Origin of the sequence: Burkholderia ubonensis (genome assembly GCF_001718695.1) — a bacterium.
Classification (GTDB): Bacteria; Pseudomonadota; Gammaproteobacteria; order Burkholderiales; family Burkholderiaceae; genus Burkholderia; species Burkholderia ubonensis_B.
In genome coordinates this window covers 227,701-458,386 of the sequence record NZ_CP013420.1, presented here as the reverse complement: position 1 = coordinate 458,386, position 230,686 = coordinate 227,701, and the positions used below count along the sequence as shown (strand labels likewise).

Annotated in this window: 190 protein-coding genes, 11 tRNA genes, 10 pseudogenes and 1 other annotated feature (2 of these 212 running past the window's edge); of the genes and pseudogenes, 73 read left to right on the top strand and 138 right to left on the bottom strand. The window is 66.9% G+C overall.

Annotation, left to right across the window (positions count from 1 at the left end; genetic code table 11):
* From lpxB to rpsB, 14 genes are all read right to left on the bottom strand, one after another.
* Positions 1–1,111, bottom strand: the 5' portion of a protein-coding gene (gene lpxB / locus WJ35_RS02095) for a lipid-A-disaccharide synthase (protein WP_069238663.1). Its footprint begins 65 nt before the window's first position; only the first 1,111 of its 1,176 coding nucleotides appear in the window; the start codon lies at positions 1,109–1,111; its stop codon lies off the left edge, out of view.
* 3 nt (positions 1,112–1,114) lie between these two features.
* Positions 1,115–1,903 (bottom strand): acyl-ACP--UDP-N-acetylglucosamine O-acyltransferase, encoded by a 789-nt coding sequence (gene lpxA, locus WJ35_RS02090; RefSeq protein WP_060235024.1) that lies wholly within the window; start codon positions 1,901–1,903, stop codon positions 1,115–1,117.
* Between the two features lie 57 nt (positions 1,904–1,960).
* A complete protein-coding gene (gene fabZ / locus WJ35_RS02085) occupies positions 1,961–2,428 on the bottom strand; it encodes a 3-hydroxyacyl-ACP dehydratase FabZ (RefSeq protein ID WP_006495559.1) in 468 nt (155 codons plus the stop codon).
* A 130-nt stretch (positions 2,429–2,558) separates the two neighbouring features.
* Positions 2,559–3,641, bottom strand: a complete 1,083-nt coding sequence (gene lpxD / locus WJ35_RS02080; RefSeq protein WP_060235025.1) for a UDP-3-O-(3-hydroxymyristoyl)glucosamine N-acyltransferase — start codon at positions 3,639–3,641, stop codon at positions 2,559–2,561.
* A 16-nt stretch (positions 3,642–3,657) separates the two neighbouring features.
* Positions 3,658–4,155, bottom strand: a complete 498-nt coding sequence (locus WJ35_RS02075; RefSeq protein WP_010092070.1) for an OmpH family outer membrane protein — start codon at positions 4,153–4,155, stop codon at positions 3,658–3,660.
* 66 nt (positions 4,156–4,221) lie between these two features.
* Positions 4,222–6,531, bottom strand: a complete 2,310-nt coding sequence (gene bamA / locus WJ35_RS02070; protein WP_033355492.1) for an outer membrane protein assembly factor BamA — start codon at positions 6,529–6,531, stop codon at positions 4,222–4,224.
* Positions 6,532–6,591: 60 nt separating this feature from the next.
* Complete coding sequence (gene rseP / locus WJ35_RS02065; protein ID WP_060235026.1) at positions 6,592–7,965, bottom strand: RIP metalloprotease RseP; 1,374 nt, start codon at positions 7,963–7,965, stop codon at positions 6,592–6,594.
* 11 nt (positions 7,966–7,976) lie between these two features.
* Complete coding sequence (locus WJ35_RS02060; protein ID WP_060235027.1) at positions 7,977–9,173, bottom strand: 1-deoxy-D-xylulose-5-phosphate reductoisomerase; 1,197 nt, start codon at positions 9,171–9,173, stop codon at positions 7,977–7,979.
* 16 nt (positions 9,174–9,189) lie between these two features.
* Positions 9,190–10,014: a phosphatidate cytidylyltransferase gene (locus tag WJ35_RS02055; RefSeq protein ID WP_060235028.1), complete on the bottom strand. Its 825-nt coding sequence runs from the start codon at positions 10,012–10,014 to the stop codon at positions 9,190–9,192.
* Positions 10,008–10,790, bottom strand: coding sequence for a polyprenyl diphosphate synthase (uppS, locus tag WJ35_RS02050; protein WP_010092065.1), 783 nt, complete (start codon positions 10,788–10,790; stop codon positions 10,008–10,010). The genes WJ35_RS02055 and uppS overlap by 7 nt, the downstream gene beginning before the upstream one ends.
* Before the next feature lie 49 nt (positions 10,791–10,839).
* Positions 10,840–11,400, bottom strand: a complete 561-nt coding sequence (gene frr / locus WJ35_RS02045; protein WP_010092064.1) for a ribosome recycling factor — start codon at positions 11,398–11,400, stop codon at positions 10,840–10,842.
* A 116-nt stretch (positions 11,401–11,516) separates the two neighbouring features.
* Positions 11,517–12,230, bottom strand: coding sequence for a UMP kinase (pyrH, locus tag WJ35_RS02040; protein WP_006402648.1), 714 nt, complete (start codon positions 12,228–12,230; stop codon positions 11,517–11,519).
* 157 nt (positions 12,231–12,387) lie between these two features.
* A complete protein-coding gene (gene tsf, locus WJ35_RS02035; RefSeq protein WP_010092063.1) occupies positions 12,388–13,269 on the bottom strand; it encodes a translation elongation factor Ts in 882 nt (293 codons plus the stop codon).
* Positions 13,270–13,431: 162 nt separating this feature from the next.
* Positions 13,432–14,175 (bottom strand): 30S ribosomal protein S2, encoded by a 744-nt coding sequence (gene rpsB / locus WJ35_RS02030; RefSeq protein ID WP_010092062.1) that lies wholly within the window; start codon positions 14,173–14,175, stop codon positions 13,432–13,434.
* 382 nt (positions 14,176–14,557) lie between these two features.
* On the opposite strand from rpsB, the gene map reads away from it, so the two are divergent.
* From map to WJ35_RS29400, 3 genes are read left to right on the top strand one after another with little or no spacing between them, the layout of a single operon-like run.
* The gene (map, locus tag WJ35_RS02025; RefSeq protein ID WP_010092061.1) at positions 14,558–15,373 is read left to right on the top strand and encodes a type I methionyl aminopeptidase; all 816 of its coding nucleotides are present in this window, start codon (positions 14,558–14,560) and stop codon (positions 15,371–15,373) included.
* A gap of 36 nt (positions 15,374–15,409) precedes the next feature.
* The gene (locus WJ35_RS02020) at positions 15,410–17,986 is read left to right on the top strand and encodes a [protein-PII] uridylyltransferase (RefSeq protein WP_060235029.1); all 2,577 of its coding nucleotides are present in this window, start codon (positions 15,410–15,412) and stop codon (positions 17,984–17,986) included.
* A 26-nt stretch (positions 17,987–18,012) separates the two neighbouring features.
* Entirely contained in the window at positions 18,013–19,851 is a 1,839-nt protein-coding gene (locus WJ35_RS29400) for a pseudouridine synthase (RefSeq protein ID WP_080484204.1), read from the top strand.
* A 120-nt stretch (positions 19,852–19,971) separates the two neighbouring features.
* Here the strand turns inward: WJ35_RS29400 and def are convergent, their stop codons facing one another.
* From def to WJ35_RS01990, 5 genes are all read right to left on the bottom strand, one after another.
* Complete coding sequence (gene def / locus WJ35_RS02010; protein ID WP_059659353.1) at positions 19,972–20,502, bottom strand: peptide deformylase; 531 nt, start codon at positions 20,500–20,502, stop codon at positions 19,972–19,974.
* Entirely contained in the window at positions 20,499–22,574 is a 2,076-nt protein-coding gene (gene ligA, locus WJ35_RS02005; RefSeq protein ID WP_060235030.1) for an NAD-dependent DNA ligase LigA, read from the bottom strand. Before ligA ends, def begins: the two co-directional genes overlap by 4 nt.
* Before the next feature lie 154 nt (positions 22,575–22,728).
* Complete coding sequence (locus tag WJ35_RS02000; protein ID WP_060235031.1) at positions 22,729–24,024, bottom strand: cell division protein ZipA C-terminal FtsZ-binding domain-containing protein; 1,296 nt, start codon at positions 24,022–24,024, stop codon at positions 22,729–22,731.
* Positions 24,025–24,123: 99 nt separating this feature from the next.
* Complete coding sequence (smc, locus tag WJ35_RS01995) at positions 24,124–27,636, bottom strand: chromosome segregation protein SMC (protein ID WP_059527902.1); 3,513 nt, start codon at positions 27,634–27,636, stop codon at positions 24,124–24,126.
* 138 nt (positions 27,637–27,774) lie between these two features.
* Positions 27,775–28,716, bottom strand: a complete 942-nt coding sequence (locus WJ35_RS01990; RefSeq protein ID WP_060235032.1) for a DMT family transporter — start codon at positions 28,714–28,716, stop codon at positions 27,775–27,777.
* 159 nt (positions 28,717–28,875) lie between these two features.
* Between WJ35_RS01990 and dapC the strand changes: the two genes are divergently transcribed.
* The 6 genes from dapC (at position 28,876) to cls (ending at position 35,067) form a co-directional block, all read left to right on the top strand.
* Positions 28,876–30,123 carry a succinyldiaminopimelate transaminase gene (gene dapC, locus WJ35_RS01985; protein WP_060235033.1) on the top strand — a complete coding sequence of 416 codons (1,248 nt, stop codon included), beginning with the start codon at positions 28,876–28,878 and terminating at the stop codon, positions 30,121–30,123.
* Between the two features lie 43 nt (positions 30,124–30,166).
* Positions 30,167–30,994: a 2,3,4,5-tetrahydropyridine-2,6-dicarboxylate N-succinyltransferase gene (dapD, locus tag WJ35_RS01980; protein WP_010092049.1), complete on the top strand. Its 828-nt coding sequence runs from the start codon at positions 30,167–30,169 to the stop codon at positions 30,992–30,994.
* Positions 30,994–31,362, top strand: coding sequence for an ArsC family reductase (locus WJ35_RS01975; RefSeq protein WP_010092048.1), 369 nt, complete (start codon positions 30,994–30,996; stop codon positions 31,360–31,362). The genes dapD and WJ35_RS01975 overlap by 1 nt, the downstream gene beginning before the upstream one ends.
* A gap of 90 nt (positions 31,363–31,452) precedes the next feature.
* The gene (dapE, locus tag WJ35_RS01970; RefSeq protein WP_060235034.1) at positions 31,453–32,592 is read left to right on the top strand and encodes a succinyl-diaminopimelate desuccinylase; all 1,140 of its coding nucleotides are present in this window, start codon (positions 31,453–31,455) and stop codon (positions 32,590–32,592) included.
* 11 nt (positions 32,593–32,603) lie between these two features.
* Positions 32,604–33,521 (top strand): 50S ribosomal protein L3 N(5)-glutamine methyltransferase, encoded by a 918-nt coding sequence (gene prmB, locus WJ35_RS01965; RefSeq protein ID WP_069238662.1) that lies wholly within the window; start codon positions 32,604–32,606, stop codon positions 33,519–33,521.
* Positions 33,522–33,624: 103 nt separating this feature from the next.
* Positions 33,625–35,067, top strand: coding sequence for a cardiolipin synthase (gene cls, locus WJ35_RS01960; RefSeq protein ID WP_069238661.1), 1,443 nt, complete (start codon positions 33,625–33,627; stop codon positions 35,065–35,067).
* A 45-nt stretch (positions 35,068–35,112) separates the two neighbouring features.
* Here the strand turns inward: cls and WJ35_RS01955 are convergent, their stop codons facing one another.
* The gene (locus tag WJ35_RS01955) at positions 35,113–35,592 is read right to left on the bottom strand and encodes a glutathione peroxidase (RefSeq protein ID WP_010092044.1); all 480 of its coding nucleotides are present in this window, start codon (positions 35,590–35,592) and stop codon (positions 35,113–35,115) included.
* Between the two features lie 132 nt (positions 35,593–35,724).
* Here WJ35_RS01955 and WJ35_RS01950 point away from each other — a divergent pair, with 132 nt between their 5' ends.
* Positions 35,725–37,656, top strand: a complete 1,932-nt coding sequence (locus WJ35_RS01950; protein ID WP_060235037.1) for an ATP-binding cassette domain-containing protein — start codon at positions 35,725–35,727, stop codon at positions 37,654–37,656.
* Positions 37,657–37,684: 28 nt separating this feature from the next.
* Here WJ35_RS01950 and WJ35_RS01945 read toward each other — a convergent pair whose 3' ends face one another.
* From WJ35_RS01945 to alr, 3 genes are all read right to left on the bottom strand, one after another.
* The gene (locus tag WJ35_RS01945) at positions 37,685–37,951 is read right to left on the bottom strand and encodes a DUF2866 domain-containing protein (protein WP_010092042.1); all 267 of its coding nucleotides are present in this window, start codon (positions 37,949–37,951) and stop codon (positions 37,685–37,687) included.
* Positions 37,952–38,094: 143 nt separating this feature from the next.
* Positions 38,095–39,471, bottom strand: coding sequence for a DNA repair protein RadA (gene radA, locus WJ35_RS01940; RefSeq protein ID WP_010092041.1), 1,377 nt, complete (start codon positions 39,469–39,471; stop codon positions 38,095–38,097).
* Positions 39,472–39,482: 11 nt separating this feature from the next.
* Positions 39,483–40,553 (bottom strand): alanine racemase, encoded by a 1,071-nt coding sequence (gene alr / locus WJ35_RS01935; RefSeq protein ID WP_060235038.1) that lies wholly within the window; start codon positions 40,551–40,553, stop codon positions 39,483–39,485.
* Positions 40,554–40,771: 218 nt separating this feature from the next.
* Here alr and lplT point away from each other — a divergent pair, with 218 nt between their 5' ends.
* Complete coding sequence (gene lplT, locus WJ35_RS01930) at positions 40,772–42,079, top strand: lysophospholipid transporter LplT (protein WP_060235039.1); 1,308 nt, start codon at positions 40,772–40,774, stop codon at positions 42,077–42,079.
* Positions 42,080–42,137: 58 nt separating this feature from the next.
* Entirely contained in the window at positions 42,138–42,947 is an 810-nt protein-coding gene (gene thiD, locus WJ35_RS01925) for a bifunctional hydroxymethylpyrimidine kinase/phosphomethylpyrimidine kinase (protein WP_060235040.1), read from the top strand.
* Between the two features lie 18 nt (positions 42,948–42,965).
* Here thiD and WJ35_RS01920 read toward each other — a convergent pair whose 3' ends face one another.
* The 4 genes from WJ35_RS01920 to tsaB are packed head-to-tail and all read right to left on the bottom strand — an operon-like array spanning position 42,966 to position 46,252.
* Complete coding sequence (locus WJ35_RS01920; protein ID WP_060235041.1) at positions 42,966–43,934, bottom strand: DUF1853 family protein; 969 nt, start codon at positions 43,932–43,934, stop codon at positions 42,966–42,968.
* Entirely contained in the window at positions 43,931–45,004 is a 1,074-nt protein-coding gene (locus WJ35_RS01915; RefSeq protein WP_069238660.1) for a uracil-DNA glycosylase, read from the bottom strand. Before WJ35_RS01915 ends, WJ35_RS01920 begins: the two co-directional genes overlap by 4 nt.
* Positions 44,991–45,488, bottom strand: a complete 498-nt coding sequence (gene rimI / locus WJ35_RS01910) for a ribosomal protein S18-alanine N-acetyltransferase (protein WP_010092035.1) — start codon at positions 45,486–45,488, stop codon at positions 44,991–44,993. Before rimI ends, WJ35_RS01915 begins: the two co-directional genes overlap by 14 nt.
* A complete protein-coding gene (gene tsaB, locus WJ35_RS01905; protein ID WP_060235043.1) occupies positions 45,485–46,252 on the bottom strand; it encodes a tRNA (adenosine(37)-N6)-threonylcarbamoyltransferase complex dimerization subunit type 1 TsaB in 768 nt (255 codons plus the stop codon). Before tsaB ends, rimI begins: the two co-directional genes overlap by 4 nt.
* Positions 46,253–46,399: 147 nt before the next feature.
* On the opposite strand from tsaB, the gene WJ35_RS01900 reads away from it, so the two are divergent.
* The 3 genes and pseudogenes from WJ35_RS01900 to aceA all read left to right on the top strand — a co-directional run bounded on the left by WJ35_RS01900 (position 46,400) and on the right by aceA (position 50,255).
* Entirely contained in the window at positions 46,400–46,669 is a 270-nt protein-coding gene (locus WJ35_RS01900; protein ID WP_042584314.1) for an acyl-CoA-binding protein, read from the top strand.
* Positions 46,670–47,015: 346 nt separating this feature from the next.
* Positions 47,016–48,556: pseudogene (locus WJ35_RS01895) on the top strand (DEAD/DEAH box helicase).
* Between the two features lie 391 nt (positions 48,557–48,947).
* A complete protein-coding gene (gene aceA, locus WJ35_RS01890; protein ID WP_045567597.1) occupies positions 48,948–50,255 on the top strand; it encodes an isocitrate lyase in 1,308 nt (435 codons plus the stop codon).
* Positions 50,256–50,449: 194 nt separating this feature from the next.
* On the opposite strand, the gene WJ35_RS01885 is transcribed toward aceA, so the two are convergent.
* A complete protein-coding gene (locus WJ35_RS01885) occupies positions 50,450–50,884 on the bottom strand; it encodes a universal stress protein (RefSeq protein WP_010092028.1) in 435 nt (144 codons plus the stop codon).
* Between the two features lie 153 nt (positions 50,885–51,037).
* Positions 51,038–51,940 (bottom strand): LysR family transcriptional regulator, encoded by a 903-nt coding sequence (locus WJ35_RS01880; RefSeq protein ID WP_060235045.1) that lies wholly within the window; start codon positions 51,938–51,940, stop codon positions 51,038–51,040.
* A 157-nt stretch (positions 51,941–52,097) separates the two neighbouring features.
* Between WJ35_RS01880 and WJ35_RS01875 the strand changes: the two genes are divergently transcribed.
* Positions 52,098–52,853, top strand: a complete 756-nt coding sequence (locus WJ35_RS01875) for a haloacid dehalogenase type II (RefSeq protein WP_069238659.1) — start codon at positions 52,098–52,100, stop codon at positions 52,851–52,853.
* A 74-nt stretch (positions 52,854–52,927) separates the two neighbouring features.
* Entirely contained in the window at positions 52,928–54,520 is a 1,593-nt protein-coding gene (aceB, locus tag WJ35_RS01870) for a malate synthase A (RefSeq protein WP_059480223.1), read from the top strand.
* A gap of 134 nt (positions 54,521–54,654) precedes the next feature.
* Here aceB and WJ35_RS01865 read toward each other — a convergent pair whose 3' ends face one another.
* A complete protein-coding gene (locus WJ35_RS01865) occupies positions 54,655–55,068 on the bottom strand; it encodes a gamma-glutamylcyclotransferase family protein (RefSeq protein WP_069238658.1) in 414 nt (137 codons plus the stop codon).
* A gap of 191 nt (positions 55,069–55,259) precedes the next feature.
* On the opposite strand from WJ35_RS01865, the gene WJ35_RS01860 reads away from it, so the two are divergent.
* The gene (locus WJ35_RS01860; protein WP_069238657.1) at positions 55,260–56,138 is read left to right on the top strand and encodes an AraC family transcriptional regulator; all 879 of its coding nucleotides are present in this window, start codon (positions 55,260–55,262) and stop codon (positions 56,136–56,138) included.
* Between the two features lie 16 nt (positions 56,139–56,154).
* Here WJ35_RS01860 and WJ35_RS01855 read toward each other — a convergent pair whose 3' ends face one another.
* The 9 genes from WJ35_RS01855 to gltX all read right to left on the bottom strand — a co-directional run bounded on the left by WJ35_RS01855 (position 56,155) and on the right by gltX (position 59,339).
* Entirely contained in the window at positions 56,155–56,619 is a 465-nt protein-coding gene (locus tag WJ35_RS01855) for a GNAT family N-acetyltransferase (RefSeq protein WP_010092021.1), read from the bottom strand.
* Positions 56,620–56,781: 162 nt separating this feature from the next.
* A tRNA-Asp gene (locus WJ35_RS01850) sits at positions 56,782–56,858 on the bottom strand.
* A gap of 73 nt (positions 56,859–56,931) precedes the next feature.
* Positions 56,932–57,007, bottom strand: a tRNA-Glu gene (locus WJ35_RS01845).
* A 64-nt stretch (positions 57,008–57,071) separates the two neighbouring features.
* Positions 57,072–57,148: transfer RNA gene (locus WJ35_RS01840), tRNA-Asp, on the bottom strand.
* A gap of 79 nt (positions 57,149–57,227) precedes the next feature.
* Positions 57,228–57,303 (bottom strand) — tRNA-Glu (locus WJ35_RS01835).
* 63 nt (positions 57,304–57,366) lie between these two features.
* Positions 57,367–57,443: transfer RNA gene (locus WJ35_RS01830), tRNA-Asp, on the bottom strand.
* 81 nt (positions 57,444–57,524) lie between these two features.
* A tRNA-Glu gene (locus WJ35_RS01825) sits at positions 57,525–57,600 on the bottom strand.
* Positions 57,601–57,736: 136 nt separating this feature from the next.
* Positions 57,737–57,812, bottom strand: a tRNA-Ala gene (locus tag WJ35_RS01820).
* Between the two features lie 117 nt (positions 57,813–57,929).
* Entirely contained in the window at positions 57,930–59,339 is a 1,410-nt protein-coding gene (gene gltX, locus WJ35_RS01815) for a glutamate--tRNA ligase (protein ID WP_060232434.1), read from the bottom strand.
* 275 nt (positions 59,340–59,614) lie between these two features.
* On the opposite strand from gltX, the gene WJ35_RS01810 reads away from it, so the two are divergent.
* A complete protein-coding gene (locus tag WJ35_RS01810) occupies positions 59,615–60,544 on the top strand; it encodes a patatin-like phospholipase family protein (protein ID WP_010092017.1) in 930 nt (309 codons plus the stop codon).
* Between the two features lie 88 nt (positions 60,545–60,632).
* Here WJ35_RS01810 and WJ35_RS01805 read toward each other — a convergent pair whose 3' ends face one another.
* From WJ35_RS01805 to cyoA, 10 genes are all read right to left on the bottom strand, one after another.
* Positions 60,633–61,310 carry a C40 family peptidase gene (locus WJ35_RS01805; RefSeq protein ID WP_029226500.1) on the bottom strand — a complete coding sequence of 226 codons (678 nt, stop codon included), beginning with the start codon at positions 61,308–61,310 and terminating at the stop codon, positions 60,633–60,635.
* 128 nt (positions 61,311–61,438) lie between these two features.
* Positions 61,439–63,067: an ABC transporter ATP-binding protein gene (locus WJ35_RS01800; protein ID WP_060232438.1), complete on the bottom strand. Its 1,629-nt coding sequence runs from the start codon at positions 63,065–63,067 to the stop codon at positions 61,439–61,441.
* Entirely contained in the window at positions 63,064–64,161 is a 1,098-nt protein-coding gene (locus WJ35_RS01795) for an ABC transporter permease (RefSeq protein ID WP_060232441.1), read from the bottom strand. Before WJ35_RS01795 ends, WJ35_RS01800 begins: the two co-directional genes overlap by 4 nt.
* Before the next feature lie 129 nt (positions 64,162–64,290).
* Positions 64,291–65,334 carry a microcin C ABC transporter permease YejB gene (locus WJ35_RS01790; protein WP_060232444.1) on the bottom strand — a complete coding sequence of 348 codons (1,044 nt, stop codon included), beginning with the start codon at positions 65,332–65,334 and terminating at the stop codon, positions 64,291–64,293.
* Positions 65,335–65,392: 58 nt separating this feature from the next.
* Entirely contained in the window at positions 65,393–67,276 is a 1,884-nt protein-coding gene (locus tag WJ35_RS01785; RefSeq protein ID WP_069238656.1) for an extracellular solute-binding protein, read from the bottom strand.
* A gap of 334 nt (positions 67,277–67,610) precedes the next feature.
* Positions 67,611–67,967, bottom strand: a complete 357-nt coding sequence (locus WJ35_RS01780) for a hypothetical protein (protein ID WP_069238655.1) — start codon at positions 67,965–67,967, stop codon at positions 67,611–67,613.
* Positions 67,968–68,296: 329 nt separating this feature from the next.
* On the bottom strand, positions 68,297–68,629 hold the full coding sequence (cyoD, locus tag WJ35_RS01775) for a cytochrome o ubiquinol oxidase subunit IV (RefSeq protein WP_059487386.1): 333 nt from the start codon (positions 68,627–68,629) through the stop codon (positions 68,297–68,299).
* Positions 68,630–69,244 (bottom strand): cytochrome o ubiquinol oxidase subunit III, encoded by a 615-nt coding sequence (gene cyoC / locus WJ35_RS01770; protein ID WP_060232451.1) that lies wholly within the window; start codon positions 69,242–69,244, stop codon positions 68,630–68,632. It abuts the gene before it with no gap.
* Positions 69,244–71,253 carry a cytochrome o ubiquinol oxidase subunit I gene (cyoB, locus tag WJ35_RS01765; RefSeq protein ID WP_060232454.1) on the bottom strand — a complete coding sequence of 670 codons (2,010 nt, stop codon included), beginning with the start codon at positions 71,251–71,253 and terminating at the stop codon, positions 69,244–69,246. Before cyoB ends, cyoC begins: the two co-directional genes overlap by 1 nt.
* A 3-nt stretch (positions 71,254–71,256) precedes the next feature.
* Positions 71,257–72,144, bottom strand: a complete 888-nt coding sequence (cyoA, locus tag WJ35_RS01760; RefSeq protein WP_069238654.1) for a ubiquinol oxidase subunit II — start codon at positions 72,142–72,144, stop codon at positions 71,257–71,259.
* Positions 72,145–72,178: 34 nt separating this feature from the next.
* Between cyoA and WJ35_RS29390 the strand changes: the two genes are divergently transcribed.
* Positions 72,179–72,388 carry a hypothetical protein gene (locus WJ35_RS29390; RefSeq protein ID WP_080484203.1) on the top strand — a complete coding sequence of 70 codons (210 nt, stop codon included), beginning with the start codon at positions 72,179–72,181 and terminating at the stop codon, positions 72,386–72,388.
* Positions 72,389–72,419: 31 nt separating this feature from the next.
* Here WJ35_RS29390 and WJ35_RS01755 read toward each other — a convergent pair whose 3' ends face one another.
* The 4 genes from WJ35_RS01755 to WJ35_RS01740 form a co-directional block, all read right to left on the bottom strand.
* Positions 72,420–73,949 carry an NADH-quinone oxidoreductase subunit M gene (locus WJ35_RS01755; RefSeq protein ID WP_069238653.1) on the bottom strand — a complete coding sequence of 510 codons (1,530 nt, stop codon included), beginning with the start codon at positions 73,947–73,949 and terminating at the stop codon, positions 72,420–72,422.
* Between the two features lie 426 nt (positions 73,950–74,375).
* On the bottom strand, positions 74,376–75,749 hold the full coding sequence (locus WJ35_RS01750) for a hypothetical protein (protein WP_034195293.1): 1,374 nt from the start codon (positions 75,747–75,749) through the stop codon (positions 74,376–74,378).
* Between the two features lie 151 nt (positions 75,750–75,900).
* A tRNA-Ser gene (locus tag WJ35_RS01745) sits at positions 75,901–75,994 on the bottom strand.
* Between the two features lie 113 nt (positions 75,995–76,107).
* A complete protein-coding gene (locus tag WJ35_RS01740; RefSeq protein ID WP_010099099.1) occupies positions 76,108–77,358 on the bottom strand; it encodes an aspartate kinase in 1,251 nt (416 codons plus the stop codon).
* Here WJ35_RS01740 and WJ35_RS32700 point away from each other — a divergent pair.
* A pseudogene (locus WJ35_RS32700) lies at positions 77,341–77,578 on the top strand (hypothetical protein); the annotation flags it as partial. The gene WJ35_RS01740 and the pseudogene WJ35_RS32700 overlap by 18 nt on opposite strands.
* 119 nt (positions 77,579–77,697) lie before the next feature.
* Here the strand turns inward: WJ35_RS32700 and tilS are convergent.
* The 4 genes from tilS to cysS all read right to left on the bottom strand — a co-directional run bounded on the left by tilS (position 77,698) and on the right by cysS (position 82,529).
* Entirely contained in the window at positions 77,698–79,107 is a 1,410-nt protein-coding gene (gene tilS, locus WJ35_RS01735) for a tRNA lysidine(34) synthetase TilS (protein ID WP_069238652.1), read from the bottom strand.
* Between the two features lie 43 nt (positions 79,108–79,150).
* Entirely contained in the window at positions 79,151–80,122 is a 972-nt protein-coding gene (locus WJ35_RS01730) for an acetyl-CoA carboxylase carboxyltransferase subunit alpha (RefSeq protein WP_006478433.1), read from the bottom strand.
* A 102-nt stretch (positions 80,123–80,224) separates the two neighbouring features.
* A complete protein-coding gene (locus WJ35_RS01725) occupies positions 80,225–81,088 on the bottom strand; it encodes a DNA-3-methyladenine glycosylase family protein (RefSeq protein WP_069238651.1) in 864 nt (287 codons plus the stop codon).
* Positions 81,089–81,131: 43 nt separating this feature from the next.
* Complete coding sequence (gene cysS / locus WJ35_RS01720) at positions 81,132–82,529, bottom strand: cysteine--tRNA ligase (protein ID WP_060238304.1); 1,398 nt, start codon at positions 82,527–82,529, stop codon at positions 81,132–81,134.
* 290 nt (positions 82,530–82,819) lie between these two features.
* On the opposite strand from cysS, the pseudogene WJ35_RS01715 reads away from it, so the two are divergent.
* The 4 genes and pseudogenes from WJ35_RS01715 (at position 82,820) to WJ35_RS01700 (ending at position 85,526) form a co-directional block, all read left to right on the top strand.
* Positions 82,820–83,486 (top strand): annotated as a pseudogene (locus WJ35_RS01715) (tetratricopeptide repeat protein).
* 57 nt (positions 83,487–83,543) lie between these two features.
* A complete protein-coding gene (locus WJ35_RS01710) occupies positions 83,544–84,119 on the top strand; it encodes a peptidylprolyl isomerase (RefSeq protein ID WP_010092006.1) in 576 nt (191 codons plus the stop codon).
* A gap of 91 nt (positions 84,120–84,210) precedes the next feature.
* Positions 84,211–84,702, top strand: coding sequence for a peptidylprolyl isomerase (locus WJ35_RS01705; RefSeq protein WP_010092005.1), 492 nt, complete (start codon positions 84,211–84,213; stop codon positions 84,700–84,702).
* A gap of 23 nt (positions 84,703–84,725) precedes the next feature.
* A complete protein-coding gene (locus WJ35_RS01700; protein ID WP_060238302.1) occupies positions 84,726–85,526 on the top strand; it encodes a UDP-2,3-diacylglucosamine diphosphatase in 801 nt (266 codons plus the stop codon).
* A gap of 46 nt (positions 85,527–85,572) precedes the next feature.
* Here the strand turns inward: WJ35_RS01700 and cysE are convergent, their stop codons facing one another.
* Positions 85,573–86,346 carry a serine O-acetyltransferase gene (gene cysE / locus WJ35_RS01695; protein ID WP_010092003.1) on the bottom strand — a complete coding sequence of 258 codons (774 nt, stop codon included), beginning with the start codon at positions 86,344–86,346 and terminating at the stop codon, positions 85,573–85,575.
* 174 nt (positions 86,347–86,520) lie between these two features.
* Positions 86,521–87,339 carry an RNA methyltransferase gene (locus WJ35_RS01690; protein WP_060238299.1) on the bottom strand — a complete coding sequence of 273 codons (819 nt, stop codon included), beginning with the start codon at positions 87,337–87,339 and terminating at the stop codon, positions 86,521–86,523.
* A gap of 278 nt (positions 87,340–87,617) precedes the next feature.
* Here WJ35_RS01690 and WJ35_RS01685 point away from each other — a divergent pair, with 278 nt between their 5' ends.
* Both WJ35_RS01685 and WJ35_RS01680 read left to right on the top strand, forming a co-directional pair.
* Complete coding sequence (locus WJ35_RS01685) at positions 87,618–88,421, top strand: inositol monophosphatase family protein (protein WP_010092001.1); 804 nt, start codon at positions 87,618–87,620, stop codon at positions 88,419–88,421.
* Positions 88,422–88,533: 112 nt separating this feature from the next.
* A complete protein-coding gene (locus tag WJ35_RS01680) occupies positions 88,534–90,156 on the top strand; it encodes an NAD(P)/FAD-dependent oxidoreductase (RefSeq protein ID WP_059457921.1) in 1,623 nt (540 codons plus the stop codon).
* A gap of 274 nt (positions 90,157–90,430) precedes the next feature.
* On the opposite strand, the gene WJ35_RS01675 is transcribed toward WJ35_RS01680, so the two are convergent.
* The 5 genes from WJ35_RS01675 to WJ35_RS01660 form a co-directional block, all read right to left on the bottom strand.
* Entirely contained in the window at positions 90,431–90,727 is a 297-nt protein-coding gene (locus tag WJ35_RS01675) for a hypothetical protein (protein ID WP_059580769.1), read from the bottom strand.
* Positions 90,728–90,926: 199 nt separating this feature from the next.
* Positions 90,927–91,676 carry a GNAT family N-acetyltransferase gene (locus tag WJ35_RS29380; protein ID WP_224024516.1) on the bottom strand — a complete coding sequence of 250 codons (750 nt, stop codon included), beginning with the start codon at positions 91,674–91,676 and terminating at the stop codon, positions 90,927–90,929.
* A gap of 185 nt (positions 91,677–91,861) precedes the next feature.
* The gene (locus WJ35_RS01670) at positions 91,862–92,437 is read right to left on the bottom strand and encodes a GNAT family N-acetyltransferase (RefSeq protein WP_059668759.1); all 576 of its coding nucleotides are present in this window, start codon (positions 92,435–92,437) and stop codon (positions 91,862–91,864) included.
* A 251-nt stretch (positions 92,438–92,688) separates the two neighbouring features.
* Positions 92,689–93,207, bottom strand: coding sequence for an ATP phosphoribosyltransferase regulatory subunit (locus tag WJ35_RS01665; protein WP_230459664.1), 519 nt, complete (start codon positions 93,205–93,207; stop codon positions 92,689–92,691).
* 397 nt (positions 93,208–93,604) lie between these two features.
* Positions 93,605–94,240, bottom strand: coding sequence for a glutathione S-transferase C-terminal domain-containing protein (locus WJ35_RS01660; RefSeq protein ID WP_226097961.1), 636 nt, complete (start codon positions 94,238–94,240; stop codon positions 93,605–93,607).
* Between the two features lie 42 nt (positions 94,241–94,282).
* On the opposite strand from WJ35_RS01660, the gene WJ35_RS01655 reads away from it, so the two are divergent.
* From WJ35_RS01655 to WJ35_RS01645, 3 genes are all read left to right on the top strand, one after another.
* Complete coding sequence (locus WJ35_RS01655) at positions 94,283–94,651, top strand: winged helix-turn-helix transcriptional regulator (RefSeq protein ID WP_046428337.1); 369 nt, start codon at positions 94,283–94,285, stop codon at positions 94,649–94,651.
* A gap of 348 nt (positions 94,652–94,999) precedes the next feature.
* Positions 95,000–97,654, top strand: a complete 2,655-nt coding sequence (gene mutS, locus WJ35_RS01650) for a DNA mismatch repair protein MutS (RefSeq protein ID WP_069238650.1) — start codon at positions 95,000–95,002, stop codon at positions 97,652–97,654.
* Positions 97,635–98,909 carry a hypothetical protein gene (locus WJ35_RS01645; protein ID WP_060238289.1) on the top strand — a complete coding sequence of 425 codons (1,275 nt, stop codon included), beginning with the start codon at positions 97,635–97,637 and terminating at the stop codon, positions 98,907–98,909. The genes mutS and WJ35_RS01645 overlap by 20 nt, the downstream gene beginning before the upstream one ends.
* On the opposite strand, the gene WJ35_RS01640 is transcribed toward WJ35_RS01645, so the two are convergent.
* Positions 98,889–99,431 carry an FKBP-type peptidyl-prolyl cis-trans isomerase gene (locus WJ35_RS01640; protein ID WP_042584350.1) on the bottom strand — a complete coding sequence of 181 codons (543 nt, stop codon included), beginning with the start codon at positions 99,429–99,431 and terminating at the stop codon, positions 98,889–98,891. The two genes, WJ35_RS01645 and WJ35_RS01640, sit on opposite strands and share 21 nt — an antisense overlap.
* 32 nt (positions 99,432–99,463) lie before the next feature.
* On the opposite strand from WJ35_RS01640, the gene WJ35_RS01635 reads away from it, so the two are divergent.
* On the top strand, positions 99,464–100,687 hold the full coding sequence (locus WJ35_RS01635; protein ID WP_060238286.1) for a cupin domain-containing protein: 1,224 nt from the start codon (positions 99,464–99,466) through the stop codon (positions 100,685–100,687).
* 323 nt (positions 100,688–101,010) lie between these two features.
* On the opposite strand, the gene WJ35_RS31730 is transcribed toward WJ35_RS01635, so the two are convergent.
* The 11 genes from WJ35_RS31730 to WJ35_RS01585 form a co-directional block, all read right to left on the bottom strand.
* Positions 101,011–101,193 carry a hypothetical protein gene (locus tag WJ35_RS31730; protein ID WP_196222099.1) on the bottom strand — a complete coding sequence of 61 codons (183 nt, stop codon included), beginning with the start codon at positions 101,191–101,193 and terminating at the stop codon, positions 101,011–101,013.
* Between the two features lie 150 nt (positions 101,194–101,343).
* Positions 101,344–102,120, bottom strand: coding sequence for an MBL fold metallo-hydrolase (locus WJ35_RS01630; RefSeq protein ID WP_069238649.1), 777 nt, complete (start codon positions 102,118–102,120; stop codon positions 101,344–101,346).
* Between the two features lie 4 nt (positions 102,121–102,124).
* Positions 102,125–103,270 carry an outer membrane protein assembly factor BamC gene (gene bamC, locus WJ35_RS01625; protein ID WP_060238279.1) on the bottom strand — a complete coding sequence of 382 codons (1,146 nt, stop codon included), beginning with the start codon at positions 103,268–103,270 and terminating at the stop codon, positions 102,125–102,127.
* Positions 103,271–103,380: 110 nt separating this feature from the next.
* Positions 103,381–104,286 carry a 4-hydroxy-tetrahydrodipicolinate synthase gene (gene dapA, locus WJ35_RS01620; protein ID WP_010091984.1) on the bottom strand — a complete coding sequence of 302 codons (906 nt, stop codon included), beginning with the start codon at positions 104,284–104,286 and terminating at the stop codon, positions 103,381–103,383.
* Positions 104,287–104,332: 46 nt separating this feature from the next.
* Positions 104,333–104,944 carry a class I SAM-dependent methyltransferase gene (locus WJ35_RS01615; RefSeq protein WP_060238274.1) on the bottom strand — a complete coding sequence of 204 codons (612 nt, stop codon included), beginning with the start codon at positions 104,942–104,944 and terminating at the stop codon, positions 104,333–104,335.
* The gene (locus WJ35_RS01610; protein ID WP_010091982.1) at positions 104,941–106,143 is read right to left on the bottom strand and encodes a tryptophan--tRNA ligase; all 1,203 of its coding nucleotides are present in this window, start codon (positions 106,141–106,143) and stop codon (positions 104,941–104,943) included. The genes WJ35_RS01615 and WJ35_RS01610 overlap by 4 nt, the downstream gene beginning before the upstream one ends.
* Positions 106,144–106,151: 8 nt before the next feature.
* Positions 106,152–106,814: a site-2 protease family protein gene (locus WJ35_RS01605; protein ID WP_010091981.1), complete on the bottom strand. Its 663-nt coding sequence runs from the start codon at positions 106,812–106,814 to the stop codon at positions 106,152–106,154.
* A 59-nt stretch (positions 106,815–106,873) separates the two neighbouring features.
* Positions 106,874–107,506: an L-threonylcarbamoyladenylate synthase gene (locus WJ35_RS01600; protein ID WP_010091980.1), complete on the bottom strand. Its 633-nt coding sequence runs from the start codon at positions 107,504–107,506 to the stop codon at positions 106,874–106,876.
* Positions 107,507–107,576: 70 nt separating this feature from the next.
* Positions 107,577–108,407 (bottom strand): 3',5'-nucleoside bisphosphate phosphatase, encoded by an 831-nt coding sequence (locus WJ35_RS01595; RefSeq protein ID WP_060238272.1) that lies wholly within the window; start codon positions 108,405–108,407, stop codon positions 107,577–107,579.
* Between the two features lie 82 nt (positions 108,408–108,489).
* Positions 108,490–109,380 carry an alpha/beta fold hydrolase gene (locus WJ35_RS01590; RefSeq protein WP_069238648.1) on the bottom strand — a complete coding sequence of 297 codons (891 nt, stop codon included), beginning with the start codon at positions 109,378–109,380 and terminating at the stop codon, positions 108,490–108,492.
* A gap of 129 nt (positions 109,381–109,509) precedes the next feature.
* Positions 109,510–110,373, bottom strand: coding sequence for a ferritin-like domain-containing protein (locus WJ35_RS01585; RefSeq protein ID WP_196222082.1), 864 nt, complete (start codon positions 110,371–110,373; stop codon positions 109,510–109,512).
* 185 nt (positions 110,374–110,558) lie between these two features.
* Here WJ35_RS01585 and WJ35_RS01580 point away from each other — a divergent pair, with 185 nt between their 5' ends.
* The 3 genes and pseudogenes from WJ35_RS01580 (at position 110,559) to WJ35_RS01570 (ending at position 112,517) form a co-directional block, all read left to right on the top strand.
* The gene (locus WJ35_RS01580) at positions 110,559–111,083 is read left to right on the top strand and encodes a gamma carbonic anhydrase family protein (RefSeq protein WP_010091976.1); all 525 of its coding nucleotides are present in this window, start codon (positions 110,559–110,561) and stop codon (positions 111,081–111,083) included.
* A 25-nt stretch (positions 111,084–111,108) separates the two neighbouring features.
* Positions 111,109–112,063 (top strand): annotated as a pseudogene (gene hslO / locus WJ35_RS01575) (Hsp33 family molecular chaperone HslO).
* A gap of 106 nt (positions 112,064–112,169) precedes the next feature.
* On the top strand, positions 112,170–112,517 hold the full coding sequence (locus WJ35_RS01570; RefSeq protein ID WP_060238267.1) for a hypothetical protein: 348 nt from the start codon (positions 112,170–112,172) through the stop codon (positions 112,515–112,517).
* An 87-nt stretch (positions 112,518–112,604) separates the two neighbouring features.
* Here WJ35_RS01570 and ftsB read toward each other — a convergent pair whose 3' ends face one another.
* From ftsB to WJ35_RS01525, 9 genes and pseudogenes are all read right to left on the bottom strand, one after another.
* The gene (gene ftsB, locus WJ35_RS01565; RefSeq protein WP_010091973.1) at positions 112,605–113,039 is read right to left on the bottom strand and encodes a cell division protein FtsB; all 435 of its coding nucleotides are present in this window, start codon (positions 113,037–113,039) and stop codon (positions 112,605–112,607) included.
* Positions 113,040–113,121: 82 nt separating this feature from the next.
* On the bottom strand, positions 113,122–114,405 hold the full coding sequence (gene eno, locus WJ35_RS01560; protein WP_006478406.1) for a phosphopyruvate hydratase: 1,284 nt from the start codon (positions 114,403–114,405) through the stop codon (positions 113,122–113,124).
* A 103-nt stretch (positions 114,406–114,508) separates the two neighbouring features.
* Complete coding sequence (kdsA, locus tag WJ35_RS01555; protein WP_010091972.1) at positions 114,509–115,363, bottom strand: 3-deoxy-8-phosphooctulonate synthase; 855 nt, start codon at positions 115,361–115,363, stop codon at positions 114,509–114,511.
* The gene (locus WJ35_RS01550; RefSeq protein WP_010091971.1) at positions 115,360–117,021 is read right to left on the bottom strand and encodes a CTP synthase; all 1,662 of its coding nucleotides are present in this window, start codon (positions 117,019–117,021) and stop codon (positions 115,360–115,362) included. The genes kdsA and WJ35_RS01550 overlap by 4 nt, the downstream gene beginning before the upstream one ends.
* Before the next feature lie 139 nt (positions 117,022–117,160).
* On the bottom strand, positions 117,161–117,991 hold the full coding sequence (locus WJ35_RS01545) for an alpha/beta fold hydrolase (protein WP_060238265.1): 831 nt from the start codon (positions 117,989–117,991) through the stop codon (positions 117,161–117,163).
* 121 nt (positions 117,992–118,112) lie between these two features.
* Complete coding sequence (locus WJ35_RS01540; RefSeq protein WP_069239379.1) at positions 118,113–120,659, bottom strand: DNA internalization-related competence protein ComEC/Rec2; 2,547 nt, start codon at positions 120,657–120,659, stop codon at positions 118,113–118,115.
* Positions 120,660–120,718: 59 nt separating this feature from the next.
* Entirely contained in the window at positions 120,719–121,507 is a 789-nt protein-coding gene (locus WJ35_RS01535) for a TatD family hydrolase (RefSeq protein WP_069238647.1), read from the bottom strand.
* Positions 121,508–121,569: 62 nt separating this feature from the next.
* Positions 121,570–122,332: pseudogene (gene lolD / locus WJ35_RS01530) on the bottom strand (lipoprotein-releasing ABC transporter ATP-binding protein LolD).
* A complete protein-coding gene (locus tag WJ35_RS01525; RefSeq protein ID WP_060238257.1) occupies positions 122,325–123,578 on the bottom strand; it encodes a lipoprotein-releasing ABC transporter permease subunit in 1,254 nt (417 codons plus the stop codon). Before WJ35_RS01525 ends, lolD begins: the two are co-directional and overlap by 8 nt.
* Before the next feature lie 149 nt (positions 123,579–123,727).
* On the opposite strand from WJ35_RS01525, the gene WJ35_RS01520 reads away from it, so the two are divergent.
* From WJ35_RS01520 to WJ35_RS01495, 5 genes are all read left to right on the top strand, one after another.
* Entirely contained in the window at positions 123,728–124,792 is a 1,065-nt protein-coding gene (locus tag WJ35_RS01520; RefSeq protein WP_088580170.1) for a regulator, read from the top strand.
* Positions 124,793–124,801: 9 nt separating this feature from the next.
* Positions 124,802–126,499: a single-stranded-DNA-specific exonuclease RecJ gene (recJ, locus tag WJ35_RS01515; RefSeq protein WP_060238252.1), complete on the top strand. Its 1,698-nt coding sequence runs from the start codon at positions 124,802–124,804 to the stop codon at positions 126,497–126,499.
* Between the two features lie 145 nt (positions 126,500–126,644).
* Positions 126,645–127,749 (top strand): peptide chain release factor 2 gene (gene prfB / locus WJ35_RS01505; protein WP_096059334.1). Its coding sequence is split into 2 segments (ribosomal slippage): positions 126,645–126,725 and positions 126,727–127,749, totalling 1,104 coding nucleotides; the frame shifts between segments, so codons are not numbered across the junction.
* Positions 127,750–127,832: 83 nt separating this feature from the next.
* Positions 127,833–129,359 carry a lysine--tRNA ligase gene (gene lysS / locus WJ35_RS01500; protein WP_060238248.1) on the top strand — a complete coding sequence of 509 codons (1,527 nt, stop codon included), beginning with the start codon at positions 127,833–127,835 and terminating at the stop codon, positions 129,357–129,359.
* A 336-nt stretch (positions 129,360–129,695) separates the two neighbouring features.
* Positions 129,696–130,424: a glycine zipper 2TM domain-containing protein gene (locus WJ35_RS01495; protein WP_069238646.1), complete on the top strand. Its 729-nt coding sequence runs from the start codon at positions 129,696–129,698 to the stop codon at positions 130,422–130,424.
* Between the two features lie 109 nt (positions 130,425–130,533).
* Here the strand turns inward: WJ35_RS01495 and iscX are convergent, their stop codons facing one another.
* The 12 genes from iscX to WJ35_RS01435 form a co-directional block, all read right to left on the bottom strand.
* Positions 130,534–130,743 carry a Fe-S cluster assembly protein IscX gene (gene iscX, locus WJ35_RS01490; RefSeq protein ID WP_010091957.1) on the bottom strand — a complete coding sequence of 70 codons (210 nt, stop codon included), beginning with the start codon at positions 130,741–130,743 and terminating at the stop codon, positions 130,534–130,536.
* A gap of 19 nt (positions 130,744–130,762) precedes the next feature.
* Positions 130,763–131,104, bottom strand: coding sequence for an ISC system 2Fe-2S type ferredoxin (gene fdx, locus WJ35_RS01485; protein WP_010091956.1), 342 nt, complete (start codon positions 131,102–131,104; stop codon positions 130,763–130,765).
* An 87-nt stretch (positions 131,105–131,191) separates the two neighbouring features.
* Positions 131,192–133,063 (bottom strand): Fe-S protein assembly chaperone HscA, encoded by a 1,872-nt coding sequence (gene hscA, locus WJ35_RS01480; RefSeq protein ID WP_069238645.1) that lies wholly within the window; start codon positions 133,061–133,063, stop codon positions 131,192–131,194.
* A gap of 54 nt (positions 133,064–133,117) precedes the next feature.
* Positions 133,118–133,645 carry a Fe-S protein assembly co-chaperone HscB gene (gene hscB / locus WJ35_RS01475; protein WP_060238340.1) on the bottom strand — a complete coding sequence of 176 codons (528 nt, stop codon included), beginning with the start codon at positions 133,643–133,645 and terminating at the stop codon, positions 133,118–133,120.
* Positions 133,646–133,740: 95 nt separating this feature from the next.
* Positions 133,741–134,064 (bottom strand): iron-sulfur cluster assembly protein IscA, encoded by a 324-nt coding sequence (iscA, locus tag WJ35_RS01470; protein ID WP_010091953.1) that lies wholly within the window; start codon positions 134,062–134,064, stop codon positions 133,741–133,743.
* 63 nt (positions 134,065–134,127) lie between these two features.
* Positions 134,128–134,535 (bottom strand): Fe-S cluster assembly scaffold IscU, encoded by a 408-nt coding sequence (iscU, locus tag WJ35_RS01465; RefSeq protein ID WP_010091952.1) that lies wholly within the window; start codon positions 134,533–134,535, stop codon positions 134,128–134,130.
* Positions 134,536–134,603: 68 nt separating this feature from the next.
* The gene (locus tag WJ35_RS01460) at positions 134,604–135,827 is read right to left on the bottom strand and encodes an IscS subfamily cysteine desulfurase (protein ID WP_010091951.1); all 1,224 of its coding nucleotides are present in this window, start codon (positions 135,825–135,827) and stop codon (positions 134,604–134,606) included.
* A 65-nt stretch (positions 135,828–135,892) separates the two neighbouring features.
* Entirely contained in the window at positions 135,893–136,432 is a 540-nt protein-coding gene (gene iscR / locus WJ35_RS01455) for a Fe-S cluster assembly transcriptional regulator IscR (protein WP_042584372.1), read from the bottom strand.
* Positions 136,433–136,554: 122 nt separating this feature from the next.
* A complete protein-coding gene (locus tag WJ35_RS01450; protein ID WP_060238244.1) occupies positions 136,555–137,037 on the bottom strand; it encodes a low molecular weight protein-tyrosine-phosphatase in 483 nt (160 codons plus the stop codon).
* 101 nt (positions 137,038–137,138) lie between these two features.
* Positions 137,139–137,366 carry a hypothetical protein gene (locus WJ35_RS01445; protein ID WP_060238240.1) on the bottom strand — a complete coding sequence of 76 codons (228 nt, stop codon included), beginning with the start codon at positions 137,364–137,366 and terminating at the stop codon, positions 137,139–137,141.
* Positions 137,367–137,503: 137 nt separating this feature from the next.
* The gene (locus tag WJ35_RS01440; protein WP_060238237.1) at positions 137,504–138,916 is read right to left on the bottom strand and encodes a lactate utilization protein B; all 1,413 of its coding nucleotides are present in this window, start codon (positions 138,914–138,916) and stop codon (positions 137,504–137,506) included.
* A gap of 36 nt (positions 138,917–138,952) precedes the next feature.
* Positions 138,953–139,675: a (Fe-S)-binding protein gene (locus WJ35_RS01435; RefSeq protein WP_060238234.1), complete on the bottom strand. Its 723-nt coding sequence runs from the start codon at positions 139,673–139,675 to the stop codon at positions 138,953–138,955.
* A gap of 180 nt (positions 139,676–139,855) precedes the next feature.
* Here WJ35_RS01435 and WJ35_RS01430 point away from each other — a divergent pair, with 180 nt between their 5' ends.
* Positions 139,856–140,665, top strand: a complete 810-nt coding sequence (locus WJ35_RS01430; RefSeq protein WP_010091944.1) for an IclR family transcriptional regulator — start codon at positions 139,856–139,858, stop codon at positions 140,663–140,665.
* A gap of 70 nt (positions 140,666–140,735) precedes the next feature.
* Here WJ35_RS01430 and pbpG read toward each other — a convergent pair whose 3' ends face one another.
* The gene (gene pbpG, locus WJ35_RS01425; RefSeq protein WP_060238231.1) at positions 140,736–141,866 is read right to left on the bottom strand and encodes a D-alanyl-D-alanine endopeptidase; all 1,131 of its coding nucleotides are present in this window, start codon (positions 141,864–141,866) and stop codon (positions 140,736–140,738) included.
* Between the two features lie 654 nt (positions 141,867–142,520).
* Between pbpG and WJ35_RS01420 the strand changes: the two genes are divergently transcribed.
* Complete coding sequence (locus WJ35_RS01420; RefSeq protein WP_042584655.1) at positions 142,521–143,087, top strand: phasin family protein; 567 nt, start codon at positions 142,521–142,523, stop codon at positions 143,085–143,087.
* Positions 143,088–143,337: 250 nt separating this feature from the next.
* On the opposite strand, the gene lpdA is transcribed toward WJ35_RS01420, so the two are convergent.
* The 3 genes from lpdA to aceE all read right to left on the bottom strand — a co-directional run bounded on the left by lpdA (position 143,338) and on the right by aceE (position 149,826).
* On the bottom strand, positions 143,338–145,125 hold the full coding sequence (gene lpdA / locus WJ35_RS01415) for a dihydrolipoyl dehydrogenase (RefSeq protein ID WP_069238644.1): 1,788 nt from the start codon (positions 145,123–145,125) through the stop codon (positions 143,338–143,340).
* A 278-nt stretch (positions 145,126–145,403) separates the two neighbouring features.
* A complete protein-coding gene (gene aceF / locus WJ35_RS01410) occupies positions 145,404–147,059 on the bottom strand; it encodes a dihydrolipoyllysine-residue acetyltransferase (RefSeq protein WP_069238643.1) in 1,656 nt (551 codons plus the stop codon).
* Positions 147,060–147,129: 70 nt separating this feature from the next.
* Positions 147,130–149,826, bottom strand: coding sequence for a pyruvate dehydrogenase (acetyl-transferring), homodimeric type (gene aceE, locus WJ35_RS01405; RefSeq protein WP_029226490.1), 2,697 nt, complete (start codon positions 149,824–149,826; stop codon positions 147,130–147,132).
* Positions 149,827–150,099: 273 nt separating this feature from the next.
* On the opposite strand from aceE, the gene fixL reads away from it, so the two are divergent.
* The 4 genes from fixL (at position 150,100) to WJ35_RS01385 (ending at position 156,616) form a co-directional block, all read left to right on the top strand.
* On the top strand, positions 150,100–152,616 hold the full coding sequence (gene fixL, locus WJ35_RS01400; RefSeq protein WP_010091936.1) for an oxygen sensor histidine kinase FixL: 2,517 nt from the start codon (positions 150,100–150,102) through the stop codon (positions 152,614–152,616).
* A complete protein-coding gene (gene fixJ / locus WJ35_RS01395; protein ID WP_006493245.1) occupies positions 152,613–153,251 on the top strand; it encodes an oxygen response regulator transcription factor FixJ in 639 nt (212 codons plus the stop codon). The genes fixL and fixJ overlap by 4 nt, the downstream gene beginning before the upstream one ends.
* 221 nt (positions 153,252–153,472) lie before the next feature.
* Complete coding sequence (gene folD, locus WJ35_RS01390) at positions 153,473–154,330, top strand: bifunctional methylenetetrahydrofolate dehydrogenase/methenyltetrahydrofolate cyclohydrolase FolD (protein ID WP_010091935.1); 858 nt, start codon at positions 153,473–153,475, stop codon at positions 154,328–154,330.
* 198 nt (positions 154,331–154,528) lie between these two features.
* Positions 154,529–156,616, top strand: a complete 2,088-nt coding sequence (locus WJ35_RS01385) for a M3 family metallopeptidase (protein ID WP_060238221.1) — start codon at positions 154,529–154,531, stop codon at positions 156,614–156,616.
* A gap of 60 nt (positions 156,617–156,676) precedes the next feature.
* Here WJ35_RS01385 and dinB read toward each other — a convergent pair whose 3' ends face one another.
* A complete protein-coding gene (gene dinB / locus WJ35_RS01380; RefSeq protein WP_029226489.1) occupies positions 156,677–157,846 on the bottom strand; it encodes a DNA polymerase IV in 1,170 nt (389 codons plus the stop codon).
* A gap of 180 nt (positions 157,847–158,026) precedes the next feature.
* Between dinB and WJ35_RS01375 the strand changes: the two genes are divergently transcribed.
* The gene (locus WJ35_RS01375) at positions 158,027–158,719 is read left to right on the top strand and encodes an aspartate/glutamate racemase family protein (RefSeq protein ID WP_069238642.1); all 693 of its coding nucleotides are present in this window, start codon (positions 158,027–158,029) and stop codon (positions 158,717–158,719) included.
* Between the two features lie 82 nt (positions 158,720–158,801).
* Here the strand turns inward: WJ35_RS01375 and WJ35_RS01370 are convergent.
* Positions 158,802–158,878 (bottom strand) — tRNA-Met (locus WJ35_RS01370).
* Positions 158,879–159,070: 192 nt separating this feature from the next.
* Between WJ35_RS01370 and xth the strand changes: the two genes are divergently transcribed.
* Entirely contained in the window at positions 159,071–159,847 is a 777-nt protein-coding gene (gene xth, locus WJ35_RS01365) for an exodeoxyribonuclease III (RefSeq protein ID WP_059632451.1), read from the top strand.
* A gap of 61 nt (positions 159,848–159,908) precedes the next feature.
* On the opposite strand, the gene WJ35_RS01360 is transcribed toward xth, so the two are convergent.
* The 4 genes from WJ35_RS01360 to glnA all read right to left on the bottom strand — a co-directional run bounded on the left by WJ35_RS01360 (position 159,909) and on the right by glnA (position 166,392).
* The gene (locus WJ35_RS01360; protein WP_060238200.1) at positions 159,909–162,017 is read right to left on the bottom strand and encodes a prolyl oligopeptidase family serine peptidase; all 2,109 of its coding nucleotides are present in this window, start codon (positions 162,015–162,017) and stop codon (positions 159,909–159,911) included.
* Positions 162,018–162,110: 93 nt separating this feature from the next.
* Entirely contained in the window at positions 162,111–163,619 is a 1,509-nt protein-coding gene (gene ntrC, locus WJ35_RS01355) for a nitrogen regulation protein NR(I) (protein WP_060238199.1), read from the bottom strand.
* A 38-nt stretch (positions 163,620–163,657) separates the two neighbouring features.
* On the bottom strand, positions 163,658–164,800 hold the full coding sequence (gene glnL, locus WJ35_RS01350) for a nitrogen regulation protein NR(II) (RefSeq protein WP_042584395.1): 1,143 nt from the start codon (positions 164,798–164,800) through the stop codon (positions 163,658–163,660).
* A 176-nt stretch (positions 164,801–164,976) separates the two neighbouring features.
* Entirely contained in the window at positions 164,977–166,392 is a 1,416-nt protein-coding gene (glnA, locus tag WJ35_RS01345; RefSeq protein ID WP_029226484.1) for a type I glutamate--ammonia ligase, read from the bottom strand.
* A 395-nt stretch (positions 166,393–166,787) separates the two neighbouring features.
* On the opposite strand from glnA, the gene WJ35_RS01340 reads away from it, so the two are divergent.
* Complete coding sequence (locus WJ35_RS01340; RefSeq protein ID WP_010091916.1) at positions 166,788–167,252, top strand: rhodanese-like domain-containing protein; 465 nt, start codon at positions 166,788–166,790, stop codon at positions 167,250–167,252.
* Between the two features lie 161 nt (positions 167,253–167,413).
* On the opposite strand, the gene WJ35_RS01335 is transcribed toward WJ35_RS01340, so the two are convergent.
* From WJ35_RS01335 to hrpA, 5 genes and pseudogenes are all read right to left on the bottom strand, one after another.
* Positions 167,414–168,229 carry a competence/damage-inducible protein A gene (locus WJ35_RS01335; protein WP_069238641.1) on the bottom strand — a complete coding sequence of 272 codons (816 nt, stop codon included), beginning with the start codon at positions 168,227–168,229 and terminating at the stop codon, positions 167,414–167,416.
* The gene (locus WJ35_RS01330) at positions 168,226–169,053 is read right to left on the bottom strand and encodes an EI24 domain-containing protein (protein WP_060238196.1); all 828 of its coding nucleotides are present in this window, start codon (positions 169,051–169,053) and stop codon (positions 168,226–168,228) included. Before WJ35_RS01330 ends, WJ35_RS01335 begins: the two co-directional genes overlap by 4 nt.
* 142 nt (positions 169,054–169,195) lie before the next feature.
* Entirely contained in the window at positions 169,196–170,170 is a 975-nt protein-coding gene (locus WJ35_RS01325; protein WP_042584399.1) for a sterol desaturase family protein, read from the bottom strand.
* 16 nt (positions 170,171–170,186) lie between these two features.
* Positions 170,187–171,178: pseudogene (locus WJ35_RS01320) on the bottom strand (beta-propeller fold lactonase family protein).
* 168 nt (positions 171,179–171,346) lie between these two features.
* On the bottom strand, positions 171,347–175,558 hold the full coding sequence (hrpA, locus tag WJ35_RS01315) for an ATP-dependent RNA helicase HrpA (RefSeq protein ID WP_060238194.1): 4,212 nt from the start codon (positions 175,556–175,558) through the stop codon (positions 171,347–171,349).
* 23 nt (positions 175,559–175,581) lie between these two features.
* Here hrpA and argA point away from each other — a divergent pair, with 23 nt between their 5' ends.
* The 3 genes from argA (at position 175,582) to WJ35_RS01300 (ending at position 177,563) form a co-directional block, all read left to right on the top strand.
* Positions 175,582–176,961, top strand: coding sequence for an amino-acid N-acetyltransferase (argA, locus tag WJ35_RS01310; RefSeq protein WP_059926732.1), 1,380 nt, complete (start codon positions 175,582–175,584; stop codon positions 176,959–176,961).
* Positions 176,962–177,011: 50 nt separating this feature from the next.
* Complete coding sequence (locus WJ35_RS01305; RefSeq protein WP_009692666.1) at positions 177,012–177,287, top strand: oxidative damage protection protein; 276 nt, start codon at positions 177,012–177,014, stop codon at positions 177,285–177,287.
* Between the two features lie 201 nt (positions 177,288–177,488).
* A tRNA-Val gene (locus WJ35_RS01300) sits at positions 177,489–177,563 on the top strand.
* A gap of 45 nt (positions 177,564–177,608) precedes the next feature.
* On the opposite strand, the gene WJ35_RS01295 is transcribed toward WJ35_RS01300, so the two are convergent.
* Positions 177,609–177,953, bottom strand: a complete 345-nt coding sequence (locus WJ35_RS01295; protein WP_059696978.1) for a hypothetical protein — start codon at positions 177,951–177,953, stop codon at positions 177,609–177,611.
* Positions 177,954–178,447: 494 nt separating this feature from the next.
* Here WJ35_RS01295 and WJ35_RS01290 point away from each other — a divergent pair, with 494 nt between their 5' ends.
* Positions 178,448–180,346, top strand: a complete 1,899-nt coding sequence (locus WJ35_RS01290; RefSeq protein WP_069238640.1) for a DUF262 domain-containing protein — start codon at positions 178,448–178,450, stop codon at positions 180,344–180,346.
* Between the two features lie 350 nt (positions 180,347–180,696).
* Here WJ35_RS01290 and WJ35_RS01285 read toward each other — a convergent pair whose 3' ends face one another.
* The 10 genes and pseudogenes from WJ35_RS01285 to hutH all read right to left on the bottom strand — a co-directional run bounded on the left by WJ35_RS01285 (position 180,697) and on the right by hutH (position 191,561).
* The gene (locus WJ35_RS01285) at positions 180,697–182,034 is read right to left on the bottom strand and encodes a glutamine synthetase family protein (RefSeq protein WP_060238168.1); all 1,338 of its coding nucleotides are present in this window, start codon (positions 182,032–182,034) and stop codon (positions 180,697–180,699) included.
* Between the two features lie 12 nt (positions 182,035–182,046).
* A pseudogene (locus tag WJ35_RS01280) lies at positions 182,047–182,855 on the bottom strand (gamma-glutamyl-gamma-aminobutyrate hydrolase family protein).
* Between the two features lie 144 nt (positions 182,856–182,999).
* A complete protein-coding gene (locus WJ35_RS01275; protein ID WP_069238639.1) occupies positions 183,000–183,224 on the bottom strand; it encodes a hypothetical protein in 225 nt (74 codons plus the stop codon).
* 272 nt (positions 183,225–183,496) lie between these two features.
* Entirely contained in the window at positions 183,497–184,297 is an 801-nt protein-coding gene (hutG, locus tag WJ35_RS01270) for an N-formylglutamate deformylase (RefSeq protein WP_069239378.1), read from the bottom strand.
* A gap of 58 nt (positions 184,298–184,355) precedes the next feature.
* Complete coding sequence (locus WJ35_RS01265; protein ID WP_060238329.1) at positions 184,356–185,732, bottom strand: formimidoylglutamate deiminase; 1,377 nt, start codon at positions 185,730–185,732, stop codon at positions 184,356–184,358.
* A gap of 11 nt (positions 185,733–185,743) precedes the next feature.
* Complete coding sequence (hutI, locus tag WJ35_RS01260) at positions 185,744–186,967, bottom strand: imidazolonepropionase (RefSeq protein WP_060238165.1); 1,224 nt, start codon at positions 186,965–186,967, stop codon at positions 185,744–185,746.
* A gap of 4 nt (positions 186,968–186,971) precedes the next feature.
* The gene (locus tag WJ35_RS01255; protein WP_060238163.1) at positions 186,972–187,610 is read right to left on the bottom strand and encodes a HutD family protein; all 639 of its coding nucleotides are present in this window, start codon (positions 187,608–187,610) and stop codon (positions 186,972–186,974) included.
* A gap of 2 nt (positions 187,611–187,612) precedes the next feature.
* Positions 187,613–189,301: a urocanate hydratase gene (gene hutU / locus WJ35_RS01250; RefSeq protein ID WP_010091901.1), complete on the bottom strand. Its 1,689-nt coding sequence runs from the start codon at positions 189,299–189,301 to the stop codon at positions 187,613–187,615.
* Between the two features lie 37 nt (positions 189,302–189,338).
* Positions 189,339–190,033: pseudogene (hutC, locus tag WJ35_RS29365) on the bottom strand (histidine utilization repressor).
* A 4-nt stretch (positions 190,034–190,037) separates the two neighbouring features.
* Positions 190,038–191,561, bottom strand: coding sequence for a histidine ammonia-lyase (gene hutH / locus WJ35_RS01245; RefSeq protein ID WP_060238157.1), 1,524 nt, complete (start codon positions 191,559–191,561; stop codon positions 190,038–190,040).
* A gap of 151 nt (positions 191,562–191,712) precedes the next feature.
* Between hutH and WJ35_RS01240 the strand changes: the two are divergent.
* A pseudogene (locus WJ35_RS01240) lies at positions 191,713–192,347 on the top strand (transporter substrate-binding domain-containing protein); the annotation flags it as partial.
* Here WJ35_RS01240 and WJ35_RS01235 read toward each other — a convergent pair.
* Together WJ35_RS01235 and WJ35_RS01230 are read right to left on the bottom strand one after the other, a co-directional pair.
* A complete protein-coding gene (locus WJ35_RS01235) occupies positions 192,319–193,128 on the bottom strand; it encodes a 4'-phosphopantetheinyl transferase family protein (protein WP_069238638.1) in 810 nt (269 codons plus the stop codon). The pseudogene WJ35_RS01240 and the gene WJ35_RS01235 overlap by 29 nt on opposite strands.
* A gap of 160 nt (positions 193,129–193,288) precedes the next feature.
* Positions 193,289–194,338, bottom strand: coding sequence for an alpha/beta fold hydrolase (locus tag WJ35_RS01230; RefSeq protein WP_069239377.1), 1,050 nt, complete (start codon positions 194,336–194,338; stop codon positions 193,289–193,291).
* 120 nt (positions 194,339–194,458) lie between these two features.
* Here WJ35_RS01230 and WJ35_RS01225 point away from each other — a divergent pair, with 120 nt between their 5' ends.
* Positions 194,459–195,400, top strand: a complete 942-nt coding sequence (locus WJ35_RS01225) for a LysR substrate-binding domain-containing protein (RefSeq protein WP_060238148.1) — start codon at positions 194,459–194,461, stop codon at positions 195,398–195,400.
* Between the two features lie 34 nt (positions 195,401–195,434).
* On the opposite strand, the gene WJ35_RS01220 is transcribed toward WJ35_RS01225, so the two are convergent.
* Positions 195,435–196,415, bottom strand: a complete 981-nt coding sequence (locus WJ35_RS01220) for an acetyltransferase (RefSeq protein ID WP_069238637.1) — start codon at positions 196,413–196,415, stop codon at positions 195,435–195,437.
* Positions 196,416–196,892: 477 nt separating this feature from the next.
* Between WJ35_RS01220 and WJ35_RS01215 the strand changes: the two genes are divergently transcribed.
* Positions 196,893–197,942, top strand: coding sequence for a lactonase family protein (locus WJ35_RS01215; RefSeq protein WP_069238636.1), 1,050 nt, complete (start codon positions 196,893–196,895; stop codon positions 197,940–197,942).
* 37 nt (positions 197,943–197,979) lie between these two features.
* On the opposite strand, the gene WJ35_RS01210 is transcribed toward WJ35_RS01215, so the two are convergent.
* A complete protein-coding gene (locus tag WJ35_RS01210; RefSeq protein ID WP_069238635.1) occupies positions 197,980–199,017 on the bottom strand; it encodes an AraC family transcriptional regulator in 1,038 nt (345 codons plus the stop codon).
* 240 nt (positions 199,018–199,257) lie between these two features.
* Here WJ35_RS01210 and WJ35_RS01205 point away from each other — a divergent pair, with 240 nt between their 5' ends.
* Positions 199,258–200,370 carry a fatty acid desaturase gene (locus WJ35_RS01205; protein WP_069238634.1) on the top strand — a complete coding sequence of 371 codons (1,113 nt, stop codon included), beginning with the start codon at positions 199,258–199,260 and terminating at the stop codon, positions 200,368–200,370.
* Positions 200,371–200,391: 21 nt separating this feature from the next.
* On the opposite strand, the gene WJ35_RS01200 is transcribed toward WJ35_RS01205, so the two are convergent.
* The 6 genes from WJ35_RS01200 to WJ35_RS01175 form a co-directional block, all read right to left on the bottom strand.
* Entirely contained in the window at positions 200,392–201,012 is a 621-nt protein-coding gene (locus tag WJ35_RS01200; RefSeq protein ID WP_069238633.1) for an HAD family hydrolase, read from the bottom strand.
* A 194-nt stretch (positions 201,013–201,206) separates the two neighbouring features.
* Positions 201,207–202,073 carry a hypothetical protein gene (locus WJ35_RS01195; protein ID WP_069238632.1) on the bottom strand — a complete coding sequence of 289 codons (867 nt, stop codon included), beginning with the start codon at positions 202,071–202,073 and terminating at the stop codon, positions 201,207–201,209.
* A gap of 45 nt (positions 202,074–202,118) precedes the next feature.
* Positions 202,119–202,775 carry a TerD family protein gene (locus WJ35_RS01190; RefSeq protein ID WP_069238631.1) on the bottom strand — a complete coding sequence of 219 codons (657 nt, stop codon included), beginning with the start codon at positions 202,773–202,775 and terminating at the stop codon, positions 202,119–202,121.
* A 90-nt stretch (positions 202,776–202,865) separates the two neighbouring features.
* Positions 202,866–203,882, bottom strand: coding sequence for a DUF475 domain-containing protein (locus WJ35_RS01185; RefSeq protein ID WP_010095831.1), 1,017 nt, complete (start codon positions 203,880–203,882; stop codon positions 202,866–202,868).
* Between the two features lie 49 nt (positions 203,883–203,931).
* Entirely contained in the window at positions 203,932–204,681 is a 750-nt protein-coding gene (locus WJ35_RS01180) for a VWA domain-containing protein (protein WP_060238111.1), read from the bottom strand.
* A gap of 9 nt (positions 204,682–204,690) precedes the next feature.
* Positions 204,691–205,803 (bottom strand): toxic anion resistance protein, encoded by a 1,113-nt coding sequence (locus WJ35_RS01175; protein ID WP_069238630.1) that lies wholly within the window; start codon positions 205,801–205,803, stop codon positions 204,691–204,693.
* A gap of 768 nt (positions 205,804–206,571) precedes the next feature.
* Between WJ35_RS01175 and WJ35_RS01170 the strand changes: the two genes are divergently transcribed.
* From WJ35_RS01170 to WJ35_RS30945, 3 genes are all read left to right on the top strand, one after another.
* Positions 206,572–206,662 (top strand) — tRNA-Ser (locus WJ35_RS01170).
* Positions 206,663–207,675: 1,013 nt separating this feature from the next.
* On the top strand, positions 207,676–210,183 hold the full coding sequence (locus WJ35_RS01165; RefSeq protein ID WP_034194580.1) for a type VI secretion system Vgr family protein: 2,508 nt from the start codon (positions 207,676–207,678) through the stop codon (positions 210,181–210,183).
* A gap of 49 nt (positions 210,184–210,232) precedes the next feature.
* On the top strand, positions 210,233–210,889 hold the full coding sequence (locus WJ35_RS30945; protein WP_155121838.1) for a hypothetical protein: 657 nt from the start codon (positions 210,233–210,235) through the stop codon (positions 210,887–210,889).
* Here the strand turns inward: WJ35_RS30945 and WJ35_RS01160 are convergent.
* A protein-coding gene (locus WJ35_RS01160) for an IS3 family transposase (protein WP_155121837.1) occupies positions 210,886–212,123 on the bottom strand; the annotation gives its coding sequence in 2 pieces (ribosomal slippage) (positions 210,886–211,832 and positions 211,832–212,123; 1,239 coding nt in all). The genes WJ35_RS30945 and WJ35_RS01160 overlap by 4 nt on opposite strands.
* Positions 211,726–211,842 (bottom strand) — a sequence feature (AL1L pseudoknot). (Overlaps the previous gene by 117 nt.)
* On the opposite strand from WJ35_RS01160, the gene WJ35_RS31725 reads away from it, so the two are divergent.
* The 5 genes from WJ35_RS31725 to WJ35_RS29355 all read left to right on the top strand — a co-directional run bounded on the left by WJ35_RS31725 (position 212,122) and on the right by WJ35_RS29355 (position 217,593).
* Positions 212,122–214,629, top strand: coding sequence for a hypothetical protein (locus tag WJ35_RS31725; protein ID WP_196222081.1), 2,508 nt, complete (start codon positions 212,122–212,124; stop codon positions 214,627–214,629). The two genes, WJ35_RS01160 and WJ35_RS31725, sit on opposite strands and share 2 nt — an antisense overlap.
* A complete protein-coding gene (locus WJ35_RS30940; RefSeq protein WP_155121836.1) occupies positions 214,613–215,476 on the top strand; it encodes a hypothetical protein in 864 nt (287 codons plus the stop codon). Before WJ35_RS31725 ends, WJ35_RS30940 begins: the two co-directional genes overlap by 17 nt.
* Before the next feature lie 128 nt (positions 215,477–215,604).
* Entirely contained in the window at positions 215,605–215,856 is a 252-nt protein-coding gene (locus tag WJ35_RS01145; protein ID WP_034194581.1) for a PAAR domain-containing protein, read from the top strand.
* Positions 215,857–216,555: 699 nt separating this feature from the next.
* Positions 216,556–216,921, top strand: coding sequence for a lysozyme inhibitor LprI family protein (locus tag WJ35_RS29360; protein WP_072465541.1), 366 nt, complete (start codon positions 216,556–216,558; stop codon positions 216,919–216,921).
* 141 nt (positions 216,922–217,062) lie between these two features.
* Positions 217,063–217,593, top strand: coding sequence for a hypothetical protein (locus WJ35_RS29355; RefSeq protein ID WP_080484201.1), 531 nt, complete (start codon positions 217,063–217,065; stop codon positions 217,591–217,593).
* Positions 217,594–217,649: 56 nt separating this feature from the next.
* Here the strand turns inward: WJ35_RS29355 and WJ35_RS01135 are convergent, their stop codons facing one another.
* From WJ35_RS01135 to acs, 3 genes are all read right to left on the bottom strand, one after another.
* On the bottom strand, positions 217,650–219,665 hold the full coding sequence (locus WJ35_RS01135; protein WP_069238628.1) for a sodium:solute symporter family protein: 2,016 nt from the start codon (positions 219,663–219,665) through the stop codon (positions 217,650–217,652).
* 3 nt (positions 219,666–219,668) lie between these two features.
* On the bottom strand, positions 219,669–220,013 hold the full coding sequence (locus WJ35_RS01130) for a DUF4212 domain-containing protein (RefSeq protein ID WP_060238091.1): 345 nt from the start codon (positions 220,011–220,013) through the stop codon (positions 219,669–219,671).
* A gap of 73 nt (positions 220,014–220,086) precedes the next feature.
* Positions 220,087–222,069: an acetate--CoA ligase gene (acs, locus tag WJ35_RS01125; RefSeq protein ID WP_069238627.1), complete on the bottom strand. Its 1,983-nt coding sequence runs from the start codon at positions 222,067–222,069 to the stop codon at positions 220,087–220,089.
* A 324-nt stretch (positions 222,070–222,393) separates the two neighbouring features.
* Here acs and WJ35_RS01120 point away from each other — a divergent pair, with 324 nt between their 5' ends.
* The 9 genes and pseudogenes from WJ35_RS01120 (at position 222,394) to WJ35_RS01085 (ending at position 229,684) form a co-directional block, all read left to right on the top strand.
* Positions 222,394–223,293 carry a DMT family transporter gene (locus WJ35_RS01120; RefSeq protein ID WP_060238085.1) on the top strand — a complete coding sequence of 300 codons (900 nt, stop codon included), beginning with the start codon at positions 222,394–222,396 and terminating at the stop codon, positions 223,291–223,293.
* Between the two features lie 119 nt (positions 223,294–223,412).
* Positions 223,413–223,904: pseudogene (locus tag WJ35_RS31980) on the top strand (TIGR00645 family protein); the annotation flags it as partial.
* A gap of 159 nt (positions 223,905–224,063) precedes the next feature.
* Entirely contained in the window at positions 224,064–225,587 is a 1,524-nt protein-coding gene (locus tag WJ35_RS01115; protein WP_010095806.1) for a fumarate hydratase, read from the top strand.
* 188 nt (positions 225,588–225,775) lie between these two features.
* Positions 225,776–226,252 carry a bacterioferritin gene (bfr, locus tag WJ35_RS01110; RefSeq protein WP_010095804.1) on the top strand — a complete coding sequence of 159 codons (477 nt, stop codon included), beginning with the start codon at positions 225,776–225,778 and terminating at the stop codon, positions 226,250–226,252.
* Positions 226,253–226,289: 37 nt separating this feature from the next.
* The gene (gene murI, locus WJ35_RS01105; protein WP_069238626.1) at positions 226,290–227,150 is read left to right on the top strand and encodes a glutamate racemase; all 861 of its coding nucleotides are present in this window, start codon (positions 226,290–226,292) and stop codon (positions 227,148–227,150) included.
* A 140-nt stretch (positions 227,151–227,290) separates the two neighbouring features.
* On the top strand, positions 227,291–227,527 hold the full coding sequence (locus WJ35_RS01100; RefSeq protein ID WP_010090012.1) for a (2Fe-2S)-binding protein: 237 nt from the start codon (positions 227,291–227,293) through the stop codon (positions 227,525–227,527).
* Positions 227,528–227,743: 216 nt separating this feature from the next.
* Complete coding sequence (locus tag WJ35_RS01095; RefSeq protein ID WP_069238625.1) at positions 227,744–228,475, top strand: energy transducer TonB; 732 nt, start codon at positions 227,744–227,746, stop codon at positions 228,473–228,475.
* A 35-nt stretch (positions 228,476–228,510) separates the two neighbouring features.
* Positions 228,511–229,242, top strand: coding sequence for a MotA/TolQ/ExbB proton channel family protein (locus WJ35_RS01090; protein WP_059719072.1), 732 nt, complete (start codon positions 228,511–228,513; stop codon positions 229,240–229,242).
* Between the two features lie 13 nt (positions 229,243–229,255).
* Positions 229,256–229,684 (top strand): ExbD/TolR family protein, encoded by a 429-nt coding sequence (locus tag WJ35_RS01085; protein ID WP_042584470.1) that lies wholly within the window; start codon positions 229,256–229,258, stop codon positions 229,682–229,684.
* 392 nt (positions 229,685–230,076) lie between these two features.
* On the opposite strand, the gene WJ35_RS01075 is transcribed toward WJ35_RS01085, so the two are convergent.
* A protein-coding gene (locus WJ35_RS01075) for a LysR family transcriptional regulator (protein WP_060238314.1) crosses the window boundary here: on the bottom strand, positions 230,077–230,686 show its 3' portion. The gene runs 362 nt beyond the window's last position; 610 of the gene's 972 nt are visible here — the last part of the coding sequence; the start codon falls outside the window, past its right edge; it ends in the stop codon at positions 230,077–230,079.

Below are 230,686 nucleotides of genomic sequence, written 5' to 3'. Positions count from 1 at the left end.
CCGTGTTCTGCCGCAGGGAAAGATGCATTTCGGTAAAGATTTCGGTGAGCGTGCGGCGGTTCGCGTCGTCGCGCAACTGCGTCAGCGTGGCGTCGGCCAGCGCCTCCGGCGTCGCAAAATGCTGCAGCAGTTCCGGCACGACGAAGCGCCCGGCGAGAATGTTCGGCAGGCCGACGTACGGCAGGTAGCCCTGCCGGCGCATGATCTGCCCGGTCAGCCAGGGCACCTTGTACGAGATCACCATCGGCTTCTTCAGCAGCGCGGCTTCCAGCGTCACGGTGCCGCTCTTGACGAGGATCGCGTCCGCCGCCGTCATCGCGACCTGCGAACGGCCTTCGGTGATCGTCAGCGCGAGTTGCGGATGCGCGTCGACGAGCGGCTGCAGCAGTTCGCGCAGTGCCGGCGTCGCCGCCGGCATCATGAAGCGCACGCCCGGCTCGCGCTGCTGCATCAGCGCCATCGCCGCGAAGAACGTCGGGCCGATCAGCGCGATTTCCGAGCGCCGGCTGCCGGGCAGCACGGCGATCACCGGGCCGTCGGCCGGCAGGCCCAGCGCGATCCGCGCGCCGTGCGTGTCGGGCTCGAGCGGGATCTCGTCGGCGAGCGGATGGCCCACGTAGGTCGACGCGACACCCGCCTTGTCGAGCAGCGCCGGCTCGAACGGAAACAGGCACAGCATGTGATCGACCGACTTGACGATCTTCTTGATCCGGCCGCCGCGCCACGCCCAGATCGACGGGCACACGAAGTGGATCGACGCAATGCCCGCGTCGCGAACGGCCTGCTCGACGTTGAAGTTGAAGTCCGGCGCGTCGACGCCGATGAACGCGTCCGGCCGGTCGGCGAGCAGCTGGCGCTTCAGTTCGCCGCGGATCCGCAGAATCTCCGGAATCTGGCCGAGCGCCTCGACGTAGCCGCGCACCGTCAGCTTGTCCATCTGCCAGTGCGAGTCGAAGCCGTGCGCGATCATCCGCTGGCCGCCGATCCCGTAATAGCGGGCCGACGCCGGCAGCCGCTCGTGCAGCCCGCCGAGCAGCGATGCCGCGAGCAGGTCGCCCGACGGCTCGCCCGCCGCCATTGCAAGCCGGAGCTGGTTGGTCGGGAGCGGCATCGCTTAGCGGATGATGCCGCGCTGGGACGCGTCGATGAACGCGACGAGCGCCTTGACCGGCGCGTCGCCGTCGCCGCCGGCTTCCGCCAGCTCGCGCAGCTGCACCTTCGCCTCCTCGAGCGACAGGCCGTTCTTGTACAGCAGCCGGTATGCGCTGCGCAGCGCCGAGATCGCATCGGGCGAGAAGCCGCGGCGGCGCAAGCCTTCGACATTGATCCCGTGCGGCTCGGCCTTGTTGCCGGCCGCGATCACGAACGGCGGCACGTCCTGCACGAGCGCCGACGCGCCGCCGAGCATCGCATGCGCGCCGATGCGCACGAACTGGTGCACGCCGGACATGCCGCCGACGATCGCCCAGTCGCCGATCTCGACGTGGCCCGCCATCTGCGCGTTGCTCGACAGGATCACGTGGCTGCCGACGCGGCAGTCGTGGCCGATGTGCACATAGGCCATGATCCAGTTGTCGTCGCCGAGCGTCGTGACGCCGGCGTCCTGCACGGTGCCGGTGTGGATCGTCGTGAATTCGCGGATCGTGTTGCGATTGCCGATCACGAGCCGGGTCGGCTCGTCCTTGTACTTCATGTCCTGCGGCCGGCCGCCGACCGACGCGTAATGGCCGATGCGGTTGTCCTCGCCGATCGTCGTGTGACCTTCGATCACGCTGTGCGAACCGATCGTGGTGCGCGCGCCGATCGTGACGTGCGGGCCGACGATCGCGTACGGGCCGATCTCGACCGATTCGTCGATCTGCGCGCCCGGCTCGACGATCGCCGTGGGATGAATCCTGGTCATGCGCCGTTGCCTCTCAATATGATGTGTCGCGTTGCGTTGCCATGCGTGCCGCGTCGCTCAGGGCGCCGCGTCGGCCGTCTTGACCGTGCACATCAGCTCGGCTTCCGCCGCGACCTTGCCGTCCACTTCCGCCACCGCCTTGAACTTCCAGATGCCGCGGATATAGCGTTCGAACGTCACGTTCAGGATCAGCTGGTCGCCCGGCTCGACCACGCGCTTGAAGCGCGCGCCATCGATGCCGACGAAGTAGTACAGCGTGTTTTCCGGGTCCTTCGGCTGCTCTTCCGCGAACGTCAGCAGCGCGGCTGCCTGCGCGAGCGCCTCGAGAATCAGCACGCCCGGCATCACCGGCCGCTTCGGGAAATGCCCCTGGAAGAACGGCTCGTTGATCGACACGTTCTTCAGCGCCTTGATGCCCTTGTGCGGCTCGAGCTCGAGCACGCGGTCGACGAGCAGAATCGGGTAGCGATGCGGCAGCAGCGTGAGGATCTTGTGGATGTCGAGATTGATTTTTTCAGTGCTCATGATGGTTCGTCTCACGCAGAGGCTGCGCGGTGGTGAAGCAAGTGCTGATGCGGGCCGGTGCCCGGCCCTGTCGGTCGAACCGGGCGGCACGTGCAGTCCCTGCCCGGTTCATGATGTCGCATGGTATGGGTTACGCGTCCGCGCCGCCGCCCTGGGCGGCCAGTGCGGTCTCGAGCGCCTTGATGCGGTCGCGCAGCTTGTCGAGATTGCGCACGAGCGCTGCGCTCTTGTTCCAGTCGCCGTGGTCGACGGCCGGGAATGCGCTCGTGTAGATGCCGGCCTTCGGCAGCGACTTCGATACGCCCGACTTCGCGGTGATGATCACGTAATCGCCGAGCGTCACGTGGCCCGCGATGCCGGCCGCGCCGCCGATCATGCAGTGGCGGCCGATCGTGGTGCTGCCCGCGATCCCCGCGCTCCCGGCGATCACCGTGTAGGCGCCGATCCGGCAGTTGTGGCCGATCTGGACCAGGTTGTCGATCTTCACGCATTCCTCGATGACGGTGTCCGCCATCGCGCCGCGGTCGATCGTCGTGTTCGCGCCGATTTCGACGTCCGGGCCGATCGCGACGCCGCCGACCTGCGGGATCTTGACCCAGCTGCCGGTGCGCGCGTCGCCGTCGCCGACGAAGTCCGGCGCGAAGCCGAAGCCGTCCGAGCCGATCACCGCGCCCGAATGCACGATCGCGCGCGGGCCGATCCGGCAGCCGTGGTAGACCGACACGTTCGGATACAGGTGGGAACCGGCGCCGATCTTCGTGCCGCGGCCGACGAACACGTTAGCGTCGAGCTGCACGCCGTCCTCGATCACCGCGCCCGCGTCGATCGTCACGTGCGGGCCGATCACCGCGGTCGCGGCGACCTGCGCGGCCGGATCGATCGTCGCGCTCGGATGCACGCCCGCGGCGCGCGGCGGCGCGGCGAGGTCGATGAACATCTGCGCGACGCGCGCGAAGTACGCGTACGGATTCGGCGTCACGATGAAATTGCGACCGCCAGCGGCCGCGCCCAGCTTCTCCAGATCCTTCGGCGCGATCAGCACCGCGCCCGCCCGGGTCGTCTCGACCTGCGACAGGTATTTCGGGTTCGCGAGAAACGCGAGCTGCTGGGGGCCGGCCTGGTCGAGCGGCGCGAGGCCGCCGACCTGGCACTGGTGGTCACCGACGATCTCGCCGCCGAACCGCTTTACGAGTGCCTCAAGCGTCAATGCCATTCGTCGTCCGCTCCGTTCAGTTTACCGAGCCGGACGCGAGCGCCTTGAGCACCTTGTCGGTGATGTCGATGCGCGGGCTGACGTACACGGCTTCCTGCACGATCAGGTCGTAGTTCTGCTGCTCGGCGATCTGCTTGATGACCTTGTTCGCGCGCTCGAGCACCGCCGCCAGCTCTTCATTGCGGCGCTGGTTGAGATCCTCGCGGAATTCGCGCTGCTTGCGCTGGAAGTCGGTATCGAGCTGCGCAAGGTCGCGCTGCTTCTGCGCGCGATCACCCGGCGACAGCGACGCGCCGTTCTTGTCCAGCGAGTCCGACATCGACTTCAGGCGCTGCGCCATGTCCTGCAGGTCCTTGTCGCGCTTCGCGAACTCGGCTTCGAGCTTCGTCTGCGCCGCCTTCGCGGGCACGGACTCGCGCAGGATCCGATCCGAATTGACCGCCGCGATGCGGGCGACGTCCTGTGCATGCACCGTCGCGGCGCCCAGGGCCAGCGCAACGGTCAGCGCGCACATCACTCGTTTCGAAAACTTACCGGTTAGCAAAATTACCCTCTCGTTGCTGTTGTCATGAGCGTTCGATCAAAACGCCGTCCCGATCTGGAACTGGAATTTCTGGTACTTGTCGCCTTCGTGCTTCTGAATCGGGAAGCCGAGGCTCAGCTTGAGCGGCCCGATCGGCGAGATCCACGCGAGGCCGACGCCGTAGCCGTAACGCAGGCCGTTCGCGCCCGTGCTGTTGCCGCCCGGCGCGTTGCCCCACACGTTGCCGCCGTCGACGAACGTGAACACGCGCAGCGTGCGGTCGTAGCCGGTGCCCGGCAGCGGGAACGTCAGCTCGATGTTGCCGACGACCATCTTCGAGCCGCCGATCGGATCGTTCGTCTTCGAGTCGCGCGGGCCCAGCGAGCTCGGCTCGTAGCCGCGCACGGAGCCGATACCGCCCGCGTAGTAGTTCTTGAAGATCGGGTACGGGTTGCCGATGCCGTTGCCGTAGCCGCCCTGCAGGTTCAGGCCCAGGATGAAGCCGCGCGAGAACGAATAGTAGTACTGCGCCTGCAGGTCCGCCTTGTAGTACTGGATCTTGCCGACCGGCACGCCGTATTCGAGGTTCGCCTGCGTGAAGTAGCCGCGGCTCGGGATCAGCGCGCTGTCGCGCGCGTCGCGCGACCACGCGACCGTCAGCGGCACCGTGTTCGACACGCGGCCGAACTCCTTCACGTAGTCCTGGTAGCTCTGCGGCGTGTTCGAATCGACGTCGAGGCGGTTCTGCTCGAAGCCCGCGCCAAAGTAAACGGTATCGACTTCCGAGAACGGGATGCCGAACTTCAGGTTGCCGCCCGCGCTGACGATCTTGAAGCTCGAGTTCGTCGAATAGTAGAGCGGCTGGTACGTGCGGTAGTAGACGTCGGTGATCCGCTTGATGCCGTCGACCGTGAAGTACGGGTCGACCTGCGTGACGGTCAGCGTCCGGTAGCTCTTCGCGGTGTTGACGTTCACCGCGAGGCTCGTGCCCGAGCCGAACACGTTGTCCTGCGACACGCCCGCCGACAGCACGACCTTGTCCGTCGACGAGAAGCCCGCGCCCAGCGTGATCGCGCCGGTCGGCTTCTCGGCAACCTTCACGTTCACGTCGACCTGGTCGTTCGTGCCTTCGACCGGCACCGTCGCCACGTCGACGTCGGTGAAGTAGCCGAGACGGTTCACGCGGTCCTTCGACAGCGCGAGGCGGCTCGAGTCGAACCACGAGCTTTCGAGCTGGCGCATTTCGCGGCGCACGACCTCGTCGCGGGTGCGCGTGTTGCCGACGATGTTGATGCGGCGCACGTACACGCGGCGGCTCGGATCGACGACGAGCGTCAGGTTCACCTTGTGGTTCGCCTGGTCGATGTCCGGCTGTGCGTTGACGGCCGCGAACGCGTAGCCGTATTCGCCGAGCTTGTCGACGATCGCCTTCGTCGTCTGCTGCAGCTTCTCGGCCGAGAAGCGGTCGCCCGGCTTGATCTTGATCAGCTTGTTCAGCTCGGCCTCGCGGTCGAGCAGGTTGCCCGCGAGCTTGATGCCGGACACCGTATACGGCTCGCCTTCGTGCAGCGTGACCGTCAGGTACATGTCCTTCTTGTCCGGCGAGATCGACACCTGGGTCGACTCGATGTTGAACTCGAGGTAGCCGCGGTTCAGGTAGTACGAGCGCACCGCCTCGAGGTCGCCCGTCAGCTTCTCCTTCGAGTACAGGTCGTTCTTCGTGTACCAGGAGAACCAGTTCGGCGTCGACAGCTGCATCTCGTCGCGCAGCGTGCTCGTCTTGAACGCCTTGTTGCCGATGAAGTTGATCTGGCGGATCTTCGCGCTCGGACCTTCGGCAACCGCGAACAGGATCGACACGCGGTTCGCGTCGACCGGCGTGACCGTGGTCTTGACCTCGGCCGCGTAGAAGCCGCGCGTCAGGTACTGGCGCTTGAGCTCCTGCTCCGCCTTGTCGACGAGCGCCTTGTCGTAGTAGCGGCCGTCCGCGAGACCGACGGCGCGCAGCGCCTTCGACAGGTTGTCCTTGTCGAATTCCTTCGTGCCGGTGAAGTCGATCGACGCAATCGCCGGACGCTCCTGAACCTGCACGATCACGACGTTGCCCTGGGTGGCGATGCGCACGTCGTTGAAAAAGCCCGTCGCGTACAGCGCGCGAATTGCTTCGGATGCCTTGTCGTCCGTGAAGGTATCGCCTTGCTTGATCGGCAGGTACGCGAACACGGAACCCGGTTCGACGCGCTGCAAGCCCTCGATCTTGATGTCTTGCACCACGAACGGTGCGGCTGCATGCGCCGCGAGTCCGTGCGCGGCGAGCGCCGCCGCTGCCATTGTCTTAGGTACAAAGCGATGAGGTTTGAACAACATGCATCCCCAATATTTAGCTGCATCAAATCAGGCGGCTGCCCACGGCCGCCGCCTGACGCTTCAGAAATGGATTAGCCGAGCCAGATCGTTGAACAGCGCGATCGCCGACAATGCGACGATGCAGATCAACCCGGCTCTTTGCAGAATCAGTTGCCAGCGCTCCGAAACGGCTTTCCCGGTCGCGGCTTCAACCAGATAATATAACAGATGCCCCCCGTCCAAAACGGGAATCGGCAACAAGTTCAGTACGCCAAGGCTAATGCTGACAAGGGCGAGGAACGACAGGAACGCCGACGGACCCAGCCGCGCGCTCTTGCCCGCGTAGTCGGCGATCGTCACCGGGCCCGACAGGTTTTTCAGCGAAGCGTCCCCGGTAATCATCCGCCCGAACATCCGCAGCGAGTACACCGCGATGTCCCACGTGCGGCGCGCGCCCAGCTTCAGGCTGTCGATCGGACCGTAGCGCACGTCGACGCCCGGCGTCTGCATCGACAGCGCCGCGCCGATGCGGCCGACCTGGCGCCCGGTTTCGTCGTCCGGCTGCGCCTGCGGCACGATCGTGACCGTCTGTGCGACGCCGCCGCGCTCGATCTTCATCGCCAGCGTCTTGCCCGCATGATGCTTGATTGCGTCGATGAAGCGCGACGCGCCGCCGATCCGCTCGCCGTCGAGCGCAAGCAGCTTGTCGCCGCTCTTCAGTCCCGCCTGCTGCGCCGCACTGCCCGGCTGCACCGACGCGACCGACAGCGTGCCGCCGCCCGGCTCGAAGCCCAGCCGCGCCATGAAATCGTCGTCGATGTCGCCTTCCGCGATATTGCGCAAATCGACGCGGAAATCGAACGTCGACGCACCGCCGTCGCGCGCGCCGAGCACGACCTCACGATGATCGAACGCCGCCCCGAGGAGCTTCCAGCGCAAGTCCGGCCACGAGCGCACCGGCTGCGCGTCGCCTGCGGGCACATCACGGATCGACACGATCGTCTCGTTGCCGTCGAAGCCCGCACGGGCCGCCACCGTGCCGGCCGCCGGCGGCGCGATGATCGCCGCGGGCTCGGTCACGCCGGACGCGAAAACGACCGAGAACAGCAGGATTGCCAACAGGAAGTTGGCAATCGGCCCCGCCGCGACGATCGCGATGCGCTTGCCGACCGACTGGCGGTTGAACGCCTGGCCGAGTTCCTCCGGCTTCACGCCGGGGCCCGGTTCGCGTTCGTCGAGCATCTTCACGTAGCCGCCGAGCGGCAGCGCGGACAGCGTCCACTCGGTGCCGGTCTTCTTGCTGACCCAGCGCGCAACCGGCTGGCCGAAGCCGATCGAGAAGCGGAGCACCTTCACGCCGCACCAGCGCGCGACGCGATAATGACCGTACTCATGCACGACGACCAGCACCCCGATCGCCACCGCAAACGCGACCAGTTCGACCAGCACGTTCATGAGCACCTCATTCAGGCAGTGCGCTCCACGCGTGGCGCAGGCGCTTTCGCAATGATCTCGGCGGCGAGGCGGCGTGCCTCGGCATCCGCCGCCAGGACGTCGTCGAGCCCGTTCGGCACGCGGTTCGGCAGCGCATTGAGCACCGCGTCGACCGTCGCCGCGATCGCCATGAAACCGATCCGGCGCTCGAGAAACGCTTCGACCGCGATTTCGTTCGCCGCGTTCAACGCGGCGCTCGCGATGCCGCCTTCAGCCAGCGCCTTCAGCGCGAGCGCGAGGCACGGGAAGCGCGCGTAGTCGGGCTTCTCGAACGACAGCTGCGCGATCTGCGCGAGGTCGAGCTGCTCGACGCCCGCGTCGACGCGGTCCGGATAGGCGAGCGCATGCGCGATCGGCGTGCGCATGTCGGGGTTGCCGAGCTGCGCGAGCACCGAGCCGTCGCGGTACGACACGAGCGAATGGATCACGCTCTGCGGATGGATCAGCACGTCGATCCGGTCGCCCGGCAGCCCGAAGATCCAGTGCGCCTCGATCACTTCGAGGCCCTTGTTCATCATCGTCGCGGAATCGACCGAGATCTTCCGGCCCATCACCCAGTTCGGGTGCTTGCACGCCTCGTCGGGCGTCACGTCGGCGAGCGTTGCCGGTTCGCGCGTGCGGAACGGGCCGCCCGATGCGGTCAGGATGATCTTCGCGATCCCGCCGTGCTCGGCCGCGTCGCGCGGCATGCACTGGAAGATCGCGTTGTGCTCGCTGTCGACCGGCAGCAGGATCGCGCCATGGTCGCGCACCGCGTCCATGAAGATCGCGCCCGACATCACGAGCGATTCCTTGTTCGCGAGCAGGATGCGCTTGCCGGCACGCGCGGCCGCGAGGCTCGGCGCGAGGCCCGCCGCGCCGACGATCGCCGCGACGACCGTGTCGCACTGGCCGCTCTTCGACACGTCGACGAGCGCCTGCGGCCCGTAGGCGACCTGCGTCTTGCTGCCGGCCGCGCGCAACTGCGCTTCGACGTGCGCGGCCGTCTGCGCGTCGCCGACCACCGCGACCTCGGGCGCAAAGCGCAGGCACTGGGCGACCAGCTTGTCGCCGTTGCGATGCGCGGTCAGCGCATAAACCGAGAAGCGCTCCGGATGGCGCGCGACCACGTCGAGCGTACTGTCTCCGATCGAGCCCGTCGAACCGAGCAATGTCAGGCGTTTTTGCATAACTGAAGTGTAGGGGTTAACCGTGAAACAGCAGCATCGCGAGCGGCAGCACGGGCAGCAGTGCGTCGACCCGGTCGAGCACGCCGCCGTGCCCCGGCAGCAGACCGCTCGAATCCTTCACGCCGGCCTGGCGCTTCAGCAGCGACTCGAACAGGTCGCCGATCACGCTGTACGCGACGAGCAGCGTCAGCGCCGCCCAGGCGCCCGGCCCGCCGAACTGCGCGGCAAAGGCAGAAAAAAGGGTCGGCTCGAACAGGTGCGCGGCCATCGCGACGCTCGCGACGACCATCACGGCGAGCCAGCCGCCCACCGCCCCTTCCCAGCTCTTCCCGGGGCTGATCGTGACCGCCAGTTTACGCTTCCCGAAGGCCTTGCCCGCGAAATATGCGCCGATATCGGCCAGCCAGACGACCAGCAGCAGCGACAGCACGAACGGCACGCCCTGCGCGCGCGCCGCGACGAGCGCGTGCCAGCAGGCGGCGAAGATCACGAGGCCGGCCGCGAGCAGGAACGGCCGCCACACGCCCTCGGCAAGCACGGGCTTGCGCCGCAGCGCGAACGGGCCGACCAGCAGCCAGAACACGCCGGCCGCCGCAAAAAGGGGGCGGGATGAAGAGGTGCCGATGCCGACGCGCGTGGTCGCCAGCAGCGCCAGCGCCGCGACGATCGCGTAGACGACCGGGCCGGCGCCGCCGAGCTTCAGCAGGCGCGCCCATTCCCAGGCGGCGAACACGAGCACGACGCCGATCAGCGCGCCGAACGCGCTCAACGGCGCGAACAAGGTCACCGGCAGCAGCACCGCCAGCAGCACGATCGCCGTGATCACACGGGTTTTCAGCATGAAAGGGAATCGGCGTTCTGGGATTGCGGCTCGAGCTGGGCGCTCGTGCGGCCGAAGCGGCGTTCGCGATCGGTGTACGACGCCAGCGCATCGGTCAGCGCCGCGCCGTCGAAGTCCGGCCAGAATTTGTCGGTGAAATAGAATTCGGTGTACGCGAGCTGCCACAGCAGGAAGTTGCTGATGCGCTGTTCGCCGCCGGTGCGGATGAACAGGTCGGGCTCCGGCGCATAGGCCATCGCCAGGTGGGGCGCGAAGCTGTCTTCGCTGACTTCCACCTCGCGGCCCTCGCGCGCGGCCTGCTCGACGAGCTTGCGGGTCGCTTGCAGGATGTCCCACCGGCCGCCGTAGTTCGCGGCGATGGTGAGCGTGAGGCGCGTGTTGCGCGCCGTCTTGGTTTCGGCGCGGCGGATCAGCGCCTGGATCCGCGGCTCGAAGCGGTCGAGATCGCCGACGACGCGCAGGCGGATCCCGTTCGCATGCAGCTTGCCGACCTCGCGCTCCAGCGCGGTGATGAACAGCCGCATCAGGAACGACACTTCGTCGGTCGGCCGCCGCCAGTTCTCCGAGCTGAACGCGAACAGCGTCAGGTATTCGACGCCGACGCGCGCGCAGCCCTCGACCACCGCCCGCACGGCGTCGACGCCGCGCGTATGCCCCGCGACGCGAGGCAGGCGGCGTTCGGTCGCCCAACGGCCATTGCCGTCCATGATGATCGCGATGTGACGCGGCACGGCGCCGACGTCAGGCACGCGAACGGTAGAGCTGGTATAAGTCATGGCCGTTGAGACAGTAATGCGGGAAGAAGGCGGTACGCGAGAACGACGGTCAGACCGTCATGATCTCCGCTTCCTTGCTCTGCACGAGCTTGTCGATTTCGGTCACGTGCTTGTCGGTCAGCTTCTGCACGTCGTCGCCCGCGCGGCGCTCGTCGTCTTCCGAGATTTCCTTGTCCTTGACCAGCTTCTTCAGCTGCTCGTTCGCGTCGCGGCGCAGGTTGCGGATCGCCACCTTCGCGGTCTCGCCTTCGCTCTTGACGACCTTCGTCAGCTCGCGGCGGCGCTCTTCCGTCAGCGGCGGCATCGGCACGCGGATCAGGTCGCCCGACGTCGCCGGGTTCAGGCCCAGGTCGGCTTCGCGGATCGCCTTCTCGACCTTCGCGACCATGTTCTTTTCCCACGGCTGCACGCCGATCGTGCGCGCGTCGACGAGCGTCAGGTTGGCCACCTGCGAGATCGGCACCATCGAGCCGTAGTAGTCGACCTGCACGTGATCAAGCAGGCCCGTGTGCGCACGGCCCGTGCGGATCTTCGCCAGATCGTTCTTGAACGCTTCGATCGAGCGCTGCATCTTCTGCTCTACGCCCTTCTTGACATCAGCGACACTCATTTCAACCTCCGAACCTTCAAATCTTCAATGAACGCGGACTCGTCGCGTGCGCAACTCGTCGCGTGCGCAGCGGCGCCGCGCGGGCGTCCCAACCGGTCGCCCGCATCCGCGGGAGTTTACACGTGGACGAGCGTACCCTCGTCCTCGCCCAGCACGATGCGCTTGAGCGCACCCGGCTTGTTGATCGAAAACACGCGAATCGGCAGCTTCTGGTCGCGGCACAGCGCGAACGCGGTCGCGTCCATCACCTGCAGGTTGCGGCTGATCGCCTCGTCGAAGCTGATCGTCGTGTAGCGCGTGGCCGACGGATCCTTCTTCGGATCGGCGGAATACACGCCGTCGACCTTGGTCGCCTTCAGCACCACCTCGGCGCCCACTTCCGAGCCGCGCAGCGCGGCGGCCGTGTCGGTCGTGAAGAACGGGTTGCCGGTGCCGGCGGCAAAGATCACGACGCGGCCCTCCTCGAGCTGGCGGATCGCACGCGGGCGGATGTACGGCTCGACGACCTGATCCATCCGCAGCGCGGACTGCACGCGCGCCTCGATGCCGGCGTGGCGCATCGCGTCCTGCAGCGCCAGCGCGTTCATCATCGTCGCCAGCATCCCCATGTAGTCCGCCGTCGCACGGTCCATGCCGGCCGCGCCGCCCGCGACGCCGCGGAAAATATTACCGCCGCCGATCACCACCGCGAGCTGCGTGCCGAGACGCACGACTTCGGCGATATCGGCCACCATCCGTTCAATCGTAGCGCGATTGATGCCGAAGGCATCGTCGCCCATCAGCGCTTCGCCGGAAAGTTTGAGGAGGACGCGTTTATAGGCATTGGACATAGGGGCTTCCGAGCGACGAGAGGATGACAACCACGAACTGTAGGGGCGAAATACTGATTCGGGCAAGCGCCGCCGGCCAGACCGGACCTTCCGGCCGGCCCGGCGACGCCGCCGGCCGCGGCGGAGCGGACGCCCGCCGCGGGTGCTGCCGGACCGCTTACTGCTGCTTTGCTGCTGCGACTTGGGCGGCCACTTCGGCCGCGAAGTCGTCCTGACGCTTCTCGATGCCTTCGCCGACGACGAACAGCGCGAACTTCTGCACTGCGGCATTCGCTGCCTTCAGCATCTGCTCGATCGTCTGCTTGTCGTTCTTCACGAACGACTGGTTCAGCAGCGACACTTCCTTCAGGTACTTCTGGACGCTGCCGTCGACCATCTTCGCGACGATCTCGGCCGGCTTGCCCGATTCCGCAGCCTTCTGCTCGGCCACGCGGCGCTCCGTCTCGATCAGCTCGGCCGGGACGTCATCCGACGACAGCGCGACCGGCTTCATCGCCGCGATGTGCATCGCGACGTCCTTGCCGACCTGCTCGTCCGCGCCCGTGTACTCGACGATCACGCCGATGCGCGCGCCGTGCAGGTAGGTCGCGATCTTGTTCGCGGTTTCGAAACGGACGAAACGGCGGATCGACACGTTCTCGCCGATCTTGCCGATCAGCGCCAGGCGCACTGCGTCGACCGTCGAGCCGTCGAGCGGCAGCGCCGACAGCGCAGCCACGTCAGCCGGGTTCTGCGTCGCGACGAGTTCCGCGACGGTCTTCGAGAACGCGAGGAAGTCGTCGTTCTTCGCGACGAAGTCGGTTTCGCAGTTCAGCTCGACGAGCGCGCCCGCATTGCCGCCGACGAACGATGCGACGACGCCTTCGGCCGTCACGCGCGATGCCGCCTTGCTCGCCTTGTTGCCGAGCTTGACGCGCAGCAGCTCTTCAGCCTTGGCCAGGTCGCCGTCGGCTTCCGTCAGCGCCTTCTTGCACTCCATCATCGGTGCGTCGGTCTTTGCGCGCAGTTCTGCCACCATGCTTGCGGTAATTGCCGCCATCATTCGCTCCTTGAGTCTGTATTCACAACGCCGCCCGCTTGGACGCGAACGGCCGAGATTCGTTTCCGGACCCGCGCCGATTCGGCGCGTTCAGGTCCGGCGCACAAGCTTAAAAAAAGGGGGCCTGTTGAGAGCCCCCTTTTTGCGCCGGCTCGGGGCCAGTTACGCGTTTTCCTCGACGTACTCGTCGTCGCCGCCGCGCACTGCCTGGACCACTTCGTTGACCGCGTTCGCACGGCCTTCGAGGATCGCGTCGGCCACGCCTTCCGCGTACAGCGCGACTGCCTTGCTCGAGTCGTCGTTACCCGGGATCACGTAGTCCACGCCTTCCGGCGAGTGGTTCGTATCGACCACGGCGATGACCGGCACGCCCAGCTTGTTCGCTTCGGTGACGGCAATCTTGTGGTAGCCGACGTCGACGACGAAGATCGCGTCCGGAATGCCGCCCATGTCCTTCACGCCGCCGATCGACTTCTGCAGCTTGGCGATTTCACGCTCGAACAGCAGCGCTTCCTTCTTGCTCATCTTCTCGAGCTCGCCTGCCTCGACCGCCGCTTCCATGTCCTTCAGGCGCTTGATCGAAACCTTCAGCGTCTTGAAGTTGGTCATCATGCCGCCGAGCCAGCGTGCGTTGACGTACGGCATGCCTGCGCGCTGCGCTTCCTGCGCGATCGTGTCGCGCGACTGGCGCTTCGTGCCGACGAACAGGATCGTGCCGCGGTTCGCCGCCAGCTGACGCACGTACTTCTGTGCGTCGTTGAACATCGGCAGCGTCTTTTCGAGGTTGATGATGTGAATCTTGTTGCGGTGACCGAAAATGAACGGTGCCATCTTCGGGTTCCAGAAACGGGTCTGGTGACCGAAGTGGACACCCGCTTCCAGCATTTGGCGCATCGTAACTGCCATGTAAATTCTCCACGAGGGTTGGGTCTTAAGCCGGCTGCCGTACCGCCGCACGAACGGGCCCGCAGGCTTTCCGTTTCGCGCGGCCGGCACCCTGGTTGCGCCGGCTTGCGATTCGGCACGCGCGAAACGAAGATGCGCGTGCCGCAAGCCTTTCACTGCAAAACGCCGCCCAGCTTGGGACATGCGACGCATTTGAGTGTCGACTTAGCCAAAGAGTATAGCATGCCGAGTGGTACGCTCTCAAGTCGCCCGACACTTTGCCGGGCCGGCGGCGGTGCCCGCGACAATCCGCAAAAACCCGCATCCGCGCGGCCGCCGGGGCTGCGACGCCCGGCATAAGGTGCGATAATCCGTCAATTCACCGCTTTCCAGGCACACCCCGATGGCTATTACGCTCAAAAACGAACACGATATCGCGCAGATGCGCGTCGCCTGCCGTCTGGCGAGCGAAGTGCTCGACTACCTCACCCCGCACGTCGTCGCGGGCATCACGACCGCCGAACTCGACCGCCTCTGCCACAACTACATGGTCGACGTGCAGGGCACGGTTCCCGCGACGCTGAACTACCAGCCGCCCGGCTACCCGCCCTACCCGGCGTCGTGCTGCATTTCCGTCAACGACGTGATCTGCCACGGCATCCCGGGCGACAAGGTGCTCAAGAACGGCGACGCGCTGAACATCGACGTCACCGTGATCAAGGATGGCTACTTCGGCGACACGAGCCGGATGTTCATCGTCGGCGAGGGCTCGATCCTCGCGAAGCGCCTCGTGCAGACCACCTACGAGTGCATGTGGCTCGGCATCGACCAGGTCAAGCCGGGCGCGCACCTCGGCGACATCGGCCACGCGATCCAGAAGCACGCGGAAGCGCAGGGCTACAGCGTCGTGCGCGAGTACTGCGGCCACGGCATCGGCACGGTGTTTCACGAGGATCCGCAGGTCGTCCACTACGGCCGTCCGGGCACCGGCGTCGAACTGAAGCCGGGCATGATCTTCACGATCGAGCCGATGATCAACGCCGGCAAGCGCGACATCCGCACGATGCCCGACCAGTGGACGGTCAAGACGCGCGACCGCAGCCTGTCCGCGCAGTGGGAGCACACCGTGCTCGTCACCGACACCGGCTACGACGTGCTGACCGTGTCCGCCGGCTCGCCCGAGCGCCCCGTCTTCGCCCATTCGACCCCGGCGGCGTGAGCGCGTCCGCGCCCGCCCGCTTCTGATCCGCCGCCCATGAGCGCTCACGCCGCCCCCTCGACCGAAGCGCTCTCGCGGCGCGCCGAATTCAAGGCCGCAAAGGCCGACCTGCTCGCGCGCTTTCGCAGCGCGACCAACGTCGCGTCGCTGATGCACGCGCTGTCGAAGGCCACCGACGATGCGCTCAAGCGTGTCTGGGACGACTGCGGGCTGCCCGCGACGCTCGCGCTCGTCGCGGTCGGCGGCTACGGGCGCGGCGAGCTGGCCCCCTATTCCGACGTCGACATCCTCGTGCTGCTGCCCGACGGGCATGCCGCCGAACTCGACGCCCGGATCGAGCGCTTCATCGGCATGGCCTGGGATCTCGGCCTCGAGATCGGCAGCAGCGTGCGCACGGTCGCGCAATGCATCGAGGAGGCGTCGCAGGACGTCACGGTGCAGACCTCGCTGCTGGAAGCGCGCCGCATCGTCGGCAGCACCGCGCTGTTCGAGCGCTTCACGGTGCGCTACCACGAGGCGCTCGACGCGCGCGCGTTCTTCACCGCGAAGGTGCTCGAGATGCGCCAGCGCCACGCGAAGAGCCAGGACACGCCGTACAGCCTCGAGCCGAACGTGAAGGAAAGCCCGGGCGGGCTGCGCGACCTGCAGACGATCCTGTGGATCGCGCGCGCGGCCGGCTTCGGCAGCAGCTGGCGCGAGCTCGACACGCGCGGCCTCATCACCGAGCGCGAAGCGCGCGAGCTGCGCCGCAACGAAGGCTTCCTGAAGACGCTGCGCGCGCGGCTGCACGTGATCGCCGGGCGCCGCCAGGACATGCTCGTGTTCGACCTGCAGACCCAGGCGGCCGAAAGCTTCGGCTACCGGCCGACGCCCGCGAAGCGCGCGAGCGAGCAGCTGATGCGCCGCTACTACTGGGCCGCGAAGGCCGTCACGCAGCTCGCGACGATCCTGATCCAGAACATCGAGGCCCAGCTGTTCCCGGCCACGAGCGGCATCACGCGCGTGCTGTCGCCCGAGCGCTTCGTCGAGAAGCAGGGGATGCTCGAGATCGTCGACGACGACGTGTTCGAGCGCCATCCGGACGCGATCCTCGAGGCATTCCTGCTCTACGAGACGACGCGCGGCGTGAAGGGCCTGTCCGCGCGCACGCTGCGGGCGCTGTACAACTCGCGCGAGATCATGAACAACGCGTGGCGGCGCGATCCGCAGAACCGCCGCACGTTCATGCAGATCCTGCAGCAGCCCGAAGGCATCACGCATGCGTTCCGGCTGATGAACCAGACGAGCGTGCTCGGCCGCTATCTGCTGAATTTCCGCCGCATCGTCGGCCAGATGCAGCACGACCTGTATCACGTGTACACGGTCGACCAGCACATCCTGATGGTGCTGCGCAACATCCGCCGCTTCGCGGTCGCCGAGCATGCGCACGAATATCCGTTCTGCAGCCAGCTGATCGGCAACTTCGAGCGGCCGTGGGTGTTGTACATCGCGGCGCTGTTCCACGACATCGCGAAGGGCCGCGGCGGCGATCACTCGACGCTCGGGATGGCCGACGCGCGGCGCTTCTGCCGCGAGCACGGCGTCGCCGGCGACGATGCCGCGCTGATCGTCTGGTTGGTCCAGCATCACCTGACGATGAGCCAGGTCGCGCAGAAGCAGGACACGAGCGACCCGGAAGTCGTCAAGCGCTTCGCCGATCTCGTCGGCAGCGAGCGCCGGCTGACGGCGCTCTACCTGCTGACCGTCGCGGACATCCGCGGCACCAGCCCGAAGGTCTGGAACACGTGGAAGGGCAAGCTGCTCGAAGACCTGTACCGCGCGACGCTCGCGGTGCTCGGCGGCGCGCAACCCGACACGCATTCCGAACTGAAGTCGCGCCAGGAAGAGGCGCTCGCGCTGCTGCGCCTCGAGACCGTGCCCACCGATGCGCACCGCGCGCTGTGGGACCAGCTCGACGTCGGCTTCTTCCTGCGCCACGACGCCGCCGACATCGCGTGGCAGACCCGCGTGCTGTATCGGCACGTGAACGCCGAGACCGCGATCGTGCGCGCGCGGCCGTCGCCCGTCGGCGACGCGCTGCAGGTGCTCGTCTACGTGAAGGACCGCGCGGACCTGTTCGCGGGCATCTGCGCGTACTTCGACCGCAACGGGCTGTCGGTGCTCGACGCGCGCGTCAGCACGACGCGGCACGGCTATGCGCTCGACAACTTCATCGTCACGCAAACCGAGCACGACGTGCAGTACCGCGACATCGCGAACCTCGTCGAGCAGCAGCTGGCGACGCGCCTCGCCGAGGCCGCGCCGCTGCCGGAACCGTCCAAGGGCCGGCTGTCGCGACTGTCGCGGACGTTTCCGATCACGCCGCGCGTCGACCTGCGGGCCGACGAGCGCGGCCAGTACTACATCCTGTCCGTGTCCGCCAACGACCGGCCGGGCCTTCTCTATTCGATCGCGCGCGTGCTGGCCGAGCACCGGGTCGGCGTCCACGCGGCGCGGATCAATACGCTCGGCGAACGCGTCGAGGACATCTTCCTGCTCGACGGCGCCGGCCTCTCCGGCAACCGTCTGCAGATTCAGGTGGAAACCGAGCTGCTGCGCGCGATCGCAGTCTGAAACAGTCTGAAAGTATCCCAGCGTTTATGCGCACCAAATTGACCGTCAAGAATCCGCGGCCGGCGTCACCGACCCGCGCCCCCGTCCGTTCCGGCAGCCTCGTCGCCCGCAAGGCCGTGCGCCCCGCCGCGCCGGCCCCCGGCGACAAGCCGCCGCGTGCGCAGAAGCCCGCCGCGGCCGGCGCCGGCAAGCGTGCCGCCGAGTCGCGCGACGCGCAACGGCCGGGCGCGGATCGCGCGCCGCGTGACGCCGGCGCAGCGCGCGGCGACGCGCGGCCGCGCCGTGCAGGCGCCGAAGGCGGTGCGCGTGCGCCGTATCGCGACAAGGATGCCGGCGAAGGCGCGAAGCGCAGCTTCGGCGACCGTCGTGCGACCGGCGACCGTCCGGCGCGTCCCGCACGCGATGACGATCGCCCGCGCCGCGCAGGTGGCGAAGGCGGCGCACGCGCGCCGTATCGCGACACGACAGGCGGCGAAGGCGCCAAGCGCAGCTTCGGTGACCGCCCCGCACGTCCCGCACGCGATGACGATCGCCCGCGGCGCACAGGTGGCGAAGGCGGCGCACGCGCGCCGTATCGCGACAAGGCAGCCGGTGAAGATGCGAAGCGCAGCTTCGGCGACCGTCCGGCGCGTCCCGCACGCGATGACGATCGCCCGCGCCGCGCAGGTAGCGAAGGCGGCGCACGCGCGCCATATCGCGACAAGGCGGCCGGTGAAGGCGCGAAGCGCAGCTTCGGCGACCGCCCGGCACGTCCCGCACGCGATGACGATCGCCCGCGCCGCGCAGGTGGCGAAGGCGGCGCACGCGCGCCGTATCGCGACAAGGCGGCCGGTGAAGGCGCGAAGCGCAGCTTCGGCGACCGCCCCGCACGTCCCGCACGCGATGACGATGCACGCCCGCGCCGCGCAGGCGCCGAAGGCGGCGCACGCGCGCCTTACCGCGACAAGGATGCCGGCGCAGGCGCAAAGCGCAGTTTCGGCGACCGCCCCGCGCGCCCGGCACGCCCCACCGAGCGCAGCAGCACCGAGCGCCGCACGAGCAGCCCCGCACTGAAAACCACCCAGCCGGTCAAGCACCGCGCCGCCGACATCGATCACGGTGACGAAACGGGCCTGATGCGCCTGTCGAAGCGGATGTCCGAACTGGGCCTGTGCTCGCGCCGCGAAGCCGACGAATGGATCGAGAAAGGCTGGGTGCTGGTCGACGGCGAACGCATCGACACGCTCGGCACCAAGGTGCGCGCCGACCAGCGCATCGAGATCGACGAACGCGCCAGCGCGGCACAAGCGGCGCAGGTGACGATCCTGCTGCACAAGCCGGTCGGCTACGTGTCGGGCCAGGCGGAAGACGGCTACGAGCCCGCGACCGTGCTGATCACGCGCGAGAACCACTGGAGCGGCGACCGCTCGGCGCTGCGCTTCTCGCCGCAGCATCTGCACTCGCTCGCGCCGGCCGGCCGGCTCGACATCGATTCGACCGGCCTGCTCGTGCTGACGCAGAACGGCCGGATCGCGAAGCAGCTGATCGGCGAGCAGTCGGACATCGACAAGGAATACCTGGTGCGCGTGCGCTTCGGCGAGCGCCTGATCGACATCGACCAGCACTTCCCGGCGGAATCGCTCGCGAAGCTGCGCCACGGCCTCGAGCTCGACGGCGTCGCGCTGAAGCCCGCGATGGTGAGCTGGCAGAACGGCGAGCAGCTGCGCTTCGTGCTGCGCGAAGGCAAGAAGCGCCAGATCCGCCGCATGTGCGAGCTGGTCGGCCTCGAGGTGATCGGCCTCAAGCGCGTGCGCATGGGCCGCGTGATGCTCGGCGCGCTGCCGCAGGGGCAATGGCGCTACCTGTCGGCCGACGAGACGTTCTGACGGCGGTTCCGACGACCCTGCGCGGCGCATCTGCGCACGTTACGAAAAAGCCCGCCGATGTTCTTCCGGCGGGCTTTTCTCATTCCGGCGGGCAATGCGAACGATCGCGCCCGTCCCCCATCAGTCGTCCGTCGCGTCGAGCCCCGGAAACAGCACGTCGGTAAACCCGAAGCGCGTGAAGTCGGTGATCCGCATCGGGTACAGCTTGCCGATCAGGTGATCGTATTCGTGCTGGACGACCCGCGCGTGAAACCCTTCGGCGACCCGGTCGATCTTCGCGCCGAACTGGTCGAAGCCGCTGTAGCGGATCTTCGCGTAGCGGCTGACGACGCCGCGCATGCCCGGCACCGACAGGCAGCCTTCCCAGCCCTCCTCCATGTCCGGCGGCATGTACTCGACCTTCGGGTTGATCAGCACCGTCTCGGGCACGGGCGGCGCTTCCGGGTAGCGGTTGTTGTTGCCGAAGCCGAAGATGATGACCTGCAGGCCGACGCCGATCTGCGGCGCGGCCAATCCCGCGCCGTTCGCGTGATGCATCGTCTCGAACATGTCGGCGACCAGTTCGTGCAGCGCCGGCGTGTCGAAGCGCTCGACCGGCTGGGCGATCTCGAGCAGACGGGGATCGCCCATCTTCAGAATCTCGCGAATCATGGCGCATGGCCCTCCAGAAGTTGGTGCAATCCGTCTTCGTCCAGCACCGGGATGCCGAGTTCCTCGGCCTTCGCGAGCTTGCTGCCCGCCTCCGCGCCCGCGACGACATAATCCGTCTTCTTCGACACCGAGCCGGCGACCTTCGCGCCGGCCGCCTCGAGCATCTCCTTCGCCGCATCGCGCGTGAGGTTCGGCAGCGTGCCCGTCAGCACGACGGTCTTGCCGGCCAGCACGCCCTGCGGCGCCTTCGGCGCGGGCGGCCCTTCGGGCCACGTGACTTTGCCCGGCGCGCGCAGCTGCTCGATCACCGTGCGGTTGTGCTCCTCCGCGAAGAACTGGTGGATCGACTCGGCGACGATCGGCCCGACGTCGTTGACTTCGAGCAATTCCTCGACCGTCGCATCCATGATCGGGTTCAGCGAGCCGAAATGCTTCGCGAGGTCCTTCGCGGTCGATTCGCCGACGTGGCGGATGCCGAGCCCGTAGATGAAGCGTGCCAGCGTCGTGTGCTTGGCCTTCTCGAGCGAATCGAGCAGGTTCTGCGCGGACTTCTCCGCGAACCGGTCGAGTTCCGCGAGCGTCGCGAAGCCGAGGTTGAACAGGTCTGCCGGCGTGCGCACGATGTTCTGCTCGACCAGCTGGTCGATGATCTTCTCGCCGAGCCCGTCGATGTCGAGCGCGCGCCGCTGCGCGAAGTGCCACAGCGCCTGCTTGCGCTGCGCCGGGCAGAACAGGCCGCCCGTGCAGCGGGCGATCGCCTCGTCCGGCAACCGCTCGATGCGCGAGCCGCACACCGGGCACTCGGTCGGCATCACGAACTCCGGCGCAGGGTCCGGCCGCCGGTCGAGCACCGCGCCGACCACTTCCGGAATCACGTCGCCCGCACGCCTCACGATCACCGTGTCGCCGATGCGGATGTCCTTGCGGCGCACCTCGTCCTCGTTGTGCAGCGTTGCGTTGGTCACGGTCGCGCCGCCGACGAACACCGGCTCGAGCCGCGCGACCGGCGTGATCGCACCGGTACGCCCGACCTGCACATCGATCGCGACGAGCGTCGTCAGCGCTTCCTGCGCGGGGAACTTGTGCGCGAGCGCGAAGCGCGGCGCGCGCGACACGAAGCCGAGCCGCTCCTGTTCGTCGCGGCGGTTCACCTTGTAGACGACGCCGTCGATGTCGTACGGCAGCGACTCGCGCTGCTCGCCGATCTTGCGGAAGAACCCGAGCAGCCCGTTAGCGCCGCGCACGACCGCGCGCTCGCGGTTCACCGGCAGGCCGAGCGCCTCGTACCAGTCGAGCAGCGCGCTGTGCGTGTCGGGCATCGGCGCGCCGTCGAGCACGCCGATCCCGTACGCGAAGAACGACAGCGGGCGCTGCGCGGTGATCTTCGGATCGAGCTGGCGCAGGCTGCCGGCCGCCGCGTTGCGCGGGTTCGCGAATTCGCGCTGCCCGGCCGCGCGCTGGCGTTCGTTCAGGCGCGCGAAATCGCGCTTGAACATCAGCACCTCGCCGCGCACGTCGAGCACGGCCGGCAGGTTCTTGCCCTTCAGCTTCAGCGGCAGCGAGCGGATCGTGCGGACGTTCTGCGTCACGTCCTCGCCGGTCGTGCCGTCGCCGCGCGTCGACGCCTGCACGAACACGCCGTTTTCGTAGCGCAGCGAGATGGCGAGGCCGTCGAATTTCAGCTCGCACGCGTATTCGACAGGGTCGGTCACCGACCCGGCGAGATCGACGGCCTTGTCGAGCGCGTCGGCGATGCGCTTGTCGAACGCGACGATGTCCTCGTCCTCGAAGCCGTTGTTCAGCGACAGCATCGGCGCGTCGTGGACGACCGGCGTGAAGCCGCCCGCGACCGCGCCGCCGACGCGCTGCGTCGGCGAGTCGGGCGTCACGAGTTCGGGGTGGTCCGCCTCGATCTGTTGCAGTTCGAGAAACAGTCGGTCGTATTCGGCGTCCGGCAGGTCCGGCTGGTCGAGCACGTAATAGGCGTGGTTCGCCCGCTCGAGTTGGTCGCGCAGCCACGCGGCGCGCGCGTCGGGCTGGCTGGCTGGCGGTTCGGCTTGGGTTCGGGCCATGCTGGCGGCAGATTCTTTCTGAGACAATCGAATGCCAGATTATCTCAGTTTGGCGCCGCGCCGGGGGCCGGAAACGGCGTGGCGCGCGATGCTGCCGACAGCCGCCGGCAGCGGGTCGCGGCGGCGGATCGCGCGCCGCGACCAGTGGTTCGCGTTACTGGCTGAACAGCCGCCGCGTGACCGGCGAGCCGGCCGGGATGCCGGCCTCCTCGAGCTTCGCGTACAGCTTCATCAGTTGCTGCTCGATCGCGAGCAGCGTCGATTCCGGCAGCGGCCGGCGCTGGTCGTCGACCACCCGCGCGCCGATCCGCTCGGACAGCGACTTCGCGTAGTCGCACATCAGCCGGAACGGCAGGATGTCCTCTTCCGCGACCGGCACGTCGAGCACCAGCGTGATCATGTTGCCGCCCTTGTAGGTCAGATCGTCGCGCAGGAAGTTGGTGTCGCCGAACTGCAGCATGAACACCGGATTCTGCTTCGCGTCGAGCTTGACGAAGCGCGTGCCGTCGCGCGACAGCAGCAGCCCGTCCTGCGACGCCACCGCCTGCACGTAGTTGGCCGACCACGGCGCGCCGTCCGACATCACGTTGATCAACAGCTGCGCGTCGCATTGCGCGGCGAAGCCGTCGAGCTCGCGCGCCATCGACACCGTCTCCATCATGTCCGGGAATTCGGGCGCGCCGTCGATCGCGTCGGCGAACTGCTGGACGCCCGTCACGAATTCCGAGAACTCCAGCTCGTTCAGCGGGCCGCCGCGGTTCGCGAGCTGCGCGGCCGCGCGCAGCTCGTCGTAGCGCACGCCGTTCTGCAGCAGCTCCCAGTTGCCGCCTTCCGGCTTGCCTTCGATGTGCACCGGCTTGCTCCCCGCGCGGCGCAGGCGCTGCGCGACCGGCAGGATCTTGTCGCCCGGCAGCGGCGACGCGAGGCGGATCGGCACGATGCAATCGATCCGGCGGTCGACGACCGCGGGCGGCGCCGCGGAGATCGTCGTCGCGGCCGGCAGCACCGGCTCGGCAGGCTTGACCGGCTCGACCGGCTCGCTCGCGCCGCTATCGTCGGCCGTCTCGGCGACCGGCAGGTCGGCCGACGTCGCCTCGGCCTGCAGGTCCGCCGGCATGTCGGCAGGCGCCGCGCCGCCCAAGGCGGCCCCGCCTAAGGTGGCCCCACCGAACGTCGGCTCGACGCGCGCCGCCTCGGCCGACGCGCCGGCTGCGCCCGCTGCAGCCTCGGCGTCCGGCGCCGCCGATTCGCGGCGCGCCGGCTGGCGCACGGGCTCGATGAACGGCAGCTCGTCGTCGCGTTCCGGGCGGTGCATCGCGTCCGCCGTCTCCTGAGGCATCGGACGCGGCATCCTGCGCCGCACCTTCGCGCCCTGCCACGCGTTGTAGACCACGACGCCGCCCACCACGACCGCGCCTGCGCCGATCAAACCGAGTGTCAACTCGTCCATGCACGCTCCATCACGATTCTTTTTCGTTGGGCTCGCAAGCGGGGCGCCATTGCGCCGGGCGGCTCCGTGCCGCACGCCCGCGAACCCGGTTCGTAAACGTCAATTCTGGGCAAAACCCGCGGCGGTTTCCATGTCCACCGCGACGATCCGCGACACGCCCTGCTCCTGCATCGTCACGCCGATCAGCTGCTGCGCCATCTCCATCGCGATCTTGTTGTGCGAGATGAAGAGGAACTGCGTCTTGTCCGACATCGCGCGCACGAGATTCGCGAAACGCTCGGTGTTCGCGTCGTCGAGCGGTGCGTCGACCTCGTCCAGCAGACAGAACGGGGCCGGATTCAGCTGGAACATCGCGAACACCAGCGCGGTCGCGGTCAGCGCCTTCTCGCCGCCGGACAGCAGGTGAATCGTCGCGTTCTTCTTGCCGGGCGGCTGCGCCATCACCTGCACGCCGGCGTCGAGGATCTCGTCGCCCGTCATGATCAGCTTCGCCTGGCCGCCGCCGAACAGGCGCGGGAACAGGTCGCTGAAGTGACGATTGACTTCGTCGAAGGTTCCCTGCAGCAGCGTGCGGGTTTCCTGGTCGATCTTGTGGATCGCGTCCTCGAGGGTCGTGATCGCGTCGTTCAGGTCGGCCGACTGCGCGTCGAGGAACACCTTGCGCTCGTTCGCGGCCTTCAGTTCGTCGAGCGCCGCCATGTTCACGGGGCCGAGCGCGTTGATCGCATTGTTGATCCGCGTGACCTCGCCCTGCAGGTACGACGGCTTCAGGTCCGGCGTCAGCTTCTCGCGCAGCGCGGCCTCGTCGACCTCGGCCGTCGCGAGCTGCTCGGCGAACTGCTCGACCGCCAGGCGCGCCGCCTGCTCCTTCAGCTGCAGCTCGGTGATGCGGTCGCGCAGCGGCTGCAGCGAACGCTCGGCGACGAGACGCTGCTCGTCCGACGCGCGCAGCTTCGCGGTCAGGTCGTCGAGCTCGATGCGCGCGGCCTGCAGCGCCTCTTCCTTCACCGCGCGGATTTCGAGCGCGTCCTGCAGGCCCGTATGCGCGGTCTGCTCGTTGATCGTCTCGAGCTCGGCGCGCGCGTCTTCCAGCGACGCGGCGACGCGCTCGCTCTGCTCGTGCGCGACCTGGATGCTGCGCTTGAGCTCGTCGATCCGGGTCGCCGCGTTGCGCGCGGCGAAGCGCGCGTCGTTCGCGCCGCGCTCCAGATCGCGCGCCGCCTGGCGCGCCTGCGACAGCGATTCGTCGAGCGACTCGAACGCGAGCTGGTTGTCCTCGAAGCGCGCCTGCAGTTCCGCGAGCTCGCCGTCGAAGCGCTCGAAATTCGCCTCCGACTCCGCGCGCAGCGCACGCTGCTCCTCGACCTGCGCGCCGATTTCCTCGAGCTCCTCGCGGATCTGCGTGCTGCGCTGCGTGTAGCGCTCGTGCGCCTGCGCGAGCTTCAGCACGTCCATCTGCAGCGCGTGCACCCGCTGCGTCGCGCGCTCGGCCTGCGCGCGCACGTCGGTGAGCGCCTGCGTCGCCTGCGTGTGCGCGGCTTCCGCGCGCACCACGGCCGACTTCGCCTCGTCCGCGAGCAGCGCCTGCGCGCGCACCTGGCGCGTCAGGTTCTCGATTTCCTGCTGGCGGGCGAGCATCCCCGCCTGTTCCGAATCGGCCGCGTACAGCTGCACGCCGACGCGCGTGACGAGATGGCCCGCCTTGACGACGAACGAGCCGCCGGCCGGCAGCTGCGTGCGCGTCGCGAGCGCCTGCGCGACGTCGTCGGCGACGTACACGTTGCCGAGCCAGTCGTTCAGCACCGCGCGGATGCCCGCGTCGTCGATGCGCACGAGCGACAGCACCGGGCGCAGCCCGGCCGCCGCCACGGGCGGCTCGCCGGCCGGCGGCGGCGCGTAGAACGCGAGCTTCGCGGGCGGCGCGTCGGTCGCGAACGCCTTCACCCAGTCGAGATTCGACACTTCGAGCGCGGCGAGCCGCTCGCGCAGCACGGCCTCGAGCGCCGTTTCCCAGCCCGGCTCGACATGCAGCTTCTTCCACAGCCGCGGCAGCGTGCCGAGCTCGTGCTTGTCGAGCCACGGCTGCACCTTGCCTTCGGTCTGCACGTTCTCCTGCAGCTGCTTGAGCGCGGCGAGGCGCGCCTCGAGCTGATGGATCTGCGCGCTTTCGGCCTGCACGCGCTCGTGCGCGGCGCGGCGCTCGGCGTCGAGGCGCGGCACGGTTTCCTGCGCGTCGGCAAGCCGCGCCTGCGCGTCGGAGAGGATTTCTTCCTGTTCGGCCAGCTGCATGCGCAGCTCCTCGAGCTGCGCCTCGTCCGGCGCGTCGAGGCCGCCCGCTTCCGCCTTCAGGCGTTCCTGCCGCTGCTGCAGCTGCTGCAGCTGCTGGTCGGCGTTGCGCTGGTGCGCGGCCTCGAGCTTCAGCGACTGCTCGGTCTGCGCGATCCGCGCGCGCTCGTCGTTGAGCTGCGCCTGCGCATCACGCCAGGTCGCCTCGAGCGCCGGCAGCGCGTCATGCTTCGCCGCGGCGTCATCCTCGGCGAGCGCGGCCTTCTCGTCGGCGATCGCGCGCGCTTCCTCGGCGTCCGCGAGCTCGTCCTGCGCCTTCTCGGCCTGCGCGCGCCACTGCTCGCGCTGCGCGTCGAGCGCGGCGATCTGCGCCTGCACGCGGTTGCGCGATTCGACGATGAACTTGATCTCGGCTTCCAGCCGGCTGACCTCGGCGTTCGCCTCGTAGAGCGAGCCCTGCGCGCCCTGCATCGCGTCGCTCGCCGCGTAGTGCGCAACGCGCAGCGTCTCGAGCTGCGACTCGACCTCGCGCAGCTTCGCGGTCTGCGCCTCCAGGTCGATCTGCGCCTGTTCGATCGCGCGCTGCTGCTTCTGCTGCTCGCCGCCGGCCTCGTTCTTGCGCAGCAGCCACAGCAGGCGCTGCTTTTCCTCGCCGTCGGCGACGAGCTCCTTGTACTTGGTCGCGACGACCGCCTGCGCCTCGAGCTTCTCGAGGTTCGCGGTGAGCTCGCGGACGATGTCCTCGACGCGGGTCAGGTTCTCGCGCGTGTCGTGCAGGCGGTTCTCGGTCTCGCGGCGGCGTTCCTTGTACTTCGACACGCCCGCGGCTTCCTCGAGGAACACGCGCAGCTCTTCGGGCTTCGCCTCGATGATCCGCGCGATCATGCCCTGCCCGATGATCGCGTACGCGCGCGGGCCGAGGCCGGTGCCGAGGAAGATGTCCTGGATGTCGCGGCGGCGCGCCGGCAGGTTGTTGATGTAGTAGCTCGACGTGCCGTCGCGCGTCAGCACGCGCTTCACGGCGATCTCGCCGTACTGGCCCCACTGCCCGGCCGCGCGGCCGTCGGAGTTGTCGAAGATCAGCTCGACGCTCGCCCGGCTGCCGGGCTTGCGGGCGGTCGAGCCGTTGAAGATCACGTCCTGCATCGACTCGCCGCGCAGCTCGGACGCGCGCGACTCGCCGAGCACCCAGCGCACGGCGTCGATGATGTTGGACTTGCCGCACCCGTTCGGGCCTACCACGCCGACAAGCTGGCCCGGAACCTGGAAATGCGTGGGATCGACGAAGGATTTGAAGCCAGCGAGTTTGATCGAGCTCAGACGCACGGCGGTATCGGATGTGAAGAAGGTGTGAAACGGACGACGACACGCCGCGCCGGACCAGCCGGCCCTTGCGCGCGGCGCGCCTCGGAATTCAAAAACGGGGCCGCGCTCTCGAGCGTCGGGCCCCGCAAACGGCACCCATCATACCATCGCGCGTGCGCCGTCCCGCCCGTTCCCGGGTTTGTCCTGCGCGGCGCGCGGCCGGTGGACCCGGCTCGACAGCAGCGTCGCGAGCACGATGCAGGCGCCACCTGCCCACTCCCGCGCGCCCGGCAGCTCGCTCGCAAACACCCACGCCGACAGCGCGGTGATGACGATCTCGAACAGCATGATGATCGACGCCCGGTTCGCCGGCACGCGCGCGAGCCCAAACTGCACCAGCAGGTTGTTGGACGCCATCGTCACGCCGATGCCCGCGACCAGCAGCGCCGCGACGCCCAGATTCCCGCCCGCCGGCACGGCCGGCAGCCCCTCGAACAGGGACGCGATCGCGCCGAACACCGCCGCGCCGCCGAACAGCGTCGCGGTGCGCATCTCGGCCCGCATCTGCGGCAGCTCGCGGCTCGCCTTGACGACCAGCACGTTGCTCATCGCGAAGCTCAGCCCGGCCGCGAGCCCCGCCCATTCGGCCGGGTTGGCCGGCAGCGGCACGCCGAGCCGCGGCGACCACAGCATCAGCATCGCGCCGCCGATCGACAGCGCGGCGAGCCCCGCGCCCGCCCAGGTGAGCCGCTCGCGCAGCAGGAAGTGCGCGTAGATCGCGGTCCATGCGGGGGTCAGATAGAACAGCAGCATCACGCGCAGCACCTCGCCGTGGATCGTGCCCCACACGAAGCCGAGGTTGGTGATCCCGGCCGTCACTGCGATGCCCGGCAGCACCCAGTGCCAGCGCAGCGTCGCGATCGCGCGGCGCCGCGCGACGATCACGAACAGGAACGCGACGACGCTCGTCAGCGCGCTCGCCGCGGTGCCCGTCAGGCCCAGCGACGCCAGGATCCGCAACGGATACCAGATCAGGCCCCACACCGACGCGCCGATCAGGATCGCCAGCGTCGGCAGGCTGCCGCGTACCGCATTGTTCATGTGCTTCGATACCCTTGGTTCGCCCGCCCCGGCCGCCGTCGCGGCGGGCCGTGAGCGCATGGCGTCACGTTATAATCGTCGGTCGCGAGCCGCGCGCCTTCCGCGCCCGTTCGCAGCCGCGCGGCGCGAGCGCCGCCCCTTTCGCTCCAACCGGCCGCGATGGCCGCTTCGCCCGTGAACCCTCGACTCGACTCGCTCCAGCCCTATCCATTCGAAAAGCTGCGCGCCCTGTTCAAGGACGTGACGCCCGGTGCCGGTACGCCCGCCGCCGGCCTGAAACCGATCAGCTTCGGCATCGGCGAGCCCAAGCACCCGACCCCGGCGCTGATCCGCGACGCCGCGGTGGTCGCGCTCGACGGCCTCGCCGCGTATCCGCCCACGGCCGGCTCGGATGCGCTGCGCACGTCGATCGCGCGCTGGCTCGAGCGCCGCTACGGACTGCCGGCGATCGATCCGGCGACGCAGGTGCTGCCCGCGTCAGGCTCGCGCGAAGCGCTGTTCTCGCTCGCGCAGACGGTGATCGACGCGAGCCGCTCCGCCGGCGGCGAGAAGGCGATCGTACTCTGTCCGAATCCGTTCTATCAAATTTACGAAGGCGCGGCGCTGCTGGCCGGCGCCGAGCCGTATTTCGCGAACAGCGACCCGGCCCGCAACTACGCGTGCGACTACGCGGCCGTGCCGGACGAAGTCTGGGCGCGCACCCAGCTGCTGTACGTGTGCTCGCCGGGCAACCCGACCGGCGCGGTGCTCACGCTCGACGACTGGCGCGAGCTGTTCGCGCTGTCCGACCGCCACGGCTTCGTGATCGCGTCCGACGAATGCTATTCGGAGATCTACTTCGACGAGTCGAAGCCGCCGCTCGGCGGGCTCGAGGCCGCGCACCGCCTCGGCCGCGGCTTCGAGCGGCTCGTGATGCTGTCGAGCCTGTCGAAGCGCTCGAACGTGCCGGGCATGCGCTCGGGCTTCGTTGCCGGCGACGCCGCGCTGCTGAAGAAATTCCTGCTGTACCGCACGTACCACGGCTCGGCGCTGTCGCCGGTCTGGCAGCAGGCGAGCATCGCCGCATGGAACGACGAGGCGCACGTGCGCGAGAACCGCGCGCTGTACGTGCAGAAGTTCGACGCGGTGACGCCGATGCTCGCCGACGTGATCGACGTGAAGCTGCCCGACGCCGCGTTCTACCTGTGGGCCAACGTCGCGCGCACCGGCCTGTCGGACACCGAGTTCGCCCGGCGCCTGTACGCCGACTATAATGTGACGGTTCTGCCCGGCTCGTATCTCGCGCGCGACGCGCACGGCACGAATCCGGGCCGCGATTTCATCCGGATCGCGCTCGTCGCGGGCACCCCCGAATGCGTCGAGGGCGCGCAACGCATCGTCGACTTCTGCCGCGGCCTCGCCCGGTAATCGACCCTCCCGATCAATTCCTTCATCTCCTGCGAAAACGAACATGTCGCAACAACTTCAGCAAATCATCGATACCGCCTGGGACAACCGCGCCGAGCTGTCGCCGAAGGCCGCGCCCGCCGAAGTCCGTGACGCCGTCGCGCACGCGATCGAGCAGCTCGACAAAGGCGCGCTGCGCGTCGCCGAGAAGATCGACGGCAGCTGGACCGTGCATCAGTGGCTGAAGAAGGCCGTGCTGCTGTCGTTCCGCCTGGAGGACAACGCGCCGATGCCGGCCGGCGGCTACTCGCAGTTCTACGACAAGGTGCCGTCGAAGTTCGCGAACTACACCGCCGAAGACTTCGCCGCGGGCGGCTTCCGCGTCGTGCCGCCGGCGATCGCGCGCCGCGGCTCGTTCATCGCGAAGAACGTCGTGCTGATGCCGTCGTACACGAACATCGGCGCGTACGTCGACGAAGGCACGATGGTCGACACGTGGGCGACCGTCGGCTCGTGCGCGCAGATCGGCAAGAACGTGCACCTGTCGGGCGGCGTCGGCATCGGCGGCGTGCTCGAGCCGCTGCAGGCGAACCCGGTCATCATCGAGGACAACTGCTTCATCGGCGCGCGCTCGGAAGTCGTCGAAGGCGTGATCGTCGAGGAAAACTCGGTGATCTCGATGGGCGTGTACCTCGGCCAGAGCACCAAGATCTACGACCGCGAAACCGGCGAAGTCAGCTACGGCCGCATCCCGGCCGGCTCGGTCGTCGTCGCGGGCAACCTGCCGTCGAAGGACGGCTCGCACAGCCTGTACTGCGCGGTGATCGTGAAGAAGGTCGACGCGAAGACCCGCGCGAAGGTCGGCCTGAACGAACTGCTGCGAGGCGACTGATGGCGAAGCCGCGCACCGTGGTCGTCTACGGCATTCCGAACTGCGACACCGTGAAGAAAGCCCGCGTGTGGCTCGACGACCACGGCGTCGAATTCGAGTTTCACGATTTCAAGAAGGCCGGCGTCAGCGTGCCTCTGGTCGAAGACTGGCTGAAGGACGTGCCGCTCGACGCGCTCGTGAACAAGCGCGGCACCACGTGGCGCGGCCTCGACGACGCCATGAAGGCGGCCGCGGAAACGCAGGCCGGCGCGGTCGCGCTGATGATCCACAAGCCGTCGGTCATCAAGCGCCCCGTGCTCGTCGTCAACGGCCGCGTGAAATCGCTCGGCTTCGCGGCCGACCAGTACGCGGCACTGTTCGCCGCCTAGGGCCTCGCTGGCCTGCTGCCGCCGCACGGCGCCCGAACACCTCGCTGCCGGCCACCGCGCCGGCATTTTTTATCGAAAGTGGTCCGAACCATGTCCGCCACCCTAGCCCTTACCGAACAGCTGATCGCGCGCGCGTCCGTCACGCCCGACGACCAACACTGCCAGCAGATCATGACCGAGCGCCTCGCCGCGCTCGGCTTCGACATCGAGACCATCGCGTCGCACGGCGTGACCAACCTGTGGGCCGTCAAGCGCGGCGCCGCCGGCCGCGACGGCAAGCTGCTCGCGTTCGCGGGCCACACCGACGTCGTGCCGACCGGCCCGCTCGAGCAATGGACGTCGCCGCCGTTCATTCCCGCGCATCGCGACGGCAAGCTGTACGGCCGCGGCGCGGCCGACATGAAGACCTCGCTCGCGGGCTTCGTCGTCGCGACCGAGGAATTCGTCGCGGCGCACCCGAACCACCGCGGCTCGATCGCATTCCTGATCACGAGTGACGAGGAAGGCCCGGCGACCGACGGCACCGTGAAGGTCGTCGAACTGCTCGAAACGCGCGGCGAGCGCGTCGACTACTGCATCGTCGGCGAGCCGACGTCGACCGCCGAACTCGGCGACGTCGTGAAGAACGGCCGCCGCGGCTCGATGTCCGGCGAGCTGATCGTCAAGGGCGTGCAGGGCCACATCGCATACCCGCACCTCGCAAAGAACCCGATCCACCTGCTCGCGCCGGCGCTCGCCGAGCTCGCCGCCGAACAGTGGGACGAAGGCAACGAGTACTTCCCGCCGACCACCTGGCAGGTATCGAACCTGCATGCGGGCACCGGCGCGACCAACGTGATTCCGGGCCATGCCGACCTGCTGTTCAACTTCCGCTTCTCGACGGCGAGCACCGTCGAAGGCCTGCAGGCGCGCGTGCACGCGATCCTCGACAAGCACGGGCTCGACTACGAACTCAACTGGTCGATCAGCGGCCTGCCGTTCCTGACGCCGCGCGGCGAGCTGTCGAATGCGCTCGAGACGGCGATCCGCGCCGAAACCGGCATCACGACCGAGCTGTCGACGACGGGCGGCACGTCGGACGGCCGCTTCATCGCGCGCATCTGCCCGCAGGTGATCGAGTTCGGCCCGCCGAACGGCAGCATCCACAAGATCGACGAGCACATCGAGGTGCGCTTCATCGATCCGCTGAAGAACGTGTACCGCCGCGTGCTCGAACAACTGATCGCCTGATGGAGTCCCGAATGACGACGACACCTTTTGCAACAGTTCGCGACCTGCTGCGCTACGCGGTCACGCGCTTCTCGAAGGCGAAGCTCGCGTTCGGCCACGGCTCGGACAACGCTTACGACGAAGCGGCCTATCTGGTGCTGCGCACGCTCGACCTGCCGCTCGACACGCTCGAGCCGTTCCTCGACGCGCGCCTGCTGCCCGACGAGATCGACGCCGTGCTGACCGTGATCGAGCGGCGCGCGACCGAGCGCGTGCCGGCCGCCTATCTGACGCACGAGGCGTGGATGCACGGCCACCGCTTCTACGTCGACGAGCGCGTGATCGTGCCGCGCTCGTTCATCGGCGAGCTGCTCGACGACGGCCTGCAGCCGTACGTCGCCGATCCCGAGCAGGTCGGCGCGGTGCTCGAGCTGTGCACCGGTTCCGGCTGCCTCGCGATCCTCGCGGCGAGCGCGTTCCCGAACGCCGAGATCGACGCGGTCGACCTGTCCGACAAGGCGCTCGAGGTCGCGGAGATCAACGTGCGCGACTACGGGCTCGAGGACCGCATCTCGCTGCACCGCGGCGACCTCTACGCGCCGCTGCCGCTGTTCCGCTCGTCGTCCGAGCCGGGCGCGCGCTACGACGTGATCCTGACGAACCCGCCGTACGTCAACGCGGCGTCGATGGCCGCGCTGCCGCCCGAATACCGGCACGAGCCCGAGATGGCGCTCGCCGGCGGCGAAGACGGGATGGACGTCGTGCGCCGCATCATCGGCGAGGCGCGCAACTGGCTGCACGACGACGGCATGCTCGTCGTCGAGATCGGCAACGAGCGCGAGCACGTCGAAGCGGCATTCGGCGGCCTCGAGCTGACGTGGCTGTCGACGAGCGCCGGCGAAGACAGCGTGTTCCTGATCCAGGCGTCGGATCTCCCGCGGAAGCCCTGACGCCCCGCCAGCCCGAACCGCGCGGCGCCCGCTGCGCCGCGCGGTTCGGTAAGATGCGCGTAAGCGGCCGCGATGCCGCGCTTCAGGAGTCCGCCACGCGCTTATGACACTCGACTGGCTACACCTCGGCACGCTCATCCTGGCCATCCATGTGCTCGGAATCGTCGCGGCCTGCCACGCCATCCTGAACACACGCACGTCGCAAGGCGCGATCGCGTGGGCCGTGTCGCTCGCGGCGATGCCCTACCTGACGCTGATCCCGTATCTGTTCCTCGGCCGCAGCAAGTTTTCCGGCTACGTCGACGCGCGCCGCCACGAGACCGAAGCGCTGCGCACGCATACGCATCCCGTCCCGTGGACCGTCGCCGATTCGACCGACGGCGCGGCCGCGAGCGCGCTCGGCCAGCCCGCGGTGCACGCGCTCACGCGGCTCGGCGCAATGCCGTTTCTCGCCGGCAATGCGGTGCGCACGCTCGTCAACGGCGAGGCGACGTTCGCGGCGATCCTGTCGGCGATCGACGACGCGCGCGATTACGTGATCGTCCAGTTCTTCATCGTTCGCGACGACGCGCTCGGCCAGATGCTGCGCGACGCGCTGCTCGCGCGCGCGGCCGCGGGCGTGCGCTGCTACCTGCTGTACGACAGCATCGGCAGCTTCGACCTGCCGCACGGCTACGTCGACGCGCTGCGCGCGGGCGGCGTCGAAGTCCATCCGTTCGCGACCAAGCGCCAGTTCGTCAATCGTTTCCAGCTCAACTTCCGCAATCACCGCAAGATCGTCGTCGTCGACGGCAATCGCGCGTTCGTCGGCGGACACAACGTCGGCGTCGAGTATCTCGGCGCGAAACCCCGGCTGTCGCCGTGGCGCGACACGCACATCGAGCTGCGCGGCCCCGTCGTCGCGAGCATCCAGTACGTGTTCGCGGAAGACTGGCACTGGGCGACGCAGAAGCTGCCGCCGCTCGCGCCGCCGCCCGCCGCGCTGCCGGAGGACGCCGACATGCACTGCCTCGCGGTGCCGATGGGGCCGGCCGACAAGCAGGAAACCGGCTCGCTGTTCTTCGTCGAGACGATCAACGCGGCGCGCGAGCGGATCTGGATCACGACGCCGTATCTCGTCCCCGACGAAGCGGTGATCGCCGCGCTCAAGCTCGCGGTGATGCGCGGGGTCGACGTGCGCATCCTGATCCCGAGCCGGCGCGACCATGTCGTCGTGTTCGAGGCGTCGAAGCTGTACGCGCGCGACCTCGCCGACGCGGGCGTCAAGGTGTTCCGCTACCGGCCGGGCTTCCTGCACCAGAAGGTGGTGCTGATCGACCGCAGCGCGGCCGCGATCGGCAGCGCGAACCTCGACAACCGCTCGTTCCGCCTGAACTTCGAGATCATGGTGCTGACCGTCGATCGCGCATTCGCCGACGAGGTCGAGGCGATGCTCACGGCCGACTTCGCGCTGGCCTATGAAGTCGACGCGAGCGAATACCGCCACTCGCCCGCGTGGCGGCGGGTCGCGATGCACATCGCGCGGCTGTTCGCGCCGATTCTGTGAGCGGCCTCCCGAAGCCCCGGCGACCCGCACCGGCCGCGTCGGGCGTCACAGCAGCTTTTCGACGTCGGCGGCGATTTCGTCGGGCTTGGTCGACGGCGCGTAGCGCTTGACGATCCGGCCGTCGCGGTCGACCAGGAACTTCGTGAAGTTCCACTTGATCGCCTTGAGCCCGAGGATGCCGGGCGCTTCGTCGGTCAGGTAGCGGTACAGCGGATGCGCATTGTCGCCCTTCACGTCGATCTTCGCGAACATCGGGAACGTCACCCCGTAGTTGCGCTCGCAGAATGCGCCGATCTGCGCGGCGTCGCCCGGCTCCTGCTTGCCGAACTGGTTGCACGGGAAGCCGAGCACGAAGAAGCCGCGCGCCGCGTACTGGTCGTAGAGCTTCTGCAGGCCGGCATACTGCGGCGTGAATCCGCACTCGCTCGCCGTGTTGACGATCAGCAGCACCTTGCCGCGATACGCATCGAGCGACGCCGGCGCACCGGCGAGCGTCTCCGCGCTGAAGGAATACAGTGTGGACATCGTGCCCCCTTTCGAATTCGAACCGACGTGAAGTCTAGGCGAAAAACGCGCGGAAACGGCATCTCCCGAACGGCCAATGCCCGGTGCGCGGCCCGCAGTCTAGAATAGCGGTTTTGCCCAGTCATTTCCGTCGTGATCCGTTTCAATCAGTTCAGCCTTGCGCGCGGCACCAAGCCGCTGTTCGACGCGGCGTCGTTCGTGCTCAATCCCGGCGAGAAGGCCGGCCTGATCGGCGCGAACGGCGCCGGCAAGTCGACGCTGTTCGCGGTCCTGCGCGGCGAGCTGCACGCCGACGCGGGCGATTTCTCGATGCCGCCGTCGTGGCGGATCGCCCACGTGTCGCAGGAAACGCCGGCCGTCGAGCGCTCGGCGCTCGACTACACGCTCGACGGCGACGCCGCGCTGCGCGAGATCGAGGCGCGCATCGCCGCTGCTTCGGCCGCGCATGACGGCTCGGCCGAAGCGGAAGCCCATGCGGCGTTCGCCGACGCCGACGGCTACACCGCGCCGGCGCGCGCGGAAGCGCTGCTGCTCGGCCTCGGCTTCACGCTCGCGCAGACGCGCGAGCCGGTCTCGAGCTTCTCCGGCGGCTGGCGCATGCGCCTGAACCTCGCGCAGGCGCTGATGTGCCGCTCCGACCTGCTGCTGCTCGACGAACCGACCAACCACCTCGACCTCGACGCGATCGTCTGGCTCGAAGACTGGCTGCACCGCTACCCCGGCACGCTCGTCGTGATCTCGCACGACCGCGAATTTCTCGACTCCATCTGCAACGTCACGCTGCACCTCGAGAACCGGCAGGTGAAGCGCTACGGCGGCAACTACTCGCAATTCGAAGTGCTGCGCGCGCAGCAGCTCGCGCTGCAGCAAAGCGCGTACGAAAAGCAGCAGAAGACGGTCGCGCACCTGCAGAGCTTCATCGACCGCTTCAAGGCCAAGGCCACCAAGGCCCGCCAGGCGCAGAGCCGGATGAAGGCGCTCGAGAAGATGGAGCTGATCGCGCCGGCGCACGTCGCGTCGCCGTTCACGTTCGAATTCCGCACGCCCGACGCCGCGCCGAACCCGATGATGGTGATGGAAGACGTCCGCTGCGGCTACCACGGCGACGACGGCGCCGAAATCCCGATCGTCGAGCGCGTGTCGCTGTCGATCCAGAACGGCCAGCGCATCGGCCTGCTCGGCGCGAACGGCCAGGGCAAGTCGACGCTGATCAAGACCCTCGCGGCGACGCTCGAGCCGCTGTCCGGCCATGTGCGCGAAGGCAAGGGGCTGACGATCGGCTATTTCGCGCAGCATCAGCTCGAAACGCTGCGCGAGGACGATTCGCCGCTCGCGCACCTCGCGCGGCTCGCGCCCGACACGCGCGAACAGGAGCTGCGCGACTTCCTCGGCGGCTTCAATTTCTCGGGCGACATGGCGACGAGCCCGGTCGCTCCGTTCTCGGGCGGCGAGAAAGCGCGCCTCGCGCTCGCGCTGATCATCTGGCAAAAGCCGAACCTGTTGCTGCTCGACGAGCCGACCAACCACCTCGACCTCGAGACGCGCCACGCGCTGACGATGGCGCTCGCGCAATTCGAAGGCACGCTGATCCTGGTCTCGCACGACCGGCACCTGCTGCGCGCGACGACCGACCAGTTCATGCTCGTCGCGAAGCACCGGCTGCAGCCGTTCGACGGCGACCTCGACGACTACCGCGACTGGCTGCTGCAGCACGCGGCCGAGCAGCGCGCGGCCGCGAAGGCCGACAGCGCAGCCGCGGCGGGCGCGGAGCCGGCCGTCAACCGCAAGGACCAGAAGCGTCAGGAAGCCGAGGCACGGCAGCGGCTGTCGCACCTGAGAAAGCCGCTGCAGACGCGCATCACGAAGCTGGAAAAGGAAATGGAGGCGCTGCACGCGGAGAAGGCCCGCCTCGACGCATTCGTCGCCGATCCGGCGAGCTACGAAGCGGAGCGCAAGACCGAGCTGACCGACGCGATCCGCAGGCTGGGCGACGTCAACGCGCGGCTCGAATCCGTCGAGGGCGACTGGCTCGCCGCGCAGGAAGAGCTCGAGCAGATCGGCTGACCGCCGCGCGGCGCGGCGGGCCACCCGCTCAGCGCCGCGGCAGCGTATCCCGCGGCATCTGCTCGTCGTCGCGCATCAGATGGCGGCGCCCTTCGGTCGGCCGCCGGATCACCTCGACGACTTCCGCTTCCGTCACGTCCTCCGCCACGACCCGTCGCGCGAGACGCCCGTCCGCGTCGATCCATTCGACGATCCGGCACCCGCCGCCCCACGGCTGGCGGATCGGCTCCGACACGCGGCAACCGCGCAGGTTGTAGAGGTGTCGGTCCGGCGCATGCCCGTACTGTTTCAACATAGGTCCCTTTCGCTTTGCACGGTTCGGCTGTCCGCAAAAGGATAGGGAAAAGCAATGTCCGCCGGGTTACACAACCCTACAAAACATTTACAGCGAATTACGCGACAGATCTCCGGGGAGTCGCCCCCGGCGCGCGGCGGCGCTCATTCGAGCCCGCGCACCCGGTCGATCGCCTGTTCGATCCGCTCGACCGCCATCACCTCCAGCCCGTCGATCGGCTGTTTCGGCGCATTCGCCTTCGGGATCAGCGCGGTCGTGAAGCCGAGCTTCGCCGCCTCGCGCAGGCGCTCCTGCCCGCGCGGCGACGGCCGGATCTCGCCGGCCAGCCCGACCTCGCCGAACACGATCAGGCCCTTCGGCAGCGCCTTGTTGCGCATCGACGAATGGATCGCGAGCAGCACCGCGAGGTCGGCGGCAGGCTCGGCGATCTTCACGCCGCCCACCGCATTGAGGAACACGTCCTGGTCGAAGCACGCGATGCCCGCATGGCGGTGCAGCACCGCGAGCAGCATCGCGAGCCGGTTCTGCTCGAGGCCGACCGCGAGCCGGCGCGGGTTCGGCACGTGCGCGGTGTCGACGAGCGCCTGGATCTCGACGAGCAGCGGGCGCGTGCCCTCCTGCGTGACGAGCACGCACGAGCCGGGCACGACCTGCTCGTGCTGCGACAGGAACAGCGCGGACGGATTGGCGACGCCGCGCAGGCCGCGCTCGGTCATCGCGAACACGCCCAGCTCGTTCACCGCGCCGAAGCGGTTCTTGAACGCGCGCACGAGGCGGAACGACGAATGGGTGTCGCCTTCGAAGTACAGCACCGTGTCGACGATGTGCTCGAGCACGCGCGGGCCGGCCAGGTTGCCCTCCTTCGTCACGTGCCCGACCATGATGATCGCGGTGCCGGACTGCTTCGCGATCCGCGTGAGCTGCGCCGCGCACTCGCGCACCTGCGCGACCGAGCCGGGCGCCGACGTGAGCGCCTCCGAATAGACGGTCTGGATCGAGTCGACGACCGCGACGTCCGGCCGCTCCGCGTCGATCGCCGCCTGGATCTTCTCGAGCTGGATCTCCGCGAGCAGCTTCAATTCGGCCGCCGGCACGCCGCCGTCGAGCAGCGCGAGCCGTTGCGCGCGCAACGCGATCTGCGCGGCCGACTCCTCGCCGCTGATATAGAGCGTGCGCCGTTCGCTCGCGATGCCCGCGAGCGACTGCAGCAGCAGCGTCGACTTGCCGATGCCCGGATCGCCGCCGATCAGCACCACGCCGCCCGCGACCAGCCCGCCGCCGAGCACGCGGTCGAATTCGCCGATGCCGGTCGAGAAGCGCGGCACGTCCGCCGCCTCGATGTCGACGAGGCGCTGCACCGGCGCGCGCTTCGCGAGCGACTGGAAGCGATGCGCGGACGGCGCTTCGGCAACCGATTCGACCAGCGTGTTCCAGGCCTGGCACGACGGGCACTGCCCCTGCCACTTCGGGGACTGACCGCCGCACTCGCTGCAGACGTAAACCGTTTTCTGTTTAGCCACGCGTTGCGCCCTTATTCCGCGCGCACCGGTACGCGGGCCGCCACCGCGCACATCAGCTCATAGCCGATCGTCCCGCAGTGGCGCGCCACGTCGTCGATCGGCAGTTCGTTGCCCCACAGCTCGACCCGCGAACCGACGCCGGCCTGCGGGCACGGGGTCAGGTCGACCGTGATCATGTCCATCGACACGCGGCCGACGATCCGCGTGCGGATGCCGTCGACGATCACCGGCGTGCCCTCGGGCGCGACGCGCGGATAGCCGTCCGCATAGCCGCACGCGACGACGCCGATGCGCATCTGCGCCTGCGCGGAGAACGTCGAGCCATAGCCGATCGACTGTCCCTTCGCGATCGTCTGCACCGCGATCAGCTCGGACGCGAGCGTCATCGTCGGCTTGAGCCCCGTGTCGGCGATGTCGGCGAAGCGCCCGGACGGCGACGCGCCGTACAGCATGATGCCCGGGCGCACCCAGTCGAAATGCGTGGCCGGGTGCCAGAGCACCGCCGCCGAATTCGCGAGGCTGCGCGCGCCGGCGATGTGCTCGGCGCCGCGCTCGAACGCGGCCAGCTGCTCGGCGACGCCGCGCTCGCTGTCCGCGTCCGAAAAATGGGTCATCAACGTGATCTGGCCGATGCCGTGGCAGGCGCGCGCGCGCTCCCACGCGGCGCGATATTTCTCGGGCGTGTAGCCGAGCCGGTTCATCCCGCTGTTCATCTTCAGCTGGACGTTGACGGGCTTCGACAGCCGCGCGGTTTCCAGCATCCGCATCTGCTCGTCGTTGTGGACGGTCGTGGTCAGGCTGTAGCGGTCGATCACGTCGATGTCGGTCGAACGGAAGAATCCTTCGAGCAGCAGGATCGGGCCGGCCCAGCCGAGTTCGCGCAGCTTGACGGCCTCGTCGAGGTCGAGCAGCCCGAAGCCGTCGGTGCCGCGCAGGCCCGGAAACGCACGCGCGAGGCCGTGCCCGTACGCGTTGGCCTTGACGACCGCCCAGACCTTGGACTGGCCGGCGTAGCGTCGGACGACGGAGAGATTGTTGGCGAGAGCGGCGGTATGGATGGTGGCGGAGATCGGGCGCGGCATGGGAAATTTACGTAAAGACGCTTGCGAATCATCAGCTTACCGCGCCTTTTGGGCGCCGAAGCCGACAACTTGCGGAACGATCGGGGAATCTTGCTAGTCCGAATCGCTGTATTTTCGTGTTATAAAGCCGTGCGCACAACCCATTTCGAACGGAATAAGCCGATCGCATACCTGGCGGCCTACGCGGCCGGGCCGCAGCGACGAACGCATCGCATCAGATGAAAAAAGGTTTTTACACCATCATGGCCGCGCAGTTTTTCTCGTCGCTGGCCGACAATGCGCTCCTCATCGCCGCCATCGCTCTGCTGAAAGACCTCCACGCCCCGAACTGGATGACACCGCTGCTCAAGCTGTTCTTCGTGTTGTCCTATGTGGTGCTCGCGGCGTTTGTCGGCGCCTTCGCGGATTCACGCCCGAAGGGCCGCGTGATGTTCATCACCAACTCGATCAAGGTCGTCGGCTGCCTGATCATGCTGTTCGGCGCCCATCCGCTGATCGCGTATGGCATCGTCGGCTTTGGCGCCGCAGCCTACTCGCCCGCCAAGTACGGGATTCTTACCGAGCTGCTGCCGGCCGACCGGCTCGTCGCGGCGAACGGCTGGATCGAAGGCACGACCGTCAGCTCGATCATCCTCGGCACCGTGCTCGGCGGCGCGCTGATCAGTCCGCACATCGCGTCGCACGTGATCGCGCACACACCTCCGTGGATCAACACGCCCGCCGAATCGGCGATGGCCGTCATCATGGCGATCTACATCGTCGCCGCGCTGTTCAACTTGCGCATCCCCGATACCGGCGCGCGGTACCCGCGACAGGAACACGGCCCAGTCAAACTCGTCACCGATTTCGCGGACTGTTTCATGGTGCTCTGGCGCGACAAGCTCGGCCAGATCTCATTGGCGGTCACGACGCTGTTCTGGGGCGCGGGCGCAACGCTGCAGTTCATCGTGCTGAAGTGGGCCGAGGTGTCGCTCGGCATGTCGCTGTCCGAAGGCGCGCTGCTGCAGGCGGTCGTCGCGGTCGGCGTCGCGGCCGGCGCGATCGCCGCGGCCAGCCGGATCCCGCTGAAGAAATCGCTGACCGTGCTGCCCGTCGGCATCATCATGGGCATCGCAGTGATGCTGATGGCGTTCTACACGCGCGACCTGATCCCGTCGACCTGGATCGTCCATCTCGGCCACTTCCGGCTGCCGGTCTATCTGATCATCGCGTACCTCTTCCTGATGTGCGTCGGCGCGCTGTCCGGCTACTTCGTCGTGCCGATGAACGCGCTCCTGCAGCACCGCGGCCACGTGCTGCTGTCGGCCGGCCACTCGATCGCGGTGCAGAACTTCAACGAGAACCTGTCGGTGCTCGTGATGCTGTGCCTGTACGCGGTGCTCGTGTGGCTCGATGTGCCGGTCGGCGTCGTCATCGTGCTGTTCGGCACGTTCGTCTGCCTGACGATGTGGCTCGTGATGCGCCGCCACCAGGCGAACCAGCGCCAGTTCGATTCGGTCGCGCTGATCGGCGAGGCGAAGCACTGACGCGCCCCTTCCCGTTCCCGCTTGCCCGCGCCGGTTCCCGAACCGGCGCCTTGCCATCATGACGCATCCGATCCCCAACGTGCTGACGATCGCCGGCTCCGATTCCGGCGGCGGCGCAGGCATCCAGGCCGACCTGAAGACCTTCTCCGCGCTCGGCGCGTACGGCGCGAGCGTGATCACCGCACTGACCGCGCAGAACACGCGCGGCGTGACCGGCGTGCACGCGCCCGACGCCGCGTTCGTGACCGCCCAGCTCGACGCGGTGTTCGGCGACATCCGCATCGACGCGGTGAAGATCGGCATGCTGGCGAACGCGGCGATCGTGCGCGCGGTCGCCGGCGCGCTGCGCCGCTATGCGCCCCGCTACATCGTGCTCGACACGGTGATGATCTCGAAGAGTTCGCACGCGCTGCTCGCGCCGGATGCGGTCGACGCGCTGCGCGGCGAACTGCTGCCGCTCGCCACCGTCGTCACGCCGAACCTGCCCGAGGCGGCCGCGCTGCTCGGCGACGCGCCGGCGACGACCGAAGACGACATGGTCCGGCAGGGCCAGGCGCTCGTTGCGGCGGGCGCGCACGCGGTGCTGATGAAGGGCGGCCACCTGCCGGACGCCAATGCGAGCCCCGACTGGCTCGTCGACGCGGCCCGCACCGTGCGCTTCGACGGCCCGCGCGTGCGTGCGAGCAATACGCACGGCACCGGCTGCACGCTGTCGTCCGCAATTGCCGCGTTGCTGCCGCGGCATCCCGATCTGGAAAGCGCCGTGCGTGACGCGAAGGCCTACCTCACCGGCGCGATCGCCGCCAGCGACCGCCTCGACGTGGGCCACGGCGTCGGCCCCGTGCATCACTTCCACCGCTGGTGGTGAGCGGCGGCTGACGCCGCGTCAGTCCGCATTCGCCGCGAACGCCCGCGCCCGCTCCGGCCAGTCGTCCGGCACGACGAAGCCGCGCGCGGCCTCGCGCCACGCGCCGTCGGCGGCCGGCCCGTAGACGCCGATCAGCGCCGGCGCATGGTGCGCCGACAGCACTGCCGGCACCGCATGCGCGGCCGCCAGCGGCTCGGGCGCGCCGGCACCCGCCGCGATGCGGCGCGGCGCGAGCCAAGCGAGCCGCGGCAGCACCGCCCATCCGGCGTCGGCCGGCTGCGCGGCCGCCCATGCGGCCCACTGCGCGTGGGTCAGCCAGAAGCCGCGCGGATGATCCGGCGCGATTTCCCCGTCGAGCCGGGGCAGCGGCGCGCCGTGCGGATAGAACAGCCATCCCTTGATGAACACCTGCGCGTCGGACGGCGCGCCGTAGCCGAGCAGCGCGAATCCGTCGCGCCCGCTCAGGCGCAGCTGGTGATCGATCAGGCGGGCGCGCTTGCGATCGAAACGGTCGACCAGATTCGGCCCGACGAAGTCGGCAAGCGACGCCGCGTCGCCGTCGCACACGGGTGCGCACAGATAGCACTTCACGGCCAGTTCCCAATGCAGGCGCCGACCGCCGGGCGTATCGACGAGGAAGTCCACCTCGCCGAGCGTCCGGCCGTTGATGCGCAGCGCGAGGTTGGCCGCGACGAGCCGCAGCGCGGGCCCGTGCGTGAGGAAGAATTCGAGCAGGCACTCGGCATAGCGGCCGAGACGCACCGGCCGCAGCCCTTCGAGCGCGCGGTGCAGCGCCTCGGGCGCGGCGTCGAGCGCGACCAGCCACGCTTGCGCGGCCGCCCGCTCGGCGGCATCGGACCACGGCTGCGCCAGCGGCGCGCCGGGCGCCGCTGCAAGCAGGCTCGGGCTCGCCAGCAGCCATGCCAGATCGCGTACCGCGGCGTCGTGCAGCGTTTCGACGAACGAAGACGCCGCGCCGGCTGTCATTGTGCGGACCGCTCGCCTGTCCCGGGGACGGCCGCCCCACGGATGGCCGCCCCACGGAAGGTATCGCGCGCAAGGCACAGGTCTGCCCAGGCCTTCGACTTGTCCTGCAGGCTGCGCAGCAGATAGGCCGGGTGGTAGGTGACGATCACCGGCACGCCTTCGTAGGTGTGCACGCGGCCGCGCAGCGACGCGATGCTCGCGTCGGTCTTCAGCAGCGTCTGCGCGGCGAAGCGCCCGAGCGCCACGATCAGCTTCGGCTTCACGAGCGCGACCTGGCGCTGCAGATACGGCTCGCAGCGCGCGACCTCGTCCGGCTCCGGGTTGCGGTTGCCCGGCGGGCGGCACTTGATCACGTTGGCGATGTACACGTTGGCGCCGCGCTCGAGCGACAACGACTGCAGCATGTTGTCGAGCAGCTTGCCCGCCTGGCCGACGAACGGCTCGCCCTGCTTGTCCTCGTTTTCGCCCGGCGCTTCGCCGACCAGCATCCAGTCCGCCTCGCGGTCGCCGACGCCGAACACGGTGTTGGTGCGCTTCTCGCAGAGCCGGCAACGCGTGCAGTCGGCCACGCGCGCGGCGAGCGCGTCCCAGTCGAGCGTCGCGACCGGCGCGACGTCGGCGCGCATCTCGGCCGGCGGCAGCGGATCGCCGGGCGGCGTCGCGTCGAACCAGGCGAAATCGTCCTCGGCGGCGAGCGGCATGTCGCTCGCGGAAGCGGGCGATGTAGCGGGCATCGATGCTTGGTCGGCCGCGGCGGCGGCGTGGGGGGCACGGTCCGCTTCGGCACTCGGCATGGCTGCGCCGACGCGCGTCGCATCCTCACGCGCTTGCACGGGCTGCGCGGCCTTGGCCGGCTGTGCCGATCGCGTCGCGCGTTGCGCTGGCGAAGCCGCGGCCTGAGCGACGTCGGCCGGCACGGCGGTCGCGGTCGTTGCGGTCGTTGCAGCCACCGCATCATCCAACGCGCCCGCCACCGCATCACCCGCCGCACTGCCCTGCCTCCCCTGCCCGCGCCGCACCCAGATCTGCGCCAGCCCCATTTCCTCGAGTGCCGCTTCAGCCCACGCCATGCGCGCCTCCGTCCTTGTTCAGCGTCAGACGCATCACGATCGCGTCCTCCCGGCCGCGATGCCGCGCCGGATAGTAGTTCTTGCGCCGCCCGATCGTCGCGAAACCGAAGCGCTCGTACAGATGGATCGCGCGCGGATTGGACGGCCGCACTTCGAGCAGCATGCCGTCGAGCCGCTCCGCCTGCGCGATGCGCACCGCCTCGCGCAGCAGCGCGAGGCCTGCTCCCGTGCATTGCGCGGCCGGCGCGACGCACAGGTTCAGCAGGTGCATCTCGTCGATCACGGGCATCAGCACGCAATAGCCGACGAGCGTCCCCGTCACGTGACGCAGGCACACGCCGAAATAGCCGTTGCGCAGCGAATCCTCGAAGTTGCCGCGGCTCCACGGGAATTCGTAGGCGGCATGCTCGATCGCGACGACTTCGTCGAGATCGGCGTCCGTCATCGGCGACAGATACCGGTCGCTCAGCAGCACACCCGTCATTCCCGCGCTCCGCCCGGTTGAGCCGCGCGCGCCGCCAGCCGTTCGGCGGTGGTCTGCGCGACCTTGTCGCGCACGTACTCGGGCGCGGCCTGGTCGGCCGGCACCGTGCGCCCGGCCCGGAACGCGCGCAACGCCGCGTGCGCGACCGCCAGCGCATGCGGCATTGCGTCGCCGTCGATCACGGCTGCCCGCGCGACGGCCGGCAGCTGCGCGCCGAACGCGGCGGCCGCGTTGCCCGCGAGCGTGAACGGCGCGTCGGGCACGCCGACCGCGGCGGCCGCGTCGAGCGCGGCCGGATGCAGCGTGCGCCAGTCGCCGGCGCCGTCGTCCCACGCGAACTCGGCCCAGTAGACCTCGTCCATCCGCGCGTCGAGCGCGGCCAGCACGCGCGCGGTGCCGGGCGCGCGCAGCCGCGCATGCTCGGCGCACGCGAGCAGCGTGCCGACCGGCACGACCGGCAGCCCGCGCCCGAACGCGAGGCCCTGCGCGATCCCGGTCGCGGTGCGCAGGCCCGTGAACGAGCCGGGGCCCGCGCCGAACGCGATTGCATCGCAGTCGGCGAGCGTCAGCCCGGATTCGGCGAAGAGTTCCTGGACGGCCGGCAGCACGCGCGTGCTCGACACGGCGCCCGTCAGTTCGTGGCGGACCCAGCTTTGCAGGGAGGAAGCGGCGGATTCGGCCGTGGCCGAGCGCAGCAGCGCGACCGAGCAGTATTCGGTCGACGTATCGATGGCGAGGAGCACTGTTTGCGTCATGGCCGACATTGTAATGCGGCGCCCCGCTCCCACGGGCGTTCGGCGATGATCGCGGCGCTCGCGGCGCGCCGCGGGCGGTTTGGAAGGATCGCTCGACCCGCCGCGGCGGCGCGCTTGTTAAGATCGCCCGACTTGAAACCTCCAGGGAGACACCCGATGAGCGACATCACCGCCCAGTTCAACCAGGCCCAGGAAGACGTGAAGCAACTGTCCGAGCGCCCGGGCAACCTCACGCTGCTGCGCCTCTACGCGCTCTTCAAGCAGGCCACCGACGGTGACGTGCACGGCGACAAGCCGGGCTTCACCGACATCGTCGGCAAGTACAAGTACGACGCGTGGGGCGCGCTGAAGGGCACGTCGCAGGATGCCGCGAAGCAGCAATACGTCGAGCTCGTCGAGTCGCTGAAGAACGGCACCGCGTCCTGATCGCGGCTCGCGGTCAAATCGGCAGTGGCGCAGCGCAGCAAATATCTCTATAATGCCGGCTGCGTCACTTCCGCGCTCGGCCCACTGGCCGAACCGGCCGGACGCCTCGTAGCGTTAAGCTCCAATCCGGTTTAGAACCTGTCCCCTTCCTGCTTCGGCTCTAGCGGCCGTCAATTATCAGGCTGGCGGCAACGCGTCTCAGCACGCCGCACCCAAAACAGCTTCTAGCCTCATCCGCCTCGTGACCGGCGGATTGCACCCGTTTTCCGATTTGCTCGTTGAATCCGACAACTTGGGCATGCGCGATTGGCGCCGACGTTTCACCCACTGTGTTTCAAGGATTGTTATGACTTCGAGCATTTCCACCAGCCCCCTCAACGCGACCGCCGACAAGGCGCTCGGTCTCGACGACGCCGCGCAGCCCGCAGCGCCGGCCGCCGACGAGCCCACGTTCGCGTCGCTCGGGCTGTCGCCGGAGATCGTCTCCGCGCTGCAGGCCGCCGGCTACGTGAAGCCGACGCCGGTCCAGCAGCGTGCGATCCCGGCCGGCATCGCCGGCCGCGACCTGCTGGTGTCGAGCCCGACCGGTTCGGGCAAGACCGCCGCGTTCATGCTGCCCGCGATCGAGCGCTTCGCGCAGCTCCAGAAGGCGCAGGCGCAGCAGCCGCGCGCGCCGCGCGAGCCGAACAACGGGGACCGCCGCGCCCGCCGTCCGCAGCCGGTCGCGCGCCCGGGCCTGCTCGTGCTGACGCCGACCCGCGAACTCGCGATGCAGGTGACGACCGCCGCCTCGACCTACGGTAAGCACCTGAAACGCCTGCGCACGGTCAGCATCCTCGGCGGCGTCGCATACGGTCAGCAGCTGATGCTGCTCGCGAAGAACCCGGAAATCCTCGTCGCGACCCCGGGCCGCCTGCTCGACCACCTCGAGCGCGGCCGCATCGACCTGTCCGAGCTGAAGATGCTCGTGCTCGACGAAGCCGACCGCATGCTCGACATGGGCTTCATCGAGGACATCGAGACGATCGTCGACGCGACGCCGGAATCGCGCCAGACGATGCTGTTCTCGGCCACGCTCGACGGCAAGATCGGTTCGCTGACGAGCCGCCTGCTGAAGGACCCGGAGCGCATCGAGATCCAGCAACGCCTCGAGTCGCGCGCGAACATCGCGCAGACCGTGCACTACGTCGACGACCGCGATCACAAGGATCGCCTGCTCGATCATCTGCTGCGCGACAACGCGCTCGACCAGGCGATCATCTTCACGGCGACCAAGATCGACGCCGACCAGCTCGCCGGCCGCCTCGCGGACGCAGGCTTCGAATCGGCCGCGCTGCACGGCGACCTGCCGCAGGGCGCCCGCAACCGCACGATCCGCGCGCTGCGCGAGCGCCGCGTGCGCGTGCTCGTCGCGACCGACGTCGCGGCGCGCGGCATCGACATCCCGGGCATCACGCACGTGTTCAACTACGACCTGCCGAAGTTCGCGGAAGACTACGTGCACCGTATCGGCCGTACCGGCCGCGCGGGCCGCTCGGGCATCGCGGTCAGCCTCGTGCATCATGCCGAGCAAGGCGCGCTGAAGCGCATCGAGCGTTTCGTGCGCTCGCCGCTGCCGGTCAACGTGATCGAAGGCTTCGAGCCGCGCAAGGCGCCGCCGCGCAACGATACGATCGCGGCAACGGCGGCCGCGGCCGTCCGGGCGGCAGTAACGGCGGCCGTCGTTTCGGCGGCAAGCCGGGCGGCGGTCACGGCAACGGCGGCCGCGGCGGTTACGGCGGCGGCAACGGCGGCTGGAGCGGCAAGCCGGGCGGCAGCCGCGACGGCGGCAACCGCCGCGGCGACGGCCAGCGCGGCGGCCCGCGACGCAGCAATTCGGCGTCGTAACGGCGCGGGGGCGGCCTCGTCGGCTGCCCGTCATCCGCCCCGCAGCACGCAACCGGCGCACCCGCGCCGGTTTTTTTTTCGCCCTCGCCGATATTTCACGATGCAAAAAATTTTTTTGTGTCGTAAAAAATCATGCTGCGTGGCACAACGCACGGCATTGCAGGATGGGAAAAAGCATTTCTTATCTCGAAATCAGCATCACAAGCAATTGATTTATAACGATTAAAAATTTGCGCCCTTCCTGGACGAGCCCCTGTTTCGCAACCTGCGATTTGCCTAGACTCTTATACAAGACTTCGCGAAACGGAACACCCCACTCTCCGCCTCGCGAATTGCATCACCCCCATTCGACTCATCCCGATTCAGGCAAGACCACGTCAAGGAGCACATCATGTCGCGTCAGCAACAGGCACAGGAACTGCAAAAGCAATGGGAAACCGATCCGCGCTGGAAGGGCATCAAGCGCACCTATACGGCTGAGGACGTGGTCCGCCTGCGCGGCTCGCTGCAGGTCGAGCACACGATCGCGAAGCGCGGCGCGGAAAAGCTCTGGACCCTGATCAACAACGAGCCGTTCGTCAACGCGCTCGGCGCGCTGACCGGCAACCAGGCGATGCAGCAGGTGAAGGCCGGCCTCAAGGCGATCTACCTGTCCGGCTGGCAGGTCGCGGGCGACGCGAACGTCGCCGGCGAAATGTACCCGGACCAGTCGCTGTACCCGGCGAACTCGGTGCCGCAGGTCGTAAAGCGCATCAACAACACGCTGACGCGCGCCGACCAGATCCAGTGGTCGGAAGGCAAGGACCCGGGCGACGAAGGCTACGTCGACTTCTTCGCGCCGATCGTCGCTGACGCGGAAGCCGGCTTCGGCGGCGTGCTGAACGCGTTCGAGCTGATGAAGGCGATGATCGAGGCCGGCGCATCGGGCGTCCACTTCGAAGACCAGCTCGCGTCGGTGAAGAAGTGCGGCCACATGGGCGGCAAGGTGCTCGTGCCGACGCGCGAAGCCGTCGCGAAGCTCGCGGCGGCGCGTCTCGCGGCCGACGTGATGGGCACGCCGACCGTGCTGGTCGCGCGCACCGACGCGGAAGCGGCGGACCTGATCACGTCCGACATCGACGACAACGACAAGCCGTTCCTGACGGGCGAACGCACGGTCGAAGGCTTCTTCCGCACCAAGCCGGGCCTCGAGCAGGCGATCTCGCGCGGCCTCGCGTATGCGCCGTACGCCGACCTGATCTGGTGCGAAACGGGCAAGCCGGATCTCGAGTACGCGAAGAAGTTCGCGGAGGCGATCCACAAGCAGTTCCCGGGCAAGCTGCTGTCGTACAACTGCTCGCCGTCGTTCAACTGGAAGAAGAACCTCGACGACGCAACGATCGCGAAGTTCCAGAAGGAGCTCGGCGCGATGGGCTACAAGTTCCAGTTCATCACGCTGGCCGGCTTCCACGCGCTGAACTACTCGATGTTCAATCTCGCGCACGGCTATGCCCGCACGCAGATGAGCGCGTTCGTCGAACTGCAGCAGGCCGAGTTCGCGGCAGCCGACAAGGGCTTCACCGCGGTCAAGCACCAGCGCGAAGTCGGCACCGGCTACTTCGACGCGGTCACGCAGACGGTCGAGCGCGAAGCGTCGACGACCGCGCTGCACGGTTCGACCGAAGACGAGCAGTTCTTCGACGGCAAGAAGGTGGCATAAGGCGCGCCAGCACCGCACCGGACAACAATCAGGGAGGAGACGGCAGGCGCGCGACGAAAGTCGCGCGACCGGCCGCGCGGCTTCGGCCGCCTGCAACGACGCGCGCCGGCCTGGTCCGGCGCGCCCTTTTTCGGCGCGGTCGTACGGTCGTACGGTCGTACGGTCGTACGGCCGTAGCGCCGAGGCCGCCGCCGTTACCGATAAACGATCACCGGAATTTTCGTATGGGTCAGTACGCGCTGCGTCTCGCTGCCGATCAGCAGGCTGCCGAGCCCGCGGCGCCCGTGCGACGCCATGAAGATCACGTCGCAGCCGCCGCGTTCGGCCGCCTCGATGATGCCGAGATACGGCGACGGATGCACGCTCGTCCAGGTATCGCAGTCGACCCCCGCCTCCCGCGCCGCGGACTCGACCTCGTCGAGATGCGAGCGCGCCTCGCGTTCGCTGCGCGCCCTGAAATCGGCGGGCGGCTCGATGATCACTTCGGAGAACGGCGAGTACGGATACTGCGGCAGGCATGCATACGCGGTCACGCGCGCGCCGACCGCCCGGGCCAGATCGATCGCGCCGTCGATTGCCTTCTTCGACAGGTCGGACCCGTCGGTCGGAACGAGGATGTGCTTGAACATCGCGCCCTCCTTCGTCAATCGCACCCCGCGCGCCGCGCGCCCGGGGTGCCTGTTTCGATTGTAGTGTGCGAAAACCGGCCGCCGGCCCCGGCAGCGGGTTCGCCCTCATATCGGAAACGCGCGGGCGGCGCAAGCGATGACGATCGGCGCATCCTACCCCCAATACCCGGGCCGCTCGTAGGTGTGTTTCAGGTAGTCGAGGAACAGCCGCACGCGCAACGGCAAATGCCGGCGCTGCGGGAACACCGCATGAATGCCGATCGGCGGCGCCGCGAACGCGTCCAGCACGCTGACGAGGCGGCCGGCCGCGATGTCGTCGCCGACCTCCCACCACGAACGCCACGCGAGGCCGTGCCCCGCCAGGCACCACTCGTGCAGGACCGCGCCGTCCGAGCATTCCATCGTGCCGCTCACGCGGATCGATACGACCTTGCCGTCCTCCAGAAACGACCAGCCGCGCTGCTGGTTCGCGTTCGCGGCGAGCGCGAGGCAGTTGTGCCGCGCGAGCTCCGCGAGCGTGGCCGGCGTGCCGCGCCGCGCGAGATAGGCGGGCGACGCGACGCACACGCGGCGGTTCTCGCCGAGCTTCAGCGACACCAGCGACGAGTCGGGCAGCTCGCCGAGCCGCACCGCGCAATCGAAGCCCTCGTTGACGAGGTCGACCATCCGGTCGGACAGGTCGAGCGTGACCGACACGTCCGGATGCGCGCCGCTGAATTCGGGCACGAGCGGCGCGACGTGCCGTCGGCCGAAGCCGGCCGGCGCGGAGATCCGCAGATGGCCGCTCGCCTTCACGCCGCCCGCGGACACGCTCGCCTCCGCGTTCTGCATGTCGTTGATGACGCGCTGGCAATCCTCGAGGAAGGCCGAACCCTCGAAGGTCAGCGTGAGCTTGCGCGTCGTGCGCACCAGCAGCTTGACGCCGAGCCGCTCCTCGAGCGCATCGAGGCGGCGGCCGATGATCGCGGGCGCGACCCCTTCCGCGTGCGCGGCTGCCGACAAACTGCCTTTCGCCGCGACCGCGACGAACGTTTCGATCTGTTTGAACCGGTCCATGAATCGGGAGAACGGCCTCGACCGTCCTTCGCGTTAACTGAAGCGGCTCCAGATTAGGTATATGAAAGTAAAAGATCAAGTGATGTTTAGCGTCTTTTTTGGTACTGACGATCACGAATAAAATCGTTTCCGACCTCTGAAACTGGAGCGCAAGGCTATGTCGGCCACAACGACACTTCCCAACGCCATCCTCTTCGACGCCTACGGCACGCTGTTCGACGTGCATGCGGTCGTGGCCGCGGCAGAGCAGATGTTCCCCGGCCACGGGGAACGGCTGTCCCAGCTGTGGCGGCGCAAGCAGATCGAATACACGCAGCTGCGCACGCTCGCCGATCCGGCCGGCGCCCGCTACCGCCCGTTCTGGGACATCACGCACGACGCGTTACGGTTCGCCGCGCGCGCGCTCGGCCTCACGCTCAACAACGCCGCCGAGAAGCGCCTGATGGACGAATACGCGTGCCTGTCCACCTACCCCGACACGGTGCCCGCGCTGCGCAAGCTGCGCGCATTCGACCCGCGTCCGCAGCTCGCGATCCTGTCGAACGGCAACCCGCAGATGCTCGACATCGCGGTGAAGAGCGCCGGCATGAGCGGCCTGTTCGATCGCGTGCTGTCGGTCGACGCGGTGCGCGCGTACAAGCCGTGCCCGGCCGCCTACGCGCTCGGCACCGACGCGTTCGGGCCGAACCCGCGCGACATCGTGTTCGTGTCGTCGAACGGCTGGGACGTGACGGGCGCGGCCTGGTTCGGCTACACGACGTTCTGGCTCAATCGCACGGGCGCCCCCGCCGAGGAGCTCGGCGCGCCGCCCGACGGCACCGGCGCCGGCATGACCGACCTGCTCGCTTTCCTCGCCACCCCGGCTCCGTCCGGCAGAAGCGCCAGCCGCGCGCGCCCCGGCCCGGGCGCGTAACGCCGGCATCGATGCCGGCCACTCACTTCCCCCTTTACCGAAACCTCAACTGACCGACCAAGGAGATGAGACTCATGACCACCACGCTCACGCTGCCGCAAGGCATGGCGATTACCGGCGAGATCCGCCCGGGCTACGAAGCCATCCTGACGCCCGCGGCACTCGAACTCGTCGCGGCGCTGCACCGCACGTTCGAGCCGCGTCGCCAGGCCCTGCTGCAGGCGCGCGTCGAACGCACGAAGCGCCTCGACGCCGGCGAGCGCCCCGACTTCCTGGCCGAGACGAAGGCGATCCGCGAAGGCGACTGGAAGGTCGCGCCGCTGCCCGCCGACCTGCAATGCCGCCGCGTCGAGATCACCGGCCCCGTCGAGCGCAAGATGATCATCAACGCGCTGAACTCGGGCGCGGATTCGTACATGACGGACTTCGAGGATTCGAACGCGCCGAGCTGGACGAACCAGATCGACGGCCAGATCAACCTGAAGGACGCGATCCGCCGCACGATTTCGCTCGAGCAGAACGGCAAGTCGTACAAGCTCAACGACAAGGTCGCGACGCTGATCGTGCGTCCGCGCGGCTGGCACCTCGACGAAAAGCACGTGACGGTCGACGGCCAGCGCGTGTCGGGCGGCGTCTTCGACTTCGCGCTGTTCCTGTTCCACAACGCGAAGGAGCTGATCGCGCGCGGCTCGGGCCCGTACTTCTATCTGCCGAAGATGGAAAGCCATCTCGAGGCGCGCCTGTGGAACGACATCTTCGTCGCCGCGCAGGAACAGGTCGGCATCCCGCGCGGCACGATCCGCGCGACCGTGCTGATCGAGACGATCCTCGCCGCGTTCGAGATGGACGAGATCCTGTACGAACTGCGCGAGCACAGCTCGGGCCTGAACGCGGGCCGCTGGGACTACATCTTCTCGGCGATCAAGAAGTTCAAGAACGACCGCGACTTCTGCCTGGCCGACCGTTCGAAGATCACGATGACGGTGCCGTTCATGCGCGCGTACGCGCTGCTGCTGCTGAAGACCTGCCACAAGCGCAACGCGCCGGCGATCGGCGGGATGAGCGCGCTGATCCCGATCAAGAACGATCCGGAAGCGAACGACAAGGCGATGGGCGGCGTGCGCTCGGACAAGCAGCGCGACGCGACCGACGGCTACGACGGCGGCTGGGTCGCGCACCCGGGCCTCGTGCCGATCGCGATGGAGGAATTCGTGAAGGTGCTCGGCGACAAGCCGAACCAGATCGCGAAGCAACGCGACGACGTGCAGATCGAAGGCAAGAACCTGCTCGACTTCCAGCCGGAAGCGCCGATTACCGAAGCCGGCCTGCGCAACAACATCAACGTCGGCATCCACTACCTCGGCGCGTGGCTCGACGGCAACGGTTGCGTGCCGATCCACAACCTGATGGAAGACGCGGCGACGGCCGAGATCTCCCGCTCGCAGGTGTGGCAGTGGATCCGCTCGCCGAAGGGCGTGCTCGACGATGGCCGCAAGGTGACGGCGGAACTGGTGCGCGACTACGCGAAGGCCGAGCTGGAGAACGTGAAGCGATCGGTCGGCGGCAATACGCAGCCGTACGAGCGTGCCGCGGCGATCTTCGAGCAGATGTCGACGTCGGAAGGCTTCACCGAATTCCTGACGCTGCCGCTGTACGAGGAAATCTGACCGCGCGGCCGGATCCTGCGGGATCCGGCCGACGCCGCCAGGCCGCCGCCGGTCGGACGACACCGCGGCCGGCCGAACGAAGCGCCCCGTGGGGCGCTTTTCGCTGGCCGCGTGAGCGTGCGCGGCGCGCAGGCTCAGGCGGCTTCGCGCTCGCGCCGATGCTGGACCCAGTCGCCCGACGCGATGCGCGGCCTATCCGACACCGCATGTGCGGCGACCGGGTAATACAGGCACGCGTACTGACGGCCGCCGAGTTCGACGCGCGTCGCTTCCTGCCTGAACAGGGTGTCGACGCCCGGATACACGCGCTCGATCTCGTCGAGCACGGGCAGCAACAGTTCGTCGACCGCGTACACGTCGCCCCACACGAGCGACTGACCGGCCGCACCGGCCACCATGCCCGGATACGTGCCGAAATCGTACAGTTCGCCCGGCAGCGCGGCCGCACCGACGAGCGTCGGCGCCGCGATGCCGTGCCGCGCAGCCGCATGGCCGATATCGTTGGCCTCTCCCGCTCTCAACGTGCCGTAGACGAATACGTGGCGCATCGTGTTTCTCCTTCTTCGATTCTGGTATGGCCGGGGCGTCGCGGCGACGGCGTGCGTTACGCCGGACGGAATGCGCGCAGCTCCATACAAAGTTCATTCGGGCCGGTCATTATCAGCTGAAAAACCGCCGCATGCGCCTGCGCGGCGCCTTCTAAAATGACGGCATCGCTGCCGCACCATCCGAATTGCCCATGAATCCGTCCGCCCAAGCCGACGCATCGAACCCGTACGACGTCATCGACATTCCGCCGGAATTCGCGCCGACGCCGGTCCACCCGATGCGCGTGCGTGCGCGGCCGGTTCCCGCCGGCGCGCGCATACCGCGTCACACGCACGCATGGGCGCAGCTCGCCTATGCGTCGCGCGGCGTGCTGCGCATGGCGACGACGGGAACCACGTGGATGGTGCCGCCGTCGCGGGCAATCTGGGTGCCGCCGCACGTGACGCATGAGGTCTTGATCGTCGAGGACGCGTACCTGCGCACGCTGTACATCGACGAGTCGATCGTGCCGGGCGGGCTCGACGCATGCCGCGTCGTCGAAGTGACGGGGCTGTTGCGCGAGCTGATCGTCGCGCTCGACGCGCGCGATCTGGGCGCGGCGCGCGAACGCCTGCTCTGCGCACTGGTGCTCGACGAACTGAGCCACGCCGAACCGCTGCCGCTGTCGGTGCCGATGCCCGACGAGAAACGGCTGCGCACGCTGTGCGAAGCGGTGCTCGCGCAGCCCGCGCAGGCGGAATCGCTGGAACACTGGGCGGGCGAGGTCGGCGCGAGCACGCGCACGATTTCACGGCTGTTCAAGCAGGAACTGGGCGTGAGCTTTTCGCAATGGCGGCAGCAGGCGCTGCTCGCGCGCGCGATTCCGCTGCTGAACCAGGGGCGTCCGCTGTCGCATATCGCGCGCGAACTCGGCTACCAGAGCCAGAGCGCGTTCTCCGCGATGTTCCGGCGCGCCTTCGGCGAAAGCCCGCGCGCGTTCATGCTGCGCGGCCACGCGCACGAGGCCGCGGAAGGCATGACGGGAAGCGACGGACAACCGCACGGCGACACGGCGGAGCCCCAACCGTGACGGCAGTGCGCGGCCGTCAGACCGGCCGCACCATGTGCCGGATCGCGCCGAGTTGCGCGAACCGCGACCCGGTCACGCGATAGCCCATGCGCAGATACAGCCGCGCGGCGGGATTGTCGACGAACACGCGCAACTGGAGCTCGCTCAGCCCGCGCGCCCGCGCCCAGCGATGCGACATCTCGAGCAGGTAGGTGCCGGCGCCGTGTCCGCGATGGCCGGCCGCGATCTGCACGTCGCGGATGTGCAGCGAATCGCCCTCTTCCGTGACGCGGAGCACGCCGATCCGCTCGCCGTCGGCTTCGAGGATGAAGTTCTCGGACTCGCGCCAGCTCGCGTAGAACAGGTCACTGCGCCATACGAGCCCGTGGCGCTTGTAATAGCCACCCATGTTGCCGTGCGTCAGCGCTTCGGCAAACGGAAAATCGCAGGGCTCCGCAGGGCGGAGCTGATACAGGAGTCGCAGGTCGGTGGGATCGAGCATCGCGCTTGGGTCGAGATCGCACTCCGCCACGATAGCGCAGTCGCCGGCGGATGCAATCGCGAATTTCTCGGAGCGGCGATGAGGATCAAGGCGCCCGCGCATGCGGGCACGAGAAGAAAACGCGAATGAAAAAGCCCGCTCAAGGCGGGCTTCTTCATTTTTTGGCGGAGCGGACGGGACTCGAACCCGCGACCCCCGGCGTGACAGGCCGGTATTCTAACCGACTGAACTACCGCTCCAGTCTTGCTGCTTGCCTGGCAGGCGTCGGTTGCTTCCTGCCGGCGCATCGTTTGTTCGAACGACGCCGAAATCTGGCGTCCCCTAGGGGATTCGAACCCCTGTACTCACCGTGAAAGGGTGATGTCCTAGGCCTCTAGACGAAGGGGACAACGTACTGCTTACATCCTTAATACAAAAGCCCGCTCAAATGACGTCTTGAACGGGCTTCGTTCTGGCGGAGCGGACGGGGCTCGAACCCGCGACCCCCGGCGTGACAGGCCGGTATTCTAACCAACTGAACTACCGCTCCAGCTTTCTTCACCCTGGCCCGCAGACGTCGGTGACACTCTGCAAGCCTTGCGACACTTCCAACGAAACGCCGCTGAATCTGGCGTCCCCTAGGGGATTCGAACCCCTGTACTCACCGTGAAAGGGTGATGTCCTAGGCCTCTAGACGAAGGGGACAACGTACTGCTTACATCCTTAATACAAAAGCCCGCTCAAATACGTCTTGAACGGGCTTCGTTCTGGCGGAGCGGACGGGACTCGAACCCGCGACCCCCGGCGTGACAGGCCGGTATTCTAACCGACTGAACTACCGCTCCAACTTTCTTAACCCTAACCCTCAGGACGTCGGTTACGTTCCTGCAGGCTTCGCGACACTTCCATCGAAACGCCGCTGAATCTGGCGTCCCCTAGGGGATTCGAACCCCTGTACTCACCGTGAAAGGGTGATGTCCTAGGCCTCTAGACGAAGGGGACAAAATCTTTTCAGATCTGTCTGGCTTCCGTTATTAATTTTTCATCAACAACGAAGGCCGAAATTCTAACTGCTTTAAATCGTTTTGTGAAGCATTTTTTAACTACCCTGCTTCGCGAATCGATTGGTTTGTTCTGTTGGTGGAGGTAAGCGGGATCGAACCGCTGACCTCTTGCATGCCATGCAAGCGCTCTCCCAGCTGAGCTATACCCCCTTGCAGAACAGAAATGAAATTATATGGACCAACTTTGCGCTTGTAAATACCCTTTTTGCGATTCGAGCAAAATTTTTTGCGAAGCCACCGATCGACGGCTTCGCGACTGCTCGAACCTCAGGCCAGCGCGCCCTCGATGCGCGACACGACGGCATCCCGGCCAAACAGCATCAGCACCGCGTCGATCGACGGCGTATGCGTCGTGCCCGCGACCAGCAGGCGCACCGGCATCGCGAGCTGCGGCATCTTCAGCTTGTGCGCGGCCAGCGTCGCCTTCAGCGCGGCCGAGATCGCCTCCTTGCTCCACTCGGCCGTCTTCAGCGCCGCCGCGAGTTCGGCCAGCGCCGGGCGCACCGCGTCGGTCACGTGCTGCGCAAGCGCTTCGGCATCCGGCGCCGGCACGCGATAGAACATCGCCGCGCCCTCTGCGATTTCCTTGAGCGTCGACGCACGATCCTTCATCAGGCCGATCACCGCATCGAGGGCCGGGCCGCTCGCGAGCGCCGCATCGTCGATGCCGAGCGCCTCGAAGAACGGCTTCGACAGCGCGGCAAGACGCGTGTTGTCCGCTTCCTTGATGTAGTGGTTGTTCAGCCAGTTCAGCTTGTTGTGGTCGTACTGCGCCGGCGACTTGCCGAGATGCTCGAGGTCGAACCACTCGACGAACTGCTCGCGCGAGAAGATTTCGGCGTCGCCGTGCGACCAGCCGAGGCGCGCCAGGTAGTTCACGACCGCTTCCGGCAGATAGCCCGCGTCGCGGTAGGCCATCACGCTCATCGCGCCGTGACGCTTGCTCATCTTCTCGCCCTGCTCGTTGAGCACGGTCGGCAGGTGCGCATAGACCGGCACTTCGCCGCCGAGCGCGCGCAGGATGTTGATCTGGCGCGGCGTGTTGTTCACGTGGTCGTCGCCGCGGATCACGTGCGTGATCCCCATGTCGAGGTCGTCGACCACCACGCAGAAGTTGTACATCGGCGTGCCGTCCGGACGCGCGATCACGAGGTCGTCGAGCTCTTCGTTCGAGATCTCGACGCGGCCCTTCACGGCATCGTCCCATGCGACGGTGCCCGTCAGCGGGTTGCGGAAACGCAGCACCGGCTTCACGCCCGCAGGCGGCTCGGGCAGCACCTTGCCCGGCTCCGGACGCCACGTGCCGTCGTAGCGGGGCTTCAGGCCGGCTTCGCGCTGGCGCTCGCGCAGCGCGTCGAGTTCCTCGGTCGACATGTAGCACGGGTACGCGAGGCCCTCTTCGAGCATCTTCGCGAGCACCTCGCGATAGCGGTCCATCCGCTGCATCTGGTAGAACGGGCCTTCGTCGAAATCGAGGTCGAGCCACCGCATCCCTTCGAGGATCGCATCGACCGCTTCCGGCGACGAACGCTCGACGTCGGTATCCTCGATGCGCAGCACGAACGTGCCTTGCATCTTGCGGGCGAACGCCCACGGATAGAGTGCGGAGCGGATGTTGCCGAGATGGATGAAGCCGGTGGGGCTCGGCGCGAAGCGGGTACGGACAGGACGGGTCATAAACGGTAACTCGAACGCCTGGGGCGCGTGAATGATTTCGACGCGGGGTCGGCAACGGCTGCCCGAACTACAACGGGACCGGCGACGCCCGGAACGGAAAAGAAGCCGAAATTATACCCGCGCCGGACATCGCGCCAAGCGCGGCGCTTGCTTTATGATGTGCGCGCCGCGGCCGCCTTGCCGGCGCCGCGCCGGCCGCGCGGCACCCGCCGCACCGCCCCGACCTACCGACGCGGCGGGCCCGTCGCCCGCCGCCCGACGCTGGAGAACCTTCGATGTCGTCCCCTCGCCTGTCGCGCCGCCAGTTCACGATCGCGTGCGCTTCCGCCAGCCTCGCCGCCTGCACGTCGCCCGGCGGCAAGAGCCGCCCCGACAACGCCGCCGCCCAGTCGCACGACAAGCCGGTGAAGATCGCCATCGCGCTCGGCGGCGGCGCGGCGCGCGGCTTCGCGCACATCGGCGTGCTGAAAGGACTCGAGGCGCGCGGCATCCCGATCGAGATCGTCGCCGGCACGAGCGCCGGCTCGGTGGTCGGCGCGCTCTATGCGTCCGGCATGAACGCACTGCAGCTCAACAAGCTCGCGCTCGAGATGGACCAGTCCGCGATCAGCGACTGGGCGCTGCCGTTCCGCTCGCGCGGCCTGCTGCAGGGCGTCGCGCTGCAGAATTTCATCAACAAGACGCTGAACAACCGGCCGATCGAGAAGATGGCGAAGCCGCTCGGGATCGTCGCGACGGATCTGCAGAACGGCCAGCCGATCCTGTTCCAGCAGGGCAACACGGGGCTCGCGGTGCGCGCATCGAGCAGCGTGCCGTCGGTGTTCGAGCCGGTGAAGATCGGCAGCCGCGAGTATGTCGACGGCGGCCTCGTGAGCCCGGTGCCCGCGTCCTACGCGCGCAAGATGGGCGCGACCTTCGTGATCGCGGTCGACATCTCCGCGCGCCCGGACGGCGCGGCGACCGGCAACCCGATCGAGATGCTGCTGCAGACGTTCACGATCATGGGCCAGACGATCAAGACCTACGAGCTCGACAAGTACGCCGACGTCGTGATCCGCCCGAGCCTCAACGCGATGGGCGGCAGCGACTTCAGCCAGCGCAACGCGGCGATCCTCGCCGGCGAGGAAGCGGTCGCGCGCATCATGCCCGAGCTGCAGCGCAAGCTCGCGGCGGCGCGCACCGGGACCGCCGCGACTGCCGCATAAGGCAGCGCCAGGCGTCGACTGCCCCAAAAGCAAAAAACCCTGCCGCCTTTCGGGCGACAGGGTTTTCGATCCGGCTGTCGGGGAACGCTCAGTTGCTGCCGTTCGCCGCGTCGTCGCCGATCGTCGCGCGCACGCGCTGGCGCAGATCATCGGCCTTCATCGGGAACTGCGACTCGATCCGGCGCGCGCCGTTGAAACGCTTTTCCCAATAGGTGCTGTCGAGATCGTCGACGCGAACCGTGCTGCCCGTCGACGGCGAATGCACGAACTTGTTGTCGCCGATGTAGATGCCGACGTGCGAGAACGTGCGGCGCATCGTATTGAAGAACACCAGGTCGCCCGGCTTCAGCTCGCTCACGCGCACCTTCTCGCCGACCCGGCTCATCTCTTCCGCGCGGCGCGGCAGCGACATGCCGAGCGTGTCCTGGAACACGTAGCGCACGAAGCCGCTGCAGTCGAGCCCCGAATCCGGCGTGTTGCCGCCCCAGCGGTAGCGGACGCCGATCATGTTCAGCGCGCCGACGACGACGTCACCCGCCTTGCCCGCCATGCCGGACAGGAACGACCTCGCGCCGCCGCTCGACGACGATGCGTTGGCTTGGGAATTCTGGGAGGAAGCCGACCCGGATTGAGTCGAATTCGTGGCATTCTGATTAAAACTGCTGACTTCGTCGGCGAACGCGCCGGAAGTTGCAGCGAACAGGACGCCGATAAACATCCCGGCGACGGCGCGCGCGCATGCCTGGGTCAGGGATCGGTGCTGCATTGGTCGATGGATTGTGCTTAAAAATCAGCTGATTGGCGGAAAATTTCGGTCGATACTAGCCAGCGCGTATCCGTTTGTCAAAACAAATTAAAAAATACAATCGAGATGGTCAGACCATTGGCGCCCTATCACGCTTTCCAGACTGCTTTCAACAGCTTTTGTGTGTAAGGATGTGACGGTTTGGTGAAGATGTCGGCGACCTCGCCGGCCTCCACGATCGCCCCGTCCTGCATCACCGCGACGCGGTGGGCCATCGCGCCGATCACGTCCAGGTCGTGGCTGATGAACAGATAGCCGAGGTTGTATTTCTGTTGCAAATTCGCGAGCAGCTTCAGCACCTGCTGCTGGATCGACACGTCGAGCGCCGACGTCGGCTCGTCGAGGATCAGGATGCGCGGCTCGAGCACGAGCGCCCGGGCGATCGCGATCCGCTGGCGCTGCCCGCCGGAGAACTCGTGCGGATAGCGATGCATCACCGTGCGGTCGAGGCCGACCTCGCGCAGCACCGCGAGCGACTTCGCGCGCCGTGCGTCGGCCGACAGGTCCGGACGGTGCAGCTCGAGCCCTTCGCCGACGATCCGCTCGATCGTGTGGCGCGGCGACAGCGAACTGAAAGGATCCTGAAACACGACCTGCATGTTCGAGCGCAGCGCGGCCTGCTCGCGGCCGCGGTAGCTCGACAGCGCGCGCCCCTGGAATTCGATTTCGCCGTGCGCGGTCTTCTGCAGCCCGAGCAAGGCCATCGCGAGCGTCGACTTGCCGGAGCCGGACTCGCCGACCACGCCGAGCGTCTCGCCCTGCCGCACCGACACGGACACGTCCGACACCGCCGCCACCGGCACGGACTTGAACCAGCCCGCGAGGCCCGGGCGCTTGCGCGCGAACTGCACGGTCACGTGGCGCGCGTCGAGCAGCACCGGCGCGATCGGCAACACCGGCACGACCGCGCGCTGCGGCCGGCTGTTCAGCAGGCGCTGCGTATACGGGTGCTCGGGCGCGGCGAAGATCCGCTCGACCGCCCCGCTCTCGACGAGCCGGCCCCGCTCCATCACCGCGATGCGGTCGGCGAAGTGCCGCACGAGATTCAGGTCGTGCGTGATCAGCAGGATCGCCATCCCGCGCTTTTCGGCTTCCTCGCGCTGCAGCTCCAGCAGCAGCTCGACGATCTGCGCGCGGATCGTCACGTCGAGCGCGGTGGTCGGCTCGTCGGCGAGCAGCAGCCGCGGCCGGCACGCGAGCGCCATCGCGATCATCGCGCGCTGCCGCTGGCCGCCCGACAGCTGGTGCGGATAGCTGTCGACGCGCCGCTCCGGTTCCGCGATGCCGGTGCGCGCGAGCAGCGCGATCGCCCGCTTTCTCGCCTCGCCGGCCGTCACGCCGTCGTGCAGCTGAATCGTCTCGCCGATCTGCGCGCCGATCGTATACAGCGGGTTGAGCGCCGTCATCGGCTCCTGGAAGATCATCGCGATGTCGGAGCCGCGCAGCCCGCGCATCTCGCGCTCGCTCTTGGCGACGAGGTCCTGGCCCGCGAAGCGGATCGTGCCGCCGACCTCCGCGTCGCGCAACAGGCGCAGGATCGCCAGCGCGGTCACGCTCTTGCCCGAGCCCGACTCGCCGACGAGCGCGACGCGCTCGCCGCGGCCGATCGCGAGCGTCACGTCGTCGACCGCGACGGTGTCGCCGAAGCGGACCTGCAGGCGCTCGAGCGACAGCAGCGGCTCGTCGCGCGGCGGCATCGGTACGGCGGCGGCGCTCATCGCTGGCCTCCCGCCGCCCGCACGGAATCGGCGATCCGCGTGTCGAGCGCGTTGCGCAGCGCGTCGCCCATGAAGGTCAGCAGCAGCAGCGTCGCGACCAGCACGCCGAACGTCGACAGCGAGATCCACCACGCATCGAGGTTGCCCTTGCCCTGCGCGAGCAGCTCGCCGAGGCTCGGCGTCGGCGGCGGCACGCCGAGCCCGAGGAAGTCGAGGCTCGTGAGCGCGAGGATCGCGCCGCTCATCCGGAACGGCAGGAACGTGATCACCGGCGTCAGGCTGTTCGGCAGCACGTGGCGCCAGATGATCTGCCAGTTCGTGAGCCCCATCGCGCGCGCCGCGCGCACGTAGTCCTGCGTGCGATTGCGCAGGAACTCTGCGCGCACGTAGTCGGCAAGGCCGATCCAGCCGAACAGCGACAGCAGCACGATCAGCAGCAGGAAGCTCGGCTCGAAGATCGACGCGAAGATGATCAGCAGGTACAGCTCGGGCAGCGAGCTCCAGATCTCGATCAGCCGCTGCCCGACGATGTCGATGCGGCCGCCGAAGAAGCCCTGCACCGCGCCCGCGACAATGCCGAGCAGCGTGCCGATCAGCGTCAGCACCAGCCCGAATTCGACCGACACGCGAAACCCGTAGACGAGCCGGGCCAGCAGGTCGCGCCCCTGCGCGTCCGTGCCGAGCCAGTTCTCGCGCGACGGCGGCGCGGGATTCGGCACGCGCGAGAAGTAGTTCAGCGTGTCGTAGTGGTAGCGGTTCGGCGGATAGACGACGAAATTGCCGGGCGCCTCGAGACGCTTGCGGACGTACGGATCGAGATAGTCGGCGGGCGTCGGGAAATCGCCGCCGAAGGTCGTCTCCGGATACGTGTTGAACATCGGGAAGTAATAGTGGCCGTCGTAGCGGACGACGAGCGGCTTGTCGTTCGACCACAGCGGCGCGGCAAGACTCGCGGCGAACGCGACGACGAAGATCACGAAGCTCCAGTAGCCGAGGCGCTGCCGCGTGAAGCGCCGCCACACGCGGCGCGCGGGCGACGGCGACACGCGCGCGCGCGCGGCGTCGAGGCGGGACGATGCGGCGGCCTGGCTCATGCGCGCCCTCCGCGGGCGGCGCGGCGCGCGCCGGTGTCGCCGTCGAAACGCGGCGAGCAAAGCGAGCGTGGGCGGCTGGCCTCTCCCTCGGGGGGCAGCGGGCAAAGCGAGCGTGGGGGTCGTTTCATCTCAGCGCTCCAGGTTTTCGAATTGAATGCGCGGGTCGACCCACACGTAGCAGAGGTCGGAGATCAGCTTGGTCGCGAGGCCGATCAGCGTGAACAGGTACAGCGTGCCGAGCACGACCGGGTAGTCGCGACGCACGACCGACTCGTACGACAGCAGCCCGAGGCCGTCGAGCGTGAACAGCGTCTCGATCAGCAGGCTGCCGGTGAAGAACGCGCCGATGAACGCGGCCGGAAAGCCGACGATGAGCGGCAGCATCGCGTTGCGGAACACGTGCTTCCACAGCACGCGGCGCTCGGACAGCCCCTTCGCGCGCGCGGTCAGCACGTATTGCCGGCGGATCTCGTCGAGGAACGCGTTCTTCGTGAGCATCGTGACGACCGCGAAGCTGCCGACGACCGACGCGGTGATCGGCAGCGCGATGTGCCACAGGTAGTCGAGGACCTTGCCGGCCGTCGACAGCGCCGCGAAGTTGTCCGACGTGAGCCCGCGCAGCGGGAACAGCTGCCAGAACGAGCCGCCGCCGAACAGCACGAGCAGCAGCACGCCGAGCACGAAGCCGGGAATCGCATAGCCGACGAGCACGACGAGGCTCGTCGCGACGTCGAACGGCGAGCCGTTGCGCACGGCCTTCGCGATGCCGAGCGGCACCGAGATCAGGTAGGTGAGGAAGAACGTCCACAAGCCGATGCTGATCGACACCGGCAGCTTCTGCACGATCAGCGACCACACGCTCTGGTGGCGGAAGTAGCTGTCGCCGAGATCGAAGCGCGCGAAGTGCTTCAGCATCAGCACGTAGCGCTCGAGCGGCGGCTTGTCGAAGCCGTACAGCGCCTTGAGCTGCGCGACCTGCTGCGGATCGACGCCGGTGCGCGAGCGCATCCCGAACGGCGTCGCGCCCTGCTCCGTCGCGCCCTTGCGCAGTTCCTGCACGGCCTGTTCGACCGGGCCGCCCGGCACGAACTGGATCACGACGAACGTGAGCGTCAGCACGCCGACGAGCGTCGGGATCATCAACAGCAGGCGTTTGAGGATGTAGCTCCACATAAGCGTCGACTCGCGATCGATTGACAACGGTTGGGACGGCGGGCGGGACGCACGGCGCTCAGCTGCCCGGCTTGACCCACCAGGTCGACACGACCCAGCCCTCCGCCGAATAGTACAGCGGCAGCGTCTGCGGATAGCCGAGCGTGCGCTTGTACGCGACCCGATGCGTCGTGCTGTACCACTGCGGGATCGCGTAGTAGCCGTGCATCAGCACGCGGTCGAGCGCACGCGCCGCATCGACCAGCTGCTCGCGGGTCTGCGCGGCGCCGAGCGCCTGCAGCAGCGCGTCGACGGCCGGCGACTTGAGCCCGATGACGTTGTCCGAACCCGGCTCGTCCGCGAACTTGCTGCTGTAGCGCGAGAACTGCTCGGCGCCCGGCACCTGCACCCCGAGGTAGCGGATCGTCGTCATGTCGTAGTCGAACGCATCCATGCGCTTTTGCAGCAGCGCGTAGTCGGCAGTGCGGAACCTCGCGTCGATGCCCAGCTTCGCGAGATTGCGCTGGTACGCGGCCACGATCGGCTCGAACGCGGAACCCGCGTCGTCGAGGATCTCGAACGTGAACGGCTCGCCCTGCGCGTTGCGCAGCGCGCCGTCGCGATACGTCCAGCCGGCCTGCGCGAGCAGCGCGCGCGCCTTCAGCAGGTTCGCGCGCAGCGAGTTGGGCGGATCGGTGTTCGGCTGGACGACCATCGGCCCGAACACCGCCGGATCGAGGTGTGCGCGCAGCGGCTCGAGCAGCGCAAGCTCGCCCGGCCCCGGCATGCCGGTCGCCTGCAGGTCGGTGTCGGCGAAGTAGCTGTCGAGGCGCGTATAGCCGCCGTAGAACAGCTGGCGGTTCAGCCATTCGAAGTCGAACGCGAGGTCGAGCGCCTGGCGCACCCGCACGTCGCGGAACTGCGGCCGGCGCAGGTTCAGCATGAAGCCCTGCATGCCCGCGCCGTTGTGCTGCCGGAATTCGCGCTTGACCAGCTCGCCGCTGTCGAAGCGCTTGCCGACGTCGTGCCGCACCCAGTTGCGCGCGATGTTCTCGACGAGCACGTCGTACTCGCCCGCCTTGAACCCCTGGAGGCGCGTGACGCCGTCGCCGTACAGCTTGTAGACGATCCGCTCGAAGTTGTGGGTGCCGACCCGCACCGGCAGGTCGGCGCCCCAGTACGCGGGGTTGCGCCGGTACGTGATGTTGCGGCCGTTGTCGTAGCGCTCGATCAGGTACGGCCCGCTGCCGATCGGCTGCTCGAACGCGAGCTGGTCGAACGGAATGCGCGTGCCGTCCGCACGCAGCCCCCATTTGCGCGAGAACACCGGCACCGCGGCCGCGATCAGCGGCAACTCGCGATTCGCGCTGCGAAACTCGAAGCGCACGGTCGCGCGATCGACCACGACCGCCTTCGTGATCTCGGCGAAATACGCGGCGAACTGGGGCGCCGCCTGCTTGCTCTTCAGCGTGTCGAACGAATGCTTGACGTCGGCTGCCGTCACCGGATCGCCGTTCGAGAAGCGCGCGCGCGGGTTCAGGTGGAACGTGACCGACAGGCGGTCCGGCGCGACCGCGATATCGTCGGCAAGCAGCCCGTACGCGGACGCGGGCTCGTCCAGGCTGCCCGTCGCCAGGCTCTCGAACAGCATCTCGATGCCGGGCGCGGCATTGCCGCGCATCGTAAACGGGTTGAACTTGTCGAACGACGTCAGCCGGGTCGGATTCGCGAGCACGAGCGTGCCGCCCTTCGGCGCATCCGGATTCACATAGTCGAAATGCGCGAAGCCCGGCGGATATTTCGGCTCGCCGTACTGGGCGATCGCGTGGGCGGCATGCGCGGCGCTCGCGGCAAGCACGGCCTGTATTGCCCATACGGCCGCGCTGCGGCCGGCCGTGCGCAGCACGTGCGCGACGCCGCAGCGGATGGACGCGGCGGCAGCGTGGCGCGAACCCTTCGTCATAGAGGCCCTGTCGGTCGATTGAGGGATGGAACGGGGTCGATTCTACCCATTCAAGTCGACATCGAGCCAGATGGCGGCCTGCGTGCGGCGTAGCGACGCTTGGCTGGAACTGCGCGCACGTCCGCACGGGCAAAGAAAAACCGCCCGTGGGCGGGTGTGCCGATGGGCGGTTCGTCGGGTGGGCGGGCGTGTCGTTGGAGCGCTTGGGGCGCGCAGCCGCGCGGCCATTGGGAGCGCGACGTTCGGGTGCTTGGGTGCCCGGCCAGTCGGTGCTCCGGTGCTCGGACGCCCGACCTGCTCGCGCCGCTCGAGCGACTCGGCGCACCTCAACCAATCACCGCCAGCCGTTGTGGCGCCCGTTGTCCCAGTGCCCATGCCCGCGATCCCAGCCGCGATGGTGGCGATACCAGTCGTCGCGCCCCCAGTAGCGGCGGCCGTCCCAGTAGCGATCGCCGTGCCAGCCGATCACGATGGCCGGCGCAGGCGCAGCGTACACGGGCGCGCGATACACCGGCGCCGGCTGGTAGACGACCGGCGGCGGGGGCGGCGGCACATACACCGGCGCGGGCGCGACGTAGACCGGCGCCGGCACGCCGACGTTGATCCCGACATTGACACCCGCCATTGCTGCGCCCGACAGGAGCAAGGCCGTCATACCGGTCAAGAGCGAGGCAACACGCAAAGTCTTCACGGATCCTCTTCGAGTCGTGTGATGTGTGATTCGACTATAGCGACAAGCCGCCTCACCGCATATTTCAAGTTTGTAAGAACTGATGCGCGGGATCGCAGCCGCACATGCGAGCTAACGTCTCGTAACAATTGACGCCAGTATTTGCGCCGGCCGGCTGGCCGGCATACGCGAGCCCCTACTCCCCGGCGGGCCTGGACAACGCGAAGCGCCGCCTCGCCGCCGAGTTCCGCGCGAACGGCACGCGCCGAACGAAAAAAGGCGGCACTCGCGTGCCGCCCTTCCTTACATGAGATGCGCGCCGCAGCAGATCCGCCGCGGCGCGCCGTCGCTCAACGCGACATCATGTTCATGCTGACGTTGTGCATCACCCACAGCGTGCCGACGATCAGGATGGCGGCGGTCAGCACCGTGTAGCTGAACGCCATCACGTTCCAGCGCTGCCCCGACGAGCTGTTCATGTGCAGGAAGTACACGAGGTGCACGACGATCTGCACGAGCGCGAGCACCGCGAGCGCGATCAGCGACGCATGCGGCGACAGCACGCCGCCGAGCACGAGACCGAACGACGCGGCCGTGAGCAGCACCGACAGGATGAAGCCGGCGATGTAGCCGCCGACGCTGCCGTGCCCTTCTTCGAGTTGAGACGAATGCGAATGGGCCATTTAGATCACGCTCGCGAGATAGACAAAGGAAAACACGCAGATCCACACGATGTCGAGGAAGTGCCAGAAGAGGCTCAGGCACGTCAGGCGCCGGATGTCGCGCTCGGTCAGCTCGCGGCCGAACGCGATCTGCGCGGCCAGCACGATCATCCACACGAGACCCGCGCTCACGTGCAGCCCGTGCGTGCCGACCAGCGTGAAGAACGCCGACAGGAACGCGCTGCGCTGCGGGCCCGCGCCCTCCGCGATCAGGTGCGAGAACTCGCGCAGCTCCATCGCGAGAAACGCCGCGCCGAGCACGAACGTCACCGCGAGCCAGACGAGCGTCACGCCGCGCTTGCCGCGGTGCGCGCCGAGCATCGCGAAGCCGTACGTGATGCTCGAGAGCAGCAGCGCGGCGGTTTCGACCGCGACGCCCGGAATGTCGAACAGGTCCTTCGCGGTCGGGCCGCCGGCGTACTGGTTGCCGAGCACCGCGAACGTCGCGAACAGCGCCGCGAAGATCACGCAGTCGGTCATCAGGTACAGCCAGAAGCCGAACACCGAATGCGACGGCGGATGGTCGTGGCCGTCCGCGTGGCCGACCAGGTTTGCGCTCAAGGTTTTCTGCAACATCAGTTGGCCTCCAGTTCCACGTCGTCGACGCGCGGCGCAGTCGTGCGCGCGGCGTGTCGCGGCTCTTCGATTCGCCGCACCGTGGAGGCGGGAATGTAATAACCGTCGTTATTGCGCGAGCTGTAGATCACGAGCGTCGCGACGATGCCGGCCAGCCCGGCGATCGCGAGCCACCAGATGTGCCACACGAGCGCGAAGCCGAGCGCGAGGCTGAACACGCCGACGAACAGGCCGGCGCTCGTATTCGACGGCATGTGGATGTCGCGGTACGTCGCGCTCTTCCCTTGCCCTTCGCCGCGCGCCTTCATGTCGGCGAACGCGTCGAGCGTGCGCACCTGCGGGATCGTCGCGAAGTTGTACGCCGGCGGCGGCGACGTCGTCGCCCATTCCAGCGTGCGGCCGCCCCACGGGTCGCCCGTCGTGTCGCGGGATTGCGGCAGGTTGCGGTTGCGGATGCTGACCACGAGCTGCAGCAGCTGGCACGCGATGCCGATCGCGATCAGCACGGCGCCGAACGCGGCGACCAGCAGCCACGGATGCCACGCCGGGTTGTCGTAGTGGTTCAGGCGGCGCGTCATGCCCATGAAGCCGAGCACGTACAGCGGCACGAACGCGACGTAGAAGCCGACCTGCCAGAACCAGAACGCGGCCTTGCCGAGCTTCTCGTTCAGCTTGAAGCCGAACGCCTTCGGGAACCAGTAGTTGAAGCCCGCGAGATAGCCGAACAGCACGCCGCCGATGATCACGTTGTGGAAGTGCGCGATCAGGAACAGGCTGTTGTGCAGCACGAAGTCCGCGCCGGGGATCGCCATCATCACGCCGGTCATCCCGCCGAGCGTGAACGTGACCATGAAGCCGATCGTCCACAGCACCGGCGTCGAGAATTCGATCCGGCCGCGGTACATCGTAAACAGCCAGTTGAACACCTTCACGCCGGTCGGGATCGCGATGATCATCGTCATGATCCCAAAGAACGCGTTGACGTTCGCGCCCGAGCCCATCGTGAAGAAGTGATGCAGCCACACGAGGAACGACAGCACCATGATCGCGCAGGTCGCATACACCATCGTCTTGTAGCCGAACAGCGGCTTCTTCGCGAACGTCGCGATGACTTCCGAGAAGATCCCGAACGCCGGCAGGATCAGGATGTACACCTCCGGATGCCCCCACGCCCAGATCAGGTTCAGGTACAGCATCGCGTTGCCGCCGGCTTCGTTCGTGAAGAAATGCATGCCGAGGTAGCGATCGAGGCCGAGCAGCGCGAGCGTCGCGGTCAGGATCGGGAACGACGCCATGATCAGCACGTTCGTGCACAGCGCGGTCCACGTGAACACCGGCATCTTCATCAGCGACATGCCCGGCGCGCGCATCTTGATGATCGTCACGAAGAAGTTGACGCCCGTCAGCAGCGTGCCGACGCCGGAAATCTGCAGCGCCCACAGGTAGTAGTCGACGCCGACACCCGGGCTGTACTGCAGCTCGGAGAGCGGCGGATACGCGAGCCAGCCCGTCTGCGCGAACTCGCCGATCACGAGCGAGATGTTGATCAGGATCGCGCTGACCGCCGTCATCCAGAAGGAGAGCGAGTTGATGAACGGGAACGCGACGTCGCGCGCACCGATCTGCAGCGGCACGATCAGGTTCATCAGGCCGACCATGAACACCATCGCCATGAAGAAGATCATGATCACGCCGTGCGCGGTGAAGATCTGGTCGTAGTGGTGCGGCGGCAGGAAGCCGGGCGCGTTGTACGCGAGCGCGAGCTGCATGCGCATCATGATCGCGTCCGCGAAGCCGCGCAGCAGCATGATGAATGCGACGATGATGTACATCACGCCGATCTTCTTGTGATCGACCGACGTCAGCCATTCGCTCCACAGCCATTTCCACCGGCCGGTGATCGTCAGTGCGGCGAGAATGCCCAGCACGACGAGCCCCATGAAGGCGCCCGCCCCCATGATGATGGGCTGGTCGAACGGGATCGCCGAAAGTGTCAGTTTGCCGAACATGCGTTACCCCTTCGTGCCGCAGGCGGCGTCCTTCAGGTCGAGGACGTGGCCATCGTTGTATTTCGCGATGATGTTGTGGAAGAGCTTCGGATCGACCGACGAGAAGTAGCGCACCGGCGCCTTCTCGCTCGGCTGCGCGACCGTGCCGTACGCGGTCATGTCGAGCCGGTCGGACGACGCCCTCACCTTCTTCACCCATGCATCGAACTGCTCGCGCGGCTCGGCGAGCGTGCGGAACTTCATGTCGGAGAAGCCGCGGCCGCTGAAGTTGGCGGACGTGCCCGCGTAATCGCCCGCTTCGTCGGCGATCAGGTGCAGGCGCGTCTGCATGCCGGCCATCGCGTAGACCTGGCCGCCGAGCTGCGGGATGAAGAACGAGTTCATCACCGAGTCCGACGTGATGCGGAAATTCACCGGCGTGCCGACCGGAATCGCGAGCTGGTTCACCGACGCGATGCCGAGCTCCGGATAGATGAACAGCCACTTCCAGTCGAGCGCGACGACTTCGACGTCGATCGGCTTGACCGACGACTCGAGCGGCTTGTACGGGTCGAGCTCGTGCGTGGTCTTCCACGTGAGGATGCCGAGGAACAGGATGATCAGCGTCGGCACGGTCCAGATCACGACCTCGATCGCCGTCGAATGCGACCAGTCCGGCGCATAGGTCGCGCTGCGGTTCGACGCGCGGTAGCGCCACGCGAAGTACAGCGTCAGCAGGATCACCGGCACGACGACGATCAGCATCGCCCACGTCGACGTCGCGATCAGCGCTTTCTCGGCGGCGCCGATGCTGCCTTTCGGATTAAGTACGTCAAAATTACAGCCTGACAGGCTCAGTGCCGCGCCGATTGACATCAGCGCCGCCCAGCCTCTTGAAGCTCTTCTTTTCATCACACAGCCCGAGAGTCATTGAAACCGTTTGCGTATGCCCGATGCGCATTCGATCCACGAAAGTGGCCGCATCATACGTCGCCCGGACGCAAGCAAAAACCTTGATGTACGACAAATCATCATTGCAAAATCCGATGTGAGACACATTGTCGCGGGGCAATTTCACGCAGCCGGCCGCGTGCCGGAAGCCGGTGCGACAAGCGCCGCGCCACTGGATGTGCGCGCAACCATCGCATTCGTCTGACGAGGCGGCCGCTGCGCGCGGCCTCCTCCGGTCAGCCGTGCGCGGCGGCCATGTAGGCGGGTCGTGCCGGCGCGGCGTCGTCGCCGGCAGGCAGCTTCGAATGGCTCGCGTCTTCGATCAGGCGCGCGACCGTCGGATCGATCGCGTCGGTGAACGGCTTCGGATCGACGCCGACCATCAGCACGATCAGCGCGAGCGACGCGAACACCACGATCTCGCGGCGGTTCAGGTCGACGAGCTGCGCGATGCGCGGGCTCGCGACCTTGCCGAACACGACCCGCTTGAGCATCCATAGCGTGTACGACGCGCTGAGAATCAGCGTCAGCGCCGCCAGCGCGCCGATCCAGAAGTTGAAGCGGATCGCGCCCATGATGATCATGAACTCGCCGACGAACCCCGACGTGCCTGGCAGCCCCACGTTCGCCATCGAGAACAGCAGCGCGAACGTCGCGAAGCGCGGCATCACGTTCGCGACGCCGCCGTACTCCGCGATCGCGCGGGTGTTCGTGCGGTCGGACAGCACGCTCACGCAGAGCAGCATCGCGCCCGCGACGAAGCCGTACGACACGAGCTGCACGATCGCGCCTTCGACGCCGATCCGGTTGAACAGGAACAGCCCGAGCGTGACGAGCCCCATGTGCGCGACCGTCGAATACGCGAGCAGCTTGCCGAGATCGGTTTGGGCGAGCGCGAGCAGGCTCGCGTAGACGATCGCGAACAGCGACAGCGCGATCACGGCCGGCGCGAAGAAATGGCTCGCGTCCGGCGTGATCGGCAGCGCGAAGCGCAGGAAGCCGTAGCCGCCGAGCTTCAGCATGCCGAGCATCAGCGCGGCGCCGGTCGGGCCGTCCGAGTAGACGTCGCGCAGCCACGTATGAACCGGCCACATCGGCACCTTGACCGCGAAGGCCGCGAAGAAGCCGAGGAACACCAGCAGCTGCGGCGCGAAGCCGAGCTGCAGCGTGCGCCACACGCTCATGTCGAACGTGTGCGACTTCGCGTACAGGTACAGCATCGCCATCAGCAGCAGCAACGAGCCCGCGAACGAGATGAAGAAGAACTTCACCGCCGCATGCACGCGGTTTTCGCGGCCCCACGTGCCGATCAGCAGGTAGAGCGGGATCAGCGTCGCTTCGAAGAAGATGAAGAACAGCAGGCCGTCCTGCGCCGCGAACACGCCGACCATCAGTCCCGACAAGATCAGGAACGACGCCAGGTATTGCGCGACGCGCACCGTGACGGACTCCCATGACGCGACGATGATCACGAGCGTCGTGAAGGCGGTCAGCACGACGAGCCATAGCGACGCGCCGTCGATCCCGACGCGCCAGCCGGCGTGGAAAGCGGCCAGCCAGTCGCGCGATTCGGTGAACTGCATCGCGGCCGAATGCGTGTCGAAGCCCGCGACCAGCGGCGCGACGGCCGCGAGCCCGGCGAGCGCGCCGGCGAGCGCGATCACTCTGATGCGATGTACGCGATCGTCGGAACCGGCGCGCAGCAGGAACGCGCCGAACAGAATCGGAGCCCAGATGGCCAGGCTCAGAAAGGGGAACTCATGCATGTCAACAGGCCCTGGGTGGGTCGCGCGCTGCATCGGGAACAGACGCGACGAAGGAACGAAATCAAATCGACAGATAGATTTCGTGGATCGACAATGTTGGCAAAATGTAAAGCGGAATCAGAACAAAGATTGATGCCGCTCAAGCGCAATCGGGTTAACCAGCATAAAGCGGCTGATTATTTTTTGCAGCGCAACAGAACATGAAATTCCGTTCGCCCGATAGGCCGCTGATTTTTATGCGTAATTTTTCGTATTGAACGGGCACCTGGCGTGCCGGATGGCGCGCGTCGTCGCATTTTTTTCCGGAAGCATGCTGCTGTGCATGCAACGACGAGCCGCAGCGTGCGAGGTCTGCGCGTCGCTCGATCCTTACAGGCACCCTTTCGTTTTGGCTTCAACGCGCGGCATCGGCGGCCGCGCGTCGTGTCAGCGCTCGCGGCTCAGCCGGTCCCACACTTGCATCGACACCGCGCGATAGTGATTGTGCTGCGCGGGGAAATGGACGAAGCGGCTGTCGCGCGTCGCATAGACCGGCGACGATGCGAGCGACGTCGCATCGACGATGTAGCGCGCATCGATCATGCCGGCCGCCAGCAGTTCAACGTAGATCGCCTGCTGGTCGCCGCCGCTCGCGTATACCGACGAGCGGTCGTCGAAGCTCTCGATGCGGGCGCATATGCGGCCGACCAGTTCATGCATCGGCGCGACGTTGCGCACGCCGATCATGCAGGAGTTGATCGCCCAGGCCGTGTGATCGGTGCCGATCACGAAATCGCGGCCGTCGATCACGCCGTCGACCGGCTGACGCTGGTCGATCGCGAGGATGTCGGCATCGACCCAGAACACGAAGTCGTGCTGCGGCAGGTGTTCGCGAATCAGATGCAGCTTGGCCCAGTTCGCGTCGACGCCGGGCGGCAGGAACGACGGCGGCTCGCGATAGGCGTGGTACGCGTAGCCGTGTCGCGTGCAATAGCGAACGAAGTTCTCTTCGTGCAGATCGCCGTAGCCGGCGATGTGCGACGTATGCAGGCTCACGAATGCAATGCGCGCCTGCGGATTCAGATGCCGCACCGGCTCGCGCGTGCGCTGTTGCGCGGCGCGCCAGTCGGCCATCGCGTGCGGCTGTTCGCCGTGCAGCACGCGCGCCGCATCGTCGACGAGCGCGAGCACGTAGCGGAAGTCGTAGTCGGGCGTCGGCGCCCATACGCCGTCGATCTGCCGCCATTCGGGCGCCTGATGCGCGACGAGCGGACGCGCGCTCACGACCACGTCGATTGCATGGCCGTCGCGCCACACGGTCTGGGCCGATGCGTAATGGCGGTTCGACAGCGGCTGATCGAACGGCAACGGCGGGAAGTGTTCGGCGAGCAGCGTCGCTTCGCATTCGTTCTGCCGCTCGGGCAGATGCATCGCCCACTTGCCGAGTTCGACCGTAAGACGCCGCAAGCGCTCGCGAACGTCGGGGACGTTGCGGAAGATCATGCCGCTGGGCGCGGGTAATGGCGACGTCGGCGTCTGGGTGGTGACGATCGCGTCGTAGCCGTCGGCGATCTCCGGCAGTGCGTGCCGGGCCAGTACGACGGAGAATGGGTCGAGCACGAGAAGCAATGCCTGCGGCTCCATCGCCGCGAGCTGCGCGATGATCGCGTGGTACTTGTGAAGCACTTGTTGACGCTCGCCGTAGATGTGCGCGCTGTCGACGACCGCGTGGCGGTAGCCGTGGCTGTGCGCGTAATCGGCGTGGTTGGCGACGAGCCCGTCGACGGGGCGATGCGAAAGAAGCGTGAGGACGGAATGCATGCGGGGCGGGACTCCGGCTGAGGGGCGCGAGGCTATATCGCTATTTAGCGCGGGAGCTTGGAGGAAGTCGAGGGGGATTGGGGGGCGACGTGACAACCAAAAGAAAAAGCCCCGCAAGTCCGAAAACTTGCGGGGCTTGTTCCGCCACTTCTGGCGGAGACGGAGGGATTCGAACCCTCGATCCAGGTTTTGGCCCAGATGCTCCCTTAGCAGGGGAGTGCCTTCGACCTCTCGGCCACGTCTCCCAAACTTTCGCTCGCACCAGGGAGGCAGTGCGACGAGAAGAAGATAATATAGGGTTTCGAGCCGCAGGTCAATTTCTTTGATGCATTTTCTTCAATGCATCACGAAAATTTCATTACGCCTGTTCGAGTTCGAATGCTTTGTGCAGCGCGCGGACGGCCAGCTCCATGTACTTCTCGTCGATCAGCACCGAAATCTTGATTTCGGACGTCGAGATCATCTGGATGTTGATCCCCTCTTCCGACAGCGTGCGGAACATCTTGCTCGCGACGCCCACGTGCGAACGCATGCCGACGCCGACGACCGACACCTTCGACACCTTCGGATCGCCCTGCACCTGCTCGGCGCTCACGTGGCCCTTCACCTGGTTGGTCAGGATGTCCATCGCCTTCTGGTAGTCGCCGCGGCCGACCGTGAACGTGAAGTCCGTCTTGCCTTCGACGCTCTGGTTCTGGATGATCATGTCGACGTCGATGTTCGCGTCCGCGACCGGGCCGAGGATCTGATACGCGATGCCCGGCTTGTCGGGCACGCCCATCACAGCAATGCGTGCTTCGTCGCGCTGGAACGCGATGCCGGAAATGACTGCCTTTTCCATGGTCTCGTCTTCTTCAAAAGTAATCAGGGTGCCCGAGCGCATTTCCACGTCGAGCGCAATCAGCGGATCGGTCAGGCTCGACAGCACACGCGTCTTCACCTGGTATTTGCCGGCGAATTCGACCGAGCGGATCTGCAGAACCTTCGAGCCGAGGCTCGCCATTTCCAGCATTTCCTCGAACGTCACGCGATCGAGGCGGCGCGCCTCTTCGACGACGCGCGGATCGGTCGTGTAGACGCCGTCGACGTCCGTGTAGATCAGGCACTCTTCTGCATCGAGCGCGGCCGCGACCGCCACCGCCGACGTGTCCGAGCCGCCGCGGCCGAGCGTCGTGATGTGGCCGTCCGGATCGACGCCCTGGAAGCCCGTGATGATCACGACCTTGCCTGCGTTCAGGTCGGCCTTCACGCGCTCGTCGTCGATCGAGTGGATGCGCGCCTTCGTGTATGCGCTGTCGGTCTTGATCGGCACCTGCCAGCCGGCATAGCTCACGGCCTCGACGCCGATCTCCTGCAGCGCGATCGACAGCAGGCCGACGCTGACCTGCTCGCCGGTCGACGCGATCATGTCGAGCTCACGCGGGCTCGGCTGGCTCGAAATCTCTTTCGCGAGACCGAGCAGACGGTTGGTTTCGCCGGACATCGCCGACGGCACGACCACCATCTGGTGCCCGGCCTGATGCCATTTTGCGACGCGTTTCGCGACGTTCTTGATGCGCTCGACCGAGCCCATCGAAGTGCCGCCGTATTTATGTACGATGAGTGCCATTGTCGTTCTGAACTGGAGGAGAAGCCGCACGGGCGCGCTGGACAGGCCGCGTTGCCGTTCGGTCACGCGGCTTGTGGCTGTGGACGGACGACGAGGGGAACGGCTGGGACGCAACGCGCAAGCGTGACGGATTTTGCCCGGAAGGCCGATCAGGCCGCGCAAACCGGGTACGTCACGCGGAAAACCTGCACAAAACGCTCAAAAATCGAGCCGAGCAAACAACCGAGCGTACCCGATCGATGTCCGCTTGACAAGCCGGACGCCGTACCGGCGGCCGCTCCGGCGCTGTTTACCAAATAGTGAAAATCGGCGCGATATCGCCCCGCGCCTCGGCGCCCGTCACGCGATCAGCAGGTCGGGCCGCCATTCGATCCGGCGCCATGCGCCGCCGCCATCGACGTCCCCGCCATCGTGGTTCACGCCGAGCCGCGGCACGAAGAGCAGCCGGTCGCCCGCGAACAGCAGCGGCACGTCGCGCTGCCACGAAGGCACGCCGCGCTCCTGAAACAGGTTCTTCAGCGTGCGGCCCGGCCCGCCGGGCGCCGTGCGCATCCGCTCGCCGCCCGCGCGAGCCCGTGCGGCGAGCGGCGCGGCGCGCAGCAGCGCGTCGGGCACCGCGTCCGCGTCGCCGGGCGCGGCCGGCGCGAACACGAACGTGCCGCGCCAAGCCGGCAGGTGCCAGACCTCCTGCCCGCTCCACGCGCACGTGCATTCGGGGCGCGGCGCGCCGCTGCCGTCGTCGGCCGGGTCGCCTCTGTCGCCCGCTTCCCAGGAGACGGCATCCCGATACAGCCGCAGGCACTGCCCCGCGTGATCGACGCGCAGCGCATGGGCGTCGTGCGCGTCGCGCAACTGCCGCATCATGTCGGCGAGCCGCGCAGCCGACGCGCCCGGCAGGCCGAGCCTGCGCATCCAGAAACGCAGCAGGTTCGCGCCGCGCGCATCGTCGAGCGCGACCAGCGCGCTGCGCGACAGCGCGCGCCCGTCGTCGCGCGCGGCGCCGGCGAAATCCAGTTCCGCCAGATCGTCGAGCAGGCGCTGCGCCGACGCCGCATGCTGCGCGGCCCGGCCGAGCGCATCGCGAAAGCCCGGAAAGTGCACGGCGAGCGCCGGCAGCACGTCGACCCGCAGCGCATTGCGCGCAAAGCGCGTGTCCTGGTTCGATTCGTCGTCGATCCACGCGAGCTCGCGCTGCACCGCATAGCGCTCGAGCTGCGCGCGCAGCAGCCGCAGCAGCGGACGCACGCGCTCGACGCGCGCGCCGCCAGGACGGTAGCGCGGCGCCATCGCGGCGATCCCGGCGATGCCCGCGCCGCGCAGCAGCTGCAGCAGCACCGTCTCGGCCTGATCGTCGGCGTGCTGCGCCAGCCACAGCACGGCCGCGCCGTGCCGCTCGCACATTGCGTCGAGCGCCGCGTAGCGGCTCTCCCGCGCGCTCGCCTCGATCCCGGCGCCGCTGTTGCGCGGCACGTCGACCCGCTCCGATTCGAACGTGACCCCGAGCCGCTCCGCGGTCGCCTGCGCGTATGCGACCCAGGCGTCGGCATTCGCGCTCAGCCCATGGTGGACATGCAGCGCGATGCAGCGCGATGCGCCCGCGACGCGCACGGCCGCGTCCAGCAGCACCGACGAGTCGAGCCCGCCGCTGTACGCGATCGCGATGCGCGCATCGGCCGGCAGCCCGGAAAGCGCCGCGCCGACCGCATCGAGGACGACGCGGTCGGCGCGGAATTCGGTTGGAGGAATCACGTGAGGGACGCGCGCCGGACGGCGCGCGATGTGAACACGCGGGTCATGCGCCCGGCGTGGTTTCCTTGAACTTGCCGTAGGCCATCAGGCGTTCGAAGCGGCGCTCGCGCAGCGCATCGATGCTCATGCCCTGGAACTGGCGCAGCGAATCGGCGAGCGCACGGCGCAGCAGCGCGGCCATGCCCTTCGGATCGCGATGCGCGCCGCCGAGCGGCTCGTTGATGATCTTGTCGATCAGGCCGAGCGCCTTCAGGCGGTGCGCGGTCAGGCCCAGCGCCTCGGCCGCCTCGGGCGCCTTCGCTGCGCTCTTCCACAGGATCGACGCGCAGCCTTCCGGCGAGATCACCGAATAGGTCGAGAACTGCAGCATCATCACGGTGTCGGCCACGGCGATCGCGAGCGCGCCGCCCGAGCCGCCCTCGCCGATCACGGTCGTGATGATCGGCGTCTTCAGCTCGGCCATCACGTACAGGTTGCGGCCGATCGCTTCCGACTGGCCGCGCTCTTCCGCGCCGATGCCCGGATACGCGCCCGGCGTATCGACGAACGTGAAGATCGGCAGGCCGAATTTCTCGGCGAGCCGCATCAGGCGCTCGGCCTTGCGATAGCCTTCCGGACGCGGCATCCCGAAGTTGCGCGCCGCGCGCTCCTTCGTGTCGCGCCCCTTCTGGTGGCCGATCACCATGCACGGATGGCCGCCGAAGCGCGCGAGGCCGCCGACGATCGACAGGTCGTCCGCGAATGCGCGGTCGCCATGCAGCTCGTGAAAATCGGTAAACAGCTCCGCGACGTAGTCGAGCGTGTACGGACGCTGCGGATGCCGCGCGATCTGCGACACCTGCCACGGCGACAGGTTCGCGTACAGGTCCTTCGTCAGTTGCTGGCTCTTCTTCGACAGCCGCTCGATTTCTTCCGAGATATCGACAGCCGAATCGTCCTGCACGAAGCGCAGCTCTTCGATCTTGGCCTCGAGTTCGGCGATCGGCTGTTCGAAATCCAGAAACGTGGTTTTCATGTGTTCGAATCCTTGGGTCTTGCGGCAGCGCGTATTCTACCCGCGCGCGCGACGCTCAAAACCGGTTCTCAACTATTGATGTTTAAAACCCGATAGCCCCGATCAGGCCCCGGCGTCCAGCGAGTCCAGGCTGCGCCACATGTACCAGGTCGCGACGGTGCGCCATGGTTCCCAGTTGGCCGCCACTTCCCGCGCCTCGCTGCGCGTGACCGGCTCCCCGCTGAAATAATTGACGCTGATCGCGCGGATCAGGCCGGGATCGTCGAGCGGCAGCACGTCCGGACGCGACAGGTTGAAGATCAGGAACATCTCCGCCGTCCAGCGGCTGATGCCGCGGATCTGCGTGAGCTCCGCGATCACGTCCTCGTCGTCCATCGACGTCCACTTGTCGACGTGCAGCGCGCCCGACACGAAGTGCTGCGCGACGTCGAGAATGTACTCCGTCTTGCGCTTCGACAACCCGCACGCGATCAGCTTGTCCGGACCGAGCTTGATCACCTGCTGCGGCGCAAGCTTCGGGCTGGCCGCCTCGATGCTCGCCCACACCGACTGCGCGGACGCCACCGAGATCTGCTGGCCGACCACCGAGCGCGCGAGCGTGACGAACGGGTCGCCGCGCTTGACGAGATGCGCGGGGCCGAACTTCGGGATCAGCTTCTTCATGATGCGGTCGCGCTTGACGAGATCCGCGCATGCCTTGTCCCAGTAAGCGGGACGCACGACGTCGGCGCTGCCCGCATCGTCGGATGCGCGCACCTTGCGAGCAGTGTCGGTAGCCGCCGACGTGGTTTCCGGCTGAGCCGGGTCGACGCCTTTCGCGCGCACCGGCTTCGCATGACCGTTGAGCGCAGCGCCGTTCGGCGCGACGCGCTTCGCGTCCGCCTTCGCCGCCGGCGCACGCTTGGCTGCCGGACGCGCAGCGACGTGCGTCGCGCGCTTGACCGGCGCTTTTCTGGCCGTTGCCATCTTGCCTCCTACCTGACGAATCGGTCAGTGGAACGCTGCGCGCTCATACGCGACGCCATTCGGTCGACCCGCCCGGTTTGTCTTCAAGCGCGACACCGGCTTCGAGCAGTTCCGCCCGGATCCGGTCCGCTTCGGCATAGTCCTTCGCACGTTTCGCCGCGCCGCGCGCGGCGATCCTCGCTTCGATCTCGTCGGCCGCCAGCGCGCCTTCCTGCGCGGCGCCAGCCGCCTGCTGCAGGAACGCGCGCGGCTCGCGGCCGAGCAATCCCAACAGTGCCGCCAGCTGCTTCAGCTGGCGCGCCAGCGCCGCGTCGCGCGTGCGGTTCACTTCACCCGCCAGCTCGAACAGCACGGACACCGCGAGCGACGTGTTGAAATCGTCGTTCATCGCGGCCGCGAAGCGCTGCGCGTGCGGCTCGTTCCAGTCGAGCGCGGCCGCATCCGGCGCGACGTCCTTCAAGGCGGTATAGAGCCGCGTCAGCGCCGCGCGCGCATCGTCGAGATGCACGTCGCTGTAGTTGAGCGGCGAACGGTAATGCGTGCGCACGATGAAGAAGCGCACGACTTCGGCGTCGTACTGCTCCAGCACGTCGCGGATCGTGAAGAAGTTGCCGAGCGACTTCGACATCTTCTCGTTGTCGACCTGCACGAAGCCGTTGTGAATCCAGTAGTTGACGAACGTCTGGCCGGTCGCGCCCTCGCTCTGCGCAATCTCGTTCTCGTGGTGCGGGAACTGCAGGTCCTGCCCGCCGCCGTGGATGTCGAAATGCTCGCCGAGCAGCGTGCAGCCCATCGCCGAGCACTCGATGTGCCAGCCGGGCCGGCCCGCGCCGTACTTCGAATCCCACGACGCGCCTTCCGGATCCTCCGGCTTCGCGCGCTTCCACAGCACGAAATCGAGCGGGTCTTCCTTCGCGTCGTTCGCGGCGACGCGCTCGCCCGCGCGCAGGTCGTCGAGCGACTTGCCCGACAGCTTCCCGTAGTTCGCGAACTTGCGCACCGAATAATTGACGTCGCCGTCATTCGCCTGATACGCGTAGCCGTTCGCCTCGAGCGTCTCGATCATCCCGAGCATCTGCGGAATGAAGTGGGTCGCGCGCGGCTCGATGTCCGGGCGCTGGATGCCGAGCGCATTCTCGTCCTCGTGCATCGCGGCGATGAAACGGTCGGTCAGCGACTTGATCGTCTCGCCGTTCTCGACCGCGCGGCGGATGATCTTGTCGTCGATGTCGGTGATGTTGCGCACGTACGTGACCCGGTAGCCGATCGCACGCAGCCAGCGCTGCACGAGGTCGAACACGACCAGCATGCGCGCATGGCCCACGTGACAATAGTCGTAGACGGTGATTCCGCATACGTACATCCGCACCTCGCCGGGCTGGCGCGGCACGAAAACTTGCTTGTCACGCGCGAGCGTGTTGTAGATGCGCAGTGATTCCATAGAGATGAACCGTGAGCCGAAGGGAACCGCCATGGCGATACTCGCCCTGCATGCGAAACGATCGAGCCGCCGCCGCGGCATCGTGCCGCGCGTCCTCGATATCACATGGAGCGGTCAGGCTGCAAGCACAGCGGTGACGGCCACGAGAGGCAAAGAAAGACTGTCTGCGGCTCGCCGGAACGCGCAGACGTTTTGTTAGAATGGCTCGGAGTATAACATTCCGATTTACGCCTATGAAATCTCCCCGCGGCCGCGCGCAGAGCGCTGCGACCCTCGTTGCGACCGCCGTCATGGGCGTCGCGCTGACGTTTCTGCCTGCCGCCGCGGCCCACGCGCAGAAGGGCCCGCCCACGGGCCGACGGCACCCCCGAGATCGACTCGTCGATCGCCGGCAAGCAGTGGAAACAGGCGCTCGCGCAGCTCGACGCGCGCATCGCCGCGAACCCGCACGACGTGCAGGCCCAGTTCAAGCGCGGCACCGTGCTCGCGCGCCTGAACCGCGACGACGACGCGATCCAGCAGTTCGTCGCGATCACCCAGGCCTACCCCGAACTGCCCGAGCCGTACAACAATCTCGCGGCGCTCTATGCGAAGCACGGCCGCTACGACGAAGCGCGCTCGGCGCTCGTCACCGCGACCCAGACCAACCCGAGCTACACGCTCGCGTACGAGAATCTCGGCGACCTGTACCTGCGGCTCGCGGCCGAATCGTACAAGCGCGCGCAATCGCTCGGCCGCACGAGCGGCCCGACCGCACAGCGCCTCGCCGACCTGCAGAAGATCATCACGCCGCCGAAGGCCGCCCCGGGCGCGCGCGCCGCCGCACCGTCGACGCGCGCGTACTCGGACCGCGCGGCCGCGAACGTGACCACCACCACGCTGCCGCTGTCGCCGACGTTCCAGTTCGGCGGCCCGTCCGGCGCAATGACGGCACCCTACGTCGCGCCGTCGCAGTAAGCGGCACGCGGCGCTCCACCCACCCTGGCACTCCACCCATCCAACCAGAGGATCGCAATGAAACGTCTGTTGCTGGCGCTTGGCGGCGCCGCCCTCCTCGCGACCGCACCCGCGTTCGCGCAAACGGCCGCTGCGCACCCCGTCGTGCAGCTGAAGACCTCGCAGGGCGACATTCGCGTCGAGCTGTACCCGGAGAAGGCGCCGAAGACGGTCGCCAACTTCCTCGACTACGTGAAGGCCGGCCAGTACAACGGCACGATCTTCCATCGCGTGATCAAGGGCTTCATGATCCAGGGCGGCGGCTACAAGGCCAACTTCGACGAGAAGCCGACGCGCGCGCCGATCCCGCTCGAGAGCCGCAATGGTCTGAAGAACACGCTCGGCACGATCGCGATGGCGCGCACGAGCGACCCGAATTCGGCGACTGCGCAGTTCTTCATCAATACGGTGGACAACGGCGGCCTCGACTACCCGAACCCGGACGGCAACGGCTACGCGGTGTTCGGCAAGGTCGTATCGGGCCTCGACGTCGTGAAGAAGATCGAAGCGGTGCCGACGACGGTGCGCGGCCCGATGCGCGACGTGCCGGAACAGGCCGTCCTGATCGAATCGGCGAGCGTCGTCTCGAAGTAAATCCAGCCGGACCCCGTTTCCGGCGACTCACGCGGCCGCGTCGCACGACCGGCCGCGTGCCATTTAAACCGCCCTATCGAAGGAATTCATCATGGTTGAACTGCACACGAACCACGGCGTGATCAAGCTCGAACTCGACGCCGAAAAAGCGCCGAAGACGGTCGAGAACTTCCTGAACTACGTGAAGAAGGGCCACTATGACGGCACGGTGTTCCACCGCGTGATCAACGGCTTCATGATCCAGGGCGGCGGCTTCGAGCCGGGCCTGAAGCAGAAGCCGACGGACGCGCCGATCGACAACGAGGCGAACAACGGCCTGAAGAACGACACGTACACGATCGCGATGGCGCGCACCAACGACCCGCACTCGGCGACCGCCCAGTTCTTCATCAACGTGAACGACAACGATTTCCTGAACCACTCGTCGCCGACGCCGCAAGGCTGGGGCTACGCGGTGTTCGGCAAGGTCGTCGAAGGCCAGGACGTGGTCGACAAGATCAAGGCCGTGAAGACGGGCAACGCAGGCTTCCATCAGGACGTCCCGACCGACGACGTCGTGATCGAGAAGGCCGTCGTCGTCTGACGAGCGTATACGGAGGCACTTCGATGTTGCAGGAGACTCCGCCGCGAAGCGTCTCCGCGGGCGTGCCGGGCGAGCGCGAATACGCGCAGGCCGCACGCCCGTTTCTGTTCCTGTCCGATCTGCATCTGAGCGACGCGATCCCGAAGACGGTCGCAGCGTTCGAGCATTTCGTGGCATACACCGCGGACAGCGCCGACTCGGTCTTCATTCTCGGCGACCTGTTCGAATACTGGATCGGCGACGACATGCTCGACGACGATCCGTTCGTCAAGCGCATGGCCGCGCTGCTGCATACGCTCTCCGCGCGCGGCATCGCGCTCTACGTGATGCACGGCAACCGCGACTTCCTGCTCGGCAAGCGCTTCATGAAGGCGGCCGGCGCGATGCTGCTGCCCGATCCGGCGCTGATCATGGCGTTCGGCCAGCGCATCGTGCTCGCGCACGGCGACGCGCAGTGCACCGCCGACGTCGGCTATCAGGTGTTCCGGCGCTTCGCGCGCAACCGCCTCGCGCAGTGGCTGTTTCTCGCGTGGCCGTTCCGCTGGCGCCGCGCGCTCGCGCAACGCATGCGCGCGAAGAGCGAAGCCGGCCGGATGCGCCCCGCCTCGCCGATCTACGACGTCACGCGCGAAGGCGTGGCCGCGCTGTTCAGGCAGAGCCGCGCGAGCGTCATGATCCACGGCCATACGCATCGCCCCGCGCGCCATCTCGAACCCAACGGCGTGCGCTGGGTGCTGCCGGACTGGGATCTCGATCACGGGATGCCGCGCGGCGGCTATCTGCGCGTCGATGCCGAAGGCATCCGCGCGATGCCGCTCGACTGACGGCCGCAGGCCCGGCAGGCCGCCCCCCGCGGCAACACCCCGCCGCTCAGGACTCGCGCTCGACCGCCTTGCCTTCCAGCACCGCCGACAGGCGGCGCAGGTCGAGGCGCGCCGCATCGGCGCCCTGCAGCGTTTCCAGATGCGTGCCGAGCCGCTCGAGCGCCGCGACGATTTCGTCGACGCGCCGGCTTTCCTTCGCCGCGTGATCGATCAGCCCGTGAATCGCGAGCGACATCGGATCGTCCGCATTCGGCGTGATGCCGTATGCGCAGAACGCCGCGCGCTCGGGTTGCGGCTTCGGCTGCGCCGGCATCACGACGCGCGCCGGGTTGCCGACCGCCGTGCCGCCCGCCGGCACCGGCTTCACGACCACCGCATTCGAGCCGATCTTCGCGCCCGCGCCGATCGTGAAACCGCCGAGCACTTTCGCGCCCGCGCCGACGATCACCCCGGCCTCGAGCGTCGGGTGACGCTTCGCGCCGCGCGTGAGCGACGTGCCGCCCAGCGTCACGCCCTGGTAGATCGTGCAGTCGTCGCCGACGATCGCCGTCTCGCCGATCACGACGCCCATCCCGTGATCGATGAACACGCGCCGGCCGATCGTCGCGCCGGGGTGGATCTCGATGCCGGTCAGGAACCGGCCGACCTGCGACGCGAAACGCGCGAGCCAGTAGCGCCTCGCGCGCCAGCACGCGTGCGCGAAGCGGTGCAGCATCAGCGCATGCAGCCCTGGATAACAGGTCAGCACTTCCCAGGCACTGCGAGCGGCGGGGTCCCGCTCGCGAATCGTCGCAACGTCTTCGCGCAGTCTCGTGAACATGGTCTGATCTGGGGAAAGGGCCGGCGCGCACCGCCGGCAATGGCCGGCTTTATCGCGCCGGCTGCTTTGTATATGACGTTCGGCGATTTTAGGGCGAGTCGCACACGCCCGCACGACGTCGCGCATTTCTCCCCGGCGCCGGCGCGGGTATTCGCGCCGCGGCCCCGCGGCGCGTCAGGCGTCGCGGTCCGGCGTGCGTGATTTCAGCAGGATGTGCTTCGCGATGCCGCGCAGGATGTTCACCTCCTCCCGCTCCAGCCCGGTGCGCGCGAACAGGCGCCGCAGCCGCGGCATCAATTTCTTCGGATTGCGCGGGTCGAGAAAATCGAGCGCGATCAGCGCGTTCTCGAGGTGCACGTACATCCGCTCGATCTCGTCGCTCTGCGCGAGCGTGCCGGCTTCCGGCTGCGGCAACGATGCGCTCGCGCGCTCGAGGAACGCGATCCGCAGCTCGTAGGCCAGCACCTGCACCGCCTGCGCGAGGTTGAGCGAGCTGTACGCCGGGTTCGCCGGAATATGCGCGAGCGCGCTGCACTGGTCGACGTGCTCGTTCGCGAGGCCGGTGCGCTCGTTGCCGAACACGAGCGCAATGTCGCCCGTGCCGACCTGCGCGCAGGCCTGCTCGGCGGCCGCGCGCGGCGCGAGCCGCGGCGGGCCGTACTCGCGCGTGCGCGCGGTCAGCGCGATCGACCAGTGGACGCCGGACAGCGCGTCGCCGAGCGTCGGCACGACATGCGCGGACGCGAGCACGTCGTCCGCGCCGCTCGCCATCGCGATCGCCTCGGGGTCGCTCTGCACGTGCGGCACGCGCGGCGCGACCAGCACGAGCCGCGAGAAGCCCATCGTCTTCAGCGCGCGCGCGGCAGCGCCGACGTTGCCGGGATGGCTCGGCTCGACGAGCACGAAGCGGGTTGACGTAAAGCCGCCGCGCAGCGGCCCCGACGGCTGTGCCGCGCCCGATGCGCACGGCGCGGCGTTCTCCAAGGTTTCCAACACGGTACGACTCGATAATCAGAATGGCCGTATGGTATCGCCAACGCAGGGCCAAACCCACCTGTCCGGACGGCCAGTGGGGTTTCCCCGCACTCCCGTCGCCTAAACGGGCCGAAAGTCGGGTAAAATCATGCCCTTACGCGCCGCCCAGGCGGCGCGGGTCGTGCCCGCTCTTTGTCAATTCGCGTCTCACCTCGCCCACGCGCGCCTGCGCCGTTGCGGGCGGGTTGTTCCACTTTCGTGGCGGCCACCTGCCGCCGGCTACAGGATCCAGGCTCATGCATCCCATGCTCAACATCGCTGTCAAGGCTGCGCGCCGCGCCGGACAGATCATCAATCGCGCCTCCCTCGATCTCGACCTGATCGAGATCCGCAAGAAGCAGCAGAACGACTTCGTCACCGAAGTGGACAAGGCCGCCGAAGACGCGATCATCGAGACGCTGAAGACCGCCTACCCCGATCACGCGATCCTCGCGGAAGAATCGGGCGAATCCGGCAACGAATCCGAATTCCAGTGGATCATCGATCCGCTCGACGGCACGACCAACTTCATCCACGGCTTCCCGTACTATTGCGTGTCGATCGCGCTCGCACACAAGGGCGTCGTCACGCAGGCCGTCGTCTACGACCCCAATAAAAACGACCTGTTCACCGCCACGCGCGGCCGCGGCGCGTACCTGAACGACCGCCGCATCCGGGTCGGCCGCCGCGACCGCCTGTCGGAGTCGCTGATCGGCACCGGCTTCCCGTTCCGCGAGAAGGACGGCCTCGACGCGTACGCGCGCCTGTTCACCGAGATGACGCAGGCCTGCACGGGCCTGCGCCGCCCGGGCGCCGCGGCGCTCGACCTCGCGAACGTCGCCGCCGGCCGCCTCGACGGCTTCTTCGAGCAGGGCATCAACGTATGGGACATGGCGGCCGGCAGCCTGCTGATCACCGAAGCCGGCGGCCTCGTCGGCAACTACATGGGTGAAGCCGACTTCCTGCATCGTCATGAGATCGTCGCGGCGAACCCGAAGGTCTACGCCCAGATGATCCCGATCCTGAACCGCTACAGCCGCCTGCAGCCGGCCGCGGAGTAAGCTCGGGCCGCGCCCGCACGGCGCGGCTTTTCGCGCCACCGCCTCGCCTGCGCGCCGGCTCTCGCCTGTTTCAACACCGCCACGGCTTCGTGGCGACCGTATCCGAATACTCATGTTACGGCTAAGCGAAATCAAACTCCCGCTCGACCACCCCGAGAGCGCTCTCGAGGCCGCCATCCGCGCGCGCCTCGACGAGCTCGGCGTGCCGGCAGACGGGCTTCTGCGCTACACGGTGTTCCGCCGTGCGCACGATGCGCGCAAGCGCGCCGACATCAAGCTCACCTACATCGTCGATGTCGAGGTCAAGGACGAAGCGGCCGTGCTGCCGCGACTCGCCGGCACGCCGCATTGCGGCGTCACGCCCGACATGACGTACCGCTTCGTGACGAAGGCGCCCGAGCACGGCAACTTCCTGCGCCCGGTCGTGATCGGCATGGGGCCGTGCGGGCTCTTTGCCGGGCTGATCCTCGCGCAGATGGGCTTTCGCCCGATCATCCTCGAGCGCGGCAAGGCCGTGCGCGAGCGCACCAAGGACACGTTCGGACTGTGGCGCAAGAGCGTCCTCAATCCCGAGTCCAACGTGCAGTTCGGCGAAGGCGGCGCCGGCACGTTCTCGGACGGCAAGCTGTACAGCCAGATCAAGGATCCGCATCACTACGGCCGCAAGGTGCTCGACGAGTTCGTCAAGGCTGGCGCGCCGGAGGACATCCTGTATCTGAGCCGGCCGCACATCGGCACGTTCCGCCTCGTCAGCATGGTGGAAAAGATGCGCGCGACGATCCATGCGCTCGGCGGCGAAGTGCGCTTCGAAACCCGCGTCGAGGACATCGACATCGAGCAGGGCAAGGTTCGTGCGCTGAAGCTGTCGAACGGCGAAACGCTGCGCTGCGATCACGTGGTGCTGGCCGTCGGCCACAGCGCGCGCGACACGTTCCAGATGCTGCACGATCGCGGCGTGTTCATCGAGGCGAAGCCGTTCTCGCTCGGCTTCCGGATCGAGCATCCGCAGGGCTTGATCGACCGCAGCCGGTTCGGCAAGTTCGCGGGCCACAAGCAGCTCGGCGCGGCCGATTACAAGGTGGTCCATCACTGCAGCAACGGGCGCGCGGTGTACAGCTTCTGCATGTGCCCGGGCGGCACGGTCGTCGCGGCGACCTCCGAGCCCGGCCGCGTGGTCACCAACGGCATGAGCCAGTATTCGCGCGCCGAGCGCAACGCGAACGCGGGGATCGTCGTCGGCATCACGCCGGAAGACTATCCGGGCGGCCCGCTCGCGGGCATCGCGTTCCAGCGCAAATGGGAGGAACGCGCGTTCGAGCTCGGCGGCGGCGATTACAGCGCACCGGGCCAGCTGGTCGGCGATTTCATCGCGGGCCGGCCGTCGACGTCGCTCGGCTCCGTCGTGCCGTCGTACAAGCCGGGCGTGCGGCCGACCGATCTCAGCACTGCGCTGCCCGACTACGTGATCGAAGCGATTCGGGAAGCGCTGCCGCAGATCGACAAAAAGATCGCCGGCTTCGCGATGCACGATGCGGTGCTCACCGGCGTGGAGACGCGCACGTCGTCGCCGATCCGCATTCGGCGCAAGGACGATTACCAGAGCGTGAACGTCGAAGGTCTGTATCCGGCCGGCGAAGGCGCCGGGTATGCGGGCGGCATCTACTCGGCGGCCATCGACGGGATCGAAGTCGCGCAGGCGCTGGCGCTCGACCTGATGTCGAAGCAGGCGTCCTGACGTCGGCGGCAGGCTCGGCGCGCGATGGCTGCGGCGCCGAGTCGATCGTCATGCCGTCGCGGCCCTGCTCCAATGATCCAGCGGAACGTTCGCGTTCCGTGAGCGTGCGTCGTGCGGCGGTTACGTCAACCGCCGCGCTCGCACTTTCGACGGTCGGCCATCGTCGGTCGATACGCACGACACTCGGTCAAGCGGCAAGCGAACGGTCATGCGGGCGTCGGTGCGGTAATCGCCGGCGATCTCACGCAGTGGAACCACCGCCGCGGTCATCCGGCTAATCGTCAAGACCGAGCAGCACGTTGCTGTAATGGGCGCGCGCGACTCGGACCACAGCTTGCCCGAAGACGAATCCGCCCACGGCGCCTCCGACAGCCGCTCCCGCGACCGGGTGCCCCGCCGTTGCGCCGAGCCCGGCCCCAAGTGCCGCGCATAGGGCGCACGCGAGCAAACCTGCCCATGTCTGCCAATGGCGCCAGCTACGGAAATACGCGCGTCGCCAGTTGACGCGCCTGTCGCGCGCCGACAGATTCGCCAGCTCGGGGATGCTCTTCAACGTCCAAAAGACTTCCATCGCTGATCTCCTGCTCGGTTGTTCACGCCGTGGAATCGTATGCGATCCGACGCGATGTCGACAGACCGGAAGCGCCCCGCACTGAATGCGCGCAACTGGCCGAATGGCGAACTTCGTGCTTGTCGGTCGGAGCCTTTGGTGGCCCCCCAAAGATGCAGCTGTACCTGCGCCGTATCTGAACGCAGTCAGTTCGACACTGTTAGCACGAGATTTTCGAATACATGCGGGAGTTTCGAAGCACGCCATCCGGCGCAATCCGTTCGTGACGGAGAATACCTTCGAAATCCATCCCGACGCGCTCGCATAGTCGCCAGCTTTTTTCGTTGAGGTCATCTGGCAAAGCCTCGACCCGATGTGCCGCCAATGACGAGAATGCAAAATCCAGTATGGTTCTGACCGCCTCAGTGATCAAGCCTTGTCCGGTAAAAGCAGTTCGCCCCCACCAACCGACCTCAAAGGTCCTCGCTGTCCAACGGGGCTTGTGAAGTCCTCCGCAGCCGATCAATGTGTCGGATTCCCGAAGCAAAAAAAGCAATGGAAAATCACGTCGGGCGATGTAATTAGAGGCCCCTGTTCTGCAGAAAAACTCTGATGCTTCTATCGACGGGTCTTCCAGCGCCCACGGCAACGACGCCGGGAATTCTCTCAACGCATCAAGCGATTCGACCGTCGCCTCGAAGACTTTTCGACCATCGCCCAGGCGAGGCGCACGGATGGTTAATCGCTCGCTATGTATCGCGTCGGGGAGGTCAATCAGGATAGGCTTCATAGGAAAATTCGTCATATCGAACGAGTAACCGCAGCCGATTTTAATGATTCGGAAATTGGCACCGAGTGACCACAACTGGCCGGATGGCGCACTTCGAGCGGCCCGAACCAGCCCACCGGCAAACTCAGGCAGCCAAAGCAACTTTTCCCGGTCACATGAACGCACACCCCGCTGCAGCACCTGCAACAGCCATTCCGATGATGCAGCAGTACCTGCGCCTTATCTGCCGACGCCTGGTACACAAAGCTACGCTGAAACTCACGCCCCGCGCTCTTTTGGACGGGCCATTAACGATTCGGAGCGGTCAGCCGGTTCGCTCGGATGCGAGCGCTCATATGGCGAAGCAGAGGATTTCGACCAGCACGTTAGCCACGACGTACGCAATCAGAACGTAACAACGAAAACTGCAGGAGATCGTGATAGGCATCACGCCAGTACCCCGCTTGGCGCTGATAGCCTTCACGGACGAAGCCCAGCGTCTCCAGCACTTGTATGGAGGCTGCGTTCTGGGGGTGAACCTGGGCTTCGATGCGGTTTATCTGCATCACGTCGAAACCGTAATCGATCGCGGCACAAAGCGCTTCGCGCATGTATCCGTTGCCACGCGCAAACGTAGCCAACTCATAGCCGACGACGCAACTTCGCCACTTTCTATTCCATCGGAAGAGGCCGCACGTACCAAGTAGAAGCCCGTCCGAAAGTCTCTCGACGGCCCAACGGACGCCAGAGCCACTGCGCCGCCAGTCGGCAAATACCTGAACCAGCTTGTCGGCCTGTGCTATATCGGTCATTGGATCGGTACCGAACCAGCGCATACCCTCAGCGTCGCCATGCACAGCGAACAGCGACGGTGCGTCGCTGGGCAAAACCTCCCGCAACGACAGCCGGGAAGTTGTTAGCGTTGGAAATGTGCCTTCCGTTTCGCTTCCATTGATGGACACCAGCGCCCCCTGTGTCGATGTTTCACATGGCTTCATTAGATTGTCGCCGATTCGGTCCCGTCGATCCAAGGTCCGATATTGGGCAGAATCCGCCCGATGCGTCCAGCCGTAGCCGCCCTATTGCGGTCCTTCAATGAGTCACGAAGCGACCGGTCGATGTGCCGTGCGAGTCCACTGCAAATTTACATTTAGCCGGCGATATGGAGCTTGCGACTGTCCCGAGCCGCAAGCCGCCTCGGCATTGGACGTCACTACACAAGCCCCTGAGCGGTCATCGCCAACAACAGTCGTTCAGCGCCGATGCCGAAACCGGCTCCCTCCCGATAGGCGCCGCCACCAACCACTTGCTGTTGTGCGCCGAGTTCGGTACAGCGCATTTCGAAGCCCCGACCGTTCAGATAGTAGCTGAGGCCTCTGCGGGCCGAATCATCGGTTTCATAGCGAAGGCCGAGTGAATCGAAAAAGCCGATCGCTACCTCCTGGCTGCGTTTGACCGCGGATTCCGGATTGGGGGATAGATACTCGAATCCTAGTTGGGAGAATTCGCGATAGCGACCGGCTTGAGGTCGTTCATAGCGGTAGCATCGAGCGATATAAAACAACATCCGCTCCCGTTGTCGGCCCAGTAGCTCGCCGCATCGTTCCTGAAACAGTGCCGTTGCCTCGGGAATCAGGCAGCAAGCACGCCCCTTCTTGTCGGGAAAGGCCCACATCTGGCCGATGATCTCGCTGCCCCCGGCTTTTTGAATGAATGTATCTTGCGACCACAACGCCGGAACAATCGCCTCCTCTGCTCCGACGTTAATGAAGATAGCTCCGGAATTGGCTTTCCAGCGCGCGGATTTGCGCGGCTTCCTTGCCGACGATGAAGCGTGTTCCGCGAATCATTGTCATGAGAGTCCTCCTCGGGGTAAAAAATAAAAAAGGCGCCGTAGGCGCCTTGGTCGTTTGTACAGGAAGGGGAACTGCAATCCCGGATGTCCTGCTATGGACGTAACGAACCACGGCGCATCGGGGGACGACCGTGATGATGACAAGATTGGTTCGGGACGTTACGGAGTTCCATGCGGGTCATATTGGCACATTAATTCTGATTTGTGAATCGATCCACGTGCGTCGGAGCCCTCGATAGCTGTCTTGAGGCTCACTTCTTGGCTCTTCGCGGCTTTAGGCCAGCCCTTCCTCGGTCAGCGCCTGCTGAATCGACGGCCGCTCCTGCATGCGCTCAAAATAGGCATCGAATTGCTTCGGCACGTCGATGTCGTACGTTCTCGCCCATCTCAACATGACGAACAGATAAGGGTCGGCGATAGATATCTGCCCGCCAGTGACAAACGGCTTGTCACCAAGCCGTGCAGCAAGCTCCGCAAAACGTTTGGTCAAGAGTTGCTTCGCCGCGGTTTGCTCGGCCTCAGGGGCACGCTTCCACAGCGGCTTGAAGCCACCGTGGAGTTCAGTTGCCATGAACGACACTGCTTCGATTGAACGCCAGCGATCGAGCCCGCTTTTCGGAAGTAAGCGTCCGGTGTTCTCGGCGATATAGACGAGATTGGCCAACGCTTCGCCCAGCACGTTACCATCGTCCAACTCGAGCGTCGGGATGAATCCGTACGGATTGAGGGTGAGCAAATCGCGGCCATCTGCAGTACGTTTGTCGCGGTTGATGCTAACGAGTTCGAAGGACATGCCTGCTTCAATCAAGGCAATATGAACAGCGAGACTGCAGGCACCCGGATGATAGAAAAGCTTCATGATATTGTCGGAACACTTGGAGGACGGAATGGAAACCAAAGTATCTGGCATGTGACCATCCGCCGAAAACGCATATTTTCAGGACCAAGTCATATGGATATGACCGCGCCGCCCGACAACCCACGTAACTGCAGCGGTGTCAGCGAAATCTTCAATCAGATCGGTGAAAAGTGGACGATGCAGGTCGTGGTCGCGCTTTGCGACCAGCCACGACGTTTCAATGAAATCAAGCGGATCGTGTCGGGCATCTCGCAGCAGATGTTGACGCGCACCTTAAAGACGCTGGAGCGAGACGGAATGGTCGAGCGCTCGGTCCGCGTCTCGCGGCCTCCGCAGGTTGACTATGCGTTGACCGAGCTCGGACGATCCCTCGCGGATTCCGTCCATCAACTCGCAGAATGGGCAAGCGCTCATCGTGCGGCGATTCATGACAATCGGTTGCGCTACGACGAGCAACAGTGAGGTTGGCGATCACCGTGGCGGCCCGCGCCCATCAGCTTCGCCTTCAACCTCGACTGCCTGGAAGTCGTACACGCACCGCGTCGATTTCATACAACCTCGTGCTTTGACGACATCATGGTGGGATGTCTCGGGGACGCGACGCCGTTGCCAGGATTCCAAGAACGTTGTCGAGCTCGCCATCGGCGATGAGCGATCGTCAATAGTTTTGCTCTCTCCGTCGAGTGTCTCTTCCTGGCACGCAGCGGTCTCTCGCCACCGCCGACAAAACTGGCCGGATGGCGAACTTCGAGCGGCTGGGTCCTGCCCACTGGTAAACTCGGGCGGCCAAAGCAACTTTTCCCCGGTCACATGAGCACGCAACCCGCAGCAGCACCCGCAACCGTCACGCCGATGATGCAGCAATACCTGCGCATCAAGGCCGACCACCCCGACACGCTCGTCTTCTACCGGATGGGCGACTTCTACGAGCTGTTCTTCGAGGATGCGGAAAAAGCCGCGCGCCTGCTCGACCTGACCCTGACGCAGCGCGGCGCATCGGGCGGCAATCCGATCCGGATGGCCGGCGTGCCGCACCACGCGGTCGAGCAGTACCTCGCGAAGCTCGTCAAGATGGGCGAATCGGTCGCGATCTGCGAACAGATCGGCGATCCGGCCACGTCGAAGGGCCCCGTCGAACGCAAGGTCGTGCGCGTCGTCACGCCGGGCACGCTGACCGACGCCGCGCTGCTGTCCGACAAGACCGACGTCTACCTGCTCGCGATGTGCACGGGCCACAACAAGCGCGGCGTCGCGGTCAACATCGGCCTCGCGTGGCTCAACCTCGCGAGCGGCGCGCTGCGCCTCGCGGAGATCGAGCCCGACCAGCTCGGCGCCGCGCTGGAACGCATCCGTCCGGCCGAGATTCTCGCGGCCGACGCATCGGCTGACGCGATGCCCGCCGGCGCGGGTGCGCTCAAGCGCGTGCCGGCCTGGCATTTCGACATCGCGGCGGGCACGCAGCGCCTGTGCGACCAGCTCGACGTCGCGAGCCTCGACGGCTTCGGCGCGCACTCGCTGACGAGCGCCTGCGGCGCCGCGGGCGCGCTGCTCCTGTATGCGGCGGCCACGCAAGGCCAGCAGCTGCGGCACGTGCGCAGCCTGAAGGTCGAGAACGAAACCGAATACATCGGGCTCGATCCGTCCACGCGCCGCAACCTCGAGCTGACCGAAACGCTGCGCGGCACCGAATCGCCGACGCTGTATTCGCTGCTCGATACCTGCTGCACGACGATGGGCAGCCGCCTGCTGCGCCACTGGCTGCACCATCCGCCGCGCGCGTGCGTCGCCGCGCAGTCGCGCCAGCAGGCGATCGGCGCGCTGCTCGACGCGCCCGCGAACGCGAGCCTCGATGCGCTGCGCAGCGCGCTGCGCCAGATCGCCGACGTCGAACGGATCACCGGCCGCCTCGCGCTGCTCTCCGCGCGGCCGCGCGACCTGTCGAGCCTGCGCGACACGTTCGCCGCGCTGCCGGCGCTGCGCGAGCGCATCAGCCCGGTCGCCGGCAACGCGGACGCGCTCGCGCGCCTCGATGCCGCGCTGGCGCCGCCCGCCGAATGCCTGGACCTGCTGACGAACGCGATCGCCCCCGAGCCGGCGGCAATGGTGCGCGACGGCGGCGTGATCGCGCGCGGCTACGATGCGGAGCTCGACGAGCTGCGCGACATCTCGGAAAACTGCGGCCAGTTCCTGATCGACCTCGAAGCACGCGAACGCGCCCGCACCGGCATCGCGAATCTGCGGGTCGAGTACAACAAGGTGCACGGCTTCTACATCGAAGTCACGCGCGGGCAGACCGACAAGGTGCCGGACGACTACCGTCGCCGCCAGACGCTGAAGAACGCCGAGCGCTACATCACGCCCGAGCTGAAGACCTTCGAGGACAAGGCGCTGTCCGCGCAGGAACGGGCGCTCGCGCGCGAACGCGCGCTGTACGACGCGGTGCTGCAGGCGCTGCTGCGGTTCATCCCCGAATGCCAGCGCGTCGCGTCCGCACTCGCGGAACTCGACCTGCTCGCCGCGTTCGCCGAGCGCGCCCGCGCGCTCGACTGGGTCGCCCCCACGTTCACCGACGAGATCGGCATCGACATCGAGCAAGGCCGGCATCCGGTCGTCGAGGCGCAGGTCGAGCAGTTCATCGCGAACGACTGCAAGCTCGGCACGGAACGCAAGCTGCTGCTGATCACCGGCCCGAACATGGGCGGCAAGTCGACGTTCATGCGGCAGACCGCGCTGATCGCACTGATGGCCTATGTCGGCAGCTACGTGCCGGCGAAGTCCGCGTGCTTCGGCCCGATCGACCGGATCTTCACGCGCATCGGCGCGGCGGACGATCTCGCCGGCGGCCGCTCGACGTTCATGGTCGAGATGACCGAGGCGGCGGCGATCCTCAACGACGCGACGCCGCAAAGCCTCGTGCTGATGGATGAAATCGGCCGCGGCACGTCGACGTTCGATGGCCTCGCGCTCGCGTGGGCGATCGCGCGGCACCTGCTCGCGCACAACGGCTGCTACACGCTGTTCGCGACGCACTACTTCGAACTGACGCAGCTGCCGGCCGAATTCCCGCATGCGGCCAACGTCCACCTGTCGGCGGTCGAACACGGTCACGGCATCGTGTTCCTGCACGCGGTCAACGAAGGTCCCGCCAACCAGAGCTACGGGCTGCAGGTCGCGCAGCTTGCAGGCGTTCCGGCGCCGGTGATCCGTGCGGCGCGCAAGCATCTCGCTTACCTCGAGCAGCAGTCGGCCGCGCAGCACACGCCGCAGCTCGACCTGTTCAGCATGCAGCCGGCTGCCGACGATCTCGAATGCGCGGACGCGCCGGCAACGCCGAGCGCGCCCCACCCTGCGCTCGAAAAACTGCGTGACATCGACCCCGACGACCTGAAACCGCGCGAAGCGCTCGACCTGCTGTACGAGCTGCGCGCGCTCGCCCAGTCGCACGATGCCGACGGGCACGCGTAAGCGCGCGGTGGCCGGCCGGCTCACGCACGCAGCCGCCGCGCTCGCCGCGGCGGCGCTCGCACTTTCCGGCGCGCTCGCCCAGGCTGCGCCCGCGAAGCGCGCCGGCGCGCCCTATTCGTTCGCGGTCGTCTCCGGCGTGATCGCGTCGCCTGCGGACGAGGTCGCCGCACAGCGGATGCTCGAGGCGATGGCGCGCGAGCGCAACCTCGCGTTCGTCGTGTACGCGGGGGATCTCAAGGGAGCCAAGGAAGCGTGCCGTGACGCGCTGTACACGCAGCGCGGCGCAATTCTCGACGCGTCGCGCGTGCCGCTCGTATTCGTGCCCGGCCATGACGACTGGGTCACCTGCAACACGGCGGCGGGAGGCGGCTACGATCCGGTCGAACGACTCGACTTCCTGCGGCAGACGTTGCTCGCCGGTGCGGCGCTGCCCGATCCGGGCACGCTGCAGATCACGCGCGAGAGCGAAGTCGCGCGTTTCCGGCCGTATCGCGAGAACGCGCGATGGGTGCGCGACGACATCGTGTTCGTCGCGCTCAACGCCCCCGCGCCGAACAATCACTTCCTGACGGCCGGCGGCCGCAACGGCGAGTTCGAGGATCGCATCGTCGCGAACGGCTTCTGGATCGACCATGCGGCCGAATACGCGAAGCGGCGCGACGCGCGCGCGCTGGTCGTGATCTTCGAAGGCGACCCGAAGTTCGACCGCTACGAGCGCGCCGAACGCTTCGCGTGGCTGCGCTTCAACCGCCCGCGCGTGCGCGACGGTTTCCGCGAACTGAAGCGTTCCCTGGTCAAGGCGGCCGCCACGTTCCGCGGCCCGATACTCGTGATGCACGCGAGCGGCGAACCGCTGGCGAACGGCTTTGCCATCGACCGTCCGCTGCGTACCGACAATGGGGAACTCGTAGGCAATCTGACACGCGTCGCGATCGGACCGCGCCAGCCTGCAATTCAATGGGTGAAGGTCGGCGTGTCGCCGGCGCGGCAGACGCTGTTCAACATCAGCCTGCAGGACGTGCCGAAAAACCTGCCGGTGCCGCCGGCCTTGCCGGCCGCACCGCACGACGATGTCCCGCTCCCGCAGATGCCGGAGATCCCGGCCCTGCCGGCGCTGCCGGACGCCTCGTCGGTCGCGCCGCCGCTGCCGGGCGACAGCAGGGCGCCGAATGACGCATCAGGCCCCGCGCCGGCGCCCTACTTCACGGCTCCGACGCAAGGCGCGCCCGCCAGCTCAGTGCAGCGTGCGCCCTGACGGCTCGCCGTCCTCGTCGTCCTCATCCTCGTCGACGATTTCGAGCCCTTCCGCGCCATGCGCGTGCTCATGCTCGATTTCGTCCTCGGTGGCTTCGCGGACGTCCTTCACGGTCAGCGAGAAACGCAGCGCCATGCCGGCGAGCGGATGGTTGCCGTCGAGCACGACCTTGTCTTCCGCGATGTCGGTGACCGTGTAGATCAGCGAGTCGATCTCTTCGTCGCCGTCCTCAGGCGTGCCCTCGAACTGCATGCCAACTTCGATCGGCTCGGGAAAACGGTCGCGCGGCTCGATCTTCACGAGTTCGGGGTCGTAGTCGCCGAACGCGTCCTGCGGCTCCAGCTGGATCTGCGCCTGGTAACCCGGCTCCTGGCCGTCGAGCTGTTCCTCGATCTTGGGGAACGTGCCATCATAGCCGCCGTGCAGATAGACCATCGGCTCGTCGCTTTCCTCGATCAGATTGCCTTGCGCATCCGACAGCTTGTAAGCGACCGACACGACGGTGTTTTTTGCGATTTTCATCCAATTCTCCCAAATACAACTCTCATTATACGATGCGCAAACGGTCTCAAGCCGAACCGCTGGACGGCACAGCCGCCTCGGTCGGCGCGCCGCCACCCGATCTTCCCACGCCGCTGCTCGGCGGCCTCACCCCGGCGCAATTCATGCGCCGCTACTGGCAGAAGAAACCGCTGCTGATCCGCCAGGCGATCCCCGGCGTGACGCCCCCCGTCTCGCGCGACACGCTGTTCGAGCTGGCGGGCGACTACGACGCCGAATCGCGCCTGATCACGCACTTTCGTAACAAGTGGCAACTGGCGCACGGCCCGTTCGACGACGACGCGCTGCCGCCCGTCACGCGCAAGGCCTGGACCCTGCTGGTGCAGGGGCTCGATCTTCACGTCGACGCCGCGCGCGCGCTGCTCGACCGCTTCCGCTTCATCCCGGACGCGCGCCTCGACGACCTGATGATCTCGTATGCGACCGACGGCGGCGGCGTCGGCCCCCATTTCGATTCGTACGACGTATTCCTGCTGCAGGTCGAGGGCAAGCGCCGCTGGCGCATCGGCGCGCAGCGGGACCTGTCGCTGCAGCCGGGCGTGCCGCTCAAGATCCTCGAGCATTTCGAACCGAGCGACGAATGGGTGCTCGAGCCCGGCGACATGCTCTACCTGCCGCCGCACATCGCGCACGACGGCGTCGCCGAAGGCGAATGCATGACCTGCTCGATCGGCTTCCGGGCCCCGTCCGCCGGCGAACTGGGCGCCCAGTTCCTGTATTACCTCGCGGAGCGCGGCGGCCTGCGCAGCGGCGCCCGCAGCGACGACCTCTACCGCGATCCGAAGCAGCCGGCCGTGGAGACGCCGGCGCACCTGCCGCCGGCGATGGTCGAACGGGTCGCGGCGATCGTCAACGGCATCAAGTGGCGCGAGCAGGACGTCGCCGAATTCCTCGGCTGCTACCTGAGCGAACCCAAATCGAACGTCGTGTTCGACCCGCCCGCACGCCCGCTTTCCGAGGCGGCGTTCGCCGCGCAGGCCGCGCGGCGCGGCGTATGTCTCGACAGACGCGCCGCATTGATGTATAACGCGCGCTCGTACTTCATCAACGGCGAGGAAGGACCACTCGATCAGGCCGCCAAATGGCTGCCCGAGCTGGCCAATCAGCGTCGGATGGAGGCGAAACGGTTTGTAACACTATCCCGGGATCCCTCCATGACAGCGTTGCTGCACGAATGGTATTGTGCGGGCTGGATACGGGTCGGAAGCCGGGATTAGTGTGAGTTGACCCGTATGCCCATGCGAATCAAATTTTGTATGGGAAAGACAACGTATTGACCCCGCATTTGTCGACGGTCGATAGGAAAGTGCATATAATTTCCGCCCAAGCCGTAGGGAAGATTCACGCTCTAGAAGTGCGTCTCCACCAGCGGCCCAGGTCGGTGTTGGAGCACATTACCGGTATTGTTTCGCGCTGTTGCTTACCCTTTAACCATAAAAGGACGTGATCATGAAGAAATCCCTCCTCGTAGCTTCCCTGCTGGCTGCTGTTGCACTGGCTGCTTGCAACAAGAGCGCAGACCAAGCTGCTGCGCCGGCTGCTAGCGACGCTGCTGCTGCCGCTTCGTCGGCTGCTTCGGCAGTTGCCGGTGCTGCGAGCGACGCAACGGCTGCTGCTTCGTCGGCAACGGCTGCTGCGAGCGACGCTGCTGCTGCTGTGGCCTCGGCTGCTTCGGCAGCGACGGCTGCTCCGGCTTCGGGCGCAAGCCAGTAAGCCTCAGCATCAGCTGAAGAAAAAACCGGCCCTCGGGCCGGTTTTTTTATGCCTGCGGTTTGCGCGCATCGCGCACCGCATCGAAGGCCATTCGGCCCGGGCGCTGACGCGCGCCGCTTCTGCTCTCCCGCTCCGCCGCCTTGCGCTATCCCCCACTCGCTCAGTCGAGCGCCAGCCAGTCGAAACCCGCGTCCTGCGTCGCCACGACCACCTCGTCGCCATCGGTGCCCAGCACGCCCGCAAACCCCTGGCGGGCCAGTTCCGGCCTGTTGTTCTGCTGGCTCAGGTGGGCCGCCACGAGATGCTGCAGGCGGCTGCGTTCGAGCGACGCAAGGATGTCCGCCGCCGCGTCGTTGCTCAGGTGCCCGTGACTGCCGCCGATCCGCGCCTTCAGCGACTGCGGATAGCGGCTCGCAGCCAGCATCGCGGTATCGTGGTTCGATTCCAGCACCAGCGCGTCGCAGCCGCTCAGGACGGCCGTGATGTGCGGCGTGGCCCCGCCCACGTCGGTCAGCACGCCGAGGCGGTGGCAGCCGTCCATGAATACGAACTGGAGCGGCTCCCGCGCGTCGTGCGGGACCGTGTACGGCAAGACCGCCAGATCGCGTATCCGGGCCGTCTCGTCGCCCCACAGGACGTGGAGCTCGACGTCCGCTTCGTCCGCGCCGACCGCGCGCGCGGTGCCCCAGCTCATGTAAAGCGGCAGCGACGCGCGCCGGGCGAGCGTCAATGCGCTGCCGACATGGTCGCTATGTTCGTGGGTGATGAGGATCGCATCGAGATCGTCGATGCCGAGATGCAGACGGCCGAGCCGGCGCTCGACCTCCTTCGCGGAAAAGCCGCAGTCGAGCAGCACGCGGGTGGTCGTCGCGCCGCTCGTGGCTTCGACCACCAGTGCGTTGCCTTCGCTGCCGCTTCCGAGGCTGGCGAACCGCACGCGCTTAGTTCAATTGCGCATGAAGCAGCGAGATGATCCGCTGGGCGTCCGACGAGTTGTCGATCTGGCCGCTCGCGTCGACCACCGCGACCTGCGTGCCGCCATTGCCCTGCGCACGCACGTTGACGACGAATTCCTTGCCCGGCTTCGCCGCCGACGGACCGCCGTAGAACAGCTTGCCGAACAGGCCGTCGCGCTTCAGCTCTTCCATCGAGTTCGCGTAGCGCACGTAGTACATGCCCTTCTCGCGGTCGCGGTTGTCGACCGTGAAATTGGTGCGATCGAGCGCGAGGCCGACGCGCAGCCATGCGCGATCGAACGATTCGGCAAGCTGCAGCGTCGCCGTGCCGGCGCTCGCGGCGCTGACCTGCGCGGGCGCCGTCGCCGGCCGCGCGTCGGTCAGCAGTTGCTTCGCCTGCGTTTCGGACAGGCCGAACTTCTGCATCAGCTTCGCGAGGAACACCGCCTCCAGCACCGGATTGCGCGGACGCTCCTCCCAGCGCGACGACGTGCCGCCCTGCGGGCCGACCATCATTTCCTCCATCGCGCTGTGCGTGATCGAGATGTCGGTGTTGCCGTCCGCCGTGCGGTTCACGAGCGTGCGGAAGCGGTCGCGCGTGCCGGACGAATACACGAAATCGACGACCCTGCCGATCGTGCGGCGGAACCAGTCGTCCGGAATGTTCGCGCGGTTCTCCGCCCAGTCGGTGGCCATGATCCCCGTCGACGGCGCGTCGGTCTTCAGCGAGAAGCCGTTGTCCTGCCAGAAATCCTTCAGGAGCGGCCAGAGCTGCTCCGGCGTGCGGCCGTCGACGACGAGCCAGCGGCGGTCGCCGTCGCGCTCGACGTGCATGCCGAGCGGATCCTGCGCGGTCGGCACGCCGTCCGTCGCGGTGCCGGCTGCCGTCGTCGCGCGCGGCGGCAGCGTGCCGAGGCCGGCGTTGGCCGGCGGCGCGACGAACTGCTGGCTCGTCGGCACCGGCTTCAGGTCGCTCGGCACCGCGAGCGGCGGCGCCGAACCGGTGTTCTTGTAGTTGACCTTGTCGGGGGCCAGATAATCGTTCAGCGTATCGCAGCCGGCGAGCGCGCCCAGCGCAAGCGCCACCACCGAAACCTGGATGGCGCGAGAGGAAAAGGCGAAACGTTTCATGAAATCCTTCGTCTTGCTAGAACGCTCGTCAGGAGCGGCGCCGGACGGAGCCGGCCGGTGCGGGTTGATCGGGGAATGAACCGGCGGACGGTGCCCCGTCCGCCGCGACATCAGGCCAGGACGCCGGCTTCGACGAGCGCCGAGCGCACCGCGTCGTGGCAACGTTCGTCGAGCGGCGTGAGCGGCAGGCGGATGCCGCCCTGCATCTTGCCCATCGCCTGCAGCGCCCACTTCACCGGAATCGGGTTCGCCTCGATGAACAGGTTCTTGTGCAGCGACAGCAGCCGCATGTGCAGCTCGCGCGCCGTCTTCACGTCGCCGGCCAGCGCCGCGCGGCACAGCGCGCTCATCGCGCGCGGCGCGACGTTCGCCGTCACCGAGATGTTGCCGTGGCCGCCCAGCAGCATCAGCGCGATCGCGGTCGGATCGTCACCGCTGTAGATCGCGAAATGCGCCGGCGCAGCCTTGATCAGCTGCGCGGCACGGTCGATGTTGCCGGTCGCTTCCTTTACGCCCACGATGCCCGGCACCTGCGCGAGACGCAGCATCGTCTCGTTCGACATGTCCGCGACCGTGCGGCCCGGCACGTTGTACAGGATCACCGGCAGGTCGATCGCCTCGGCGATCGACTTGAAATGCCGATACATCCCTTCCTGCGTCGGCTTGTTGTAGTACGGCACGACCTGCAGCGTCGCGTCCGCGCCGACCGCCTTCGCATGCTTCGTCAATTCGATCGCCTCGGCGGTCGAATTGCCGCCCGCGCCGGCGATGATCGGAATGCGCTTCGCCGCGTGCTCGACCGCGGTGCGAATCATCAGGATGTGTTCTTCGACGTTGAGCGTCGCCGACTCGCCACTCGTCCCGACCACGACCAGCGCGTCGGTGCCTTCTTCGATGTGCCAGTCGATCAGCTTGCGAAACGCCGGCAGATCGAGACTGCCGTCTTCGAGCATCGGGGTGACGATCGCGGGGATGCTGCCGCGGATTTGAATGCCGTCTTGGGTGCCGTTAGCCATGAAACGCGATTGAATATGAATCGGTAAACGTTGAGATTGTAGCGGATTAGCCGGGCAGTTCGTAACGCGGAATACCCGCCTCCGACCCCGTGGCCCCGCCCTCGCGCACCGCGCAGATGCGCTGGACGAACGCCGCGCGCGGCGCAGCGACGAAGCCGTCTTCGTACCCCACCACCCGCAGGCGGCCGCGCACTGCCTCGAGCAGTTCGCCCGGCGCAAGCAGGAACGCGGGGTTCGACGGTTTGCCGACCGTTTCGTTTCCTCGCGCGAAGGTTTCGTAGACGAGCACGCCGCCCGGCGCGAGCGCATCGAGCAGATGGGGCCAGAGCGGGCGGTGCAAGTAATTCGTGACGACCACGGCCGCGAACCGCTCACCGGCCGGCAGCGGCCACGGTGCGCCTTCCAGGTCGGCGTCGCGGGCGTCCACGCCGGGAATCGCGCACAATGCGGCGAGCGCGGCCGGATCGCGTTCGAGCGCGACGACCGGATGCCCGCGCGCCGCAAACCAGCGCGCATGCCGCCCGCTGCCCGCGGCGACGTCCAGCACCGCACCGCCGGCCGCGATCAGCGGCGTCCAGCCGGCGACCCAGCGCGACGGCTCGGTCGACACGCCGTGCCCGCCGCCGACGGACACGGCCGGCTCATGCCTGTCGCTCACGTGTACGACAGGCCCATCGCGTCGCGCACGTCGCGCATCGTCTCCGTCGCGTACTTGCGCGCCTTGTCGCAGCCGTCGGCGACGATCGCGCGCAGCAGCGACGGGTCGTCCATGTACTTCTGCGCGCGCTCGAGCATCGGCTGCTGTTCGCGCAGGATGCCTTCGACCACCGGCTGCTTGCAGTCGAGGCAGCCGATGCCCGCCGAACGGCAGCCCTTCTGCACCCACTCGTGGGTCGCCTCGTCCGTATAGACCTGGTGCAGCTGCCACACCGGGCACTTGTCCGGATCGCCCGGATCGGTGCGGCGCACGCGCGCCGGATCGGTCGGCATCGTGCGGACCTTCTTCGTGATCGTCTCCGCGTCCTCGCGCAGGCCGATCGTGTTGCCGTACGACTTCGACATCTTCTGGCCGTCGAGGCCCGGCATGCGGGACGCCTCGGTCAGCAGCGCCTGCGGCTCGACGAGGATGATCTTGCGCGCGCCTTCGAGATAGCCGAACAGGCGCTCGCGGTCGCTCATCGACAGGCTCTGCGACTCCTGCAGCATCGCGCGCGCCTGCTCGAGCGCCTCGTCGTCGCCCTCCTGCTGATACGCGTTGCGCAGCTCGTGATACAGCTTCGCGCGCTTGCCGCCCAGCTTCTTCGCGGCCTCGAGCGCCTTCTCCTCGAAGCCCGGCTCGCGGCCGTACAGGTAGTTGAAGCGGCGCGCGATCTCGCGCGTCATCTCGACGTGCGGCACCTGGTCCTCGCCGACCGGCACGAGCGAGCCGCGGTACAGCAGGATGTCCGCCGCCATCAGCACCGGATAGCCGAGGAAGCCGTAGGTCGACAGGTCCTTGTCCCTCAGCTTCTCGATCTGCTCCTTGTAGGTCGGCACGCGCTCGAGCCAGCCGAGCGGCGTGCTCATGCCGAGCAGCAGCGCGAGCTCCGCATGCTCGGGCACCTTGCTCTGGATGAACAGCGTCGCCTGCGCCGGGTCGATGCCGGATGCGAGCCAGTCGATCAGCACGTCCCACACGTTCTTCTCGATCACCTCGGGCGTCTCGTAGTGCGTCGTCAGCGCATGCCAGTCGACGACGCAGAAGAAGCACGGGTACTCGGACTGCAGCTTCACCCAGTTTTTCAGCACGCCGTGATAGTGACCGAGGTGCAGCGACCCGGTGGGCCGCATGCCGGAGAAAATACGATCTGGGAACATGATTGTCGTTAGAAAAGCGAGGCGAAAGGAGACAGGATGGCGCTCAGGATGCCGGCACCGATATTCACGAGCGGACGCAGCCAGAAATTCGTCAGCACGCCCGTCGTGACCAGCACGAGGACGATGATGAAGCCGTACGGCTCGATGCGCGACAGCGCGATCGACTGCTTCGGCGGCAGCAGCGCGGCCAGGATGCGGCCGCCGTCGAGCGGCGGCAGCGGAAACAGGTTCAGCACGCCGAGCACGAGGTTCACGCTGACGCCGGCGTAGGCCATGCGCGTGAAGAACGGCTCGTCGACGCCGGCGGCGGGGAGCACGATGGTCAGCACGCCCCACAGCAGCGCCTGCACGAAGTTGCAGCCGGGCCCCGCGAGCGACACCCACAGGCTGCCCCAGCGCGGATCGCGCAGGTTGCGGAACGCCACCGGCACCGGCTTCGCATAGCCGAACAGGAACGCGCCGCCGGTCAGGAAATACATCACGAGCGGAATCGCGATCGTGCCGATCGGGTCGATGTGGCGCATCGGATTGAACGACACGCGCCCCATCATGTAGGCGGTGTTGTCGCCCAGAAGGCGTGCGGCATAGCCGTGCGCGGCCTCGTGCAGCGTGATCGCGAAGATCACGGGCAGCGCGTAGACGGCGATGGTCTGTATCAGGTTAGCGTCCATATCGCGTTATTGTAACAAGCGCAATCGCGCGGACACGGCACGGAAGGAACGGCGCGGGTTCACGCCGCCGTCAGCCCGAACGGCTCGAGCGGCCCGCGGCCCGCGCGCACGAGCTGCGGCTCGTCGGCCGTCAGGTCGATCACCGTCGACGGCTCGCGCGGGCACGCGCCGCCGTCGATCACGAGATCGACCTGCTTCTCGAGCCGCGCGCGGATGTCCTCCGGATCGTTGAGCGGCTCCTCCTCGGGCGGCAGGATCAGCGTCGTGCCGAGCAGCGGCTGGCCGAGCGATTCGAGCAGCGCAAGCGTGATCGCATGCTCCGGCACCCGCAGCCCGATCGTCTTGCGCGACGGGTGCGACAGCCGCCGCGGCACCTCCTTCGTCGCCTGCAGGATGAACACGTACGGGCCGGGCGTCACCGACTTGATCAGCCGGTATTGCCGGTTGTCCACCATCGCGAAGTTCGCGAGCTCCGACAGGTCGCGCACCAGCAGCGACAGATGCTGCCTGTCGTCGAGGCCGCGGATGCGGCGCACGCGCTCGACCGCATCCTTGTCGTCGAGGTGGCACGCGAGCGCATAGCTGGAGTCGGTCGGCATCGCGATCACGCCACCCTTGTTGACGATCTCCACTGCCTGCTTGATCAGGCGCGGCTGCGGATTATCCGGATGAATCCTGAAGAACTGGGACATGGAGACGGGTAAAGAGGGAATGAACGGGGGCGCGCCGCAGCGTCGACGCGCGCGGCGCCGCCGCGGGACGTCAGAGCCAGCGTTCCCAGACCGGCTTCAGGTCGGACGGCAGCGGCGGCAGGCTGCCCAGCTCGACGCGGCCTTCTCCGGGCGCGTGGAAATCCGAGCCGCACGATACTTCGAAGCCGAAGCGGCGTGCGACGTCCGCATATTCGCGATACTGGTCCGGCGTATGGCTGCCGGTCACGACCTCGATTGCGCGGCCGCCGAGGTCGATGAATTCGCCGAAGAACGCGTCGAACTCGACCGGTGTGTAGCGATAGCGGCCCGGATGCGCGACGACCGCCTCGCCGCCCGCGCCGCGGATCCACTGCACGGCATCGGACAGCTTCGCCCAGCGATGCGGCACGAAGCCGGGCTTGCCGTCGCCGAGCAAGCGGTCGAAGACGTCCGACGTCGATTCCGCGTACCCGTTCTCGACGAGGAAGCGCGCGAAATGCGTGCGCGAGATCAGGTCGGGGTTCGACACGTAGTTCAGCGCGCCGTCGTATGCGCCCGGAATGCCGAGCGTCTCGAGCTGCGCGCCGATCGCCTGCGCGCGAGCCGCACGGCCGTGGCGCGTACGGTACAGGCCGTCGACGAGCGCCGGGTTTGCCGGATCGATGTTCAGGCCGACGACGTGCACTGTGCGCGACGCCCAGGTCACGGAAATCTCGACGCCGCTCAGGTAGCGCATGCCGAGCGCCTCCGCTTCGCTGCGCGCCGCCGCCTGGCCGCCCACCTCGTCGTGATCGGTGAGCGCCCAGAGGGTCACGCCGCCGGCATGGGCGCGGCGCGCGACGTCGACAGGCGACAGCAATCCGTCGGAGACATTCGAATGGCAGTGGAGATCGGCGTTCATCGTAGGCATCGGAGGTGAAGCTTCATTCTACTGCAATGCGGCAATTCCGCTGGCCGCCTGCCCTGCCGCCGACGCCGCCGGCTCACGCGCAGAACGCCTCGATCAGCGCCGCGATCTGCTCCGGCTGGTCGTGGTGAACCATGTGGCCGGCGTCGTCGACGAGCTTTTCGCGCCAGTCCGGGAACGCCCTGAAGCGCGCCTTGAACTCCGGCAGCGGGATGCCGCCGGCCAGATAGGCGAGCGTCGGCGAATCGACCGCCTCGACGTGCAGCACCTTCGCGCGCACCTGCGCCCAGGTCGCCATCACCTCGTCGAGCCGGTACAGCAGCGGCCCGACCATCTTGTGCGCGGGATCGGCCAGCAGATGGAAGCGCCCGTCGTCGCCCCGCTTCGACCAGTGCGCGGCCAGAAACGCCGCGCGGCGCGGCTCGAGCCGGGGATTGGTCTTGATCAGGCGGGCGGCCACCTCGTCGAGCGACGCGTAGGACGTCAGCGCCGACGGCTCGCGCAGGCCGTCGAGCCAGCCGCGCAGCCGGCCCGGTGCCTGCTCGGCTCGCGCCGGGGCCAGGCCGAACCCCTCGAGGTCGACGACGCGCCGCACGCGCTCCGGCCGCGCGCCGGCATACAGGCACACGACGTTCGCGCCCATGCTGTGTCCGACCAGGTTGACCTGGCCGGCGGGCGCATAGTGGTCCAGCAGCGCATCGAGATCGCCGAGGTATTCATGGAACCAGTAGTGACCGCCGCCCTGCCGCGCCACCGGCCAGTCGGACAGCCCGAAACCACGCGCGTCCGGCGCGATCACCTGCCAGTCGCCCGCCAGCGCGTCGACGACGAACTGGAACGACGCCGCGACGTCCATCCAGCCATGCAGCATGAACAGCGTCGGCGCATCCGGCCGGCCCCAGCGCCGGACATGCAGCCGGACGCCGCGAACCGTGACGAAATCGGAAACAGAACTCGTGGCAGTCATTGCAGCGGCCAAAAAAGAATGGTCGTTCGATTATAACGATGCCGCTGCGCGGGCGCGTGCCGCGATCGTCACGCGTGTCGAGGCACTCCTCTAGGCATCGCCGCCCTGCCCGACGGGTGACCCTGTCAATCAGGCCCCATCCCGCGCCGCGGTCTCGTCCTGCGCCGCGAGCGCGTCCAGCTCGGCGGGCTCGAAACCGGCGCTGCGGCGCGCATCGAAATTGAACGGGCCGCGCAAGCGCGGCGCCTGGTACTGTTCGGCCAGTTGCCGGTAGGTCGGCAGCGGGTCGCGGCCGGCCTCGTCGCAAAAATGGCGGAACCAGCGGTTGCCGATCGCGACGTGGCCGATTTCGTCGCGCAGGATCACGTCGAGGATCGCGGCCGACGCATGGTCGCCCGCCTGCGCGAGCCGCGCACGAATCGGCGGCGACGCGTCGAGGCCACGCGCCTCGAGCGTGCGCGGCACGAGCGCCATGCGGGCAAGCACGTCGCCCGCCGTGCGCTCGCACATTTCCCACAGCCCGTTGTGCGCGGGAAAATCGCCGTACGCATGACCGAATTCTGCGAGCCGGCCGGCCAGCAACGAAAAGTGATACGCCTCTTCGGCGGCGACCTTCAGCCAGTCCGCGTAGAACGCGTCGGGCTGGCCGCCAAAGCGCCACACCGCATCGAGCGCCAGATTGATGGCGTTGAATTCGATATGCGCGAGCGCGTGCAGCAGCACCGCCCGGCCCTCCGGCGAGCGCATGCTGCGCCGCTCCAGCTGGCGCGGCTCGACCAGCGCGGGACGCGCCGGACGCCCCGGCAGCCCGGCCGGCTCCGGCACGGCGAGCGACGGATCGATCGTCGCCCGCCCGGCCAGCAGCGCGTCGTACAGCGTGCGCACCCGGGCAGCCTTCGCGGCCGGCTCGGGCGTGCGCAGGGCATCGAGCGCGGCGCGGCGCACGCAGGTCGACGCGCCGGAATCGACGGATGAAGAACGCACCATGTGCATGACCGGGGCACCGTTGAATGCGCGTCGGGAATCGCCGCGCGCAACCGTTTACAATACGCGCTTGTGCTGCTGCGACAGGCGCGGCGTGAAACCCGTCATTTTACCGACGCCTGCCGAACGATACCGCTTTGCATGGAACCGGATTCTGCGCCAAGGCGCCGGGTCCGCTCGACAAAGGAGACAATGTGACGATCTACAAGCTGGGCGACACGGCCCCGACCATCCACGAAAGCGTGTTCGTCGCCGATACGGCGGCCATCATCGGCAAGGTCGTCCTCGAGGAGAACGCGAGCGTGTGGTTCGGCGCGACGCTGCGCGGCGACAACGAGCCGATCACGGTCGGCGCGGGCAGCAACGTGCAGGAAGGCGCGGTGCTGCACACCGACCCCGGCTATCCGCTGACGATCGCCGCGAACGTGACGATCGGGCACCAGGCGATGCTGCACGGCTGCACGGTCGGCGAGGGCTCGCTGATCGGAATTCAGGCGGTGGTCTTGAATGGTGCGGCGATCGGCCGCAACTGTCTGGTCGGCGCCGGCGCGGTCGTGACGGAGGGCAAGACGTTTCCGGACAACTCGCTGATTCTCGGCGCCCCCGCGAAAGTGGTGCGCGAGCTGTCGGCCGAAGACGTCGCGCGGCTGAGCGCGAATGCGAAGACGTACGTCGACCGGCGTGCGCACTTCAAGGAGCAACTCGTGCGGATCGGCTGATCCGCGCGGAATTCAAGGAAGAAGAGTGAGCGACCAGTTACAGAAATTCATGTTCAACGCGGCGCCCGTGCGCGGCGAAATCGTTTCGCTGCGCAACACGTGGCAGGAGGTGCTGACCCGCCGCGACTACCCGGCACCCGTGCGCACGGTGCTCGGCGAGATGATGGCCGCGTGCGCGCTGCTGTCGGCGAACCTGAAATTTCACGGCACCCTCGTCATGCAGATCTTCGGCGACGGGCCGGTGAAGATGCTGGTCGTGCAGTGCAGCTCGGATCTGTCGATGCGCGCGACCGCGAAGTTCTCCGGCGACGTCGCTCGCCCATACGATCGGGGACGACACCCGCTTCGCGGAGCTCGTCAACGCGAGCGGCCACGGGCGCTGCGTGATCACGCTCGACCCGGCCGACAAGCAGCCGGGCCAGCAGCCGTACCAGGGCATCGTGCCGCTGAACGGCGAACACGGGCCGCTGGAGTCGATCGCGCAGGTGCTCGAGCATTACATGCATCACTCGGAGCAGCTCGATACGCGGCTGTGGCTCGCCGCCGATCGCGACCGCGCGGTCGGCATGCTGCTGCAGAAGCTGCCGGGCGACGGCGGCATCGTGCCGCGCGCCGCAGAGACCGATGCCGATACGTGGGAGCGCGTGTGCACGCTCGGCGGCACGCTGTCCGCCAAGGAACTGCTCGAGGTCGAGCCGGACGTCGTGTTCCGCCGGCTGTTCTGGCAGGAGAACGTCCAGCATTTCGACCCGGCCGGCACGCGCTTCGAGTGCACGTGCTCGCGCGAAAAGGTCGGCGCGATGTTGAAGATGCTCGGCCAGGAAGAAGTCGACAGCGTGATCGTCGAACGCGGCCACGTCGAAATCCATTGCGAGTTCTGCAACCAGCGCTACGAATTCGATCCCGTCGACGTCGCGCAGCTGTTTGCCGCGCCCGAACTCGCGAGCGGCGTGACGCCCGCCGCCGAGCAACGTCACTGAGCCGCGCGAGCGCTCACCCGCCGGCGCGCGGGCGCATAATGAACGACGCACGAGCGTCGAGCGCGCCGTCCCGTCGCCGGTCGCCGGCGCGCCGCTGGAGAAGGACATGAATCGCCTGTTTCGCCCCTTGTTGCTGACGAGCGCCGCAGCCGGCCTGCTCGTCCTCGCCGGTTGCGCGGTGCAGCCGGCCTCCACGATCCTGAGCCGCCTGCCCGAACAACGCGCGTCCGGCCAGCCGGTGACGCTGACGCCCGCCGAGCGCAAGCGCTACGACGAGATCGACCGGCAGGTACTGCGCGAACAGAACGACGCCATTGCCGCCGAAGCCGCGATTCGCGCGTGGTCGTACTACACGCCGCCGCCCGTCACGTACTATGGCGGTTACTACGGCGGCGGGTGGGGGCACGGCTGGGGCACGGGTTTCAGCTATGGCTATCCGGGCTGGTGGTGGTAAGCCCTTCAACGGCCCGATTGCTGATCGGCAGGAAATAAAAAAGCGCGGAATTTACCGCGCTCTTTCAACAGGCTCGCATCACCGCAATCAATGATGCGGCTGCTTCCCCTTCTCGCCGCCATGATGCCGCGACGGCTTGGCCGTCGACTGCGGATTCGGCACGACGCGCACCGGCGCCGCGGAGACTTCGCCGCGCGTCGACGTGCTCGACAGCGTGTTGGCGGCAGGCGCCGCCTGCGCGGCCTGCGCGTTCGGCGACACGAACTGCACGAACACCTCGCCGTCCTTCACCATGCCCATCTCGTAGCGCGCGCGCTCCTCGATGGCCGCCGTGCCGCCCTGCAGATCCTGCACTTCGCCCGCGGTCCGCTCATTGCGCAGCTTTTCATCGGCGTTCTTCTGCAACTGGCTGTCGAGCTGCTGACGCAGTTCGTGCACACGCAGCCAGCCGCCATGCCCCCACCATAGGGGGTACTGAATAAGCGCCAGCAAGGCAATCAGGACGACAGTGACAAGCCGCATGTAGGAGACGCAGATATAAGAAGCGCCGCTCCACGCATCACGCGCAGAGCGGCGTCGAAGCAACCAGCCCGATAGTAGCGCGTTAGCGCAGGTTATAGAACGCCGACTTGCCCGGGTAGCTCGCGATATCGCCGAGATCTTCCTCGATGCGCAGCAGCTGGTTGTACTTCGAGATGCGGTCGCTGCGCGAAAGCGAACCCGTCTTGATCTGGCCGGCGTTCAGGCCGACCGCGATGTCCGCGATCGTCGAATCTTCCGTTTCGCCCGAGCGGTGCGAGATCACGGCCGTATAGCCTGCGCGCTTCGCCATCTCGATCGCCGCGAACGTTTCGGTCAGCGTGCCGATCTGGTTGATCTTGATGAGGATCGAGTTCGCAATGCCCTTCTCGATGCCTTCCTTCAGGATGCGCGTGTTGGTGACGAACAGGTCGTCGCCGACCAGTTGCACCTTCTTGCCGAGACGGTCGGTCAGCAGCTTCCAGCCGTCCCAGTCGCTTTCGTGCATGCCGTCCTCGATCGACACGATCGGGAACTTGTCGGCGAGCGTCGCGAGGTAGTCGGTGAACTCGGCCGACGACAGCTGCAGGCCTTCGCCCGCGAGCTGGTACTTGCCGTCGTGGTAGAACTCGGATGCCGCGCAGTCGAGCGCGAGCAGCACGTCTTCGCCCGCACGGTAGCCGGCCTTCTCGATCGCCTGCAGGATCGTCGACAGGCACTCGTCGTTGCTGCCGAAGTTCGGCGCGAAGCCGCCTTCGTCGCCCACCGCCGTGCTCATGCCGCGGTCGCTGAGGATCTTCTTCAGCGCGTGGAACACTTCCGCGCCGCAACGCAGGGCTTCACGGAACGTCGGCTGGCTGACCGGGACGATCATGAATTCCTGGATGTCGAGGCTGTTGTTCGCGTGCGCGCCGCCGTTGACGATGTTCATCATCGGCACCGGCAGCTGCATCGCGCCCGAGCCGCCGAAGTAGCGGTACAGCGGCAGGCCGGCCTCTTCCGCGGCGGCCTTCGCGACAGCCATCGACACGGCCAGCATCGCGTTCGCGCCGAGGCGCGACTTGTTGTCGGTGCCGTCGAGCTCGAGCAGCGTCTTGTCGAGGAACGCCTGTTCCGACGCGTCGAGGCCCATGATGGCTTCGGAGATCTCGGTGTTGATGTGCTCGACCGCCTTCAGCACGCCCTTGCCGTTGTAGCGGCCGGCTTCGCCGTCGCGCAGCTCGATCGCTTCACGCGAGCCGGTGGACGCGCCCGACGGCACCGCCGCGCGGCCCATCGTGCCCGATTCGAGCAGCACGTCGCATTCGACGGTGGGGTTGCCGCGCGAATCCAGAATCTCGCGGCCGATGATATCTACGATTGCACTCATGGGTTTCCTCTGAGAATGACGATGGATTCTTCATCCTGCGACGGCGCGTGCGCGAAAGCCGCTTTCGCTACAGACGCGCGAAGCCGCCGCGGTTCATACGTTCTTAGTTGAAATCGTTTTCCAGGAACGGGGTGCGCTTCACCGCCTGGTCCAGCGTGACGAGCGTCTCCAGCAGCGCGCCCATCCGGTTGAGCGGCACCGCGTTCGGGCCGTCCGACTTCGCTTCGGCCGGCTTCGGGTGCGTTTCCATGAACAGGCCCGCGACGCCCGTGGCGACCGCCGCGCGCGCGAGCACCGGCACGAATTCGCGCTGGCCGCCCGAGCTCGTGCCCTGCCCGCCCGGCAGCTGCACCGAGTGGGTCGCGTCGAACACGACGGGTGCGCCCGTCTCGCGCATGATCGCGAGCGAACGCATGTCCGACACGAGGTTGTTGTAGCCGAACGAGACGCCGCGCTCGCACGCCATGAAGCGGTCTTCCGACAGCCCCGCTTCGCGGGCCGCTTCGCGCGCCTTGTCGATCACGTTCTTCATGTCGTGCGGCGCGAGGAACTGGCCCTTCTTGATGTTGACGGGCTTGCCCGAGCGCGCGCACGCGTGGATGAAGTCGGTCTGGCGGCACAGGAACGCGGGCGTCTGCAGCACGTCGACGACCGACGCGACCTGCTCGATCTCCTCGATCGAATGCACGTCGGTCAGCACCGGCAGGCCGAGCTGGCGCTTCACCTCGGACAGGATGCGCAGCCCCTCGTCCATTCCGAGGCCGCGGAACGACTTGCCCGAGCTGCGGTTCGCCTTGTCATAGGACGACTTGTAGATGAACGGGATGTTCAGCTTCTCGCAGATTTCCTTCAGACGGCCGGCCGTATCGATCGTCATCTGTTCGGATTCGACGACACAGGTGCCCGCAATCAGGAAGAACGGCTTGTCGAGACCGACCTCGAAATCGCACAGCTTCATGCTTTCACTCCGGCGCGCGCCTGCTGGCCGGCCAGCGCGGCTTCGACGAACGACTTGAACAGAGGATGACCGTCACGCGGCGTGGACGTGAATTCCGGGTGGAACTGCACGCCGACGAACCACGGGTGCATCGAGCGCGGCAGCTCCATCATTTCCGGCAGGTCCTCGCTCGGGGTGCGCGCGCTGATGATAAGGCCGCCGCTTTCGAGCTGGGGCACGAAGCGGTTATTGACTTCATAACGGTGGCGGTGACGTTCGTTCACGTCCTTGCCGTAAATCTCTTCCGCGAGCGTGCCGGGCTTGATCGGGCAGCGCTGCGAGCCGAGACGCATCGTGCCGCCGAGATCGGACTCCTCGGTGCGCTTCTCGACCTTGCCTTCGCGGTCGTACCACTCGGTGATCAGCGCGACGACGCGTTCCGGCGTCTCCTGATCGAATTCGGTGCTGTTCGCCTGCTTCAGGCCGACGACGTCGCGCGCGAACTCGATCACCGCGAGCTGCATGCCGAGGCAGATGCCGAGGTACGGCACCTTCGCCTCGCGCGCATAGCGGATCGCCGCGATCTTGCCTTCCGTGCCGCGACGGCCGAAGCCGCCCGGCACCAGCACCGCATCCAGGTGCTTCAGGCTGTCGACGCCGTTCGCCTCGATCTCTTCCGAGTCGATGTACTCGATGTTGACCTTCGTCGACGTGTGGATCGACGCATGACGCAGCGCTTCGATCAGCGACTTGTACGACTCGGTCAGGTCGACGTACTTGCCGACCATGCCGATCGTCACTTCGTGCTTCGGGTGCTCCAGCTTCTCGACGAGCTCGGACCACATCGCGAGGTCGGCGTCGTGCGGCGACAGCTTCAGCTCGTCGCAGATGATCTTGTCGAGGCCCTGATCGTGCAGCATCTGCGGAATCTTGTAGATGCTGTCGGCGTCCCACACCGAGATCACGGCGTCTTCCGGCACGTTCGAGAACATCGAGATCTTCTTCGATTCGTCGTCGGGGATGCGGCGATCCGCGCGGCACAGCAGCACGTGCGGCAGGATGCCGATCTCGCGCAGCTTCTGCACGCTGTGCTGGGTCGGCTTCGTCTTCAGCTCGCCGGCCGTCGCGACGTATGGCACGAGCGTCAGGTGCACGAAGCACGCGCTGTTGCGGCCGAGGCGCAGGCTCATCTGGCGCGCCGCCTCGAGGAACGGCAGCGATTCGATGTCGCCGACCGTGCCGCCGATCTCGACGATCGCGACGTCCGGCTCGCCGCAGGTGGCCGACGCGGCCCCGCGCTCGATGAACGCCTGGATCTCGTTCGTGATGTGCGGAATCACCTGCACGGTCTTGCCGAGATAGTCGCCGCGGCGTTCCTTGCGGATCACCGATTCGTAGATCTGGCCGGTCGTGAAGTTGTTGGCCTTGCGCATCTTCGTGCTGATGAAGCGCTCATAGTGGCCGAGGTCGAGATCCGTCTCCGCGCCGTCTTCCGTCACGAACACTTCGCCGTGCTGGAACGGGCTCATCGTGCCGGGGTCGACGTTGATGTAGGGATCGAGTTTGAGGAGGGTGACTTTCAGACCGCGCGATTCGAGGATCGCGGCGAGAGAGGCGGCGGCAATACCCTTGCCGAGGGAAGAAACTACGCCGCCGGTGACGAAAACATATTTGGTCATCGCTGGATGCTCGCGGGAAAAACGGATTATACCGTAAAGCCCGCGCTTCTCTCAGCAATTGACGCGATGATTGCGCCCTTTCCCGCTGTGCCGCGCCAGCCGAGCCTGACGCGCCGGATGCGGGCGGCCGGGCCGCGTTTCAGGCGTCGTGCGCGGACACGGCGGCCCCTTCTTCCGCGCGCAGCGTATTCAGCATCCGCTGCAATGCGCGCGCCGTCTCCAGCGGCCGCTCCATCGGGAACAGGTGACTGCCTTCGAGCCATTCGATGCGCCCGTGAGTTGCGCGGCGCGTGGCGTCGAGCCCGACCTGGCGCACCTCGCGCGAGTGCGTGCCGGCGAGAAAGCCGAGCGGCACCGGCGTGCCGTGCGCGAGCCGCGGGCCGAGCGTATGCGGCAAGGTCCGGTAGATCAGATATTCGACCTGCCGGTCGAACGCGAGCGCGCGCTCGCCGTCGACGGCCGCCGGCGGAATGCCGTAGTCGATGTAGTCGGCCAGCATCCGCTCGTCCCAGCGCGCGAACGCCGGTTTCTCGCGGAAATGCCGCCAGGCTTCGTCGCGGCTCGCCCAGCGCGTGCGCCGGTTGCGCGTCGCCGCGGCCGGCGACAGCCGCTCGTCGAGCCCCGCCCACTGGCTGGCGCGCAATGCGCCGCTGCGCCAGCCGGCGATGATCGGCGAATCCAGCATCACCACGCCGCGCACCCACTGCGGCTTCTTCAGCGCGGCCATCAGCGACAGATAGCCGCCGAGCGAATGGCCGACGAGCCAAACCGGCCGCTCGTAGCGGCCGCCGATGTCGTCGAGCAGCTGCTCGACGAGGTGCGGCCAGTCGCGCGTGACCGGGTAGCGCCGGTCGTGCCCGATCCGCTCGATGTAGCGCAGCTCGTAGTCGTCGGCCAGTTCGGCGAAGATCGTCCGGTACGTCGACGCCGGAAAGCCGTTCGCGTGCGAAAAATGGATGATGTCCTTCAAATGCAGATGTCTCCTGTGTCGGCACGCGCCGCGCGTCGCATCGTTATCGCGCCCCGTGCCGCGCCGTCGGCGCTGGCGCACCCGATGCGGCCTGTTTTTGCTCGACGCTTCGGTGCGGCGCTCACCGATCCATCCAGTAACGTCGCCGCGCCTCGCGATACCGTTCGAACGTGAAACCCCCGTTCGACGGCGCGACGTCGAACCGCACGGCGCCGTCGCGATCGGTGCGCGGCAACGGGATCCCGCGCGCCGCGAAGCGCGCGAGAACGGTCCGGTGCGGATGCCCGAAACGATTGCGATAGCCTACAGGAAATACCGCGACGCGCGGCCCGACCGAATCGAGGAAAGGCTCGACCGACGACGTGCGGCTGCCGTGATGCGCGACGACCAGGATCTGCGCGGCGAGCGCGGCGCGATCCGGGTCGACGAGCCGGCGCTCGACGCGCGCCTCGATGTCCCCCGTCAGCAGCGCCGACGTGCCGCCCGCGTCGACGCGCAGCACGCACGACTGCGCGTTCGACCGGCCCGATGCGATGCTGGACGGCCACAACATCGTGAACACGACGCCGTCCCAGGTCCACCGCTGGCCGGCCGCGCAGGGCACGCGATCGGTGACGCCGGCCGCCTGCGCGTCGCGCCACAGCCGGTGTTGCGGCACGATGCCGGCGAGCAGCTGGCGAACCTCCGTGCCGGCATAGACGGCCGCCGCGCCGCCCGCATGATCGGCGTCCCCATGACTGAGGACGAGCGTATCGACGACGCGGATGCCGCGTGCGCGCAATGCCGGCACGACGATCCGCGTGCCGGCATGGGTCGACTCGGGCCCGGGCCCCGCATCGAACAGCAGCGTCCGGCGCGCGGTCTCGACCAGCACCGCTGCGCCCTGCCCGACGTCGACCACGGTCAGCCGGAACCCGCCTTCCGGCGGCCGGTCCGGCGCCGGCGCGACGAGCGGCAGCCAGGTGAGCGGTGCGGCCCAGCGCAACGGCCAGCCGCGCGGCAGCAGCACCCAGGCGACGCCCACGCAGGCGAGCGTCAGCACCGGCCAGTCCGGCATCGGCAGCCAGAACACGCCGGCCGGCCAGTCGGCGAGATGGCGGAGCAGCGTCATCATCGGTCCGAGCGCCGCATGCGCGAGCCGGAACGCGTACGCGTCGAGCGGCGCGGGCAGCGCGATGCCCGCGAGCACGATCGGCGTGACGACGCTGCTGACCCACGGAATCGCGAATGCGTTCGCGAGCGGCCCCGATACGGAGATCTGCGCGAACCATGCGGCCGTCAGCGGCGCGAGCCCGATCGTGACCGCGTATTGCACGCGGGTCGCGTCCGCGAGCCGCTGCGCTGCACGCTTGCACCATGCGTGAAGCACGCGCCGGCGATCCTGCGCAACACGCTGCTGCGTCGCGTCGCTGCTGCCGTCGCCAGCGCCGTCGCCAGCGCCGTCGTCAGCGCCGTCGTCAGCGCCGTCGTCAGCGCGTTCGATTTCCGGCGTCGCTCGCCAGCCCGACACGGCCAGCAGGATGACGGCGACCGCGCCGAACGACAGCCAGAAACCGGCCGACAGCACCGCCCACGGATCGGCCAGCAGCACGGCGCCCAGCGCCGCGCACAGCACCGCGGATGTCGGCGCGCTGCGCCCGGCGAGATAGGCCACCGCTGCGGTTGCGATCATCCACCACGACCGCTGCGCCGGCACGTTGAAACCGGCCAGCGCCGCGTAGCCGCCGGCGGCCGCGAGCGATGCCAGCGACGCCGCGTAAGGCGCCGGCACCGCCAGCGTAACGGCGCGCCGGCGCCAGCGCAGACGCCGCCACACGAGCGACGCGATCCCGCCCGCGAGCGCGCCGACGAAGCCGACGTGCAGGCCCGAGATCGCCACCAGATGGCTGGTGCCGGTATTGCGCAGCACGCGCCAGTCGTCGCCGCCGATCGCGGCTTGATCGCCGACCGCGAGCGCGGTAATGATGCCGCGATGGCGCGCGTCGTCGCCGAGCGCATCGCCGATGCGCATGCGCAGCGTGTCGCGCATCCGGTCAATCGACGCAAGCCATCCCGATGCTCGCTCGTCGAGCAAGATTGCGCGCTCGGGCGCGACGACGTAGCCGAGCGCGCGAATCCCCGCGCCGAGCCACGCCGCCTCGCTGTCGCGCACGCCGGGATTCGCTTCGCCATGCGGCCGCTTCATGCGCGCGACGAGCCGCCAGCGCTGCCCGCCGTGCAACGCGGGCAGCGTGCCGCGCGCTGCGGGCTCACCGTAGCTGCGCCACGACAAGCGGATCAGCGGCGCGAAGCGGGCCAGCGCCGCATCGTTCGACTCGACCGCGAGCAGCAGCCGCGCACCGGTTTCGTCGATGGCCGGCAAGCCGCGGATCACGCCCGTGACGACGATGTCCCGCCCTTCCCACTCGACGGGCAGCCCATCGCGCAGCCGCCATTCGGCGCGGGCGGCCGCATAGCCGAAGCCGACTGCAGACGCGATGCACGCACAAAGCACCCAACGGAGCGCGACGAGCGGGCGGCTCCGAGCGCACCGCGCCGACCCGACGTACGCCGCCCCGCATACGGCCACCATGATCGCCGCGCCGGCCCAGCCGCCCGCCCCCGGCAGCGCCGCCTGCCGCTGCAGCACGGCGACGCCGAACGCGAACGCCACCCACCACACGCGCATCGCGCCTCCTTCGTCCATCCGGCGCCGCCGTCATCGGCGCGCGCACCACGTGACGACGATTATGCGGACGAAAGTGCGAGGCGCGGCAGCGCGGCGAGCGCGTTGGCCGTTGTGGATAGGGACAGCGCGTGGGGGTCGATGCCGCGCAGTTCGGCGAGCACGTCGCCGATGCGCGGCACCTGGTCCGGCGTGTTGCGGGATTGGTACGCCCACTCGGGCGCGATATCGGGCGCATCCGTTTCGACGACGAGCGCATCGACCGGCAACTGCGTCGCGAGCCGCCGGATCTGCAGCGCGCGCGTGAACGTGACGTTGCCGCCGAAGCCGAGATGCAGGCCCTGCGCGAGATACGCATCGGCCTGCTGGAAACTGCCGTTGAACGCGTGCGCGATGCCGCGCCGCACGCCGAAACGGCGCAGCCCCGCGAGCACGCGGTCCTGCGACTTGCGCACGTGGCAGAGCACCGGCAGGTCGAACTCGCGTGCGAGCTTCAGCTGGCCCTGATAGAAGAACTGCTGCCGGTCTTCGTCGAGCCCGGGCACGAAGTAGTCGAGACCGATCTCGCCGATCGCGACGAAGCGCGGATCGTCGAGACTCGCTTCGATTTCCATGCGCAGCCGGTCGAGATCGCCGTCGCGCGCATGCGGCGTATACATCGGATGGATGCCGAGCGCATAGACCGCGCCCGGCGTGCGATGCGCGAGTTCGCGCACCGTCGCGAAGTTGTCGCGCCCGACGCTCGGGATCACGATGCGCGCCACGCCCGCGTCGCGCGCCGCCTGCGCGACCGCGTCGCGGTCGGCATCGAATTCGGCGGCATCGAGATGGCAATGCGTATCGATCCACATGGCTAGCTTCCCTCCTCCGTCGCGATGCGTCGCCCGGCCGCGCATGCGGCGCGAGCGTGCGCTCACGCCGGCTGCGCCGGCTCTTCGTGCAGCACGCCGTCGCGCAGCCGCATGATGCGGTCGCAGCGCCCGGCGAGATCGGTATCGTGCGTGACGATCACGAAGCTCGTGTTCAGCGTCTCCGACAATTCGAGCATCAGGTTGAACACCGTGTCGGCGGTTCCGCCGTCGAGGTTGCCGGTCGGCTCGTCGGCGAGCACGCACGCGGGCTTCGTCACCAGCGCGCGCGCGATCGCGACGCGCTGACGCTCGCCGCCCGACAGCTCGCCCGGACGATGCTTCGCGCGCGCGCCGAGGCCGACGCGCTCGAGCATCGCCTGCGCTTCCGCGGCGCGCGTCCTCGGCCGTCATCCGGCGGATGCGCAGCGGCATCGCGACGTTGTCGAGCGCGCTGAATTCGGGCAGCAGATGGTGGAACTGGTAGACGAACCCCAGCGCCCGGTTGCGCAGGTCGTTGCGCTCGCGCTCGCCGAGCTGCGTGAACGGCTTGCCGAGCAGCGACACCTCGCCCGCACTCGGCTCGTCGAGACCGCCGAGCACGTGCAGCAGCGTGCTCTTGCCGGAGCCCGACGCGCCGACGACGGCGAGCTTCTCGCCGCGCCGCACCGACAGCTCGGTATTGTTGAGCACCTGCACGTTGAAGCCGCCCTGCACGAACGCCTTCGTGATGCCGCGCGCCTGAAGCACGTAATCCTGCATACCCGCCGAATCCTGGTTGTTGTAATGGGGTCGAGAAGCCGCGACAGCGGCGGCGCGGTCATTCATAGCGCAGCGCCTCCGCCGGCTTGACCTTCGCGCCGCGCCAGCTCGGGTAGAGCGTCGCGACGGCCGACAGCGCGAACGCGATCACGCCGATCCGGATCACGTCGCTCGCGACGAGCTCGGACGGCAGCTCGCTGATGAAGTACACCGACGACGGCAGGAACTGCACGCCGAGCGCATGCTCGATCATCGGGATCAGCCACGGGATGCTCCACGCGATCAGGCAGCCGAGCGCGATGCCGAGCGCGGTGCCGGAGAAGCCGATCGTCACGCCCTGCACGACGAAGATCTTCATGATCGAGCCCGGCTGCGCGCCGAGCGTGCGCAGGATCGCGATATCGGCCTGCTTGTTGGTCACCGTCATCACGAGCGACGACACGAGGTTGAACGCCGCCACCGCGATGATCAGCGTCAGGATGATGAACATCATCCGCTTCTCGATCTTCACCGCCGAGAACCAGGTCTTGTTCTGCTGGGTCCAGTCGCGGATGTACAGGCTGCCGGACAGCGAATGCGACAGCTCGACCGCCACGTCCGGCGCCTTCTGCATGTCCTTCACCCGCAGCCGCACGCCGGTCGGCGCGCTCAGGCGGAACAGCGCCTCGGCGTCGCGGATGTCGATCATCGCGAGCGTGCTGTCGTATTCGTAGTGCCCCGACTCGAACACGCCGACGACCGTGAACTGCTTCAGCCGCGGCAGCATCCCGGCCGGCGTGATCGTGCCTTCGGGCGCGACCAGCGTGACCTTGTCGCCGACCGTCACGCCGAGATTGCCGGCGAGCGCATCGCCGAGCACGATGCCGAACTGGCCGGGCACGAGCGCGGTGAGCTGGCCCGCCTTCATGTCCTTGCCGATTGCCGACACCTGCGGCTCGAGCGACGGCTCGATGCCGCGCAGCATCACGCCGCTCACCGCGTCCTGGCGCGTGAGCAGCGCCTGCGCCTCGACGTACGGCGCCGCGCCGGTCACCGACGGGTTGCGGCGCGCCTCCTGCGCGGTCAGCTGCCAGTCGGGCATCTGGCCCGTCGGCGAGAACACCTCGACGTGCGCGAGCACCGACAGCATCCGGTCGCGCACCTCCTTCTGGAAGCCGTTCATCACCGACAGCACGACGATCAGCGCCGCGACGCCGAGCGCGATGCCGAGCATCGACACGAGCGCGATGAAGGAAATGAAGCCGTTGCCGGTCGTGCGTTTGCCGGCGCGCGTGTAGCGCCAGCCGATCTGCCATTCGTACGGAAGTTTCAAGCGAATCCTTTCTGCTGGTTGCGGCATGGGAAGCGGCCCGCGAGTCCGGTCGCCGCCCGCCCGGGCGGGGGCAAAACCGGCCGCCGGGCGCGAGCGGGCCGTCGGCCCGCCCGAACACGCGCGCAGTTTGCCATACAATGCGCACCATCATGCACGACCGACGCCTCCATTTTCTCGTTCCGTTCGCGCTGCCGTCGGCGGCCGATGCGGCCTCGTCCCTGCACACGCTGGACAGTCCCGCGCTCGAAAAGTTGCTGTCGCGCGCGAGCCTCGTCGAGCGCGTGGCCGGCGAGGACTTCCAGCGCACGCTGCCGCACGAGCGCTGGCTCGCCCGCCAGTTCGGCGCGGCCCAGGGCAATGCCGCCGACGAGGCGCCGCTCGCGCCCTACATGCTGCTCGCCGACGGCGGCGACCCGGGCGACCAGGCCTGGGCCTGCGTGGAACCCGTGCACGTCGAGATCGCGCACGACCATCTCGTGCTCGTCGATCCGGCCGCGCTCGAGCTGGACGACGGCGAGGCGGCCGCGCTGCTCGCGGTCGCGCGCCCGCTGATCGAGGAGCTCGGGGTCCGGCTCGAAGCGCCCAGCCCGCACCGCTGGTACCTGTCGAGCGAACAGTTCCGCCACCTGGCCGGCGCCGCGCCGCTGCGCGCGAGCGGCCGCAACATCGAGATCTGGCTGCCGCACGAGGCGCACACAGGCGAACGCTCGCGGATCTGGATGAAGCTGCAGAACGAAGTGCAGATGGCCTGGTTCCAGCATCCGGTCAACGAGGCGCGCGAGTCGCGCGGCCTGCCCGCCGTGAATTCGATCTGGTTCCATGCGCAGGGCACGCTGAAGCCCGTCGGCCGGCCGTTCGCGCGGGTGCTGTCCACCGCGCCCGCGGCGCTCGGCCTCGCGCGCGCGGCCCGGGCCGACGCCGGCGCGCCGCCCGCCGCGTTCGGCCAGCTCGCCGCCGCCGACGGCGCGACGCTCGTCGAGCTGTCGGCGCTCACGACCCCATTCATCGAACAGGACTGGGCGAGCTGGCACGACGCGCTCGGCGCGATGGAGCGCGACTGGTTCGCGCCCGCCCTCGCCGCGCTGCAGCGCGGCGAACTGGCGCGCGTCGACGTCACGCTGTGCGGCGACACCGGCTCGGCGACCCTGCGCGCGACGCGCGGCGACCTGCGCAAGTTCTGGCGCCGCCGTGCGCTCGCGTCCCTGTTCGAATAAAGCTACCTCATGACCCGCATCGTTACCCGCCCCGTCGCGCCCGCCGACGCCGAAGCGCTCGCGCGCCACGGCCTGCACCCGGTGCTCGCGCGCCTGTATGCCGCGCGCGGCGTGCAATCCCCGTCCGACATCGAGACCGCGCTCGCGCGCCTCGTCCCGCCCACCGAACTGAAAGGCTGCGCCGACGCGGCCGCGCTGCTCGCCGACGCGATCGCCGGCAAGCGGCGCCTGCTCGTCGTCGCCGACTACGACTGCGACGGCGCGACCGCCTGCGCGGTCGCGGTGCGCGGGCTGCGGATGTTCGGCGCGCAGATCGACTATCTGGTGCCGAACCGCTTCGAGTACGGCTACGGCCTCACGCCCGAGATCGTCGAGCTGGCGGCCGCGCGCAAGCCGGACCTGCTGATCACCGTCGACAACGGCATCGCGAGCGTCGCGGGCGTCGAAGCCGCGAACGCGCGCGGGATCGACGTGCTGGTCACGGACCACCACCTGCCCGGCGACGCGCTGCCCGCCGCGCGCGCGATCGTCAACCCGAACCAGCCGGGCTGCGCGTTCCCGAGCAAGCACATCGCCGGCGTCGGCGTGATGTTCTACGTGCTGCTCGCGCTGCGTGCCGAGCTGCGCCGCCGCGGCGCATTCGCCGGCAAGGAGGCCGAGCCGCGCCTCGACGGCCTGCTCGACCTCGTCGCGCTCGGCACCGTCGCCGACGTCGTGCGGCTCGACGGCAACAACCGCGTGCTGGTCGCTCAGGGGCTGCAGCGCATCCGCAACGGCCGGATGCAGCCGGGCGTCGCCGCGCTGTTCCGCGCGGCCGCCCGCGACGCCCGCACCGCGTCGGGCTTCGACCTCGGCTTCGGCCTCGGCCCGCGGCTGAACGCCGCCGGCCGGCTGTCCGACATGTCGCTCGGCATCGAGTGCCTGATCACCGACGACGTCGGCCGCGCGTGGGAGCTCGCGCAGCAGCTCGACACGATGAACCGCGAGCGCCGTGAAATCGAGGCCGGGATGCAGCAGCAGGCGCTCGCCGATCTCGCCGACGTCGATCCGGCCGACGCGTGCACGATCACCCTCTTCAATCCCGAATGGCACCAGGGCGTGATCGGCATCGTCGCCGGACGCCTGAAGGAAAAATTCCACCGGCCGTCGTTCACGTTCGCGCACGCGGACGAGCACGGCGCGCGCGTCAAGGGCTCGGGGCGATCGATCCCCGGCTTCCACCTGCGCGACGCGCTCGACCTGGTGTCGAAGCGCGAGCCGGACCTGCTCGTCGCGTTCGGCGGCCACGCGATGGCGGCCGGCGTCACGCTCGACACCGCGAACGTGCCGCGCTTCGCGGCCGCGTTCGAGGCGGTCGCGCGCGAATGGCTGTCGGACGACGCGCTCGCCCGCGTGATCGAGACCGACGGCGAGCTCGAGGACGCGTACTTCACGCCGCAGTTCGTCGGGCTGCTCGACGAGGCCGTCTGGGGCCAGGGCTTTCCGGCCCCGCTGTTCTCGGGCGAATTCGACGTCGTGTCGCAGTCCCTCGTGAAGGACAAGCACCTGAAGCTGCAGCTCGCGCGCGGCCGCCAGCGCTTCAACGCGATCTGGTTCAACCGCACGGAGCCGCTGCCGGCGAGCGCGCTCATCGCATACCGCCTCGTCGCCGACACGTGGAACGGCGTCACGCGCGTGCAGCTGATCGTCGAGCACGCGGGCGCCTGAGTGGGCGCCTGAACGCGCCCCGTACCGCGCGCCGCCTCGTCCGGCGGGGCGCGGACGAGCGTGCGCCCCCTGCCGGCGTCACCGGGAGGCCGCCCCGATCGGCTATAATTCCGCTTTTTTACGAAGCACGAAAAGCGAAACGATCATGGAAGCGGAACGTCTCAACGCGATCGAAAGCTCCCTGCTCGACCTGCGCAACCGCGCGGGCGAGCTTCGGGGGTATCTTTGACTACGACGCCAAAGCTGCGCGTCTGACCGAAGTCAACAAGGCACTCGAAGACCCGAACGTCTGGAACGATTCGAAGAACGCTCAGGCGCTCGGCCGCGAAAAGAAGCTGCTCGAGGGCGTCGTCATGACGCTGACGGCGCTCGATAGCGACCTGCGCGATGCGCTCGACCTGTTCGAGATGGCCCGCGAGGAAAACGACGAAGACACCCTCGTCGCGTCGGAGGAAGACGCCGCGAAGCTCGAGGCGCGCGTCGGCGACATCGAGTTCCGCCGGATGTTCTCGAACCCGGCCGACCCGAACAACTGCTTCATCGACATCCAGGCCGGCGCCGGCGGCACCGAAGCGTGCGACTGGGCGTCGATGCTGCTGCGCCAGTACCTGCGCTACTGCGAGCGCAAGGGCTTCAAGGCCGAAGTGCTGGAAGAGTCCGACGGCGACGTCGCCGGCATCAAGAACGCGACGGTCAAGGTCTCGGGCGAATACGCATACGGCTTCCTGCGCACCGAAACCGGCATCCACCGCCTCGTGCGCAAGTCGCCGTTCGACTCGTCGGGCGGCCGCCACACGTCGTTCTCGTCGGTGTTCGTGTATCCGGAGATCGACGACTCGATCGAAGTCGAGGTCAACCCGGCCGACCTGCGCATCGACACGTACCGCGCATCGGGCGCGGGCGGCCAGCACATCAACAAGACCGACTCGGCGGTGCGGATCACGCACATGCCGACCGGCATCGTCGTGCAGTGCCAGAACGACCGCTCGCAGCACCGCAACCGCGCCGAAGCGATGGCGATGCTGAAGTCGCGCCTGTACGAAGCCGAGATGCGCAAGCGCCAGGCCGAGCAGGACAAGCTCGAGTCGAGCAAGACCGACGTGGGCTGGGGCCACCAGATCCGCTCGTACGTGCTCGACCAGAGCCGCGTGAAGGACCTGCGCACGAACGTCGAAATGAGCAACACGAAAGCGGTGCTCGACGGCGATCTCGACGACTTCATCAGCGCGAGCCTCAAACAGGGCGTGTAAGCGCCGCGGCACGGCCCGGCCGGGTCGCGCCACCCTTGCCCTCCCCGTTTGCGTTGCCGCACCCACCCCGAATTCCGACCATCATGACCGAACCGACCCAAACGCAGCCCGCCGTCGCGGCGGACGAAAACCAGATCATCGCCGAGCGCCGCGAGAAGCTGCGCGCATTGCGCGAGCAAGGCGTCGCCTACCCGAACGATTTCCAGCCGACGCATCACGCGGCCGATCTGCAGGCGAAGTTCGCCGACTCGGACAAGGCCGCGCTCGAAGCGAACCCGGTCGAGGTGGCGGTTGCCGGCCGCATGATGCTCAAGCGCGTGATGGGCAAGGCGAGCTTCGCGACGGTGCAGGACGGTTCGGGCCAGATCCAGTTCTTCGTGACGCCGAACGACGTCGGCGCGGAAACCTACGACGCGTTCAAGAAGTGGGACCTCGGCGACATCGTCGCCGCGCGCGGCGTGCTGTTCCGCACCAACAAGGGCGAGTTGTCGGTCCAGTGCAAGGAACTGCGCCTGCTGTCGAAGGCGCTGCGCCCGCTGCCGGACAAGTTCCATGGTCTCGCCGACCAGGAAATGCGCTACCGCCAGCGCTACGTCGACCTGATCGTCACGCCGGAAACGCGCGACACGTTCCGCGCGCGCACCAAGACGATCGCATCGATCCGCAAGTTCATGGACACGGCCGACTTCATGGAAGTCGAGACGCCGATGCTGCACCCGATCCCGGGCGGCGCGGCCGCGAAGCCGTTCGTCACGCACCACAACGCGCTCGACATGCAGATGTTCCTGCGCATCGCGCCGGAGCTGTACCTGAAGCGCCTGATCGTCGGCGGCTTCGAGCGCGTGTTCGAAATCAACCGCAATTTCCGGAACGAAGGCGTGTCGCCGCGCCACAACCCGGAATTCACGATGATGGAGTTCTACGCCGCGTACACCGACTACCGCTGGCTGATGGACTTCACCGAGCAGCTGATCCGCCAGGCGGCGATCGATGCGCTCGGCACCGCGACGATCCAGTACCAGGGGCGCGAGCTCGACCTCGCGAAGCCGTTCCACCGCCTGACGATCACGCAGGCGATCCAGAAGTACGCGCCGCAGTACACCGACGGCCAGCTGTCGGACGACGCGTTCCTGCGCAGCGAACTGAAGCGCCTCGGCGTCGACGTCACGCAGCCGGCGTTCCTGAACGCCGGCATCGGCGCGCTGCAGCTCGCGCTGTTCGAGGAAACCGCCGAAGCGCAGCTGTGGGAGCCGACGTACATCATCGACTACCCGGTCGAGGTGTCGCCGCTCGCACGCGCGTCGGACACGGTGCCGGGCATCACCGAGCGCTTCGAGCTGTTCATGACCGGCCGCGAAATCGCGAACGGCTTCTCGGAGCTGAACGATCCGGAAGACCAGGCCGCGCGCTTCAGGAAGCAGGTCGAGCAGAAGGACGCCGGCGACGAGGAAGCGATGTTCTTCGACGCCGACTACATCCGCGCGCTCGAATACGGGATGCCTCCGACGGGCGGCTGCGGGATCGGCATCGACCGTCTCGTGATGCTGCTGACCGACAGCCCGACGATCCGCGACGTGCTGCTGTTCCCCCACCTGCGCCGCGAAGACTGATCCGCTTCGCCTGCGCGCCCTGCGGCGCGCAGGCGACGGCTTTGTAACCGCGCGTAAATCCCGCCTGCCGGCGCTCGCCGGCATTCGCTCCCTCCCCGTTTTATTTCCTCGCCGCGACGGCTTGCCTCGGGTTTTCCCGAGATCGGCCGCCAACGCGCTGCTTCAATTGGTTACACCTTGATACGGTGCGCGCAGCGCGCGTCGACGACACTCCTGTTGCGTCACCACGCATGACCACGGGACCGGAACGCGGCATCGCACGCCACGTCCGATCGCTCCCGAGCGTGGGATCCGGCCGCCGCGCTATTGCCGGCCGAATCGACACCGGAGAAGAATATGGACAACCAGAATCAAACCACGCCGCAAAAGCAACGCCTCCACCCGCTCGTCGCGACCGCGGCGGGCGCCGTCATCATCGCGAGCCTCGCGGCGACGGCGGCCGTCACCGGCCTGTTCCCGAAGGCCACCAGCGGCGACGCGCAGAACGGCCAGACGCAGGCAGCGCTGATTGCCTCGCAGCCGGCCGTCGATACGGCGGCGGCGGCCAGCGCCGCGCGTGCCGCGCAAGCCGAGCAGGAAGCGGCGCAGCAGAAGGCCGAGCAGCAAAAGGCCCTCGCGCAGGCCGAGCCGAAGCCGGCTCCGCGCCCGGCGGCCACGCACCACCGCCGTGCCCCGGCGCCGCAGCCGCCGCAGTATGCGCAGCAGTCGGGCGCGCCCGCGCAGCCGGCCTATTGCCAGACGTGCGGCACGGTCGTCGCGATCAACCAGGTGCGCACGCCGGGCCAGAGTACGGGCATTGGCGCAGTGGGCGGCGCGGCGGCGGGCGGCCTGCTCGGCAACCAGTTCGGTCACGGCAACGGCCGTACCGCGATGACGCTGCTCGGCGCACTTGGCGGCGGCCTCGCGGGCAACCAGGTCGAGAAACAGGTCCGCAGCGAAACCGACTATCAGGTGCAGGTGCAGATGCAGAACGGCACGACCCGCACGTTCACGTACCACAACCCGCCGCCGTTCGGCCAAGGGCAGCGCGTGCGGATCGAGAACGGTACGCTGGTCGGCGCGTAACGTCGGCACGTAACGCGGCACGGTCACCCGCGCCGTCGCGCTGAAACGAAAAAAGGCTCGTGAGGATTCACGAGCCTTTTTGCATGGGCGGGCGACGGTTTAACGACGCTCAGTCTTCTTCGTCGAAGTCGGATTCGTCGATCCAGTGCGCCTGGATCGCTTCGAGGATCTTCTCGCCGGAATGCTTCGGATCATCGTCGAAGCCGTCGAGTTCGAGCACCCACTGGCGCAGGTCGACGAAATTGATCCGCTGCGGATCGATGTCCGGATGCTTGTCCGCCAGCGCGATCGCGATCTCGCGCGAATCGGTCCATTTCATCGCCTGCCTCCTGTTCCTGTCAGTGATTTTCCTTCGCGTGGTTGATCGAGTACTTCGGAATCTCGACCACCAGGTCCGAATCTTCCTGCACGATCGCCTGGCACGACAGACGCGACGTCGGCTCGAGGCCCCACGCCTTGTCGAGCAGGTCGTCCTCGTCCTCCTCGGACGGCTCCAGATCGTTGAAGCCCTCGCGGATCACCACGTGGCACGTCGTGCATGCGCACGACTTCTCGCATGCGTGCTCGATCTCGATGCCGTTGTCGAGCAGGTTGTCGCAGATACTCTTGCCGGGCGTCGCGTCGATCACCGCGCCTTCCGGGCACAGTTCGACGTGAGGCAGCACCACCAGTTGAGGCATGTCCGTTCCGTCAGTCAGGTGCGGCAACTTGCGCCGCACGATTCATCATAACGCCGGCCGTCGATGGCCGGCGTGCAAGTCCTTCGTTCAGATCTCGTCGAGCCGGCGGCCCGCCAGCGCGCGCTTGATGCTCTTGTCCATCCGGCGCGCGGCGAATTCGTCGGTGCCTTCGGCCAGCGCCTTGGTCGCCGCTTCGATCGCGTCGGTATCGTCACCCTGCGCAACCGTGCGCAGCGCCGCCACGCGCGCATCGACTTCCGCGCGCTCCGCGGCGTCGAGCAGCTCGCCGTCGGCGGCGAGCGCGGCTTCCGTCGCCTCGATCATCCGCTCGGCCTCGACCTGCGCCTCGCGCAACGCGCGTGCCCGCATGTCGATCTCGGCGGTCTTGAAGCTCTCTTCGAGCATCTTCGCGATGTCGTCGTCGGCGAGACCGTACGACGGCTTCACGACGACCGACGCCTCGACGCCCGAATGCTGTTCGCGCGCGAACACCGACAGCAGGCCGTCCGCGTCGACCTGATAGGTCACGCGAATCCGCGCCGCGCCGGCCGTCATCGGCGGGATGCCGCGCAGCTCGAAACGCGCGAGCGACCGGCAGTCGGCGACGAGCTCGCGCTCGCCCTGCACGACGTGGATCGCCATCGCGGTCTGGCCGTCCTTGAAGGTCGTGAATTCCTGCGCGCGCGCGATCGGGATCGTCGAATTGCGCGGGATGATCTTCTCGACGAGGCCGCCCATCGTCTCCACGCCGAGCGACAGCGGAATCACGTCAAGCAGCAGCCAGTCGTCGCCGCCGCCGCGATTGCCGGCGAGCAGGTCAGCCTGGATCGCCGCGCCGAGCGCGACGACCTGATCCGGATCGAGATTCACGAGCGGCGGCTGGCCGAAATGCTTCGCGACCGCGTCGTCGCGGATCACCGGCATGCGCGTCGCGCCGCCGACGAGCACCACGCCCTTGATGTCGGCCGGCGTGACCTGCGCGTCGCGCAGCGCCTTGCGGGTCGGCGTCAGCGTGCGCTGCACGAGCGGCTCGACGAGCGCGGCGAACGCATCGTGCGTAACCGTCTGCACCAGATGCGCGCCGCTCGACAGCGTCACGTCGAGCGACGCCTGCGGCGCCGCGGACAGCGCTTCCTTGAGCAGCCGCACGCGGTCGAGCAGCAGGCGCACGTCCTCGGGCGCGAGCGTGTTCGCATCGATCCCGGCCTGCGCGAGCACATGGCCGAACAGCGCATGATCGAAATCGTCGCCGCCGAGCGCCGAATCGCCGCCCGCTGCGAGCACTTCGAACACGCCCTTCGTCAGCTTCAGGATCGACAGGTCGAACGTGCCGCCGCCGAGGTCGTAGACCGCGTACAGGCCTTCGGCAGCGTTATCGAGGCCGTAGGCGATCGCCGCCGCGGTCGGCTCGTTCAGCAGGCGCAGCACGTTCAGGCCCGCGAGACGCGCGGCGTCCTTGGTCGCCTGGCGCTGCGCGTCGTCGAAGTACGCGGGCACCGTGATCACAGCGCCGACCAGCTCGTCGCCGAGCGTGTCTTCCGCGCGATAGCGCAGCGTCGCGAGAATCTCGGCCGACACCTCGACCGGGCTCTTCACGCCGTCGACGGTGCGAATCTGCACCATGCCCGGCGCGTCGACGAATTCGTACGGCGCGTTCGCCGCGCCCTCGACTTCGGCCTTGCCGCGGCCCATGAAGCGCTTGACCGACACGATCGTGTTGCGCGGGTCGGTCGCGGCCTGTTCCTTCGCGTCGTGGCCGATGCGGCGGCCGCCCTTCTCGAGGTAACGCACCACCGACGGCAGCAGCACGCGGCCGGCTTCGTCCGGCAGCACTTCGGGCACGCTGTTGCGCACGGCCGCGACGAGCGAATTCGTCGTGCCGAGATCGATCCCGACGGCGAGTCGCCGCTGGTGCGGCGCCGGCGCCATGCCCGGTTCGGAAATTTGCAGTAAAGCCATCTTGGTTCGTTCGGGCGCTCGGCCCGTTTGCTGCGCGTGCCGCAAGGCACGCGGTTAAGTTTCGAGACGCTCGATCTGCGCGCCCACTTCCGACGCGACCCGCTCGATGAACATCAGCTGGCGCACGGCCTCGGCGGCGGCCTGGTCGGCGCCGCTGTCGAGCAGCGTGCCGAGGCGCTCGAGGCGCGCGCGCTTTTCGTCACGCAGCTCGGCGAGCAGCGCATCGAGCGCGTCGACGTTGCGCGCGGCCGCGGCATCCTCGATGCCTTCGCGCCACTCCATCTGCTGCATCAGGAACGCCGGTTCCATCGCGGTATTGTTTTCCGCGCCGATATCCACGCCGCGCAGCGACAGCAGGTAGGTGGCGCGTTTCAGCGGATCGCGCAGCGTCCGGTATGCCTCGTTCGCCCGCGTCGCCCACTGCATCGCGATGCGCTTTTGCGCGTCGCCGGCCGCCGCGAAGCGGTCGGGATGCACCTGCGTCTGCACGGTCCGGTAAGCGGCGTCGAGCGCCGCGTCGTCGAGCGCGAACTGCGCCGGCAGGTGAAACAGGTCGAAGTGGCTGTCTTTCAGCGAGACCATCGTCGCGTTCAATTCCGATTCGTCGCGCGGGCATTCGCCGCGCATTAAAAAGGCGGCACGCGCCGCCTGTTGCCCGCTTCGCGCGGCATCCCGCGTCACACGCGGAACGATTCGCCGCAGCCGCACTCGTCCTTCACGTTCGGGTTGTTGAACTTGAACCCTTCGTTCAGGCCCTCGCGCGCGAAATCGAGCTCGGTGCCGTCGATGTACGCAAGGCTCTTCGGATCGACGACGACCTTCACGCCATGGCTTTCGAACACCTGATCCTCGGGCGCGAGGTCATCGACATACTCGAGCTTGTACGCGAGGCCCGAGCACCCGGTCGTGCGAACGCCGAGCCGCAGGCCCAGCCCCTTGCCGCGCCGGACCAGATACTTCTGGACGTGCTGCGCTGCTTTTTCGGTCAGTGTAATTGCCATGATGTCCTTGCCGCCGCGCGCCGATCGCGGTGCGCGGCGTTCCAGCTGGTCGCTCGATTCCGCTCAGGCGGCTGCCTGATCGCCTTCCTTGACGTCGTGACGCTTCTTGTAGTCGGCCACGGCCGCCTTGATCGCGTCTTCGGCAAGGATCGAACAGTGAATCTTCACCGGCGGCAGCGCCAGTTCCTCGGCGATCTGCGTGTTCTTGATCGAAAGCGCCTCGTCGAGCGTCTTGCCCTTCACCCATTCGGTCACGAGCGAGCTCGACGCGATCGCCGAACCGCAACCGTAGGTCTTGAACTTCGCGTCTTCGATCACGCCGTCCGCGCCGACGCGAATCTGCAGCTTCATCACGTCGCCGCAGGCCGGCGCGCCCACCATGCCGGTGCCGACCGCGTCGTCGTCCTTCGCGAACGAGCCGACGTTACGCGGGTTTTCGTAGTGATCCAGAACCTTGTTGCTGTAAGACATGACTCAGACTCCTTGACTCGTTACGTCTGCGTGCGCCAATCCGCCCGCGTGTGCATTCAATGCAGTGTTCAGTGCGCGGCCCATTCGATCGTCGACAGATCGATGCCTTCCTGGTGCATTTCCCAAAGCGGCGACAGTTCGCGCAGCTTCGCGATCTTGCTGTTCAGCAGATTGACCACGTAGTCCACCTCCTGCTCCGTCGTGAAGCGGCCGACCGTGAAGCGGATCGAGCTGTGCGCGAGCTCGTCGTTGCGGCCGAGCGCACGCAGCACGTACGACGGCTCCAGCGACGCCGACGTGCACGCGGAGCCGGACGACACCGCGACGTCCTTGATCGCCATGATCAGCGACTCGCCTTCGACGAAGTTGAAGCTGATGTTCAGGTTATGCGGGATACGGTGCTCCATGTCACCGTTCACATACGTTTCCTCGATCTGCGACAGGCCGCGCAGCAGCTTGTCGCGCAGCATGCGCACGCGCTCGTTCTCGGTCGCCATTTCTTCGCGGGCGATGCGGAACGCCTCGCCCATGCCGACGATCTGGTGCGTCGGCAGCGTGCCCGAGCGCATCCCGCGCTCATGGCCGCCGCCGTGCATCTGCGCCTCGATGCGCACGCGCGGCTTGCGGCGCACGTACAGCGCGCCGATGCCCTTCGGGCCGTAGGTCTTGTGCGCCGAGAACGACATCAGGTCGACCTTCAGCTTCGCGAGGTCGATCTCGACCTTGCCGGTCGCCTGCGCGGCGTCGACGTGGAAGACGATGCCCTTCTCGCGGCAGATCTCGCCGATCGTCTCGATGTCCTGGATCACGCCGATCTCGTTGTTCACGTGCATCACCGACACGAGGATCGTGTCCGGGCGCAGCGCGGCCTTGAACACGTCGAGGTCGACCAGACCGTCTTCCTTCACGTCCAGATAGGTGACTTCGAAGCCGTCGCGCTCGAGCTCGCGGCAGGTGTCGAGCACGGCCTTGTGCTCGGTCTTCACCGTGACGATGTGCTTGCCCTTGCCCTTGTAGAAATTCGCGGCGCCCTTGATCGCGAGGTTGTCCGATTCGGTCGCGCCGGACGTCCAGATGATCTCGCGCGGATCGGCGTTCACGAGTGCGGCCACCTGCTCGCGCGCCTCTTCGACTGCGCGCTCCGCGTCCCAGCCGTATGCGTGGCTGCGCGACGCCGGGTTGCCGAACTGCTCGCGCAGATACGGCACCATCTTGTCGACCACGCGCGGATCGACCGGCGTCGTCGCGCTGTAATCCATGTAGATGGGCAGGTGGAGAGTCTCTTGGGTCATCTGTCGCTCCGGGTATTCTGTGCAGGGACTATGCGTTATAGGGTGTCAGCGGGCTGGCTTCTCGCTCACGAACTTGCGATGTTGAACACCGAATTCGGGCCGAGCGGCATCGTGCGCACCGGCTCGGCGGGCGCGGCGACGGGCTCCGGCGCGCGCCGGTCGCGCAGCACCGCGGGCGCGCCCTCGCGCGTGCGCTGCTGATCGACGAGATCCTGCAGCGATACCGAATCGAGGTATTCGACCATTTTCTGGTTGAGCGTCGCCCACAGCTCGTGCGTCATGCAGTGGCCATCGGGCTGCTTCGAGCCGTCGCACGTGCCCTTGCCGCCGCACTGCGTGGCATCGAGCGGCTCGTCGACCGCGATGATGATGTCGGCGACGGTGACGTCCTGTGCGCGGCGCGCGAGGTTGTAGCCGCCGCCCGGCCCGCGCACGGACTCGACGATTTCGTGTCTGCGCAGCTTGCCGAACAGCTGTTCGAGGTACGAGAGCGAAATCCGCTGGCGCTGGCTGATGCCTGCAAGCGTCACCGGGCCCTGCTCCTGGCGCAGTGCCAAGTCAATCATCGCCGTGACGGCGAAACGGCCTTTGGTGGTGAGTCTCATGGTGGTGTCAGGGGACTGCAATCTTGACGATTTTGGTCAAGTATAAATATTTGACGATTTTAGTCAAGTATCCCTGTCTTCGACAGGGTATTCGCGAAACGGTTAATGAAAACCAGCCGAAGTCAGCGCGGCACGCGCGGGCGCAGCGTGTCCAGCAAGCCGCGGCACGCGGCTTCACACTGGTCGAGCACTTGCTCGAAGCCTTGCGCGCCGCCGAAATACGGGTCGGCGACCTCGGACGCCGCCGCACCGGGCGCGAATTCCATCAACAGCCGCACCTTGTCGCGATGCTGCTCGGGGCAGCGCCGGCGCAATTCCGCGAGATTGGCTTCGTCCATCGCCAGCAGCAGGTCGAAGCGCTCGAAATCGGCTGCGCTCACCTGGCGCGCACGCAGCGCCGACAGGTCGTAGCCGCGCGTGCGCGCTGCCGCCTGGGCACGGGCGTCGGGCGGCTCGCCCACGTGCCAGTCGCCGGTGCCGGCCGAATCGACGTCGATGCGGCCCGCCAGCCCGGCGGCTTCCACCTGATGGCGCATCACGCCCTCGGCGGTCGGGGAACGGCAGATGTTGCCGAGACAGACGAAACAGATCGCAACGCGGGTCATCGCACTACCGGAAGGCCGCGGCGGACCGCGTAAACGAAGAACACGCCATTATACAAAGGCGCCCGGAATCGCGCCGTCGCGCCACGCGACGGCGACCTGCGTCAAAGCGCCTTGGGTGCGGCGAGCACGACGCTGCCGGCTGCGGCGGGCAACGGCTTCGCCACGTCGCCGACCAGCCCGAACGACACGGCACGCGCCAGCTCGGCGGATGCCTGGTGCACTGCGAGCGGCCCCCGCGACGGCGCGTCGCCGACGGCATGCAGATAAGCGGCAGCCGCGAGCGGCACGACGATCGCCAACGGCCAGTACATCGATATTGTCTTTTTCATGATGCGACCTCCTTGACCTGACGTCCCCGGAACCCTCTCCCGGGGACTACAGGCCAGATTCTATAGACCGCATCTATCAGGATAAATACGTAAATAGTGAACTCAGTGTTGCCGCCGGATGAACAGTCGCGCGGCGTTCAGCCGAGATGGCTGCGCGACGCGGCGTACAGCTCGCGGAACGTGCGCCCGGTCGGCGCCGGCAGATCGCGCGTCGCCATCCAGCCGCCCATCATCGGCAGGCGCCGCAGCATGCCGCCCCCGCCGCCGAGCCGCTCGAGGATGCGCACCGCGAGTTTCGTCGTCAGCGCATAAAGCGTCGGGCGGCGCGCGGCGAAGCCCCACGCGGCCAGCGCCGCGCGTTCGCGCCACGGCCGCAGGCGGCGCTCGACCTGCTTCTCGCGCAGCGTGCGCAGCAGGTGCGACAGCGGGATCCCGACCGGGCAGACGCTGTCGCACTCGCCGCACAGCGTCGCCGCCTGCGGCAGGTCGAGCGCGCGGTCGAGGCCGACGTAGCTCGGCGTCAGCACCGACCCCATCGGCCCCGGATAGACCCAGCCGTAGGCGTGGCCGCCGACCTTCTGATACACGGGGCAATGGTTCATGCAGGCGCCGCAGCGGATGCAGCGCAGCATCTCCTGGAATTCGCCGCCGATGAGGCCGGTGCGGCCGCCGTCGACGAGCACCACGTACATGTGCTCCGGACCGTCCTCGTCGCCCGGCCCGCGCGGCCCGGTCAGCAGCGAGAAGTAGTTCGACGTCTTCTGGCCGGTCGCCGAGCGCGGCAGCAGGCGCATCGCGGTCGCGAGATCCTCGAGCGTCGGCAGCACCTTCTCGATGCCGGTCACCGCGACGTGCACGCGCGGCATTACCGTGCACATCCCCTCGTTGCCCTCGTTCGTGACGAGCGCGACCGAGCCCGTCTCGGCAATCACGAAGTTGCCGCCCGTCACGCCCATGTCGGCCGACAGGAAGTGCGGACGCAGCACCTCGCGCGCCTCGCGCGTCATGTCGGGAATCTCGGTGAGGCGCTCGCGGTGATGGGTGCGCGCGAACAGGTCGGCGATCTCGTCCTTGTCCTTGTGCACGACGGGCGCGATGATGTGGCTCGGCGGCTCGTTGTCGTTGATCTGCAGGATGTACTCGCCGAGATCCGTCTCGATCGACTGCACGCCCATCTGGCCGAGCACCTCGTTCAGGCGCATCTCCTCCGACACCATCGACTTGGTCTTGATCACCTTCTTCACGTCGTGACGGCGCGCGATGTCGGCGACGAGGCGCGCGGCGTCGGCCGTCGTTTCGGCGAACAGCACCGTCGTGCCGCGGCGCGTCGCCTCGCGCTCGAACGCTTCGAGCCACGCGTCGAGGTTCTCGAGCGCGCGATTGCGGCGCGCCTTGAGCGCCGCGCGCGTCGCCGGGAAGTCGATCTGCGTCATCGCGTCGGCCCGCGCGGACACGAACTTCGTCGACAGCTTCTTCAGGTTCTGCTGCAGGCGCTGGTCGGCCAGCTTCTGGCCGGCGCGCGCCTTGAAATGCATCGATTGGACTTGCATCGCGGTATCGGGGGAGAAAGTGAGCGGACCCGGGCGTCAGACGTCGCCCGCCAGCACCTGCGCGATGTGCAGCACGCGCGTGTCGCGGTCGCCCGTGCGGCGCAACCGCCCTTCGATGTTCAGCATGCAGCCGAGATCGCCGAGCACGACGGCGCCCGCGCCCGATGCGCGCACGTTCGCGCATTTCTCGTCCGCGATCGCCGCCGAGATGTCGCCGTACTTGACCGCGAACGTGCCGCCGAAGCCGCAGCAGTGCTCGCAGTCCTTCATCTCGGTGACCGCGACGCCGCGCTGCGCGAGCAGCGCGCGCGGCTGCGCCTTCACGCCGAGCTCGCGCAGCCCGGAGCACGAATCATGGTACGTGACCGGCCCCGCGAATTCGCCGCGTTCGAGCGTGACCTTCGCAACGTTCGCGAGGAAGTCGGTCAGTTCGTACGCCTTCTGCTGGAATCGGGAATAGCGCCCCATCAATTCGGGATCGTCGCGGAACAGGTCGCCGTAGTGCGTGCGGATCATCCCGCCGCACGAACCCGACGGCGCGACGACGTAGTCGAACTGCTCGAACTCGCGCAGTGTCTTCTCGGCGAGATCGCGCGCGAGCGCGCGGTCGCCGGAGTTGTAGGCCGGCTGGCCGCAGCAGGTTTGCGCCGGCGGCACGATCACCTCGAAGCCCGCGTCGCGAATCAGCTTGAGCGTGGAAAAACCGATTTCGGGACGCATCAGATCGACCAGACAGGTCACGAACAAACCGACTCGCATAGGCGCTCCTTCGAGAAAACGGCTCTCATTATCCGCCGTTTGCCCGGCAGGACCAACGCCGCCGCGCGCGGCGCGGCCGCCACGAACCGATGCGAGGACTTCCTCGAACGCCGTTCGCTTTTTTCACGATACGAGATACAATCGGCGGAACAGCGCATGACGCAGCAACCGATTCCCGACATGACCAACCCGACCCCGGATTCCAAAACGTCGATCCAGGTGATCGAACGCATGATGCGGCTGCTGGACGCGCTCGCCGCGCACAGCGACCCCGTCAGCCTGAAAGAACTGGCGCAGCGCACCGAGCTGCATCCGTCGACCGCGCACCGTATCCTCAACGACATGGTGACCTGCCGCCTGGTCGACCGCTCCGATCCGGGCACGTACCGTCTCGGAATGCGGCTGCTCGAACTCGGCAACCTCGTAAAGGCGCGCCTGTCGGTGCGCGACGCGGCGCTGATGCCGATGCGCGAGCTGCACCGCCTCACCGGGCAGACGGTCAACCTGTCGGTGCGGCAAGGCGACGAGATCGTCTACATCGAGCGGGCCTATTCGGAGCGCTCGGGGATGCAGGTCGTGCGCGCGATCGGCGGGCGCGCGCCGCTGCACCTGACGTCGGTCGGCAAGCTGTTCCTCGCGGCCGACGAAACGTCGCGGGTGCGCGCGTATGCGACGCGCACCGGGCTCGCCGGCCACACGCAGAACAGCATCACCGACATCGCGAAGCTCGAGCGTGAACTGACGATCGTCCGCCAGCAATCATGTGCGCGCGACAACGAGGAACTGGAGCTGGGCGTGCGCTGCATCGCGGCGGGCATCTACGACGACTCGGGCAAGCTTGTCGCGGGCCTGTCGCTGTCGGCGCCGGCCGATCGCCTGCAGGACGCATGGCTCGGCCAGCTGAGCCGCACCGCGCTGACCATCTCGGAATCGCTCGGCTACCGGCCGGAAAACGCGAAGGAACTGGACGGCCTGCAGCGGCAAGCCTGAACCGCCGCCGCGCGATTCATCGGACGAAAAAAAGCCCCGCGACGCGGGGCTTTTTGCTGGCTGCGGCTCATCAGGTGCCGCCGTTCGACGCATTGGCCGCCGTCAGGCGCTCGCCGCCGCCGGCGTCGAGCCAGTTGCGCAGCCGCGCCGCATCGGCGAAGCGCGAATACTTGCCGAACGAATCCAGCAGCACGATCACCATCGGTCGGTCGTGAATCGTCGCCTGCATCACGAGGCACTCGCCGGCTTCGTTGATGAAGCCGGTCTTCTGCAGGCCGATGTCCCACGAGTTGTTGCCGCGAATCAGCGCGTTCGTGCTGTTGTAGGCCAGGTTCCGCTTGCCCGTATACACCTCGTAGCTGCGATCGGTCGAGAACTTGCGGATCAGCGGATACTGGTACGCCGCGTTGACCATCTTCACGAGGTCGCGCGCGCTCGACACGTTCTGGCTCGACAGCCCGGTCGAGTTCTCGAAGTGCGTATCGGCCATGCCGAGCGCCTTCGCCTTTGCGTTCATCGCGGCGACGAACGCCGGACGGCCGCCCGGGTAGTAGCGCGACATCGACGCCGCGGCGCGGTTCTCGGACGCCATCAGCGCGATGTGCAGCATGTCTTCGCGCGACAGCACCGAGCCGACCGACAGGCGCGAGCCGGTGCCCTTCTCGTAGTCGCGATCCTCGTCGGTGACTTCGATCTGGTCGGTCAGCGGCAGCTTCGAGTCGAGCACGACCATCGCCGTCATCAGCTTCGTGATCGACGCGATCGGCACGACCGCATGCGAATTCTTGTCGAACAGCGGCTCGCCGCTGTTCTGGTCGACGACGTATGCGACGCTCGAGCGCAGCGCGAGCGCATCGGGCGTGTCGTGCAGCCCGAACGCCTGGCCGACGGACGGCTGGCGCGGCTGGAACGCAACCCGGCGCACCGCGCCGTGGTGGCGCACGTTCGCGGCAAGCGTCGCGCGCTTGCGTGCCGATTTCGCGCGCGGCGCGTCGTCGGCGGACGCCGATTTCACCGACTTCTTCGCGGACGAAGCAGTCGCTTTCTTCTTGGCGGCTTGGTGGTTCTTCGCAGTGGCGGCAAAAGCGTCAGCAGGCGTCATGGTGGCAGTGGCCGCCAGCAAGGCGACGGCAACCGACACCGCCGTGCCGAGCGCCATGCTCTGCAACATTCTGCGCGGTGAAAACGATTCGGCTTTCATTGGGGTCTGGACAAAGCGGCGGGAGGTTTCCGCAAGTGTAGTTAAGGCTGAAAAAATAAGCAATATTAGGCACTTACCGATCGTCTTTAAACCGGATTGTAAGCGTCGTTGAAGCTTCGATCGATCGACGCCCCCGCCCCCATCAAAAAAAATCATGACGGGTGCACAGCCCCACAGTGCTCGTATCCCGATTACCCCTCGGTTAATTGAGATAACGTCACTTTTAGGGCGTTTTAAAGCGGGGAAACTACGTATCCGGCGCTCGGAGCGCCAAACTGAGCGCGTGTCGGGCCATGACGAAGGCACTTCGTCCCGGCCGCGCGAAACGGCGCGCTTTTCGACAAGAACAAGAGCACAACGTTCCACCCCCCTGTCAGGTTTACCTGCGCGCGATCCTGGTGCGGCCGGCGTGCGCGCGGTGCGTGCGCACCATGTGGGAAAGCGCGTGGAACCGTTTCCTTGATGCGACGATAACTCGTTGTTTTGTCGATAAATTGTCGCGATTGTGCAACGCACAAAAAGTGCTTGACATTGGCTCCTTCTGCCCTAAAATAGGTTCCATTGCTGCGTTGCACAAAGCACGCGCATCCGTGGTTCCCCATCGTAGTGCCCTTTATCCTTGCGATCGTCGCGATCGCCTTTCAGGAGCTTGACATGTCTTTGCTGACCCCCGAGCAAATCGCCGCCGCACAGAAAGCCAACCTCGAAAGCCTGTTCGGTCTGACCACGACGGCGTTCGAAGGCATCGAGAAGCTGATCGAACTGAACGTGCAAGTCGTGAAGTCGACGCTCGCCGAGACGCAGGAAAACGCGCAGCGCCTGCTGTCGGTGAAGGATGCACAGGAACTGATCGCGCTGCAGGCGAGCCTCACGCAGCCGGTCGCGGAAAAGGTGCTGGCATACGGCCGTCACGTGTATGAAATCGCGTCGGCCACGCAGGCCGAATTCGCGAAGGTCGCGGAAGCGCAGTACGAAGAGCAGAACAAGAAGGTCCAGGCACTCGTCGACAACGTCGCGAAGAACGCGCCGGCCGGTTCGGAAACGGCCGTCGCCGCGCTGAAGTCGGCGCTGAACGCCGCGAGCACGACGTACGAAACCGTGCAGAAGGCTGCGAAGCAAGCGGTCGAGATCGCCGAAACGAATTTCAACGCCGCCGCCGCCGTTGCAACGAAGGCTGCCAGCGCCGCTGCATCGCGCCGCGCAACCAAGCCGGCTGCGTAAGCCAGCACTTCCGTCGCTCCGGAAAGGCCGCGCCCAGCGCGGCTTTTCTTTTTTGGGGCGCGACCGATGCGGCTGCGCGAGTTCGACGGTCCTGACGGCTCTGCTGCGTCCGGTCCTTGCGCGATCATCCGGACAGCGTCGCCCCGCCCCCGACTGAACAAACGCAAAAAAACGGCGCTTCCCCGATTTGCGGGAAGCGCCGTTTTGCTGTGCCGGCGCGCGGCGGCGCCGGCGGCATTGCAGCGATGCGTTACTTCTTGCGCTGCGGCGGCAGGTCCGTGCAGACGCCTTCGTACAGCTCGGCCGCCATGCCGATCGATTCGCCGAGCGTCGGGTGCGGGTGGATCGTCTTGCCGATGTCTTCCGCGTCCGCGCCCATTTCGACGGCCAGGCACACTTCGCTGATCAGGTCGCCCGCGTTCAGGCCGACGATGCCGCCGCCGATCACGCGATGGGTTTCCTCGTCGAAGATCAGCTTCGTGAAGCCTTCGTCGCGGCCGTTCGCGATCGCGCGGCCCGACGCGGCCCACGGGAACACCGCCTTGCCGTACTTGATGCCTTCGGCCTTGCACTGCTCTTCCGTCTTGCCGGCCCATGCCACTTCCGGATCGGTGTACGCGACCGACGGGATCTGCAGCGCATCGAAGTAGGCCTTCTCGCCGTGCGCCGCTTCCGCCGCGACGTGGCCTTCGTGCACGGCCTTGTGCGCGAGCATCGGCTGACCGACGACGTCGCCGATCGCGAAGATGTGCGGCACGTTGGTGCGCATCTGCTTGTCGACGTCGATGAAGCCGCGATCCGTGACCGCGACGCCCGCCTTGTCGGCGCCGATCTTCTTGCCGTTCGGGCTGCGGCCGACCGCGACCAGCACGAGGTCGTAGCGCTGCGGCTCGGCCGGCGCCTTCTCGCCCTCGAACTTCACGTAGATGCCGTCTTCCTTCGCCTCCGCGCCAACCGTCTTGGTCTTCAGCATCACGTTGCCGAAGCGCTTCGCGTTGTACTTTTCCCAGACCTTGACGAGGTCGCGGTCCGCGCCGTTCATCAGGTTGTCGAGCATTTCGACGACGTCGATCTCGGCGCCGAGCGTCGCGTAGACGGTGGCCATTTCGAGGCCGATGATGCCGCCGCCGATCACGAGCATCCGCTTCGGCAGCTGGCGCAGCTCGAGCGCGCCGGTCGAATCGACGATGCGCGGATCATCCGGCAGGAACGGCAGCTTCACCGACTGCGAGCCGGCTGCGATGATCGCCTGCTTGAACTTCACGACCTTCTTGCCGCCGTCGCCCTGCACTTCCATGTGATGCGGATCGACGAACGCGCCGACGCCCGTCACGACCTCGACCTTGCGCGCCTTCGCCATGCCGGCGAGACCCGTCGTCAGTTTCTTCACGACGCCGGACTTGAAGTCGCGCAGCTTGTCGAGGTCGATTTCCGGCTTGCCGAACGAGATGCCGTGCGACGCGAGCGCTTCCGCTTCGTCGATGACGAGCGCGGTATGCAGCAGCGCTTTCGACGGAATGCAGCCGACGTTCAGGCACACGCCGCCGAGCGTCGAATAGCGCTCGACGAGCACGGTCTTCATGCCGAGATCGGCCGAGCGGAACGCGGCCGAGTAGCCGCCGGGGCCGGCGCCGAGCACGAGCATGTCGCACTCGATGTCGACTGAGCCGCCGTAGCTGCCGGCTTGCGGCGCGGGTGCCGAGGCGGCTGCGGCCTGTGCCGGAGCCGCTGCCGGTGCCGCGGCCGCGACGGGCTTGGCAGGCTCTGGTGCTTTTGCCGGTGCGGGTGCGGCTGCCCCTGCGGACGCTTCGACGAGCGCGATCACCGTGCCTTGCGAGACCTTGTCGCCGGCCTTGACCTTGATTTCCTTGACAGTGCCGGCGACGTCGCTCGGCACTTCCATGGACGCCTTGTCGGATTCGAGCGTGAGGAGCGTCTGCTCCTTTTCGATCACGTCGCCCGGCTTGATGTTGACTTCGATGACATCGACGCCGCTGAAATCGCCGATATCCGGAACCTTGACTTCGATGAGACTCATTACTGTCCCCTTCTTGTTAACTGCAGACAGAGAGAGGGAGAAACTCGCGAGTGAACTACGGCCTGACTGGAGAACGGGGGCATGGGCAGGACCACCTTTGCGGTCCGCCCAAGGACGCGCCTTTCTTTTGGTTACTTTTCTTTGGCAAGACGAAGAAAAGTGACCGCCGCCCCGCGCAGGGGCGACGCCAGCAGACCGCATGCAAAACAGGTTCAACGACAGTACGGGGCGCACCGACAAAAACGAAAAACGCACGCCCCCGCGAGCCCCTCTTCTCATCAAAGAATGATGCGACGGAAATCCGCGAGCAACGCGCCGAGATACGCATTGAACCGCGCGGCTTCCGCGCCGTCGATCACGCGATGGTCGTACGACAGCGACAGCGGCAGCGTGAGCCGCGGCACGAACTGCTTGCCGTCCCACACCGGCTTCATCTGGCCGCGCGACAGGCCGAGGATCGCCACTTCCGGCGCGTTGATGATCGGCGTGAAGTGGGTGCCGCCGATCCCGCCGAGCGACGAGATCGAGAAGCAGCCGCCCTGCATCTGGTCCGGCTTCAGCTTGCCTTCGCGCGCGGCCTTCGACAGCTCGGCCATTTCCTTCGCGATCTCGACGAGGCCCTTCTTGTCCGCATCGCGGATCACCGGCACGACGAGGCCGTTCGGCGTGTCCGCGGCAAAACCGATGTGGTAGTACTGCTTGAACACGAGGTTGTCGCCGTCGAGGCTCGCGTTGAAGGTCGGGAACTTCTTCAGCGCGGCGACGACCGCCTTGATCACGAACGCGAGCATCGTGAACTTCACGCCCGCCTTCTCGTGCTCCTTGTTCAGCTGCACGCGCAGCGCTTCGAGATCGGTGATGTCCGCTTCGTCGTTGTTCGTGACGTGCGGGATCATCACCCAATTGCGATGCAGGTTCGCGCCCGAGATCTTCTTGATGCGCGACAGCGGCTTCGCCTCGAACGGGCCGAATTTCGCGAAGTCGACCTTCGGCCACGGCAGCAGGTTCAGCTCGCCGCCGCCTGCCGGCGCGGCCGCTGCGACCGGCGCCGCGCGCTGGCCGGTCATCACGCCCTTCACGAAGTTCGTGACGTCTTCCTTCGTGATGCGGGCCTTCGGACCGCTGCCCTGCACGCGCGCCACGTCGACGCCGAGCTCGCGCGCGAACTTGCGCACCGACGGCGACGCGTGGCTGGCGCGATATTCGCCGGCCGGCGCTGCGGCCGGTGCGGGTGCCGCAGCCGGTGCCGGCGTGGCCTTCGGCGCGGGCGCCGGGGCGGCCGGGGCCGGAGCGGCGGCTGCCGCCGGCGCGCTCGCCTGCGGCGCCGCTGCGGCCGCCGGTGCACCGGCGGCCTCGAGCAGCACGATCAGCGTGCCTTCCGACACCGCATCGCCGACCTTCACCTTGATGTCCTTCACCACGCCGGCGGCCGGGCTCGGCACGTCCATCGTCGCCTTGTCGGACTCGAGCGTGACGAGCGACTGTTCCTTCTCGACCGTGTCGCCGACCTTCACGCCGATCTCGATCACCGGCACGTCCTTGTAGTCGCCGATGTCCGGCACCTTCACTTCGAGCACGCCGCCGGCTGCGGCCGGTGCGGCTGCCGGCGCCGGAGCGGGCGCCGCGGGCGCCGCGGGCGCTGCAGCCGCCGGGGCCGCGGCGGGCGCGGCCGCGCCGTTCGGCTGCGCGGCGGCGCCGCCTTCGAGCAGGATGATCAGCGAGCCTTCCGACACCGCATCACCCACCTTCACCTTCACTTCCTTGACCGTGCCGGCCGACGGGCTCGGCACGTCCATCGTCGCCTTGTCCGATTCGAGCGTGACGAGCGACTGCTCGGGCTCGACCGTGTCGCCCGCCTTCACGAGCACCTCGATGACGGGCACATCCTTGTAATCGCCGATATCCGGCACCTTCACTTCGATCGCTTGACTCATCTTTTTGTGTCTCCAGAGCCGCGCGCGCCCCTCCCGGAAGCGGCGCGCGGCATCACACGGCGCGTGTGCGTTAAACGGTCATCGGGTTGGGCTTCGACGGATCGAGGTTGTACTTCGCGATCGCATCGGCGACGACCTTGCGGTCGATCGTGCCTTCGTCCGCGAGCGCGTTGAGCGCCGCGACCGTGACCCAGTAGCGGTCGACTTCGAAGAAGTGACGCAGGTTCGCGCGGGTGTCCGAGCGGCCGTAGCCGTCGGTGCCCAGCACGACGAAGCGGCGATCGATCTGGCCGCGGATCTGGTCGACCAGCGCGCGCACGTAGTCGGTCGACGCGATGACCGGGCCCTGCGTGTCCTTCAGGCACTTCTGCACGTGCGACAGGCGGCGCTCGTCGGTCGGATGCAGCAGGTTCCAGCGCTCGACCTCATGGCCCTCGCGCGCGAGCTCGGTGAAGCTCGGCACGCTCCACAGGTCGGCGGCGACGCCCCAGTCCTTCTCCAGCAGGTCGGCGGCGGCGATCACTTCGTTGAAGATCGTGCCCGCGCCGAGCAGCTGCACGCGCGGCGCCTTCTTGCCGGCGTCGGCCTTCCTGAACGCGTACATGCCCTTGATGATGTCGGCCGCCACGTGCTCGCCCTGCGGAATCGCCGGGTGCTCGTAGTTCTCGTTCATCACCGTGATGTAGTAGTACACGTCTTCCTGGTCCTGCACCATGCGGCGCAGGCCGTCCTGGATGATCACCGCGAGCTCGTAGCCGAAGGTCGGGTCGTAGCTCACGCAGTTCGGCACCGACGCCGCCCACAGCAGCGAGTGGCCGTCTTCGTGCTGCAGGCCTTCGCCGTTCAGCGTCGTGCGGCCCGCGGTGCCGCCGAGCAGGAAGCCGCGCGAGCGCATGTCGCCCGCGGCCCATGCGAGGTCGCCGATCCGCTGGAAGCCGAACATCGAGTAGAAGATGTAGAACGGCACCATGATCTCGCCGTGCGTCGAGTACGACGTCGCCGCCGCGATCCAGTCGCACATGCCGCCCGCTTCGTTGATGCCTTCCTGCAGGATCTGGCCGGTTTCCGATTCCTTGTAGAACATCAGCTGGTCGGAATCTTCCGGCACGTACTTCTGGCCCTGCTGGTTCCAGATGCCGATCTGGCGGAACAGGCCTTCCATGCCGAACGTGCGCGACTCGTCCGGGACGATCGGCACGACGCGCTTGCCGAGCGCCTTGTCCTTCAGCAGGATGTTCAGGATCCGCACGAACGCCATCGTCGTCGAGATCTCGCGGCCTTCGCCCGTGCCCTTCAAGAGCGGCTCGAACGCGTCGAGCGCCGGCACCGGCAGCGACGTCGCCTTCTCGCGGCGCTGCGGCAGGTAGCCGCCGAGGTCCATGCGCTGCTTGCGCATGTATTCGAGCTCCTTCGAGCCTTCCTCGAACTTGATGTACGGCACGTCGGCGATCTGCTCGTCGGTGATCGGCAGGCGGAACTGGTCGCGGAACTTCTTCAGCTGCTCGACCGGCAGCTTCTTCTGCTGGTGCGTGATGTTCATCGCCTGGCCCGACTCGCCCATCCCGTAGCCCTTGATGGTCTTCGCGAGAATGACGGTCGGCGCGCCCTGCGAGTTGCTGGCTTCGTGGAATGCCGCGTAGATCTTGTGCGGATCGTGGCCGCCGCGGTTCAGCGCCCAGATGTCGTCGTCGGACCAGTCGGCGACCAGCGCCTTCAGTTCCGGCGTGTTGAAGAAGTGCTCACGGACGAACGCGCCCGATTCCGACTTGTACGTCTGGTACTCGCCGTCGACGACTTCCATCATGCGGCGCATCAGCACGCCCGTCTTGTCGCGCGCGAACAGCGCATCCCAGCGGCTGCCCCAGATCACCTTGATCACGTTCCAGCCGGCGCCGCGGAATTCCGATTCCAGCTCCTGGATGATCTTGCCGTTGCCGCGCACCGGGCCGTCGAGACGCTGCAGGTTGCAGTTGATCACGAACACGAGGTTGTCGAGCTTCTCGCGGCTCGCCATGCCGATCGCGCCGAGCGATTCCGGCTCGTCCGTCTCGCCGTCGCCGAGGAACGCCCACACCTTGCGGCCTTCCGTCTTCGCGATGCCGCGCGCCTGCAGATACTTCATGAAGCGCGCCTGGTAGATCGCCATGATCGGGCCGAGGCCCATCGACACGGTCGGGAACTGCCAGAAGTCCGGCATCAGCCACGGGTGCGGATACGACGAGATGCCGTTGCCGCCGACTTCCTGACGGAAGTTGTCGAGCTGCTCTTCCTTCAGGCGGCCGAGCAGGAACGCGCGCGAGTACACGCCCGGCGACGAGTGGCCCTGCACGAACACGAGGTCGCCGCCATGCTGCTCGGACGGCGCGTGCCAGAAGTGGTTGTAGCCGACGTCGTAGAGGGTCGCGGCCGATGCGAACGACGCGATGTGGCCGCCGACGTTGGTGTCCTTGCCCGCGCGCAGCACCATCGCGAGCGCGTTCCAGCGCGTGTACGAGCGGATCTTGTGCTCGATTTCCTGGTCGCCGGGGATCTTCGCCTGGGCTTCGACCGGAATCGTATTGATGTAGGGGGTGGTAGCCGAGAACGGCAGGTGCTCGCCGCGCACGCGCGCGAATTCGATCTGCTTCTCGATCAGGTAGTGCGCACGACCAGTGCCGACGGAGGAGATCACGCCGTCGAGCGCCTCGAGCCATTCAACGGTTTCCTGCGGATCGTCGTCACGCTCGGCGGCGACATACTTCATCACTTCGTTAGGTACAGCGGACATTCTCGTCTCCTGGTCCGGAAATGTGAGGATCGCTCTTCGTGCAGACGACGCGGCGCGACCGGCTGCGGGCAAGCTCCAGCGGATTGTAATGAGCCCGTACGGCCGCGCGCAACAAAATTTTCGAATTATGAGATCATTTCCCGCTATACGAAATATTGCTGCGGCGCACCCATGCTTCAAGGCTCCGCGGCACGTCGCCGTGCAGTAAATCCGTTTCCGTTCAACATATCCGGTATAGGTTTTCCATATATAGCGCTGCGCTACAATCCTGCCATGTTGACCGATCGGCTTTTCGCACGCTCGGCGCGACCGTCGGGCCCGCCGGCGGAGTCGCAGCCGTCCCGTTGGCACCACGGACCGTGGTGGTCCAATTCCTATTTGCTGACGCCCCTCCTGTCGATCCTCGTGTTCCTGGTGGTGATGAGCCTCATTCTATGGAGCCTCAACCGCCGCGAGCAGCAGCAGCAGGAAGACACGCTGTTCCGCAACGTCGCGTGGGCGCAGCAGCAGATCCGCCTGTCGATGACGGGCGCGCAGGAGCAGCTCCAGGCGCTGTCGCGCGACCTCGCGTCCGGCCGGCTCGACCAGAACGGGTTCCAGATGGCGGTCGCGGACGTGATGCAGACGCATCCCGAAATCCTCTACCTGAACTGGTACACGGCGCCGGGCACGCAGCGCTGGCCGGCCGTGCATCCGCCGGTGCTCGGCCAGCGGCTCGCGCGGCCGGGCGACGCGCAGATGCAGGACGCGGTGCGCGGCGCGTACGACGAGGCGCGCAGCTCGCGCCGCCAGGCCTATTCGCCGCTCGTCTACGACGACTTCGGCAACGGCTACATCACGCTGCAGACGCCCGTGATGCGCGGCGACCGCGAGTACCTCGGCTCGATCGCCGCCGTGTTCTCGGTCGAAGGGATCCTGAAGCACGACATCCCGCAGGAGCTGTCGTCGAAATACAAGATCTCGATCACCGACGCGAACAACCGCGAGCTGTCGTCGACGTCGTCGCGCCCGCGCCTGCCGCGCGACTCGCACTACGACCTGCCGCTCGATCCGCCCGGCCAGGGCCTGACCGTGCGCGTCTACGCGTTCCCGCAGCTCACCAACCTGACCAACAATACGCTCGTCTGGCTCGTCGCGGGGCTGTCGTGCTTCGTGCTGTGGAGCCTCTGGAGCCTGTGGAAGCACACCCGCCAGCGCTTCGAGGCGCAGCAGGCGCTGTACGCCGAGGCGTTCTTCCGCCGCGCGATGGAGAACTCGGTGCTGATCGGCATGCGCGTGCTCGACATGCACGGCCGCATCACGCACGTGAACCCGGCGTTCTGCCGGATGACCGGCTGGGACGAGAGCGACCTCGTCGGCAAGGTCGCGCCGTTCCCGTACTGGCCGCGCGATTCCTACCCCGAGATGCAGCGCCAGCTCGACATGACGCTGCGCGGCAAGGCGCCGAGCTCCGGCTTCGAGCTGCGCGTGCGGCGCAAGAACGGCACGCTGTTCCATGCGCGCCTGTACGTGTCGCCGCTGATCGACAGCGCCGGCCGCCAGACCGGCTGGATGTCGTCGATGACGGACATCACCGAGCCGAAGCGCGCGCGAGAAGAGCTTGCCGCCGCGCACGAGCGCTTCACGACGGTGCTCGAGAGCCTCGACGCCGCGGTATCGGTGCTCGCCGCCGACGAAGCCGAGCTGCTGTTCGCGAACCGCTATTACCGGCACCTGTTCGGCATCCGCCCGGACGGCCACCTCGAGCTGTCCGGCGGCGGCTTCGACCGCGCGCAGGCGTCGTCCGACTCGATCGACATGGTCGACACCTTCGCCGGCCTGCCGGCCGCCGCGCTGACGGGCAGCACCGCGGACGCGCAGGAGGTCTACGTCGAGAGCATCCAGAAGTGGTTCGAGGTGCGCCGCCAGTACATCCAGTGGGTCGACGGCCACCTCGCGCAGATGCAGATCGCGACCGACATCACGACCCGCAAGAAGGCGCAGGAGCTCGCGCACCAGCAGGAAGAGAAGCTGCAGTTCACGAGCCGATTGATGACGATGGGCGAAATGGCGTCGTCGATTGCTCACGAATTGAACCAGCCGCTCGCGGCGATCAACAACTACTGCTCGGGCACGCTCGCGATGGTCAAGAGCGGCCGCGCGACCAACGAAATGCTGGCGCCCGCGCTCGAAAAGACCGCGCAGCAGGCGCTGCGCGCGGGGATGATCGTCAAGCGGATCCGCGAATTCGTGAAGCGCAGCGAGCCGAAGCGCCAGCCGGCGCGGGTCGCGGACATCGTCGCCGACGCGGTCGGGCTCGCCGAAATCGAGGCCAGGAAGCGCAGGATCCGGATCGTCACGGAAATCCTCGCAAGAATGCCTATTATTTATGTCGACCCCGTGCTGATCGAGCAGGTGCTCGTGAACCTGATGAAGAACGCGGCCGAAGCGATGGCCGACGTGAAGCCGGCATCGGCCGACGGCGTGATCCGCGTCGTCGCCGATCTGGAGGCGGGCTTCGTCGACATCCGCGTGATCGACCAGGGTCCGGGCGTCGACGAAGCGACCGCCGAGCGCCTGTTCGAGCCGTTCTACAGCACCAAGTCCGACGGCATGGGCATGGGGCTGAACATCTGCCGCTCGATCATCGAATCGCATCGCGGGCGTCTGTGGGTGGTCAACAACGTCGAGGCGGATGGCCGCATCTCCGGCGCGACGTTCCACTGCAGCCTGCCCATTGGGGAACCCGCTGATCTCGGCCGAGGGGGGTCCGAGGCATCGGCATCACATACCGTTACGGGAGAATTATGAATAGCCCAGTCACCACCACTCAGGAAACCGTCTTTGTCGTCGACGACGACGAGGCCGTGCGCGACTCGCTGCGCTGGCTGCTGGAGGCGAACGGCTATCGCGTGCAATGCTTCTCGAGCGCCGAGCAGTTCCTCGATGCGTACCAGCCCGCCCAGCAGGCCGGCCAGATCGCATGCCTGATCCTCGACGTGCGGATGTCCGGCATGAGCGGCCTCGAGCTGCAGGAACGCCTGATCGCCGACAATGCCGCGCTGCCGATCATCTTCGTCACCGGTCACGGCGACGTGCCGATGGCCGTGTCGACGATGAAAAAGGGTGCGATGGACTTTATCGAGAAGCCGTTCGACGAGGCGGAGTTGCGCAAGCTCGTCGAGCGGATGCTCGACAAGGCCCGAAGCGAAAGCAAGAGCGTCCAGGAACAGCGCGCCGCGAGCGAGCGCCTGTCGAAGCTGACCGCCCGCGAGCAGCAGGTGCTCGAGCGGATCATCGCCGGCCGCCTGAACAAGCAGATCGCCGACGACCTCGGCATCAGCATCAAGACGGTCGAAGCGCACCGCGCGAACATCATGGAAAAGCTCAACGTCAACACGGTGGCCGACCTGCTGCGCCTCGCGCTGTCGAAGAAACAGGCGTGAGCCCCCTCGCGGCCCGGCCGAGCCTGCCGGGCCCGCGCCCCGCCCCGCGCGACGCGGCCTGACCGCGGGGCGGCGGCTTTGCATTCCGGCGGCCGCCGATGACGCATCCCGCGCATTCGCTGTCGGACGGCGGCAGGCGGACGGTATAATTCCGTGCTTTGCTGCGGCGCACCCCGACGCGCCGCACGCCCGCATTCCAACTTCCGCAGAACCCCACCACCATGACAGCCCTCCTCATCGACGGCAACGCCCTTTCGAAGACCTTGCGCGCCCAGGCCGCCGAACGCGCCGCAGCACTCACCGCCCGCGGCCACCAGCCCGGCCTCGCGGTGATCCTCGTCGGCGACAACCCGGCCAGCGAAGTCTATGTGCGCAACAAGATCAAGGCGTGCGAGGACAACGGCTTCTTCTCGCTGAAGGACCGCTACCCGGCATCGCTGTCCGAAGCGGACCTGCTCGCGCGCATCGACGCGCTGAACCGCGATCCGAAAATCCACGGGATCCTCGTCCAGCTGCCGCTGCCGAAGCACATCGACAGCCACAAGGTGCTCGAGGCAATCGCGCCGGAGAAGGACGTCGACGGCTTCCACGTCGCGAACGCGGGCGCGCTGATGACCGGCAAGCCGCTGTTCCGCCCGTGCACGCCGTACGGCGTGATGAAGATGTTCGAGGCCCACGACATCCCGCTGCAGGGCGCGAACGCGGTCGTGATCGGCCGCTCGAACATCGTCGGCAAGCCGATGGCGATGCTGCTGCTCGAAGCGGGCGCGACCGTGACGATCTGCCACAGCAAGACGCGCGACCTCGCCGCGCACACGCGGCAGGCCGACATCGTCGTCGCCGCGGTCGGCAAGCGCAACATCCTGACGGCCGACATGGTGAAGCCGGGCGCGACCGTGATCGACGTCGGCATGAACCGCGACGACGCCGGCAAGCTGTGCGGCGACGTCGACTTCGCGGGCGTGAAGGAAGTGGCCGGCCACATCACGCCGGTGCCGGGCGGCGTTGGCCCGATGACCATCACGATGCTGCTGATCAACACGATCGAAGCCGCCGAGCGCGCCGCCGCGGCCGCTTGACCATCCCCCCTCCCGCCGGTGCGCGTCCGCGTGCCGGCATCCGGCCGGCCGCCGTCGGGCGTGTTCCGGCCCCGCCTCAATCGCGCCGTTAGAAACTATCGATTGGAAAGCGCGCGATGCGCCCCAATAATGTCGATATCGGGCGCCGCCGCGCCCTCCCCCATCACCCCGGTTCATCCGGCAACAGACAGGGAGTCTTTGTCCGCAAGCGCCAATACCAATCCGCTCCTCGACTTCTCCGGCCTGCCCCGTTTCGGCGAGATCCGCCCGGAACACGTCACGCCCGCGCTCGACACGCTGCTCGCCGATGCCAACCGCGCCGTCGACGCCGCGAGCGCGAGCGCGACGCCGGCGACCTGGGCAGACGTCGTCGAGGCGGTCGAGCGCGCGACGGAGCCGCTCGGTCGCGCCTGGGGCGTCGTCGGCCACCTGAACGCGGTCGCCGACACGCCCGAGCTGCGCGCCGCATACGGCGAGAACCTGCCGCGCGTGACCGAGTTCTGGTCGAGCGTCGGCCAGAACCTCGCGCTGTACGAGAAGTACAAGGCGATCGCGGCAAGCGCCGAATACGCGACGCTGTCGGTCGAGCGCAAGAAGATCCTCGACAACGCGCTGCGCGACTTCCGCCTGTCGGGCGCCGAGCTGCCGGAAGACCAGAAGCCGCGCTTCGCCGAACTGCAGGAGCAGCAGGCCGCGCTGTCGAAGGCGTTTTCCGATCACGTGCTCGACGCGACCAATGCGTACGCGTATGTCGCGCAGGACGAGGCCGAACTGGCGGGCCTGCCCGGCGACGCGATCGAGGCCGCCCGCGAAGCCGCGCAGAAGGACGGCAAGGACGGCTGGAAATTCACGCTGCATTTCCCGTCCTACTTCCCGGTGCTGCAGTACGCGGACAACCGCGCGCTGCGCGAGACGCTCTATCGCGCGTATGCGACGCGCGCTTCCGAACTCGGTCCGCAATACGGCGGCGGCAACGCCGAGTGGGACAACACGGCGATCGTCGCCGACGAGCTGAAGCTGCGCCGCGAAGAAGCGCAGATGCTCGGCTACCGCAACTTCGCCGAAGTGTCGCTCGCGCCGAAGATGGCCGAGTCGCCGCAGCAGGTCATCGCGTTCCTCGAGGATCTCGCGACGCGCGCGCGCCCGCACGCGGACCAGGACTGGGACGAGCTGCGCGCGTTCGCCGCGAAGGAGCTCGGCCTGGCCGAGCTCGCGCCGTGGGACGTCGCGTATGCAGCCGAGAAGCTGCGCCAGCAGCGCTACGCGTTCTCGGAAAACGAGGTCAAGCAGTACTTCCCGGAGCCGGCCGTGCTGAAGGGCCTGTTCACCGTCACCGAAACGCTGTTCGGCGTGCGGATCAAGGCGGACGACGCGCCGGTCTGGCACAAGGACGTGCGCTTCTTCCGCGTCGAGAATCGCGACGGCTCGCTCGTCGCGCAGTTCTATCTCGACCTGTACGCGCGTGAAGGCAAGCGCGGCGGCGCGTGGATGGACGATGCGCGTTCGCGCGCGAAGCGCGGCAGCAGCGTGCAGACGCCGGTCGCGTACCTGACCTGCAACTTCTCCGCGCCGGTCGGCGGCAAGCCCGCGTGCTTCACGCACGACGAGGTGATCACGCTGTTCCACGAGTTCGGCCACGGCCTGCATCACATGCTCACGCGCGTCGACGAGCTCGGCGTGTCGGGCATCAACGGCGTCGAATGGGATGCGGTCGAGCTTCCGTCGCAGTTCATGGAGAACTTCTGCTGGGAATGGGACGTGCTGTCGTCGATGTCGTCGCACGTCGACACGGGCACGACGCTGCCGCGCGCGCTGTTCGACAAGATGATCGCCGCGAAGAACTTCCAGAGCGGCCTCGGCACGCTGCGGCAGATCGTGTTCTCGATGTTCGACATGCTGCTGCACGTCGATTTCGATCCGGCGGGCGCGATCGGCGTGAACGACTTCGCGCGCGAGATCAACGAGCGCTACCACGTGATCCCGCAAGCGCCGTTCTCGCGCTGGCCGAACACGTTCAGCCACATCTTCGCGGGCGGCTACGCGGCCGGCTACTACAGCTACAAGTGGGCCGAAGTGCTGTCCGCGGATGCGTACGCGGCGTTCGAGGAAGCCGCCGCAGCCGGCGGCAGCGTGCTCGATGCGGCGACCGGCACGCGCTATCGCCGCGAGATCCTCGAGGTCGGCGGCAGCCGTCCGGCGATGGACTCGTTCAAGGCGTTCCGCGGCCGCGAACCGCAGATCGACGCGCTGCTGCGCCACAACGGGATGGCGGCGTCCGCACACTGAGCGCACCGCCCGTTTTGCACGCATCGATGACGACGGCACCGCATTGCGCGGTGCCGTTTTTCATCGCGCCGGCGGCTCGGGTTCCGGCTCGAACAGCGCGAACTGCCCGTGCCGCTCGGCGGTGTCTTCGTCGATGCGCACGCCGACGCCGAGCAGCCGCACCGGCTGCGCGCGCCGCATCAAGCCCTTCGCGAGCAGCGCGACGGCCGTCTCGGCGTTCGTCGCATCGGCGACGCATTCGACCGTCGTGCGCTGGAAATCGGCGAAGCGGATCTTCACGTACAGCTTGCGGATCGACCGCGCGGCGCCCGCGCGCGCGATGCGCGCGTCGAGCTGGACGGTCAGCTTGCGAATCTCGGCCGCGCATTGATCGAGCGTCGTCAGGTCGGTCACGTAGGTCGTCTCGACGCTGACCGACTTGCGCTCCTGGTCCGCCTGCACGGGCCGCTCGTCGATGCCGCGCGACAGCTCGTAGAGGCGCCGCCCGAACGCGCCGAATTCGCGGTGCAGATCGATCAGCGACCATTCGCGCAGCTGCGCGCAGGTCTGGATGCCGAGCCGGTCGAGGCGCGCAGCCGTCACCTTGCCGACGCCGTGCAGCTTGCGCACGGGCAGCGCCGCGACGAACGCGTCGACTTCGTGCGGGCGCACGACGAACAGGCCGTCGGGCTTGTTCCAGTCCGACGCGATCTTCGCGATGAACTTGTTCGGCGCGACGCCCGCCGACACCGTGACGCCGACCGTTTCGAACACCCGCCGGCGGATCTCGCGGGCGATCAGCGTCGCGCTGCCCTGGCAGCGCTCGGAACCGCTGACGTCGAGATACGCCTCGTCGAGCGACAGCGGCTCGACGTCGGCCGTGTAGTCGCGATAGATCGCCATGATCTGGCGCGACGCGGCGCGGTACTTGTCCATCGCCGACGGCAGGATCAGCAGGTCCGGGCACTTGCGCATCGCGAGCGCCGACGACATCGCCGAATGCACGCCGTAGCGCCGCGCCTCGTAATTGCAGGTCGCAATCACGCCGCGCTGGTCCGGGCGGCCGCCGACCGCGAGCGGACGCCCGCGCAGCGACGGGTCGTCGCGCATTTCCACCGACGCGTAGAAGCAGTCGCAGTCGCAGTGGATGATCTTGCGCACGCGCGGCGGCGCCTCGCCCGGTGGCGGCGTGCTCGGTTCGGCTGGCGGAATGGTGGTCGGGCTCACGGTGCCGATACTGTACAAAAACACAGTGCCGGTTTCAACTGCCCCGTGCTGCCACGTACCGGCGAATGCGGACAGTCCGACGCGGCGCCGACCCAGCTCGGCCAGCGGCGCCGTACCGGTCGGCTGCGCACGGATCGTACCGCCGCGCGCGCCGGTCGGCCCCTATACTCGTGCGCCACGACAGATGAAACGCAAAGGTGACGAATGAAGACGATCGGACTGATCGGCGGGATGAGCTGGGAATCGTCGGCGGAATACTATCGGATGCTGAACCGGTATTCGAAGGCGCTGCACGGCGGACATCACAACGCGAAGAGCGTGATGGTGACGGTCGATTTCGCGGAGATCGAAGCGTTGCAGCGCGTGCACGACTGGCCCGCGCTCGGTGCGCACATGGCCGCCGCCGCGCGGCAGCTCGAGGCGGCGGGCGCCGACCTGATCGTGCTCACGACCAACACGATGCATCGCGTGCACGACGCGATCGAGGCCGCGGTCGGGCTCCCTTTCCTGCACATCGCCGATCCGACCGGCGAAGCACTGCTTGCGGCGGTCGTCTCGCGCGTCGGCCTGCTCGGCACGCGCTATACGATGGAACTGCCGTTCTATGCGGAGCGGCTGCGCGAGAAGTTCGGCCTCGACGTGCTCGTGCCGGATGAACGCGAGCGTGACGACGTGCATCGGATCATCTACGACGAGCTGTGTCACGGCCGGATCGACGCGCAGTCGCGCGCGACCTATGTCGCGATCATCGACGAACTCGCGCGACGCGGCGCGCAGGCGGTCATACTGGGCTGCACGGAAATCACGCTGCTGATCGGCGCGGAGGATTCGCCGTTGCCGGTGTTCGATACGACTGCGCTGCATGCGCAGGCGGCGGTCGAATGGGCGGCAGGCTGAAAACAAAAAACCCGGCATCGAGCCGGGTTCTTGTTGGCGAGGTGCGCATCGGTCACTTGCGCTGCACATCGCCAGATGTGCTTGGTTGCGGGGGTAGGATTTGAACCTACGACCTTCGGGTTATGAGCCCGACGAGCTGCCAGACTGCTCCACCCCGCGTCAGAGAAATAAATTATAGGGTGAGGAAGCACTTACGTCAACACTTTTGTCACAATTTATTGGCTGGGCCCCAATATCGCGAGGCTCGCGACGTGCACGGGATGCGCTGCCGATCGCGTGTTGCACGCGTTCGCGCGCCGCGCTCGCGGTAAGATGGCGGCCTTCGAATCCATGCCGCCCGCCTTCCCGTTCATGAAGATCGCCACCTGGAACGTCAACTCGCTCAACGTCCGCAAGCAGCACGTGCTCGACTGGCTCGCGCAAAGCGGCGCCGACGTGCTGTGCCTGCAGGAGCTGAAGCTGCCGGACGACAAATTCCCGCGCGCCGATCTCGAGGCCGCCGGCTATCGCAGCTGGTTCACCGGCCAGAAGACCTACAACGGCGTCGCGATCCTCGCGCGCGACACCCTGCCGTTCGACGAATCGGACATCACCCGCAACGTCCCCGGCTTCGACGATCCGCAACAGCGCGTGATCGCGGTGACGATCGACGGCACGCGCATCATCTCCGCGTATTTCCCGAACGGCCAGGCGCCCGACTCCGACAAATTCGTCTACAAGATGCAGTGGCTCGACGCGCTGAACGCGTGGCTGCGCAGCGAGCTGCAGCGCTACCCGAAGCTCGCGCTGCTCGGCGACTACAACATCGCGCCGGAAGACCGCGACGTGCACGACCCCGCGAAATGGGAAGGCCAGAATCTCGTGTCGCCGCAGGAGCGCGCGCACTTCGCGGGCCTGCTCGAACTCGGGCTCGTCGACGCGTTCCGCCGCTTCGAGCAGCCCGAAAAGACCTTCACCTGGTGGGACTACCGGATGATGGCGTTCCGCCGCAACGCGGGGCTGCGCATCGACCACATCCTGCTGTCGCCGGCGCTCGCCGAAACCTGCACGTCGTGCGTCGTCGATCGCACGCCGCGCACGTGGGAGCAGCCGTCCGACCATACGCCCGTCGTCGCGGTCGTCGGCTGAGCACGCTACCCGCGCGCGGTCAGTGACGCGCGGTCAGTGACGCGCGGTCAGTGACGCGCGGTCAGCGACGCGCGGGAGCGGGCCCGAGATGGGCCCACAGGAAACCGAATTCGGCCGCGTCGGATTCGGCGCGCTCCAGATCGTCGGCGCTGCCGTGGCCGCCGTCGGTGTTCTCCCAGTACCACACCCGTTCGTGGCCGAGCGCGTGCATGCGCGCGGCCATCTTGCGCGCATGCGCGGGATGCACGCGATCGTCGCGCGTCGACGTCGTCAGCAGCAGCGGCGGATACGCGACGCCCTCGCGCACCCGGTGATACGGCGAGTACGCGGCCAGCGCCGCGCCCTCGCGCGCGTCGTCCGGGTCGCCGTACTCGTCCAGCCATGCGGCGCCCGCGTGCAGCTTCGGATAGCGTCGCATGTCGAGCAGCGGCACCTTGCAGAGCACCGCGCCGAACAGCTCCGGCCGCTGCACCATGCACGCGGCGACCAGCAGCCCGCCGTTGCTGCCGCCCTCGATGCCGAGCTGCGCGGCCGTCGTCACGCCCGTCCCGATCAGATCCTCGGCCACCGCGATGAAATCGTCGAACGAACGCTGCCGGTGCTCGCGCTGCGCGTCGACGTGCCAGCGCGGCCCGAACTCGCCGCCGCCGCGAATGTGCGCGAACGCCGCGACGCCGCCGCGCTCGAGCCACGCGATGCCGAGCGCGTCGCTGTAGCCCGGCAGGTTCGGCAACGCGAAGCCGCCGTAGCCGGACAGCAGGCACGGCCGCGCGACACGCACGCCGCCGTCGGGCGCATCCAGCGCATCGCGCGGCCCGATCAGCGTGTACGGCACCACGGTGCCGTCGCGCGAGCGCGCATTCGCGCGACGCACGACGAGCCCGGCCGGGTCGAACTGCACCGGCGGCCGGTCGAGCAGCACGCGGCGCGACGGCGCATCGGCCGCACGATCGGCGAGATCGGCCAGCCAGCATTCGGGCGGATCGAGATAGGTATCGACGTCCACGTACACGTCGTCGTTCAGCGTCGCCTCGACGGGCTCGACGTCGATCTGCGCGTCGCCCGGCCAGTCGAACGGCCGCGCGTCCCACGTCCACGCGCCGTCGCCGGCCTGCCGCGGCTGCCACAGCAGCGTCCGGTTGTTCACGTCGTCGAGCCAGCTCGCGATCAGCGTGTGGCACGTGTGCGTCCACGTGCATGCCGACGTCGTCGGCCCCGGCTCGAACAGCGTGTCGAACGCGCGCGAACCGGCAAGAAACGCCTCCTCGCGGATCGCGAGCAGCGAGCCGCCCGCGTGGCGCACGCCGTCGCATTCCCAGTCGAGCCGCGGCTCCATCACGAGCCAGCCCTGCCAGAATCCGACCTCGACGTGCGTCGGCACGTCGTAGCGCACCCACTCGCCTTCGGCGGTCAGCCGGTACGAATGCAGATCGAAGAAATCGACGCTGCGCGATGCGAAGTGGCGGCCTTCGACGGGGTCGAACCACGCGCCCGCGCTGATGTCGTCGGGCTCGCCGCGGAACACGACGGGCGCGTCGGCGAGCGGCGTGCCGCGCACCCAGCGCCGCGCTTCGTACGGGTAGCCTGCCGCGGTCGCATGCGCTTCGCCGCGATCCCAGCTCACGTAGACGGTGTCGCGATCGATCCAGCCGATCGTATGATGGCCCGGCTCGTCGATCGTGAAACCCGCGTCGACGAAGCGGCGCTCGACGAGATCGAACTCGCGCACGACGACCGCGTCGGCGCCGCCCGGCGACAGCGACAGCAGCGCGCGATCGCCGTCCGGATACAGGATCGCGTCGTGCTCGAACACCCACGACTCGCCCTCTTCCACGCCGAGCGCGTCGACGTCGAGCAGCGTTTCCCACGCCGGCCGGCCCGCGCGCCAGTCGTCCCAGCGCGCGCGGCGCCACAGCCCCTTCGGATGAAGGTCGTCCTGCCACAGGTCGTACGCCCAGTCGCGCCAGCGGGTCGGAATCACCGGGCGCTCGCGCGGCAGATAGGCTTTCGCCAGGCGCGCCGCGAGCGCGCGATACGCGTCGTCGTCGCGCAGCGCGACGCGCGTGCGCGCGTTCTGCTCGTCGACCCACGCGCGGGCGCGCGCGCTGTCGAGCGCTTCGAGAAAACGGAACGGGTCGGCCCCGGCGGGCCAGCGGAAGGAATCGGACATGGCGGATCGATCGGCTTGGCAGCACACTGCGGTCAAACCCCGATTATGTCCGATCGCGGCATGCGCGGCGCCCGCGCATGCCGCACTGCGCGCTCACGGCTCCAGATGCAGTTCCTGGATCTTGCGCGTGATCGTGTTGCGGCCGATGCCGAGCCGCTCCGCCGCCTCGACCTTGCGGCCGCGCGTGAAGTCGAGCGCCTCGCGGATCACCGCGGCCTCGAAGCGGCGCGCGAGTTCGTCCATCACGTCGGCCGAGTTCTCGCGCAACAGGCGCGCGACCTCGGTGCGCAGGCCGTGCTCCCACATCGGGTAGCCGGCCGGCGCGCCGCCGTTCGGCGCAGCGGCGGCCGGCGCGCCCGTCACGCCGGCGATCGGCGGCAACGCGCTCGCGTCGCTGCCTGCCGCTTGCGCGTCGGCCGCGTCGCCCATCGCGACGACGGCCGCGCCGGACGGCACGAGATCGGGCGGCAGGTCCTTGATCTCGACCGTCTGCGCGGGCGCCATCACGGTCAGCCAGTTCGCGAGGTTCTCGAGCTGCCGCACGTTGCCGGGGAACGGCAGCGACGTCAGGTACGCGAGCGCCTCGTCCGACACGCGCTTCGGCTCGACGCCGAGATCGCGCGCGCTTTTCTGCAGGAAGTGACGCGTGAGCAGCGCGATGTCCTCGCTGCGTTCGCGCAGCGGCGGCAGGCGCAGCCGGATCACGTTGAGCCGGTGATACAGATCCTCGCGGAACAGCCCCTGCCGCACGCGCGACTCGAGGTTCTGGTGCGTCGCGGCGATCACGCGCACGTTCGCGCGCAGCGGGCTGTGGCCGCCGACGCGATAGAACTGGCCGTCCGACAGCACGCGCAGCAGGCGCGTCTGCAGGTCGAACGGCATGTCGCCGATTTCGTCGAGGAACAGCGTGCCGTTCTCGGCCTGCTCGAAGCGGCCCTGGCGCGTGGTCTGCGCGCCGGTGAACGCGCCGCGCTCGTGGCCGAACAGCTCCGACTCGAGCAGGTCCTTCGGAATCGCCGCGGTGTTCAGCGCGATGAACGGCCCGTTCGCGCGCGGACTGTGACGGTGCAGCGCCCGCGCAACGAGCTCCTTGCCGGTGCCCGACTCGCCGGTGATCAGCACGGTCGCGGCCGAATGCGACAGGCGGCCGATCGCGCGGAACATGTCCTGCATCGCGGGGGCCTGGCCGAGCATCTCGGGCGCCTCGGCGACGCGCTCGTCCTGCGGCGCGCCGCCGCGCAGGCTCTCCTCGACCGCGCGGCGGATCAGCTCGACGGCCTTGTCGACGTCGAACGGCTTCGCGAGGTATTCGAACGCGCCGCCCTGGAACGCCGCGACGGCGCTGTCGAGATCGGAGAACGCGGTCATGATGATCACCGGCAGGTCCGGCATCCGCTCGTGCACCGCCTGCAGCAGCTCGAGGCCCGAGCCGCCCGGCATCCGGATGTCGGACACCAGCACCTGCGGCGTCTCGTGGTCGAGCGCGCCGAGCGCATCGCGCACGTTCGAGAAGCTCTTCGTCGCGAAGCTGTCGCGCGCGAGTGCCTTTTCGAGCACCCAGCGGATCGATTGGTCGTCGTCTACTATCCAGATCGGCTTCATAGGTCGGTCAGATATCTCGGTGAATCGCGGGTCGCCGCTCAGTGATCGAGCGGCAGCAAAATCTGAAATTCGGTGCGACCGGGCCGGCTTTCGACCTCGATCATCCCTTCGTGCTGCTGCACGAACGTCTGCGCGAGCGTCAGGCCGAGGCCGCTGCCGTCCTCGCGCCCGGACACGAGCGGGTAGAAGATCCGGTCGCGGATCTCGTCCGGAATGCCCGGCCCGTTGTCGATCACGTGCAAGTCCAGTGCCAGCTTGTACAGGCGCTTCGCGATCGTGATCTTGCGCGCGACCCGCGTGCGCAGCTCGATGCGCGCATCGCCCTGCGCGATCCGCTCGCGCAGCGCCTGCGCCGCGTTGCGCACGATGTTCAGCAGCGCCTGGATCAGCTGCTCCTTGTCGCCGCGCAGGTCCGGCACGCTGACGTCGTAGTCGCGCTCGATCGACAGCCCGCGCGGAAACTCGGCAAGCATCACCGCGCGCACGCGCTCGCACACTTCGTGGATGTTCACGTCGCCGACGATGTGCGGATGCCGGTGCGGCTCGAGCAGCCGGTCGACGAGCGTCTGCAGGCGATCGGACTCCTTGATGATCACCTGCGTGTATTCGCGCAGCTCGCCGCGCTCGCGCTCGCCGAGCTCGAATTCGAGCAGTTGCGCGGCGCCGCGGATCCCGCCGAGCGGGTTCTTGATCTCGTGTGCGAGATTGCGGATCAACTGCTTGTTGACCGCGGTCAGGTCGTGGATGCGCTCCTCGCGGTCGGTGCGCGACTGGCGCTCGTTCTCGAACAGCTCGACGAGCACGAAATCCTGCGCGCTCTCGAGAAAGCCGACGATCGCGTGCACGTGCAGCGGCTCGCGGCCGGGCCGGTCGAGCACGGTGTCGAGGTGCGTCGCGTGAAAGCGCTCCTCGCCGATCGCGGTGATCGTCGACGCGAGCTCGTTCGCGTTCGGGAAGATCTCGCCCCACGGCCGCTGCGCGAGCTGGCGGCGCGAGATGTCGAGCATCGCCTCCGCGGACGGATTCGCGAACGCGATCTTCAGCGTCTTGCGGTCGAGCACCAGCACGACCGTCGGCAACGCCTCCAGCCCGGCGAGCAGCCCCGAACGCGCGAGCCGCTCGTCATCCGACAGACGCTCAGGCTGCCCCGTCTTCGCCTTGATCAGATTCTTCAGAACCATCTTGCGTGCTTATCGAGCCCAGGATGCGCAAAAATTGTGAATGCCGCGGAACAAAAAAGGGACGGCTGGGCGCCGTCCCCTTTTCAGATTCCGCTGCTCGCGCCGGGAGTTGCGCGGCGCGAGCGAACCGGCGTGGCGGCGCTTCGCCCGCTGAAGCGTCGAAGCGCCATCGCCGCTTACAGCGAGTAGTACATCTCGAACTCGATCGGATGCGTCGTCATGCGGAACTTCGCGAGCTCCTGCTCCTTCAGCGCGAGGTACGCATCGATCATGCCGTCCGTGAACACGCCGCCGCGCGTCAGGAACTCGCGATCCTTGTCGAGTGCTTCGAGCGCCTGGTCGAGGCCCGCGCAGACGGTCGGGATCTTTGCATCCTCTTCCGGCGGCAGGTCGTACAGGTTCTTGTCGGCGGCTTCGCCCGGGTGGATCTTGTTCTGCACGCCGTCGAGGCCCGCCATCATCAGCGCCGTGAAGCACAGGTACGGGTTGGCCATCGGGTCCGGGAAGCGCGTTTCGATGCGGCGGCCCTTCGGGTTCGACACGTGCGGAATGCGGATCGACGCCGAACGGTTGCGCGCCGAGTAAGCGAGCTTGACCGGCGCCTCGAAGTGCGGGACGAGACGCTTGTACGAGTTCGTCGTCGGGTTCGTGATCGCGTTCAGCGCACGGGCGTGCTTGATGATGCCGCCGATGTAGAACAGCGCGAATTCCGACAGGCCGGCATAGCCGTTGCCCGCGAACAGGTTCTGGCCGTCCTTCCAGATCGACTGGTGGACGTGCATGCCCGAACCGTTGTCACCGACGACCGGCTTCGGCATGAACGTCGCCGTCTTGCCGTACGAGTGCGCGACGTTGTGGATGATGTACTTCGACCATTGCGTCCAGTCGGCGCGCTGCACGAGCGTCGAGAACTTCGTGCCGATTTCGTTCTGGCCCTGGCCCGCCACTTCGTGGTGGTGCACTTCGACCGGAATGCCGAGCTGTTCGAGCAGCAGGCACATTTCCGAACGCATGTCCTGGAACGTGTCGACCGGCGCGACCGGGAAGTAGCCGCCCTTCGTGCCCGGACGGTGGCCCGTGTTGCCGCCTTCGAATTCCTTGGCCGACGACCACGGCGCTTCTTCCGAATTGATCTTCACGAAGCAGCCCGACATGTCCGTGTTCCACTGGACCGAGTCGAAAATGAAGAATTCCGGCTCCGGACCGAAGTACGCGGTGTCGCCCAGGCCCGTGCTCTTCAGGTACGCCTCGCCGCGCTTCGCGAGCGAACGCGGGTCGCGCTCGTAGCCCTTGCCGTCGGCCGGCTCGACCACGTCGCAGGTCAGCACCAGCGTCGACTCTTCGTAGAACGGGTCGACGAACGCGGCGCTCGGATCCGGCATGAGCAGCATGTCCGACGCCTCGATGCCCTTCCAGCCAGCGATCGACGAGCCGTCGAACGCGTGACCGTTCTCGAACTTGTCTTCGTCAAACGCCGACACCGGCACCGACACGTGCTGCTCCTTGCCGCGCGTATCGGTGAAGCGGAAATCGACAAACTTGACGTCCTCGTCCTTCACGAGCTGCATGACGTCGGCGACGGTTTTACTCATAACCTCTTCTCCTGATTGAACAATACCGGCGGACTGGGACCGCCTCGTTTATCGAGCTGCTCGGAGCTTGGCTTTGGCGCAGCGTGCCCCGATTCGACCGGATTCAATAAAGCAGCTTCCGTGCCATGTTTGCGCGGGGCGGCCGCAAATCGCGCCTTGGCTCGCCGCGACGGCGCTACGCCGCGCAATTTCGGGGCCTTGCCGGTTCGTCACAGGCACCCCGATGGTGCACTCCATCGTGTGCGGCATCACGAATGGATCATTATGGTGCATTTCACGCATTTTGCACTTTTTTGGTGAGTACGTGCGCCGTCCGCGGGCCAGGAGACGCACGGGCATCGCGCGGCAGGCGGCGCGCTAGAATGTTCGTTTGACCGATAGGGAGACCTCCTGCCATGAGTACGCTCGAACAGCTTTACGCGAAGGCCGACGAACGCCGCGCCCAAGGCGCGCTGAACTATGCCGGCGCGCTGCTGCCGGCCGAGGCATTCGAACTGCTGCAGCTCGACCCGTCGGCGCGCCTCGTGGACGTGCGCACCCGCGCCGAGCTGGACTGGGTCGGCCGCCCGCTCGTCGGCGACGGCCAGTACCTGCATCTCGAATGGACCCGCTACCCGGGCGGCGTGCCGAATGCCGAATTCGTCGACCAGTTGAAGGCGGCCGTCGAACCCGGCGCACCGGTGCTGTTCCTGTGCCGCAGCGCCGCGCGCTCGAAACTCGCCGCGCTCGCCGCCACGCAGGCCGGCTACACGAAGGCGTTCGACCTGCTCGAAGGCTTCGAGGGCGCGAAGGACGCCGAAGGCCACCGCAAGACGGTCGAAGGCTGGTGCTTCCGGAAACTGCCGTGGATCGGCGCCTGACGGCGCATCCGTTCCCGCGCGCCCGCCTGCGTCATCGTCGAGCCGGGCGATGACATCCCGATGACGGGCCGCGTTGCGCGGCCCGCCTCTTTTGCACGGCCCGTTCAGCGGGCCATGCGCGCTGTACGCGCCGAGAGAATCGTGCGCGATCTACGCGACGCTCACGCCCGCGGCGCATCGGGCTCGACGACATCGCCGCCGAGCAGGTGCACGCCTTCGCGCAGCTTCACGAACGCGGCCGCGACCGCTTCCGGCTCGCCCTTCACGCCGAGGTCGATATGGCGGCGCGCGTAGATCCCGCCCCGCTCCGCATCGCCGACGCTCGGCAGGCTGAACACCCGCACGCCCGGAAAATCGCGCTCGATCTTCTCCATCAGCGGCGTGAGCGTCGATTCCGGCAGCTCGAACACGTACAGCGAGCGCTCCGCGTGCGGCGTCGCGTGATGCAGGTGCGCATAGCGCGTGTCGAGCACCCACTCGATCATCGGCCACGCCATCACCGGGAAGCCCGGCACGAAATGGACGTCGCCGACCGAGAAGCCCGGAATCCGGTTGTAGCCGTTCGGGATGATCGTCGCGCCGCGCGGAAACACGCCCATGTTGAGCCGGTGCTGGTTTTCCGGCGAGTCGAAATCGATCGGCTGGTCCGGGTCGGTGTGCATCTCGCGGATGCGCTCCTGGATCAGCGGCTTCGCGTCCGGATGCAGTTCGAGCGGCACGCCGAGCGCCGCGGCCGCGCACTGGCGCGTATGGTCGTCCGGCGTCGCGCCGATGCCGCCCGTCGAGAACACGATGTCGCCTGCCGCGAACGCGCGGGCGAGCGTCGCGGTGATCCGCGCCGGATCGTCGCCGACGTACTCGGCCCAGTCGAGCGCGAGGCCGCGCGCGCCGAGCAGCTCGATGAGCTTCGCGAGATGCTTGTCCTGCCGGCGGCCGGAAAGGATTTCGTCGCCGATGATGATGATGCCGATACTCATGCCTGCCCCATGTCGATGGTGGTGGCGCGCGGCGTCGCGCGCAGGTCCTCCAGCGCGCGCAGGCAGTAATGGCCGAACCACAGCGCCGAAAAAACCAGAATGAACGCGTAAACCCAGATCATCGCCGCCGCGACGAACGGAAACAACACCATCATCCAGACCGACGACACCCAGATGAAGGTCGGCAGCGTGCCGAGAAAGCCGGTCGCGACGCCGATGCCGATCAGCGGCCAGCGGTGCCGCCGCACGAGCGCGCGGCGTTCGTCGCGGCTCGCGTGCTCCGCGAGCGCGTCGTAGGTCATCACCCGATACGTGATCCAGCCCCCGATCACCGGCGGCAGCAGCGCGAAGAACGGCGGGATCAGCCACAGCGGCAGCGTGACGACGAACGCCGCGATGCCGGCGAACGCCGTCCACAACGCGTTGAACATGCTGCCGACGAAGGTGCCGCCGCGCTTCATCTCGAGCGCCGCGAACTGGCGGCTCGACAGGTACTTGACCACCACCGGCATCGAAATCGACGCGATCAGCAGCAGCACCGTCAGCACGATCAGCGGCACCGCGAGCGCCACGACGACGAACGGCGCGACGACCGCATGCAGCTGCGACAGCCCGATCAGATCGAACACCCGGTAGAGCGCCGTCGTCAGCGCGAAGCCGTCGAGCGCGCCGCGCGCGGCGTCGACGAGCGTCTGCCACGCAAACCACAGCAGGACGCCCCAGAACAACGCGGAGACGACGAACGGCATCAGGGTGAGCCAGAGCATCCGCGGGTGCAGCGCGCTCGCGAGTGCCCGGACGAAGGAACGCAGCAAGTCGTTCATGCGAGCCTGGGTCGACGAAGAAAAACGGGGAAAGGATAAACCACGCGGCCCGTCTGCGCCAAAACGCAGACGGGCCGCGGGAAAGGAACGCCCGTTGCCGGAGCGGGCATCGCCGGGCGGGCGGGAACGGCAGGCGCCGCGCTCAGGCCGACGCCGCGCCGCGCTTCGCGGGGACGAGGCGCCGGAAGATCCGCACGAACGCGAGACCGTGCTGCGCCCAGAAGCCCTCGCCGTACGACACGCCCTCGATCTGCTCGCGGATGCCGGTCGGCTCGACCGTGCGGTTCCACGACGCGGTGCCGAACATCATGTCCCACCACGGGAACAGCACGCCGAAGTTGCAGCCGTACTTGGTGCCTTCGTGCCCGTAGCCGACCGCGTGATGACGGCGATGGAACGTCGGGCTGACGAGCAGGCGCTCGCCGAGCCAGCCGAACGACAGCCGCGCATTGGTGTGCTGGATGCTCTGCGCGAAGTTGGTCAGCGCGGTCAGCACGACGAACTGCGACGGCGACACACCGATCACGAGCGCGATCGCCGCGAAGAAGCACGACTGGATCACGTCGTCGAGCAGGTGGTTGCGGTCGTCGCACCACAGCGACATCTGCCGCTGGCTGTGATGCACCGCGTGCAGCTCCCACCAGATGCCGATCTTGTGCTGCCAGCGGTGATACCAGTAGCCGGCGAAGTCGAGCACGACGACGTAGATCGCGAACGTGACGATCGGCTGCGACGTTACCCCCGGCCACAGGTAGTCGAGGTTGAAGTTCGCGATGCCGTGCAGGCGCAGCCACGCCTGGAAGTTGTCGAACAGCGGCTGCAGCGCGAAGAAGAAGAACAGCGAGTAGATGCCGAGCTTCGCGATCAGCGTGTAGATCACGTCGACCCGCACCGCCTTGCGGTTCGTCCATTTCTCGACCGGCCGCAGCGCCTCGAGCGGGCGCAGCAGCACGAACATCGCGACGATCTGCAGCGCGCCGACGATCACCCAGTAGAGCGCGTCGTAAGTATCCTCGTCGTAGTCCATCAGGTTGAACTTGAAGAGGAGCGGCTGCACGACGTCGACGTACAGCCAGGTCTGGATATCCGACACGAACGCGTCGATCAGGTGCAGCATCGTTTGCTCCCGGGCGTCACGCGCCGTTCGCCGCCTTCCACGGCGCGCGGTCGTAGAAGTAGATCCCGTGCGGCGAGCGGCCGACGGCGATCGTCTGCACCAGCTTGCGCGACGCCAGGTCGATGATGCCGACCTTCTTCGCGAAGCGGAACGTCACCCACAGCGTCTTCTTGTCGGCGGACAGCTCCATGTCGTCGGGGCCGGGCAACAGGCCCGTGATGTCGCCGACGTTGGTGAGCGTGTTCTCGTCGATGATGCTGATCGTGTTCGCGACCCGGTTCGTGATCGCGACGTGCGTGCCGTCGGCAAGCGAGCGGAAGTTGTGCGCGCCCTTGCCGGTCTGGATCGTCTTTACGACCTTCTGGTTGCGCCAGTCGACGACCGCGACGTAGTCCGCGCCCGTCATCCCGACCAGCAGGTACTTGTCGTCCGGCGTCAGCCACAGGCCCGCCGGCACCTTGCCGACCGGCATCTTCCACTTGACCGTCTGCGTCGCGAGGTCGACCGCCGCGATCTCGCCGGACACCTGCAGCGACACGAGCACCGTCTTGCTGTCCTTCGTGAACGCGAGGTGGCTCGGCATCACCGCGAGCGGCACGCGCTTCGCGATCTTCAGGTCATGGCCGTCGTAGCTGTAGATGTCGAGGCGATCGAGGCGCAGCCCGGTCGACACGAACCACTTGTGATCGGGCGAGAAGCCGAGCTGGTAGGGATCCTCGATGCCTTCGACCGTGCGTTGCAGCTTGCCCGTCTTCGGATCGACGAACATCAGGCTGTTCGACACCGAATTCGCGACGATCAGCGATCTCCGTTGTCGGGCGTCGCCATCAGGTGGTGCGGTTCCTTGCCGGTCGGCATCGTGCCGACGACCTGGCGGCTCTGCTGATCGATCAGGGAAAGTGTCGCTTCGGCCGAATTGAGGACGATGACGTTATTCGCGTGTGCGGCGGGCGCCAGCACGGCTGCGGCCAGCGCGAGCGTGCGGCCGAGGGAAAGGAAAGTGCGCATGAAGACTCACGTCGTAGATCGGGCGTCATTGTAAAACGGACGACCGCCCCCGCCGGTTGACGGAAACGGACGTTGCGCCACTTCGACGCAGGGCCGGCGGCGGCGTTCCCGCGCGCGCGAAAGATTCCCGCGCGGGGCGCGCCGCCGGCCGGGGCCGGGACTAAACACCTAGCGTTGCATCGATTCCCAGACCTTGTGCAGCCGCTTGACCGACACCGGCATCGGCGTGCGCAGCTCCTGCGCGAACAGCGAGATCCGCAGCTCCTCGAGCAGCCAGCGGAACTCCGCGAGGCGCGCATCGGCGACGCCGCCGCGCTGCGACACCGCGCGCTGGTATTGCTGGACGAGCGGCTGCAGGTCGCCGAACTGCTTCGCGTCGCGGGCCGGATCGGCCTTCAGCTTGTCGATCCGCAGCGCGATCCCCTTCAGGTAGCGCGGGAAGTGCGCAAGCTGAACGTAAGGCGTGTCGATCACGAAGCGCTTGCCGACCAGCGCGGCGAGCTGCTGCTGCAGGTCCGCGTGCGCCTGCGCGAACGGCTTCGCCTGCGCGAGCTTCTTCGCGAGCCCCGCGTATTCGGCGAGGATCTGCCCGACGAGCCGCGCGATCTCCTGCGCGAGCAGGTTCAGGCGGCTGCGGCCCTCGTCGCGGCGCGCGTGGAAGCTCGCGTCGTCGACGGGCAGCGGGTCCTGCAGGCACGCGCGGTCGAGCGCGGTGTCGATCAGCTGGTCGCGCAGCTCGTCCTGCGTGCCGAGCGACATGTACTGCATCGCCATCTCGCGCAGGCCCGGCAGGTTCTTCTCCAGATACTTGATCGGCTCCTTCAGCTGCAGCGCGAACAGCCGCCGCAGCCCCGCGCGGTGGATGCGCGCGGCTTCCTCCGGCGAATCGAACACCTCGACGTCGCAATGCGCGCCGCGGTCGACGAGCGCCGGGTAGCCGAACAGCGTCTGCCCGCGCCGGCGGATTTCCAGCAGCTCGGGCAGCTTGCCGAAATTCCAGGTCGTCAGGTTCTCGTAGAGCGCCGTCGCACCGGCTTCCGCCGGGGCGGCCGCCTGCGGCGGTGCGCCCTTCCCGATCTTGCCGCCGCCCTTGCCGCCCGGCGCGGCGCCCGCGCCGGCGGACGGCGCCGCGGACGGGGCCGCATCGGCGTCGCCGCCGGCCGTGATCGTCGCCGCCGCGGCGATTTTCTGGAACTGCTGCTGCGCCTGCGCGCCGAGTTCGCTGCGCAGCTGCGCGAGATTGCGCCCCATCGCGAGCTGGCGGCCGTGCTCGTCGATCACCTTGAAGTTCATGAACAGGTGCGCGGGCAGCGTCTCGAGCTTGAAATCGCCCGTCTTCATCATGACCTGCGTCTGCGCGCGCACGTCGGCGATCAGCGCCTCGACGAGCCCGCCCGCACCGAAGCGCTCGCGCCCCATGCGCTCGACGAAGCCGGCCGCATAGTCGGGCAGCGGCACGCAGTGCCGGCGCAGCTTCTGCGGCAGCGACTTCAGCAGCAGCTGCACCTTCTCCTTCAGCATCCCCGGCACGAGCCACTCGCAGCGGCGCGCATCGACCTGGTTCAGCGCGTAGAGCGGCACCGCGAGCGTCACGCCGTCGCGCGGCGCGCCCGGCTCGAAGTGATACGTGAGCGCCATCTCGACGCCCGCCATCGTCGCGCGCTTCGGGAACAGCTCGGTCGTCACGCCCGCCGCCTCGTGGCGCATCAGGTCGTCGCGCGACAGGTACAGCAGGCGCAGCTTGTCGTCCGGCTGGCCGCCCTTCTTCACCTCGTCGCGATACCAGCGCTCGAACGCGGCGCCCGTGTGGATGCCTTCCGGAAGCGCCTGGTCGTAGAACGCGTAGATCAGCTCGTCGTCGACCAGCACGTCCTGCCGGCGCGACTTGTGCTCGAGCTGCTCGATGTCGGCGAGCAGCTTGCGGTTGTGCGCGAAGAACGCGAGCTTCGTGTCGAACTCGCCTTCGACGAGCGCGCCGCGGATGAACAGCTCGCGCGCGCGCGCCGGGTCCTGCCTGCCGAACGCGACGCGCCGCCGGTGGTAGACCGGCAAGCCGTACAGCGTCGCGCGCTCGAATGCGCTCACCTGCGCCGGGCGCTTTTCCCAGTGCGGCTCCGACAGCGCCTTCTTCAGCAGATGCGCGCCGACCTTCTCGATCCATTCCGGCTCGATCTTCGCGAGGCAGCGCGCGTACAGCCGGCTCGTCTCGACCAGCTCGGCCGCCATCACCCAGCGTCCCGCCTTCTTCGCGAGCGCCGAGCCCGGCCACAGGAAGAACTTGATCCCGCGCGCGCCGAGATAGTGCGGCTCGTCGTCGGCCTTCAGCCCGAGGTTGCCGAGCAGGCCCGTCATCAGGGCCAGATGGATCTGCTCGTATGTCGCTTCCGCGTCGTTCAGCCGCCAGCCGTGCTCGCGCACGACGGTCAGGAGCTGCGAATGCACGTCGCGCCATTCGCGCAGGCGCAGGTGCGACAGGAAATTCTGGCGGCACGCGTCGATCAGCTGGCGGTTCGACCTCTTGTGCGCGACCGCTTCCTCGAACCACGCCCAGATCTTCAGCCACTGCAGGAATTCCGAGCGCTCGTCGGCGAAGCGGCGGTGCGCCTGGTCGGCCTGCTCCTGCGCGTCGATCGGCCGGTCGCGCGGGTCCTGCACCGACAGCGCGCTCGCGATGATCAGCACTTCGCGCAGCGCCTGCTGGTCGCGCGCGCCGAGGATCATCCGCCCGACCCGCGGATCGAGCGGCAGCCGCGCGAGCTCGCGGCCGAGCGGCGTCAGCGCGTTGTCGTCGTCGACCGCGCCGAGCTCGTTGAGCAGCTGGTAGCCGTCCGCGATCGCGCGGCCCGGCGGCGGCTCGAGGAACGGGAACATCTCGATCGCCGTCAGGTGCAGCGACTTCATCCGCAGGATCACCGACGCGAGCGACGAGCGCAGGATTTCCGGATCGGTGAAGCGCGGCCGCGCCTGGTAATCGGTTTCCTCGTACAGGCGGATGCAGATGCCGTCCGCGACCCGGCCGCAGCGGCCCGCGCGCTGGTTCGCGGCGGCCTGCGAGATCGACTCGACCTGCAGCTGCTCGACCTTGTTCCGGTACGAATAGCGCTTCACGCGCGCGAGGCCCGTGTCGACGACGTAGCGGATGCCCGGCACCGTCAGCGAGGTCTCGGCGACGTTCGTCGCGAGCACGATGCGGCGCGCGTTCGACGGCTTGAACACCTTGTCCTGCTCGGCCGCCGACAGGCGCGCGAACAGCGGCAGGATCTCGGTGTGCGGCGGGTGATGCTTGCGCAGCGCCTCCGCGGCCTCGCGGATCTCGCGCTCGCCGGGCAGGAACACCAGCACGTCGCCCGAGCCTTCGCGGCACAGCTCGTCGACCGCGTCGACGATCGCGTCCATCAGGTCGCGCTCGGCCTCGCGCGCGGTCTTCACGCGGTCACGGCTCGCGGTGCCCTCGGCGTGCTTCACGGCCGGGCGGTCCTCGGCCACCGGCCGATAGCGCACTTCGACCGGATACAGGCGCCCGCTCACCTCGATCACCGGCGCCGGCCGTTCGTCGCTGCCGAAATGGCGCGCGAAGCGGTCCGCGTCGATCGTCGCCGACGTGACGATCAGCTTCAGGTCCGGGCGCTTCGGCAGGATCTGCTTCAGGTAGCCGAGCAGGAAGTCGATGTTCAGGCTGCGCTCGTGCGCCTCGTCGATGATCAGCGTGTCGTACGCCTTCAGCAGCGGATCGGTCTGCGTCTCGGCGAGCAGGATGCCGTCCGTCATCAGCTTGACGGACGCGCCGGGCGCGAGATTGTCGGTGAAGCGCACCTTGTAGCCGACCACTTCGCCGAACGGCGTGCCGAGCTCCTCGGCAATGCGGCGGCCGGTCGACGACGCGGCGAGCCGGCGCGGCTGCGTGTGGCCGATCAGGCCGGTGCCGCCCGCGCCGAGGCCGCGGCCGAGTTCGAGGCAGATCTTCGGGAGCTGCGTGGTCTTGCCCGAGCCCGTCTCGCCGCAGACGATCACGACCTGATGACCGGCGATCGCGCGCGCGATCTCGTCGCGCTTGCCCGACACGGGCAGGCTTTCGGGGAACGTGATCGGCGGGACCGGATTGGGCGTGACGGCGGCACGCGGCGCGCGCTCGCGGCGCGGCGCGCCGGACTCGCGCGGCGGCGCATCGCGCCGTTCTCGTTGCGGCTCGCGCTGTGGCTCGCGCTGCGGCTGGGCCTGCGGCTCGCTGCGTCGCTCGCGTTGCGGCGCGCGCTGCGGATTGCCCGTCGGCGCGCGTGGCGTCCGGCCCTCAGGCTGGCGCGCGTCGCCCGCACCATCCGGGTGCTCGGCCGACGGCGCGTTGGCCCGCGTCGGCGCGGGACTTTTAGGTACATTCGACATGGGGGCGCATTATAATCCCGCCCATGAATTCCCAAACCGACCTCCCCCCCGCCCAGTCCGGCGCCGCGAACCCGCCGGCCGCCGACGATTCGGCCGCCAGCCACGCGCAGTTCGTCGACTGGATGCGCTCCGTCGCGCCCTATATCCACAAGTTCCGCAACAACACATTCGTCGTGGGATTCGGCGGCGAGGTCGTGCAACAGGGGCTCCTGAGCGCGCTCGTGTCCGACATCGCGCTGCTGCAGGCGATGGGCATCCAGATCGTGCTCGTGCACGGCTCGCGGCCGCAGGTCGAGGAGCAGCTGAACCTGCACGGTGTCGAATCCGAGTTTTCGCACGGGCTGCGCATCACCGATGCGCGCGCGCTCGAATCCGCGAAGGAAGCGGCCGGCGAAGTGCGACTCGACATCGAGGCCGCGATCAGCCAGGGCCTGCCGAACTCGCCGATGGCGCACGCGCACATCAGCGTCGTGTCGGGCAACTTCGTGACGGCGCGGCCGGTCGGGATCCTCGACGGGGTCGATTTCGCGCATACGGGTGTCGTGCGCAAGATCGATGCCGAATCGATCCGCCATTCGCTCGCGAGCCGCAAGCTCGTGCTGCTGTCGCCGCTCGGCTTCTCGCCGACCGGCGAGGCGTTCAACCTGTCGATGGAGGACGTCGCGTCCGCGGCGGCGATCGCGCTGCGCGCCGACAAGATCATCTTCCTGACCGAGGCGCCCGGCATCGTCGACGACGAAGGCGAGCTGGTCCGCGAAATGTCGCTCGACGCGGCCGCCGAGCTGCTCGACTCGGGCAACATCCAGGGCGACGACGCGTTCTTCCTGAAGCACGCGATCCGCGCGTGCCGCGGCGGCGTGACCCGTGCGCACCTGATCCCGCAGTCGCTCGACGGCAGCATGCTGCTCGAGCTGTTCCTGCACGACGGCGTCGGCACGATGATCTCGTACGAGAACCTCGAGAGCCTGCGCGAAGCGACGCCGGACGACGTCGGCGGCATCCTGTCGCTGATCGAGCCGCTCGAGACGGACGGCACGCTGGTGCGGCGCGGGCGCCACCAGATCGAGCGCGACATCGACCACTTCTCGGTGATCGAGCACGACGGCGTGCTGTTCGGCTGCGCGGCGCTGTACCCATACCAGCAGGAAAAGATCGGCGAGATGGCGTGCCTGACCGTCGCGCCCGAGGCGCAAGGCTCCGGCGACGGCGAGCGGCTGCTCAAGCGCATCGAGCAGCGCGCGCGGGCGCGCGGCCTCACGCACATCTTCGTGCTCACGACGCGCACCGAGCACTGGTTCCTCAAGCGCGGCTTCGTGAAGGTGAGCGTCGACGACCTGCCGGAAGACCGCCGCAAACTCTATAACTGGCAGCGCAAGTCGCTCGTGCTGATGAAGCAGCTCTGAGCGCAGGCACGGCTGCCCTCCCCCCAGACCGATTACAGGAGAAGTACACGATGGCTCGAATGATCCAATGCGCGAAGCTCGGCAAGGAAGCCGAAGGTCTCGATTTCCCGCCGCTGCCGGGCGAACTCGGCAAGCGCATCTACGAAAGCGTGTCGAAGGAAGCGTGGCAGGGCTGGCTCAAGCAGCAGACGATGCTGATCAACGAGAACCGCCTGAACATGGCCGACCCGCGCGCGCGCCAGTACCTGATGAAGCAGACCGAGAAGTACTTCTTCGGCGAAGGTGCGGACCAGGCGTCCGGCTACGTGCCGCCGACGGAAGGCTGACGCGATGCGCGTTGCGACGGGGGCGTCGCGGCGCGATGTCGAGCAAACGGCACCGTGCATCGCGCGGTGCCGTTTGCTTTTGGGGATGTGCGAGCGGAACGGTGCGGTGCTTGCGCGCGGTCCGTTCGCTGCGGCCCGCAAAAATATTTGAAGAAAGTACTTTACGAAGCGAAAAAGCTCTGACATAATTTCAGCTTCTTTGGGCGGTTAGCTCAGCGGTAGAGCACTGCCTTCACACGGCAGGGGTCACTGGTTCGATCCCAGTACCGCCCACCAAAGATTCGAAGGGCCGGCAATCGCCGGCCCTTCTTGCTTTCCGGGTCAGCACTTGGCGAAGTGTTCGTCAAGTGTCCTCTCGCCCAACCGGATTGTTGGCACGTTCTTGTCACACTTCTTCTTCGAGGTGTCTGGTGCCAACCATTCGCAAACGCGGCGACTGCCAATTTCAGGCGATCGTCCGTCGTCAGGGATCCCCCCACTAACCAAAACCTTCATCAGTCGCAAAGAGGCTGAGGCCCGGGCTGCCCGCATCGAATCCGAAATGCTGGCCGGGTCGTTCTCGAGGCCGACCGAATCCAGCAAAACGCCGTTGAGCAAACTGCTGATCCGGTACCCGCCAACGAGCACTCCGAGCAACGCGATAAACGCGGCATTGAGGTCAGCCATGATTTTCCTTCTTCATTTGGCAAAGGCCGGGTGTAGTCCGAATGCGGGAACTAATATCAACTACCAGCCGAGTCCATCGCTACGCGGCCTAACGCGAGAGCGGCATTAAAAAATCGCCCCGATTGAGGGCGATTGCGGTGCTCCTCGTTACATCAACCTTTCACGGTGCTATGAGTGCTCTTGGTGACGACCTACCAGTGACCACTCAACTCTGGCCGAACGATACGAGCAACCGCCGCAAAAGCAATCCGTCTTCGCTCTTCATTTGTCGAAACGCGGCCAAGCATCCGCGCCGAGTCGCCCAAAAAGCGACCTATTGGCACCGCAAACCTGACCGAGCGGTTGATGAAGCCTAGGCGCGGCGAATCAGCTACTACCCGAAGTAGATGACCATCAGGCAAATGAAGGGCTGCGAGCGCACGTGTGAACGGAGGTTGGTATCATGGCGGCGACCAAACGAAGCCACACCCTAAGAGCAAGAAGAGACCTATCCAATGGATGCCAACGCAATAACGTTGCTCGATATCTTCGAGAAAAAGATGCGCCTAGAGATTCCCACTTTTCAACGCCAATACGTCTGGCGACGGGAACATCAATGGGAACCGCTTTGGGAAGACATTGCCCGCAAGTTCTCCGAGTTCATCGAAGATAGAAAAGATGCTCCGGTTCACTTCCTTGGAGCGATGGTTATCGACCAAAAGCAGACGCAAACTGGCAAAGTCGAGCGACGTAGCGTCATCGACGGACAGCAGCGACTCACTACATTTCAAATTTTCCTCGCGGCATTCCGGGACTTTTGCCGTGCCGAAGGCTTGGATGACTTCGCCGAAGAGTGCGATGCCTACGTCACGAATAAAGGGCGCATGGCAGAGTCGGAAGTTGAACGTTTCAAGGTTTGGCCAACACTCTCCGATCGAGCTCAGTTCACATCCGTGATTTTGGCTGGATCAAAGGCAGCACTGGAAGCTGCCTATCCGCTGATTCGCGAGAAGTACGCCCGCAAGCCCTTACCTCGCCCCAGAATGGTCGAGGCATATCTGTTCTTCTATGACCAGCTCGCCGAATTTTTCAAAGGCTCCGAGGGGATACCTGCGGTCGCCGAGAATATGCCGCTTGCCGATCGTGTCGAAGAGTGCTTCGAGGCACTGAAAACCGCCCTCAAAGTCGTGGCCATCGATCTTGATCGCGAAGATGATGCTCAAGTTATCTTTGAGACTCTCAACGCGCGCGGCGAACCCCTTCTGCCGGCAGACTTGCTGCGTAACTACATCTTTCTGCGCGCGGCTCGCCAAGAAGAGGCCCAAGAGAAACTTTATGAACAATATTGGGCAGGGTTCGATCAGATTTTTTGGCGAGAAGAGGTAACACAGGGCCGTCTCAAGCGGCCGCGTAGCGACCTGTTCATGCAGCACTTCCTCGCCAGCAAACAGGCGCGCGACATTCCCATTAAACATCTTTTTGTTGAGTATAAATACTGGATCGAACGTGACAAGCCATTTTTGACGGTCGAAGATGAACTGATAGCGCTTGTTAATCAGCGGGATTCGTATAGACGAATTGCACCGGACAGTGATGACCAGACGTTCAGCAAACTTGCACACTTTCTTGACGTATTCGACGTGAGCACGGTCTATCCGCCGCTGCTTGCCATGTTCGATCGAGGCGCCACAGATGTTGAAGCGTTGCGTGCGGCAGAAATGTTGGAAAGCTATCTGATCCGACGCGCAGTGTGCGGCGCGGAAACGAAAGCATACAACCGTATTTTCATGGGCTTGACCCGTGCGATTCGCGAAAGTGGCCCCACCGCCAAAGTCGTGTATGATTATCTTTCATCCCTCCGCAGTGCAACCGACCAATGGTTAAGTGACGAGGTATTTTCTCGCGCCTGGATGAGCAGCGACATTTATAACGTGCTCAACAACCGACGTCTCACCTACATCCTAGCTCGGGTGAGCGAAACCTATCGATCGGCAAAAACTGAAGTTATTAAATTCGACAGTCAAGTCACGATTGAGCATGTGATGCCGCAAAGCTGGATCGAGCACTGGCCGCTTCAAAACGGGTTACAGGGCGTTAAGGATGCCTGGCTTCGTGACGAAGAAACGCCCGAAATTTTGGCAAGTAAACGTCGAGACAATTTGATACACACGTTTGGGAATCTCACGCTAATCACCGGCAGCCTCAATAGCGCGATAAAGCACGGCGCTTGGGTAGAAAAACGCGCTGGCATTCTGGCCAACTCCGTCCTACCGATCAACGGGAGACTATCGCAATACGATAGCTGGGACGAGGCTACTATCGAACAGCGCGGGCACGAACTTCTTGAGCGAGCACTCAAGATATGGCCGCGCGCCGAACCGCATCTGATCGCAGTGCCGGCAGAAGCGGAATGAACCGCTAACTGTGACTCGAACTCAGCGCACAACGCGGCAACCACATCTGCAAGCGGAAGAGATGAGGAGCAGTCCATCTGCTCCTCGACCATCGTTGAGCAAACGCGCAGATTTCGCGCCGAGCCGTCGTCGAATCAACGCGCGTATCGCCCCCGCGACGCGTTCATGAATGCCGCCCCGCTCATCGACACGTGGCCCGACGCCACGCCTTAGCCATCGCGAGCAAGTCCGGTCCGAACGCGGAATGTAGCTGAGTGAACCATTCGTCGCCGCGCCCCAACCAGCCCATCACTGCGCCAGCGCTGGCTGCGCTCCGTTCGACCCTATCGACTCCCCCTTCCCCGCGCCCCTCACACGTGCAGCAGCAGATGCCGGCGCTCCCATGAACTGATCACGCGGAAGAACGCCTCGTATTCGGTTTCCTTCAGCGCGAGATACGCCTTCACGAACTTGTCGCCGAGAATCTCCGCGAGCGGCGTGCACGCAGCCATCAGCGAAATGCCTTCCTCGAGATTGCGCGGCAATTGATATGGCAGGTCGTAGCCGTCGGACGCAAGCGGCTCCGTCGGCTCGAGCCGCTGCGTGATGCCGAGATAGCCGGCGGCGAGCGTCGCCGCGAACGCCAGGTACGGATTGCAGTCGACGCCCGGAATGCGGTTCTCGATGCGGCGCGCCAGTGGGCTCGACTGCGGAATCCGGAAGCCGACCGTGCGGTTGTCGTAGCCCCACTGAACGTTGATCGGCGCGGCCATGAAGCGCGACAGCCGGCGATACGAATTGATGTACGGCGCGAAGATCGGCATCAGCGCCGGCGTGTACGTCTGCAACCCGGCGAGATAGCCGCGAAACAGCGGCGTCACGTCGCCTTTCGCGTCGGTGAACAGGTTGCGGCCGGTTTGCGGATCCGCGAGGCTCTGGTGAATGTGCATCGCGGAGCCGGGCTCGCCTTCCATCGGCTTCGCCATGAACGTCGCGTACATGTTGTGCCGCAACGCCGCTTCGCGCACCGTGCGCTTGAACAGGAACACCTGGTCCGCGAGCGACAGCGCGTCGCCGTGCATGAAGTTGATCTCCATCTGCGCGGCGCCGACTTCGTGGATCAGCGTCTCGATGTCGAGCCCCTGCATTTCACAGTACTCGTAGATGTCCTCGAACAGCGGATCGAATTCGTTGACGGCCTCGATCGAATACGACTGCCGGCCCGTCTCCGCGCGCCCGGTGCGGCCGACCGGCGGACGCAGCGGCAGGTCCGGATCGGCGTTCATGTCGATCAGGTAGAACTCGAGCTCGGGCGCCACGACCGGCTTCCAGCCCTTCTCGCGATACAGCTCGAGCACGCGGCGCAGCACGTAGCGCGGCGAGATCTCGACCGGCGAGCCGTCGAAGTGCACGCAGTCGTGGATCACCTGCGCGGTCGGGTCGACCGCCCACGGGATCAGGCAGATCGTCGACGGGTCGGGCACGCACACCATGTCGGGATCGGTGACGCCGGTCAGCGTGCCGTCCTCCGGATAGTCGCCGGTGACGGTCTGCACCATCACCGCCTGCGGCAGCCGCATCGATTCGCCGGATTCGAACTTGTTGCGCGGGATGATCTTGCCGCGCGCGATGCCGGCCATGTCGGGAATGATCGCCTCGACCTCGGTGATGCGATGCTGCCTGAGGAATTCGTCCAGTGCGGGTTGCATGATCGGCCTCTTTCAGTCGACGACATGTGCGGCCGGCGGCGCGGTATCACCGTCGACGGCCGCACGGATACGGTGCGTCATGTGCGCGCGGCACGCCGCGCCGAATGCCGCGAAGATGTCGCGCGACAGCGGCTGCTCCGCGAACCGCCATTCGGGATGCCACTGCACGCCGAGCGCGAACGCGCGCGCGCCGCGCACGCTCACCGCCTCGATCAGTCCGTCGGGCGCGCTCGCCTCGACGACGAGCCCCGCGCCGATGCGCGCGATGCCCTGGTCATGCAGCGAATTGACCGTCGCTTCGCACGCGCCGCGCGCGATCCGCTGCAGCAGGCCGCCCGGCGCGAAACGCACGACGTGCGCGGGACCGTATTGCGCGTCGAGCGGATCGGACGGCGTCTCGCGATGGTCGGCGAATCCCGCGGTCGCATGCAGCCGCTGATGCAGCGTGCCGCCATACGCGACGTTCATTTCCTGCATCCCGCGGCAGATCGCGAGCACCGGCACGCCGGCGTCGATCGCCGCGCGCATCAGCGGCAGCGCGGTCGCGTCGCGCGCCGGATCGTGCAGCGTGCCGGGGCGCTCGCGTGCCCGCCGTAACGATGCGGCTCGACGTTCGAATGGCTGCCGGTGAACAGCAGGCCGTCGACCGCCGCGACGAGCGCGTCGACCGGCTGGCGCATGCCGAGCGCAGGCAGCACGAACGCGAGCACGCCCGCGCCGTCGACCACCGCGACCAGATATTTCTCGCCGGCCGTGTGGTTCGGGTGTGCGCCGCGCAGCACGCGGTCGGCGCTGACCGCTACGATCGGCCGCGCGCGCATGAGCGCCTCCGCGTCGAGCGCACAATGCATGCGCATGCGCATGCACCGGCCGATGGACATCTGGTGCTGCGTCGCGCGCAGCCGCGCACGTGCGCGCGACGCGGCAACGCTCGCTGCGGCACGAAGAGAAAACAAACAAGGACGCTAGGGCAGCAACGACGCGCTGCCGTCGCACTGCACTGCGCTGAACACATGCGCGGTGACGACGTTGAAGCGGCGCACGCCGCGGTCGGAGGCGGCGAAAAGACGAGGCGCATGCAGGAGATCGGCGTGCGTGCCGCGCTCAGCATGCCGGATCGACCCGGCCTGAGGCGGCGCGCCCGCCGACGGACTTCGCGTCCGCTGGATCGAAGGGCTGGCGGCTTTCACGATCGTACTCGACTGACTTGATTGAGGCAGCACACGGGTCGCGTTCGAGCGAATGCGGCAATGCGGCGTGACGCTGAACGCACCGGCTCGCGTGACGACTTCCTGACATTCAGCTTATATCACCTAAAAATTGCGTCAAATTTTCGGCGGTCGCTCCACGCATCGTACGAATGAAAAAACGGCATCGACCGGCGCAGTCGATGCCGTTTTGTGCGGCGCGTCAACACACCGGGCACGCCGCAGCACCATGCAACGACGCACGCCGCGACACGCTATCCGCGATGCGCCAGCGCGGTCTCCACCAGCGTGCGCAGCAACGGCACGACCTGCGCGGCGCGCGCTTCGTCGTACGCGTACGGACGCGTCTCTTCCATGTACGTGATCTGCGCGAGTTCGAGCTGCACGGCCTGCACGCCCGTCTCGGGCACGCCGTAATGACGCGTGATGTAGCCGCCCTTGAAGCGGCCGTTCGCGACCGCCGTGTAGCCGCCATGCGCGATCACGCGCTCGGCCAGTGCTTCCGCAAGACCGGGCGCGGCGCTCGCGCCGTTCGCGGTGCCGAAGTTGAAGTCCGGCAGCCACCCGTCGAAGAAGCGCGGCACGTGCGAGCGGATCGAATGCGCCTCCCACACCAGCACGCGGCCGTGCTCGCGCTTCACGCGCGCGATCTCGCCCTGCAGCGCGTCATGGTACGGCCGCCAGTAGCGGTCGCGGCGGCGCAGGATCTCGTCGTTGCCGGGCAGCGCGCCGGCCGGATAGAGCGGCGCCTTGTCGAACGTGTCGACCGGCACGAGGCCCGTCGTGTCCTGCCCCGGGTACAGATTCTCGTTGTCGGGCGGCCGGTTCAGGTCGACGACGTAGCGCGCATGCGACGGCACCAGCACCGATGCGCCGAGCGCGACGGCGAAGCCGTACAGGCGCTCGAGGTGCCAGTCGCAATCGTCGACGAAGCGCGCGTCGGGCGTCATCGTCGCGGCGATGTCGTCGGGAATGAACGTACCCGCGTGGGGAATCGAGATCAGCAGCGGCAGCGTGCCCTGCTTCAGCGTGAATACAGCCGGTTGGTCGGTCATGTCGGTCCCGTGTCGGTCGGACGGCGCGCGCCCCGCGGCGCGCGCCGGTTGCCGCGCATCAGCGCAGCAGTTGCGCCAGCGCGGCGCGGTAAGCGGCATACGCGGCGGCTTCGTCGCGATGGCGGCGTTCGCGCACGACGCATTCGCCGCCCGTGTAGACGTCGCGCACCGGCGTGTCGCCGTGCTCGGCGAACACCGCGCCGGACAGCCACGCCGCGCTGTCGTGCTCGGCAATCGCCGGATGATCGGGATCGAGCACGAGCCAGTCGGCGCGGCAGCCCGCGCGCAGCGCGCCGATCCGCCGCCCGCTCGCCTGCGCGCCGCCGGCCAGCGCCGCGTCGAACAGGCGATCCGCGACGTAAGGCTGCGCGTCGCTCGCGAGCACGTTGCGCGCGCGATGCACGAGCCGCTGCCCGTATTCGAGCAGGCGCAATTCGGCGCGCCAGTCGACCGACGCATGGCTGTCGGAGCCGATGCCGATCACGCCGCCGTGCGCGAGATAGTCGACGGCCGGGAACACGCCGTCGCCGAGGTTCGCTTCCGTCGTCAGGCACAGGCCCGCGACCGCACGGCGCTGCGCGAGCGCCGCGGTCTCGGCCGCGTCGACGTGCGTCGCGTGCACGAGGCACCAGCGCGCATCGACGTCGAAGCGGTCGAGCAGCCACTGCACGGGGCGCGCGCCATAGGCGCGCACGCAGTCGTCGACCTCGGCCGTCTGTTCGGCGATGTGGATATGCATGGGCGCGTCGTCGGGCAACCCGTCGAGCAGCGTGCGCAAGCCCGCTTCGGACACCGCGCGCAGCGAGTGCGGCGCGACGCCGTAGCGCAGCGCGCCGCACTCCGGCGCGGCGCGGCGCATCGCGTCGAGCAGTTCGAGCAGGCCGTCGGGCGTGTTGATGAAGCGGCGCTGGTCGTCGCGCGGCGGCTTGTTGCCGAAGCCCGCGAACTGGTACGACACGGGCAGCATCGTGATGCCGATGCCGGCCGCGCGCGCCGCGTCGATCACGCGCACGCCGAGCTCGGCGGGCTGCGGATAGCGCGCGCCGTCCTGCGCATGATGCACGTAGTGGAATTCGCACACCGACGTGTAGCCGCATTTCAGCATCTCGACGTACAGCCAGCGCGCGATCGCCGCGAGCGCGTCGGGCGTGATCTTCAGCGCGAAGCGGTACATCAGGTCGCGCCAGCTCCAGAAGCTGTCGGACGGGTTCGCGCGGTATTCGGTGAGCCCCGCCATCGCGCGCTGGAACGCGTGCGAGTGCAGGTTCGGCATGCCGGGCAGCACCGGCCCCGCCGCGCGCGCGGCGCCCGCCGGCGCATCGGTGCCGGGCGTCACCTCGGTCAGCGTGCCGGCCGCGTCCCAGCGCAGCAGCACGTTGCGGCGCCAGCCTTCAGGCAGGTAGGCGTGCGCCGCGAACAACGTCTTGTCGGTCATCGTGAGTCCCATCATCCGTTCGTGCGGCGAAACACGGTCGTCCCGCCGCGCACGACCCGCTCGCACAGCGGGCGGCCGATCCAGTAGGCGAGCTCCGCGAGCGAGCCGACCGACCACACCGCGAAATCGGCCTGGCGGCCGACCTCGAGCGCACCGTGGCGATCCGCGCGGCCGAGCGCCGCGGCCGCATGGCGCGTGACGCCCTGCAGCACCTCCGGCACCGTCATCCGGAACAGCGTGCAGCCGAGGTTCATCGTCAGCAGCAGCGATTCGAGCGGCGACGTGCCCGGGTTGTGATCGGTCGCGAGCGCGATCGGCACGCCGTGCTTGCGCAGCAGGTCGAGCGGCGGCAGTTGCGTCTCGCGTATGAAGTAGTACGCGCCGGGCAACAGCACGGCGACCGTGCCGGCCGCCTTCATCGCCTCGATGCCGGCTTCGTCGAGAAATTCGAGGTGGTCGGCGGACAGCGCGCGATAGCGCGCGGCGAGCGCGGTGCCGCCCGCGTTCGACAGTTGCTCCGCGTGCAGCTTGACCGGCAGCGCGCGCCGCGTCGCGGCCTCGAACACGCGCTCGGTCTGCGCGAGCGAGAAGCCGATCCGCTCGCAGAACACGTCGACCGCGTCGACGAGCCCTTCGTCGGCGAGCGCCGGCAGCATCCGTTCGCACACTTCGTCGATGTACGCGTCCGCACGGCCCGCGAATTCGGGCGGCAGCGCGTGCGCGCCGAGGAAGGTCGTGTAGACGGTCACCGGAAAGCGCTCGCCGAGCTGCCGCGCGACGCGCAGCATCTTGCGCTCGCTCGCGAGGTCGAGCCCGTAGCCCGACTTGATCTCGATCGCGGTCACGCCTTCGGCGAGCAGCGGCTGCAGGCGCGCGGCGGCCTGCACGAACAGCGTCGTCTCGTCGGCCGCGCGCGTCGCGCGCACCGTCGACACGATCCCGCCGCCCTGCCGCGCGATTTCTTCGTAGCTGACGCCCGCGAGCCGCTGCGCGAATTCGTCCGCGCGCGTGCCGCCGTACACGAGGTGCGTGTGACAGTCGACGAGCCCCGGCGTCACCCACGCGCCGTGCAGGTCTTCGCGCGCCCAGTGCGCATAGCCGTGCGGCAGCGCGGCGAACGCGCCGAGCCAGACGATCGCGCCGGTTTCGTCGACGGCAATCGCCGCGTCGTCGATCGTCTCGTCGGGATGGCCGTGCGGACACAGCCTCAGGTGATGCCAGACAGTCGGTTTCATGCGATCAGTTCGTATCGGTAGCGTCGAGCGACACGGCGAGCAGCGCGCCGTCGCCGCTCACCGCGACGTCGAGCGCACGCTGCAGCCCGTCGAGCCGCAGCGTGTCCAGTTCTTCCAGCGTGTAAGTTGCGCCGTCGAGCGCGACCTGCACCGTCCCCGTCGCGCAGAACAGCAGCACGGTGTCCGCGCGCGCGATGCGATGCGTGCCGGCGCGCCACGCGGCGACCGCCCCGTGCGTCGTCGCGCGGCGCGTCATCAGGTTGAAGTCGCGCGTCGGGCCGTCGTGCAGCGTCGCATCGATCGCTGTCTCGCCCGCGAAATCCGCGCGCGCGAGCGGCGCGTCGAGCACGTGGCGCGTGCCGCCCGCTTCGGCGAGCGTCATGCCCGCGCCGGACAGCAGCACGAGCGTGCGGTCGACGCCTTCGAAACGCGAGAACGGCCCCGCCGCGGCGACGTCCGCGACGCTCACGCGCCACGCGAACGCGTCGAGCGCGGCGCCGGGCGGCGCCCCGAAGGATGTCCCCTTGGGGGGATGCGCGGCGATCTCGCGCGTCACGCCACCGCCGTTCTTCCACGGCGACGCGACGAGACCCGCTGCGCGGATCATCGTCGCGTTCACCGGCGCCTGGTCGTGCGCCGTCATGCTCAGCGGCCGAGCATCGGCAGCTTCAGGCCGGCTTCGCGGGCCGTCTGCTGCGCGAGTTCGTAGCCGGCGTCCGCATGGCGCATCACGCCCGTGGCCGGATCGTTCAGCAGCACGCGGCCGAGACGCTCGTGCGCTTCAGCGGTGCCGTCCGCGACGATCACGACGCCCGAGTGCTGCGAGAAGCCCATCCCGACGCCGCCGCCGTGGTGCAGCGACACCCACGATGCGCCGCCCGCGGTGTTCAGCAGCGCGTTGAGCAGCGGCCAGTCGCTGACGGCGTCCGAGCCGTCCTTCATCGATTCCGTCTCGCGGTTCGGGCTCGCGACCGAACCCGTGTCGAGGTGGTCGCGGCCGATCACGATCGGCGCCTTCAGCTCGCCGTTCTTCACCATCTCGTTGAACGCCTGGCCGAGGCGGTAGCGATCCTTCACGCCGACCCAGCAGATCCGCGCGGGCAGGCCCTGGAACGCGATGCGCTCGCGCGCCATGTCGAGCCAGTTGTGCAGGTGCGGATCGTCGGGGATCAGCTCCTTCACCTTCTGGTCGGTCTTGTAGATGTCCTCCGGATCGCCGGACAGCGCAACCCAGCGGAACGGGCCCTTGCCTTCGCAGAACAGCGGCCGGATATACGCCGGCACGAAGCCCGGGAAGTCGAACGCGTTCTCGACGCCCATTTCCAGCGCCATCTGGCGGATGTTGTTGCCGTAGTCGAGCGTCGCCGCGCCGCGCTGCTGCAGCGCCAGCATCGCGCGCACCTGCACGGCCATCGACTGCTTCGCGACCTTCACGATGCTCTGCGGATCGACCTTCTGCGCCTCGCGCCACTGCGCGACGGTCCAGCCCTGCGGCAGGTAGCCGTTGATCGGGTCGTGCGCGCTCGTCTGGTCGGTCACGCAATCCGGCGTGATGCCGCGCTCGACGAGTTCCGCGAACACGTCGGCCGCGTTGCCGAGCAGGCCGATCGACACCGGCTTGCCGGTGCGCTTCGCTTCCTCGACCATGCCGAGCGCCTCGTCGAGGGTCGTCGCCTTCTTGTCGACGTAGCGGGTCTTCAGGCGGAAGTCGATGCGCGTCTCGTCGCATTCGACCGCGATCATCGAGAAGCCGGCCATCGTCGCCGCGAGCGGCTGCGCGCCGCCCATCCCGCCCAGGCCGCCCGTCAGGATCCAGCGGCCCGACGGGTCGCCGTTGAAGTGCTGGTTCGCGACCGCGAAGAAGGTTTCATAGGTGCCCTGAACGATGCCCTGGCTGCCGATGTAGATCCAGCTGCCGGCCGTCATCTGGCCGTACATCATCAGGCCCTTGCGGTCGAGCTCGTTGAAGTGGTCCCAGGTCGCCCAGTGCGGCACCAGGTTCGAGTTCGCGAGCAGCACGCGGGGCGCATCCTTGTGCGTGCGGAACACGCCGACCGGCTTGCCCGATTGCACGAGCAGCGTCTCGTCCTCGTTCAGGTCCTTCAGCGACGCGAGGATCTGGTCGTAGCATTCCCAGTTGCGCGCCGCGCGGCCGATGCCGCCGTACACGACGAGCGCGTGCGGGTGCTCGGCGACTTCCGGGTCCAGGTTGTTCTGGATCATCCGGTACGCCGCTTCCGCGAGCCAGGTCTTGCAGGTCTTCTCGCTGCCGCGCGGCGCGCGGATCGTGCGCGTCGGATCGAGACGGGGATCGATGTGTTTCGGATGGTTCATGACGACTGCTCCCGAGGGAAATGGAAAATCAACAGATTCAGAAATGCCCGGTGAAGCGATAACGGCTGCCGGGATGCCACAGATTCGCCACCGAGGCGACGACGCCCTGCGACCAGGTGCGCCGATGTAAAACCAGACACGGTTCGACGTCGTCCATCCGAAGCTGCTCGCGCCGCTCCGGCGGGGTGCGGCCGCTTCGATCCGGTACTCGACGCGCTGCAGCGGCGCCGCGCGCATCAGGTACTGGTTCGGCGTCGTGTTCGTGAAATCCTGCGCGGCGTAATCCGGCGCGACCGCCGGATTCACCCATCGTTCTTCGAGCTGCACCGGCTCGTCGTTCTCGAAATGCAGCACCTGCGAGTGAAACAGCTTCGCGCGCACCGCGACCTGCATCTCGTCCGCGAGCGCCTCGTCGGCCCTCACGGTCTCGAGGCCGAGCACGCTTGCGCGATGCGCGTGGCCGCGCGCGGCCACCTCTTCCGAGATGCTGCGGATCGCCACCAGGGTCGACTCGTACTTCGGCCGCGCGACGTAGGTGCCGGCGCCCTTCAGGCGCGTGAGCACCTGCTCGGCCGTCAGCTCGCGCAGCGCGCGGTTGACGGTCATCCGCGCGACCCTGAACTCGCGGGCCAGCTCGTTCTCGGACGGCACCTGGTCGCCCTCCTCCCACTCGCCGGCGTGGATGCGGGCCAGGATGAATTCCTTGATCTCCTGGTAGACCGGTGCGCTCATCGCGTTACTGTTCCGATGCGAACGAGAACGGGCTGTGCTGCGCGAACGCGCGCTCGCCGACCAGCTTCGCGATCACCGCGATGTCCGGCGCGAAGTAGTGGTCGAGCTCGTAGTGCGCGACCTTGCCGCGGATCGTCTCCATCACGGGCGCGAGCTTCGGGCTCGTGTGATGCGGCGCGCGCAGGTCGACGCCCTGCGCGGCGGCCAGCAGTTCGATCGCGAGGATGTGCTTCGTGTTGTCCGCGATGTCGGCGAGCTTGCGTGCGGCGAAGGTCGCCATCGACACGTGGTCTTCCTGGTTCGCCGAGGTCGGCAGCGAGTCGACCGACGCCGGGTGCGCGAGTGTCTTGTTTTCCGACGCCAAGGCGGCCGCCGTCACGTGCGCGATCATGAAGCCCGAGTTCACGCCGCCGTCCTTCACGAGGAACGGGGGCAGGCCCGACAGCGTCGCGTCGATCAGCAGCGCGATGCGGCGCTCGGCCAGCGCGCCGATTTCCGATGCGGCGAGCGCGAGGTTGTCGGCCGCGAACGCGACGGGTTCCGCGTGGAAGTTGCCGCCCGACAGCACTTCGCCGGTGTCCGGGAAGATCAGCGGGTTGTCCGACACGGCGTTCGCCTCGACCAGCAGCACGTCGGCCGCATGGCGCATCTGGTCCAGGCACGCACCCATCACCTGCGGCTGGCAGCGCAGGCTGTACGGATCCTGCACCTTGTCGCAGTCGCGGTGCGACTGGTTGATCGGCGAGCCTTCGAGCAGGTCGCGGTAGGACGCGGCCGCGTCGATCTGGCCTTGATGGCCGCGCAGCTCGTGGATGCGCGCGTCGAACGGCTTCACCGAGCCGGCCGCCGCGTCGACCGACAGCGCGCCCGCAACCAGCGCGGTGCGGTACAGGTCTTCGATCGCGAACATGTTGTCGAGCGCCAGCGCCGTCGACGCCTGCGTGCCGTTCAGCAGCGCGAGGCCTTCCTTCGCCTGCAGCGTGAGCGGCGCGAGGCCCGCGACGCGCAGCCCCTCAAGCGCGCTCGCGCGCTCGCCGCGGATGAACACTTCGCCGACGCCGAGCAGCACCGCCGACATGTGCGCGAGCGGCGCGAGGTCGCCCGACGCGCCGACCGAGCCCTTCACCGGGATCAGCGGCAGCACGTCCGCGTTGAACAGCTTGATCAGCGCGTCCATCACTTCGCGACGGATGCCCGAGTGGCCACGGCCGAGGCTCGACAGCTTCAGCGCCATCAGGAGGCGCACCGACGAGCGCGCCATCGGCTCGCCGACGCCGACCGCGTGCGACAGCACGAGGTTCTTCTGCAGCAGTTCGAGCTGGTCGTGCGGGATGTGCGTGCTCGCCAGGCGGCCGAAGCCCGTGTTGATGCCGTAGGCCGGGTCGCCCTTCGCGGCGATGTCGGCCACCGCCTTCGCGCCGGCGTCGATCTTCGCGAAGCTGGCCGGGTCGAGCACGAGCTGCACGGGTTCGCGGGCGATCTTGCGCAGTTGCGGGAGGGTCAGGTGGCCGGGGGTCAGCGTAATCATGTGAGCAATCCTGTCTAGACAAGTTCGAGATGGATGCAGTGTAGCCATCCAAACTTGTCTAGACAACCCGAATTTCATAATTCCGGCTCGGGAGTTTCCCTGAGGCGCGACACGGCCGGCCTGAGCGCGGCGGCGCCTCGGTGAAATGACGCCGGCGGCGTCGCAGAACCGCATGCCGCTCGTGCAGAACGGCACGGTCGACCTCGAATGCGGCGTGACGACGAATCTCGCCGCGCGTCACGCGCAGGTCGCGTTCTCGACGACCTTCTTCGTCGCGACGACGCGCCTGCTCACGCGCACCACGTCGGGCATCCGCGACTTCCCCGACCTGGCCGGCAAGACCGTCGTGACGAACCAGGGCACGACGTCCGAGCGGCTGCTGCGCAGGATGAACGAGGAAAAGAAGATGAACATGCAGATCATCAGCGCGAAGGACTACGGCGAGGGGCGCCTCACGCTCGAATCGGGCCGCGCGGTCGCGTACATGATGGACGACGTACTGCTCGCGGGCGTGCGCCAGCTCGCCGCGAAACCGGCGGACTGGACGATCGTCGGCACGCCGCAATCGTCGGAGGCCTACGGCTTCATGCTGCGCAAGGACGATCCGCAGTTCAAGGCGCTCGTCGACGGCGTGCTCGCGCAAGTGATGAAGAGCGGCGAGATCGGCGAGATCGTGGGCCGTACGACAAGTGATTCACGAAGCCGATGCAGCCGAACGGACTCGCTTGCGACTTCCCGATGAGCGACGCGATCCGCGCTACGCGGCGCCGCTCGACGGAGCGTCCTCGGCTCGGCGCGTCCACGCGACGCACGCCGCGTAGCCGGGCGCCGCGTCGAACCAGCCGGCGTCGAACGCCGCCACGCCGGCAGCAGGCGCAGCAGGCTCGACGATGGTGGTGGCTGGCGTCACCGGGTCGTGGGGCGGCACCACCGCGAACGCCCGCAGCCCGCCGCCGATGCCGGTGCCGAGCGCCTTGAGCAGCGCTTCCTTCGCGGACCACACGTGCATGAACGCGTCCGCGCGCGCGAGGTCCGGCAGCGCATCGAGATAGGCGGCTTCGCCGGGCGCGCACACTTCGCGCGTCAGCCCGCGCCAGTCGGTCGCGCGGTCGCAGCGCTCGATGTCGACGCCGACCCGGCAGCCGGCCGACCATGCGATCAGCGCGTGATCGCCCGCGTGCGACACGTTGAAATCGAGCGCGGCGCGATGCACGGGGTCCAGCGACGGCCGGCCCGACGCGTCGACGACGAGCGCGACCTCGCGCGGCGCGATGCCGAGCTGCGCGCCGAGCACGTCGCGCAGCGCGACGCGCGTGCCCGCGCTGCGCACCGCGTCCTGCGGCCGCAGAAAGCGGCCCGCCCGCGCGCGCTCGGCGTCGCTCAACGCCGCGTACGCGGGCGACGCGAGCGGCACCTGCCAGTCGAAATCGACGCGCGCGACGCGCACGCCGGCATGCGCTGCGGCCGGCGGCAGATCGAGCATCTGCACGCGCCACGCGCGGCACGGATCGGCATCGGGGGCGGAGTCGGAGGCGGAGTCGGAGGCGGAAGCGGGCGAACGGGACATCGGCACGTAGGGGGTGGTCGAATCAAACGTCCGATGTTAATCGAATGCGCGCTCGAACATCGTCACGGTGCGCGCCCGGTCGCGGGCGTATTGGGTTCATATCGCATGCATATCGCGGGCTCGCGGCGATGGCGTCGCGCGGCTGCAACCGTGTGGCACGTCACCCCTGCGCCACGGCGCCCGGCATGCCGCTTGCCGCGACCGTCGCGCGACGGCGTGCGTGGACGCGGCCCGGCGCATCGGCCGGCAGCGCGCCGTGCTGCAGCCAGTGCAGTGCGACCGGCCACAGTGTGCTGACGAAGCGGCTGTGGAAGAACGCGAAGTGCCCGATCTCGGCGACGCCGATGTCGTGCGGTGCAAGCCGCAGATGCGTGACGTCGCTGCCCGTGTAGTAGCCGGTCAGTCGTTCGATCGCGTCGATCGTGCCGAATGCGTCGTCGTCGAGGCCGATCGCCAGCATCGGCGCCGACAGCCGTGCGAAGCGGCCGGGCAGCGCGGCGCGGCTCGCGGCGGTCTCGGCGAGCGGGCCGCGCGTGTATGCGTCTTCGAAGCGAGCCTGCGAGCGCACCCACGACAGCGCGACGCCGCGCGGCGTGTCTTCCATCCAGCCGAGCCGCTTCGCGGGCACGTAGCCGAACACCGCGGCGAGCGCCGGCATCGCGACGTGCCACTTCCACCACATGCGGCGCCGCTGCTGATGCCGATAGTCGCGCCAGTACGCGTACTGCGCGCCGACCGTCACCACGCGACGCACCGCTGCGTTCGACGCCGCGAGCCCGAGCACGCAGCCGCCGATGCTGTGTGCGACGACGTCGACCGGCTGGCCGGGAAACGCATCGCGCGCGTACTGCAACGCGGCCTCGCAGTCGAGCCGCCCCCAGTCGAGCCAGTTCGCGCGCAGCGTCGCGAGCCGCGCGGGGCGCGACCCGCCGATCCCGCGGTAGTCGTAGACGAGCACGTCGCGGCCATGCGCGAACAGCCACGCGGCGAAGCGGAAGTAATAGTCGCAGCGCACCGACGTCGCGCAATTGACGACCGTCACCGGCCGGCCGGCGCTCGCGCCGCCGCGATGCCGCCACACGTGCGCGCGCAGCGTGTAGCCGTCGGCGGCGGTCAGCGTCACGGCCTGCGGCGGCAGCGCATCGGCCGTACGCTCGTCGGCCGGCGCGGCGTCGTGCACGGCCTCGCGGGCCTGGTTCGAATTCGTCATCCCGTCTCCTGTGCCGCCGCGGATGCGGCGGCGCTCCATCTGCTCGACCGGCTTCCATTGAACTTGACGCTTGCGGCGTTCTCAACCAATCTTGCTGCTTCGTTCGCATGAATCCAACGCATGTCAACGCCTCTCGTCCGTCTCCCGTCGCTGGACCTCGTGCGCGGCTTCGTCGCCGTCGGCCGCCGCATGAGCATTACGCTCGCCGCGCAGGATCTGTGCGTGACGCAATCCGCGGTCAGCCGCCAGGTGCATGCGCTCGAAGCGCATCTCGGCGTCGCGCTGCTGCAGCGCGGCTACCGCAAGATCGCGTTCACGCCGGAAGGCGAGCGCCTGTTCCGCATCGCCGACGCCGCGCTGCACAGCCTGCAGGACGCCGTCGGCACCCTCACCGCCGCGCGCGAGCGCCAGCCGGTCACGATCACCGCGAGCATCGGCGTCACGGCGCTGTGGCTGCTGCCGCGGCTCGGCCGGCTGCAGGCGCGCCATCCGGAGATCGACCTGCGCGTCGCCGCGAACGACAAGGTGCTCGATTTGCGCACCGAAGGCATCGACCTCGGGATCCGCTACGCACCCCTCGACCGTGCGCCGGAAGGCGCGCTGCACCTGTTCGACGAGACGGTGGTGCCGGTCGCGCACCCGGCACATGCGGCGCGGCCGATCGCGGACGCCGCGGCGCTCGCGGGCCACGTGCTGCTCGAATTCGACGGGCAGCCGCAGACGCAGCTGCAGTGGCACGACCACCTGCGCGCGGTCGGGCTCGGCGACGCGCGCCCGAAGAGCGTGCTGCGCTTCAACCAGTACGACCAGGTGATCCAGGCGGCGATCGCCGGCCAGGGCATCGCGCTCGGGCGGCTCGCGCTCGTCGCGCCGATGCTCGCGGACGGCCGGCTGACGGTGCTCGGGCCGCACCGGCCCGCCCCGCAGAACGGCTACGCGTACTGGCTGTACCAGCGCGATCCGGCGCCGCGGCGCGAGGTGGCCGAGGTGCGCGACTGGATTCGCACGGAAGCGGCCGAATGCGACGCGGCCGTGCGCGCGCAGGCCGCCGCGCAGGGGTAACGCCCGGCCCGTGCGGACGGCGCGCGACGCGACGTCAGTCGAGCCGGAACGCCGCCTCGAAGCGCGCGACGAACGCGTCGAATTCCGCTTCCGGCAGATGGTTGATGCCGGCGGCGCGCTTGCGCCCGCCGCCGGTCGGGAAGGTGCGGCAGAAGTCGTCGGCGCCGAGCGGCCGGCCGTCGGGCACGCGCACGCTGACGCAGAGCCCGCCGTCCGCGCGCGGCGACAGCACCGCGAGCGCGACGCCGGGCGCATTGCGCATCCGCTCGTTCGCGAGCATGCCCGTCGCGCGCCGCGCCCACGCCTGATCGGGCATCCGGATCAGCGTCGCGCCCGGCACCTCGCGCAGCGGCGCCAGCGCGCGAGCGCGCGCCAGGTCGTCGCGGCAGCCGTCGCGCAGCGCGGCGAACACCGGCGTGCCGCGCACGAAGTCGAGCGGATCGGCGCACGGCAGCATCGCGTCGGCCAGCGCCGCGGGATCGAAATGCAGGTCGCCGACGCAGTCACCGTACGCGTTGTAGTTCAGGTAGCGCCCGAGCTCCGCGAGCATGCGCGCGTGCTCCGCGCCGATGCCGTGTGCGTGCGCGAGCACGTCGCCGAGCGCGGGCAGCTCGTCGCCGAACGCCGCGACGATCGCCCAGCGCACGTGACGGCCGCCGAGGTAGCGGTTCACGAGCGCGCTCGTGCACACGTCCGCCGCCGTGTCGATGTGCGCGTCGAAACGCGGATCGTCCGGCAGCGCGCCCGCGAAGTGATGGTCGAAATAGCGGATCGCGACGCCGTCGCGCAGCAGCCGGGCAACAGCCTCGCGATTCTGGTCGTGCGACACGTCCAGCACGGTGACCCGGTCGCCCGCGCGCGCGTCGACCCGCGCCAGCAGGCGCACGTCGCGCTTCACGCCGGTGACGAGCACACCCCGCTCGCCCTCGGCGAGCCGCAGTTGCTGAAGCGCGCACAGGCCGTCCGCGTCGCCGTTGAAGGCGAAGAAGTGCCGCCCCTGTCGTTGTTCCTGCATGATCCGTTGTCCCTTCGTCGGCGCGTGAAATCGCTGGCGTTCGCATGGCGCGTCGCTCCTTGCCCATCATCTTCCGGCACGCGAACCGCGCCGCGCAATAGCGCTGCCGATGGCGCGCGGTTGCGGCGCGTATTTTGCCGCAACCGCTTGTGGGTACGCCGAAAAGCTGCGCGGGGGCGACCTTCGCCGCGGCCTCTCGGGTAAACCCGTGACGCCACCTCGAAGTCAACGTCGTACCATGTCATACGACGACATACCACAAATACCCGTCCGCTACTCGATACACCACCGCTGACGCCACCCAAGGCCTTCGCCCCGCGCGTCGCCCGACTGGAGACTCCTTGACCTCGCCCGCTCTGCCCGCCCGCGCCGCCTGCGCACCGGCCGTCCCGAAAGTGAAGTCGCACGTGCGCCCGCTCATGCCGACCGCGCGGCCCGCCGACCCCAGCCTCATCACGCCCACCACGATGCTCCGCCATGCCGAACACTGACCGCCTGACCGTCATCGTCTCGAACGCCGTCGACGGCGATCTCGCCACCTTCTCGCTCACGTCCGACGGTGCGTTTGCGCCGCTCGCTCGCTACCCGGCCGGCGACGCCGTGATGCCGATCGCCGTGCAGCCCGATCGCGCGCGTCTGTACGTCGCGGCCCGCGGCGAGCAGCCGGCCATCGTCGCGTTCCGCATCGCGCCGGCGAGCGGCGCATTCGCGCGCGTCGGCGCGACCGCGATCGACGCGAGCCTCGCGTACCTGACGCTCGACGGCAGCGGCCGGTGGCTGCTCGGCGCGTCGTACGGCGGACACGCGCTGAGCGTCTACGACGCCGCGCGCGTGCGCGACGGCGACGGCGTGCCGCTGCAGGTGATCGGCGGCATCCCGAATGCGCATGCGGTGATCGTGTCCGCGGACGACCGTTTCGCGTACGTCAGCTCGCTCGGCTCGGACCGGATCTTCACGTTCGCGCTGGTCGAGGATGCCGACGGCCTGCGTGTGCTCGAACACGGCGAAACCCGCGTGCCGGGCGGCTTCGGGCCGCGCCACCTGCACTTCGCGCGCGACGGCCATGCACTCGTCGCGGTCAGCGAATTCCAGGCGACGCTCGCGACCTTCACGCGCGACGCGGCGAGCGGCCGCCTCGGCGACGCGCAGGTCAGCGCCCATCACCCGGCCGTCGCGGGGCTCGCGCACGGCCATGCGCGTCCGCCGGCGCCCGCCGTGCCGTCCGTATGGGCGGCGGATCTGCACCTGACGCCCGACGAACGGTTCGCCTATGTCAGCGAGCGGACGTCGAGCCAGTTGCTGTGCTATCGCCGTACGCCCGACGGCACGTACGCGCCCGCGCATGCGACGCCCACCGAAGCGCAGCCGCGCGGCTTCGCGATCGATCCGTCGGGGCGGTTTCTCGTCGCGTGCGGCGAGCGCTCGGAGCACGTGTCGGTGTATGCGATCGCGCCGGACGACGGCACGCTCACGCCGCATGCACGCGTGGCGGGCGGACGCGGTGCGAACTGGATCGCGATGATTTGAACGATCGGACCGCCGACGGGCCGCGCCGCCGGCGCGATCAGCGCCGCTCGCTCGGCGCGACGCCTGTCCAGCGCTTGAACGCGCGCGTGAAATTCGCGCGGTCCGTATAGCCGATGCGCGCGGCGATCTCGTCGACCGGCAGGCACGTGCCTTCGAGCAGCCGCAGCGCGTCGCGCAGGCGGATCTCGTCGAGCAGCGCCGAGTACGTCGCGCCGTATTGCGCAAGCTTGCGCTTCAACGTGCGCGTCGACACATGCAGCTCGCGCGCGACGTCGTCCACCGACGGATAGCCGTGCGCGCCGCAGATCAGCAGGTTGCGCACGCGCTCGACGATGCTTTCCGCATAGCCGAGCCGCGCGAGCTCCGCGTCGCATTGCTGCACGATCATCTGCGCGGTCTGTGCGTTCGCCGTGCCGATCGGCTCGTCGAGCAGCGCGGCGTCGCAGCGGATGCGATTCGCGCTCGCATCGAAATGGCAGCGCGGCAACCGCGCGCGGTAGCGCTCGAACCACGGCGGCTCCGGCCATTCGAAATGCAGCTCCGCGCGCGACTGCCACGTGCGCGCCGGCGCCGGGTCGAGCAGCGAGTTGAACAGCATCGCCGTCTCGACGAGGAAATTCTCGACCGCGAACTGACGCAGCCGGCCGAGCGGAAACGCGTCGTACACGTCGATGTCGACCGTGCCGTCGAGCTGCACGAGCCGCACCGAAAAGAACGGCACGCGTGTCGGCAGATAGCGGATCCCGAGCGCGATCGCCTCGCCGAGCGTTGCGCAACTCATCAGCCCGAAGCCGATCAAGCCGGCTTTGGTCAGACTGCTGCGCAGGCCGATCTCGATCGCGATCGACGGGTCGTTCGTCGCGTCGAGCAGGTTGAACACGATCGCCGCCTGCTGCAACGGCGTGATGCGCGCGTCGGGTTGCGCGAGCCGCTCACGCTCGACGCCCGAGCCGGCCAGGATGCGATCGCCGTCGATGCCGCGCTCCTCCGCCAGCATCAGCATGAACAGCGCATACGCGGAGGACACCGTCGCCTTGTGCAGCTGGCGCGCGGCATCCGGGACTGACTGGGCCATGCGGCGGACTCCCGGGCGGTTTCGGCGGATTGTAGCGTCGGCGGCCCGTGATGACACCGCGGCGCGCCTCTAGGGCGTGCTGCCTGCTGCCTGCTGCCTGCGGCAATGGCCGGCGCCCCGCACGCGATGGCCCGAAATGACACCGCAATTGGCACCGGCGGCCCTCGCGCGCGCGGCTCGTGCGGCCTATCCTGCCGGGATCGGCATTGCGCCTCACTTTTTCCACATGGATTCCGGTCGATGAGCCAACCCGCACCACCCGTTTTTCGCGACGACGCGGACAAGGTCGCGTACGTGCGCCGCGAGGTCAATGCGGCGAGCGACGCGCTGCGCGCGCGCTTTCCGTTGCTCGACCAGCAGAGCCTCGTGGGTGCGACCGTGATGGCCGTATCGGTCGCTGCGATGCTCGCGATCGCGTGGCTGTACGCGCGCGGCGCGATCGCGTGGTACGTCGCGGTGCCGGCCGTCGCGTTCGTCACGTCGCTGATTCACGAGCTCGAACACGACCTGATCCATCTGATGTACTTCAAGAAGACGCCGTGGGCCCATCACCTGATGATGGCGCTCTGCTGGCTCGCCCGGCCGGGCACGATCAACCCGTGGACGCGCCGCCGCATGCACCTGCATCATCACAAGGTGTCGGGCGGCGAATCGGATCTCGAGGAATTCGGCATCACCAACGGCGAGCCGTGGGGTATCAAGCGGCTGCTGATGCTCGCGGACGGAATGCTCGCCGTCGTGCTGCGGCCGCAGGCGATGCGCCGCAAGGTCCGCCGGTACGTGGCCGCGCAACCGGTGCGCGACGCGGCGGAGCGCGCGCAATTGCGCGTCGAGCAGGTGTCGTCGTACATGCCGCTCGGACACCTGTATTACGCGCTGTGGCATGCGTTCATCGTCTACCACGCCGGGTCGTTCGCGCTGCATGCGTTCGGCTACGCGGCGAGCGTGCCGGTCGTCATCGCGCGCGCGATGCACGTCGTCGATTTCGTCGCGGTCGTGTGGCTGGCGCCGAACTTCGTGCGCAGCTTCTGCATCAACTTCGTCAGCTCGAACATGCATTATTTCGGCGACATCGATCCGCGTAACGTGATCCAGCAGACCCAGGTGCTCAACCCGTGGTGGATGCTGCCGTTTCAGCTGTTCTGCTGCAATTTCGGCAGCACGCACGCGATCCATCACTTCGTGGTGCGCGATCCGTTCTATATCCGGCAGCTGACCTCGCGCACCGCACACGCGGCGCTGCGTGACGTCGGCGTGCGCTTCAACGACGTCGGGACGTTCAAGCGTGCGAACCGATGGGGTGCGCGTCGCGGTCCGGCCGGCGGCGCGCCGCACTTGCAGCAAGACGCGTGAGCACGGCATGCGCCGATCGCGTCATTCGGCGATGGGCGGCAGCGGGCCTTGTCCGCGGATCCATGCGTGGTTCGCGAGTTCGGCCATCTCCTTGTCGCCGCGGCTGTCGCCGTACGCGAACAGCTGCCGCGGCGGATGCTCGCCCCACCACGCGCTCAGCCGCACGACCTTCTGCGGCCCCCAGCAGTTCTCGCCGTCGAGCCGGCCGGCGAACGCGCCGCGCTCGAACGCGAGCCGCGTCGCGAGCACCGCGTCGAAGCCGGCCGTCTTCGCCCACTTCTCCAGGTACAGCGACGGCGACGCGCTGACCAGCACGAGTTCGTGGCCGCGCGCGCGATGCTCGCGAATCCGCTCGAGCATCTCGGGCCGCACGAGCTGCGGCAGATAGTCGTCGACGAAGCTGCACGCGAGCGCGTCGAGCGCGGCTTCATCGGCCGGTCCGAGCGCGAACCACGCAAACTTCGCCTTCGCGTCGCCGCGCGACAGCCGCCCCGCCTTCATCGCGGCGATCCACGGCAGCGCGCGCAGCCCCGCCCACGCGAAGCGCGGCGTGCCGATCGCGGAGCGGACGAAATGGCGAAAGCTGTCGGACGTGGTGATGGTGCCGTCGAAATCGAACGCGGCAACGATGCGGTCGGTCATGGCAACGGGAAAGCGATGAAATGCCGGGGAAGATAGCAGACTCTCGGCAAGACGCGCGAAACCGGATCGCGTGCGGTGGAGCATGCGGGGATGGTGGGGGCGCTGCTGGCGTCGATGGTGTTGCTGGCGTTGCTTGTGTCACCCGGCGTTGTGATCGGTGCTGTCGGTGCTGTCGGTGCGCTCACCGCCGCCGCTCAGCGCTGCGGCCGCGCCGCGGCCGCCGCCGGCAGCACCACGTTCATCAGGTGATCGGCGCGCGACAGCAGGTCGGTCACGCGCTCGTCGAGCCCGCGCAGCAGCGCCGGCTGCATGCGGATCTGCTGGAGCGCCTGCCCGACGATGTTGCGGCGGTCGAACAGCGTGCGTTCGAGCCCGGGGTCGTCGGGCGCGCGCACGACGTCCGCGACCGCGCTCAGCGCCGCGAGCACGACGACGAGGCTTTCGTCCGCGTGCCGGACCTTCGCGGCCAGCGCCTCGGTCCGGCGCGGGAAGAAGCCGAGCGACTGCTTGAGCGCGCCGAGCGCCGCGCGGTAATCGACGTGGCCGGATGACGGGCGGAACCAGCGGTCGAGCATGCCGGCCTTGCGCGTGGCCTGCGCGAGCAGGTCCGCCATCAGGTCGGCCGCGCCGAGTTCGTTGAATTCGCGCGTCGTCGCCGCGACGGCCTCGACGAGATTGCCGGCGCTTTCGAGCGCGGCATCGCCGATCGTCGCCACGCTCGCGAGCTTGAGCGGCACCAGTTGCCGGATGTGCCGCTCGATGCGCGGCGCGCAGTCGGGATAGAGGTTCGGGAAACGCGCCTGCGCGGCGCGGAAGCACTGCTCGAGCAGCGGATGATTCGATTCGCCGAACAGCGCGCGGCCGGGCGCATCGACGTGCGCCGCGCGCGGCGCACGCTGGGGCACCGGCCCGAACTCGAGCGCTTGCGGCACGGGCCGCGCGGGCGCGCGTTCGCCCGACGCGCCCGCGGCGGGCGGCGGGTCGAACAGCGGTCGCCCGACCGTGCGCACGGGCGTCGTGTCGAATTCGAGCGGCTTCGGCCCGTCGGACGGCTTCTTCATCGCGTGTGTCCTGCCCCGCGGCGGTTCGCTTGGCGCGGCCGCCGGTCAGACGGCGCCGCCGTAGGCCCGGACGAAATCGCCGAGGCCACGGTTGTAGCCTGCGCCAACCGCCTTGAACATGAATTGGCCGTCGCGCCGGTAGAAGCTGCCGACCTGCACCGACGTCTCCATCGAGAAGTCCTCTTCGAGCGCGTACTTCGCGATCACGGCGCCCGTCACCTCGTCGGCGATCTGGATGTAGCTGTTGCGCACCTGCCCGAAGTTCTGGCGGCGCGCTTCGGCCTGGTCGATCGTGACGACCACCGAGATTTCCTCGACGTCCGCCGCGAGCTTCGTCACGTCGATGAAGATCACCTCGTCGTCCCCGCCGCCGCTGCCGGTGCGGTTGTCGCCGCTATGGACGACGCCGAGGCACGTCGACGCCGGCATCCCGCGCTTCGGGAAATCGTCGCCGGGCTGGATGAAGGTGTCCTTGCGCTCCATCGTGCGCACTTCGCTGTTGTAGAACACGAAGTGCTGGTCGGAGATCAGCTTCGGATTGTTCTGCGCGTCGTACTTGCACAGGAACACCGACACGTCGAGATCGAAATCCGTGCCCGTGTCCGTCGCGTTCGCATCCCAGCCGAGGCCGATGCGGAATTTCTGCGTGCCGGGCGCCTCTTTCGACAGGTTGAGGCGGCCGCCCTTCGACAAATTGATCATCTGAACATCTCCTGCTGGAATTCCGCCGATGCGCCGGCGGCGAATCCGGGCCGCCTGCGGCAGCCCGCCGTCAATCGGTGCCGCGCGCCGTCACTTGCCGCCGGCCGTCGCGCGATCTTCCTTGCGTTGCGCGATGATCGACGACCACACGGCCGCGCCGATCGTCGCCGCGCCGATCAGGCCCGTCACGACCTCGGGAATCTCCAGCTTCACGCCGAGGAACATGATCGCCGCGAGCGCGCCGATCGCCCAGAACGCGCCATGCTCCAGATAGCGATATTGCGCGAGCGTGCCCTTCTTCAGCAGCACGAGCGTCATTTCCCGGATGTAGGCCGCGCCGACGCCGAGGCCGAGCGCGATCAGGAAAATGTTGTTCGACAGGGCAAATGCGCCGATAACGCCGTCGAAGCTGAACGACGAATCGAGCACTTCGAGATACATGAAGCCCGCGACGCCTTCGCGCACCACGCGCGAGCCGGTGTCCTCGCCGCCGATCAGGTCGCCGATGCCGTGCGCGATCACGAAGCTGATCACGCCGAACGCGCCCGCGAGCAGGAAGCTCACCTGCTCGGCCGACGGCACGTACAGCGACGCGATGATCACGATCGCGAGCGTCAGCGCGACCTCGAGCGCGGTGATCCGGCCGAGATGCCGCATCGGGCCTTCGAAGATGCCGATCCAGTGCTCGTCCTTCCCGGTGTCGAGCATGAACTTGAAGAACACCATCAGCAGGAACGCGCCGCCGAACGCCGACACCTGGTGATGCGCGGACGTCAGGATCGCCGCGTACTTGTCCGGCGCGTCGATCGCGAGCGTCAGCGCCTCCCACATGCCGATGTGGCCGATCACCGCGACGATCAAGAGCGGGAACACGAGCCGCATGCCGAACACGGCCACCGGCAGGCCGAACACCATGAAGCGGTTGCGCCACTTCTCCGACCAGTTCTTGAGCACGGATGCGTTGACGACCGCGTTGTCGAGCGACAGCGAAATCTCGAGCACGCACAGGACGGCGACGATGAGCATGTCCTTGAAGCCGCCGAGCCAGTACGCGACGACGAGCGCCAGAACCGTGAGCGACAGCGGGATCTTGAAATCTTTCAGCATGATGGGAATGTGACTCTGTTCGAAAAAGGGATGCCGTGCGGGCCCGCGCTTACTTCGCGCGCACCCAGTCGCAGAATTCCTGCGTGATCAGTTGTTCGTAGATCTGCTCGTCGGAGACGTCGAGCGACTCGAGATGCAGGAAGCCGACGTTCGGCATTTCGTCGGCGACTTCCGCGAGGAAGCCGAATTCGCTCGGATCGCCGACGCCGACGAGCGACCAGTACAGCGGGTAATGCCGCGACTCGGCCAGCAGCTGGCGCACGCGCTTGCGATCGTTCTTCGGGTTCTGGCCGTCGGTGACGAACAGCACCCAGGCCGGCAGGTGGCCGTTCGCCGGCGGGGGCGCGCTCGCCGGCGCGGGCGCGTCGTCCGCGCCGCCGAACAGCCGGCTCAGGAGGCCACGCTTGGCTTCGCGCTTGCGCGCCGGCTCCGGCGCGCGGAAGAAGAAGTCGACGATGTCGTTCATCACCGGCGCGTACTGCGTGCCGCCCCACTTGTCGACGTCGCCGTTCAGCACGTAGTCGGTGATGTACGCGCCGTAGTTGTCAGGCGTCGCGGTCGGCAGGCGGTCGAAGCCTTCGGTGAAGGTCCACGTGTCGACTTCGCCGTTGTCGTCGAATTTCAGCGCGATGCCGAGGATCCGGTCGTGCGTCTCCTGGATCACGCCCGACTTGTACAGCGCCTTTGCGGAGCCCGAGATGTCGAGCGCCGCGCCGACGCGCACCACGGGCGGCTTCAGTATCTGGCGTTTTTCAAGGACGATCGCGACCTTCGCCGCGCGTTTCTCAAGCGTAATCATGCATGCACCTCAGTTGTGCTTCGGAGCGAATCGGGTGATCAGGTCCTGTTCGAGCTGGCGCAGCCGCGGCGCGTCCTGCTCGCGCTGCCGCCTGCCTTCGGCGATGATCTGCGTGACGTCGTCGAACGCGCCGAACAGTTGCTGCTGCGCGTATTCGAACGTGTCGGTCGAGATCACCGGGCGCTGCGCGAGCTTCGCGACCTCCTGCGCATTCGCGCGGTTGAGGTCCGCCTGCGCGCGGATCGCCTCGTCGGCCGCGTCGTAGGTCGCGTTCGCGAGCGCCGCCGCGCGCTTCGTGCCGAGCTGTTCGAGGTAGAGCGCGAACGCGTTGGTCCACGCGGGGATCAGCACGGTCTTGATCGTCATGAACTTCGACGTCAGCGTGCGCTTCTGGTCCTGCTCCATCCGGATCTGCGGCGCGAGCTGCTTCGACATCAGCATCGCGCGGTCGAGATCGTCGAGCTTGCTTTCGAGTGCGTCGACCTTGCGCTTCACGTCGAGCAGCCGCTGCGCGCCGAACGCGTCGTCGGCTGGCTGGCCGGCCGCGAGATGCGCGCGCAGCGTCGCGAGCGCCGTTTCGCCGTGCGACTTCGCCTGCGCGATCTCCTGGTGCAGCGCGTAGTTGTCGTCGTACATCCGCTCGAGTTCGTCGATGCCGGCCTTCTGCCGCTGCGCATGGCGCTCGAGCTCGACGACGAGCGTGTCCATCCGCTTGCTGACCGACTCGTATTGCGACAGCAGCTTTTCCTTCGTCGAACGGAACAGCCGCGCGACCTGCGTGAGCAGCCCGCCCTTGTCGGCGCCACGCGGGTCCAGCCCCTTCGCGGTTGCAATCAGTTCGTTGAGCTTGTCGCCGAACTGGTCGGCGTCCGATGCGCGCACGCTCGCGAGAATCTGCTGCGAGAAGGCGGCGATCCGGCCGCCCTGCGCCGCGCCGAGCTGGTCGATCTCGTCGACGGTGATCAGGCGCGCGGGCTCCGTCGGATGCGCCGGCGGCACTCGAAGAACGTTGGCTGTGTTGGCTGCATCGGCCGCGGCGGATACTGCGACGGGCGCCGAAGACGGCATGGAAGGACGATCGCTGACCGCGTCGGATTTCTTGTCATCGAACAGCGGCTTCATGTGGCTACCACGTTTCCTTTTCTGCTTTTTGCTACGCGTTGTGGTGTGCGCAGATGCGCGCATCTGCGATTGACGTACGTGCTCTCTCACGTACGGCAGACGGACAATAAATGCCGACGCGCATCGCGTCAAGCGACGTGATTTTTACAATTTCCATTCGTTTTGTAAGGTATTGTGCGAGCTTGGTGGTGAAAAGGCTGCGGTTATTCCGCTATCGGGGCAGTTTTCGGGACTGCGGAAGGCGCACAACCTTACACGCGCGACGAATGCGAAAGAGAAATGAAATGTCGGGGTTCGAAGGGGTGGCGCGACGGATCGGTGGGCATTCGATGCTCGGAAGATGGAATGCTCGGCGGCTGGCTTGATTGACCGTGATCGGGCAATAAAGCGCGGCAGGCTGGCCGTGATGAACCGCGTAGTACGTCGAATTGCTCGTCACGATGAAGGCGGGCCTCATGCGCAGTAGAGCGAAGGGATTGCATTGGTCTGCGTGCGCAGTGTGCAGTGGATGTCGGCCGGCGTCGGGGGTGTCGACTTGGAGGTGTGCGACGCGCGATTGCATGCGTGTTCGCGTCTTCGCCTGGATGCGATCGATGCGCATAGATCGCCTGAGCCAAGAGAGCGCCGATGCCCGGTGGCAGGCACGACTTCCCTGGCGGGCCGAAGACGCATGACCGACCCCGGCAGCCCTGCCAGCGTGGGACGCTCTGCCGGGAAATCGAGGGGCTGGCGGGCCGCCGCCAGAGTTTGCTATACTCTCGGTCTTCCGGAGAGATGGATGAGTGGTTTAAGTCGCACGCCTGGAAAGCGTGTATAGGTTAATCGCCTATCGGGGGTTCGAATCCCCCTCTCTCCGCCAGAACACCCTAAAAGCCCTTGAGTCTTCAAGGGCTTTTTTCATTGGTTCACGACACTCGTTTCGCCAAGCGAGCCTGAGTTTTTCGTGGATCAACCCGCCTTCGCGCTACCTTCTTCGTACGTCGCTACATCGCAGCTCGGCGTTCTCTACTTCCGCCCAAGCCTCCGTGGCAGGCGTCACCGGCGAACGGTCAATTTCGTTACGCACGAGTGATCGCCGGACAAACTGGTACTCCTCGACGGTTCCTGGGCATACGTGTTCGAGCGCTCGACCCGTGCGCCGGCGCATGCAGGGAGAGTTTTTGATTGCAGTAAGCCCGGCACGAATGGCGAGCATCTCTCATTTGTAGAAACCGAGAACTGCTCAAGCTGGATGCAACCGTCAATCGTGGCTACGTCGCGATGCGCCAAGCCGATTCGAAAGAAATCTCATATCAGGACCCGATTCGGCTGGATCAAATCGAATGGCTCAGGACGGTCCGCAATTCCTGCGCAGACAGTGCGTGCTTACTCGACGCATATCGCAACCGAATCGCCTATATCAAAGGCAGGATATCAAGCACCCATCCGTCTTATCCGGATGAAAACTCCGGTCAGGAAAGTGACTGATGCTGGCGTACGTCCAGGTAGGGGGCGCGTGCGCACTCGTGCTCGACGTTGCCGACGGAAAGACGATGTGCCCCTTATCATCCGGTGACGGGATATGACGCCGCATCGAAAATCGGTAATTATTTACTCACCACATAACGAGACAGCCACAAAATAGTAAAAATTACATGCCCGATGGTTTCGAGAAGACTTTCAAAAATGGTTACCGGACATTTACCGTATTGAATTCCCTTTGATATGATCTTTCGCGCGATCAGCCGAGGCGCGGCTTATAGGATTTCCGCACCAAAATGAAAGCAAATCCAAATAAATCGTTATTTGTTTGAAAGATTCATTTGGCACTGACACAATTCCGGCGCCGGGATGTCGGATAACGATCGCGTTCTCGAGAAACGGGGTAATGGCATGAGCGGGGAAGTATTGCTGAAGGTGTTGCGCGGCGGTTACGCGCAGTTCGATCGCATCGTCAAACTCGACACGCCGCTCGGCGAGGACTGGCTCACGCCGCTGTACGTCAAGGTCAACGCGCGACTCGGGCGCAATTTCGAAGTGACCGTCGACGCGTCGTCCGTCATGGGCGACAAGATCAAGCTCAGCGCGCTGATGCTGCAACCCGTCACGCTGTGGATTCGCCAGACCGACGGCGGCTATCTGCCGATCCATGGCTATGTGCAGCGGGCTCGCCGCCTCGGAAACGACGGGAGCGTCTCGTATTTCCAGCTTCAGTTTTCTTCGTGGCTGAGCTTTCTGAAGCTGAGCAGCGATCGGCGCGACTGGCAGGAAGCGAGCGGCTGGCAAATTCTCACCGACGTGTTCGACAAGCATTCGCAGGCTTCCGGTAACTATGGGCAGGAACTGCGCGCGGCGATGCGCTCGTATTCGCACCGCGTGCAGTGGGAAACCGACTGGAATTTCGTGCATCGCAGCCTGGAGGAAGTCGGCGTATTTGCGCGCTTCGATTTCGCGAAGGATGGCAAGTCGCACAAGGTCGTGATGATGGACGACCTGTATTTCGGGCCGTCACTGCCGAATTCGGAGATGAAGTTCAGCCACGCGGGTACCGACGAGGATTTCGATGGCCTCACGCAGCTGAGCGAGCAGCAAGATGCACAAAGCGCAACGCTTGCGCTCGGCACCGTCGACTACAAGCGCCCGGATCTCGACAAACAAATCAGCATGCCGGCGGCCGACCTGGAAGATCTGCCGGGCCAAGGCGAGGATTATCTATATACCGGCTCACAGACCTGGGCCGAATCCGATGCCGGACAACAACAGGCGCGTATTCGAACCGAGGAATGGGCGTCCAGAGCAAAGCGCTATTTTGCGATCGGTAGTCCCCGCTACGCGCTGCCCGGCTACTGGTTCAAAGTGTCGGGGCATCCCGTCCTCGACGCATTGCCTGACGAAGAGCGCGAACTGTCGATCATCGCGAGCGATTGGCTGATTCAAAACAACCTGCCAGGAATGGACGCCCTAACCCGCTTCCCGCGCAGCCTGCGCAGCGAGATCGAACAGGTGAAGGCGGCCGGGGCCGGCGCGACTGTGAGCCACCGCGATGGCGGTATCGGATTCTTCCACGTCGAGATCGAAGCGCAACGCCGCAAGACGCCGTTCCGCAGCCCGTTCGAGCATGACAAGCCGGAGATGCACTTGCAGACGGCGATCGTCGTAACCGACAGCGACGAAGAAATCGCCACGGACGATGGCAATCGCGTGCGGGTCCGGACGTCGAACAGCCGGAACGATCGCAATACAAAGTCGACGTCGTGGATTCGCGCGGCGATGCCGGACGCAGGCTCGAAGCGCGGCGGCTACTTCCCGTTGCGCAAAGGTGATCAGGTGCTCCTCGGATTCGTCAATGGCGACTGCGACCGGCCCGTCATCGTGTCGCGTTTGCATGGGGGCGCGACGATGCCGGTGTGGCACACGCACGGCCTGCTGTCCGGGTTTCGTTCGCGTGAGTATGGCGGCGACGGCTTCAACCAGCTCGTCATGGACGATGCTACCGGTCAGAACCGGGTCCACCTTTACTCGTCGAGCTACAGTTCGCACCTGCATTTGGGCTATCTGATCGAACAGAGCGACAACACGCGGGGGTCGTTCGTGGGCAGTGGGTTCGACCTCAAATCGGAGGCTCATGGTGCGATCCGGGCCGTTCAGGGTATGTCTATCTCGACCCACCCCGCCGCAGTACAACCAATGAACGTGTCCGCGGCGACCGATCAGCTCGCGGCTTCGGAAGCCGTGCTCGAAACGGTGTCGCAGGCGAGCGAAACGAATCGGGCCGAGAGCTTGCAGGACGGCAGCGATGCGTTGAAAGCCTTTACCGAGATGACGCAGCACACGGTGCCCGCTGCAACAAAAGGCGGGCGCACCGCTGGCGGCGGGACGGGGAACGCCAATGGCTTTGCAAAACCCGCGCTGCTACTGTCGAGCCCGGCCGGCATCGGACTGTCGAGCCATCAATCGATTCACACATCGGCTAATCAGCAGGTCAATTTGGTGGCGGGGAAAAACGTTAACCTCGCAGCCGGGAAGTCGTTTCTCGCCAGCGTAATGGACAAGATCAGCCTGTACGCCCAAAACCAGGGAGTGAAAATCTTCGCGACGAAAGGCGCGATCGAGATCCAAGCTCAAACCGATGCGCTGACAATGCTGGCACAACAGGACGTCAAGATCGAGAGCGCGTCAGGGCGGGTGATCCTGCGCGCGGAAAAGGAACTGATTCTCAACGTCGGCTCCTCGTATATCAAGATCACGCCGAACATGATCGAAAACGGGACGTCGGGCCAGATTCTCGAAAAATGCGCATCCTGGGACAAGCCCGGTGCGTCGACCATGACGTTGCGAGACCCACTAAACGGTACGCCGGTGTCCAAACACGGCGGTTACGCGGACGATTTTTCTGGCTGAGCGGATGCCGGCTTTTGATGCACGATAACGACTTGCGATTCAATCTGACATGACGGACAAGCACCCTCCCAAACAACCGCCGAAAAAGCCTGAGCCGGACGCCAAGCCGGCGTACACGCCACTTGCATGGAGCTATCCGTTTTCTCCTTCTACTCAGGGAGGTGCATCTCCGGACACCACGGATCCCCTCACCTATATGCAGGTGCTTGCGACTGCAGAGGACGGCTTTTATCCACTGGGAGCAAGCGGGATCTGGCATGGCGGCATTCACTTCGGTCAGAAGACAGGTGAAGCGCTGAAGCAGGACGAGGGAATACGGGCAATCGCCACGGGAGAGGTCGTCGCTTATCGGCTCGACAAGGAATACCCCACGCTGACCTATCAGGACCAGCGCCACGCGCTGTACTCGCGCGGCTTTGTGCTGATCCGCCATACACTGCAATTGCCGCCCGCACCGAAAAAGCCCGAACCCGCGCCGGCACCGTCGAATGCGCCGACAGCACCCGCCTCCGGAAACAATGCGACTCCTCCGGCCCCCGCTCCGACAAAGTCGCCGGCGCCGTCCGGGCCGCCGCCCGGTGAAACGCTGACGTTCTTCAGTTTGTACATGCATACGCTCGACTGGAAAACGTATAAGGCGATGCTTGATCAGACCAAAACGGACAATGTGAACCGCACCGGGAATCGTGGAGGCTGGTTGGTTTAAGTTAATGCGGACACGTCAGCGGCATTTCTGAGTTGCCTGTAGTAGTTTGCCTCAGCTTCAGCAGGCGGGATATAGCCGAGCGGTTCCATCAGCCGATGACGGTTGTACCAGGCGACCCATTCCAGCGTTGCCAGTTCGACGGATTCCCTCGTTTTCCAAGGGGCGCACCGATGAATCAGTTCCGTCTTGTACAGGCCGTTGATCGTCTCGGCCAGCGCATTGTCGTAGCTGTCGCCCCGGCTGCCGACCGACGGCTCGATGCCGGCCTCAGCCAGCCGTTCGCTGTAGCGGATGCTGACGTATTGAGACCCTCTGTCGGAATGATGAATCAAAGTCCCGTCCTCACCCGGTTGGCGGGCGTACAGCGCTTGTTCAAGTGCATCCAGAACGAAGTCCGTGGTCATCGACGAGCTGACGCGCCAGCCAACAATACGGCGGGCAAACACGTCGATCACGAATGCCACGTACAGCCAGCCTTGCCATGTCGAGACATACGTAAAATCCGACACCCAGAGCTGATTCGGTCGGTCAGCCTTGAACTGCCGGTTGACTCGGTCCAGCGGGCGCGGCGCGGTCACCTCGGGAATCGTCGTGCGAACACGCTTACCGCGAACTGCGCCACGCAAGCCCTGCAGTTTCATCAACCGTCCGACCGTGCAGCGTGCCACTGCAATGCCTTCCCGGTTCATCTGCTTCCAGACCTTCGGCACGCCGTAGACCTGCATGTTGGCCTGCCAGACACGCTTGATCTCCGGTTGCAAAAGCTCATCGCGTTTCGCGCGGGCGCAGCGCTTCGACGGATCGCGAAGTTGTGCTGCATGGCGTCGGTAGCCCGACGGGGCAATCCGCAAGACCTTGCAGATCGGCTCGACCCCGAAGGTGTCGCGATGCTGATCAATGAAGGCCTTCAGGACTTGAAACGGCGGTCGAGCTCCGCCTGGGCGAAAAACGCGCTCGCCAGTTTGAGAATCTCATTGGTCCGGCGCAGTTCCTTGACCTCGCGCTCCAAGGCCTTGATGCGTTCACGCTCGGCCGTACTCACGCCATCGCGCTCTCCACGGTCGACCTCGTCGCGCTTAACCCAATCCAACAACGTCTGCGGCGTGCAGCCGATCATCGGCGCAATCGATTCGACTGCCGCCCACATCGACGGGTGCTCGCTACGCTGCTCGCGTACGAGGCGCACTGCGCGCTCTCGGACTTCCGGGGAAAACTTGCTTGGCTTCTTGTTCATGGCTCCATTCTCTCAAGAGTTGGAGCCTCCACAAAACTCGGGGCGGTTCAATGCGGCTGCCAAGGCGTCGCAGTTCACGCTTCCGCCGTATCTCGAAGTGGAGCGCTCGTATCGAGCATTGAAACCAAACGCGCAGGGCGTTCCGAAACCGAAGCCGGTCGATCCCAGCGCGGCGGGCGACGATTCATTGCCGCAACCAGACGGGAACGATTCGCTTCCCCAACCAGTATCAGGGGTCCGGGTTCGCATTATTCCGAACGGAAAGTTGCTCGGGTTGCTACCCGAGGGGACGGAATTGACCGTGAATGAGGCGGATAATGGCGGCCGGAACGGTTGGGCAAAAATCACGAAGATCATTAAAGGGGATCCGGTTGGCCCCATCGTCGGGCAGCCTCCTGATGTACAACTGAAGTGGGGTTACGTTTTTGTCTCAGAGCTCGAGCCGATTCCTCAGTCGGGCCCCGTCGATAAGGTCGTTGTACTCAAGAAGCCATACCCGGTCAAAGCGGGAGACATCGTCGCGCATATCGGACAATACCAACGGTACAGAGAAGCGAAGCACACTCCTCCGCTGCCGACGCGGCCATTGCTGCACCTCGAAGTTTTTGCGGGTCCCGACCTTCCGACGTTCATTGCCAAGAGCCAGTTACGCGCAAAAGAGTTGTCAGAGGCAGATCCGAATATGGAAAAGCCATTTTTGGAAATTCTGGCCGGCGCAAAACTGGTAACGAAGGTCCGGGAACCGGACTACGTTCTTCAGCAGACTGGTTTGAAACTGGCGCCGGTCAGCGATTCGAAATCGCGGTGGGTCAAGGTGCAGCCCAAAACTGTCAAGATGCCTGCCCCGCAGCCGGAGCCCCCTGCTCCGGCTGGGACCGGGAAAAAGCACAAGCCGAAACCGGCGAAAAAGCCGGAGCCCATCGAGACGCCGATCGGGAGCCCCTTTTGGATTGACAGCGGCGTGGTGCTGATCAATCAACTGACCACGGCACCCATCAAGGGTTGGAAAGACTTTCCGCTAAAAGTGAGTCAGGCAGACGGACCCGCAGCGGACTTTCGCAACGTGTTCCAGATCGTCGAACTCGAGAAGCCTGGCCCGCAAAACTTTGCCCGAGAAGACAAGGACGCGAGCGGAAAAGCGATACGCTGGTGGAATGTGACCCTGGGCACGAAAGACGGTGGAACGCTTCAAGGCTGGGCGCGCGAACGCGACCACCCCAAGGTGACGCTGTGTAGTCCGTGGGACTGGCCGGGGTTCGAACTCGTCGATAACAGTTCGACCACGATGGTCGATATGTTCAAGCGGTATCTGTTTGTCGCCGGGCTCGCCATGGGAGAGGATCAGGACAACTTCAAGCCTAGTGCGGACGCATTGGCCACCAGCGACCTTATCCAGAAGCTCGAAAAGGCAAGTGACACCAACCACGACGGCAAGGTGACCGCAGCGGAATTGGCGGACGCGCAGAAAATGCCCTGGCTGGCCGAAGCGATCTCGCACATTGTCGTGAAGAGCGAGAGCGAATGGGGCGGCAACATGGGCAAGTGGGAGGACATCACGCCTTACATGAAGCTCGTGCCATGGAAATGGCAGAACGAGATGGAGCGGATAAAGAAGCTCCAGTGGTGGGAAGAGGTTCAAGGGATCGACGCAACGATTCTTCCGAAAGAGCCGAAGCCATGGCATTTTCATCCGATCGGGTTGATTGGGAATTTCGCGTGCGGCGATGGAGACTGCATTCCGTTGGTTGAGGCCCAGCGGATCGCACTATTTATTTCGGCATCGTTCGAAAACGGAAATCCAAAATTTGACGGATGCGCCGATAATTTTGACGGCATGGGCATGTCGTTTGGACTGATCCAGTGGAATTTTGGAATGAATACGCTTGGCCCCGTCCTCAAAAAGATGCATGATGCCGACCCTCAAGCGTTTGAAGCTGCATTTGCTCCCGGAACGAATTATCAAGCCATCTGGAGCGCGATAATAAGCGGGGATTTTGCCGCCCAAAAAAATTGGGCGATTGCGCAACAAAATAGCAATAGGGATAATTGGCAGAAAACATTCAAGGCCATCGGATCGAATGAAAAATTTCAAGAGATTCAAATTAAAGAGGCAGCAAAATATCATCAAGATATTCTAAGCTGCCTGAAGCTCTTACGGGAACTGCGCCCCGACCTGATGAAATCCGTGCAGCTCGTTACCTACTGCGCCCTCTATGATTTATGCGTACAGCAGCATGACTTAAGCAAAGCATCGCATCAGATAGCAGAACGCGTTGCCACGGAAAAACCAGCCACACAGATAGAACTTCTTAAAATCGCAGTTCAAGAGAGAGCCAAAACAGCCAACCCTAAATGGATATTCGACGCCACCAGCCGGCGAATGGGAATTATACAACAGAAGCCATACCCACACCCACCAGTCAAGGGTGAGAAGCCCATGCCAAGAGACAACATCAATTTCAAATTACTTAGTGGAAAGGCGGATAAAAATGTCTGCGGATTGTAAAAAATCATTAATAAGACTGTTGCTCGTAATTGTTATCGCGACAAGTGCCGTAAATGCAATAGCGGAGGTAAAATACGATACCGTTGAATGTGGGCCTGGTGACGAATGCACAACGACCATCACCAACGAAGCAAAAAACCTGTGCCCGAATGCACCACTGCAGATTTCTTGGAACAAAAATAGCAGTTGGACGTTAGTATCATGTTCATGCAATTGTTCTGAGCAGGACAATAAGAACTGGTTTGTTGCTCGCAATGGATCGGTTATTGGCCTTGAGATTGGCCGCCGTTTTCCCCGATCATTTTTCTCGGAAAATCTAAGTCCAATGGTGCCAGACATCATGGCATCGCATTCCATGTGCAAACCGGCGGATAAAAAGATGATCGATCAAAGCACATTTATATTGCTCGACAAGCAACCATCAGCCGGAGAAAAGGATCCATATTGCTACGACACGATCTATGTTGTAGAAAGAGACGGCAGCATTAATTTCATCGAGGATGGTAAAAAAGTCAACAACCGATCCTATTTCTCTGACCTCAGCGAATCGGACAAAAATAGTTTAACAACCATCACCAAAAGAACACTTCCCTCATGGAAAGCCGCTGCTGATCACGAAAGCAATAATTATTTTTTAGTAGTGAGCGAACGTGCGTACCTCTATGACCGACCACTCCCTCAAGCCGCAGGAAAGGCGTACCTAATAGCTGGCGACAAAGTTGAAACACTGGGAAGCCCTCACGATGGATATATCAAATTTCGCTACATAGCGAAAAATGGGAAGATTATCGAAAAATGGGTGAAATGTATCGACATAAATTATCCCGACAATAAAATCAGACCATGATTTCATTTAGCATTCGACCACTCCAAAATTCCGCGATGCCCACTCAGCCTAAACACGAACTATTGCCTGCGCCACTTAGATAGGGAGTTGACTATTTGAAGCCTCTTCTCGGAAAACGAAGGACTGACGTGATGGACCTGATTCGTATCGGTGACGACACGGACCACGGCGGCAAGGTCGAAACAGCGTCAACTTCGATGCGCTTCGACGGCCGCTATGTCGCCCGCAAGGGCGACCGCGTATCGTGCCCGCAGCATCCAGATGTCTCACCGAACCTCATCGAGGAAGGCGACCCGTCGATGACGGACGACGGCATCCCGATCGCACGGCATGGCCATCGCGCTACGTGCGGCTGTCACCTGATCTCGAGTCTGGCGTGATTGGGAGATGGAACACCGCACGCGGCTCACACCAATCAGCAGTCTCGGAAAAACAGCCCCGCCTGCTGTCGAAGTCACCGATCGAGTCGTTAGGTGATACGGGCTACTCCGCTTCATAACACTGTGAACCACAAATCCACTTTTCATCGAACATGAGGATTCTTTACAAAATCGCAACGCTCCCCCTACTCCTGACCATTTCATGCGGAGCCCATGCCAGAGCCGATATCTGCAAAAACGAGCTAAGAGAATTGGTTGTACCTCCGCTCAAGCATGTTGCGGTGAACAAGAAAGACATTCACGTGGATATTGCCGATGCGGCTAACGGAGTCTATAGCATCAGACTGTACGTCGCTGCGGATAGCCCCGACAATCTTGACAAACAAGTTACTATCGGTTGGATAAACTTGGATAAGAATTCGATGCAAGCATTGGATCTGACACGAGACCCCGAGCATCCAGACATACTAGGAGTAGATGAGGTGAAATTACGAAAATTCATTTCGAATTGCATCCACTAGCCATCGATGGCAGCCTCGAACTGCGACGAACTCAGCCAGAGCAACTCGAAACCTGAAATTGACACATTTCCCCGGAATCCAGGATGCACCAATTAAAAGTACGCGCCTTCTGATTTATTCTGCCTTATATCACCTCGCAAAATTCCCGCCCAGGCCACAAACACAAATGCGACACCCGATGAATATCACGAAGAAAACCATCACACTTGCATTTATCGCCCTACCGGCAATCGCTTTTGCCGACGCAGCCATCAACAATGGGAATGCGTACGACGACTTATCACGCATCAATGCGGAACTAAATAAATCAAAAACCGAATTAAATTCGACATATCAAAAATTATACTTATCCACACGATACAAGAACGAGCTTCAGCAAGCGCAGGAAGCTTGGCTCGCTTACCGGAGCAAGCAGTGTACTGGGTATGTTGCAGCTGAGGCGTCGGCATCTCAAGGCATCGGCTCCAGCCTAATTACGAAAGAATGCCTCACTACGATAACAAAACAGCGGGTTGATTATTTAAAGACGCTGCTTCAAAAATAGTGAATTGAGCCAGCAATCGATAGCCAATCTTACGAAAATTAACGTCACACGAGCCGCACACCATTGACAAGGATCCGCACCTACACGATCCCCACCAAAAAATTTCGATAAATCCTCACCGGAATCCAGCCCGACAGAGAAATGAGAAAATTATTCATCACCCTCATCCTGACAATCACTTCCCTCATTCTGCCCGATGTTTTTGCAAAATCGTCAAACTCACAGCGCAATCACGCATACACCGGAGTAAAGATTGCATACGCAACGTCGGAGTTGACAAAATGCTCATTCCAATACAGCCCAATCAATTTTTGTGACGACGAGCACGTCGCCGCATACAACAATACGCTGAACTCGGCACCCGCTAATTTCAACGGTCACTACATAATTTTAGCGCGCCCGGAATTTGAGAAATACCACCAAAAGTCGGTTGTCGCGATCGACACTCAATCGGGATTGGCATACCCACTTCCAATTGACTCGTTTTCCGGATTCATGCACGGCCGCCCAACAGCCAAAGACGGAGGGCAGATAAGTTACTCTATAAACAGCAACAAGGTTTGCATCAGAGGCGCAATATTGGTCTACCGGTCGTTCGAAGAAGGAAACTTCTGCTTCGAATTTGTCGGAGACAAGTTCATCGGGCATCACACCGAATATATGTATCCTTAAAAGGCGTCTCCCCTGGTCCGCAAACTTCGCGAACCAAGATGGGGCGCCCCTCCCCCTCAAGGATGCCGAATATAATCCACCAACGCCCGCGTATACTCATCCGGCTCCCGATCGACCAAACTGACCGCGATCGCGACCGCAAACCCCGCCGGCACGCCGAACACGCCCGAACTGATCGGCTCGATCCCGAACCACGTCGGCCCGGCGAAGCCGGTCAGCTGCGCGAAGTACGGATACGTCGACACGATGTAATACACGCACACCACGAGCCCCGTCACCATCCCGGCGATCGCGCCGCGCGTCGTCGTGCGCTTCCAGAACACGCCCAGCACGAGCACCGGAAAGAAACTCGACGCCGCGAGCGAGAACGCCGCGCCGACGAGGAACAGGATCTTCCCCGTATTGAGCGACGCGACATACGACGCGAACAGCGCCACCCCGAGCAGCAGCACCTTCGAGATCGTCACCCGCCGCTGGCTCGACGCGTCGGGCGCGACCATGTGGTAGTAGATGTCGTGCGACAGCGCGTTCGCGATCGTCAGCAGCAGGCCGTCCGCGGTCGACAGCGCGGCCGCGAGCGCACCCGCCGCGATCAGCCCCGACACGACGTACGGCAGCCCGGCGATTTCCGGCGCGGCGAGCACGACCATGTCCGGCTGCATCTGGATTTCGGACCAGTGCACGATCCCGTCGCGAATCTCGTCGACGACGCCGATCAGGTCCGGCTCGAAGTGATGCCACTGCGTGACCCACGCCGGCAGCGCCGCGAACGGCCGCCCGACGAGGTTCGCGAGGATCTCGTACTTGATCATCACCGCGAGCACCGGCACGCTCAGATAGAACAGTGCGATGAAGAACAGCGTCCAGCCGACCGAACGGCGCGCGGACGCGACCGATGTCGTCGTGTTGTAGCGCGTCAGGATGTGCGGCAGGCTCGCGGTGCCGAGCGACAGGCACAGCAGCAGCGCGAGGAAGTTCCGTTCACGCGGCCGCCGCTCGTCGTCGCTCGCCGCCGGAAACGGCTCGTGCATCGGCACGGGCGGCGCCGCGCGCGCGAGCAGGTCGTCGCGCGCCTGCGACCACACCACACGCGCCGCCGCCGGGTCGCGCGGGAACTCCGCGAGCGCGCGCTCGCGCTGGCTGATCTCGCGCAGCGGCCCGTTGTGGCGGCGCAGATCGGCCAGCTGGTCGACGAGCCGCCCCCGCTCCTGCGCATACGACGCGGGCAGCCGGTCGAGCTGTGCCTGGATGTGCGCGGCCTGCCGGCGATAGGCGTCGCGCACCCGCTGCTCGTCGCGCGAATCGCGCACCTGCGCTTCGCGCGCGGCGACGCGCTCCATCAACTGCCCGTAGCCGAATTGCGGCACCGGCCCGAGCCCGTTCTTCATCGCGATCAGCGACACGGGAATCAGGATCGCGCTGATCAGGATGATGTACTGCGCGACCTGCGTCCACGTCACCGCGCGCATCCCGCCGAGGAACGAGCAGACGAGTATGCCCGCGAGCCCGCAGAAGATGCCGATCGCGAAATCGACGCCGATGAAGCGCGTCGCGATCAGCCCGATGCCCTGGATCTGCGCGACCAGATAGACGAACGAGCACAGGATCGCCGCGCCCGCCGCGAGCGCGCGCACCGCGGTGCTCGAGAAGCGCGTGCCGAGAAAGTCGGGAATCGTGTAGCGGGCGAGCTTGCGCACGTACGGCGCGAGCAGGAATGCGACGAGGCAGAAGCCGCCGGTCCAGCCCATCAGGTACGCGAGCGCGTCGTAGCCGGTCGCGTACAGCGATCCGGCGAGGCCGATGAACGACGCGGCCGACAGCCAGTCGGCGGCGGTCGCCATCCCGTTGAACGCGGACGGCACGCGCCGCCCGGCGACGTAGTATTCGACGAGGTCGGACGTGCGCGACAGCAGCCCGATCACCGCGTAGACGGCGATCGGCACGAACAGGAACACGTAGCCGATCCACACGCCGGAGCCGGCCGCGCGCTCGATCCGGCCCAGCAGCAGCACGAACCCGAGAAAGCCGAGCGTGTACAGCGCATACGCGCGGATCAGGCGACGCGTCAGCATCCGTCAGCGCCCGCCGCGCGTGTCGCCGGCCTGCGCCGCGTACGCGTCGTACGTGCGGCGCAGGATGCGGTCGGCGCGTTGCATCAGCCCGATGTAGATCACGATCAGCACGAGATAGACGAGGATCGCGCCTTGCGCGCCGACGTAGAACGGCAGGCTGAACCCGACGAAGCGCACGCCCGCGAGCGCGGGCGCGAAGAACGGAACGACGAACGACACCGCGAAGCCGGTCGCCATCAGCACGGCGATCAGCGCGACGTTGAAGCGCCAGTAGCGCGCATGCGCGCGCGCGAGCGGCGCGGGAACGGGCGGCGGCGCGACAGGCGCGGGACGGGACGGAACGGTCATGCCCTTGTGTAGCAAAAAGCCCCTGCGCGGGCAATCGGGATTGCCGCGCAGGGGCGCATGCCCGGGCGCGGGCTCAGCGCACTTCGGCGAGCTGGTCGAGGATCGCGGGGTTCTCGAGCGTCGACGTGTCCTGCGTGATCGTCTCGCCCTTCGCGAGCGAGCGCAGCAGGCGGCGCATGATCTTGCCGGAGCGCGTCTTCGGCAGGTTGTCGCCGAAACGGATGTCCTTCGGCTTCGCGATCGGCCCGATCTGCTTGCCGACCCAGTCGCGCAGCTCCTTCGCGAGCTTCGCGGCCTCTTCGCCTTCCGGACGCGCGCGCTTGAGCACGACGAACGCGACGACCGCCTCGCCCGTCGTCTCGTCCGGACGCCCGACCACGGCCGCCTCCGCGACGAGCTCGTGCGCGACCAGCGCCGACTCGATCTCCATCGTGCCGAGCCGGTGGCCCGACACGTTCAGCACGTCGTCGATGCGGCCCATGATCGTGAAGTAACCGGTGTCCTTGTCGCGCACCGTGCCGTCGCCCGCCAGATACAGCCCGCCGCCGAGCTCCTCAGGGTAGTAGCTCTTCTTGAAACGCTCCGGGTCGCCCCAGATCGTGCGGATCATCGACGGCCACGGGCGCTTGACGACCAGAATCCCGCCCTGCCCGTTCGGCACGTCCTGCCCCGTCTCGTCGACGACGGCGGCCATGATGCCCGGCAGCGGCAGCGTGCACGAGCCCGGCACGGTGGGCGTCGCGCCCGGCAGCGGCGAGATCATGTGGCCGCCCGTCTCGGTCTGCCACCACGTGTCGACGATCGGGCAGCGCGCCTGGCCGACGTGCTTGTGATACCACATCCACGCTTCCGGGTTGATCGGCTCGCCGACCGTGCCGATGATGCGCAGGCTCGACAGGTCGTAGCTCTTCGGATGGACCTTGTCGTCGGCCTCGGCCGCCTTGATCAGCGAACGGATCGCGGTCGGCGCGGTGTAGAACACGCTGACCTTGTGATCCGCGATCATCTTCCAGAAGCGGCCGGCGTCCGGATAGGTCGGCACGCCCTCGAACACGACCTGCGTCGCGCCGCACGCGAGCGGGCCGTACGTGATGTACGTGTGGCCGGTGATCCAGCCGATGTCGGCGGTGCACCAGAACACGTCGGCGGGCTTCCAGTCGAACGCCCACTTCATCGTCAGCGCGGCCCACAGCAGATAGCCGCCGGTGCTGTGCTGCACGCCCTTGGGCTTGCCGGTCGAGCCCGACGTATACAGGATGAACAGCGGATGCTCGGCGCCGACCCATTCCGGCTCGCACGTATCGGCAACGCCTGCGGTCAGCTCGTGCATCCACAGGTCGCGGTCCGCATGCCAGTCGATCTTGCCGCCGGTGCGGCGATAGACGATCACGCTCTTCACGGCGTCGCAGCCGCCCATCGCGATCGCTTCGTCGGCGATGCTCTTGAGCGGGAGCGTCTTGCCGCCGCGCGCCTGCTCGTCGGCGGTGATCAGCGCGACCGCGCCGACGTCGACGAGCCGCTCGTTCAGCGATTTGGCGGAGAAGCCGCCGAACACGACCGAATGCGTCGCGCCGATGCGCGCGCAGGCCTGCATCGCGACGATCGCCTCGACCGACATCGGCATGTAGATGACGACACGATCGCCGCGGCCGATGCCGCGCTGCTTCAGCGCGTTCGCGAAGCGCGACACGCGCGCGAGCAGGTCGGCATACGTGACGCGGGTGACGGCGCCGTCGTCGGCTTCGAAGATCACCGCGACGCGCTCGCCGTTGCCGGCCGCGACGTGGCGGTCGAGGCAGTTGTACGACGCGTTGAGCTCGCCGTCGTCGAACCACTTGTAGAACGGCGCTTCGGACTCGTCGAGCACCTTCGTGAACGGCTTGTGCCACGCGAGCGTGTCGCGGGCCTGGCGGGCCCAGAAGCCTTCGTAATCACGCTCGGCCTCGTCGGCCAGCGCACGATAGGCTTGCATGCCGGAAATGGCCGCCGCCTTCACGAGCGCCTCGGGCGGCTCAAACTGGCGGCTTTCGTGAAGAACCGATTCAATCGCAGACATCGACTACCCCTTGGTGAACATGAATCCTCTGATTGCCGGCGCGTGTCATGCGCGCCGCGTCTTGGTCGGCGCAAGCGCGCCGCTGTCTCCCACCTCACCCGCACGCGGCCCCGGGGCTGCGCGCGATGCTGCGCCGCACCACTTCGCACGACGGCATGCGCGTGGCCCGGCGTCTTCCAAGATAAGCGCGTCAACTTACCCGTCACTTACGGACAAAAACGGACAAAATCGGCGACACCACCGGCGGCACGCCATGCGGCGCGCTTTGCGCTGTTACGACCACGACCCTACAATCGTAACTGAACTCGCCTCACGGATTCCAGCTTGAATCGCTACGCACTTTTCCTCATCGTGTCGATGCTGCTCGTCGGCAGCAACGTCGGCATCGGCAAATCGATCGTCGTCTTCGTTCCCGTCGCCATTCTCGCCACGCTGCGCTTCGTGATCGCGATCGGCGTGCTGTGGCCGCTGTTCCGTCCGGTCAAGATGCGCGCGGTCAAGCGCGGCGAATGGCTGAACCTGTTCCTGCAGGCGTTCTTCGGCACCTTCATGTTTACGCTGCTGATGCTGAACGGCGTGCAGCGCACGAGCGCGGTCGCGGCCGGCGTCATCACGAGCACGATCCCCGCCGTCGTCGCGCTGTTCGCGTGGCTGATCCTGCGCGAAAAACCGAACGGCCGTGCGCTTGTATCGATCGCGCTGGCGATCGTCGGCGTCGTGACGATCAACTTCGCGAACGGCGGCGCAACCGCGGCCGGCGCGACGGCCGGCTCGCTGACGGGCAACCTGCTGATGCTCGGCGCGGTGTGCTGCGAGTCGATCTACGTGATCCTGTCGCGCCGCCTCACGCAGACGCTCGCGCCGATCGACATTTGCGCGTACACCCACCTGTTCGGCCTGCTGCTGATGCTGCCGCTCGGCGCGGGCGCGATGTGGCATTTCGATTACGCGGGCGTGCCGGCGAGCATCTGGGCGCTCGTCGTCTGGTACGGGCTGTCGGCCAGCATCTTCTCGTTCTGGATGTGGATGAAGGGCATCCGCCACGTGCCGGGCAGCCTCGCCGGCGTGTTCAGCGCGGTGCTGCCGGTCGCCGCGGCCGTCTACGGGATCGTGTTCCTCGGCGAGCGGCCGACGCTCGCGCACGGCTTCGCGCTCGCGTGCGTCGTCACCGGCATCGTGCTCGCGAGCCTGCGCGTGAAACGCACACCGCCCGTCACGCCCTGATCCGTCCCCGGCGCCCCGCCCGGCCGCGGGGCGCGTCGCTGCAGCCGAACAGGCCGACGCGCTACAATAGCGCGCTTTTCCGAATTACTACCCCCCGATACACGCCCCGTTCGCCCATCATGTCCGCCCCGCAGACCGACCCGCATTCGCCCGTCCGTCCCGTTGTCCGCCGCATGCGTCCGCTGCCCAGACTGATCTTCATGAGCCGCTGGCTCCAGGTTCCGCTGTATCTCGGCCTGATCGTCGCGCAGGGCGTCTATGCGTTCCTGTTCCTGCACGAGGTGTGGCACCTGCTGTCGCACGCGGCCAGCCTCGACGAGATCGGCGTGATGCTCGCGGTGCTCGGCCTGATCGACGTGGTGATGATCTCGAACCTGCTGATCATGGTGATCGTCGGCGGCTACGAGACGTTCGTGTCGCGGCTCGGCGTCGAGGGGCATCCGGACGAGCCTGAATGGCTCGACCACGTGAACGCGGGCGTGCTGAAGGTCAAGCTGTCGATGGCGCTGATCAGCATTTCGTCGATCCACCTGCTGAAGACCTTCATCAACCCGGACCAGCACACCACCCACGCGATCATGTGGCAGGTGCTGATCCACGTGTCGTTCCTCGTGTCGGCGCTCGTGATGGCGTGGGTCGACCGCCTGACGACCCACACGCATCCCGCGCATTTCCACGAGACGCGCGCCCCTCCCTGCCGCCGCGTCCCGCAAGCCGGCGGAACATGCCGCCGGCAACGCATTCCCCACAGTCCTCACAGAGTCTCAGCCATGACCGTCATCAAACAGGAAGACCTGATCCAGAGCATCGCGGATTCGCTGCAGTACATCAGCTATTACCACCCGCTCGACTACATCCAGGCCCTCGGCCGCGCGTACGAGCTCGAGGAAAGCCCGGCCGCGAAGGACGCGATCGCGCAGATCCTCACGAACAGCCGCATGTGCGCGGAAGGCCGACGCCCGATCTGCCAGGACACGGGGATCGTCACGGTGTTCGTGAAGGTCGGCATGGACGTGCGCTGGGACGGCGCGACGATGGGCGTCACCGACATGATCAACGAAGGCGTGCGCCGCGGCTACACGCATCCGGACAACGTGCTGCGCGCGTCGATCGTCAATCCGCCCGAAGGCGGCCGCAAGAACACGAAGGACAACACGCCGGCGGTGATCCACTACGAGATCGTGCCGGGCGACAAGGTCGACGTGCAGGTCGCCGCGAAGGGCGGCGGCTCGGAGAACAAGTCGAAGTTCGTGATGCTGAACCCGTCGGACTCGATCGTCGACTGGGTGCTGAAGACCGTGCCGACGATGGGCGCGGGCTGGTGCCCGCCGGGCATGCTCGGCATCGGCATCGGCGGCACCGCCGAGAAGGCGATGGTGATGGCGAAGGAATCGCTGATGGAGCCGATCGACATCCAGGAAATCATCGCCCGCGGCCCGAAGGACTGGGTCGAAGAACTGCGCGTCGAACTGCACGAGAAGGTCAATGCGCTCGGCATCGGCGCGCAGGGCCTCGGCGGCCTCGCGACCGTGCTCGACGTGAAGATCATGGCCGCACCGACGCATGCGGCATCGAAGCCGGTCGCGATGATCCCGAACTGCGCGGCGACGCGCCACGCGCACTTCGTGCTCGACGGCTCGGGTCCGGCGAAGCTCGAGGCGCCGTCGCTCGACGCATGGCCGAAGGTCCAGTGGGAACCGAACACGGAAACCAGCAAGCGCGTCGACCTGAACACGCTGACGCCGGAAGAAGTCGCGAGCTGGACGCCGGGCCAGACGCTGCTGCTGTCGGGCAAGATGCTGACGGGCCGCGACGCGGCGCACAAGCGCATCGCCGACATGCTCGCGAAGGGCGAGAAGCTGCCGGTCGACTTCACGAACCGCGTGATCTACTACGTCGGCCCGGTCGATCCGGTGCGTGACGAAGTGGTCGGCCCGGCCGGCCCGACGACGGCCACGCGAATGGACAAGTTCACCGAGACGATGCTCGCGCAGACGGGCCTCATCTCGATGGTGGGCAAGGCCGAACGCGGCCCGGTCGCGATCGACGCGATCAAGAAGCACAAGGCGGCCTACCTGATGGCGGTCGGCGGTGCTGCGTACCTGGTGTCGAAGGCGATCCGCGGCGCGAAGGTGCTCGCGTTCGAAGACCTCGGCATGGAAGCGATCTACGAGTTCGACGTGCAGGACATGCCGGTGACGGTTGCCGTCGATTCGTCGGGCACGTCGGTCCATCAGACCGGTCCGAAGGAGTGGCAGGCGAAGATCGGCAAGATCCCGGTCGCCGCGGCGTAAGCGCGGACGCCCGAAAGGCCGGACACCTGTCCGGCCTGGGCGGCCCCACCTAGGCGGCCCCACCTTTTTGCTTCTCATTCTCATCCCGCTGCGTTGGCCGCTCGGACGAGCGCCGGAAGCTTGGCATTTCGCTTTCGAGCGATTATCGTTCGGGTTCCGAAGCCCCACCATCAAGAAGGAAACAAGCCATGCAAGGCGACAAGAAAGTCATCGAATACCTGAACGCCCAGCTGAAGAACGAGCTGACGGCGATCAACCAGTACTTCCTGCATGCGCGCATGTACAAGCACTGGGGTCTCGAGAAGCTCGGCAAGCACGAATACGACGAGTCGATCGGCGAGATGAAGCATGCGGACTGGCTCATCGAGCGCGTGTTCATGCTCGACGGCCTGCCGAACCTGCAGGACCTGCACAAGCTGCTCGTCGGCGAGGAGACCGAAGAGATCCTGAAGTGCGACCTGAAGCTCGAGCAGATCTCGCAGGCGACCTGCAAGGAAGCGATCGCCTATTGCGAGTCGGTTCGTGACTACGTGTCGCGCGAAATCTTCGAAAAGATCCTCGACGACACCGAAGAGCACATCGACTGGCTGGAAACGCAGATCGACCTGATCGGCAAGGTCGGCATCCAGAACTACCAGCAGACGATGATGGGTTCGCCCGAGTAACCGGCACGCTCGCCAGGATCGCCCGCTTCGCCCGCGCATGACGACGAACCGTTCCACCGCTTCCGCAGCCCGCCCCACCGCGCCGATCGGCGTCTTCGATTCCGGGCTGGGCGGCCTGTCGGTGCTGCGCGCCGTGCGTGCGCAACTGCCCGGCGAATCGTTCGTCTACGTCGCCGATTCGCGCAACGCGCCCTATGGCCCGCGCGACGAGGCGTTCATCACGGAGCGCACGCTGGCGATCGGCGAGTGGCTCGCGCGCGAGGGCGCGAAAGCGCTGGTCGTCGCGTGCAACACCGCGACGGCGCAGTCGATCGCGGCCATTCGCGCACGTCTCGCAATCCCGCTCGTCGGTGTCGAGCCGGGCATCAAGCCCGCGGCAGCCTTGTCCGCGAGCGGCATCGCGGGCGTCCTCGCGACCCAGTCGACGCTCGCCAGCGCGCGCTTCCAGGCGCTGCTCGACCGCTACGGCGCCGGCTGCCGCTTCATCTGCCAGCCGGGGCACGGGCTCGTCGAGGCGGTCGAACGCGGCGACACGAACTCGCCCGCGCTGCGCGCGCTGCTCGACGGCTACCTGCAGCCGATGCTCGATGCCGGCGCCGATACGCTCGTGCTCGGCTGCACGCACTACCCGTTCTTCACGGAAACGATTCGTGACCTTTTCGGCGACCGCCTGACGATCGTCGACACCAGCGACGCGATCGCCCGCCAGCTCGCGCGCGTCCTCGACGAACGCGGCCTGCGCGCGCCGGCCGGCACCCGGGCCGCGCCGCCGCGCTTCTGCTCGACCAGCGACGGCCGGCAGCTGCGCGCGCTCGCGTCGACCCTGCTCGGCCTCGACGCGCCGGTCGAATCCGTCGCCATTTCCTCGCCGAACGCATACGCGTGCGCGGCCGCCTGACGCCCTCATCCGCCCCCCCCTTCTTCGTCACTAACCCCTCTAAGGGTCTGGTTTTGTTACAAAAAAGCCGGATGCGGGCTTGTCAACGCCAGCAAATTTAATGATAATAATTCGCATTAACGTTAGCTATCGCACTCATCATGATCGTCTGCGTGTGCAAGTCTGTATCCGATCGCACGATTCGCGCCTCCCTCGCGGAAGGCGTGGATTCTTTCGATGAACTCCAGTTCGAACTCGGCGTGGCCACCTGCTGCGGCAAGTGCGAGGAATCCGTGCGCGACATCATGGCCGAGCAAGGCGTCTGCGCGAGCCGGTGCGGTGTCGAGCATCATGCTCACCCGATTCCCGTGACGTTCTACGAGCGCAAGGCGGCCTGACCCGCGCCGAGTGCGTGTGCGGCCCAGGCCGCATTTTTTGTTTTGCCCGTCAGCAAGCCGGCATCAGCGCGAGCCAACGGCCTACCTGTCAAGGAGCCTGTCATGGAATTGCTGATCGGATTTGTTACCACCGTGTGCATCTCGTTGCTGATCTTCCGCAAGTGATGCTGCGTCACCCGCTGCACTTCGCGTGCGGCGCCGTTCTTTCAAGCTAACATGCAGGCTTCGCATTCCGCTCCAGCCGGCGCCTGGCCGGCGGCCCCCCGTATGAATCCCCGAGTGATCGCCGCTGCGGTCGGCGTGCTCGCCGCGCACGCGGTCCTGCTGACCGCGGCCTGGCTCCATCGCAACGCACCGCCGGCGAAAAACGTCGAGGTCCAGTCGATCACCGCGCAACTGATCACGCCTGCGCCGATCGCGCAGCAGGTCGCGGCCGAGTCGATCCCGCAACCGGCCCCGCCGAAGCGCGTGAAGCCCAAGATCGAACCGAAGCCGGTGCCGAAGGTGTCGAAGCCGACGCCGCAGCCGGTTGCGCCGTCGCCCGTGCCGTTGCCGACACCCGCTCCCGCGGCCGACCCGACGCCCGCACCGGCAGCGCCCGCGGCCGTGGCACCGGCGGCACCGGCCGCGACGCCGGCTCCCGCCCGCGAAACGATGCAGGTCAGCGCGCCGAAGAACGTGGCGGCGCTACAGTGCAACTTCGTGAAGCCCGACTATCCGTCGATGTCGCGCCGCCGCGGCGAATCGGGCACCGCGTACGTGCATTTCGTCGTCGGCGTGACGGGCAAGGTCGAGAGCGTCGAGCTGCAGAAGAGCAGCGGCTATCCGCGCCTCGACGAGGCCGCCCTCGCCGCGATGCGCGCATCGACGTGCCGTCCCTATATCGAGAACGGTCAGGCGATCCGCGCTGGCCGTACCCAGCCCTACAATTTCGGGCTCACCGACTAACACTGCCTCATCCGGAAGATTCGAAAGGAATAAAAATGCAAAGCTACGGTATCGCGCACGTCTGGGCGCAAGGTGATTTCGTCACACGCTTCATCGCAATCGCATTGCTCGTGATGTCGATCCTGTCGTGGATGGTGATCGTCATCAAGGGCTGGAACGTGATTCGCCTGAACCGCCTCACGAAGAACGCCGAGCAGGCGTTCTGGCATTCGGACGACTTCGACGACGGCATCAAGAAGCTCGGCCAGGCCGCGTCGACGCCGAGCGACAACCCGTTCCTCGCGCTCGCGCTCGCCGGCAAGGAAGCCGTCGATCATCATCACCAGACGCAGCCGCATCTGCATGACCGGATGGACGTGTCCGACTGGATCACGCGCTGCCTGAAGGACACGATGGACGAAGGCATCGCGCGCATGCAGGGCGGCCTCGCGATCCTCGCGTCGATCGGCAGCACCGCCCCGTTCGTCGGGCTGTTCGGCACGGTCTGGGGGATCTACCACGCGCTGCTCGTGATCGGCGCAACCGGCCAGACGTCGATCGACCAGGTGGCGGGCCCGGTCGGCGAGTCGCTGATCATGACGGCCTTCGGCCTGTTCGTCGCGATTCCCGCGGTGCTCGGCTACAACGCGCTCACCCGCGCGAACAAGGGCGTCGTCAGCAAGCTGCGCCGCTTCGCGCACGGCCTGCATGCGTACTTCGTGACGGGCGCGCGCCTCGCGTCGTCGTCCACTCGCGACGGCCTGCGTCTCGCGGCCCGCGCCAGCTGAAGCGGGGTGAACGATGGCGATGAACACCGGTTTCAGCGACGATGACGACGACAGCGTGATGAGCGAGATCAACATGACGCCGCTCGTCGACGTCATGCTCGTACTCCTGATCATTTTCCTGGTGACGATCCCGGCGATGCAGCATGCGGTGAAGATCGACCTTCCGCATGCGAGCAGCCAGCCGGTCGAAGACAAGCCGCAGACCGTCGACGTCGCGATCCAGGGCAACGGCACGATCCTGTGGGACGATCAGACGGTGACGCGCGAACAGCTGCAGGCGCGCATTGCCGAGGCCGCGCAACGCAAGCCGCAACCCGAGTTGCACTTGCGCGCGGATCGCAAGGTCGCCTACGAGCGGGTGGCCGAGGTGATGTCCGATGCGCAGGCCGGCGGCCTGACGAAGCTCGGCTTCGTGACGGAGCCGAAGGCAAAATCAAAGTAACCGCGCGTTGTGCCCCCCGCCGGCCGCGCCTAGCCGGCCGCGCCTAGCCGGCCGCGCCTAGCCGGCCGCGCCCAAAGTAAAAGGCCTTCATCGCCAGATGAAGGCCTTTTTTCATGCGCACGCGGGCGCCTTCGGGCGGCGGGCTCTTCGGCGGTATCGGTTGCGCCTCGAGCAACGCAAATGCGACTACCGTGGTCTGCACGGACTGCGCTTCCTGCCCTATCTGGCTCGCAACATATGCGGCCACCGTCTTCCGCTCAGAACATCCTTCGCGAAATGGGATTCCAATATAGGCCCGCCGGCCCGCGCATTCAAGACTTCGCCGATTGAAACTTGCGATTGCAAGCGACGCTTCAATGACAAAACAAATTTGCAGTGCTTGAAGGTCCGTGTCACGCGGCCGATGCATCCTCGGCCATCTGTTTCGCACGCTCCGGGCAGCCCGGCTGCTGATATTTGCCGTGGTCGAGCTTCTCGACCAGATAGTCGACGAACGAGCGCACCGCCGGCGGCATCCCCTGCCGTGAAACGAACACCGCATAAAGCTGCGGCACCGGCAGCGTCCAGCCCGGCATCACCGGCGAAAGCTGCCCGGCGCGCAGCGCGTTGCCGTACATCATTTCCGGCAACGCCGCGATCCCGACGCCGTCGAGCACGGCCTCCCGGATCGTCATCAGGTCGGCCGTCACGAGGCGCGGATCGTGTTCGTGCACGTGCTTCGTCCCGTCCGGCGCGATCAGGTTGAACACGTGCCGCCCGTCGACGCTCGGCGTATCGAGCGTCTCGAAATGGGCAAGATCATCCGGCACGAGCGGCGGCACGTTCTGGCTCAGAAGGCTCGGCGCGCCGACCAGCATCTGTTCGGTCCTCCACAGCGGCCGCACGATGATATTCGCGTTTTCCGGCGGCTCGGAGCGCACCCGCAGCGCGACGTCGATCGAATCCTCGAACAGGTCGATCACGCGATTCGTCACGCGAACGTGCACCTTCACTTCCGGGTAG

Bases quoted from the DNA above. Each gene is read 5' to 3' on its own strand.
- lpxA (WP_060235024.1), bottom strand. From the start codon at position 1,903: ATGACCAGGATTCATCCCACGGCGATCGTCGAGCCGGGCGCGCAGATC.
- fabZ (WP_006495559.1), bottom strand. From the start codon at position 2,428: ATGAGCACTGAAAAAATCAATCTCGACATCCACAAGATCCTCACGCTG.
- lpxD (WP_060235025.1), bottom strand. From the start codon at position 3,641: ATGGCATTGACGCTTGAGGCACTCGTAAAGCGGTTCGGCGGCGAGATC.
- WJ35_RS02075 (WP_010092070.1), bottom strand. From the start codon at position 4,155: ATGTGCGCGCTGACCGTTGCGCTGGCCCTGGGCGCCGCGACGGTGCAT.
- bamA (WP_033355492.1), bottom strand. From the start codon at position 6,531: ATGTTGTTCAAACCTCATCGCTTTGTACCTAAGACAATGGCAGCGGCG.
- rseP (WP_060235026.1), bottom strand. From the start codon at position 7,965: ATGAACGTGCTGGTCGAACTGGTCGCGTTTGCGGTGGCGATCGGGGTG.
- WJ35_RS02060 (WP_060235027.1), bottom strand. From the start codon at position 9,173: ATGCAAAAACGCCTGACATTGCTCGGTTCGACGGGCTCGATCGGAGAC.
- WJ35_RS02055 (WP_060235028.1), bottom strand. From the start codon at position 10,014: ATGCTGAAAACCCGTGTGATCACGGCGATCGTGCTGCTGGCGGTGCTG.
- uppS (WP_010092065.1), bottom strand. From the start codon at position 10,790: ATGACTTATACCAGCTCTACCGTTCGCGTGCCTGACGTCGGCGCCGTG.
- frr (WP_010092064.1), bottom strand. From the start codon at position 11,400: ATGAGTGTCGCTGATGTCAAGAAGGGCGTAGAGCAGAAGATGCAGCGC.
- pyrH (WP_006402648.1), bottom strand. From the start codon at position 12,230: ATGTCCAATGCCTATAAACGCGTCCTCCTCAAACTTTCCGGCGAAGCG.
- tsf (WP_010092063.1), bottom strand. From the start codon at position 13,269: ATGGCGGCAATTACCGCAAGCATGGTGGCAGAACTGCGCGCAAAGACC.
- rpsB (WP_010092062.1), bottom strand. From the start codon at position 14,175: ATGGCAGTTACGATGCGCCAAATGCTGGAAGCGGGTGTCCACTTCGGT.
- map (WP_010092061.1), top strand. From the start codon at position 14,558: ATGGCTATTACGCTCAAAAACGAACACGATATCGCGCAGATGCGCGTC.
- WJ35_RS02020 (WP_060235029.1), top strand. From the start codon at position 15,410: ATGAGCGCTCACGCCGCCCCCTCGACCGAAGCGCTCTCGCGGCGCGCC.
- WJ35_RS29400 (WP_080484204.1), top strand. From the start codon at position 18,013: ATGCGCACCAAATTGACCGTCAAGAATCCGCGGCCGGCGTCACCGACC.
- def (WP_059659353.1), bottom strand. From the start codon at position 20,502: ATGATTCGCGAGATTCTGAAGATGGGCGATCCCCGTCTGCTCGAGATC.
- ligA (WP_060235030.1), bottom strand. From the start codon at position 22,574: ATGGCCCGAACCCAAGCCGAACCGCCAGCCAGCCAGCCCGACGCGCGC.
- WJ35_RS02000 (WP_060235031.1), bottom strand. From the start codon at position 24,024: ATGGACGAGTTGACACTCGGTTTGATCGGCGCAGGCGCGGTCGTGGTG.
- WJ35_RS01990 (WP_060235032.1), bottom strand. From the start codon at position 28,716: ATGAACAATGCGGTACGCGGCAGCCTGCCGACGCTGGCGATCCTGATC.
- dapC (WP_060235033.1), top strand. From the start codon at position 28,876: ATGGCCGCTTCGCCCGTGAACCCTCGACTCGACTCGCTCCAGCCCTAT.
- dapD (WP_010092049.1), top strand. From the start codon at position 30,167: ATGTCGCAACAACTTCAGCAAATCATCGATACCGCCTGGGACAACCGC.
- WJ35_RS01975 (WP_010092048.1), top strand. From the start codon at position 30,994: ATGGCGAAGCCGCGCACCGTGGTCGTCTACGGCATTCCGAACTGCGAC.
- dapE (WP_060235034.1), top strand. From the start codon at position 31,453: ATGTCCGCCACCCTAGCCCTTACCGAACAGCTGATCGCGCGCGCGTCC.
- prmB (WP_069238662.1), top strand. From the start codon at position 32,604: ATGACGACGACACCTTTTGCAACAGTTCGCGACCTGCTGCGCTACGCG.
- cls (WP_069238661.1), top strand. From the start codon at position 33,625: ATGACACTCGACTGGCTACACCTCGGCACGCTCATCCTGGCCATCCAT.
- WJ35_RS01955 (WP_010092044.1), bottom strand. From the start codon at position 35,592: ATGTCCACACTGTATTCCTTCAGCGCGGAGACGCTCGCCGGTGCGCCG.
- WJ35_RS01945 (WP_010092042.1), bottom strand. From the start codon at position 37,951: ATGTTGAAACAGTACGGGCATGCGCCGGACCGACACCTCTACAACCTG.
- alr (WP_060235038.1), bottom strand. From the start codon at position 40,553: ATGCCGCGCCCGATCTCCGCCACCATCCATACCGCCGCTCTCGCCAAC.
- lplT (WP_060235039.1), top strand. From the start codon at position 40,772: ATGAAAAAAGGTTTTTACACCATCATGGCCGCGCAGTTTTTCTCGTCG.
- thiD (WP_060235040.1), top strand. From the start codon at position 42,138: ATGACGCATCCGATCCCCAACGTGCTGACGATCGCCGGCTCCGATTCC.
- WJ35_RS01920 (WP_060235041.1), bottom strand. From the start codon at position 43,934: ATGACAGCCGGCGCGGCGTCTTCGTTCGTCGAAACGCTGCACGACGCC.
- WJ35_RS01915 (WP_069238660.1), bottom strand. From the start codon at position 45,004: ATGGCGTGGGCTGAAGCGGCACTCGAGGAAATGGGGCTGGCGCAGATC.
- rimI (WP_010092035.1), bottom strand. From the start codon at position 45,488: ATGACGGGTGTGCTGCTGAGCGACCGGTATCTGTCGCCGATGACGGAC.
- tsaB (WP_060235043.1), bottom strand. From the start codon at position 46,252: ATGTCGGCCATGACGCAAACAGTGCTCCTCGCCATCGATACGTCGACC.
- WJ35_RS01900 (WP_042584314.1), top strand. From the start codon at position 46,400: ATGAGCGACATCACCGCCCAGTTCAACCAGGCCCAGGAAGACGTGAAG.
- aceA (WP_045567597.1), top strand. From the start codon at position 48,948: ATGTCGCGTCAGCAACAGGCACAGGAACTGCAAAAGCAATGGGAAACC.
- WJ35_RS01885 (WP_010092028.1), bottom strand. From the start codon at position 50,884: ATGTTCAAGCACATCCTCGTTCCGACCGACGGGTCCGACCTGTCGAAG.
- WJ35_RS01880 (WP_060235045.1), bottom strand. From the start codon at position 51,940: ATGGACCGGTTCAAACAGATCGAAACGTTCGTCGCGGTCGCGGCGAAA.
- WJ35_RS01875 (WP_069238659.1), top strand. From the start codon at position 52,098: ATGTCGGCCACAACGACACTTCCCAACGCCATCCTCTTCGACGCCTAC.
- aceB (WP_059480223.1), top strand. From the start codon at position 52,928: ATGACCACCACGCTCACGCTGCCGCAAGGCATGGCGATTACCGGCGAG.
- WJ35_RS01865 (WP_069238658.1), bottom strand. From the start codon at position 55,068: ATGCGCCACGTATTCGTCTACGGCACGTTGAGAGCGGGAGAGGCCAAC.
- WJ35_RS01860 (WP_069238657.1), top strand. From the start codon at position 55,260: ATGAATCCGTCCGCCCAAGCCGACGCATCGAACCCGTACGACGTCATC.
- WJ35_RS01855 (WP_010092021.1), bottom strand. From the start codon at position 56,619: ATGCTCGATCCCACCGACCTGCGACTCCTGTATCAGCTCCGCCCTGCG.
- gltX (WP_060232434.1), bottom strand. From the start codon at position 59,339: ATGACCCGTCCTGTCCGTACCCGCTTCGCGCCGAGCCCCACCGGCTTC.
- WJ35_RS01810 (WP_010092017.1), top strand. From the start codon at position 59,615: ATGTCGTCCCCTCGCCTGTCGCGCCGCCAGTTCACGATCGCGTGCGCT.
- WJ35_RS01805 (WP_029226500.1), bottom strand. From the start codon at position 61,310: ATGCAGCACCGATCCCTGACCCAGGCATGCGCGCGCGCCGTCGCCGGG.
- WJ35_RS01800 (WP_060232438.1), bottom strand. From the start codon at position 63,067: ATGAGCGCCGCCGCCGTACCGATGCCGCCGCGCGACGAGCCGCTGCTG.
- WJ35_RS01795 (WP_060232441.1), bottom strand. From the start codon at position 64,161: ATGAGCCAGGCCGCCGCATCGTCCCGCCTCGACGCCGCGCGCGCGCGC.
- WJ35_RS01790 (WP_060232444.1), bottom strand. From the start codon at position 65,334: ATGTGGAGCTACATCCTCAAACGCCTGCTGTTGATGATCCCGACGCTC.
- WJ35_RS01785 (WP_069238656.1), bottom strand. From the start codon at position 67,276: ATGACGAAGGGTTCGCGCCACGCTGCCGCCGCGTCCATCCGCTGCGGC.
- cyoD (WP_059487386.1), bottom strand. From the start codon at position 68,629: ATGGCCCATTCGCATTCGTCTCAACTCGAAGAAGGGCACGGCAGCGTC.
- cyoC (WP_060232451.1), bottom strand. From the start codon at position 69,244: ATGTTGCAGAAAACCTTGAGCGCAAACCTGGTCGGCCACGCGGACGGC.
- cyoB (WP_060232454.1), bottom strand. From the start codon at position 71,253: ATGTTCGGCAAACTGACACTTTCGGCGATCCCGTTCGACCAGCCCATC.
- cyoA (WP_069238654.1), bottom strand. From the start codon at position 72,144: ATGAAAAGAAGAGCTTCAAGAGGCTGGGCGGCGCTGATGTCAATCGGC.
- WJ35_RS29390 (WP_080484203.1), top strand. From the start codon at position 72,179: ATGCCCGATGCGCATTCGATCCACGAAAGTGGCCGCATCATACGTCGC.
- WJ35_RS01755 (WP_069238653.1), bottom strand. From the start codon at position 73,949: ATGCATGAGTTCCCCTTTCTGAGCCTGGCCATCTGGGCTCCGATTCTG.
- WJ35_RS01750 (WP_034195293.1), bottom strand. From the start codon at position 75,749: ATGCATTCCGTCCTCACGCTTCTTTCGCATCGCCCCGTCGACGGGCTC.
- WJ35_RS01740 (WP_010099099.1), bottom strand. From the start codon at position 77,358: ATGGCACTCATCGTACATAAATACGGCGGCACTTCGATGGGCTCGGTC.
- WJ35_RS01730 (WP_006478433.1), bottom strand. From the start codon at position 80,122: ATGAAAACCACGTTTCTGGATTTCGAACAGCCGATCGCCGAACTCGAG.
- WJ35_RS01725 (WP_069238651.1), bottom strand. From the start codon at position 81,088: ATGGCAACGGCCAGAAAAGCGCCGGTCAAGCGCGCGACGCACGTCGCT.
- cysS (WP_060238304.1), bottom strand. From the start codon at position 82,529: ATGGAATCACTGCGCATCTACAACACGCTCGCGCGTGACAAGCAAGTT.
- WJ35_RS01710 (WP_010092006.1), top strand. From the start codon at position 83,544: ATGAAACGTCTGTTGCTGGCGCTTGGCGGCGCCGCCCTCCTCGCGACC.
- WJ35_RS01705 (WP_010092005.1), top strand. From the start codon at position 84,211: ATGGTTGAACTGCACACGAACCACGGCGTGATCAAGCTCGAACTCGAC.
- WJ35_RS01700 (WP_060238302.1), top strand. From the start codon at position 84,726: ATGTTGCAGGAGACTCCGCCGCGAAGCGTCTCCGCGGGCGTGCCGGGC.
- cysE (WP_010092003.1), bottom strand. From the start codon at position 86,346: ATGTTCACGAGACTGCGCGAAGACGTTGCGACGATTCGCGAGCGGGAC.
- WJ35_RS01685 (WP_010092001.1), top strand. From the start codon at position 87,618: ATGCATCCCATGCTCAACATCGCTGTCAAGGCTGCGCGCCGCGCCGGA.
- WJ35_RS01680 (WP_059457921.1), top strand. From the start codon at position 88,534: ATGTTACGGCTAAGCGAAATCAAACTCCCGCTCGACCACCCCGAGAGC.
- WJ35_RS01675 (WP_059580769.1), bottom strand. From the start codon at position 90,727: ATGGAAGTCTTTTGGACGTTGAAGAGCATCCCCGAGCTGGCGAATCTG.
- WJ35_RS01660 (WP_226097961.1), bottom strand. From the start codon at position 94,240: ATGCCAGATACTTTGGTTTCCATTCCGTCCTCCAAGTGTTCCGACAAT.
- WJ35_RS01655 (WP_046428337.1), top strand. From the start codon at position 94,283: ATGGATATGACCGCGCCGCCCGACAACCCACGTAACTGCAGCGGTGTC.
- mutS (WP_069238650.1), top strand. From the start codon at position 95,000: ATGAGCACGCAACCCGCAGCAGCACCCGCAACCGTCACGCCGATGATG.
- WJ35_RS01645 (WP_060238289.1), top strand. From the start codon at position 97,635: ATGCCGACGGGCACGCGTAAGCGCGCGGTGGCCGGCCGGCTCACGCAC.
- WJ35_RS01640 (WP_042584350.1), bottom strand. From the start codon at position 99,431: ATGAAAATCGCAAAAAACACCGTCGTGTCGGTCGCTTACAAGCTGTCG.
- WJ35_RS01635 (WP_060238286.1), top strand. From the start codon at position 99,464: ATGCGCAAACGGTCTCAAGCCGAACCGCTGGACGGCACAGCCGCCTCG.
- WJ35_RS31730 (WP_196222099.1), bottom strand. From the start codon at position 101,193: ATGCTGAGGCTTACTGGCTTGCGCCCGAAGCCGGAGCAGCCGTCGCTG.
- bamC (WP_060238279.1), bottom strand. From the start codon at position 103,270: ATGAAACGTTTCGCCTTTTCCTCTCGCGCCATCCAGGTTTCGGTGGTG.
- dapA (WP_010091984.1), bottom strand. From the start codon at position 104,286: ATGGCTAACGGCACCCAAGACGGCATTCAAATCCGCGGCAGCATCCCC.
- WJ35_RS01610 (WP_010091982.1), bottom strand. From the start codon at position 106,143: ATGTTCCCAGATCGTATTTTCTCCGGCATGCGGCCCACCGGGTCGCTG.
- WJ35_RS01605 (WP_010091981.1), bottom strand. From the start codon at position 106,814: ATGGACGCTAACCTGATACAGACCATCGCCGTCTACGCGCTGCCCGTG.
- WJ35_RS01600 (WP_010091980.1), bottom strand. From the start codon at position 107,506: ATGTCCCAGTTCTTCAGGATTCATCCGGATAATCCGCAGCCGCGCCTG.
- WJ35_RS01595 (WP_060238272.1), bottom strand. From the start codon at position 108,407: ATGAACGCCGATCTCCACTGCCATTCGAATGTCTCCGACGGATTGCTG.
- WJ35_RS01590 (WP_069238648.1), bottom strand. From the start codon at position 109,380: ATGACTGCCACGAGTTCTGTTTCCGATTTCGTCACGGTTCGCGGCGTC.
- WJ35_RS01585 (WP_196222082.1), bottom strand. From the start codon at position 110,373: ATGCACATGGTGCGTTCTTCATCCGTCGATTCCGGCGCGTCGACCTGC.
- WJ35_RS01570 (WP_060238267.1), top strand. From the start codon at position 112,170: ATGAATCGCCTGTTTCGCCCCTTGTTGCTGACGAGCGCCGCAGCCGGC.
- ftsB (WP_010091973.1), bottom strand. From the start codon at position 113,039: ATGCGGCTTGTCACTGTCGTCCTGATTGCCTTGCTGGCGCTTATTCAG.
- eno (WP_006478406.1), bottom strand. From the start codon at position 114,405: ATGAGTGCAATCGTAGATATCATCGGCCGCGAGATTCTGGATTCGCGC.
- kdsA (WP_010091972.1), bottom strand. From the start codon at position 115,363: ATGAAGCTGTGCGATTTCGAGGTCGGTCTCGACAAGCCGTTCTTCCTG.
- WJ35_RS01550 (WP_010091971.1), bottom strand. From the start codon at position 117,021: ATGACCAAATATGTTTTCGTCACCGGCGGCGTAGTTTCTTCCCTCGGC.
- WJ35_RS01540 (WP_069239379.1), bottom strand. From the start codon at position 120,659: ATGCGCGTGTGGTGGGTGGCGTTCGCGTTCGGCGTCGCCGTGCTGCAG.
- WJ35_RS01535 (WP_069238647.1), bottom strand. From the start codon at position 121,507: ATGTGGATCGATACGCATTGCCATCTCGATGCCGCCGAATTCGATGCC.
- WJ35_RS01520 (WP_088580170.1), top strand. From the start codon at position 123,728: ATGCACGACCGACGCCTCCATTTTCTCGTTCCGTTCGCGCTGCCGTCG.
- recJ (WP_060238252.1), top strand. From the start codon at position 124,802: ATGACCCGCATCGTTACCCGCCCCGTCGCGCCCGCCGACGCCGAAGCG.
- lysS (WP_060238248.1), top strand. From the start codon at position 127,833: ATGACCGAACCGACCCAAACGCAGCCCGCCGTCGCGGCGGACGAAAAC.
- WJ35_RS01495 (WP_069238646.1), top strand. From the start codon at position 129,696: ATGGACAACCAGAATCAAACCACGCCGCAAAAGCAACGCCTCCACCCG.
- iscX (WP_010091957.1), bottom strand. From the start codon at position 130,743: ATGAAATGGACCGATTCGCGCGAGATCGCGATCGCGCTGGCGGACAAG.
- fdx (WP_010091956.1), bottom strand. From the start codon at position 131,104: ATGCCTCAACTGGTGGTGCTGCCTCACGTCGAACTGTGCCCGGAAGGC.
- hscA (WP_069238645.1), bottom strand. From the start codon at position 133,063: ATGGCTTTACTGCAAATTTCCGAACCGGGCATGGCGCCGGCGCCGCAC.
- hscB (WP_060238340.1), bottom strand. From the start codon at position 133,645: ATGGTCTCGCTGAAAGACAGCCACTTCGACCTGTTTCACCTGCCGGCG.
- iscA (WP_010091953.1), bottom strand. From the start codon at position 134,064: ATGGCAATTACACTGACCGAAAAAGCAGCGCAGCACGTCCAGAAGTAT.
- iscU (WP_010091952.1), bottom strand. From the start codon at position 134,535: ATGTCTTACAGCAACAAGGTTCTGGATCACTACGAAAACCCGCGTAAC.
- WJ35_RS01460 (WP_010091951.1), bottom strand. From the start codon at position 135,827: ATGACCCAAGAGACTCTCCACCTGCCCATCTACATGGATTACAGCGCG.
- iscR (WP_042584372.1), bottom strand. From the start codon at position 136,432: ATGAGACTCACCACCAAAGGCCGTTTCGCCGTCACGGCGATGATTGAC.
- WJ35_RS01450 (WP_060238244.1), bottom strand. From the start codon at position 137,037: ATGACCCGCGTTGCGATCTGTTTCGTCTGTCTCGGCAACATCTGCCGT.
- WJ35_RS01445 (WP_060238240.1), bottom strand. From the start codon at position 137,366: ATGAAAAAGACAATATCGATGTACTGGCCGTTGGCGATCGTCGTGCCG.
- WJ35_RS01440 (WP_060238237.1), bottom strand. From the start codon at position 138,916: ATGCAAGTCCAATCGATGCATTTCAAGGCGCGCGCCGGCCAGAAGCTG.
- WJ35_RS01435 (WP_060238234.1), bottom strand. From the start codon at position 139,675: ATGCGAGTCGGTTTGTTCGTGACCTGTCTGGTCGATCTGATGCGTCCC.
- WJ35_RS01430 (WP_010091944.1), top strand. From the start codon at position 139,856: ATGACCAACCCGACCCCGGATTCCAAAACGTCGATCCAGGTGATCGAA.
- pbpG (WP_060238231.1), bottom strand. From the start codon at position 141,866: ATGAAAGCCGAATCGTTTTCACCGCGCAGAATGTTGCAGAGCATGGCG.
- WJ35_RS01420 (WP_042584655.1), top strand. From the start codon at position 142,521: ATGTCTTTGCTGACCCCCGAGCAAATCGCCGCCGCACAGAAAGCCAAC.
- lpdA (WP_069238644.1), bottom strand. From the start codon at position 145,125: ATGAGTCTCATCGAAGTCAAGGTTCCGGATATCGGCGATTTCAGCGGC.
- aceF (WP_069238643.1), bottom strand. From the start codon at position 147,059: ATGAGTCAAGCGATCGAAGTGAAGGTGCCGGATATCGGCGATTACAAG.
- aceE (WP_029226490.1), bottom strand. From the start codon at position 149,826: ATGTCCGCTGTACCTAACGAAGTGATGAAGTATGTCGCCGCCGAGCGT.
- fixL (WP_010091936.1), top strand. From the start codon at position 150,100: ATGTTGACCGATCGGCTTTTCGCACGCTCGGCGCGACCGTCGGGCCCG.
- fixJ (WP_006493245.1), top strand. From the start codon at position 152,613: ATGAATAGCCCAGTCACCACCACTCAGGAAACCGTCTTTGTCGTCGAC.
- folD (WP_010091935.1), top strand. From the start codon at position 153,473: ATGACAGCCCTCCTCATCGACGGCAACGCCCTTTCGAAGACCTTGCGC.
- WJ35_RS01375 (WP_069238642.1), top strand. From the start codon at position 158,027: ATGAAGACGATCGGACTGATCGGCGGGATGAGCTGGGAATCGTCGGCG.
- xth (WP_059632451.1), top strand. From the start codon at position 159,071: ATGAAGATCGCCACCTGGAACGTCAACTCGCTCAACGTCCGCAAGCAG.
- WJ35_RS01360 (WP_060238200.1), bottom strand. From the start codon at position 162,017: ATGTCCGATTCCTTCCGCTGGCCCGCCGGGGCCGACCCGTTCCGTTTT.
- ntrC (WP_060238199.1), bottom strand. From the start codon at position 163,619: ATGAAGCCGATCTGGATAGTAGACGACGACCAATCGATCCGCTGGGTG.
- glnL (WP_042584395.1), bottom strand. From the start codon at position 164,800: ATGGTTCTGAAGAATCTGATCAAGGCGAAGACGGGGCAGCCTGAGCGT.
- glnA (WP_029226484.1), bottom strand. From the start codon at position 166,392: ATGAGTAAAACCGTCGCCGACGTCATGCAGCTCGTGAAGGACGAGGAC.
- WJ35_RS01340 (WP_010091916.1), top strand. From the start codon at position 166,788: ATGAGTACGCTCGAACAGCTTTACGCGAAGGCCGACGAACGCCGCGCC.
- WJ35_RS01335 (WP_069238641.1), bottom strand. From the start codon at position 168,229: ATGAGTATCGGCATCATCATCATCGGCGACGAAATCCTTTCCGGCCGC.
- WJ35_RS01330 (WP_060238196.1), bottom strand. From the start codon at position 169,053: ATGAACGACTTGCTGCGTTCCTTCGTCCGGGCACTCGCGAGCGCGCTG.
- WJ35_RS01325 (WP_042584399.1), bottom strand. From the start codon at position 170,170: ATGCTGCACCTGATCGACGCGTTCGTGTCGGATATCCAGACCTGGCTG.
- hrpA (WP_060238194.1), bottom strand. From the start codon at position 175,558: ATGTCGAATGTACCTAAAAGTCCCGCGCCGACGCGGGCCAACGCGCCG.
- argA (WP_059926732.1), top strand. From the start codon at position 175,582: ATGAATTCCCAAACCGACCTCCCCCCCGCCCAGTCCGGCGCCGCGAAC.
- WJ35_RS01305 (WP_009692666.1), top strand. From the start codon at position 177,012: ATGGCTCGAATGATCCAATGCGCGAAGCTCGGCAAGGAAGCCGAAGGT.
- WJ35_RS01295 (WP_059696978.1), bottom strand. From the start codon at position 177,953: ATGGCTGACCTCAATGCCGCGTTTATCGCGTTGCTCGGAGTGCTCGTT.
- WJ35_RS01290 (WP_069238640.1), top strand. From the start codon at position 178,448: ATGGATGCCAACGCAATAACGTTGCTCGATATCTTCGAGAAAAAGATG.
- WJ35_RS01285 (WP_060238168.1), bottom strand. From the start codon at position 182,034: ATGCAACCCGCACTGGACGAATTCCTCAGGCAGCATCGCATCACCGAG.
- hutG (WP_069239378.1), bottom strand. From the start codon at position 184,297: ATGACCGACCAACCGGCTGTATTCACGCTGAAGCAGGGCACGCTGCCG.
- WJ35_RS01265 (WP_060238329.1), bottom strand. From the start codon at position 185,732: ATGACCGACAAGACGTTGTTCGCGGCGCACGCCTACCTGCCTGAAGGC.
- hutI (WP_060238165.1), bottom strand. From the start codon at position 186,967: ATGAAACCGACTGTCTGGCATCACCTGAGGCTGTGTCCGCACGGCCAT.
- WJ35_RS01255 (WP_060238163.1), bottom strand. From the start codon at position 187,610: ATGACGGCGCACGACCAGGCGCCGGTGAACGCGACGATGATCCGCGCA.
- hutU (WP_010091901.1), bottom strand. From the start codon at position 189,301: ATGAACCATCCGAAACACATCGATCCCCGTCTCGATCCGACGCGCACG.
- hutH (WP_060238157.1), bottom strand. From the start codon at position 191,561: ATGATTACGCTGACCCCCGGCCACCTGACCCTCCCGCAACTGCGCAAG.
- WJ35_RS01235 (WP_069238638.1), bottom strand. From the start codon at position 193,128: ATGTCCCGTTCGCCCGCTTCCGCCTCCGACTCCGCCTCCGACTCCGCC.
- WJ35_RS01230 (WP_069239377.1), bottom strand. From the start codon at position 194,338: ATGACGAATTCGAACCAGGCCCGCGAGGCCGTGCACGACGCCGCGCCG.
- WJ35_RS01225 (WP_060238148.1), top strand. From the start codon at position 194,459: ATGTCAACGCCTCTCGTCCGTCTCCCGTCGCTGGACCTCGTGCGCGGC.
- WJ35_RS01220 (WP_069238637.1), bottom strand. From the start codon at position 196,415: ATGCAGGAACAACGACAGGGGCGGCACTTCTTCGCCTTCAACGGCGAC.
- WJ35_RS01215 (WP_069238636.1), top strand. From the start codon at position 196,893: ATGCCGAACACTGACCGCCTGACCGTCATCGTCTCGAACGCCGTCGAC.
- WJ35_RS01210 (WP_069238635.1), bottom strand. From the start codon at position 199,017: ATGGCCCAGTCAGTCCCGGATGCCGCGCGCCAGCTGCACAAGGCGACG.
- WJ35_RS01205 (WP_069238634.1), top strand. From the start codon at position 199,258: ATGAGCCAACCCGCACCACCCGTTTTTCGCGACGACGCGGACAAGGTC.
- WJ35_RS01200 (WP_069238633.1), bottom strand. From the start codon at position 201,012: ATGACCGACCGCATCGTTGCCGCGTTCGATTTCGACGGCACCATCACC.
- WJ35_RS01195 (WP_069238632.1), bottom strand. From the start codon at position 202,073: ATGAAGAAGCCGTCCGACGGGCCGAAGCCGCTCGAATTCGACACGACG.
- WJ35_RS01190 (WP_069238631.1), bottom strand. From the start codon at position 202,775: ATGATCAATTTGTCGAAGGGCGGCCGCCTCAACCTGTCGAAAGAGGCG.
- WJ35_RS01185 (WP_010095831.1), bottom strand. From the start codon at position 203,882: ATGCTGAAAGATTTCAAGATCCCGCTGTCGCTCACGGTTCTGGCGCTC.
- WJ35_RS01180 (WP_060238111.1), bottom strand. From the start codon at position 204,681: ATGATTACGCTTGAGAAACGCGCGGCGAAGGTCGCGATCGTCCTTGAA.
- WJ35_RS01175 (WP_069238630.1), bottom strand. From the start codon at position 205,803: ATGAAGCCGCTGTTCGATGACAAGAAATCCGACGCGGTCAGCGATCGT.
- WJ35_RS01165 (WP_034194580.1), top strand. From the start codon at position 207,676: ATGAGCGGGGAAGTATTGCTGAAGGTGTTGCGCGGCGGTTACGCGCAG.
- WJ35_RS30945 (WP_155121838.1), top strand. From the start codon at position 210,233: ATGACGGACAAGCACCCTCCCAAACAACCGCCGAAAAAGCCTGAGCCG.
- WJ35_RS31725 (WP_196222081.1), top strand. From the start codon at position 212,122: ATGGCTCCATTCTCTCAAGAGTTGGAGCCTCCACAAAACTCGGGGCGG.
- WJ35_RS30940 (WP_155121836.1), top strand. From the start codon at position 214,613: ATGTCTGCGGATTGTAAAAAATCATTAATAAGACTGTTGCTCGTAATT.
- WJ35_RS29360 (WP_072465541.1), top strand. From the start codon at position 216,556: ATGAATATCACGAAGAAAACCATCACACTTGCATTTATCGCCCTACCG.
- WJ35_RS29355 (WP_080484201.1), top strand. From the start codon at position 217,063: ATGAGAAAATTATTCATCACCCTCATCCTGACAATCACTTCCCTCATT.
- WJ35_RS01135 (WP_069238628.1), bottom strand. From the start codon at position 219,665: ATGCTGACGCGTCGCCTGATCCGCGCGTATGCGCTGTACACGCTCGGC.
- WJ35_RS01130 (WP_060238091.1), bottom strand. From the start codon at position 220,013: ATGACCGTTCCGTCCCGTCCCGCGCCTGTCGCGCCGCCGCCCGTTCCC.
- acs (WP_069238627.1), bottom strand. From the start codon at position 222,069: ATGTCTGCGATTGAATCGGTTCTTCACGAAAGCCGCCAGTTTGAGCCG.
- WJ35_RS01115 (WP_010095806.1), top strand. From the start codon at position 224,064: ATGACCGTCATCAAACAGGAAGACCTGATCCAGAGCATCGCGGATTCG.
- bfr (WP_010095804.1), top strand. From the start codon at position 225,776: ATGCAAGGCGACAAGAAAGTCATCGAATACCTGAACGCCCAGCTGAAG.
- murI (WP_069238626.1), top strand. From the start codon at position 226,290: ATGACGACGAACCGTTCCACCGCTTCCGCAGCCCGCCCCACCGCGCCG.
- WJ35_RS01100 (WP_010090012.1), top strand. From the start codon at position 227,291: ATGATCGTCTGCGTGTGCAAGTCTGTATCCGATCGCACGATTCGCGCC.
- WJ35_RS01095 (WP_069238625.1), top strand. From the start codon at position 227,744: ATGCAGGCTTCGCATTCCGCTCCAGCCGGCGCCTGGCCGGCGGCCCCC.
- WJ35_RS01090 (WP_059719072.1), top strand. From the start codon at position 228,511: ATGCAAAGCTACGGTATCGCGCACGTCTGGGCGCAAGGTGATTTCGTC.
- WJ35_RS01085 (WP_042584470.1), top strand. From the start codon at position 229,256: ATGGCGATGAACACCGGTTTCAGCGACGATGACGACGACAGCGTGATG.